Origin of the sequence: Paraburkholderia sp. SIMBA_027, from assembly GCF_046535315.1 — a bacterium.
In the GTDB taxonomy this organism is placed as follows: domain Bacteria; phylum Pseudomonadota; class Gammaproteobacteria; order Burkholderiales; family Burkholderiaceae; genus Paraburkholderia; species Paraburkholderia tropica.
The window spans coordinates 1-230,686 of the sequence record NZ_JAWRWY010000015.1 but is presented as its reverse complement, the minus strand read 5'-3'; the positions used below and the strand labels follow the sequence as shown (position 1 = coordinate 230,686).

The 230,686-nt window shown below is 64.9% G+C and carries 192 protein-coding genes, 5 pseudogenes and 2 riboswitches (1 of these 199 cut by a window edge); of the genes and pseudogenes, 77 read left to right on the top strand and 120 right to left on the bottom strand.

The genetic code is table 11. The features are described 5' to 3' along the window. The 7 genes in view from SB764_RS27500 to SB764_RS27470 are tightly spaced (at most 8 nt apart) and all read right to left on the bottom strand, a layout consistent with a single transcriptional unit that may run on beyond the window. Positions 1-1,720, bottom strand: the 5' portion of a protein-coding gene (locus SB764_RS27500; protein ID WP_410865700.1) for a glycosyltransferase family 2 protein. It extends 23 nt beyond the left edge of the window; only the first 1,720 of its 1,743 coding nucleotides appear in the window; its start codon is at positions 1,718-1,720; the stop codon falls past the left edge of the window. After that, positions 1,717-3,525: an AMP-binding protein gene (locus tag SB764_RS27495; RefSeq protein WP_410865698.1), complete on the bottom strand. Its 1,809-nt coding sequence runs from the start codon at positions 3,523-3,525 to the stop codon at positions 1,717-1,719. Before SB764_RS27495 ends, SB764_RS27500 begins: the two co-directional genes overlap by 4 nt. Continuing rightward, positions 3,522-4,160 carry a hypothetical protein gene (locus SB764_RS27490; protein ID WP_176081252.1) on the bottom strand — a complete coding sequence of 213 codons (639 nt, stop codon included), beginning with the start codon at positions 4,158-4,160 and terminating at the stop codon, positions 3,522-3,524. Before SB764_RS27490 ends, SB764_RS27495 begins: the two co-directional genes overlap by 4 nt. A gap of 8 nt (positions 4,161-4,168) precedes the next feature. Then, on the bottom strand, positions 4,169-4,420 hold the full coding sequence (locus SB764_RS27485; RefSeq protein WP_065060839.1) for an acyl carrier protein: 252 nt from the start codon (positions 4,418-4,420) through the stop codon (positions 4,169-4,171). Between the two features lie 3 nt (positions 4,421-4,423). Continuing rightward, positions 4,424-4,723 (bottom strand): phosphopantetheine-binding protein, encoded by a 300-nt coding sequence (locus SB764_RS27480; protein ID WP_065060840.1) that lies wholly within the window; start codon positions 4,721-4,723, stop codon positions 4,424-4,426. Then, positions 4,698-5,492, bottom strand: a complete 795-nt coding sequence (locus tag SB764_RS27475) for a lysophospholipid acyltransferase family protein (protein WP_074982029.1) — start codon at positions 5,490-5,492, stop codon at positions 4,698-4,700. Before SB764_RS27475 ends, SB764_RS27480 begins: the two co-directional genes overlap by 26 nt. Next, positions 5,476-6,192: a beta-ketoacyl synthase chain length factor gene (locus SB764_RS27470; RefSeq protein WP_110327256.1), complete on the bottom strand. Its 717-nt coding sequence runs from the start codon at positions 6,190-6,192 to the stop codon at positions 5,476-5,478. The genes SB764_RS27475 and SB764_RS27470 overlap by 17 nt, the downstream gene beginning before the upstream one ends. 354 nt (positions 6,193-6,546) lie before the next feature. On the opposite strand from SB764_RS27470, the gene SB764_RS27465 reads away from it, so the two are divergent. From SB764_RS27465 to SB764_RS27450, 4 genes and pseudogenes are all read left to right on the top strand, one after another. Beyond that, the gene (locus SB764_RS27465) at positions 6,547-7,305 is read left to right on the top strand and encodes a LysE family translocator (RefSeq protein WP_309251713.1); all 759 of its coding nucleotides are present in this window, start codon (positions 6,547-6,549) and stop codon (positions 7,303-7,305) included. A gap of 28 nt (positions 7,306-7,333) precedes the next feature. Beyond that, positions 7,334-8,449 (top strand): isoprenylcysteine carboxylmethyltransferase family protein, encoded by a 1,116-nt coding sequence (locus SB764_RS27460; RefSeq protein ID WP_322004222.1) that lies wholly within the window; start codon positions 7,334-7,336, stop codon positions 8,447-8,449. 58 nt (positions 8,450-8,507) lie between these two features. After that, positions 8,508-9,147 (top strand): annotated as a pseudogene (locus tag SB764_RS27455) (GNAT family N-acetyltransferase). After that, the gene (locus SB764_RS27450) at positions 9,144-9,551 is read left to right on the top strand and encodes a RidA family protein (protein ID WP_065060844.1); all 408 of its coding nucleotides are present in this window, start codon (positions 9,144-9,146) and stop codon (positions 9,549-9,551) included. The pseudogene SB764_RS27455 and the gene SB764_RS27450 overlap by 4 nt, the downstream one beginning before the upstream one ends. Here the strand turns inward: SB764_RS27450 and SB764_RS27445 are convergent. From SB764_RS27445 to SB764_RS27415, 7 genes are all read right to left on the bottom strand, one after another. Then, positions 9,536-10,612, bottom strand: coding sequence for a helix-turn-helix transcriptional regulator (locus SB764_RS27445; RefSeq protein WP_065060845.1), 1,077 nt, complete (start codon positions 10,610-10,612; stop codon positions 9,536-9,538). The two genes, SB764_RS27450 and SB764_RS27445, sit on opposite strands and share 16 nt — an antisense overlap. Before the next feature lie 180 nt (positions 10,613-10,792). Continuing rightward, positions 10,793-11,077 carry a hypothetical protein gene (locus SB764_RS27440; RefSeq protein ID WP_410865694.1) on the bottom strand — a complete coding sequence of 95 codons (285 nt, stop codon included), beginning with the start codon at positions 11,075-11,077 and terminating at the stop codon, positions 10,793-10,795. A 60-nt stretch (positions 11,078-11,137) separates the two neighbouring features. Continuing rightward, positions 11,138-11,530 carry a hypothetical protein gene (locus tag SB764_RS27435; RefSeq protein WP_156773773.1) on the bottom strand — a complete coding sequence of 131 codons (393 nt, stop codon included), beginning with the start codon at positions 11,528-11,530 and terminating at the stop codon, positions 11,138-11,140. 373 nt (positions 11,531-11,903) lie between these two features. Then, positions 11,904-12,785, bottom strand: coding sequence for an NAD(P)H-binding protein (locus SB764_RS27430; protein ID WP_410865692.1), 882 nt, complete (start codon positions 12,783-12,785; stop codon positions 11,904-11,906). Positions 12,786-12,909: 124 nt separating this feature from the next. Continuing rightward, a complete protein-coding gene (locus tag SB764_RS27425; protein WP_410865690.1) occupies positions 12,910-13,494 on the bottom strand; it encodes a TetR/AcrR family transcriptional regulator in 585 nt (194 codons plus the stop codon). A gap of 97 nt (positions 13,495-13,591) precedes the next feature. Next, positions 13,592-16,165, bottom strand: coding sequence for a response regulator (locus SB764_RS27420; protein ID WP_321905338.1), 2,574 nt, complete (start codon positions 16,163-16,165; stop codon positions 13,592-13,594). Between the two features lie 17 nt (positions 16,166-16,182). Next, on the bottom strand, positions 16,183-17,406 hold the full coding sequence (locus SB764_RS27415; protein ID WP_410865688.1) for a hypothetical protein: 1,224 nt from the start codon (positions 17,404-17,406) through the stop codon (positions 16,183-16,185). Between the two features lie 319 nt (positions 17,407-17,725). Here SB764_RS27415 and SB764_RS27410 point away from each other — a divergent pair, with 319 nt between their 5' ends. Then, complete coding sequence (locus SB764_RS27410) at positions 17,726-18,235, top strand: GNAT family N-acetyltransferase (RefSeq protein WP_410865686.1); 510 nt, start codon at positions 17,726-17,728, stop codon at positions 18,233-18,235. Position 18,236: 1 nt separating this feature from the next. Here the strand turns inward: SB764_RS27410 and SB764_RS27405 are convergent. Continuing rightward, positions 18,237-19,127 (bottom strand): annotated as a pseudogene (locus SB764_RS27405) (LysR family transcriptional regulator). Positions 19,128-19,264: 137 nt separating this feature from the next. On the opposite strand from SB764_RS27405, the gene SB764_RS27400 reads away from it, so the two are divergent. Next, a complete protein-coding gene (locus SB764_RS27400) occupies positions 19,265-20,845 on the top strand; it encodes an MFS transporter (protein ID WP_410865684.1) in 1,581 nt (526 codons plus the stop codon). A 46-nt stretch (positions 20,846-20,891) separates the two neighbouring features. On the opposite strand, the gene SB764_RS27395 is transcribed toward SB764_RS27400, so the two are convergent. The 4 genes from SB764_RS27395 to SB764_RS27380 all read right to left on the bottom strand — a co-directional run bounded on the left by SB764_RS27395 (position 20,892) and on the right by SB764_RS27380 (position 25,983). Continuing rightward, positions 20,892-22,079 carry a M20 aminoacylase family protein gene (locus SB764_RS27395; RefSeq protein WP_110327247.1) on the bottom strand — a complete coding sequence of 396 codons (1,188 nt, stop codon included), beginning with the start codon at positions 22,077-22,079 and terminating at the stop codon, positions 20,892-20,894. A gap of 74 nt (positions 22,080-22,153) precedes the next feature. Then, the gene (locus tag SB764_RS27390) at positions 22,154-23,491 is read right to left on the bottom strand and encodes a DUF3100 domain-containing protein (protein ID WP_321870112.1); all 1,338 of its coding nucleotides are present in this window, start codon (positions 23,489-23,491) and stop codon (positions 22,154-22,156) included. Positions 23,492-23,528: 37 nt separating this feature from the next. Further along, a complete protein-coding gene (locus SB764_RS27385; RefSeq protein WP_074982008.1) occupies positions 23,529-25,037 on the bottom strand; it encodes an aldehyde dehydrogenase family protein in 1,509 nt (502 codons plus the stop codon). Positions 25,038-25,101: 64 nt separating this feature from the next. Beyond that, positions 25,102-25,983 carry an NAD(P)-dependent oxidoreductase gene (locus tag SB764_RS27380; RefSeq protein WP_183039932.1) on the bottom strand — a complete coding sequence of 294 codons (882 nt, stop codon included), beginning with the start codon at positions 25,981-25,983 and terminating at the stop codon, positions 25,102-25,104. Positions 25,984-26,145: 162 nt separating this feature from the next. Here SB764_RS27380 and SB764_RS27375 point away from each other — a divergent pair, with 162 nt between their 5' ends. Further along, entirely contained in the window at positions 26,146-27,054 is a 909-nt protein-coding gene (locus SB764_RS27375) for a LysR family transcriptional regulator (protein WP_065060855.1), read from the top strand. 18 nt (positions 27,055-27,072) lie between these two features. Here the strand turns inward: SB764_RS27375 and SB764_RS27370 are convergent, their stop codons facing one another. Next, a complete protein-coding gene (locus SB764_RS27370) occupies positions 27,073-28,278 on the bottom strand; it encodes a phytanoyl-CoA dioxygenase family protein (protein WP_410865681.1) in 1,206 nt (401 codons plus the stop codon). Between the two features lie 106 nt (positions 28,279-28,384). Here SB764_RS27370 and SB764_RS27365 point away from each other — a divergent pair, with 106 nt between their 5' ends. Next, positions 28,385-29,488: a LacI family DNA-binding transcriptional regulator gene (locus tag SB764_RS27365; protein ID WP_410865679.1), complete on the top strand. Its 1,104-nt coding sequence runs from the start codon at positions 28,385-28,387 to the stop codon at positions 29,486-29,488. On the opposite strand, the gene SB764_RS27360 is transcribed toward SB764_RS27365, so the two are convergent. The 7 genes from SB764_RS27360 to SB764_RS27330 form a co-directional block, all read right to left on the bottom strand. After that, positions 29,470-30,384 (bottom strand): ABC transporter ATP-binding protein, encoded by a 915-nt coding sequence (locus SB764_RS27360; RefSeq protein WP_065060857.1) that lies wholly within the window; start codon positions 30,382-30,384, stop codon positions 29,470-29,472. The two genes, SB764_RS27365 and SB764_RS27360, sit on opposite strands and share 19 nt — an antisense overlap. Before the next feature lie 83 nt (positions 30,385-30,467). Then, entirely contained in the window at positions 30,468-31,439 is a 972-nt protein-coding gene (locus tag SB764_RS27355; protein WP_410865677.1) for an ABC transporter permease, read from the bottom strand. 78 nt (positions 31,440-31,517) lie between these two features. Continuing rightward, positions 31,518-32,516, bottom strand: a complete 999-nt coding sequence (locus tag SB764_RS27350; protein ID WP_410865675.1) for an ABC transporter substrate-binding protein — start codon at positions 32,514-32,516, stop codon at positions 31,518-31,520. A 73-nt stretch (positions 32,517-32,589) separates the two neighbouring features. Continuing rightward, a complete protein-coding gene (gene atzF, locus SB764_RS27345; protein ID WP_410865673.1) occupies positions 32,590-34,413 on the bottom strand; it encodes an allophanate hydrolase in 1,824 nt (607 codons plus the stop codon). Beyond that, positions 34,410-38,009, bottom strand: coding sequence for a 5-oxoprolinase/urea amidolyase family protein (locus tag SB764_RS27340; protein WP_410865671.1), 3,600 nt, complete (start codon positions 38,007-38,009; stop codon positions 34,410-34,412). The genes atzF and SB764_RS27340 overlap by 4 nt, the downstream gene beginning before the upstream one ends. Further along, positions 38,009-38,662 (bottom strand): urea amidolyase associated protein UAAP2, encoded by a 654-nt coding sequence (locus tag SB764_RS27335; RefSeq protein WP_065060862.1) that lies wholly within the window; start codon positions 38,660-38,662, stop codon positions 38,009-38,011. The genes SB764_RS27340 and SB764_RS27335 overlap by 1 nt, the downstream gene beginning before the upstream one ends. Before the next feature lie 9 nt (positions 38,663-38,671). Next, positions 38,672-39,445 carry an urea amidolyase associated protein UAAP1 gene (locus tag SB764_RS27330; protein ID WP_410865669.1) on the bottom strand — a complete coding sequence of 258 codons (774 nt, stop codon included), beginning with the start codon at positions 39,443-39,445 and terminating at the stop codon, positions 38,672-38,674. 56 nt (positions 39,446-39,501) lie between these two features. Then, positions 39,502-39,641: riboswitch (guanidine-I (ykkC/yxkD leader) on the bottom strand. Between SB764_RS27330 and SB764_RS27325 the strand changes: the two genes are divergently transcribed. After that, positions 39,641-39,910 carry a hypothetical protein gene (locus SB764_RS27325; RefSeq protein ID WP_156773774.1) on the top strand — a complete coding sequence of 90 codons (270 nt, stop codon included), beginning with the start codon at positions 39,641-39,643 and terminating at the stop codon, positions 39,908-39,910. It overlaps the preceding riboswitch by 1 nt. Before the next feature lie 295 nt (positions 39,911-40,205). Next, on the top strand, positions 40,206-40,607 hold the full coding sequence (locus SB764_RS27320) for a hypothetical protein (protein ID WP_065060863.1): 402 nt from the start codon (positions 40,206-40,208) through the stop codon (positions 40,605-40,607). Positions 40,608-40,652: 45 nt separating this feature from the next. Here the strand turns inward: SB764_RS27320 and SB764_RS27315 are convergent, their stop codons facing one another. Then, positions 40,653-40,865 (bottom strand): DUF1059 domain-containing protein, encoded by a 213-nt coding sequence (locus SB764_RS27315; protein WP_065060864.1) that lies wholly within the window; start codon positions 40,863-40,865, stop codon positions 40,653-40,655. A gap of 457 nt (positions 40,866-41,322) precedes the next feature. Here SB764_RS27315 and SB764_RS27310 point away from each other — a divergent pair, with 457 nt between their 5' ends. Together SB764_RS27310 and SB764_RS27305 are read left to right on the top strand one after the other, a co-directional pair. Next, complete coding sequence (locus SB764_RS27310) at positions 41,323-42,717, top strand: FAD-binding oxidoreductase (RefSeq protein WP_065060865.1); 1,395 nt, start codon at positions 41,323-41,325, stop codon at positions 42,715-42,717. Positions 42,718-42,781: 64 nt separating this feature from the next. Next, positions 42,782-43,075 (top strand): GYD domain-containing protein, encoded by a 294-nt coding sequence (locus SB764_RS27305; RefSeq protein ID WP_065060866.1) that lies wholly within the window; start codon positions 42,782-42,784, stop codon positions 43,073-43,075. 10 nt (positions 43,076-43,085) lie between these two features. On the opposite strand, the gene SB764_RS27300 is transcribed toward SB764_RS27305, so the two are convergent. After that, positions 43,086-44,333 carry a hypothetical protein gene (locus SB764_RS27300; RefSeq protein ID WP_410865666.1) on the bottom strand — a complete coding sequence of 416 codons (1,248 nt, stop codon included), beginning with the start codon at positions 44,331-44,333 and terminating at the stop codon, positions 43,086-43,088. Between the two features lie 249 nt (positions 44,334-44,582). On the opposite strand from SB764_RS27300, the gene SB764_RS27295 reads away from it, so the two are divergent. Continuing rightward, a complete protein-coding gene (locus tag SB764_RS27295) occupies positions 44,583-45,239 on the top strand; it encodes a helix-turn-helix domain-containing protein (protein WP_065060868.1) in 657 nt (218 codons plus the stop codon). Positions 45,240-45,255: 16 nt separating this feature from the next. Here SB764_RS27295 and SB764_RS27290 read toward each other — a convergent pair whose 3' ends face one another. The 7 genes from SB764_RS27290 to SB764_RS27260 all read right to left on the bottom strand — a co-directional run bounded on the left by SB764_RS27290 (position 45,256) and on the right by SB764_RS27260 (position 51,951). After that, positions 45,256-46,281, bottom strand: a complete 1,026-nt coding sequence (locus SB764_RS27290; protein WP_074981991.1) for a substrate-binding domain-containing protein — start codon at positions 46,279-46,281, stop codon at positions 45,256-45,258. Positions 46,282-46,459: 178 nt separating this feature from the next. Continuing rightward, positions 46,460-47,452, bottom strand: a complete 993-nt coding sequence (rbsB, locus tag SB764_RS27285) for a ribose ABC transporter substrate-binding protein RbsB (protein WP_065060870.1) — start codon at positions 47,450-47,452, stop codon at positions 46,460-46,462. Between the two features lie 84 nt (positions 47,453-47,536). Then, positions 47,537-48,478, bottom strand: a complete 942-nt coding sequence (locus SB764_RS27280; RefSeq protein WP_301947693.1) for an ABC transporter permease — start codon at positions 48,476-48,478, stop codon at positions 47,537-47,539. A gap of 71 nt (positions 48,479-48,549) precedes the next feature. After that, on the bottom strand, positions 48,550-50,067 hold the full coding sequence (locus tag SB764_RS27275; RefSeq protein WP_301947692.1) for a sugar ABC transporter ATP-binding protein: 1,518 nt from the start codon (positions 50,065-50,067) through the stop codon (positions 48,550-48,552). Between the two features lie 7 nt (positions 50,068-50,074). Next, positions 50,075-50,473, bottom strand: coding sequence for a D-ribose pyranase (gene rbsD, locus SB764_RS27270; RefSeq protein WP_065060872.1), 399 nt, complete (start codon positions 50,471-50,473; stop codon positions 50,075-50,077). Between the two features lie 6 nt (positions 50,474-50,479). Then, the gene (gene rbsK / locus SB764_RS27265; RefSeq protein WP_321870122.1) at positions 50,480-51,370 is read right to left on the bottom strand and encodes a ribokinase; all 891 of its coding nucleotides are present in this window, start codon (positions 51,368-51,370) and stop codon (positions 50,480-50,482) included. Between the two features lie 290 nt (positions 51,371-51,660). Continuing rightward, positions 51,661-51,951 (bottom strand): hypothetical protein, encoded by a 291-nt coding sequence (locus SB764_RS27260; protein ID WP_065060874.1) that lies wholly within the window; start codon positions 51,949-51,951, stop codon positions 51,661-51,663. A gap of 111 nt (positions 51,952-52,062) precedes the next feature. On the opposite strand from SB764_RS27260, the gene SB764_RS27255 reads away from it, so the two are divergent. After that, entirely contained in the window at positions 52,063-53,028 is a 966-nt protein-coding gene (locus tag SB764_RS27255) for a GlxA family transcriptional regulator (protein WP_410865662.1), read from the top strand. 48 nt (positions 53,029-53,076) lie between these two features. Here SB764_RS27255 and SB764_RS27250 read toward each other — a convergent pair whose 3' ends face one another. The 8 genes and pseudogenes from SB764_RS27250 to SB764_RS27215 all read right to left on the bottom strand — a co-directional run bounded on the left by SB764_RS27250 (position 53,077) and on the right by SB764_RS27215 (position 67,282). Then, complete coding sequence (locus tag SB764_RS27250; RefSeq protein WP_176081235.1) at positions 53,077-54,468, bottom strand: GGDEF domain-containing protein; 1,392 nt, start codon at positions 54,466-54,468, stop codon at positions 53,077-53,079. A gap of 118 nt (positions 54,469-54,586) precedes the next feature. Continuing rightward, the gene (locus SB764_RS27245; RefSeq protein ID WP_321942401.1) at positions 54,587-57,532 is read right to left on the bottom strand and encodes an EAL domain-containing protein; all 2,946 of its coding nucleotides are present in this window, start codon (positions 57,530-57,532) and stop codon (positions 54,587-54,589) included. Next, positions 57,529-58,770 carry an ABC transporter substrate-binding protein gene (locus SB764_RS27240; protein WP_074982205.1) on the bottom strand — a complete coding sequence of 414 codons (1,242 nt, stop codon included), beginning with the start codon at positions 58,768-58,770 and terminating at the stop codon, positions 57,529-57,531. Before SB764_RS27240 ends, SB764_RS27245 begins: the two co-directional genes overlap by 4 nt. A 580-nt stretch (positions 58,771-59,350) precedes the next feature. Continuing rightward, complete coding sequence (locus tag SB764_RS27235; RefSeq protein WP_176081233.1) at positions 59,351-59,764, bottom strand: SMI1/KNR4 family protein; 414 nt, start codon at positions 59,762-59,764, stop codon at positions 59,351-59,353. Between the two features lie 2 nt (positions 59,765-59,766). Continuing rightward, positions 59,767-61,539: pseudogene (locus SB764_RS27230) on the bottom strand (RHS repeat-associated core domain-containing protein); the annotation flags it as partial. A 297-nt stretch (positions 61,540-61,836) separates the two neighbouring features. Then, a complete protein-coding gene (locus tag SB764_RS27225) occupies positions 61,837-62,847 on the bottom strand; it encodes a PoNe immunity protein domain-containing protein (protein ID WP_074981978.1) in 1,011 nt (336 codons plus the stop codon). A 23-nt stretch (positions 62,848-62,870) separates the two neighbouring features. Further along, a complete protein-coding gene (locus tag SB764_RS27220; RefSeq protein WP_074981977.1) occupies positions 62,871-64,433 on the bottom strand; it encodes a hypothetical protein in 1,563 nt (520 codons plus the stop codon). Continuing rightward, on the bottom strand, positions 64,430-67,282 hold the full coding sequence (locus SB764_RS27215) for a type VI secretion system Vgr family protein (protein ID WP_410865659.1): 2,853 nt from the start codon (positions 67,280-67,282) through the stop codon (positions 64,430-64,432). The genes SB764_RS27220 and SB764_RS27215 overlap by 4 nt, the downstream gene beginning before the upstream one ends. Positions 67,283-67,522: 240 nt before the next feature. On the opposite strand from SB764_RS27215, the gene SB764_RS27210 reads away from it, so the two are divergent. Beyond that, a complete protein-coding gene (locus SB764_RS27210) occupies positions 67,523-68,263 on the top strand; it encodes a transporter substrate-binding domain-containing protein (RefSeq protein WP_410865657.1) in 741 nt (246 codons plus the stop codon). A 22-nt stretch (positions 68,264-68,285) separates the two neighbouring features. Here SB764_RS27210 and SB764_RS27205 read toward each other — a convergent pair whose 3' ends face one another. Continuing rightward, on the bottom strand, positions 68,286-69,014 hold the full coding sequence (locus SB764_RS27205) for a FadR/GntR family transcriptional regulator (RefSeq protein WP_065060883.1): 729 nt from the start codon (positions 69,012-69,014) through the stop codon (positions 68,286-68,288). A 234-nt stretch (positions 69,015-69,248) separates the two neighbouring features. On the opposite strand from SB764_RS27205, the gene uxuA reads away from it, so the two are divergent. Further along, complete coding sequence (gene uxuA / locus SB764_RS27200; RefSeq protein WP_181440975.1) at positions 69,249-70,289, top strand: mannonate dehydratase; 1,041 nt, start codon at positions 69,249-69,251, stop codon at positions 70,287-70,289. A gap of 74 nt (positions 70,290-70,363) precedes the next feature. Beyond that, entirely contained in the window at positions 70,364-71,674 is a 1,311-nt protein-coding gene (locus SB764_RS27195) for an MFS transporter (RefSeq protein WP_321891330.1), read from the top strand. A gap of 138 nt (positions 71,675-71,812) precedes the next feature. Here SB764_RS27195 and SB764_RS27190 read toward each other — a convergent pair whose 3' ends face one another. Beyond that, positions 71,813-71,983, bottom strand: a complete 171-nt coding sequence (locus tag SB764_RS27190) for a hypothetical protein (protein ID WP_156773776.1) — start codon at positions 71,981-71,983, stop codon at positions 71,813-71,815. 16 nt (positions 71,984-71,999) lie between these two features. Here SB764_RS27190 and SB764_RS27185 point away from each other — a divergent pair, with 16 nt between their 5' ends. Next, on the top strand, positions 72,000-72,266 hold the full coding sequence (locus SB764_RS27185; protein WP_183039943.1) for a hypothetical protein: 267 nt from the start codon (positions 72,000-72,002) through the stop codon (positions 72,264-72,266). 104 nt (positions 72,267-72,370) lie between these two features. Then, on the top strand, positions 72,371-74,728 hold the full coding sequence (locus tag SB764_RS27180) for a diguanylate cyclase domain-containing protein (RefSeq protein WP_410865654.1): 2,358 nt from the start codon (positions 72,371-72,373) through the stop codon (positions 74,726-74,728). 85 nt (positions 74,729-74,813) lie between these two features. Here SB764_RS27180 and SB764_RS27175 read toward each other — a convergent pair whose 3' ends face one another. The 7 genes from SB764_RS27175 to bcsD all read right to left on the bottom strand — a co-directional run bounded on the left by SB764_RS27175 (position 74,814) and on the right by bcsD (position 88,177). Beyond that, complete coding sequence (locus SB764_RS27175) at positions 74,814-79,514, bottom strand: cellulose synthase subunit BcsC-related outer membrane protein (protein WP_410865652.1); 4,701 nt, start codon at positions 79,512-79,514, stop codon at positions 74,814-74,816. A gap of 59 nt (positions 79,515-79,573) precedes the next feature. Beyond that, the gene (gene bcsZ, locus SB764_RS27170; protein WP_410865726.1) at positions 79,574-80,779 is read right to left on the bottom strand and encodes a cellulose synthase complex periplasmic endoglucanase BcsZ; all 1,206 of its coding nucleotides are present in this window, start codon (positions 80,777-80,779) and stop codon (positions 79,574-79,576) included. A 4-nt stretch (positions 80,780-80,783) separates the two neighbouring features. Then, positions 80,784-83,333, bottom strand: a complete 2,550-nt coding sequence (bcsB, locus tag SB764_RS27165) for a cellulose biosynthesis cyclic di-GMP-binding regulatory protein BcsB (RefSeq protein WP_258365478.1) — start codon at positions 83,331-83,333, stop codon at positions 80,784-80,786. A 116-nt stretch (positions 83,334-83,449) separates the two neighbouring features. After that, on the bottom strand, positions 83,450-85,666 hold the full coding sequence (gene bcsA / locus SB764_RS27160; RefSeq protein WP_110327222.1) for a UDP-forming cellulose synthase catalytic subunit: 2,217 nt from the start codon (positions 85,664-85,666) through the stop codon (positions 83,450-83,452). Further along, positions 85,663-86,454 (bottom strand): cellulose biosynthesis protein BcsQ, encoded by a 792-nt coding sequence (gene bcsQ, locus SB764_RS27155; protein WP_110327221.1) that lies wholly within the window; start codon positions 86,452-86,454, stop codon positions 85,663-85,665. Before bcsQ ends, bcsA begins: the two co-directional genes overlap by 4 nt. After that, a complete protein-coding gene (gene bcsP, locus SB764_RS27150; protein WP_343664406.1) occupies positions 86,451-87,530 on the bottom strand; it encodes a cellulose biosynthesis protein BcsP in 1,080 nt (359 codons plus the stop codon). The genes bcsQ and bcsP overlap by 4 nt, the downstream gene beginning before the upstream one ends. Before the next feature lie 191 nt (positions 87,531-87,721). Continuing rightward, the gene (gene bcsD, locus SB764_RS27145) at positions 87,722-88,177 is read right to left on the bottom strand and encodes a cellulose biosynthesis protein BcsD (protein ID WP_065060892.1); all 456 of its coding nucleotides are present in this window, start codon (positions 88,175-88,177) and stop codon (positions 87,722-87,724) included. A gap of 919 nt (positions 88,178-89,096) precedes the next feature. Between bcsD and SB764_RS27140 the strand changes: the two genes are divergently transcribed. Next, entirely contained in the window at positions 89,097-89,543 is a 447-nt protein-coding gene (locus SB764_RS27140) for a cupin domain-containing protein (protein WP_065060893.1), read from the top strand. A gap of 36 nt (positions 89,544-89,579) precedes the next feature. Here SB764_RS27140 and SB764_RS27135 read toward each other — a convergent pair whose 3' ends face one another. Further along, positions 89,580-90,968, bottom strand: a complete 1,389-nt coding sequence (locus tag SB764_RS27135; RefSeq protein ID WP_410865649.1) for a polyhydroxyalkanoate depolymerase — start codon at positions 90,966-90,968, stop codon at positions 89,580-89,582. A gap of 396 nt (positions 90,969-91,364) precedes the next feature. Here SB764_RS27135 and SB764_RS27130 point away from each other — a divergent pair, with 396 nt between their 5' ends. Continuing rightward, a complete protein-coding gene (locus SB764_RS27130) occupies positions 91,365-92,036 on the top strand; it encodes a glutathione S-transferase family protein (protein ID WP_065060894.1) in 672 nt (223 codons plus the stop codon). 124 nt (positions 92,037-92,160) lie between these two features. After that, entirely contained in the window at positions 92,161-93,633 is a 1,473-nt protein-coding gene (locus SB764_RS27125; RefSeq protein WP_065060895.1) for a circularly permuted type 2 ATP-grasp protein, read from the top strand. Positions 93,634-93,700: 67 nt separating this feature from the next. Here SB764_RS27125 and SB764_RS27120 read toward each other — a convergent pair whose 3' ends face one another. After that, positions 93,701-94,813: a putative zinc-binding metallopeptidase gene (locus tag SB764_RS27120; protein ID WP_410865647.1), complete on the bottom strand. Its 1,113-nt coding sequence runs from the start codon at positions 94,811-94,813 to the stop codon at positions 93,701-93,703. A gap of 176 nt (positions 94,814-94,989) precedes the next feature. Here SB764_RS27120 and SB764_RS27115 point away from each other — a divergent pair, with 176 nt between their 5' ends. The 3 genes from SB764_RS27115 (at position 94,990) to SB764_RS27105 (ending at position 102,235) form a co-directional block, all read left to right on the top strand. Next, positions 94,990-98,520: a DUF2126 domain-containing protein gene (locus SB764_RS27115; protein WP_410865645.1), complete on the top strand. Its 3,531-nt coding sequence runs from the start codon at positions 94,990-94,992 to the stop codon at positions 98,518-98,520. Between the two features lie 110 nt (positions 98,521-98,630). Continuing rightward, on the top strand, positions 98,631-101,342 hold the full coding sequence (locus SB764_RS27110) for a circularly permuted type 2 ATP-grasp protein (protein WP_065060897.1): 2,712 nt from the start codon (positions 98,631-98,633) through the stop codon (positions 101,340-101,342). Further along, positions 101,339-102,235: a transglutaminase family protein gene (locus SB764_RS27105; RefSeq protein WP_410865643.1), complete on the top strand. Its 897-nt coding sequence runs from the start codon at positions 101,339-101,341 to the stop codon at positions 102,233-102,235. The genes SB764_RS27110 and SB764_RS27105 overlap by 4 nt, the downstream gene beginning before the upstream one ends. Positions 102,236-102,278: 43 nt before the next feature. On the opposite strand, the gene SB764_RS27100 is transcribed toward SB764_RS27105, so the two are convergent. After that, a complete protein-coding gene (locus SB764_RS27100; RefSeq protein WP_410865641.1) occupies positions 102,279-102,566 on the bottom strand; it encodes a PAAR domain-containing protein in 288 nt (95 codons plus the stop codon). A 948-nt stretch (positions 102,567-103,514) separates the two neighbouring features. Between SB764_RS27100 and SB764_RS27095 the strand changes: the two genes are divergently transcribed. The 4 genes from SB764_RS27095 to SB764_RS27080 are packed head-to-tail and all read left to right on the top strand — an operon-like array spanning position 103,515 to position 105,594. Next, positions 103,515-103,697, top strand: a complete 183-nt coding sequence (locus tag SB764_RS27095; RefSeq protein WP_065060900.1) for a hypothetical protein — start codon at positions 103,515-103,517, stop codon at positions 103,695-103,697. After that, the gene (locus SB764_RS27090) at positions 103,694-103,939 is read left to right on the top strand and encodes a DUF6726 family protein (RefSeq protein ID WP_065060901.1); all 246 of its coding nucleotides are present in this window, start codon (positions 103,694-103,696) and stop codon (positions 103,937-103,939) included. Before SB764_RS27095 ends, SB764_RS27090 begins: the two co-directional genes overlap by 4 nt. A gap of 14 nt (positions 103,940-103,953) precedes the next feature. Then, positions 103,954-104,814, top strand: coding sequence for a hypothetical protein (locus SB764_RS27085; RefSeq protein ID WP_074981960.1), 861 nt, complete (start codon positions 103,954-103,956; stop codon positions 104,812-104,814). 54 nt (positions 104,815-104,868) lie between these two features. Then, positions 104,869-105,594: a flagellar basal body L-ring protein FlgH gene (locus SB764_RS27080; RefSeq protein ID WP_080180786.1), complete on the top strand. Its 726-nt coding sequence runs from the start codon at positions 104,869-104,871 to the stop codon at positions 105,592-105,594. A 148-nt stretch (positions 105,595-105,742) separates the two neighbouring features. On the opposite strand, the gene SB764_RS27075 is transcribed toward SB764_RS27080, so the two are convergent. Beyond that, entirely contained in the window at positions 105,743-106,513 is a 771-nt protein-coding gene (locus SB764_RS27075; RefSeq protein WP_410865639.1) for a response regulator, read from the bottom strand. 81 nt (positions 106,514-106,594) lie between these two features. Beyond that, on the bottom strand, positions 106,595-107,182 hold the full coding sequence (locus tag SB764_RS27070; RefSeq protein WP_065060904.1) for a hypothetical protein: 588 nt from the start codon (positions 107,180-107,182) through the stop codon (positions 106,595-106,597). A gap of 393 nt (positions 107,183-107,575) precedes the next feature. On the opposite strand from SB764_RS27070, the gene SB764_RS27065 reads away from it, so the two are divergent. From SB764_RS27065 to SB764_RS27055, 3 genes are all read left to right on the top strand, one after another. Further along, complete coding sequence (locus SB764_RS27065) at positions 107,576-108,475, top strand: lysozyme inhibitor LprI family protein (RefSeq protein ID WP_074981958.1); 900 nt, start codon at positions 107,576-107,578, stop codon at positions 108,473-108,475. Between the two features lie 128 nt (positions 108,476-108,603). Beyond that, entirely contained in the window at positions 108,604-109,371 is a 768-nt protein-coding gene (locus SB764_RS27060; RefSeq protein WP_183714709.1) for a response regulator, read from the top strand. A 12-nt stretch (positions 109,372-109,383) separates the two neighbouring features. Then, complete coding sequence (locus SB764_RS27055) at positions 109,384-110,646, top strand: ATP-binding protein (protein ID WP_065060907.1); 1,263 nt, start codon at positions 109,384-109,386, stop codon at positions 110,644-110,646. A 73-nt stretch (positions 110,647-110,719) separates the two neighbouring features. On the opposite strand, the gene SB764_RS27050 is transcribed toward SB764_RS27055, so the two are convergent. Beyond that, positions 110,720-111,652, bottom strand: coding sequence for a tyrosine-protein phosphatase (locus tag SB764_RS27050; RefSeq protein WP_080180785.1), 933 nt, complete (start codon positions 111,650-111,652; stop codon positions 110,720-110,722). Positions 111,653-112,130: 478 nt separating this feature from the next. Here SB764_RS27050 and flhC point away from each other — a divergent pair. Beyond that, positions 112,131-112,697: pseudogene (flhC, locus tag SB764_RS27045) on the top strand (flagellar transcriptional regulator FlhC); the annotation flags it as partial. A 277-nt stretch (positions 112,698-112,974) separates the two neighbouring features. Here flhC and SB764_RS27040 read toward each other — a convergent pair. Then, on the bottom strand, positions 112,975-113,328 hold the full coding sequence (locus SB764_RS27040; protein ID WP_124263106.1) for a hypothetical protein: 354 nt from the start codon (positions 113,326-113,328) through the stop codon (positions 112,975-112,977). Positions 113,329-113,490: 162 nt separating this feature from the next. Between SB764_RS27040 and SB764_RS27035 the strand changes: the two genes are divergently transcribed. Both SB764_RS27035 and SB764_RS27030 read left to right on the top strand, forming a co-directional pair. Further along, positions 113,491-114,024 carry a hypothetical protein gene (locus SB764_RS27035; RefSeq protein ID WP_410865636.1) on the top strand — a complete coding sequence of 178 codons (534 nt, stop codon included), beginning with the start codon at positions 113,491-113,493 and terminating at the stop codon, positions 114,022-114,024. Between the two features lie 159 nt (positions 114,025-114,183). Then, entirely contained in the window at positions 114,184-115,314 is a 1,131-nt protein-coding gene (locus SB764_RS27030) for a hybrid sensor histidine kinase/response regulator (protein WP_110327212.1), read from the top strand. A 46-nt stretch (positions 115,315-115,360) separates the two neighbouring features. On the opposite strand, the gene SB764_RS27025 is transcribed toward SB764_RS27030, so the two are convergent. The 3 genes from SB764_RS27025 to SB764_RS27015 form a co-directional block, all read right to left on the bottom strand. Next, positions 115,361-118,018, bottom strand: a complete 2,658-nt coding sequence (locus SB764_RS27025) for a response regulator (protein ID WP_410865634.1) — start codon at positions 118,016-118,018, stop codon at positions 115,361-115,363. A gap of 28 nt (positions 118,019-118,046) precedes the next feature. Continuing rightward, complete coding sequence (locus SB764_RS27020; RefSeq protein ID WP_410865632.1) at positions 118,047-119,063, bottom strand: 3-oxoacyl-ACP synthase III family protein; 1,017 nt, start codon at positions 119,061-119,063, stop codon at positions 118,047-118,049. A gap of 393 nt (positions 119,064-119,456) precedes the next feature. After that, entirely contained in the window at positions 119,457-119,864 is a 408-nt protein-coding gene (locus SB764_RS27015) for a hypothetical protein (protein ID WP_124263105.1), read from the bottom strand. 409 nt (positions 119,865-120,273) lie between these two features. Here SB764_RS27015 and SB764_RS27010 point away from each other — a divergent pair, with 409 nt between their 5' ends. Genes SB764_RS27010 through SB764_RS26995 form a run of 4 tightly spaced genes read left to right on the top strand, consistent with a single transcriptional unit; the run spans position 120,274 to position 126,574 of the window. After that, a complete protein-coding gene (locus SB764_RS27010; protein ID WP_410865630.1) occupies positions 120,274-123,834 on the top strand; it encodes a response regulator in 3,561 nt (1,186 codons plus the stop codon). 3 nt (positions 123,835-123,837) lie between these two features. Then, complete coding sequence (locus tag SB764_RS27005; RefSeq protein ID WP_065060916.1) at positions 123,838-124,683, top strand: CheR family methyltransferase; 846 nt, start codon at positions 123,838-123,840, stop codon at positions 124,681-124,683. A gap of 14 nt (positions 124,684-124,697) precedes the next feature. Beyond that, positions 124,698-125,429 (top strand): chemotaxis protein CheB, encoded by a 732-nt coding sequence (locus SB764_RS27000; protein ID WP_410865628.1) that lies wholly within the window; start codon positions 124,698-124,700, stop codon positions 125,427-125,429. A gap of 5 nt (positions 125,430-125,434) precedes the next feature. Beyond that, positions 125,435-126,574 (top strand): hybrid sensor histidine kinase/response regulator, encoded by a 1,140-nt coding sequence (locus SB764_RS26995; protein ID WP_065061034.1) that lies wholly within the window; start codon positions 125,435-125,437, stop codon positions 126,572-126,574. A 67-nt stretch (positions 126,575-126,641) separates the two neighbouring features. Here the strand turns inward: SB764_RS26995 and SB764_RS26990 are convergent, their stop codons facing one another. Beyond that, on the bottom strand, positions 126,642-127,811 hold the full coding sequence (locus tag SB764_RS26990) for a porin (RefSeq protein WP_065060917.1): 1,170 nt from the start codon (positions 127,809-127,811) through the stop codon (positions 126,642-126,644). A gap of 114 nt (positions 127,812-127,925) precedes the next feature. Here SB764_RS26990 and SB764_RS26985 point away from each other — a divergent pair, with 114 nt between their 5' ends. Continuing rightward, entirely contained in the window at positions 127,926-128,675 is a 750-nt protein-coding gene (locus SB764_RS26985; RefSeq protein WP_311732597.1) for a TetR/AcrR family transcriptional regulator, read from the top strand. Positions 128,676-128,769: 94 nt separating this feature from the next. Continuing rightward, a complete protein-coding gene (locus SB764_RS26980) occupies positions 128,770-129,699 on the top strand; it encodes an alpha/beta fold hydrolase (protein ID WP_410865626.1) in 930 nt (309 codons plus the stop codon). Between the two features lie 38 nt (positions 129,700-129,737). Here SB764_RS26980 and SB764_RS26975 read toward each other — a convergent pair whose 3' ends face one another. The 5 genes from SB764_RS26975 to SB764_RS26955 form a co-directional block, all read right to left on the bottom strand. Then, positions 129,738-130,559, bottom strand: a complete 822-nt coding sequence (locus tag SB764_RS26975) for an ATP-binding cassette domain-containing protein (protein ID WP_410865624.1) — start codon at positions 130,557-130,559, stop codon at positions 129,738-129,740. Positions 130,560-130,567: 8 nt separating this feature from the next. Further along, the gene (locus SB764_RS26970; protein ID WP_065060921.1) at positions 130,568-131,713 is read right to left on the bottom strand and encodes a FecCD family ABC transporter permease; all 1,146 of its coding nucleotides are present in this window, start codon (positions 131,711-131,713) and stop codon (positions 130,568-130,570) included. A 64-nt stretch (positions 131,714-131,777) separates the two neighbouring features. Then, positions 131,778-132,695, bottom strand: coding sequence for a hemin ABC transporter substrate-binding protein (locus tag SB764_RS26965; RefSeq protein WP_110327207.1), 918 nt, complete (start codon positions 132,693-132,695; stop codon positions 131,778-131,780). Continuing rightward, on the bottom strand, positions 132,692-133,795 hold the full coding sequence (locus SB764_RS26960) for a hemin-degrading factor (RefSeq protein ID WP_110327206.1): 1,104 nt from the start codon (positions 133,793-133,795) through the stop codon (positions 132,692-132,694). The genes SB764_RS26965 and SB764_RS26960 overlap by 4 nt, the downstream gene beginning before the upstream one ends. A 24-nt stretch (positions 133,796-133,819) precedes the next feature. Then, a complete protein-coding gene (locus SB764_RS26955; RefSeq protein ID WP_321870712.1) occupies positions 133,820-136,183 on the bottom strand; it encodes a TonB-dependent hemoglobin/transferrin/lactoferrin family receptor in 2,364 nt (787 codons plus the stop codon). 748 nt (positions 136,184-136,931) lie between these two features. Between SB764_RS26955 and SB764_RS26950 the strand changes: the two genes are divergently transcribed. After that, complete coding sequence (locus SB764_RS26950) at positions 136,932-138,719, top strand: tannase/feruloyl esterase family alpha/beta hydrolase (protein WP_110327204.1); 1,788 nt, start codon at positions 136,932-136,934, stop codon at positions 138,717-138,719. 93 nt (positions 138,720-138,812) lie between these two features. On the opposite strand, the gene SB764_RS26945 is transcribed toward SB764_RS26950, so the two are convergent. Next, positions 138,813-139,817 (bottom strand): AraC family transcriptional regulator, encoded by a 1,005-nt coding sequence (locus SB764_RS26945; RefSeq protein ID WP_110327203.1) that lies wholly within the window; start codon positions 139,815-139,817, stop codon positions 138,813-138,815. 94 nt (positions 139,818-139,911) lie between these two features. Here SB764_RS26945 and SB764_RS26940 point away from each other — a divergent pair, with 94 nt between their 5' ends. Then, positions 139,912-140,751 (top strand): oxidoreductase, encoded by an 840-nt coding sequence (locus SB764_RS26940; RefSeq protein WP_110327202.1) that lies wholly within the window; start codon positions 139,912-139,914, stop codon positions 140,749-140,751. Positions 140,752-140,765: 14 nt separating this feature from the next. Here the strand turns inward: SB764_RS26940 and zigA are convergent, their stop codons facing one another. Beyond that, positions 140,766-142,007, bottom strand: a complete 1,242-nt coding sequence (zigA, locus tag SB764_RS26935) for a zinc metallochaperone GTPase ZigA (protein ID WP_410865620.1) — start codon at positions 142,005-142,007, stop codon at positions 140,766-140,768. A 115-nt stretch (positions 142,008-142,122) separates the two neighbouring features. Then, a riboswitch (adenosylcobalamin (AdoCbl) riboswitch) is annotated at positions 142,123-142,269 on the top strand. Position 142,270: 1 nt separating this feature from the next. Here zigA and SB764_RS26930 point away from each other — a divergent pair. The 5 genes from SB764_RS26930 to SB764_RS26910 all read left to right on the top strand — a co-directional run bounded on the left by SB764_RS26930 (position 142,271) and on the right by SB764_RS26910 (position 147,594). After that, entirely contained in the window at positions 142,271-142,393 is a 123-nt protein-coding gene (locus SB764_RS26930) for a hypothetical protein (protein WP_260696526.1), read from the top strand. Between the two features lie 139 nt (positions 142,394-142,532). Then, on the top strand, positions 142,533-144,737 hold the full coding sequence (locus SB764_RS26925; protein ID WP_410865618.1) for a TonB-dependent receptor: 2,205 nt from the start codon (positions 142,533-142,535) through the stop codon (positions 144,735-144,737). 24 nt (positions 144,738-144,761) lie between these two features. Next, positions 144,762-145,574: an ABC transporter ATP-binding protein gene (locus SB764_RS26920; RefSeq protein ID WP_410865616.1), complete on the top strand. Its 813-nt coding sequence runs from the start codon at positions 144,762-144,764 to the stop codon at positions 145,572-145,574. Further along, positions 145,571-146,563: an ABC transporter substrate-binding protein gene (locus SB764_RS26915; protein WP_410865614.1), complete on the top strand. Its 993-nt coding sequence runs from the start codon at positions 145,571-145,573 to the stop codon at positions 146,561-146,563. The genes SB764_RS26920 and SB764_RS26915 overlap by 4 nt, the downstream gene beginning before the upstream one ends. Then, complete coding sequence (locus tag SB764_RS26910; protein WP_410865612.1) at positions 146,560-147,594, top strand: FecCD family ABC transporter permease; 1,035 nt, start codon at positions 146,560-146,562, stop codon at positions 147,592-147,594. Before SB764_RS26915 ends, SB764_RS26910 begins: the two co-directional genes overlap by 4 nt. Before the next feature lie 48 nt (positions 147,595-147,642). Here the strand turns inward: SB764_RS26910 and SB764_RS26905 are convergent, their stop codons facing one another. Then, positions 147,643-149,181 (bottom strand): amino acid permease, encoded by a 1,539-nt coding sequence (locus SB764_RS26905; protein WP_176080866.1) that lies wholly within the window; start codon positions 149,179-149,181, stop codon positions 147,643-147,645. Positions 149,182-149,246: 65 nt separating this feature from the next. Continuing rightward, positions 149,247-150,023 (bottom strand): SDR family NAD(P)-dependent oxidoreductase, encoded by a 777-nt coding sequence (locus SB764_RS26900; protein ID WP_065060932.1) that lies wholly within the window; start codon positions 150,021-150,023, stop codon positions 149,247-149,249. 233 nt (positions 150,024-150,256) lie between these two features. On the opposite strand from SB764_RS26900, the gene SB764_RS26895 reads away from it, so the two are divergent. From SB764_RS26895 to SB764_RS26885, 3 genes are all read left to right on the top strand, one after another. Then, positions 150,257-151,231 (top strand): helix-turn-helix domain-containing protein, encoded by a 975-nt coding sequence (locus SB764_RS26895; RefSeq protein ID WP_065060933.1) that lies wholly within the window; start codon positions 150,257-150,259, stop codon positions 151,229-151,231. A gap of 170 nt (positions 151,232-151,401) precedes the next feature. Next, entirely contained in the window at positions 151,402-152,307 is a 906-nt protein-coding gene (locus tag SB764_RS26890) for an intradiol ring-cleavage dioxygenase (protein WP_110327196.1), read from the top strand. 146 nt (positions 152,308-152,453) lie between these two features. Continuing rightward, a complete protein-coding gene (locus SB764_RS26885) occupies positions 152,454-153,266 on the top strand; it encodes a phosphodiesterase (RefSeq protein ID WP_183039968.1) in 813 nt (270 codons plus the stop codon). A gap of 16 nt (positions 153,267-153,282) precedes the next feature. On the opposite strand, the gene SB764_RS26880 is transcribed toward SB764_RS26885, so the two are convergent. Next, the gene (locus SB764_RS26880; protein ID WP_410865609.1) at positions 153,283-155,043 is read right to left on the bottom strand and encodes a methyl-accepting chemotaxis protein; all 1,761 of its coding nucleotides are present in this window, start codon (positions 155,041-155,043) and stop codon (positions 153,283-153,285) included. Between the two features lie 669 nt (positions 155,044-155,712). On the opposite strand from SB764_RS26880, the gene SB764_RS26875 reads away from it, so the two are divergent. Then, the gene (locus SB764_RS26875) at positions 155,713-156,297 is read left to right on the top strand and encodes an ATP phosphoribosyltransferase regulatory subunit (protein ID WP_065060937.1); all 585 of its coding nucleotides are present in this window, start codon (positions 155,713-155,715) and stop codon (positions 156,295-156,297) included. 197 nt (positions 156,298-156,494) lie between these two features. Then, entirely contained in the window at positions 156,495-156,827 is a 333-nt protein-coding gene (locus tag SB764_RS26870) for an H-NS family nucleoid-associated regulatory protein (RefSeq protein ID WP_074981922.1), read from the top strand. 306 nt (positions 156,828-157,133) lie between these two features. Here SB764_RS26870 and SB764_RS26865 read toward each other — a convergent pair whose 3' ends face one another. Further along, positions 157,134-158,318, bottom strand: coding sequence for a GGDEF domain-containing protein (locus SB764_RS26865; RefSeq protein WP_065060938.1), 1,185 nt, complete (start codon positions 158,316-158,318; stop codon positions 157,134-157,136). Positions 158,319-158,738: 420 nt separating this feature from the next. Between SB764_RS26865 and SB764_RS26860 the strand changes: the two genes are divergently transcribed. The 11 genes from SB764_RS26860 (at position 158,739) to SB764_RS26810 (ending at position 168,572) form a co-directional block, all read left to right on the top strand. Next, positions 158,739-159,350 (top strand): sigma-70 family RNA polymerase sigma factor, encoded by a 612-nt coding sequence (locus SB764_RS26860; protein WP_074981920.1) that lies wholly within the window; start codon positions 158,739-158,741, stop codon positions 159,348-159,350. Further along, on the top strand, positions 159,347-160,108 hold the full coding sequence (locus SB764_RS26855) for an anti-sigma factor domain-containing protein (RefSeq protein WP_410865607.1): 762 nt from the start codon (positions 159,347-159,349) through the stop codon (positions 160,106-160,108). The genes SB764_RS26860 and SB764_RS26855 overlap by 4 nt, the downstream gene beginning before the upstream one ends. A 121-nt stretch (positions 160,109-160,229) precedes the next feature. Then, positions 160,230-161,054: a DUF1295 domain-containing protein gene (locus SB764_RS26850; protein ID WP_410865605.1), complete on the top strand. Its 825-nt coding sequence runs from the start codon at positions 160,230-160,232 to the stop codon at positions 161,052-161,054. Next, on the top strand, positions 161,051-162,196 hold the full coding sequence (locus SB764_RS26845) for an SAM-dependent methyltransferase (protein ID WP_410865603.1): 1,146 nt from the start codon (positions 161,051-161,053) through the stop codon (positions 162,194-162,196). The genes SB764_RS26850 and SB764_RS26845 overlap by 4 nt, the downstream gene beginning before the upstream one ends. Before the next feature lie 59 nt (positions 162,197-162,255). After that, positions 162,256-162,852, top strand: a complete 597-nt coding sequence (locus SB764_RS26840) for a lipocalin family protein (protein WP_410865723.1) — start codon at positions 162,256-162,258, stop codon at positions 162,850-162,852. 129 nt (positions 162,853-162,981) lie between these two features. Continuing rightward, the gene (locus SB764_RS26835) at positions 162,982-164,316 is read left to right on the top strand and encodes an NAD(P)/FAD-dependent oxidoreductase (protein ID WP_321901108.1); all 1,335 of its coding nucleotides are present in this window, start codon (positions 162,982-162,984) and stop codon (positions 164,314-164,316) included. Next, entirely contained in the window at positions 164,313-165,173 is an 861-nt protein-coding gene (locus SB764_RS26830) for a DUF1365 domain-containing protein (protein WP_321870733.1), read from the top strand. Before SB764_RS26835 ends, SB764_RS26830 begins: the two co-directional genes overlap by 4 nt. Further along, a complete protein-coding gene (locus SB764_RS26825) occupies positions 165,170-166,429 on the top strand; it encodes an SAM-dependent methyltransferase (RefSeq protein WP_176080874.1) in 1,260 nt (419 codons plus the stop codon). Before SB764_RS26830 ends, SB764_RS26825 begins: the two co-directional genes overlap by 4 nt. A gap of 142 nt (positions 166,430-166,571) precedes the next feature. Next, on the top strand, positions 166,572-166,799 hold the full coding sequence (locus tag SB764_RS26820) for a hypothetical protein (RefSeq protein WP_065060946.1): 228 nt from the start codon (positions 166,572-166,574) through the stop codon (positions 166,797-166,799). A 281-nt stretch (positions 166,800-167,080) separates the two neighbouring features. Further along, positions 167,081-168,151: a polyamine ABC transporter substrate-binding protein gene (locus SB764_RS26815; protein WP_065061039.1), complete on the top strand. Its 1,071-nt coding sequence runs from the start codon at positions 167,081-167,083 to the stop codon at positions 168,149-168,151. 58 nt (positions 168,152-168,209) lie between these two features. Beyond that, on the top strand, positions 168,210-168,572 hold the full coding sequence (locus SB764_RS26810; RefSeq protein WP_110327187.1) for a cupin domain-containing protein: 363 nt from the start codon (positions 168,210-168,212) through the stop codon (positions 168,570-168,572). On the opposite strand, the gene SB764_RS26805 is transcribed toward SB764_RS26810, so the two are convergent. The 6 genes from SB764_RS26805 to SB764_RS26780 form a co-directional block, all read right to left on the bottom strand. Further along, positions 168,562-170,076 carry an amidase gene (locus SB764_RS26805; RefSeq protein ID WP_410865600.1) on the bottom strand — a complete coding sequence of 505 codons (1,515 nt, stop codon included), beginning with the start codon at positions 170,074-170,076 and terminating at the stop codon, positions 168,562-168,564. The two genes, SB764_RS26810 and SB764_RS26805, sit on opposite strands and share 11 nt — an antisense overlap. 12 nt (positions 170,077-170,088) lie before the next feature. Then, positions 170,089-170,754 carry a GntR family transcriptional regulator gene (locus SB764_RS26800; RefSeq protein ID WP_074981907.1) on the bottom strand — a complete coding sequence of 222 codons (666 nt, stop codon included), beginning with the start codon at positions 170,752-170,754 and terminating at the stop codon, positions 170,089-170,091. A gap of 28 nt (positions 170,755-170,782) precedes the next feature. After that, entirely contained in the window at positions 170,783-172,108 is a 1,326-nt protein-coding gene (locus tag SB764_RS26795) for an amidase (protein WP_410865597.1), read from the bottom strand. A 61-nt stretch (positions 172,109-172,169) separates the two neighbouring features. Further along, on the bottom strand, positions 172,170-173,138 hold the full coding sequence (locus tag SB764_RS26790) for an ABC transporter substrate-binding protein (protein ID WP_065061040.1): 969 nt from the start codon (positions 173,136-173,138) through the stop codon (positions 172,170-172,172). Further along, the gene (locus SB764_RS26785; protein WP_074981903.1) at positions 173,135-173,953 is read right to left on the bottom strand and encodes an ABC transporter permease; all 819 of its coding nucleotides are present in this window, start codon (positions 173,951-173,953) and stop codon (positions 173,135-173,137) included. Before SB764_RS26785 ends, SB764_RS26790 begins: the two co-directional genes overlap by 4 nt. After that, the gene (locus SB764_RS26780) at positions 173,950-174,804 is read right to left on the bottom strand and encodes an ABC transporter ATP-binding protein (RefSeq protein WP_410865595.1); all 855 of its coding nucleotides are present in this window, start codon (positions 174,802-174,804) and stop codon (positions 173,950-173,952) included. Before SB764_RS26780 ends, SB764_RS26785 begins: the two co-directional genes overlap by 4 nt. Here SB764_RS26780 and SB764_RS26775 point away from each other — a divergent pair. Beyond that, positions 174,803-175,066, top strand: coding sequence for a hypothetical protein (locus tag SB764_RS26775; RefSeq protein ID WP_410865593.1), 264 nt, complete (start codon positions 174,803-174,805; stop codon positions 175,064-175,066). The genes SB764_RS26780 and SB764_RS26775 overlap by 2 nt on opposite strands. 66 nt (positions 175,067-175,132) lie before the next feature. On the opposite strand, the gene SB764_RS26770 is transcribed toward SB764_RS26775, so the two are convergent. From SB764_RS26770 to urtA, 9 genes are all read right to left on the bottom strand, one after another. Next, complete coding sequence (locus tag SB764_RS26770; protein ID WP_065060953.1) at positions 175,133-175,879, bottom strand: SDR family NAD(P)-dependent oxidoreductase; 747 nt, start codon at positions 175,877-175,879, stop codon at positions 175,133-175,135. 166 nt (positions 175,880-176,045) lie between these two features. Further along, positions 176,046-177,071, bottom strand: a complete 1,026-nt coding sequence (locus SB764_RS26765; RefSeq protein WP_065060954.1) for an aliphatic amidase — start codon at positions 177,069-177,071, stop codon at positions 176,046-176,048. Between the two features lie 77 nt (positions 177,072-177,148). After that, on the bottom strand, positions 177,149-177,484 hold the full coding sequence (locus SB764_RS26760; RefSeq protein WP_065060955.1) for an FmdB family zinc ribbon protein: 336 nt from the start codon (positions 177,482-177,484) through the stop codon (positions 177,149-177,151). A 38-nt stretch (positions 177,485-177,522) separates the two neighbouring features. Then, positions 177,523-178,761 carry a formamidase gene (gene fmdA, locus SB764_RS26755; protein ID WP_065060956.1) on the bottom strand — a complete coding sequence of 413 codons (1,239 nt, stop codon included), beginning with the start codon at positions 178,759-178,761 and terminating at the stop codon, positions 177,523-177,525. Between the two features lie 61 nt (positions 178,762-178,822). Then, entirely contained in the window at positions 178,823-179,512 is a 690-nt protein-coding gene (gene urtE, locus SB764_RS26750; protein ID WP_065060957.1) for an urea ABC transporter ATP-binding subunit UrtE, read from the bottom strand. A 58-nt stretch (positions 179,513-179,570) separates the two neighbouring features. Next, complete coding sequence (urtD, locus tag SB764_RS26745) at positions 179,571-180,314, bottom strand: urea ABC transporter ATP-binding protein UrtD (RefSeq protein ID WP_065060958.1); 744 nt, start codon at positions 180,312-180,314, stop codon at positions 179,571-179,573. Between the two features lie 3 nt (positions 180,315-180,317). After that, positions 180,318-181,487 carry an urea ABC transporter permease subunit UrtC gene (gene urtC, locus SB764_RS26740; RefSeq protein ID WP_065061041.1) on the bottom strand — a complete coding sequence of 390 codons (1,170 nt, stop codon included), beginning with the start codon at positions 181,485-181,487 and terminating at the stop codon, positions 180,318-180,320. Positions 181,488-181,564: 77 nt separating this feature from the next. Then, positions 181,565-182,482 (bottom strand): urea ABC transporter permease subunit UrtB, encoded by a 918-nt coding sequence (gene urtB, locus SB764_RS26735; RefSeq protein WP_065060959.1) that lies wholly within the window; start codon positions 182,480-182,482, stop codon positions 181,565-181,567. Between the two features lie 55 nt (positions 182,483-182,537). Further along, entirely contained in the window at positions 182,538-183,812 is a 1,275-nt protein-coding gene (urtA, locus tag SB764_RS26730; protein ID WP_065060960.1) for an urea ABC transporter substrate-binding protein, read from the bottom strand. Between the two features lie 202 nt (positions 183,813-184,014). Here urtA and SB764_RS26725 point away from each other — a divergent pair, with 202 nt between their 5' ends. The 3 genes from SB764_RS26725 to SB764_RS26715 all read left to right on the top strand — a co-directional run bounded on the left by SB764_RS26725 (position 184,015) and on the right by SB764_RS26715 (position 190,845). Further along, on the top strand, positions 184,015-187,485 hold the full coding sequence (locus tag SB764_RS26725) for an ATP-binding protein (RefSeq protein WP_065060961.1): 3,471 nt from the start codon (positions 184,015-184,017) through the stop codon (positions 187,483-187,485). A gap of 67 nt (positions 187,486-187,552) precedes the next feature. Continuing rightward, positions 187,553-188,485 carry a response regulator transcription factor gene (locus SB764_RS26720; RefSeq protein WP_237181752.1) on the top strand — a complete coding sequence of 311 codons (933 nt, stop codon included), beginning with the start codon at positions 187,553-187,555 and terminating at the stop codon, positions 188,483-188,485. A gap of 197 nt (positions 188,486-188,682) precedes the next feature. Then, the gene (locus tag SB764_RS26715) at positions 188,683-190,845 is read left to right on the top strand and encodes a TonB-dependent siderophore receptor (RefSeq protein ID WP_410865589.1); all 2,163 of its coding nucleotides are present in this window, start codon (positions 188,683-188,685) and stop codon (positions 190,843-190,845) included. An 87-nt stretch (positions 190,846-190,932) separates the two neighbouring features. Here the strand turns inward: SB764_RS26715 and SB764_RS26710 are convergent, their stop codons facing one another. The 12 genes from SB764_RS26710 to SB764_RS26655 form a co-directional block, all read right to left on the bottom strand. Then, positions 190,933-191,148, bottom strand: a complete 216-nt coding sequence (locus SB764_RS26710) for a DUF3820 family protein (RefSeq protein WP_065060963.1) — start codon at positions 191,146-191,148, stop codon at positions 190,933-190,935. A 69-nt stretch (positions 191,149-191,217) separates the two neighbouring features. Then, positions 191,218-193,026: a methyl-accepting chemotaxis protein gene (locus SB764_RS26705; RefSeq protein ID WP_410865587.1), complete on the bottom strand. Its 1,809-nt coding sequence runs from the start codon at positions 193,024-193,026 to the stop codon at positions 191,218-191,220. A 210-nt stretch (positions 193,027-193,236) separates the two neighbouring features. After that, entirely contained in the window at positions 193,237-194,139 is a 903-nt protein-coding gene (locus SB764_RS26700; RefSeq protein ID WP_410865585.1) for an alpha/beta hydrolase, read from the bottom strand. 78 nt (positions 194,140-194,217) lie between these two features. Continuing rightward, positions 194,218-195,021 (bottom strand): AraC family transcriptional regulator, encoded by an 804-nt coding sequence (locus tag SB764_RS26695; protein ID WP_234774684.1) that lies wholly within the window; start codon positions 195,019-195,021, stop codon positions 194,218-194,220. Between the two features lie 135 nt (positions 195,022-195,156). Further along, positions 195,157-196,305 (bottom strand): porin, encoded by a 1,149-nt coding sequence (locus SB764_RS26690; protein WP_410865583.1) that lies wholly within the window; start codon positions 196,303-196,305, stop codon positions 195,157-195,159. 122 nt (positions 196,306-196,427) lie between these two features. Then, a complete protein-coding gene (locus SB764_RS26685; protein ID WP_343664497.1) occupies positions 196,428-197,933 on the bottom strand; it encodes an amino acid permease in 1,506 nt (501 codons plus the stop codon). A 215-nt stretch (positions 197,934-198,148) separates the two neighbouring features. Continuing rightward, positions 198,149-199,576: a gamma-aminobutyraldehyde dehydrogenase gene (locus tag SB764_RS26680; protein WP_110327331.1), complete on the bottom strand. Its 1,428-nt coding sequence runs from the start codon at positions 199,574-199,576 to the stop codon at positions 198,149-198,151. 77 nt (positions 199,577-199,653) lie between these two features. Further along, positions 199,654-200,463, bottom strand: a complete 810-nt coding sequence (locus SB764_RS26675; RefSeq protein WP_065060969.1) for an ABC transporter permease — start codon at positions 200,461-200,463, stop codon at positions 199,654-199,656. Further along, complete coding sequence (locus SB764_RS26670; RefSeq protein ID WP_065060970.1) at positions 200,453-201,415, bottom strand: ABC transporter permease; 963 nt, start codon at positions 201,413-201,415, stop codon at positions 200,453-200,455. The genes SB764_RS26675 and SB764_RS26670 overlap by 11 nt, the downstream gene beginning before the upstream one ends. A 2-nt stretch (positions 201,416-201,417) precedes the next feature. Further along, on the bottom strand, positions 201,418-202,443 hold the full coding sequence (locus tag SB764_RS26665; RefSeq protein ID WP_410865580.1) for an ABC transporter ATP-binding protein: 1,026 nt from the start codon (positions 202,441-202,443) through the stop codon (positions 201,418-201,420). A 90-nt stretch (positions 202,444-202,533) separates the two neighbouring features. Next, a complete protein-coding gene (locus SB764_RS26660) occupies positions 202,534-203,694 on the bottom strand; it encodes an ABC transporter substrate-binding protein (protein WP_234774685.1) in 1,161 nt (386 codons plus the stop codon). Positions 203,695-204,093: 399 nt separating this feature from the next. Beyond that, positions 204,094-205,011: a LysR family transcriptional regulator gene (locus SB764_RS26655; protein ID WP_065060972.1), complete on the bottom strand. Its 918-nt coding sequence runs from the start codon at positions 205,009-205,011 to the stop codon at positions 204,094-204,096. A gap of 140 nt (positions 205,012-205,151) precedes the next feature. Between SB764_RS26655 and SB764_RS26650 the strand changes: the two genes are divergently transcribed. Beyond that, complete coding sequence (locus tag SB764_RS26650) at positions 205,152-205,676, top strand: GNAT family N-acetyltransferase (RefSeq protein WP_410865578.1); 525 nt, start codon at positions 205,152-205,154, stop codon at positions 205,674-205,676. 229 nt (positions 205,677-205,905) lie between these two features. Continuing rightward, positions 205,906-206,388 carry a GNAT family N-acetyltransferase gene (locus SB764_RS26645; protein ID WP_321870750.1) on the top strand — a complete coding sequence of 161 codons (483 nt, stop codon included), beginning with the start codon at positions 205,906-205,908 and terminating at the stop codon, positions 206,386-206,388. 304 nt (positions 206,389-206,692) lie between these two features. On the opposite strand, the gene hutC is transcribed toward SB764_RS26645, so the two are convergent. The 6 genes from hutC to SB764_RS26615 all read right to left on the bottom strand — a co-directional run bounded on the left by hutC (position 206,693) and on the right by SB764_RS26615 (position 212,351). Beyond that, the gene (gene hutC, locus SB764_RS26640; RefSeq protein WP_231957601.1) at positions 206,693-207,427 is read right to left on the bottom strand and encodes a histidine utilization repressor; all 735 of its coding nucleotides are present in this window, start codon (positions 207,425-207,427) and stop codon (positions 206,693-206,695) included. Positions 207,428-207,472: 45 nt separating this feature from the next. Then, positions 207,473-209,083: a histidine ammonia-lyase gene (hutH, locus tag SB764_RS26635; RefSeq protein ID WP_321906112.1), complete on the bottom strand. Its 1,611-nt coding sequence runs from the start codon at positions 209,081-209,083 to the stop codon at positions 207,473-207,475. A 19-nt stretch (positions 209,084-209,102) separates the two neighbouring features. Beyond that, positions 209,103-209,894 carry an ABC transporter ATP-binding protein gene (locus SB764_RS26630; protein WP_065060977.1) on the bottom strand — a complete coding sequence of 264 codons (792 nt, stop codon included), beginning with the start codon at positions 209,892-209,894 and terminating at the stop codon, positions 209,103-209,105. 25 nt (positions 209,895-209,919) lie between these two features. Next, positions 209,920-210,666 carry an ABC transporter permease gene (locus tag SB764_RS26625; protein WP_065060978.1) on the bottom strand — a complete coding sequence of 249 codons (747 nt, stop codon included), beginning with the start codon at positions 210,664-210,666 and terminating at the stop codon, positions 209,920-209,922. An 18-nt stretch (positions 210,667-210,684) separates the two neighbouring features. Further along, positions 210,685-211,407, bottom strand: coding sequence for an ABC transporter permease (locus tag SB764_RS26620; RefSeq protein WP_065060979.1), 723 nt, complete (start codon positions 211,405-211,407; stop codon positions 210,685-210,687). 95 nt (positions 211,408-211,502) lie between these two features. Next, complete coding sequence (locus SB764_RS26615; protein ID WP_065060980.1) at positions 211,503-212,351, bottom strand: transporter substrate-binding domain-containing protein; 849 nt, start codon at positions 212,349-212,351, stop codon at positions 211,503-211,505. A gap of 540 nt (positions 212,352-212,891) precedes the next feature. Here SB764_RS26615 and SB764_RS26610 point away from each other — a divergent pair. Beyond that, entirely contained in the window at positions 212,892-213,395 is a 504-nt protein-coding gene (locus SB764_RS26610) for a hypothetical protein (RefSeq protein WP_065060981.1), read from the top strand. Between the two features lie 183 nt (positions 213,396-213,578). Here SB764_RS26610 and SB764_RS26605 read toward each other — a convergent pair whose 3' ends face one another. From SB764_RS26605 to SB764_RS26595, 3 genes are all read right to left on the bottom strand, one after another. Then, positions 213,579-214,121: a hypothetical protein gene (locus SB764_RS26605; protein ID WP_234774686.1), complete on the bottom strand. Its 543-nt coding sequence runs from the start codon at positions 214,119-214,121 to the stop codon at positions 213,579-213,581. A 262-nt stretch (positions 214,122-214,383) separates the two neighbouring features. Next, entirely contained in the window at positions 214,384-214,524 is a 141-nt protein-coding gene (locus SB764_RS26600) for a hypothetical protein (RefSeq protein WP_321870755.1), read from the bottom strand. 49 nt (positions 214,525-214,573) lie between these two features. Beyond that, on the bottom strand, positions 214,574-214,807 hold the full coding sequence (locus tag SB764_RS26595; RefSeq protein WP_110330037.1) for an RcnB family protein: 234 nt from the start codon (positions 214,805-214,807) through the stop codon (positions 214,574-214,576). A gap of 497 nt (positions 214,808-215,304) precedes the next feature. On the opposite strand from SB764_RS26595, the gene SB764_RS26590 reads away from it, so the two are divergent. The 3 genes from SB764_RS26590 to SB764_RS26580 all read left to right on the top strand — a co-directional run bounded on the left by SB764_RS26590 (position 215,305) and on the right by SB764_RS26580 (position 218,751). Continuing rightward, complete coding sequence (locus SB764_RS26590) at positions 215,305-215,931, top strand: DUF47 domain-containing protein (protein ID WP_065060985.1); 627 nt, start codon at positions 215,305-215,307, stop codon at positions 215,929-215,931. Positions 215,932-215,943: 12 nt separating this feature from the next. Further along, positions 215,944-216,954, top strand: a complete 1,011-nt coding sequence (locus SB764_RS26585) for an inorganic phosphate transporter (RefSeq protein ID WP_065060986.1) — start codon at positions 215,944-215,946, stop codon at positions 216,952-216,954. Between the two features lie 129 nt (positions 216,955-217,083). Further along, the gene (locus tag SB764_RS26580) at positions 217,084-218,751 is read left to right on the top strand and encodes a Na/Pi cotransporter family protein (protein WP_074981877.1); all 1,668 of its coding nucleotides are present in this window, start codon (positions 217,084-217,086) and stop codon (positions 218,749-218,751) included. A 94-nt stretch (positions 218,752-218,845) separates the two neighbouring features. On the opposite strand, the gene SB764_RS26575 is transcribed toward SB764_RS26580, so the two are convergent. The 7 genes from SB764_RS26575 to SB764_RS26545 all read right to left on the bottom strand — a co-directional run bounded on the left by SB764_RS26575 (position 218,846) and on the right by SB764_RS26545 (position 227,210). Then, on the bottom strand, positions 218,846-220,171 hold the full coding sequence (locus SB764_RS26575; protein ID WP_410865573.1) for a leucine-rich repeat-containing protein kinase family protein: 1,326 nt from the start codon (positions 220,169-220,171) through the stop codon (positions 218,846-218,848). 218 nt (positions 220,172-220,389) lie between these two features. Beyond that, entirely contained in the window at positions 220,390-221,724 is a 1,335-nt protein-coding gene (locus SB764_RS26570) for an MFS transporter (RefSeq protein WP_074981874.1), read from the bottom strand. A 92-nt stretch (positions 221,725-221,816) separates the two neighbouring features. After that, positions 221,817-222,500 carry a 4-carboxy-4-hydroxy-2-oxoadipate aldolase/oxaloacetate decarboxylase gene (gene ligK / locus SB764_RS26565; RefSeq protein ID WP_065061047.1) on the bottom strand — a complete coding sequence of 228 codons (684 nt, stop codon included), beginning with the start codon at positions 222,498-222,500 and terminating at the stop codon, positions 221,817-221,819. A gap of 2 nt (positions 222,501-222,502) precedes the next feature. Then, positions 222,503-223,528: an amidohydrolase family protein gene (locus SB764_RS26560; protein ID WP_110330035.1), complete on the bottom strand. Its 1,026-nt coding sequence runs from the start codon at positions 223,526-223,528 to the stop codon at positions 222,503-222,505. A gap of 37 nt (positions 223,529-223,565) precedes the next feature. Beyond that, positions 223,566-224,915 (bottom strand): MFS transporter, encoded by a 1,350-nt coding sequence (locus SB764_RS26555; protein ID WP_410865570.1) that lies wholly within the window; start codon positions 224,913-224,915, stop codon positions 223,566-223,568. A 963-nt stretch (positions 224,916-225,878) separates the two neighbouring features. After that, a complete protein-coding gene (locus SB764_RS26550) occupies positions 225,879-226,499 on the bottom strand; it encodes an H-NS histone family protein (protein ID WP_269453904.1) in 621 nt (206 codons plus the stop codon). 516 nt (positions 226,500-227,015) lie between these two features. Then, positions 227,016-227,210, bottom strand: coding sequence for a hypothetical protein (locus tag SB764_RS26545; RefSeq protein ID WP_343664540.1), 195 nt, complete (start codon positions 227,208-227,210; stop codon positions 227,016-227,018). Between the two features lie 254 nt (positions 227,211-227,464). Here SB764_RS26545 and SB764_RS26540 point away from each other — a divergent pair, with 254 nt between their 5' ends. From SB764_RS26540 to SB764_RS26530, 3 genes are all read left to right on the top strand, one after another. Further along, the gene (locus SB764_RS26540; protein ID WP_410865568.1) at positions 227,465-227,743 is read left to right on the top strand and encodes a hypothetical protein; all 279 of its coding nucleotides are present in this window, start codon (positions 227,465-227,467) and stop codon (positions 227,741-227,743) included. A gap of 84 nt (positions 227,744-227,827) precedes the next feature. After that, entirely contained in the window at positions 227,828-229,051 is a 1,224-nt protein-coding gene (locus SB764_RS26535; RefSeq protein ID WP_080180775.1) for an MFS transporter, read from the top strand. A 68-nt stretch (positions 229,052-229,119) separates the two neighbouring features. Continuing rightward, positions 229,120-229,500 (top strand): hypothetical protein, encoded by a 381-nt coding sequence (locus tag SB764_RS26530; protein WP_065060994.1) that lies wholly within the window; start codon positions 229,120-229,122, stop codon positions 229,498-229,500. 65 nt (positions 229,501-229,565) lie between these two features. On the opposite strand, the gene phbB is transcribed toward SB764_RS26530, so the two are convergent. Both phbB and SB764_RS26520 read right to left on the bottom strand, forming a co-directional pair. Beyond that, a complete protein-coding gene (gene phbB, locus SB764_RS26525) occupies positions 229,566-230,309 on the bottom strand; it encodes an acetoacetyl-CoA reductase (RefSeq protein WP_065060995.1) in 744 nt (247 codons plus the stop codon). Positions 230,310-230,518: 209 nt separating this feature from the next. Further along, positions 230,519-230,686 (bottom strand): annotated as a pseudogene (locus SB764_RS26520) (acetyl-CoA C-acetyltransferase); the annotation flags it as partial.

The following is a 230,686-nucleotide window of genomic DNA, read 5'->3' as shown; positions in this document are numbered from 1 at the left end:
CACTGGGGCGCGCCCAGAAATCGTAAAAGTTGAACCATTGATAAGGCGCCTTGCGGCAATGGTGTTCGAGGCGGCTCGCGAAGCGCTGCGCCCAGTCCGCGATATGTTCCGCGCGGCCGCGTCGCGGCAGCTCGATGCGCTCGGCGAACGGCTCGAAATAGAGCCGGTAGCCGCTGCGCTCCTTCAGGCAGAACAGCAGATAGACGGGACACGCGAGCGCATGCGCGAGCACGTACGGCCCTTGCGCGAACGGCGCGGTCGCGCCGAGAAACTGCGCTTCGGTCAGACGTCCGCTTTCGTGCGCGGGCGTGCGGTCGCCGACGATCACCAGCAGCTCGCCGCGTTCGATGCGCTCCTGCATCATCAGCGCGGTCTGCGGCCCGAAGTCGCTCACCGGCACCAGATGCTGCGTGAAATCGCGGTTCGCGCCCGCCAGCACGCTGTTGAAGCGCTTCGCGTGCTCGGTGTAGACGATGGCGGTCACCCTCGTCTGCGCGCCGCGCACGGCGAGCGCGCGCGCCATTTCCAGATTGCCGAGATGCGAGCCGATCACGAGCGCGCCGCGTCCGCTGGCGAGCAGCGCATCGAGCGCGCGGGCGTCGTCGATTTCGACGTCGGAAAAATCCACACGGCCGGTCCATGCGGCGAGCTTGTCGAAGCCCGATTGCGCAAACGCGAGCATGTGCCGGTACGAACTGAGCCAGCCGGGGCGCGGCGTGCCGGACTGCGGCGCGGCGTGCGCGAGCTGCACGAAATAGCGCTGCGACGCCTCGCGCGCCGGACGGCCCGTGAGCAGAAAATACGCGACGATAGGATGCAGCCAGAGCGACGTAAAGCGCCGCCCGAACAGGCGGCAGCTCAGCGCGAGCAGGCTCATGCCGAGACGGCTGCCGCGCTCGGCGCGCCGCCACCAGGGCGCGGTGCTCGCGTTTGCGTCTGCGGCTGCGGCTGCGTTTTCGTTTTCACTTTCGCGACGCCGCGGCAAGACCTTGTGCGCAAGCAGCAGCGGCAGACGCGCGAGCATGCCCGCGACGAGCCGCGTGTGGCTGCGGCTGATCCGCACGTTGTCCCAGAGCACGTCGAAATGCGAGACGCCATCGGTGGCGTACGTCACGGCCGTGGGAATCGACACGAACTCGACGCGCCGCCAGTACAGCCGCACCAGAATTTCGATGTCGAAGTCCATGCGCTCGGGCAGCTTCACGCTGTCGATCAGCGCGCAGGCGAGATCGAGCGGATAAAGCCGGAAGCCGCACATCGAATCGCGGATCGTGAACGACAGCGTCTCGATCCACACCCACACATGCGTCAGATAGCGGCCGTAGAGGCGCGCCTTCGGCACGCTCTCGTCGTAGACGGGCTGGCCGAGCACGACCGCGCGCGGATGCGCGGCGGCGGCGGCGAGAAAGCGCGGCACGTCGGCGGCGTCGTGCTGGCCGTCGGCGTCGATCTGCAAGGCGTGCGTGTAGCCCGCGTCGCGCGCGGCGCGCAGCCCCGCCATCACCGCCGCGCCCTTGCCGCCGTTCACGGGCAGACGCAGCAGCGTGAGCCGGTCCGCGTGGTGCTGCGCGAGATCGGCGAGCACCTGTTGCGTGGCTGCGTCGCTGCCATCGTCGACGACGAACAACGGCAGGCCGTGCACGACCAGATTCGCCACCGTGCCGCCGATCGCGTCCTTGTGGTTGTAAATCGGAATGACGATGCAGGCCGCGAGGTTCATGCGGGCTCCCGGTACACGACGACGCCCGAGGCGCAGTCTCGCTCGCCGAAGCGCCACGCGAACGCGATGCGGCGGCGCGGCGCGTCGTGCCTGAGCACGAGCTTGAGCACAACGCCCGGCGGCACCGGCGCCATGAATTTCAGCTGCTCGATCGTGGCGAGCGCGCGTGCGCCCGGCACCCATTCGTCGGCGAAACGCAGCGACCAGTCCACCTGCACCACGCCCGGCAGGATCGGCAAGCCGGGAAAGTGGCCTGCAAAATGTTCGAGCGTCAGCGGCACGCGCATTTCGAAGACACGGGCGGGCAAAGCAGGCGGTTGATCGGCTTGATGGGTGGGGTCGGTCTCGTCCCATTCCGCGAGCAGTTCGAAGCCTTCTTCGCGCGCGGCGAACGCCTGCGCCACGGCGCGCGCCTGAATCTTGCCGCGCGCATCGACCGGCAGCGCACGACGGATGCGCCAGTGACGCGGCAGCACGACCGCATCGAAATACGCGGCGAGATGACGACGCAACGCCTTCACGAGCGCCACGCGACCTTCGCGGCGCAAGATCTCGCGGCCTTGCACGGACAGCACGACGAGCGCGCCGATCCGCTGACGCGTCGCGCCCGCAAGCGGCGCGGTCCGCACCTCGGCAATCGCCGGATGCAGCAGCAGACGACTCTCCAGTTCGCCGAGCGAGACGCGTTTGCCGTCGAGCTTGAGCACGCGGTCGAGCCGGCCGCGCAGACGGAAGCGGCCCGCTTCGTCGAACGCGGCCTGGTCGTCGGTGCGATGCCAGTCGTCGTGGCCCAGATGCGGCGAGCGGACTTCGAGCGCGCCGCCGTGGATCGCATCGTTTACCTCATTGCTTTCGCTGAATTCGCCGGATTCCAGCGCCGCGCCCGCGCGCACGGCGATGCCGTGCATGGGCGTCCAGGCGTCGGTTTCGCTTTGTCGGCGCCACGCAATGCCGCCCGTCTCCGTGCTGCCGTAGATTTCCAGCGGCGCGTCGCCGAACGTCGCGGCGTAACGCAGCGCGGCATCGGCGGAGAGCGGTCCGCCCGACGAGAAAAACGCGCGCGGCACCGGCGCGAGCGTCGCGAAGCCCGGCAAATCGGGCCAACGCGAAAGTTGCGCGGGCGTCGAGACCACCACGGTCGCGCCGCATTGCGCGATCCGCGACTGCAATTGCGCGGGATCGGCGCAGGTCGCGCGATCGAACGGCCGCCCCGCCGCCAGCGGCCAGAACACGCGGAACAGCAGCCCGTAGATATGGTGATGCGGCACGCTCGCGAGCACGGTCGCGTCGCCGAGGAGCGCGCCCCATTCGGCTTCGAGCGTGCGCACCTCGGCGTCGAATTGCGCGAGCGTCTTGTGGACCGGCTTCGGCGTGCCGCTGCTGCCCGAGGTGAACAGCGTGAGCGGGGCTTGCGGGTCGATCGCTTCAAACCATTCGCTCGATTCGCTCGCTTCAAGCGACGGCGATCCGGCAACAGCGCCATCGGCGCACCACGCGGCGAATTCGCTGTCGTCGAGCACCGCGTCGTAAGCGTCGCGCAGATCGGCGAGATAACCGGGCGTGGCGTTGGCCGGAATCACCGGCACCTTGCCCGCCGCGAACACGCCGAACAGCGCGCACGCGAACACGTAAGGGTCCTCGCTCCAGAGCGCGATGCGTCGCGCGTCGCGCTCGCGCAAACGCGCGGCAATCGCACGCGCCTGCGCCTGAAACGTCGCGAAACGCGTGACGCTCGCGCCTTCGATGCAGACCACCGTCTGCGCCTCGCGCGCCGACGCCGCGAGCAATGCGTGCAGCGCGATCACAGCGCCTCCTGTCGCGCCGCGCGCGGCAGCATGATCCATTTGCGCCACGCGATCTCGCCCACGATCAGCAGGCCGATCAGCGCATACGCGAGCGCCCCGTTATAGAGCGACCACAGTTTCGGCGGCCAGGCGAACGCCGTCCACGCGGAAAACGCGCCATTCGCGGCGAAGAATACGCACCAGAGCTGCGTGACGCGGCGCGTATAGCGCACGATATGCGCGGGCGGTTCGGGATAGGTCCGCTGCGCGAACTTCTCGATCATCGACGGACCTTTGACGAGCGTCGCACCGAACGCGACGAGCAGCCCGAGATTCACGAATGCGGGATACAGACGCATGATCCGCGCGCTATCGGTAAACACGATCGCCACCGAAGCAAGGTTCAGCGTAATGGCCACGGCCCAATCCACGCGCGTGAGCTTGCGCAGTTGCGCCGCGATCGCGCCGGTGCCCGCCACGCGTTGCAGCCAGAGCAGCGCGAGCAGCATCAGCCCGACGAGACGCGGCGACTCCCAGCGCCACGCGCACAGAATCACGACGGGATACGCGAGATTGGCGAGCAGCCGCAGCTTGCCCGGCGCACGCGCGGCGACGGGCGCGAGCGGCGCGTCGGCGTGCGCGGAACGAACGGTCACGGACGGCCTCAAGCCTGGGTCGCGAGCAGCGACTCCACAGCGGCGATCACGTCGCCCACCGTGCGCACCGACTTGAACTCTTCCGGCTTGATGCGGCGGCCCGTCATTTCCTGCAGCTTGATCGCCAGATCGACGGCGTCGATGCTGTCGAGATCCAGCTCTTCGAACAGGTGCGCTTCAGGCGTGACGCGCGACGGCTCGATGTCGAAATTTTCCTGAAAGATCTCGCGGATGCGCCCGAGAATTTCTGCGTCGTTCATGATTCAATCCCCCTTGCCTGCAGTGGCTTCCAGCGTTTCGTTTTCGTTGCGATGACCCGCGACCAGCGCCGCGAGCGTGGTGATCGAACGAAAATGGCCGCGTACGTTTTCGTCGTCGGCAGCGATGGTCAGTTGATAGTGTTGGCGCAGCACGATGCCGATCTCCAGTGCGTCGATCGAATCGAGCCCCACGCCGTCGGTATCGAACAGCGGTGCGTCGTCGTCGATATCGGCTGGCGTGAGGTGCTCCAGATCGAGCGCCTCGATCAGGAGCTGCTTAATTTCCAGTTTTAAAGAATCCATAGTCGAACAGGTACTGGGTGATGTGCGCCTCGATGGCGCGCGTGACGTTGCGTGCAGCGAGCGCCGAGGGCATCTCGCGCGGCGCGAGCCGCTCCACGCCGATGGGCGCCAGCACGTTCACGGTCATACGAAAGGGCCGCTCCGGCACGTGATACCAGCGCATCTGCTTGGTGAAGGCGGGCGGGTCGCAGTGCATCAGCACCGGCTGGATCGGCACGCCGGCCTCCAGCGCCGTATGCGCGAAACCGCGCGAAAACGCATGCAGACGATTCGGCGCGGGACTGCGCGAGCCTTCGGGAAAAATGATCATGCTGTAGCCGTTCGCGAGCTGGCGCGCGCAGTCTTCCACGAAGCCCTGCGGATCGGCGTTGCTCACGTACTCGGCCGCGCGCACGATGCCCCACAGACACGGATTGCTCCAGTGCGCGTTCTTGACGACGCAGCAGGCCGACGGCATCAGCGCAAGCAGCACGACCACGTCGAGATAAGTGGGATGGTTCGCGACCACGATGGCGGGCGTGCCCGAGCGCAGCGCCTGCACGCCTTCGACGTCGAGCTTCATGACGCCCATGCGCTGCAACGCGGCCACGAGCGCGCGGAAGAACGCGTGAATGATGGCCGACATGGCGCGCTGACGCGACGCGCGATGCGGCCAGACGCACGCAAGCGGAAACGCGACCAGCGAAAACAGCAGCCCGCACACGCCGAACACCACGAAACTGAGCGCCGTGGCGAACAGACGCCAGCCGTAATCAAGCCGTGCCGGCATGCCAGCTCCATTGCCATGTGCCGCCCGCGCCGTCCCACGCAGCACTTTCGCCCGCGCTCAGGCAGTGATGCAGCGCTTCGCTCTGCGTCGCGAATTTGCGGATCGAAGCGGGATTTTGCGTATGAGTTTGCGTAGAAGCATCGGGCGCCACCGAGCACGCGAGGCGGCCTTGCGAAGACTCGCCCGCATCGAGCAGCAACGCGAACGCGCCGCCCTGCACTTCCTGTTCGATATCGCCGTAACGCGCGTGCGCCGGTTCGTCGGCGTAAATCACGAGGACCGGCGCGCCCGGCTCGCTCGCGTATTGCGCGTGCGCTTCGAGCAGCGCGTAGCCCAGCGTTTCAGCGCCGGCCGAGACCGCCGTGGCGGCGGAACGGTCGCCGCGCGCGATGCCGAACAACCCCGACATGGCGTTGAGCACCGAAAGACTGAACGCATTCGGCGAGACCGGTTTGCTGGCTTCGATGTCGCCCAGAATGTCGGTCGTGCGGCGCAACTCGCCATGCCGCGACGCGAACACCACGCGCACCGGCGTGCTCGCATCGACGCAATCGCCCGCCACTTTCAGGGCCATCCGCGAAAGCGAACTCAGCCGGCGGCGCATCATCGGGTCGACGAATGCAACAGCCGGCGGGCTTTCCGAAGTGGAAGACCAGAAGGACCATCGCGCCACGGGCACGGTCCAGGCTAAATCAGGCATAGGAGGTGGTCTTGGCGACACAAGCGAGTGTGTCGCGCCCCGAACGGTGTATGTTTATTGTTCCCGCCCCGCGTCAAGGCAGGGGCGAGATCTCGCGCTCACTTTAACGGCATCTCATGAGCTTTATTTAGGGATATCGCCGAAATATTTTAGAATTCCGCGACTATAATCAATACTCACTTTTAAATCAATGGCTTAACAATGTTTTAACATCACCTTCAAATTGACGGCAGAAATAGCCCAATTCGTCAATACGATTCATTCCGCATAGTCTGAATCCGCGCGCCGCTCCGTTCCGCCCCTTATATGGCTGCGTTAGCAACTTTATAGTCATGGCACTCTGCGCGCAAAAACGTGAAGCCCGGCAATAAACCAGGCAGCGGCCGCGAAAGTCGTAAAATGTCGGGCTCACGGCAAGGTTGCGCGCTTCTGGCGGCTACTCTGCCTTTTTGCCGCCCCGCTGCTCGCTCGATGCGGGCCGGCACGCTTGTATCGGTCACTCGTGCTCACCTCATGTTCACCCTTTCCTCTGCCGCGCTGATGGCGTCGGGCTGCGCGATCGTGCTGCTCATGCCCGGACCGACCAACACCCTGCTCGCCGCCGCCGGCTTGAGACTGGGTTTTCGGCGCTCCGCGCATCTGACCGCTTTCGAACTGGCCGGTTATCTCGTCTCGATTACGGTCTGGGGCCTCTGCTTCACGCACGCTTCGCAATCGCTGAGCTGGTTGCCCAAGATTCTGCGCGTGGCCAGCAGCCTGTATCTCGCGTGGCTTGCAATACGTCTGTGGCTCACGGCCGATTCGATCGAAACATCGAACGTTAAAGTGATTGGCCCGCGCACGCTGTTTAGCGCGACGGTGCTCAATCCGAAAGCCATTCTGTTTGCGGGTTCGATTTTTCCGCCCGCGGCATTCGCCACGTTTTCAATCTGGCTGGAAGCCATGGCGTTATTCGCGATTCTGCTGATTCCAATTGGCTGCGCGTGGATTGCCATTGGCGCGGCGCCACGCGAAGGCCGTCTGCCGCTGTTGCGGCCCGCGATTATCCAGCGCTGTGCGTCGGTGGTCGTGGCCTTGTTTTCAGGTTCGCTGATCTGGGCGCTCGCGCATTGAGCGTCATTGAATTCGCGCACGCATAGCCGTGCGGCGAATTCAAACCGTTTCGTCGATACCGATTCACTGCGTATCGACAGGCGGAAAACATCGCGGCATCGCCGTGCTGTTCATTTCGACGATATGCGCGCGCATCACGCCGTATCTCGTGCGGCCCGACCCGCTGCCGATCGCCATCACTGAAGCGTATCCGTTCTACGTCCCCGGTGTGTCCTTACAGCGCGTAACGCTTCGCGCTGCTTTTCAATCTGTTTACGACGAAGTGCTTACTGAACAGTCGCCTTCGATACGCCAGACCATCGCCGGAATAGCTATATGCGGCACGGGTGATCAATGGCGCAACTCACTACAACGCCTTACGATTCCCTACAGAAATCGAATTCGGCGACCGTTATTGCATGAACTGTCGTCATCGCGCCGCTATTGCGGCAGCCAACCCGAGTTTGTCGAGCGCCGATCCATGTCCCCACCTGCACCCGCGACCCTGTCCGATCCGCCCAAGGCGGACGCTGCGGCTACGCGCGGCGCAACGGCATCGGCAATCGCCCTGGAAATCGTGTTGCGGACCGGCAGCGTACTCCTGCTGCTCCTCTTTCTCCACACGCTGCTGAAACAGTATCGACTCGACGAATCGCGCATTACCTTGCTGATTCTCGCGATTGGCGAAGCCGTGACGATTGCCGTCTCGTTGATGGCGCGCCTGCCGCGTGCGCGCGACTGGCATCCGTTCAGCATCTTCGTAACGTTTGGCGCGAGCTGGTATTTTCTGTTTGTCCAGTTGCGGCCCGGTATTCATCTGCTGCCGGATACCGTGGGCGCCACGCTGCAAATCGGCGGCGTGCTGTTTTCGATCTGGGCGAAACTCTGTCTGCGCCGCTCATTCGGGCTGCTGCCGGGCAATCGCGGCGTGGTCGTGAATGGACCTTATCGATGGGTCCGGCATCCGGTTTATCTCGGCTATTTCATCCGAGATATTGGCTTTCTGCTGCCGAATTTCGGCATCAGAAACCTCGCGGTGATTCTGTGCCTCTGGGCGCTGCAAATCAGCCGTATCGTGCGCGAAGAGCGGCTGTTGTCAAACGATCCCGCCTACCGTGATTATCGCGAGCGCGTGCGTTTTCGGCTGCTGCCGAGGTTCTTCTAAAGGAATCGCGCGCATTCGGGCGCGCATGCTGGCAATCAACCCGTTCGCGAATTGCTAAATGCCAGGGGTTGAAATATCCTGCGCCATTCACACGCGGATATTGCTCGCCATGTTCGAACCTGTCACGCTGATCACGGCACGCCTGCGCGTGCGCCCGCTCGAACAAACCGACGCGCGCGTTCTTCGCCATCTGGTCCGACGCACAAGCCATGCGCTATTTTTCGTTCGCGCCCATGCAGCACGCGCACGAAGCCGAAGCGCGCATCGAGAAAGTCCTGCAATCGGCCGCCAACGGCGAAGTGTTCGTGAGCGCCATTGAGACGCTGGATAGCGGCGAAGTCATCGGCGGTTGCGATCTCTTTCATCTGAACGCACAATGCCGCCGCGCCGAAATTGGCTTCAGCCTGCAACGGCGGCATTGGGGCAAAGGCTATATGAGCGAGGCGGCGGCGGCCGTCGTCGATTACGCGTTCGATATCGCGAAGCTCCATCGCCTCGAAGCCGATATCGATCCGCGCAATCTTGCTTCCGCGCGCGTGCTGGAGCGGCTCGATTTCGTGCGCGAAGGTCTGTTGCGCGAACGCTGGATCGTCGGCGACGATATCAGCGACAGCGCACTATACGGGCGATTGCGGCGCGATTGGCGCGCGGGTTTGAAATACGCCCAGCCTGCTTTTACCGAAGGATCGGGTTCATGACCGACCGTGAAGTCATCATTCCGCCTGCCATGCAGCGCATTGTCGAGCGCGCGGGCTACGCGCCCGCCGTGAAGGTTGGCGCAACCGTCTATTGCGCCGGACAAGTCGGGCGCACCGCCGACCTCGACGTGATCGCCGATCCCGAGGCGCAGTTCCGCGCGTGCTGGGACAATCTGCGTATCGTGCTGGAGGCGGCGGGCTGCACATTCGACGATATCGTCGACATGACGACATATCACGTTCAGATGCAGGCGCACATGGCCGTCTTTCGCGAGGTGAAGAATCGCGTTTTCCCGCGCGGAACCTGCGCCTGGACGGCGATCGGCGTAGCCGAACTCGCGCATCCAGGCTTGCTCGTGGAAATCAAGTGCGTGGCGGTGCAGCGCGCTCAGGGCGCGGTGTAAGCGTCGACGTCGGAGTCCACGTCGGAATTCCCATAAGGCGTCGCATAGCGTGTAGCCGCCGCCATCAGCGTCTGGGCAATCTCCGCACGCAGGTGCGCTGGCGAAAGCAGTTCCACCGTGGGCGCGTGTTCGAGCAGCAGATTGCGCAACGCGCGCGAAGGCGTGAGTGTCGCCGTGAGAATAAAACCGCCCGCAACTTCCTCGATCACCTGATCGTCCGAGAGACGCGCCGCGCGAAACGCACTCGGAATGCCATTCGTCTCCGTCACGCGCAACACGCACCGCTCGGGCATTTCCGGAAACCATTCGAAAACGCGTTCGCTGCGAATGAACGCGGCGAGATCGAAATTCGTATCGCGCTTCAAATCGTAGCCGCGCGGTGCGACCGATTGCACACGGTCCATGCGTAGCAGGAAGGGCGCACCCTGCGCGCCGCTCGAACGGCGCAGACTCACGACCAGATACCAGAACGGCGCTTTCTCGACGATCGCATACGGCAGCACGAGATAATCGCGCGTGGCGCCTTCGCTCGCGTCGGCGGATCGATAGGTGATGTGCAGCGTTTCGTCGCGATAGAGCGCAGCGCACGCCGTATCGAACACGGTCTCGTCGATTTCCGGTTCAAGCACCGGATAACCGGGCGCGACGCGCGCGGTCTTGCCGATCCAGGCCTGTGCGTCGCGCGTGCGGGAGTCGAGCGGCGGCACACCGAGCACGCGATTCGCGCCCGCGAGATATTCCCGGAAGTCGCCGATTTTTCCCGGCGGCAAATGGTGTCGCGCGAGTTGACGCAGTTTCAGCAGAGCCAGCGAAATATCGACGGTCGGCCGAATGGTTTCGCTCGGCCCGCGCGCGAGCAGTATCCACGTGGTATTGCGGCCGTTGCCGTCGCGCTCGATCAATGCATCTTCTTCGAGCTTCACAAATAACCGGCGCACGGTCTTCTCGCCCAACTCCGGCAGCCGCGCCAGCACCGCTTCCTTAAGAATATTCGAAGGCCACGCGCGATCCGGCTGCGTGCCCATGATATCGAGTACGGTTTTCTCTTCCTGAGTAAGCATGGAGACTGCTGGTCATTTTTGTTTATCCCTGTGCTTATCGTCAGACCACACGAAAACTTTACGGTGATATTGGCGCATCGTCGCCGAATCACTTTTTCGTTTATCGCAATGATGGATTCAGCAAGGACGTCGTGCTTTACTTGAGCAAACGCCTCAAGTTTTGGCAAACGTTTGCCCGGTTTATTTCGGCGTTTTAACGGGCGCGTGAAGAAAAAAATCATCGACGATTTTTCGTGCGGCGCTATAACCGCCCATGAGCGCGTCGATATCGGTGGCGAACGGACGACCGCCAATATCGCCGAATCTCAATGGAGAAAACACTGAGACTACCTCGCCCCGCCAATAGAGGGTGACGACTGCCACATAGCCCCCACGCTTGAGCGCATGAGGCACGGAGCCGACCATGACGCCGGACTCGACGGACACTTCGAACGCGTAACCTTCGTACTCGTAGTTGCGCAACATGATGCACACCATTCAACGGGCCGAAAGACCAGGCAGCAATTTCGATTCCCGCCCGGCCCGTCAACCCGGCGTCGCACACCGTCGCGAGTCTTCGAGACGATCGAGACGCGCAAGCAGTGCTTTCGCCTGCTTTTCGATGTGAATCGGCAAAAGCGGCATGGCCAGCAAGGTTCGCACTCGCGCGCGCCAGTAGTTCAGGCTGATGCCTGCGCCGGTCGCCGCGGCGCTGTCTTTCCCGGCCGTATGCTCGAGATGGCCCAGGATATTCTGGATGTGCGCCAGATCCTTCTCCGCGAAGTCATAGCCCACGATTGCCCCCGTTGTGTGCACAATAACCACCCCTGAATTTCTATCAGGATGACTAACGACGTACTCGCGTCCAGCGGCACCAGTCGTGATGATCCAGATGACGCAGCAAGTCAGCGCGTCGGCGTTCCCGGCGATAGTGCGCACGCGTGGACATCGCTACCAACGCCAGCACGATTGCACCGGCCGCCAGCCCGATCCAGGATTGCTCCATGTCCGCCTCCTCTACTTCGCCGTCGTCGTTATGTACGCTCGCGCACACAGTTCAGGCCGCCGTCCCGCCGTTGCATTTGCGACCTAGAGATTTCATTCTAACTTTGTTAAATCCGCGTGGAAGGGTGATGCGATTTGGGAGTTTCCCCAATATATGGAACGCCGGCACGCGTGAGTCCCCGATGGCTCAAGGCCGGCGCGCGGACATGACGGCTATTTGACGTTCACGTGAACGCTTTAAGGCAATTCGCCGCCAGCGATAAACACGCGAACGTCCGCTCATCCGCGAGCGGGCGTTCAGCACGAATCACCCTGAAAAAAGCTGACTATTGGCGCGCACGAATGCTTCAACGGTTTGCGGCGCCTTGCCAGTCACCTGCTCGATAATATGGTCGCTGCCTTTAAACACACCATTGCGGTAATCGACGGCCACTTCAATGAAATGCTGGATCGCAAACTCCGGCAAATCGTAGCGTTGCAAATGCGCACGATAGTCGTCCAGCGTGCAGGGGTTATAGACAATCTTCCGGCCGATGACTTCGCTGATCTTCTGCGCGATCTCGTGATGATCGAGTTCGACCGGCCCGCACAGCTCGTAAGCCTTGCCGATATGCGCGGACGGCTGCGTGAGCACCGCCGTGATGAAGCGCGCCTGATCTTCCGCCGCGATCGGTGCGTGACGCCCTTCGCCATAAGGCAGCGTGATCTGGCCTTCCTTGACGATCGTGTCGCGCACCCACGGGAAAATCAGCCATTCCGAAAAGAACGTCGGACGAATGTGAACCGTCGGCACGCCCGACCAGTCGAGCACACGCTCGGCAATCCAGTGATCGCGGGCAGCATGGCTTTTCGCATCTTCACGCGCGGAGATTTGTGACATTTCCACGACCACGTCGAGGCCCGCGCGGCGCGCGGCGTCTGCGAAATACGCGGTGCCTTGAATGAAGCCCGGACGCACCGGGTAGCACAGATACGCGCCCGTCACGCCATCGGTCGCACGAAGCAGATCGTCGTGATCGAGCAGATCGCCCACCACCACTTCGGCGCCCGCCTCGCGCAGCGCGGCGCTGCGCGCGTCCTCGCCGTGAACCATGGCGCGAACCTCGTGGCCCGCCGCCAGCAGATTGTTGACCGTGTAGACGCCGGTTTTGCCGGTCGCGCCGGTAATCAGGTATTTGCGCTTTTCCATGATGACTCTCCGTTCAGGTTGGGTTCAGATGCGGACAAAGAATCGGCTATCGATTCGATATCCTTATTAGTGCATATGCACATACGGCAGTAAAAAAATGCAACGCGCGATACGCACCGCTCGTTCAGATCGTTTCGAGTTGTTGTTTGATCGTGTTCAGCAGCGAGGCCGAAGCCTCCGGGTCCGCGACGATGCGCGACAGCGTGAGCCCGCCCACCATGGCCGCGAACGCAAGCAGCGCACGCGAACGGTCCGCTTGCGCGTCATCGCCTTCACCCGCGCGCTCACGGGGGCTGACGAGCAGATCGACCAGTTCGTCGATGCCGCGCGCGGCCACGTCACGCGTCGCGTCGTCCGCGCGCGCCAGTTCGCTGCCCATGCCCGCGATCGGGCAACCGCGCCCGGGCGCGTCGCGATGGTCGGTCGAGAGATAGGCGTCGACCACGGCCTTGAATGCGTCCTCGCCCGCCTGCCCTTGCACGGCAGCCGCGAGCGTGCCGACGATGCCGCTCAACCCGGCCTCGCAGGCCTCGGCGACCAGTTGATCCTTCGATTCGAAATGGCGGTAGAAGCCGCCGTGCGACAGGCCCGCTGCGGCCATTACGTCGGCGACGCCGGTGGCGTGAATGCCGTCGGCCCGGAATGCCTCGGCGGCGACCGCCACGATGCGCTCGCGCGTTTCGGCGGTTTCGGCCCTCGATTTCCTCATGATGCGCCTGCTCCGTGATTCGATGATTTAGATGCTAGTCGTCATCTAAATCGAAGTCAAGGCGCATTTCGCGATCATCCGGAGCGATGCAGGCGGCTCATAACGTTAGCAAACGCGTCGCGCTTGCGTTCGTCGCGCGGTCGGGATGGCGCAGCGGCGTGACCGAATCGAAATACGTTTCCAGTGCGTCGGCCGAGCGCTTGCCCAGCGCGGCGATCTGCTCGATCCAGTCGGGCTCCAGCGGCCACTGCCCGTCGACGATACGCGGATAAATCGTGCGCCCGAACGCATGCAGCGATTTCGCGCCGATATTGCCGCTCACGCCCAGCAGCCGATGCAGCGCCGTGTGCGCGGGCTCCGATTCCATCGAGCGCGCGCCGCGCACGAGTTCGTCGACGAGCGCGCGAATCTGCGCCACGCCGTCGAGAAAGGTCTGGTCGATCAAGCCAAGCGCCGTCAATTCGCCCAGTTGCAGTTCGTCGAGCAACTCGCGGCCGGTGGGCAGCGTGAGATCGTGCACCATCGGCGGCAACGGCGCCGGTTCCGCGCTCGCGGGCGACGCCTTCGCGCCGAGCCGCGCAATCTGCGTCGACACCGCCGCGCACAGCACGGCGGCCTGCACGGGCTTCACGAGCACGTCGTCCATGCCCACGCTCAGACACTCGCGAATCGCCTCCATATCGGACTGGCCCGTGAGCGCGACGATCGGCACGTTCGCATACGCGTCCGTGCGCGCGCGGATCGCCGCCGTGGTGTCGGGGCCGCCCATGCCCGGCATGTTCATGTCCATGACAATGGCGTCGATGACCTCGCCCGCGCGCAAATGGTCGAGCACCGCGTGGCCGTGCTCGGCCTCGATCACGCGCGCGCCGCTGCGTTCGAGCCAGGCTTTGGCGATCGAGCGGCTATAGGTATCGTCGTCGGCGACGAGGATCGACTTGCCCGACAGCCGTTCGACGCCCTTGCGCGCCACGCGCCGGTCGCCGCTTTCGAACAGCGCCTGCAACGCGCCGATCAGCTCCAGCACGCTGCCCGCCTTGCCGAGCATGACGTCCATGCCCGCGCGGCGCGCGAGCACTTGCGCCACGCCGCCGGGCTGCGCCGCAAAGCCCGCGATCAGGATGTTCTGGATCGCCCGATGATTCGACGCGCGAATGCGCTCCGCGACCGCATAGCCGTCGAGCGCCGGCATGTTCGCTTCGATCAGCACGAGGTCGTAATGCTCGCCGCCGCGCTCGCGCAGCATGGCCAGCGCGAGCTGGCCGTTGTCGGCCTCGCTGACCTGTGCGCCCATGCCCGCCAGCACGCGACGCGTTTTCGCGCGCTGATACACGTCCTCGTCGCAGAGCAGAATGCGCTTGCCTTCGAAAACCGGACGCGCGCGATCGAGCATTTCGCGCTCGTATTCGGCCACTTCACGATCGGGAATCGCCGGGAAATGCAGCGCGAATTCCGTGAATTTGTCCACTTCGGAGCGGCACGCGATAGTGCCGCCAAACGCCTGCATCGCGCGCTGGCAATAGGCGAGACCGAGCCCCGTTCCCGCCGAATTGCCGGACGTGCGAAACGGCTCGAATAGATGCGCGAGCATCTCAGGCGCAATACCGGAACCGGTATCGCGCACGATAATGCTTTGCCGCTCGACCGTGAGCGTCAACGTGGACGATGCGCGCGCCGCCATGTGATGCAGCGCGTTCTTCATGAGATTGAAGAGAATGAACAGATAAACCGTTTCGTCGACCTTGAAGGTGAAATCTTCGCGCACAAGCAGTTTGACTTTGCCGCGTTCGTCTTCGTCGTCGAAACCGAACTCTTCGAGCGCCTTGCGCGTGGTGGCCGCCGCGCTCAGATACGCGAGACGGTCCGAGCGAATGGGTTTGGCGCTCACTTCGTCCAGCGTCATGGCGATAATGCGCAGACCGCGCTCGATCGACGTTTTGCCCTGTGCGAGATGCCGGTAAAGCGCAGCGGCCTTGTCGTGAGACAGCACCGCAGGACGATTCGGCTCGGTGGCCGCGGGCAGATTTTCCTCGACGTTTTCAAGCACGTGTTTCAACTGGCTCAGCGGATTACGCATTTCATGCGCAATAGATCCTGCAAGCGCCTGCAATACCCGATTCTTTTCAACGAAAATACGCCCAATGCTGATTGCATGACTGAATGCCATGCTGCACAACATCACCACGGGCAGCAAGGCGAGATCGGATTGATTGGCCGTGCTCAGCACAACAGGAACGGGCGACGTAACCACCGCCGCCACCGAACTGGTTGCCACGCCGACACCAATACAGGCCATCAGTAAAAGCGGACTGTCGATGCAGAGCGCCATGATAAAAATCATCATGACTTCCGTCATCATCCACATCGTCGAAAATCCATTACGAATAGCCAGAAACGTGCAGACGAACGGCAAGACGTAAATCAGGCAGGCGTGCCAGTAAAGCAGCAGGTAATGATTGAAACGCCGCGGCCAGTACGCCTGGAAGATCAACGGCACGCAAACGAGCGCCGCGCTCAAACGCAGGGCGAGATTATCGTAGGGCTGCGGCAGGACATAGGTCCAGACCAGGTAATAGATGGGGTGGCACAGGAGGCCCAATATGCCTCCCCATCGGATAGCCAGCCGGCTACGTTCCAGCATCTCCCCCATGCGCTCGCGCGACATCACGATTGGGCCTCCGTTAATCGTTATGGTCCTACCAGTTCCGGTTTGCCGTCATGGCGCATATCCATTTCGATCGGCAAGCCATTTTTCCCGTGAAATGGCCCGACTGAAAAACCGTATTTCTTTACCAGTCCATGCGTATAGGATACGGACCACACGGGCGGACTGCCGATAATGAAATCGGACGCAATGCCCTCTTGCCACGCGGCATAACCTTCGGCAAAGCAGGTATAGCAATCGCGAGTGGACGGTAAGCGGAACGGGAATGCCGTATCGAGCCCAACCGGGCCACGGGCAAAACACTCAATATATAGCGTATGGCCACGCGAAGCGAGTTCCGCTTCGACACTCGCCGCACGCGGATGCGAATCGTCAATCCAGAACTGCGCGCGTTTGAGGTCGGCGGCGGTCAAATACGGCACGCTGGTGCTGCTCGCGAGAATGGCGCCGTCGAATTGTGGCAGCGGCGTGTCGGGGCTGAAGGTATGCACGGACACTTTCGTGTGCCCCAGCAGATCCGAGGCCAGCAATTCCTTCGCTTGATCGTGCAACAAATTCACCTTGTCGGGCAGATCGATCAGGATCAGCTCCTTCGGTGCGTCCTTGTACGTCGCGTAACGCGCGACCGTCGTGCCGAGCCGTCCGGCGGCGCCGAACAACGCGAGCCGTGTCTCGCCGAAATCGAGCCCGACTTCGTTGCAGCAGTGCATGGCCCATTCCTTGAGCATCGCCGCCGTGGCCGCGTGACCGGTCGTGATATGAGGCGGCTTGATCGGACGCGGCAGCGCGCCGTAATTGCAGGCATAAGGCGTGGACGCGCCCATCGCCACCATGTTCAGACCCGCGCGGCGCGCCAGTTCGAGTGCCGGAAAAAATTGCGTCTCGCGAAAGCGCTTGATGCCGCGCGGACTGCCGAGCCACATTTCAAGCGGTACGGGACAGGCGATATTCGCGCCGATCATTTGCGTGCCCGAATAAATCGGCGACGCAATGAAAGGCGGCGTGCGCCACAGCTCTTCCTCGAATGCCTCATTACGCGTCTTGACGTTATGGAATGAGAATGAAAGCGTCTCCCAGTCGGTGGCATGAAAAAGAAAGCCAATGCCGCCCTGACCGGCCGGCAGGTTGTCGCGGATCGATTCAGGATGAATCGTACGTTTGAGTGCTAACGGCGCGTGGACATCGCCCAGGTTGACGTCGGCAAGCTTGAACTCCGCAGCGAGTTCGTGGTGATAAGTCGTGCTCATCTAATTTTCCTTGGGTTGAGGTTGCGCCTGAAATCGGCGCGGTATCGCCGCTCGTGCATGACCGGCGATCCTTCAACTCTAGAGAAAACCCATAGCGTGTGGCCGTCTGTTCGGGCGCATGACGATACTCGCCCGTTCGAATCATTCGTCTACCCGGATTTCGGCGATTTTTTTATGCAATTTGAATAGCGTCGATAACGCATGCGAATAGCGCCCCGAATAAGCCCGCCTTAGAGAATTACGGCACCATTTTTTATTGAGCGACCAGAGAATTTGCTATCTTTCCCTCCCGCCTTTTTGCCCCGATTTCCCGATCCCCATGCGATCCATTCTGCTGAACCGCGTCACGCGCGCCGACGCGCCCGACCTGATTGCCGCGAACCTCGAAAGCCAGTCCCATCATCTGCCCTGGGTCACGTCCTTCACGGATCAGGCGGGTTTCGACGCCTGGTTCGGGCGCGGTCTGAGCGGCCCGAACGCGAGCCTGATTGCGCGCGAGGCCGCGAGCGGCGGCATTGTCGGCGTCATCAATCTCAGCGAGATCGTCGCCGGCGTGTTTCAGAGCGCGTATCTGGGCTACTACGGCATGGCGCGTTTCGCGCGCACGGGGCGGATGACCGAAGCACTGCGCGCCGCCGTGGCCTACGCCTTCGACGATCTCGGCCTGCACCGGCTCGAAGCGAATATCCAGCCGGAAAACAGCGCGTCGATCGCGCTGGTGCGCCGCGTGGGCTTCAGCAAGGAAGGGTTTTCGCCGCGCTATCTGCGGATCGGCGGCATCTGGCGCGATCACGAACGCTGGGCGATCGTCTCGGATCGCGAGGCGTGAATCACCTCTCGCGAAACAGCTGCTCGCACATGAAGTCGACAAATACGCGCAGCTTCGGCATCAGTTGCCGGTTCGAGGGCCAGAGAATCGAAAACTGACCGGGCGCGATCGTGTGGTCGTCGAGCACGGTCACGAGCGAGCCGCATTCGAGCGCCTCGCGCGCGAGAAAGTCGGGCATGAAGCCGATGCCGAAGCCCGCGATCACCGCGCCGCGCAACGCCTCCATGTTGTTGCACGTCATCGCCGCGCCGAGGTGGGGCGGCTCCGTGCCGTCGGCTTCGAGCGTCCAAGGCTGCAATTTGCCCGTGGTCGGAAAGCGGTAGCGCACGCAACGATGCCGCGAGAGGTCCGCGAGCGAGCCCGGCAGGCCGAAGCGCGCCGCGTAATCGGGCGACGCGCACAGCACGAAGCGAAACGGTCCGAGGCGGCGCGACATCAGGCTCGAATCGGTGAGCGCGCCGCTGCGGATCACGGCGTCGAAACCGCCGTCCACCACATCCACGAGACGGTCGTTGAAATCGAGGTCGAGTTCGATCTCCGGATACCGCGCGCCGAACGCGGGCAAGACCGGCAGCAAAAAGCGGTAGCCGATCACGGGCAGGCTCACGCGCAGCCGGCCGCGCGGCGTCTGCGCGGCCTGCGAAAGCATCGCTTCGGCGTCGCGCAGTTCGTCGAGAATCCGCTGGCAGCTTTCGTAAAAGCGCCGCCCTTCCTCGGTCAACGTCACGCGGCGCGTGGTGCGGTGAAAGAGGCGCACGCCCAGCTAGCGTTCGAGCTTCGCAATGGTCTTGCCGACCGCCGACGCCGAAATGCCCAGATGCCGCGACGCCGCCACGAAGCTGAGCGTGTCCGCCGTGCGCACGAACGCGACGATGCCGTTGAGATTGTCCATACCCCGATTTGATCCGATCTTTGCCGACGTATTGCGGAATATAGCGCCGTAATTTGCGGAACGGCACCTTATTTTTCGCCGATTGAATCCGAATTATCGTGACTCGCTCCAGCATTCAAGCACTCAGGAGGAGCGTGATGCAACCTTCCCACCCCGGCGACCCGGCGCGACGCCTCGTCGTGCTCGGCGCCGTCTGTATCGCGGCGCTCGCCATGCCGCTCGCATTTTCGGGCGGCGCGGTCGCCACGCCCGCCATCGGGCGCGATCTGGGCGGCAGCGCCGTCGCCATGAACTGGATCACCAACGCGTTCATGCTCGCCTTCGGCAGCCTGCTGATGGCGGCGGGCACGCTCGCCGACCGCTACGGACGCAAGCGCGTCTTCGCCTGGGGCGTGGCGGGCTTTACGCTCAGTTCGCTCGCGCTCGGCTTCGCGCCGTCGATCGTCGTCGTCGATCTGTTGCGCGGCGCGCAGGGCATGGCGGCCGCCGCGGCGCTCGCGGGCGGCACCGCCGCGCTCGCACAGGAATTCGACGGCCACGCCCGCACGCGCGCCTTCAGCACGCTCGGCGCGACCTTCGGCATCGGGCTCGCGTTCGGACCGGTGATCGCAGGCGGTTTGATCGCGCAGTTCGGCTGGCGCGCGATCTTCGCGATGGGCGCCGTGGCGGGCGCGCTGTCGCTCGTCTTCGGCGTGCCGCGCATGCGCGAGTCGCGCGATCCGCACGCGCGCCAACTCGACCTCGCAGGCACGCTCACGTTCACCGCCGCGCTCACGGCCTTCACCTGCGGCGTGATCGAAGCGCCCACGCGCGGCTGGACCTCCGCACCCGTGCTCGCGCTGCTCGCGGCCTGCGCCGTGTGCGCGCTCGCGTTCGTGGCGGTGGAAACGCGCGTCGCACGGCCCATGCTCGATCTCTCGCTGTTTCGCTATCCGCGTTTCGTCGGCGTGCAGGTGCTGCCGATTGCGACCTGCTACGGCTACATCGTGCTGCTGGTGATGCTGCCGCTGCGCTTCATCGGCATCGACGGCGTAAGCGAAACGCACGCGGGCCTGCTGATGCTGGCCTTGTCGGCGCCGATGCTCGTCATGCCCTTCATCGCCGCGGCGCTCACGCGCTGGCTCTCGGCGGGCGTGATTTCGGGTATCGGCTTGACGATCGCGGCCGCCGGTCTGCTCGCGCTCGGCGCCACGCTGCACGACGTGGGCGACGCGACGTCCGCGAGCGCAGGCTGGGCGACCTGGGCGATGATCGCGCTTGGCGTGGGCGCGGGATTGCCGTGGGGATTGATGGACGGTTTGTCGGTGAGCGTGGTGCCGAAGTCGCGCGCGGGCATGGCGACCGGCATTTTCAGCACGACGCGCGTGGCGGGCGAAGGCATCGCGCTCGCGGTCGTGAACGCGCTGCTCGCGGCGCTCGCGCAAGGGCATCTGCACGCGCTGACAACGCATGCCGATACGGCGACGCTCAACGCCGCAGCCGCGCGCCTTGCCACCGGCGATCTCGCGAACGCGAGCGCGCTGTTGCCGGGCGTCGCGCACGCGGCGCTGCAAGCGAGCTATCGCACGGCGTTCGGCGTGCTGTTGCAGGTGCTCGCGGGCATCACGCTGGTCTGCGCGCTCGCGGCGTTCGCGTTCCTCGCGCGCGTGCGCGCCCAGGACGAATGGCGCGACGCGCAAGCCTGCGAAGTCGGCGAAATCAGGACGAGCGCGCCGTGAGGATGCGCGGCGCGCGCGGCGAATGTCGAGCGTCGAACGCCGAATCTCAGCCGAGGAAACGCTCGACGAGCTTCACGAAGTAACTCGCGCCGACCGGCAGCAGCGCATCGTTGAAGTCGTAGCTCGCGTTATGCAGCAGACACGGACCCGCGCCATGCCCCACCGCGCGATGATCGCCGCTGCCGTTGCCGATGAACGCATAGCAGCCCGGCTTCGCGCGCAGCATGAACGAGAAGTCTTCGGCGGCCATCGTCGGTTCGGCGGTGGCGTTCACGTGCTCGTCGCCGACCAGGTTGCGCATCACCTCGACCGCCAGCGCGGTCTGCGCGGGATCGTTGATCGTCGCCGGATACTGGCGCTCGAAATCGACCTCGCTCTCGCAGTCGAACGCCGACGCCGTCGCCGCCACCACCGCCTTCATGCGGCGCTCGATCAGATCGAGCGTTTCGTCGGAGAACGTGCGCACGGTGCCGCCCAGCCACGCGTCGGTCGGCACCACGTTGAGCGCCTCGCCCGCGTGAATCTGCGTGACGGAGAGCACCGCGCCGTCGATCGGATTGCGGTTGCGCGTGACGATGCCCTGCAGCGCGCTCAGCACCTGCCCCGCCGCGAACACCGGATCGCGGCCCAGATGCGGCATGGCCGCGTGACAGCCCGCGCCGCGCAGCGTGATGCGAAAGAGGCTCGTCGAAGCCATCAGCGCGCCCGGACGCACCGCGAAATCGCCCTCCGGAATGCCCGGCCAGTTGTGCAGGCCAAACACGGCATCGCACGGAAAACGCTCGAACAGACCGTCGTCGATCATCGCGCGCGCGCCGCCGCCCGCTTCCTCGGCGGGCTGGAAAATCACGTTGACGGTGCCGTCGAACGCGCCGTGTGCGGCCAGGTGTTGCGCCGCGCCGAGCAGCATCGCCGTGTGGCCGTCGTGGCCGCACGCGTGCATCGCGCCCGCCACGGTCGAACGATGCGCGAAGGTGTTGGCCTCCTGCACCGGCAGCGCGTCCATGTCGGCGCGCAGACCGATGGCGCGCGTGCTCGACCCGCGCGTGAGCGTGCCGACCACGCCCGTCTTGCCGACTTCGCGCGTGACCGCGAAGCCCCATTGTTCGAGCCGCCCGGCCACCAGCGCGGCGGTGCGCTGCACGTCGTAGCCAATCTCGGGATGAGCGTGAATATCGCGGCGGATCGCCTGCAACGCGCCGGCGTTCGCCTGAATGGAATCGATCAGTTTCATGCGGAGGAAAGCGGAAGAAAGCGCCGCGCGCCCGTCGCCGCACGAAGGCGGTACGGGCGCGCAGGCGCGTGAAATCAGATGTGGAAGAGCTGGGCGACGAGCGTCGCGCCAATGAACGTACCCGCGTTGGCGACGAACGACACCAGCACGATGCGCCAGCCGAGGCGGCGGAACGCCGGAATGTCCTTCGCGATCGAGAGGCCCGCGAAGGCCAGCATCGGCGTGGTCACGCCAAGGAAATCGTTGTGCGCGCTGAGGGCCGAAATCTGCGTGCCCCACGGGCACCACGGCGAAGTCAGGAACATCGCCACCACCGAGACCCAGCAGACGGCCGGAATCTTGCTGCCGGTCACGCGCGCGAGCGCGTCGCCGACGATGGTCGCGCCCACCATGATCGCGATGCCGGGCAGCCCGACCAGCGGCGTGGTGCCGTGCGCCATCCAGTCGCACACGAGCGCCATCGCGGCGGTCACGACCCACGCGAGCAGCTTGCCGCCGTAGCCGAGCGACGGCGCTTCGGTCTGCACGTCGCCGAGCGACGGACGCGCGCTCGCGTCGTCCTGGGTCGACGCCTTCGTCGTGCGGCCGATCAGCGGTTCGAGCACGCGATAACCCCAGACCGCGAGCGGCAGCGAGATGAACAGCGTGAAATACGTGCCGATGGTGGTCGTGATCAGGTTGCTGGCCGCCGCGAACGCGAGCACCGACTTCGCGGTTTCGGCGTCCTGCTGCGCGGCGATCGCGCCCGACGCGGCCGCCATCATGCTGCCCGAGCCGACGCCCGAACCCATCGCCATCGCGAGCGGATCGAAGATGCCGAGGCTCGCGACGAAGCCCGCGAAGATCGCGATGAACACCGCGCCGAACACGGTGCCGGTCAGGTATTCGGCCAGCACGCCGCGCCCTTCGGCGGAATCCATGCCGTACTTCTCGCCGATGATCGCGAGGCTCGGCTCGCGGCCCACCGAGAAGGTCGCGCCGATCGCTTCGCGCTTGATGCCGAGCAGCAGCGCGAGCGGCAAGCCCAGCAAAATCGTGCCGACGAAGTGCCCGAACTCCTGGAACGCGAGCGCCCAGCCCGCCGCCGCGAGCTTCGGCAATGCGCTGCCGACCATCAGCCCGAGCTTCGAGACGAACAGCAGCAGCGCCGGTTGCAGAATGGCCGCCGCGAGAAACTGATTCGACGTGTCGAGACGCGCCGCGCTTTTCCAGCGCTCGCTCGCGAGGCCGAGCGCCGCGCCCAGCAGCAGCGCCCAGATCATCGGCAGCAGCACGACCTTGCCGGGCCCGATCTTGAACGTGAACGACCCGATTGCTTCCGCGATCAGCAGAATGCCCGCCGCGTACAGCATGACCTTGGCCGTGCCGCTGCCGCCGGCCTGCTGCCGTTCGATCCCCATGGTGTGCTCCATCTCAGTCTCCTTCGTCCAGGCCGCGCGTGCGCCCGTGTTACAGATAGCCGAATGCGGTCGGCGGCGCTTCCGCCGTCTCGACCCACACGCTCTTGGTCTGCGTGTACTCGTACAGCGCCTCGACGCCGCTCGAACGGCCATAGCCGCTCAGGCCGTAGCCGCCGAACGGCGACGCCACGTTGATGGTCTTGTAGCCGTTCACCCAGAACGTGCCCGCGTTGACCTGCGCGGCGACGCGATGCGCGCGCGCCACGTCGGTCGTCCAGGCCGCGCCCGCGAGGCCGAAGTCGGTGTCGTTGGCAATCGCCACGGCTTCTTCTTCGGTGTCGAACGGAATCGCCGCGACCACCGGCCCGAAGATCTCGGTGCGCGCCACGTCCATGTCGTTCGTCACGCCCGCGAGCACAGTCGGCGCGACGAAATAGCCGCCGTCGCCGCGCTCGGCCGAACCGGCCGCGAGCGTCGCGCCGTCCGCCACGCCGCGCGCGATCATCGACATCACGTGATCGTATTGCTTGCGATTGTTGATCGGCCCGACTTCGGTCGCGTCGTCGAGCGGCGCGCCCACGCGAATCTGCTTCGCGCCCGAGGCCACCATCGCCACGAATTCGTCGTACACGGCGCGCTGCACCAGCAGACGCGACCCGGCGACGCAGCTCTGGCCCGCGCCCGCGAAAATCGCGGCCTGGGCGGTCAGCGCCGCGCGCTTGAGGTCGGCATCCGCGAACACGATATTCGCCGATTTGCCGCCCAGTTCGAGCACGCACGGCACCACGCGGCGCGCGGCCGCTTCGGCGATGCGCGCGCCGGTCGCGGGCGAGCCGACGAACACGACCTTGCTGACCGTGCGATGCGCGATGGCCGCCTGGCCGACCGTGTGACCGAAACCGGCCAGCACGTTCACGAGACCGCGCGGCAGACCGGCCTGCTCGGCGATGCGTGCGAGCGCGAGCGACGTGAACGGCGTCAGTTCCGAAGGCTTGAGCAGCACGCCGTTGCCCATCGCGACGGCGGGCGCGACCTGCCAGCCGCAGGTGAACACCGGCGCGTTCCAGGGCGTGATCTGCAGCACCACGCCGGCCGGTTCGCGGCGCGTGTAATTGAGGTGCGAAGTGGGCACCGGAATCACGCTGCCGTAGAACTTGTCGGTCCAGCCCGCGTAGTACTCGAACATCTCCGAGACCTTGGCGACTTCGCCGCGGCAATCGCGGATCGGCTTGCCCGAGCCCAGCGATTCCAGCCGCGCCATCGGTTCGACCTGGGCGCGGATCGCGCGCGCGACGTCGTTCATCACGCGACCGCGCGCCATGTGCGTGAGCGCCCACCATTCGCGTTGCGCGCGACGCGCGCTCGATGCGGCGTGATCGACGAGCGCCGCACCCGCGTCGCGGTAGGTGAGCGAGGCGAGGCCGGTGGCCGCGTCGTAAAGCTGAACCGGTTCGCCCTGGCCTTCGACCAGTTCTCCGTCGATATACGAACCGAGCGTCTTCGCGCCCGGGAAGAAGTGCGCGAACGCGGCGAGCAAGAGGTCTGCGTGCTGGGTCATGTCCGTGATTCCGTGCTGATTACGTGCTGATGAGTGGGTGCGTGATGGCGAAAAGCGGCGGCGCTCAGTCCTGAGCCACCGTTTCGACGAACTCGACGATGCGGTTGAAATCCTCCGCGTCGCCAATCGACGCCGCGCTTTCGGCCCACAGACGGCCCGCTTCGCGCGCGACCGGCGCGTGGCTGTCCATCTTGTCGAGCAGCGCCATCGCGAGGCGCACGTCCTTGCGCATCAGCTTCATCGTGAAGCCGGAGTCGAACGCGCCATTGAAGATCCACGTCGGGTAGTTCGTGAGCGTCGCGCTGTTGCGGCCCGAGCCGCCGTTGAGCGCATCGACGAGCTTCTCGGGATCGACGCCCGCCGCGCGCGCCGTGCGCACCGCTTCGCTCGCGACCAGCAGATGCACGCCGGTCAGCAGATTGTTGAGCAGCTTGGTGACGTGACCCGCGCCGACCGGCCCGACGTGCACGCGTTTCGCGCTGATGGTTTCGAGGATCGGCGTGACGGCTGCGATATGCGCGTCCGCGCCGCCGAGCACCATCGTCATGGTCGCGGTAGCCGCGCCCTTCGGGCCGCCGCTCACGGGAGCGTCGATGAAGCCGATGCCGCGCTCCGCCAGCTCCGCGGCCACGCGGCGCGTGCTGTCCGGATCGGCGGTGGTGGTGTCGATCACGATCGTGCCGGGGCGCGCATTCGCGAGCACGCCGTGTTCGCCGAGCACCACTTGCTCGACGATCGCCGAGGTCGGCAGCGAGAGCAACAGCACGTCGGCGTCGCGGGCGATCTCGGCGATCGACTCGCGCGCGCTCACCACGCCCTGCTCCGCCAGCGCGGCGGCCACGCCCGGCGCCGCGTCGAAGCCCAGCACGTTAAAACCGCCGCGTTGCAGCGAGCCGGCCATGCCGCGCCCCATATTGCCCAGACCAATCACGCCTACCGTTTTCATGCGCGTCTCCAGAAAAACCCTTGGTTCGGCCGGCGGCAAAGCCCCGCCGGCGCTCGATTGACCTCATGTTCGGCGACGCGAGCCGTATAATCAATCTCATCCAATATTGGTTTTGTTCTAATTTTTAGAACACTCGCCCGATCCTTTACCCCGAGCACGACGATGAGCGATACCCTGACCGACAGCCGGATCGTCTATTTTTACGAGGCCGTGCGCTGCGGCACGATCCGCGCGGCCGCCGACTGGCTGGACGTGGCGCCGTCCGCCGTGAGCCGCCAGATCGGCCTGCTGGAGCAGGAACTGGACGCTGCGCTGATCGAGCGCCACGCGCGCGGCGTCACGCCCACCGAGGCCGGGCGCTGCGTGATCGAATATTTCCGCGAGCAGCTCGCGCACCGCGACGACCTGCTCTCGCGGCTCGAAGAATTGCGCGGCATGAAAACGGGGCAAGTGAACGTGGTGCTGGGCGAAGGCTTCGTCTCCGACCTGCTCGCCGGACCGATGCAGCAGTTCTGCCGCCAGTTTCCGGGCATCCGCGTGAATCTGGACGTGGGCGGCACCAATGACGTGATCCGCAAGATTTCGAACGACGAAGGCGAAATCGGCCTCGTCTACAATCCGCCCGCCGAGCCCAAGCTCGTCTCGCGCGCCTCGAAGCGCCAGCCGATGATGGCGATCGTCGGGCCGGACTTTCCGCGCCGCACGCACAAGGTGCTCACGGTGCAGCAGATTGCGGCGTATCCGCTGGCCGCCACGCATCCGTCCTATGGCACGCGGCAAATGCTCGAAGCCGTCGAATACGCGGAACGCGTCAAGCTCGCGCCCACGGTCACAACCAATTCGTTCGCGATCCTGAAGGAATTCGTGCGCTCGGGTTTGGGCGTCGCGGTGATGCCGTCATTCGCCGTGGCCGCCGAATTGCAGGCGAAGGAACTGTTCGCGATCGACATCGCGCATCCGATTCTGGAGAACGCCGAAGCGCATATGGTCACGCGCGTGGGCCGCAAACTCTCGGTCGCCGCCAACAAGATGCTGCAATTGATGACTTCGCAGATGCGGGCGTTTCGTTGAGGCGTTAATGTCCCGCGGTTAATCTTCCACCATGCCGCGCTTCGCATCGTAAGCGCGCAACGCGTCACGAAGCACGGCGTCGGTCCAGTTTTCCTTGAGTGCCTGACGCACGATAGCTTGCTGGCTCGGCGGCGCGAGTCCGCCCAACGGCGGGTCGCGGTCGAGATCGGTGGGAAACGGATAGCCCTCGGCGCACGACGCGATCACCGCTGCGATTTCCGCCGCCGACCACGCGCCGCTCGCTCGCGCCTCGCGCAACACGGGAAACACCGCTTCGCTCATGCGTCGCCGGTTCACCGTTTCCATCGCGCGCCCGAACGGCGACGACACCTGCAACAGATTGGCCATGCGCTGCACGTCGGCGGTGCGATTCGCGCCCGCCGCGTGAAAAAGCGCCGGGTTGAAAAACAGCGCGTCGCCTTTCGCAAGCGGCAACTGCACGCAATGCGCCTCGAAATACGCGCGAAAATCCTCCCGCCGCCACGCGACATAACCGGGCGCGTAACGTTGCGAATGCGGCAGCAGCCTGGTCGGCCCGCTTTCGACCGGCATGTCGCTGTGCGCCACCGCGCCCTGCAACGTGAGATACGCCGATACGCGATGCACGTGCGCCGGATAACGCTGCGCCTCCTCCACGCTCAAAAAACCGAGGTGATAGTCGCGATGCGCGCGCTGCGCTTCGCCGCCCGGACGCACGACGTTGACCTGCGACGTCATCTGATAACCCGGCCCGAGCCACGCTTCGGAAGCCGCCGCGAGCATCGGATTGGCGAAATAGCGCACAAATACTTCGGGCGCGCGCACGCAGAGTTTCTCCTGCGCATTCCAGATGCGGTCGTTCGCGCCCGCCTTCGCGAAGTGATCGCCCGCACCAATGCCTTGCGTGCGCTCGCTCGCGATGATCGCCTCGAACACGGCGGTCGCGGCATCGACGGGCGCGGGATCGACATACGCGCCGCGCAACACGAACACGCCCGCGCCTGCGTCGAGCACCTGCGCCCACTCGGCCAGCAACGCGGCGCGGCGCGCTGGATCGGCGAGACTGGCCGCCAGCGCCGCGCAATCGTAGAGCAGAATCTTCTGCTGAATCTCGCTCGTGAAACGGGGGACGTGTGCCGGCTGTTCGATCAGCGCGGCGAATTCCTCCAGCGAGCACGCCTGCTCCGTGTAGGCGTGCGCCGTTTGCACCGCCTGCGCGGCCATTTCGATGCCTCGGTGATTCATCGCGTCTCCTGCGGCTTTTATCGTGATGAAACCCAGCATAGCGGCTCGCGGCGGCGCTGGGCTATCATGAATCCATCAAAAAACCATCAAGACCGAGGTGAGGTTCGTGGCGCACCGTTTTCTGGTCAAGGAGATCGCGCTTCAGGCCGGCGTTGGCCCGGCCACCGTCGATCGCGTGCTCAACGGCCGCGCGCATGTGCGCGACCATACGCGGCGGCGCGTCGAGCAGGCCATACGCGAGCTGGAAGATCAGCAATTGCAGATGGCGCGCACGGGCCGCAAGCTCGTCGTCGATGTGGTGGTCGAAGCGCCCGCGCGTTTCGCGAACGAGATCCGCGACGCGCTCGACGCCGAATTGCCCGGCCTGCATCCCGCCGTGTTCCGGCCGCGCCTCGATCTGCGCGAGACCATCGGCACCGAGGAAGTCGTGGCCACGCTCGCGGCGATTGCGCGGCGCGGCAGTCACGGCGTGCTGCTCAAGGCGCGCGACGTGCCCGCCATTGCGGCCGCCATCGGCGAGCTGCAACAGCGCGGCATTCCGGTCATTACGCTCTTCACCGATCTGCCCGATTCGGGCCGCGTGGCCTATGCGGGTCTGGACAATCGCGTGGCGGGCGCGACGGCGGCGTATCTGATCGGGCAATGGACGCGCGCACAGCGGGGCCGCGTGCTCGTCACGATGAGCGACGAGCGCTTTCGCGGCGAGGAAGAACGCGAAATCGGCTTTCGCCACGCGCTGGAGGCGCGCTATCCGCATCTGGAGATCGTCGATGCGAGCGGCGGCCACGGACTCGACGCGCCCACCGAAGCGCGCGTGCACGCGGCGCTTGCGCAGCATGGCGAAATCGCCGCGGTCTATTCGATGGGCGGCGGCAATCCCGCGATCCTGCGCGCGCTCGCGCAGCGGCAACCGAAACGACAACCGGAGCGGAAACAACATCCGGTCTGCTTCATCGGCCACGATCTCGACCGCGACAACGTGCGTCTGCTGCGCGATGGCCAGATTCACGCCGTTCTGCATCATGAATTACGGCAGGATCTGCGCGCGGCCTGCCATCACGTCATGGCGTTTCACAAGCTGCTGCCGGCTTCGGCTGTGTCGACGTCTTCGTCGGTCGTGGTCGTGACGCCGGAGAATATTCCGGCGTCGGTCATGGCGCGGCTCGGTTATTCGACCGCTTATTCAAACGCTTATTCCACCGAGTCGTGAATATCGGTGAGACGGATCATGTGCGGCTTCACGCTTGCGTCGTCGTCGGATTCGGCTTGCGCGGGCGGATGAATCAGCGCGTCGAGCCGCGCGCGCGTCGCGAGAAATTCCGGCGACGTGAACTGCGCATAGCTGCGCGGACGCGGCACCGGCACCTCGATCAGCTCCTGCACTTCGCCTGGATTCGCCTTGAGCACCAGAATGCGATCGGCGAGAAAAATCGCTTCGTCCAGATCGTGCGTGATAAAGAAAATCGTGATGTCGACATTGCGCCAGATATCGAGCAGATGCGCCTGCATCTTCGCGCGCGTCTGCGCATCGAGCGCACCGAACGGCTCGTCCATCAGCAGGATGCCGGGCCGGTTCGCGAGCGCCCGCGCAATCGCCACGCGCTGCTTCATGCCGCCGGAAAGCTGGTGCGGATACGCATTGGCGAACTTCTCCAGCCCCACGAGATCGAGCCATTGCAACGCTTCGCGCTCCGCCTGCGCCGCGCCCTGACCATTCATACGGAGTCCGAACATCACGTTCTTCTTCACGGTCAGCCAGGGAAACAGCGTGTAGCCCTGAAACACCATGCCGCGATCGGCGCCCGGTCCGCGAACGGCCTTGCCGTTCACGCGCACTTCGCCCGAGGTCTGCGTTTCGAGACCCGCGAGCATACGGATCAGCGTGGACTTGCCGCAACCCGACGGCCCGATCACGCAGACGAATTCGCGCCTGTGCGTGGTGAAGCTGACGTTGGACAGCGCGGTGTGCTCGCCTTGCGGCGTCGAAAAACGCTTGGTGAGATTGCGCACTTCGAGAATCGGCTCGCGTGCCTTCAGGCGCGCGAAACGCTCGCGCACGGCCTCGGATTGCAGGAGATAGTCGGGAACGGGCTGCGGATTGAACATGGCGGCGTCCTGTGATGTGAAAACGCGATGCGTGCGCGAACGGTGTGCGGTGCTGTGAGCCTGGAAACTGTCAGCCTGGAAAATCAGGCCTTCAGCGTGCGGTCCCACGGAAACAGCTTGCGTCCGAGGAACGCGAGCACGATGTCGGTGCCAAGCCCGATGATGCCGATCATCATGATCGCGGCATAGACGTTGTCGAAATGCTGGTAACGCGCCTGCTGCGTGATGTACCACGTGATGCCCGAACTCGTGCCCACGAGTTCCGCCACGATCAGATAAGTCCACGCCCAGCCGAGCAGAATGCGTTGATCGCGATACAGGTCCGGCAAAATGCCCGGCACCACCACATGCGTGAGCAGTTTCAGACGCGACGTGCCGAGCGTCATGGCCGCTTCGAGCAGGCCGAATTCGAGCTTGCGCGTGGTGTTCGCAATGATCAGCACCTGCTGGAACAGCGTGCCGATCACGATAATGGCGATCTTCGGCGCATCGTAAATGCCGAGCACGGCCACCATCAGCGCGCCGAATGCGGGCGCGGGCAAATAGCGGAAGAACTCGAAGAACGGTTCCTGCAAGCGCGCGAGCACGCTATACGTGCCGCACACGATGCCGACCGGCACGCCGATCAGCGAAGAGACGAGAAAGCCCCAGAAAATAATCTGGATGCTGTGCCACAAACTCTGATGCAGCCACACGCCGTCCGCCGAAGCGGGTGGCGTCGTGAACGCGGTATAGAACGCACGCAGCACTTCATGCGGCGCGGGCAGATACACGGGATTGGCGGGCACGCCCGTCGGCAGCGCTGTGTGCGCTTCGCGCGCGTGCGTCAGTTCATCGGCGAAAATTGCCTTGTCGACCCGCATACCCGGCTGAAAATAATCGACGCTGCCGGGCTGCGTAATCAACATCTGCGGATGCCAGACGAAAGGCGCGTAACTCACCACGCACCACACCAGCAGCGGCAGCACAAACGAGCCGAGTCCCAACATCCATTTGCCGCGCGGCGTCAGCTCGCGGCGCACTGCAAACACTCCGGTCTGGCTGATCTCTGCCATGAATCTCTCCTGCTGGTGGGGCGGGTTGTCACGCGCCAATACGCTTGCGCTCTTATTTCAAGCGCTTATTTCAGCCGCTTATTTCAGGCTGCTCGTGAGCGACGGATCGACGTAGGCGCTCACGTCCTGTGGCGCCTTGTAGACCTGATACTTCACGTTGAACGCATCGGCTGCGCGGCTCGAACCGTACAGCGACTTGAAGCCATCGGCGTTCACGTAAGCCTGTTGCGCTTCGGGCAGCGTGAGCAGCTTCGTGCCCTTGAGCAGCGGCAGATATTGCGCGGGCGTGAGGCCCACGCGCGCCGACATGATCTTCACGGCGTCGCCCTGCGTGGCCGGATCTTCGATGTAATGCACCACGCGATACCAGACCTTCGCGAGCTTCGCGTAGTCGGCCTTGTGCGCGGCGAGGCTCACCGGATTCACCGCCAGCACGTCGTAGATCAGGCCCGGTTCGTCGGCGGACGTGAACACCGGACGCGCGCCCGGCACCGCGCGCTGCGCTTCGCCCGCGTTCGGCTGCCAGGCCGCGATCGCCGCCACATCCGACGATGCGAGCACCTGCGGCGTCTCGGTCGTCTTCGCATTCACGAGCGTCACATCGCTCTCCTTCATGCCCGCGCGTTGCAGCGCGTCGAGCAGCAGCAGGTGATCGACCACGCCGAATTCCACGCCGATCTTCTTGCCCTTGAGGTCCTGAATCTTGCGCGCGGGCGGCTTCGCGATGACCATGTCGTTGCCGTTCGAATAATCGGTGATGAGCGCCATCACGTTCTTCGCGCCGTTCGCGCCCATCGTGAGCGCGTCGCCGTTGGTCACGAGCACCGCGTCGAGCTTGTTGGCCGCGAATGCATCCATCGACGCGGCGTAGTCGAACCAGTCGAACTTGACGTCGAGGCCCGCTTCCTTGAGCCAGCCCTTGTCGATCGCGACCTGCCAGGCGACCCAGCCCGGCCAGTCGCTATAGCCGATGCGCAGCGGCGCGGCGTTCGCGGCTTGCGCGCCGGCGGCGAAAAGGCCCGCCGCGAGCGCGAGCCCCGACGCGATGCATGCGAACGTGAAGTGCTTGGTCTTCATTGCGGTTCTCCAGGTGTGAAAGTGCAGCGTGGGTTCGGTTGATGATGTCGTTGTCGGTGGAAACGAAGCGGGTTCAGGCCAGTTGCGCCGCGCTGCGTCGATACGCGCGCCAGCCGCCAAACGCGCTGATATCCTCCGCGCCGTCGAGCGCGAGGCTCTCGCACAAAAAGCCCTGTACGAAGGCGCCATCTGCGAGTTCGAGCGTGCCGATGCCGAGCGGCGACGGGATCAGCGCGACGAACGAACCGTAGTGCTCGACGGGCATCTCCCAGACTTCGACTTCGATTGCGTGGCCGTCTTGCGCCACGCGCACGAGGCCTGGCTTTTCGATGCCTTGTGAAGCGGCTTTCGGCAACGCATAAAGGCGATAGTGTTTCGATGTCGTGGTCGCGGCAACGAGCTTCGCGGCGCGCGACGTCAACTGTGCGTTCAACGGTTCGCCACTCAGATGCGCGCCGACCACGGCCACGCGCACCGTTGCAGGCGCGGCCGACGTCACCGTGGCATTCGACGCCGCTTCGCCCAGCCACGTACGCGCGATATCGAGCAGCTTCGCGTCTTCGTGCGCGCGTCCGACGAAGGTGATGCCGAACGGTTTGCCCGCGTGCGCGCCGCTTTCGCACCGGCCCGCCGGCACCGCCAGCGCGGAGAGATCGAGCAGATTCACGAAATTCGTGTAATAGCCGAAGCGCGCATTCACGCCGATCGGATCGGCTTCGAGTTCCGCGACCGTGGAGGTGGTCGGCGAAGTCGGCGTGACGATGGCGTCGATCTCGGGCCACACGCGTTCGGCCTGCATCCGCAGCGCGGCGAGCGTGTCTTGCGCGGCGAATGCATCGGCGGCGCTCCAGCGTGCCGCGCCGCCGATGATCGCGCGCGTGACCGGATGCAGCGACTCGGGATGCGCTTCGTAAAACGGACGAATCGCGGCAAGGCGCTCGGCGACGAACGGCCCTTCGTAAAGCAGCCGCGCCGTCGCGAGAAACGGCTCGAAGTCGATCTCGACGAGTTGCGCGCCCGCTGCACGCAGCGCGTCGAGCGCGGCGTCGAAGGCCTGCGCGTACGACGCATCGCCATAGAATTCGCGTTGCGACGCACGCGGCACGCCAAGGCGCAAGCCCTTAAACGCGGCGTGCGCGCCCGGATCGCCCTGCCACGCGCGCGCATACGGATCGTTCTGCGCCACGCCATGCGCGCTTGCGAACACGCGCTGCGCGTCGTCCGCCGTATGCGCGAAGATCGACACGCAATCGAGCGATCGGCACGCGGGCACCACGCCCAGCGTGCTCAGCACGCCCTTGGTCGGCTTGAGCCCGACGAGACCATGAAACGCCGCCGGCACGCGGCCCGAACCGGCCGTGTCGGTGCCCAGCGAGAACGCGGCGAGGCCCATCGCCACCGAGACCGCCGAGCCCGAACTCGATCCGCCCGACGCATACTCGGGATCAAGCGCGTTGCGGCACGCGCCATACGGCGAGCGCTGCCCCGACAAGCCCGTGGCGAACTGATCGAGATTGGTCTTGCCGACCGGAATCGCGCCCGCCGCAATCAAACGCTCGACCACGGGTGCGCTTTTCTCCGGCAAGTAAGCGTAATCGGGACATCCCGCCGTGGTCGGCACGCCCGCGAGATCGATGTTGTCCTTGATCGCGAACGGGATGCCGTAGAGCGGCAGCGTGGCCGGGTCCCGGCTCGCGAGCGCATCGGCGTAACGCATCATCTCGTCGCGCGTGAGGGCGCGAATCCAGATGCGATGCGGATCGTCGCCCGCCGTGTGCGCCGCGATGCGCTCGACGAGTTGCGCGGGCGTGAGGCTGCCGTCGAGATAACGCGCGCGCAACGCGGCGATCGTCATCGGCTGACCGGCGGCGTCCGGTGTCGTGGAAAGCAGATTCATTGGCATGCGGCCTCCTCGCCGCTCGGGCTCGTCGTCGTGCTGTCGGTTGTCGTTGCGCTCACGCGGATCGCCATCAAACGCTGACCCGCCGTCACGGCGTCGCCTTCCTGGCAGGCGAGCGCTTCGATCACGCCGCTCGCGGGCGCGGCGACCGTCACTTCCATCTTCATCGATTCGAGGATCGCCACGTCCTGGCCTTCCTCCACGACGTCGCCTTGCGCGACCAGCAGCTTCCACACGCTGCCCGATACGTCCGCGCCAATCGCGCGGCAATCGTCGTCGAGTTCGGTTTGCGACTGCGCATTCGCGCCGCCTTCCGCGCCCGGTTCGCCCACGTATTCGGCCTGGCCCGCCTCGCGCCAGCGCTCACGTTCCGCTTCGAACGCCGCTTGTTGCGTGGCCTTGAACGCGGCAATCGACGCGGCTTCATCGCGCAGAAAACGCTCGTATTCGCCGAGGTCGAACACCGACTCCTCGATGTGCAGACTGCGCCGCCCCGCGATGAATTCGCTGCGCCACTGCGCGAGTTCGCTCTCGCTCACTTCGTAAAAGCGGATCTCGTCGAAGAAACGCAGCAGCCACGGTTTGCCCGCCTCGAATTCCTTCGTGGTGCGATAGCGATTCCACATCTGCACCGTGCGGCCGACGAACTGATAACCGCCGGGGCCTTCCATGCCGTACACGCACAGATACGCGCCGCCGATGCCGACCGCGTTTTCGGGCGTCCACGTACGCGCCGGGTTGTACTTCGTGGTGACGAGCCGATGACGCGGATCCACGGGCGTGGCGACCGGCGCGCCGAGATAGACGTCGCCGAGACCGAGCACGAGATAGCGCGCGTCGAACAAAATGCGCTTCACGTCGTCGATGCTGTTCAGCCCGTTGATGCGACGAATGAACTCGATATTGCTCGGGCACCACGGCGCATCGGGCCGCACGCTCTGCATATAGCGCTCGATGGCCACGCGCGTCGACGGGTCGTCCCACGAGAGCGGCAGATGCACGACGCGGTTCGGCACGCGCATTGCATCGACGGCGGGCAATTGCGTTTCCGCATGCTTGAGATGGTCGAGCAGCGCGTCGAGCGAGAGCGTGCCCGGATCGATATGCACCTGGAGCGAACGAATCCCCGGCGTGAGATCGACGATGCCGGGCAGGCGATGCTCAGCGAGCCAGTTCATCAGCGCGTGCACGCGAAAACGCAGCTTGAGGTCGAGCACGGGCGGCCCGTATTCGATCAGCAGATTGCGATCGCCCGAGCGGCGATAGACGACGTCGACTCCGCTTTCGCCGGTGCTTTCGCTGCGATGAAGCACACACTCGTGCGTCGCGTTCTCCTTCGCGGGCACGAAGCGCACCGTATCGCCGGGACGCAACTGGCCGAGCTTCCACAACTCGTCGCCGACCACCGTCACGGGACATACGAAGCCGCCGAGACTCGGGCCATCGGGACCGAGAATCACCGGCATGTCGCCCGTGAAATCGACCGCGCCGATCGCATAGGCGTTGTCGTGAATATTCGACGGATGCAGGCCCGCTTCGCCGCCGTCCGTGCGCGCCCATTGCGGCTTCGGCCCGATCAGGCGCACGCCCGTGCGGCTGGAGTTGTAATGCACAGTCCAGCGCGCGTCGTAGAGCATCGCGATGTCGTCGGGCGTGAGGAAATCGGGCGCGCCGTGCGGGCCGTCGAGCACCGCGAGTGCCCATTCGTGCGTGAGCGCGGGCACGTCGCCGGGCGGCAGCGTCGCGCCCGCCTCGCCCTTGCCCGCGCCCGGCGCGAGATGCAGCACATCGCCCTTGCGCAATGCGCGGCCCGCGTGGCCGCCGAACTGCCCGAGCGTAAACGTCGCCTTGCTGCCGAGATAATCGGGCACCTGCAGGCCGCCGCGCACCGCGAGGCACGCGCGCACGCCCGCGCCCGTCACGCCGCCAAGCTTGAGCACGCTGCCGGCGCGCGCGCGCACGACTTGCCAGAACGCCACGGGCGCGCCGTCGAGCGACGCCGCGAGCGGCGCGCCGCCGAGCACGAACAGCGTCTCGCAGTTAAAGCGCAGCGTGGCGCCGACCATCGTGAATTCGAGGCCCGCCGCGTCGGCCGCGTTGCCGAGCAAAGCGTTCGCGAGCGTGAACGAGCGGTCGTCCATCGGGCCCGAGGGCGGCACGCCCACGTCCCAGTAGCCCAGGCGTCCCGGTGTCTGCTGCACGGTCGTCTGCACGCCGCCGTCGAGCACGTCGACGGTGTGCGGCGCGAACACGAAGCGGCCGAGAAAAGCCGTGGTCTGCTCGCCCGCCGCAAAGGTCGCCGATCCGACCACGGCGCGCAGATAGTCGAGATTGGTTTCGATGCCGTAGAGCTGCGTGCGGTCGAGCGCGTTCGCGAGCGTGGCGAGCGCCGCTTCGCGCGTATCGCCGCTGGCGATGAGTTTGGCGATCAGCGGATCGTAGAACGCGCTGACTTCCGTGCCCGCATCGACCCAGGTGTCCACGCGCACGTCGTCGGGAAAACTCACGTGCGTGAGCAGCCCCGAACTCGGCTGAAACTGGCGATTCGGATCTTCGGCGTAGATCCGCACCTGCACACTCGCGCCGCGCGGACCTCCGCTCAGCGACTGCGCGAGCGCGTCGAGCGGCGCGAGCGTGCCCTCCGCCTGACGAATCATCCACTCGACGAGATCCACGCCGTAGACCTGCTCGGTCACGCCGTGCTCCACCTGCAGTCGCGTATTCACTTCGAGGAAATAAAACGCGCGCGCGTGCGCGTCGAACACGAACTCCACCGTGCCCGCATTCGCGTACTGCACGGCGCGCGCGAGACGCACGGCGGTTTCATGCAGCGTGGTGCGCTCCGCCTCGCTCAAACCCGGCGCGGGCGTTTCCTCGATCACTTTCTGATTGCGGCGCTGCACCGAGCAGTCGCGTTCGCCGAGCGCGATCACGTCGCCCTTGCCATCGCCGAAAATCTGCACTTCGATATGGCGCGCGTGCTCGACGAATTTTTCGAGGTACACGCCCGCGTTCGCGAAGTTGCTCTGGCCGAGCCGCGCGACCGAGGCGAAGGCCGCTTCGAGTTGCGCGGCGTCGCGGCACAGCGACATGCCGATACCGCCGCCGCCCGCCGTGCTCTTGAGCATGACCGGATAGCCGAGCGAAGCCGCCGCATCGAGCGCGGCCTGGACGTCGGCCAGCAAGCCGGTGCCGGGCAGCAGCGCCACGCCATTCGCTTCGGCGATCTCGCGCGCCGTGTGCTTCAGGCCGAACGCCGTCATCTGCTCCGCGCGCGGGCCAATGAACGCAATGCCCGCGGCTTCGCAATCGCGCGCGAACGCGGCATTTTCCGAAAGAAATCCATAACCGGGATGCACGGCCTGTGCGCCGGTCTTGCGCGCCGCGTCGAGAATGGCCGCCGCGTTCAGATAGCTCTGCGCGACCGGCGCGGGCCCGATGCAGACCGCTTCGTCGGCGAGCATGACGTGCATCGCGTGACGATCCGCTTCCGAATACACCGCCACCGACGCGATGCCGAGCCGCTTGAGCGTGCGGATCACGCGGCACGCAATCTCGCCGCGATTGGCGATGAGGATCTTGTCGAACGCCATCACGCCTCCCACACGAGCAGGCGCACCGGCGTCGGGTTATAGCCGTTGCACGGATTGTTCAGTTGCGGACAGTTCGAAATCAGCACGGTCACGTCTTCTTCGGCGCGCACTTCCACGTATTTGCCGGGCGCGGAAATGCCGTCTTCGAACGTGAGTTTGCCGAGCGGCGTGACCGGCACGTTCATGAAGAAGTTGATGTTGCTGACGAGATCGCGCTTGCCCAGTTGCGAAGCCGCGCCGCACGAGCAATGCGCGAGCGCGTTCAGATAACTGTCGCGACAGCTGTGCATGTGGCGCTTGTCGAGCGCGTAACGCACGGTGTTGCTCTCGGCCGCGCACGCGCCGCCGAGCGTGTCGTGACGCCCGCAGGTGTCGGCGACGATGGTGAGCATCGGGCGGCCGAGATTCGACATCAGCACGCTGCCCGCGCTCAGATACAGATTGCCCTGCGTGCGAATGGTGTCCTGCGCGCTATAACGTTCGGCGGGATCGTCGCTGCGATAGAACAGCGTGTCGACGGCCTGATTGCCTTCGAGATCGACGATACGCAGCGTCTCGCCGCGCTTGATGTCGTAGAGCCACGGCTCGCCCGCGGGCAGCGTGAAGTCGTAACGGGCGGTGCGCGCGTCGAGCGCGCTTTCGATGATCGGCATGGCGGCTCCTCAGGCGAACAGGCGGTCGGTGTTGGTGAAAGCGCGGCCGTTTTCGGCGCACGCGTTGCGGCACGGATCGTCGGCGGGCGCGGAGGACTCCGCGGGATAGGCGCGCCATGCAATCAGCTTCACCGGTTTCGGCGTGTACTCGCGTTGCGGATCGAGCGGATGCGGCGCCGTGGAAAACGCCGCCAGCGTGTTCATCTCGAAGCGCAGATCGAGCGCAGCGCCCGCGCGCGAATGGCCGCTCACATAGCTGAGCGCGCCGTCGTCGCCCACGGCGACCTTGCTGAAGAAGTTCACGTTCGCCGCAAGATCGCGCGGCCCGAGGCCGTACTTCGCGAGTTCGAGCACGAGGCTGTCGCGGCCATTGCGGATCATCTCGTCGCGATGCGCCTGATAGCGGCGCTCGCCGTATTTGCGCGCGAACAGCGCCGCGTCGCCGACACCGCCGAGCGGATCGTGCCAGCCCAGCGTATCGCCCGTAATCGAGGCGACGACGCGGCCCATGTCGGTATGCAGTGCGTGGCCGCGCGTGAGGTGGGCCGTGTGCTGCGCCTTCAGCGTGTCGGCCATGTTGTAGCGTTCGAGCGGATCTTCCTGGCGATGAAACACGGCGGCGAGATTCGCGCCGCCTTCGATATCGACGATCCGCAGCGCGAGGCCGCGACGCAGAATGCCGGACCAGTGCGTGCCCGCGGGAATCACGGCTTCCCAAAGCGGCGCGGCGACCGGCGCGAGGTCGTTGAAATCGTCGAGTTCAGTGAGGAGGCTGGACGGCATGGAGGCTCCGGGTGGCGAAGGGAATAAGCGTGAGAGGGCGACCGAACGACATCGCGACCTCCCGGGCTTTTATCCCTCCGTGGAGCCTCATCGCCGCCTTGCGTGCAAGGTGGGAGACGAGACCGGATTGCTCTCGGACCAGGCATCGGCACACTCCACAAACTGCGCGCCGACCGGAACCCTAGCGATCCTAAGATGATGCAAATTGCTTCGCACCTCTCGCAGGCTGATGTAGCGAGATCCGTGCCAATGTTCTTGGCGTGGCGTGAAGTGCCTTATGCGGCGGCGCTTTTCAGGCGATTCGATCCGCGTGAAAACGCGTTGGGCGAATGGCGCGTTGCACCGCGAAGCGGCGCTCGCTTGCCCCAACATGGTGATCGGCGCGACGCCGATTTGCGCGCGGCACATTTTCTGTGCGGACGTTTTCTTTCTCTCCGCACGTTCAATGCGTTGATACGCGCATGACAAGGACGCTGCGCGATTGGCATGGCTGTTGCTCGCAGCACAGCGTTCAATCCGAATCATCCACGGGAATCCGCATGAGCCGAGCAACGCGATTTCGACAATTTCTCTACGCGCTCTTCGCGGCGCGCTTCATTGAGTTGCAACGCGCCGACGCGCGGCGTTAAATCCCATTTCTTCACGCGCGCGTTATTCAATCTGTTTTGCAGCTAGCGTTTCCCCGCACCGGACGCCTCGCGCGCGCGGTGTACGATGCGAATGAGCCGCATGTGCTGCGGCCTCGTTCGGGGAACGCGCCATGAAAGTGTCGTGGCAACGCCGCATCACCTTGTTCGTCCAGCGTTTCTGGCAGCCGACCAGCGCGTGCATGACCTGCATGCCGGGCAGTTGGGCCAACGTCATGAGCCTCGCGCATTGGGCGATCGCCTTCAAGACCGGTCTGCTCACCGGCGTGCTGGCGCTGCTGCTTACCTTCACGCCGGCGGCCAGACTCTTCGCGAATCGATATGGCAACGCGCTGCTGGTCGGTTGCCTGACCACGATCGGCGACGCGTATTCGCACACGAGCCACTACCGCATTCCTGTTCTGGAGCACCTCGTCACGGGCGCGATCTCGGGGCTGTTCGCGCTCGCCGCATCGTATCTGTTCGAGGACCGCGCGCGCCGCATCCGCACGGTCTGGGTGCGTATCTTCGGATGATTCGATTCGCCCGGGTTCGATCAGATTGAATGCCATGCCCCGCGCTCACGCCGCACGCGGCGATGCAACGGGCGGCGAGCCGTCATGGAACAGACCCGCGAGTTGCGTGCGCAATTCCGGCGAATCGGCATGATGGTGAACAGTGACCGCATGCTGCACGGCGGCTTCGAGCAGTTCCTGATCGGAATCCGCCGAGATGGCCACCGAGCAGTGCATTTCGCTGGGAAATTCCCGGCAATCTATATACTTGCGAGTCATGGCACGACTCCTCGTTAATCAATTAACTCCAGTCCGATGCATGCCTGCACAACGCTGCGGTCATGCGACAAAATTATAGGTTCTCAGCATTCCAGTTGCTAAAATAAGCAGAAGACGACGCTGCGCACGCACTTAAAAACAAGCGCAGCGTGCGTTATCAAACGGACGCTTTACATTATTAGTCAGGTTATCTAATCAATCAGGCGGCGTGTCCGGCTACCTGAATTCAATCCGGCTGCGTTCACAAAACGCGCCCCGGCCGGACTGCGCGGCCTCGCCTCCTTCGTGCGCCTGCTGCCTTCCCGAAAGCACGGCATTTCCGGCTTTCCCCACGGGACGCACGCTGCGTCCCACTCAAGACTCCTTCCGCATGCTTCGCCACGCGCCGCCGCTCGCACGCATTCGCCACGCCCGTCGCGCCATGCGGATTCGCGAACTGCCGAATGAGAGGTGTGCAATGTCCAGCTTGTCGAGCGATTCCATCGAAACATTCAAACGCGCGCTGCGCGGTCAGGTGCTGCAACCGGACGACGCGGGCTACGACGCAGCCCGCCAGCTCTGGAACGCGATGATCGACCGGCGTCCCGCCTTGATCGTGCGCTGCCAGGGTTGCGCCGACGTGCGCCAGGCCGTCGCGTTCGCGCGCGAGTCCGGGCTCGCGCTCGCCGTGCGCGGCGGCGCACACAACATCGCGGGTAGCGCGATGTGCGACGACGGCCTCGTGATCGACCTGTCGGCGATGAAATCGGTGCGCGTCGAGCCGGCCACGCGCCGCGCGTTTGTCGAGCCCGGCGCGACGCTCGCCGACTTCGACCACGAAGCGCAGGCCTTCGGCCTCGCCACGCCGCTCGGCATCAACTCCACCACGGGCGTGGCCGGACTCACGCTGGGCGGCGGCTTCGGCTGGCTGAGCCGTCGCTTCGGCATGACGGTCGACAATCTCGTGGCCGCCGACGTGGTGACCGCCGACGGCAATCTGCTGCGCGCGAGCGCCACCGAGCACCCCGACCTCTTCTGGGCGATTCGCGGCGGCGGCGGCAATTTCGGCGTGGTGACGATGTTCGAATTCGCGCTGCACGCCGTGGGACCGGAAGTCTATGGCGGACTGGTGGTGCTGCCCATCGCCGCCGCAAAGGAAGCGCTGCAACGCTACCGCGAAGCCGCCGTGGCGATGCCTCGCGATCTCACCGTCTGGAGCGTGCTGCGCTTCGCGCCGCCGCTGCCCTTCCTGCCCGAGGACGTGCACGGCAAGCCCGTGATCGTGTTCGCCATCTGCTATTCGGGGCCGCCCGAGAACGCGGCGGCGGCCGTCGAACCGGTCCGGCAATTCGGCACCGCGTGCGGCGAACATCTCGGGCCGATGCCCTATACGGCGTGGCAGCAGGCCTTCGATCCACTGCTGACACCCGGCGCGCGCAATTACTGGAAGTCGCACAATCTCGCGCAATTGCCGGACGGCCTCATCGATACGCTCACCGCCGCCATCGACACGCTGCCTTCGCCGCAGTGCGAAATCTTTTTCGGCCAGATCGGCGGCGCCACCACGAGCGTGCCGCCGGACGCCACCGCGTATCCGAATCGCGACGCGCTCTTTGTGATGAACGTGCACGGCCGCTGGACCGAACCCGACGACGACGCCCGCTGCATCGGCTGGGCGCGCGACTTCTTCGAAGCTTCGGCGCCGTATGCGCTCGGCAGCGTCTACGTGAACTTCCTCACCGACGACGAACGCGCGCGCGTGAGCGACGCCTACGGGCCGAACATGGAACGGCTGATCGCCGTGAAGACGCGCTACGACCCGCACAACCTCTTCAACCGCAATCAGAACATCGCGCCTGCCGCCAACACCTGATGTGCGGATCGTTATCCACGTTCGCCGGGTTCGAACACACCTGGCAATCCTCAGGAGAATCGTCATGCTGACTTATGTGGTGCTCGCGCAATTCACCGATCAAGGCATCCGCACGGTCAAGAACAGTGCGCAGCGCGCCGGTCAGGCCGCCGAACTGGCCCGCACGTTCAAGTGCGAAATGAAGCAGATCTACTGGACGCTCGGCCAGTACGATCTGGTCACGATCGTGGAAGCCGAAGACGAAGCGGGCTTCATGGCGTTCGGTCTCGCGCTCGGCTCGGCGGGGAACATCCGCACGCAAACGTTGCGCGCGTTCGACAAGGACGCCTTCGGCGCGATGCTCGGCAAGCTCGGTTGAGCCGGGACGCTCAGTGATGACTCCATACCGGCAGTTCGCGCGGCATCATGCCGGCGTCCTGCTGATCGCGCTCCGATGAGGCGTTCTCATAGCGCGCGCTGCGCTCGTTCGCGGCGCGCGCGAGCCACCACCTGGCCTCGCGGCTCGATGCGTCGATCGCCAGCGCGCGCGCCGCGTCGTGACGCACGCAGCCCCACTGGCCTGCGCGCCCGCAGCGATGCGCGTAGGCGAGCAAGGTGTCGCGATCCTGCTCGCGGGTCGTCAGTTCGGCGCGCATGCGCTGGGCGGCGTCGTTGTCGGGCTGCGCGGCCAGCGCGCGGGAGAGCGCGGCGTGCGCCGCCGCGAGGCGGTTCTGGTCGAGGTACGCGCGGGCGCTGGCGAGATTGGCGGTCACGTCGGACCGCGCGCCCGCTGCCGATTTCGACGCCGACGACGTCCGCGCACCGGTGGCGGCCGCGGAGGTCGACGTGATCGGCGGCTTGCTGCCGGACCGCGGCGCAGGCACCGCTGTGGCAGCCGTGGCGGTGGCTGCGGCCACAGCCGGCTGTGCGCCGGAACGCGCGTCGGCGGGCGGCGACCGACCGATTACCGCGCCCTCGGCCACCTGCGCCGCGGAAGCCCGCGCGCCGTCGTCGCCGCGATGGCCGATCAGAAACGCCGCCAGCACCGCGAGCGCCGTCAGGCTCGCGCACGCCACGAGCGGCACGCGCTTGCGACGCGCGAAATCGGCTTCATCGTGTGATTCGTATTCAAACGTCCGGATCGGTGTTTCGACGCCCGGCATGCGGGCGGGCGCGACGCGCGCGCCCGGCTGCCGTGTCGGCGATAGTGCGGTCGACGCGGCCACGCCAAGCGGTGCAAGCGCGCCCGTCGAACCCATTGTCACCGACGACAACGTTTGCGCGCCGCCTTTGCGCGTCTGCACAACCGGCGCAGCCAGTCTATTCACGCCGCATCGCGGGCAGAAAATCAATGGCGCGTGAAAGGCGGCGCCGCAGCGCTCGCACTGCTCGCCTTGCTGAACGGCGGTGTCGCTTCGACCAGGTTCGCTGAACATGGGAAGTACTAAACGATGGAAGGAAGATCGTCGAAAATCGCCTGAACGCCCGTCGCCATAAGGGGCCGCCTCAATATGGGCCACTTCGTGGGCAAGATCAATCGGAGGATTCCGCCAGCGTGGCGGATACAGACAGGCCGCTGGCGCGAGAAGCCGGGCGTGCAGGCACAGAGAAGCGCGCGTGGCCGCAATGCCGGACAAACCCACTCGGGTATTTAGAGGCAAAGTCTCAAAAAACAGACGCTGATAAGCCGCAAACCCCGTCGCTACGAATGCGCGTCATTTTGCCGCCCGCGACCCATCAGTCCCTGGTGTGACAATGCTCGAAACGAACCAAGGAGTCATCCGATGCTGTCACCCGCCGCGGTATCCGACATCGTTGTACGTCGTATCGGACGTACCCCTACGGCACCCGCCGTTTCGGCATCCGCACGATGCTCGGGATGTGCGATGCGCCACCTTTGCGTGCCCCAAGGCATGGCATCGGACGACATGCCCAAACTCGAAGCGGTCATCTGCAGCGCGCGCCGTGTGCGCCGCGGCGAGTCGCTCTACCGTTCGGGCGAACGTTTCGACAATCTCTACGCCGTGCGCTCCGGCTCGCTCAAGACCACCATCGTCCACCGCGACGGCCGCGAGCAGATCACCGGCCTGCGCCTCGCGGGCGAAGCGCTCGGTCTCGACGGCATCGCCACCGACGTGCATGCGTTCAGCGCGGTGGCGCTCGAAGACAGCTCGATCTGCATCATTCCCTACGACGCACTCAAGACGCTGTGCCGCGAAGTCGGCACGATGCAGGATCGCATGAACCGCCTGATGGGCGATCAGTTCAACCGCGAAGCCTCGCAGATGATGGTGCTCGGTTCGCTCTCCGCCGAGGAGCGCGTGGCGGCTTTCCTGCTCGACGTGTCCGATCGCAACGCGCAGCGCGGCTACTCGCACGCCGAATTCCATCTGCGCATGTCGCGCGAAGATATGGGCAGCTATCTCGGCATCACGCTCGAAACGGTGAGCCGGATTCTGTCTCGTTTCCAGAAGCGCGGTCTGATCGAAACGCAGGGCAAGTTCATTCGTATCGACGACCTCGAAGGTCTGCGCGCGCTTTAAGCTTCCCGCCCGGCGTTCACTGGTTCGCGGCGCGCCGCTGCCGATAGTGAATCTGCGCGGGCACGCGCAGCGACTCGGGCGCGGCCTTGCCTTCGAGCAGCGAGAACACGCAGCGCAGGCTGTGCTCGGCGAGTTGCCCGCTGTCCTGCACGATGGCGTCGATCTGCAACGGCAGGCAGTCGAGCAACTGATGATCGTCGAAGGTCATCAGGCGGCCCGGCGCCTGCGCGAGCCGGTGCGCTTCGTTAATAAACTCCAGCACGCCTTCCAGCAGCGTGATCGAGCCCGCGAACAGCGCCTCGGGATAGCGGCCGTGCGTCTCGAACCACGCCTTCATCAGCGCATAGCCCGACTCGCGCTGATAGTCGCGCTGGAACACCCAGTCGTCCTGTTCGGCCACGCCTTGCGTCGCGAGCGCGTGCCGGTAGCCCGCCAGACGGTCGCGGCTCGCCGACAGTTCGGGCTGGCCGCCGAAATACACCACTTCGCGCGCGCCCTTCGCGAGCGCTTCGCCCACCAGCGTCGCCACGGTTTCGGCCGCGTCGGTCACAACGTAAGGAATCGTGCTGGTTTCCACGCGGCGGTCGGCGAACACCAGCGGCAGACGCTTGACCCATTGCTCGTAGCGCGGCGCATCGGCCGTGCACGGCACCACCACCACGCCGTCCACCTGATGCGAAACCAGATGCGCGATGCCTTCGGTCTCGCGCACGGGGTCTTCGTCGCTCGTCACGATCACGAGCTGATAGCGATACTGCTCGCGGCACTGCGATTCGAGCGCCTGCGCGAGCGCGGCGTGCGCGGAGTTGGTCAGGTCGGGAATCACGAGGCCGAGCGTGTTGCTGCGCCGCGAACGCAGCGCGCGCGCCGACTGCGACGGCGTGAAATGATGATCCCGCGCCACCTGGAGCACGCGCTCGACGGTAGCCGCCGAAATGCGGTAACGCTCGGCGTTGCCGTTCAGCACCATGCTGGCCGTGGTGCGCGAGACTTCCGCAAGGCGGGCGATGTCGTCGATGGTCAGACGCTCGAACTGGGACACGCGGGCTTCCTGCTGGCTTGTGGGTGAAATCGATACGGCGGCGCGCTTTACAACGTCTGCGTGAAAAGCACCGGCGCGGCGCGCGTGAGAGAACGGCGTGAAAGATGCGCCCCGATCGTGTCGGGGCGCATGAGACGCAACGGGCGCGGGTCTTCGCGCCCGATGGTACTACGGAAAATTACTGCTTGTAGAGATTCAGCGGCACCGGAATGAACTTGTCGACCGGCTGGCCGTCGACGAGCTTCTTCGCGGTCTGCACGCCGTACTGGCCGATCAGTTCCGGCTGCTGCTGCACGGTCGCGGCCATCTGGCCGGCCTTCACGGCGGCGATCGCGTCGTCGGTGGCGTCGAAGCCCACCACGGCCACGTCCTTCAGGCCCGCCGCCTGCAGCGCCTTGACCGCGCCCAGCGCCATTTCGTCGTTCTGCGCGAACACGCCCTGGATGTCCTTGTTGCTCTGGATGATGTTTTCCATCACCGAGAGACCCTTCGCGCGGTCGAAGTCGGCCGGCTGCTTCGTGGCGATCTTCACGCCGCCCTTCGCGGCGATCTCGTCGTCGAAGCCCGCGCCGCGCTCGTTGGCCGCCGAGGAACCCGGAATGCCTTGCAGCTCGACGATATTGCCCTTGCCGCCCAGTTTCTCGACGAGGAAGTCGGCCGCCATCTTGCCGCCGGCCTTGTTGTCCGAGGCGATATGCGAGCTGACTTCAGCGCCGTTCACGCTACGGTCGAGCGAGATCACCTTGATGCCCTTGCTGGTCGCTTCCTTGACCACGTTCGCCACCGCCGACGAATCGGTCGGGTTGATCAGGATGACATTGACCTTCTTCTCGATCAGGTCTTCGACGCTCGCCTGCTGCTTCGCGGGGTCGTTCTGCGCATCGACGGTGATGAGGTTCACGCCGTCTTTCTTCGCTTCGTCCTCGGCGCCCTTTTTGAGCGAGACGAAGAACGGATTGTTCAGCGTGGAGATCGACAGACCGATCGTGACCGCGCCGCCCGAAGCGGGCGCCGCCGCCGATGCGCCGCTCGCGCCCGCGTCGGACGAACCCGACGAGCCCGGACCTTCCTTCGAGCAGGCCGCGAGGCCCAGCGCGAGCGAACCGGCGACGAGCGCTGCAAAGAGTTTCGAGAACGTCGGCGATTTCATGGTGGTGTTCGATTGCTGCATAGTCATCCTCCTCGTATTTATGTGTGGAGTTGCATCGATGGTGATTCGGTTAATCAGGATTGCTTTGCAATTACAACGCTGCGCTTACGACTTCTTGTTGCCGCGATCGATCAGCACGGCGAGCAGGATCACGCCGCCCTTGATGACCTGCTGATAGAACGACGACACGTCGAGCAGATTCAGGCCGTTGTTCAGCACGCCGATCAGCAGCGCGCCCACGAGCGTGCCGAAGATCCAGCCGCGCCCGCCCGTGAGGCTCGTGCCGCCCAGCACCACGGCGGCGATCGCGTCGAGCTCGTAGCCCGTGCCCGCCGTCGGCTGCGCCGAGTTCAGGCGCGACGTAAGGACCACGCCCGCGAGCGCCGACATCACGCCGGAGATCGTGTACACCCACAGTTGAATGCGATCGACCTTCACGCCCGAGAGCTTGGCCGATTCCGCGTTGCCGCCGGTCGCGTAGACATGGCGGCCGAACACGGTCTTGCGCAGCAACACCCAGAACACGCCGAACATCACGAGCATCAACACGACGGGAATCGGAATCAGACGCGCGACATAACCGCCGCCGAGCAGCGAGAAGAAGTCGCTGTTGAAGCTGCTGATCGGGCTGCCGTTCGAGACCACCAGCGCGAGACCGCGCAACACCGTCATCGAGCCGAGCGTGGCGATGAACGGCGCCACCTTGCCCTTGCTGATGACGAGGCCGTTGGCGAGACCCATCAGGCCGCCCGCCGCGAGGCCCGCCACGGTCGCGACCAGCGCATTGGTCCCCGAGCTGAGCAGCGTCGCGATGATCACCGACGACAGCGCCAGCACCGAGCCCGCCGAAAGATCGATGCCGCCGAGCAGAATCACGAGCGTCATGCCGAACGCGATCAGCGCGTTGATCGACGCCTGCCGCATCACGTTGAGCAGGTTGTCGACCGTGAGGAAGTCGCGGCTCACGATCGACAATGCGACCGCTATGATCAGCAGCGCGATAAAAGGTCCGAGCTTTTGCAGCGTCGCCTTGCTGCTGGGAGTCATCGTCAGTTGCGCCATGTCGAATCTCGCGAATGTGCTGTAGAGGTGCTGTGTTTGAAGTGCGCGGCCTGGATTCAGGCCGCCGCTTGCGGCGCGTCGTGCTGCGCCGCATGGCCGCCTGCCGCGGCCGTCATGATCTGTTCCTGGGTGGCGCTCGCCGCCTCGAAAATGCCGGCCTGACGACCTTGGTGCATCACGAGAATGCGGTCGCTCATCGCCAGCACCTCGGGCAGTTCGGACGACACCATCACGATCGCCACGCCCTGCTCCGCGAGCTGGTTGACGATCGTGTAGATCTCGGCCTTGCCGCCCACGTCCACGCCGCGCGTGGGTTCGTCGAGCAGCAGCACCTTGGGTGGCTTCGCGAGCCACTTGGCGAACACCACCTTCTGCTGGTTGCCGCCGGAGAGCGACTTCACGTCGAGTTCCGCGTCGCGCGTGCGCACGCGCAACTGCTTGATAAGGCCGTCGACCGCGCCGCGTTCGGCCTTGTCGTTGACGAAGCCGAGCTTCGCGTAACGGTCCAGATGCACGAGCGTCGCGTTCTCGCGCACCGACATGCCGAGCACGAGACCTTGCCGCTTGCGGTCTTCGGTGACGAAGCCGATGCCCGCCGCAATCGCGCTCGAGGCGTCGCGCACGTCGAGCGGCTTGCCGTCGAGCTTCACGGTGCCCGCACGCTTGCGGTTCGCGCCAAACAGTGTGCGCAGAATCTCGCTGCGGCCCGCGCCCATCAGACCTGCGATGCCGAGCACTTCGCCCGCGCGCACCTCGAAGCTCACGCCTTCGATATGGCCGTCGTCGGCGAGATTCTCGACCTGCATGCGCACGTCGCCCGGCGTGTGATTGCGCTTGGGAAAACGCTCGCCGAGTTCACGGCCCACCATCAGTCGCACGATCTCGTCGAAATTGGTGTCGGGAATCGCGCGCTCGCCCACGAAGTGGCCGTCGCGCAGCACGCTGATCTTGTCGCAGATACGGAAGATTTCTTCCATGCGGTGCGAGACGTAGACAATCGCCACGCCGCGCGCCTTCAGTTGCTGCATGATCTCGAACAGCGTGTCGATTTCGCGGTTCGTGAGCGCGGCGGTGGGCTCGTCCATGATCAGCACCTGCGCGTTCAGCGAGAGCGCCTTGGCGATTTCCACGAGCTGCTGCTGGCCGATCGACAGCGTGCCTGCCTCGGTTTGCGGATCGATGCGCTGCGCGCCGACCATGTCGAGCCACGTGCGCGCCTGCTTGCGCATCGCGGCGGTATCGACCATGCCGAAACGGCTCGGCTCGCGGCCGAGAAACAGGTTCTCCATCACCGTGAGCTGCGGAATCAGATTCAGCTCCTGGTGGATGATGGCGATGCCCGCGCGTTCGGCGTCCACGGTGCTGCGGATCTGCACGGCTTGACCGTCGATCAGCACGGCGCCCGCGTCGGCCTGATACACGCCGCTCAGAATCTTCATGAGCGTCGATTTACCGGCGCCGTTCTCGCCCATCAGCGCGTGAATCTCACCCGCCTCGATGTGGAAATCGACGCCTTCGAGCACCCGCACGGGGCCGAACGCCTTGCCGATGCCCTGCATCTTCACTTGCATCATCGACCTCCTAGAAGATCACGCCCGAATGCAGGATCACATTCGCGTAAGGGCTGCATTCGCCGGTGCGGATCACCGCTTTCGCTGCACGGCAGCGGCGCTTGAATTCTTCGTGCGGCACTTCTTCGATGACGACCTGCGCAGCAGCCAGCTCGCGCTCGCGTGCGACCACGGCGGCGTTATGCGTCTGCGCCTCGCTCGCGAACACCGCGCGCTCGGCCTTGAAGTCGGCGAGCACGCTGTCGAGCACGTCGAAGAAGCCCGGCACGCCGAGCGACATCGACAGGTCGATGCATTCGACGCCCTCGGGGATCGGCAGACCGCAATCGGCGATCACGAGGCTGTCGGTATGGCCCATGCCGGCCAGCACGCGCGCGATGTCGCGATTCAAATGTCCGTGTTTTTTCATCGCGTATTACGCCTGCTGTTTCAAGAGTGCTTCGAGTTCGGCGAGCGTGGGCATGCCGCCCTGCGCGCCCGCACGCGTGACGGAGAGCGCGCCCGCCGCGTTCGCGCGGCGCACGGCTTCGCTCATGCCCAGATGCCAGAAGGCCGCCAGCGCGCCGTTGAAGGTGTCGCCCGCGCCGGTGCTGTCGACCGCTTCGACGGTGAAACCCGGCTGATGCGCGAGCGTGCCGTCGGCCTGCGTGAAGTACGCGCCTTCCTTGCCGTGCGTCATCGCAATGCGGCCCGGACGGCTTGCCAGCGTGCGCGCCCAGTCGGCTTCGGGCTGCTGCAGCGCGGTCGCGAGTTCGTGTTCGTTGGGCGTGAGCAGCGTGGCCAGTTCGACGAGTTCGTCGCTGAGCGCCACGGCGGGCGCGGGATTCAGGAAGAACGGCTTGCCGTGCTCGCGCGCGCGGCGCGCGGCATGGATCACGGTCGCCATCGGCACTTCGAGTTGCGCGAGCACGACGTCGGCCTGTGCGAAGGCGTCGCTCGCCGCGTCGATATGCGCGGGCGTGAGTTCGTCATTCGCGCCCGGCACGACGATGATCGCGTTGTCGCCGCCCGACACCGTGATCGAGGCGATGCCGGTGGCCTCGCGGCCGGTGCTCACGTGGCGGATGTCCACGCCTTCGCGCGCGAGCGTTGCCTTCAACTCGTTGCCGAACGCGTCGTCGCCCACGCAACCGATCATCGTCACGTCGGCGCCCAGACGGGCCGCAGCCACCGCCTGGTTCGCGCCCTTGCCACCGGGATGCGTCGAGAAACGCGTGCCGAACAGCGTCTCGCCCAGGCGGGGAAACGTCTCGGTCGCGACGACCATGTCCATGTTGATACTGCCCACCACTACGACGCGCGCCATGGCACTCCTTTCGACGGCTTTCGGCGCGTTATCCGCGCCTGCGATTTTTCACCGTGCTAAAACGTAATCAGCTTGGGAGCGCATTTATAGCAGAGTTCTGGCGGACGAGAAATAGCCCCAGGGTAATACCGGATAGGTTGTCCGAAATGAGGGAACGGACGCGCGCAATATGGAGAAAAACTACATGATTTAAGTAGAAAAACTACGCGCGCTCGATGCAAATCGAACGCGCGCGAATACTGCTTTGATAATCCGGATTGCTGATTATTTTTCGATGTTTTCCAACACCCTTATTGCGGAATCAGACGACCGAGCGGCGCGAGCGGACCCACCGGCGTGAGATCGAACGTCATCAACCCGTTTTCGACCAGCGGCAGCGTGTCGAGCGAAGCCTTGGCCTCTTCCACGGTCGCGGCGTTCATCAGGAAGATCACACCGGGCGTGTCGTGACGAAACCAGAACTGGTCGATCTTGCCGTCGAGATAGAGTTGAAGCGTGTGCGGCACTTCCTTCGGCATGATGCGTTGCTGCTCTTCATCGGTGAGCGGCTTGACGATCGTTCCGACTGCGAAAACCTTCATGGGAAATCTCCTGTATTCGAGCGTCGTTGCGACGTGCAACGGAGATCACTGTAGCGTTCCGGCCGGAAAAGCAGTATCGTCGCAAATGACAACTTTAGGGTCATTTACGCCATGCGCATCGCCGTGCTCGCCCTCGACGGACTCTTCGATACCGGACTCGCCGTGGTGCTCGACACGCTGCGGGCCGCCAACAATCTCGGCGCGCGCGTGACGGGCGGCGCGCCGCGTTTCGAGGTGAGCGTGGTGGGCATGCGCAAGCGCGTGCGTTCGGGCCACGGCTTCACGATTCCGGTGCAGCCGATCACGGCCGACCTGAAGCCCGACTGGGTGGTCGTGCCCGCGCTCGCGGCCGTCACGCCCGAGACCCTGCTGCCGGCGCTTGCGCGCGCGGACGTGCGCGACGCCCAGGCGCAGTTGCGTGCGTGGCGCGATCAAGGCGTGTTCGTGGCGGCGTCGTGCATCGGCACCTTCGTGCTGGCCGAATCGGGTCTGCTCGACGATCGCGACGCCACCACCACCTGGTCGCTCGCGCCGCTGTTCCGGCAGCGCTATCCGCGCGTGCGGCTCGACGAAACGCGCATGCTCGTGGCCACCGACGCGGGCGCGACGGCGGGCGCGGCGATGGGCCATCTCGATCTCGCGCTGTGGCTGATCCGCAAGCAGAGTCCCGAACTGGCGACGGTGGTGTCGCGTTATCTGCTCGCCGATATCCGCAGCTCGCAGGCGCCGTACATCATCCCCAATCATCTCGCGCAGGCCGACCCGCTGATTCAGCGCTTCGAGCAATGGTCGCGCACGCACCTCAAGCGCGGCTTCTCATTGCAGGAAGCCGCCGGCGCGCTGGCCACGAGCCCGCGTTCGCTGCAACGGCGTTGTCAGGAAGTGCTGGGGAAATCGCCGCTGGCGTACTTTCAGGATCTGCGCGTCGAGCGCGCGCAATCGCTGCTGCACGGCAGCGGTATGGACATCGACGCGATTGCCGCCGAAGTGGGCTACGAAGATGGGGCGACGCTGCGCACGTTATTGCGTCAGCGTCTCGGGCGCGGCGTGCGCGATCTGCGCGCCGCGCTGCGTTGAATCGATACGAATAAAAGCGGCGGCGCCGTTTATACCGTCGATGGCGAATCAGCCTTCAACAGTTGCCGCCGACGAGGCGAGCGGCACGATCGACGGCAGCGCGCTCGCCATCACCTTGTCGCGGCCCGCGGCTTTCGCGCGATAGAGATTTTCGTCGGCAGCCCTAAGCGGATCGACAGCGAATTCATCGCCGAAATCGCTGGTGAACGCACCGATCGACACCGTCACGCGCTTCGCCTGCGTGCGCGCGCGAATGTCGAGACTGCGCACGGCCACGCGCATCGCTTCGCCAATCGCAATGGCCGCGTCGCGCGCGCAACCGGGCAACAGCACCACGAATTCTTCGCCGCCGTAGCGGCACACGGCGTCGTCCGTGCGCCGCAAACAGGCTTGCAGCGCATCGGCGATCAAACGCAGACAGACGTCGCCCGCACCGTGCCCGTAGGCGTCGTTGTATTGCTTGAAGTGATCGACGTCGACCATCAGCACCGAAAGCGGACTCGCGCGATGACGCGCGGAAAGATGTTCGCGCGCATACGCGGCGTCGAACCAGCCGCGGTTGTAGAGGCCCGTCAAGGCGTCGCGATTCGCTTTCTGTTCGAGATCCTCGTTCATCTTCGCGAGCCGCGAATAGAGCATCGCGATCTCGACCAGCAACGCAGCCAGCAATGCCGACGACGCGATCATCGACGCCCCGCGCGCGCCATACCAGCCGATCGTGTAGCGCGCCGAACCGGCGAGCGTGAGGACGACATCGGCGAAAAAGGCGAGCAGCGCAATCGTCAGCCAGATGTCGAGCACCGTGCGCAGACGGCCCGAGACGAGTTGCGCGATGAGGGCCGCCACGCTCACGAACACGACCAGCGCCGTGACGGGGCTGTGCTGAAGCGCGGCATACGAGCCGTCGCGGATCAGCGCGGGCAGCCAGTCGCTCGCGCGCACCGCGACGAGACAACCGAGCGCGCTGGCGCCGAGCGCGAGCCACACGAGCGAACGTGCGTGCGGAAGGCGCAGCGCCGCCTTCTTGCCCGCGAGACGGCGCAGCGTGAAGCCGATCAGCACGATCGCCGGAAAGCCGCCGTGCCAGAGCACCCAGACCCACACTGCCGTCTGCTTGCCGGCGCCCAGCAGGCCGGTAGGCGAGAACACGCCGGGGAAAATCAGCAATTGCACCGCGCAGGTCAGGCTGCTGAACGCGTACGCCGCCGACAAGGCCGCGTCGAGCGGCGACTTGCCCATGCGGTAACGCACCCACATCAGCAGCGCAGTAATCGATTCGGTCACCACGACCGCCGTGCAAAAAACAGGCACGAAAGGCAGACACGCCGGCAAAGGCGTGGCCGCGCGCGGCAGAATCGCCGCGACCAGCAGTCCGATGCACAGCGCCATGCCCACGGCAATCCAGCGATGCAGGCGCGTCGGACGCCGAGAAGTGATCAACTTATTCATTCTTTTTACAAACGGCTTGCGAAAGGAAGCGCGGCGCAGGTCTTGATTCGACACCTGGATAACGACCGCCGCACCGCGCACCTTTAACACGAATACGGCGTATTCGCGATCAGTTTCGTACCGGCTCTACGCTTTCTTCGATGAGCGGCCAGACCAGCGCCTCGAATTGCGCGCGCGGCACCGGCGCCGAATAATAAAAGCCCTGCGCGAAATCGCAGCCCACGGCCTTGAGAAAATCGCGCTGCTCGGCGGTTTCCACGCCTTCCGCGATGACCTGCAGCCCGAGTTTGTGCGCGAGCACGACCATGGCTTCGCAAAGCGCCTGATTGTCTTCGTTGACGCTGAGATCCTGAACGAACGAACGGTCGATTTTCAGGTAATCGATATCGAAACGCTGCAAATACGCGAGCGACGAATAGCCGGTGCCGAAATCGTCGATCGAAATCCCGATGCCCGCGCGCCGGAAACTTACGAGTTTCTCGTCGATTTTCGATTCCGCCTGAAGCAGCAGACCTTCGGTGATTTCCACCACGACGCTCTGCCCCGGCACGCCTTCAATCGCGAGATATTCAGACCAGCGCGAGCACACGAGACTGTCCTGGCGCACCTGAACCGGCGACATGTTCACGCCAATCTGGAAACACGACTGATATTGATCGCGCCATTGGCGAACCTGCTGCACCGCTTGCCGGAATACCCAGTCGCCAATCGGCACGATCAGCCCGGTATCTTCCGCCAACGGAATAAAATCGAGCGGACTGATCATGCCGCGCTCCGGATGCAGCCAGCGCAGCAGCGCTTCCGCCTTGCAAATCTTCCCGGTCGCAAGATCGACAATCGGCTGATAAAACACCTGAAACTGATTGCCCGGCAGCGCGACGCGCAAATCATTGGTGAGCCGCAGTCGCTTTTCGGCTTCCACCTGCATGTCGGGCGTGAAATAGCTGAAACGATTGCGGCCCGCGCTCTTTGCGGCGTACATCGCCTGATCGGCGTTCTTGAACAGCACATCGAGTTCGCGCGCGTCGTCCGGATAAAACGTCACGCCGATACTCGCGGAAATAAAGACTTCGTCGGCGCCCAGTTTGAACGGCTCGGCAAGCTGCGCAATGATGGCTTTCGCCATGCGCTCGACGCTGTCGGGATCGTCGAAATTCGGCAGAATGACGGTGAATTCGTCGCCGCCCAGACGCGCTACCGTGTCGATGTCGCGCACGCAATCGCCAATGCGCTTGCCCGCTTCGATCAGCAATACGTCGCCCCTGTCGTGGCCGAGCGAATCGTTCACTTCCTTGAAGCGGTCGAGATCGATCAGCATGAGCGCGATGCGCTGCCCCGAATGGCGCGAATGCATCGCTTCGCGGTCGAGTCGATCGAGAAACATCTGACGATTGGGCAGGCCGGTCAATGCGTCGAAATTCGCCTGTTTCCAGATGGTGGCCTCGAACGCCATACGGTCGGACAGATCGCGGCCTACGGCGAGCACGGAATTCACCACGCCCGCACGATCGATTTCCGGCGTAATGCGAATATGCGTGCATTGCTCCTCGCCGTCCTTGCCGACCCAGCGCAGTTCGAATTGCGCACTTTTACCGCTCGCAAACACCTCGCCGATTTTCTTTTCGTAAACCAGCGCGTTAGGGCCGCCCGGCAACTCCGAAGGCCGCTTGCCGAGCGAGTCGGTCAGCGTGCATCCGGCCGACGCGCAAAATGCCGGATTGGCGTAAATGCGCCGCGCCTCGCGGTCGTAGCGCGTGATCGTATCGGGCGAATTCTCGATCAGCGTGCGCGACTCGCGTTCGCGTGTGACGAGCTCCGCCGTGCGATCCGCCACGGTCTGCTCAAGCGACGCATTGATTTCGTTGATCTTCTGAATCTTCTGCTGAATCGCGTCGTGCATGCGTTCGAAACGCAGCGCGAGGCGCCCGAGTTCGTCCTGCCCGCCGGCTTTATCGCTCGCGTGCAGCGTGTCGTCCACATTCGCGCCCGCGTCGTCGCCGGAGTCGTGCATCTTGCGCACCAATTGACGCAACGGCGCGGAAATACTGTGCGAAATGAAATACGCCAGAAAGATCGACAGCAGGAAACCCGAAATACCGACGAGCACGATCTGGTTGCGCACGGTCTGCGCCTCGACAGTCAGCTTTTTCTCCGCGATCGTGCTGACCACATACCATGTCGTGCCGGGGACTTTGGAAAACGCCGCCAGATAGCGGCCGCCGTGCTTCGTCGCCAGCATCACGACGCTGCTGGTCTCGCCCGATTGCGCGCTGCGCGCGATGGTTTCGGCCAGCGCGGCATCGGGCGCGGCGTCGGCATTCGCGGACGCGTTATCGGCGCGCAGAATGATCTTGTTGTTGCTCGCGTCGAAGATATCGATTTCGGTACCGCTGCCGGTGGCCACGTCGTTGAAGATCGTCGAGAAATACTCGGGCCGCACGATCAACACCAGATTGCCGATCTTCTGGTTATTGGTCTTGTCGAAAATGACGCGCACCATGCCCAGATTCTGTTGCCCGACACCGTTGTCGTAACTGCCCCAGTATGTGCGCTCATTCACGCCCTGCGCCTGCACGACAAGATTCGTCACGCCTTGCGTGAGCTGCGCGAACGCCTGCGTATCCAGCACCTGGTTGTTGCGGTCGAGCAGATACTTTTGATTGATGTAATCGACCGAACCGTAATGGTCCAGCAACAGCCGCGTCATAGCCTGACGCGCCTCGCTCTGCTCCTTGAGGCGGCCACTCGAAGCGCGCGCCAGCGCACCCTGCACGCGATCGGACAGCACGAGCAGATTGCTTTCCGTTTCGATCTGCTGCATGCGAAGCTGGATATTGCGCGAGACCTGTTTGACCACTTCCTTCGAAAAGATCTCGGCATTCTCCTTGATGGCCGCAATCGATTTCACATAGGAAATGCAGCCCGACACGAAAATGGGCAGCAGCGACAACAGGATGAATGCCGCAATCAAGCGATAGCGAATTTCGACCCGTCGCAGCAAATCCTGAGAGAGATAGTCGAAAGCGCGTCGTAGCGAAACGGGGATGGCGTTCATTTGTAGTGCATCTTCGCTTCGTTTTTTACCGACGCATCGAGGCGCTGCGCGGCCTGCCTCGGCGTCATTTTCTTGAGCAGCACGTCCTGCATCAGTTCATGCAGCAATTCGATCGTGTTCGACGGCAACGTCGAGTAATACGGACTCGCCGTCACAGCGTAGCGGCTCACGGCATTCGTGTAATCGACAATTTCCGGATCGCTCACCGCTGTGCCCGCGCCGTGCTGAAACGGCGAAATGTTATGACGCTTCGCCTGCAGAACCGAAAAGCCCTTCGCGGCGATGAATTCGAGGAATCGCATGGCGGCCGCCTTATTGCGCGTTTCGCAAACGGCGAAACCCGTTTCGCTGCCGAGCACCGGCACGACTTTCTCGCCGCGCGCGTTCCATGGCGGAATAAACAGGCCAACGGGAAATGCGTTCCCGTGCAGCATGGGGCCGGCGGCCCAATTCCCCTGAAATGCCATGGCGACCTTGCCTTCCTTGAAAAGCCGCATGCCTTCGTCGTAACCCGTCGACATGTAATCCGGCTGTACATAACCGCGCGCGGGAATCAGCGCCATCTTTGTGAAGATATCGGCGACTTCAGGCGTATTCAGATCGAGCGAACCATCGGCCATCTTGTTGCGCCAATCGGGCTCGCGCGCGACGACATTATTCGCGAAGCCCGAACTGAACGGCCCATTGCCGAGCATGTTGGGAAAGCCGCCATTCCAGACGACAGGCGTCAATCCCGCGCGCTTGAGTTTCGCACAGTCCTGCAGAAATTCGTCGAAATTCGCGGGCGGTGCAGTGATGCCGGCTTTAGCGAACATATCGCGGTTGTAGTAAATCATCGTGGTCGCGACGCCGCCGGAAATGCCAAAGCCTTTACCGCGATGACTCGTCCAGTCGCGCTTGAGCGGTTCGAGCATGCTCTGCCATGCCGCTGTGTGGCTGAGGTCGGCGAGAATGCCCTGATCGGCCAGTTCGGCCGCGTACGCGTTGGGATTGACGCTCACGAGATCGGGCAAGGTGCCGGCCGCGATGCGCGGCTTGATGTTCTCCTCCACCGAATTGCCGACCATGAACTGAACGTCGACGTGCACGTCCGGATTCTGTTTGCTGAAATCGGAGGCGATGCGCAGCATCTCTTCGGGCCAGTCCGGCGCCCAGACGAGCGCGGTGATGCTGGTGCGCGCTGGGGCCGACGTGGCGACCGACGCGGCATCGCGCGAGTGACAGGCGCCCAGAAACATCGTGCAGATCAAACCGGACAGCAGGCAGGCAAACTTGATTCGTCGCACGTCATGCTCGCTTTCGAGTTCGAATTGAACCGCCGTGGCGCGGCAAGCGTGTGGACGACACGGCCCGCCCCTCGATCGGCGCGCCAGACAGCGTTGCCTTCAAATGGCATACGGATTCAGCCGGACGCTGGATAACCGTATCTGCATATCGGCAGGTTGGGTGAAAGCTTTAGTGGGGGGGGCTCGGTTGATTGAGCGGAGCGTGGAGTTCGAGCGCTCGTGCGGTGCGGGTAAGGCGAGGTAAGTATTGCTCGGGGCGTTGATGTAAACGTTTGCTTTCTTTTCAGAAACTTTTTACTAGCGGGATTTAAAGCTAAGGTACTCGTGGATACGGTGAATGTGCGAGTGGTCTCCTAACAAGGGGAACCGTCCAACGGGCCGCTTCATCAGCAGCCCGCAGTTATCCGGACTATGAAGTGATGCACCTATACATCAAGGGGAGATTCGCGCGGCCACCCGTCATCCGACCATCTAGAATCGGCGAATCTGCTTTATCCCTTAGACGTGACATCACCTCGTCCTCTCCGCTCTACTACGATACTTGAAGACCGTTCAAAAACTGGTCAAATGAATTACAGACGAAAAAGATATCCTTAGTATCCGCAGTAATTTGAAGCACTGCACCGCAATCATTACCCGTCGTCGCGATATAAAAAATATTACTCCCTTGATCATATGCAAACGGGATAGCATCCGACAATCCGAAATCTTCGGCCAAATCCTTTTTCATCATTTCGATCGTCAGCGCACCATATTTCAGCGGAAAGAAGCCGTGAAATGGGAATACATGATCCAGACCAACGACCCTCTCCACATCTACCGGGTATCCGCCATTATGGCCAAGATAATGACGCTTGAACGCTTCCGGCAAACGAATTTTGGTGACGTGTTCGAAAGCGTCGAGGTCGTTTGCCGACAAACTCTGTTCTGTGTCTTCGTAGCGCATTCTTATCTCCTGCACGGGTGTGAGTATTTTTGACCGGTCGCGGCTTGGTACTGGCTAACCCCTCCCACATGAGGAATGCCATTATGCGCCTCTTGCTTTACGAGTTGCATTGTCCCAGTGTTGTCCTCAGGGTTGTAGTCGTCAACGTGATGCCACACGTAACCACGTGGGGTCGTTTTTTGCCCCAACGCAGCCATCGACGCATTTTGAAAATCAGTCTCGTAATCGCCGGTGTACGTGATAGCCTGGATCGGATTCGCACCATTTTTATTGTACAGCGCGTTGCTATTGGAATAGTCAAGGCCGCCGTTTTCGTTCCGCGACACGCCACTGAATCCGCGATCTGCAAGCTTCTGGAGGGGGCAAGTCGCGAGCCCCAACGCATCAATCCACTGCACCGCATTCGGCGCATACTGATAGACGTTGATTCCACCCGCCAACCCAATCGGATCCTTGCTAACAAACCGCCCAGTGGCCGGATCATAATACCGATACCGATTGTAATGCAGCCCCGTCTCTTCATCGACGAACTGCCCCTGGAACCTCAGCGGATTCTTCACTGCCTCGCCGCCGCTCACAGCAGACGCACGCTCGATCACTTCCGGCGCTTCGCCCCAGGCCTTATACGTCGCTTCCCACACCACCTCGCCGGCTTCATCCGTCATCATCAACGGCGTGCCAATCTGATCGCAGTGATAGAACATCACGCGCGCATCGCCATTCGCTACCGGCACACGCTGTAACGGATCATCCTCCGGCGTATACCGATCGCCCGCACGACGCACCGGCGTCTCGATCCCGGCAACCGGCGCGGCCACATACTGCGCCATCGGCACGAAACTCCGCGCCTCGTAGACATAATGCGTGCTTCGCTCGTCGGTTGATTCGTATGCCAGCGCTTCGCCGTCCCAACCGAACACCGTCTCCACGCCGTCCACGACTTTCGCAATACGTCGCCCAAACGGATCGTAGAAATAACTCGACACGCTATGCCGCGACGGCGCATCGACACTCGCGCCACTCAAGCGGTCATACGCATCCCACTCGAACCGCCGCGTGCCAGCCGACGAACGCTTCTGCACAAGATTGCCCTGCGCGTCGTAATCGAAGTGCGTGCCCGCATATTCCCTGAGCAGATTGCCCAACACCTTCGGCACCGAAGCCGGCAGCGTGCTTTCGCTGCGCGCGGCAAACGAATAGCCGGGTGCACGATCAGGCTGCACAGGATCGACGATATTGCTCGCAGGATCGAACGCAAAGCGCTCCTTGCCGCCCGGCCCGATCGCTTCCAGCAAACGCCCCACCGGATCGTAACGATAATCCGTCACGCCCTTGCGGCTGTCCTCGATCTGCGTGAGTTCTCCCGCCGTGTCATAGCGATAGCGCCGCGCGCTCAACGGCGCAGGCGCTTTCTCGCGTTGCACCGTCTGCCTTTCGATACGTCCCGCCGGGTCATAAAGCGTGCTCTGACCAATACGGCTCGACAGCGTACGGCGAATCTCGCGATGCAAGTCGTCGCGCTCGATTTCCAGGCGCTCTTCGCCATCCACGAGCAGTCCGTGCACGTGTCCCGAGCCATACATCAGCCAGTCGATCGCATGACCATCCGGGCGCACCGTGCGCGTGCGATTTCCCAGTTCGTCATAGCTGTGATGCCAGACGTAACTGCGCGACACGCCGAACACGTCGTACGCGTGATGCTCGCGCACGAGATTGCCCACCGGATCGAAGAAACGTTGAATGCGGCTATAGCGATTGCTCGCGTCGATCAAGCGGCGCGCCAAACAGGAGCGCCTTCAGGCTGCTTACGCAAATAGCCGCATACTGAAAACTGACTTGATATATCGGTAGGCCAGGAAAGAACTTCGACAAGAAATGCCGCTGAGAAAATTGATTCCGATTTCGTATTAATTGACGGTCGATCGCCCTCCGAAGGCCCGAACATGAGGCCCGTCGGCGGATGCATGGTCGGCGAGCCAACGGGCATTGCCGTCTGACTATGTTTTCGGCAGACTCCGCTTGAGCCGGCCGCCGCTACCTTGCTCAGTGACCGCCGGGCCAACCGTTCGACGTCATGCCTTGCGCTCGAATTCCCAGACCGCTGGCTGCGGACGATGTGCGCCGCTGCGGTCTGGACCGAACACCTCGGGCATACGATCGCCTTCACGCATCATCACCCCTGGCACATTGTGCCCCTTCGCTTTCCAGATGCCGGTTTCAGGGCAGAGTTGCCCCGTGCGCACCGTCTTGGGTCCAATGTCATCAAGGGGTTGCGCGTTGCCATTCGATTCGTCAAAATCCCGCGCGAAGTCAGCGAGGTCTTTGGGATATAACGGATGATCCCGGAACGCGCTATCGTCCATCTGCAGCAAAAGTGCCACAGCGGCGGCTTCAATGGCCCAGTAGCCGACATAGGTACCCTTGCCCCCCCTTCGGGCGTCAAGATGACCATCATGCCAGGAAGCGTCCACCATTCCTGGATACCACGCGTCGAGATACTCCTGCAGATCGTTGACGGGCTCGTGGCTGGTCTCACGATACAAGCTAAAGACGAGTGGCCGATAGGGTACATCGTGATACCAGTTGTCGACGTTGATCCGTCCTTCCAGCTCATAGGCCAGCAGATCCTCATACAAGGTATCCCTGCCCCGATAGGAAGGATCGAACATGGCGACTAGCCGAGGAAGCAAATCACGCCTGTGCAGCAGATAGCAAAAGCCAATCAACTGCATCACTGTTTCATACTCGCCAATTTCTTCGAATATCAGTGGCGGCTCGGTCGCGTCATGCAAGCTCAAGCGTTGGGCAATCGCGTAGCTTTCATACGCATCCACAACCAGATCGAGCCCGCCCCGTAACACTGAAATATCCGCGCCCCCCGTGTACATGAGCAGGAAGCGCCGATATACATCGGCGGCGTAATAACGCTGAGTGATCGCTTTTCGCTCCGCCTCATCGCTACCCGTCGGAGCCGTATTTTCCGACCAGTACGCGATGCTGTCATTCAACAGACCCAAACGCCAATTGAAATAGTCCTCGTCAAGAAAGCGTTGCCGCCGCTTCGAATCGAAGTCTTCGCTCATATCAGTAATCTCATAGCACTACACTATTTTATCCGGCTCGCCTTGAGTTTAACCGCCTGGTCAACCTCGCCCTCTTTGTAGTGGTGAGTGACGGGGAGATCGTGATCCGTATGTTCATGTTCAGCACCGGTGGCCAGGGCTTCGACGTGCTGGATAGCCGATGGAAGATAGAACGGGACATACAACAGATGTCGCGCGTATCCCGACCTGAGTATGCTTTCCACCAGACTCTGGTTCGGCACCGCAGCAGGGAGTCTTCCTTCAATCCACTGGTGACTCATCTGGACCCGAGCAATTTTCGCGCTGCCAGGTCCGGATGACGCTCCCCCGCCCTTCGCGCTCGCTCCGGTTGCCGATTGGTCGCCACTGGTTTGCTGCTTCCTCTGCGGACCACTGACGTACCCGCCTGGCTCGCGCTTTCCACTACCCATCGAAGGTTTGCCTCCTCCTGGCTTCCCTCCCCCTGCGGCCGACGGCGTCGGCACCGCGTTTTCCGCAGGTTCGAGCAGGTCTTGGGCTGGAGGACGGACCGCCTCCTTGATCGTGCCGAGCTTGCTCGCAACGCCTGGCTTGGCATTCGGGTCCTTGAGCTTCCGGGTCGTCGTTGATGACTTGATCTCAACGATAGCAAAGTCCTTGAGCTGATTGTTGGACGGCGCGGCACGCCAGACCCCATCGAGACCGTGGCCACGCGCCTTGAGGTCGAACAGCTTGTTCAGCTTGCCATAATCGTTGAGTTTCCCCATGACGCGAAGGCCCGGTTTCTCAGTCCATTTGCCGGCCAGCCCCTTGTCATGCCCCTTCCAGCCGTTACCCCAATTGAGCTTTTCATAGCAATAGTAATCACCGATGTGTTCGCCCAGGATACCGGTGATACTCGTCGTGATATCGGTGACAGCAAGCCTGGCATTCACCACTCCGCGCGAAGGCGTCGAGACCGGCCGCTCGTGTCCTGCTTTAGCCTCTTCGCCCTTTGCGCCAGGCTTCGCAGTGGTCCGGTGATCTTCCAAAGTGCTCATTGCAGACGAGTTTGGCTGCTTCCTGCGCCAATGCAGCAACTTGCGTTGAACGAACTGCGCGAGCCAATAAGGCAGGTTTGTTTCCACGAAGGCCAGCGCCTGCATGAAAGTGACCTGAACGCCGGACGGCATCTCACGATACAACCACGACTTCTGAATATGCACTCGCGCATCAATCAGATACTTCTTTACGCCGGTTGCGTCGAACAGTTTGTCGATTAGCGTTTCCGGGCTGGTCTGAATGTGCGCCTGCTGGAGAACGAGACGCAGAATATCGAAAAGTAACGGACCATATATTTCCGACCTGTGATTGACGAGGCGGAACGTGCGCTTGACGCCCGCTCCGACCACCGGAACCCAGCCAACGACCGAAAATACAAGGTCAATACCGGCCTCGATTTTCGTCATCTCGTCTGTGCTCGCTCGCGCATTCCACACAGTCCAGACGCTCTCGGTCGTGTCGTAAACGTTCTGTGCAACATAGAACAACGGCACGGCGTTCGTTGCCATAGACAAGCTGATTTCTTTGACGGCATCCTCTATTGCCTGTTGGTCGTTTTTGTTCATGACACGTCCGGACGACCAGAGAATTTGTTGAAGAGGCTATATAGGTTTTCGTCCGTAATGCCGTGGTGTCCAGCTTGATGCAGTTCCTTGAGAACGTCAGACTGCGCAATCTCCTGAGCTGCGGGAACGGACTGGGGCGTAAAAGACCGAACATCTTCACCAAAAAACACCTTCGCCGCGCCGTCCGGCACGTCCCGCAGGACGGCGTGGCCGCTTCCGTCGAGTTTGCCAGCCAAGGTCGTTCCGTCCTCGAACACCACTTTGTAGGGAGCCTGCGGTACAGGCTTGAGATTGCCGTCCGTGAGATTGAGCTCAAGCTTGTTGTGGAGATCGCCCTTCGCGAGCACGGGCAGGTCATACGGACTGCTGGTGGGGCCGTCAAGTGCGTGCTGCGCGCCCTTGATGTCGATGTACCGCGGTGCGTGAATCTCGATGTTGCCGTCCTTTATACGAATATACGCACCGCCACAGGTCAGCAGAATTTCCTGATTCGCCGCTACCTCGATGCGCTCCGAAGCCGAAATCAGCCGTAGCGTCTTCTGCGCCGTCACCTCGATATTGTCCGACTGCGCCTGAATCTCGAACTTGCCTTTGCCCGCGAACAGTTTCATGCCCGCCGTTTGCGCAAAGAGACTCAGCTTTTCGCCGATACTCGCGAGCAGCGACTTACCCGCCGCCACATGCGTGCTTTGCTTGCTGACGAACGTGATCTGCTCTTTAGCAGCGACATGCGCCGAATCCTGCGTAGAAAGCGCAATCCCCGACGGACTCGCCATCAGCATCACCGGCTCGGTGAACGCATTCGCGCTGCCCGTTCCGCCGCCCGCGGTATTGCCGCCCGATGCGCTGCCGCTCGCGCCTTGTTGCGTCGATTGTGTCGATTGCGTCGCGCTCGCAAACGTCTTGAGCGCCTGCGTGCCGTCCTGCAGCGATTCGGCCTGATGCTTCTCGCTCGCCTGCGACTGCGCGTCGATGGTTTCCTGCGCGCTTTCCAACTGCGTTTTCGCTTCGCTCACGTCGAGCTGCTGACTCGTCGCGCTCTTCGCATAGGTGCTCACATAGAGCCCTTGCCCCGCATTCACCGCGCCGAACGCATCCGATTTCAGATCGAAGCCGCTGCCCAGATACGCGCCGCGCGAATTGGCGCTCTGTGCAATCAGATGGCCGAGCTGCAATTGCGAATTCGCGCTCGTGCTGTAAAGCTGCGCGCGATTCTGGCCCGTCGCATCGTCCATCACCATCTGGTTGTAGCCGCTGCCGCCGAATTCCATCGACTTGTAGCCGGAGAGAATGCCGTTCGAATGCCAGTTCGGATTCGTGTCGCCGTTATAGACGCGCGCCGTCACGATCGGTCGATCGCAATCGCCGTCGAGCCAGCTCACGACCACTTCTTCGCCGATACGCGGCACGTGCACGCTGCCGTAACTGCCGCCCGAATCGGACATGGCCACGCGTATCCAGCACGACGCCGCTTCGTCGCCCGCATTCAAACGGTCCCAGTGAAAATGGACCTTGATGCGGTTTTGCGTATCGGTATAGACCTCTTCGTTTTCCGGGCCGACCACCAGCGCCGTCTGCATGGTCATCTTCGGCTTGTGATGCTCGAGCGGGCTGCGATACGGCACGGCCTTGCGCTGCGCCTCGATCTGCACGAGCAGAAAACCCGCGCTGCCGTCCGTGGCTTTCACCGCGAGCGCGTCGCTGCCGCTCGCATTCGCGGCCTTGATCGCCGCCAGCTCGCCTTGCAGGCTGTGCGGGAACGTTTGCGTCTGCGTGGCCGAAACGGGCAGATTGTTGTCGATGAACCAGCGCGCCTCGATCACGGCAAATTGCCGGTCCTGCTGGCTGTCCGTGTCGTGCACCGGATGGCCGTCGAGTTCGAACCAGCGCCCCGCGTCGAGATTGCGCACGGCGCCCGCGCCTTCGAATCGCTTCGAGCGCGACTCCCACTCTTCCATGCGCGTTTCGCTGAGCGTGTCGCCGCGCGACTGATCGCCGTACGTGTACGCGCCCGTGTACTCATACACCTCGGCCTGCTGCGGAAGATCGCCTTGATTCGCGTGCGTGGGCACCGAGGTGCCCTTCGGATTCGCGACCGTGCCCGGCGATTTGTAGTCGAACGTGCGCGTCGTGAGCGTCACGCTTTGCAAAGTGCGCGTGCCGCTCCATTGCACCAGCGCATTGGTTTCGCTATTCACGCCCGATCGGTAAAAATTAACCGATTGCGGATTTAAAGCGGGCAATGCGTCGATATTGTCGGTAATTACGACCGTGTGCGATTTCCCATCGGTGGCCTGTTCAAAATAACTGAAGAGGCCTTCGGATTCCATAATCCGCTGGCAGAAATTCCAGTCGCTCTCGTATTGCACGCAAAACGAACGCGTGGGCAAGACATGTTGAATGGCGAACCGGAAAGCGCCGCGCGCCTGAGGATGCGCATTGAATACGTCGGTGAGGATGGCGTCGGCGGTTTTATCCTGCCAGATGCGGGCGTCCGAGCGATAGAGCAGGAAGTGCTGCCAGGAGGCGAATTCGAGCTGATAGCTCGTCAAACCACCGTCCGCGCCCAGCCGGCGGGCCGTGTGGACGTAGCCGTGATGCGGCAGATAGGTCTGATCGGCTTGTTGCAGCCACAACGTCACGGGCTGCGCGATCAGTTTCTTCAACTCGACGTTTTCGTTCGTGGAAACGACATCGAGTGTAAAGCCGTAATCGCGGCCCATACGTGCGTGACCCACCGCACGTTGCGGTAGAAGCACATTATCGCCGAGTGGGGTATCGAGCTTGATTAGCCGATCGGTTTGCGCCACGCCCCCGGTAATGGCTGCAATGAGATCCTGCGCCCCCATTCCTGTCCTTTTCTGGTCGCCATTTAAACGCTCAGCATTATCTTACAAAATTTTCCGGGAAATACATTCAGCCCTTTATTATTTCCGCTTTTAACGTCATTGATGCGTATTGAATCGAGTGTATTTGCCGATCCGCGTACTTGGTTCTGTCACAACCACTTCCGGCTCTTTCGCGACAAAAGCCGCCGCACTGAAATATCGCCTGCGTAGAATGTCCGCTCTCCTTCCCGCGAGTGCGTCATGAAAGTCACGATCGCGTATATCGAAGAACCGCCGTTCGGTTGGACCGATGTCGCCAGCGGCCACGCCACGGGCGCCGATATCGAACTCGCCGAATGCGTGCTCACGGCGATCGGCATCACGCAGATCGCGTATCGGGCGACCACCTTCAGCGCGTTATTGCCCGGCGTGCAGGCGGGCGACTGGGACATGAATGTGCCGCTTTTCGTCACGCCGCAACGTGCGCATACGGTGGCGTTCAGCACGCCGGTCTGGGCGATCGGCGACGGGTTTTTGCTGCGCGCGGGCAATCCGAAATCGCTCGTGAATTACGCAGCCGTCGCGCGACGCGACGATGCGCGGCTCGGCATCATCGCGGGACAGGTGCAGCACGACTCGGCGCTTGCGGCTGGCGTGCGCGATCGGCAGATCACCTTATTCGATCAACAGTCCGAAGCAATTTCCGCACTGCGCGAAGGACGTATCGACGCTTATGCGAGCACCGCGCTCGGCAATCGCATCCTTGCTTCGCGTATTGGCGATGCGAATTTCGAAGCGGTGGACCACGCCAACGCAAGCGCAAGCGCCGGCCCGGACACATACCGCGCGCCGCTCGGCCCATTCTCGTTCAACCGCAATAACACGCCGTTGCTTGCCGCGGTAAACGCGCAGTTACGCGCGTATCTCGGCAGCGACGATCATCGCGCGCGCATGGCGGCGTATGGCTTGTCGAGCCAGGAAATCGACCCGGCACTGGCCTGAGCGTTCCCTGCCCGATACCGCCTTAACGCCACGCCTGCGTAAACTCGCCAATCACCCGCGTCAGATGCGCCTGCATCGCCGCGCGCGCGCCGGCGGCATCGCGCGTCATGATCGCCGTGAAGATGCGCTGATGCTCCTCCTGCGACGCCGCGCGCAAGGCCGTGGTGTGAAAGTGCTCTTCGATCTTGCGCCATAGCGGATCGGCGCGCGAACTGTCCCACATCGCCGCCACCATGTGCCGAAGCACGGCATTGCCCGACGCCTCGGCGATCGCCAGATGGAAATCGCGGTCCGCCGCTTCGTTCGCGGCCTTGTCGTCCATGTTCTCGCGCATCGCGCGCAACGCGGCGAACAGCCGGTCGAGATCGGCGTCCTTGCGCTCGGTGGCGGCCAGCGCCGCGATCTCCGCTTCGATCAGCGCACGCGCGCGCAGCGTCTCGATCGGTCCGGGTCCGCGCGGCAATTCGAACGCCGCCGGCAGCGGCGCGACCTGCTCCGCCACGTAGATGCCCGAGCCCACGCGCACTTCCACCGCGCCGCGCACTTCCAGCGCGATGATCGCCTCGCGCACCTGCGTGCGGCTCACGCCGAAGCGTTCCGCCAGCGTGCGCTCGGAGGGCAGGCGCGCGCCGGGCCCGAAATCGCCCGCGGCAATGAGTTCGTAGATCTGTTTCGCCAGGCCGACATAGGACCGGTCGGCCGCTTCGGCGTCTGCCACGCGAGACGCGGGCGTGAGGGAGACGTCGGTCATCCAGTGTTCTCGAAAAACCGCTGGCCGCCCGTCGCGGCCACGCTGGCCGAAATGGTACACCACTTTGCACGGCCATCGGCTCGCGCGCCGGAATCTGCGACGGGGCGCGGCGTCGGCTGGCGCGCCGCAGTGGTAAACCACTATCCCGCCTCATTGGTTGACCAATTATATTTCTGGTGAACCAAGGCAGACGGACCACGCGTTCGCCGTCGCCGCATCCCGCAGGAGTCCGCTTTGAAAATGTCGTTCCGTTGGTATGGCGAGTCCGATCCGGTCCCGCTCCAGTACATCCGCCAGATTCCGGGCGTGACGCAGATCGTGTCGGCCATTTACGACGAGCCGGTCGGCGAGGTCTGGCCGCCGCACAAGATCGCCGCGCTCAAGGCGACGATCGAAGCCGCGGGCCTGCGTTTCGAGGTGGTCGAGTCGGTGCCCGTGCACGAGGACATCAAGCTCGGCAAACCCGGCCGCGACCGCCTGATCGCCAACTATCAGCAGACCATCCGCCATCTGGCTGCGGCCGGCGTGCAGGTGATCTGCTACAACTTCATGCCGGTGTTCGACTGGACCCGCACCGAACTGGCGAAGACGCTCGAAGACGGTTCGACCTGTCTCGCGTTCAGCACCGCGGAAGTGGAGCGCATCGATCCGAGCCAGGGCATTTCGCTGCCGGGCTGGGACGCGAGTTATCGCCCGGAGCAATTGCAGGCGCTGCTCGCGGACTATCGCGAGATCGACGAAGCGCGGCTGTGGGAGCACCTCGAATACTTTCTCAAGGCGATCGTGCCCGTGGCCGCCGAATGCGGCATCAAGATGGCGATCCATCCCGACGATCCGCCGCGCCCGATCTTCGGTCTGCCGCGCATCGTGAAGAATCGCGACGACCTCGCGCGCATCGTGAAGATCGTCGATCACCCGGCCAACGGCCTCACGCTCTGCTCCGGTTCGCTCGGCGCGGGCCCGCAGAACAACGTCGAAGCGCTGGTGCGCGAGTTCGGCGCGATGGGCCGCATTCACTTCGCGCACATCCGCAACGTGAAGATCACGCCCGAGGGCGATTTCGAGGAATCCGCGCATCTGTCGAGCTGCGGCTCGCTCGACATCGCGGCCATCGTGAAGGCGTATCACGACACCGGCTTCACGGGCTACGTGCGCCCCGACCACGGCCGCATGATCTGGGGCGAAACCGGCAAACCCGGCTACGGCCTCTACGATCGCGCGCTCGGCGCCGTGTATCTGAACGGGCTCTGGGAAGCGATGGACAAGGCGTCCTGACGCCGCACGAACAACAACGCCGCGCCCACGCAGGCGCGGCCGCCAGCCACGATCCAACGAAGCGGAGACCTTCGATGCCAAGAATCCGATGGGCGATGATCCTCATGTGTTTCCTCGCCAACGTCATCAACTTCGTCGATCGCGCCAATCTCGCGATCGCGGCGCCCAGCATCCGCACGGACCTCGGGCTCGACGCCGTCGGCATGGGCCTCGTGCTGAGCGCGTTTTTCTGGACCTACGCGTTCCTGCAATTGCCCGCGGGCTGGTTCATCGACAAGGTCGGCGTGCGGCTCGCGCTCGCCTTCGCGGTGGGCTGGTGGTCGGTGTTCACGGTGGCGACGGGCGCCGCACGCGGGCTCGCGCAGCTCGTCGGCATGCGCCTGATGCTGGGCGTGGGCGAAGCCGCCGCGATTCCGTCGTTTGCGAAGGTCGCGTTCAACTGGTTTCCGCGTCGCGAACGCGGGCTCGCAAGCAGCATCTTCGATAGCGGCTCGCGCGTGGGCTCGGCGCTGTCGCTGCCGTTCGTCGCGTGGCTGATCTCCGCCGTGGGCTGGCGCGGTTCATTCGCGGTCACGGGCGCGCTCGGCGTGGTCTGGGCGCTCGCGTGGTGGTTCATCTATCGCGACCCGGAGCGTTTTCGCGGCATCGCGCCCGCGCAGGTCGCCGCCTTGCTGGCCGAACGCGGCGTCCCCAACGCACCGGATGCATCGGACGCGCCGCGCGTGCGCTGGGTCGATCTGTTCCGCTACCGCACGGTGTGGGGCATGATGATCGGCCTGTTCTGCCTGAATTTCGCGATCTACTTCTTCATCACCTGGTTTCCGAGCTATCTGCTGCAATCGCGCGGTTTTTCGCTCGCGTCGCTGGGGACGCTCGGCATGCTGCCCGCGCTGCTCGCGATTCCCGGCGGCTGGCTCGGCGGCTGGGTCTCCGACACGCTGTTCAAACGCGGCTGGAGCGCCACGGCCGCGCGCAAGACCTGTCTCGTGGGCGGCATGATCGCGTCGTCGGCGATTGCGTTTTCGGCGCTCGTGCAGGACGTGTGGCTCTGTCTCGCGCTGTTCGCGCTGTCGTATGCGGCGCTGTCGTTCGCAGGCGCGAATGTCTGGACGCTCGTCGGCGAAGTCGCGCCCACGCCCGCGCATGTGGCCTCGCTCGGCGGCATCCAGAACTTCGCGGGCAATCTCGCGGGCATCTTCATCACCACGTTCACCGGCGTGATGCTGACGATCACCAGGGGCTCGTTCGTGGTGCCGCTCGTCGCGGCGGGCGTGCTGTGCCTCGTGGGCGCGCTGTCGTATCTCTTTCTGGTGGGCAAGGTCGAGCCGCTGCCGCCGCTCGCGCCGGCGCGCAACCGTCACGCGTTGAGCCGCGTGGCGCATTGAAGCGCGTCGCAGTCGTACGCGCCGACACACCTCGTTGCGCTCGCCTGTTTGCTTCGCGAGCGCAAGCCATCGTCCTATTTGTCTAAAGAATTCCCGCGCGATGCCGATATCCCATGCGGTTCGCCGTGCAAGCGCCGGTCAGAAAAGCGCGCGCGGCGTGGATTCCGCATGACGGTGGTGTGCATTGGACACAACAAAAAAACGGGTAATCGGGAGCTTGCTGTCGCTGGGGATATCGACGGGGACGTCGGCGGCATGCGCCATCAATACGCAGAGCGCGCTTTTCGCGCCCGCTGCGGCATCGGCCATTGCCACGCAAACTGACGTGGCTGACAAATTGGCGCCTGCCGCGCCGATCACGCCAATCACGCCAATCACGCCAATCCCGCCGCCAGCGCCGATCACGCCGACGCCCGGCCACTTCGCCTCGCTATCCGCCGACGGCGTGCGCCGCACGCTCGCCGCACTGGACACGCGCCCCGCCGCGCGGCCGCCCGACTATGGCATGCTCTGGACCGATACGATCGACGACGCCGACCGCCGCGCCGTCGCCGTGATCCACCGCACCACGATCGAACGCGCACCGCAATGATGTCGGCGGGCCACGCCGCCCGCGAGCTTTCCCTCACGTTCCATTAACGGGCGCCCGCTATACTGGGCGCCACATTCGTCTGACAAGTCGCCGGAGCGCGCGCCATGTGGTCATCCGTATTTCCCTCGCCGGTTGCACCCATCGAACGGAAGCGCTTCCATCTGCGCTCGCTTGAGCTTCAGCGGCCGCTCTCGTTCGTGACGATGGCGCTGTCGATCGGCACTTACGCGTTGTTCGCCGTCGCGCGGCTGCTGCTCGTCGATGTGCGCTATCCGTTCTGGGTCACCGTGCTCGCGGCCATCGGTCTCGTGCTGCTCGTGCTCGCGATTCCGCGCACGCGCACGACCGCCGAGTTCGGTTTCATCGGCGTGGCCTATGTGGTCATCATGCAGTGCGCGGCCAATACGCTCGTGCGCGGCACCGGCGCGCCGCTCGCGTGGATGCTGCCCGCCGTGGTGGCGATCACGCTGTGCGCCGCGCCGCTGTGGCTCACGCCGCGTCATTTCGTGGTCGGCAACGTGCTCTATTACATCGCGACGCTGCCGTTCGTGCTCACGCTCTCGCCCGAGCAACTCGCGATCTTCGGCGTCTGGGTGACGATCTCGCTGAGCACCGCCGTGGTGTTTCATTTCGGCTTCTATCACTTCCGCTTTCGTCACTTCCGGCTCGAAGAAGAACTGACGACGCTCGCGGCCACCGACCCGCTCACGGGCGTGCAGAACCGTCGCGCGTTTCTCGACGCGGCGGCGCAGACCATCGAGCAGCGCACGGCCGACAGCCCGCCCGTCGCCCTCCTCTTCGTCGACATCGACCAGTTCAAGTCGATCAACGATCAGTTCGGCCACGGCGCGGGCGACAAGGCGCTCATGAACGTCGCGCAGACGATCGTCGCGCTCGCGCCCGCCGGCACGCTGATCGCGCGCATCGGCGGCGAGGAGTTCGTCGCGCTGATGCCGGAACAGGCCGACTGCCCGATTGAACGCTTCGCAGAATCGCTACGTGCCGAGATCGCCCGCCTGCCGCGACCGGAAGGTTTCGTGACCGCGAGCATCGGCGTGGCGCGGCTCGCGCACGGCGACACCGTCGCCTCGCTGCTCGAACGCGCCGACGAAGCGCTGTTCCGCGCCAAGCAGGCCGGCCGCAATCAGGTCGCGTTCGAGCGCGGCGTGCTGCGCGTGCCGGTGCGCAACACCGCGAGCGACGCGCCCGCGCCGCTGCGCGCGCGCGACCTTGCGAGCCATGCGATGCCGCATCTGCGCTGGCGCAACGTCACGCTGGTCTCGCATTTTCAGCCGCTCTGGAGCCTGCCGCGCGAGCAGTTGATCGGCGTGGAAGCGCTGCTGCGCGGCGAGGACGACGACCATCAGCTGGTCGCGCCCATCGTGCTGTTCGGCGGCCTCACGCCCGACGAGCTGATGGCGCTCGACGTGCTCGCGCACCAATGCCATCTGCGCAGCGTCGGCGCGCAGTTGCCCGAGGGCGCGCGCCTGTTCCTGAACGTGCTGCCCTCCACCTTCGTGCGGCCCGGCTACGAACTGGAACTCGCGAGCCTCGTGCACGACGCGGGCCTCGACACCGGCGACATCGTGCTCGAACTGCTCGAAACCGACGACGCCGATCCGAACGAACTCTCGCTCGCCGCGAACCGCTATCGCGATTGCGGTTTCCTGATCGCCGTCGACGACTTCGGCGCGCGCTATTCGAACCTCGACCGCTTGCTGCGCATCCAGCCCGATCTTGTGAAGCTCGACGGCGAATTGATCCGCGCGCGCAACCGGCGCTCGGGCCGTCCGCTGCTGCGCGACCTCGTCACGCTGCTGCATCAGGCGGACATCGTCGTCGTGGTCGAAGGCGTGGAAACCACCGAAGAACTGGTGCTCGCCGTGGAAGCCAAGGTGGATATCGCGCAGGGTTATCTGCTCGGACGGCCGAGCGCGTCGCTCGCGCCCGGCGGCGCGGCGCCCACGCGTATCGATCATGCGTTCGACGTAGTCGCGCTCGCGCGCTCGACGCGCATGGGCCAGTTCGATTCGACGATCCGCCCGTATCTCGACGCGCTCACCGACGCGGGCAGGCAGGTCGAATCGGGCGTGCCGTATCCGGTTTCGCTGGCCGCGCTGCTCGCGCGTCCGCTGTGTCTGCGTGTGTTCGCGCTCGGTCCGACCGGCCGCGCGACGCTGTTCGAAGCGCGCGGTGCCGCCGATGCGCCGCCCGTCAATCATCTCTATGGCGACAAGCGCACGAGCGCGGTCGTGAGCGGACGCTGGGACCATCGCGCGTTCTTCTGGAAGGCCGTGCGCCAGCGCGGCAGCGCCGTCTACTCGGGGCCGATGCTGTCGCCGATCACGAGCAATCTGTGCATCATCGTGTCGATCGCGCTGCGTGTGAACGACATGCAGGTGCTGCTCGCCGTCGAACTCGACTGGGCCACGCCGGGTTTGCCGTGGCCCGAGGCGGCTTGAAGCGGCTTGAACGCGCGCTGAAATAAAACGGCCCGATGCGTGATGCGCATCGGGCCGTTATTCTGGAGCCGACGAACCGTCCGCGTCAGTCCGATGTCGCGAGGAACGGCGACGAGAACGCGCGCGGCGGGAACGGTTGCGAGCCCGACTGCGGCGAGAAGCTGTAGCGCAGATACACGGCGGCGAGCCACTCGCGATACTGATACGCGTTGCCGAGCGAAGCCATCGCGCCGACCGCGAGCTGCGGCCCGAGCTGATACTCGCCGCTCGCGTAGACCGAGTACGCGAAGCCGGTCTTGCTCTGCCCCGGATAGGTCGCGTTCGGGTCGAGCGTGGCGGCGGCGGAGCTCACGCTGTTCATGTTGCTACTGGCCGCGCCTTGCAGATTGGCATCGAGCGGGAAGTACGGCACCGCATCCTCGCGATAATGCTGCACGCCGATCGAGCCCTTCAGATCGAACGAGAACGGCCCGTTGCGGCCCGCGTATTCGACCGGCAGGTTCAGGATCACGTACTGCTGCGGACTGAAGTAGCCGCCCTGACCGTAGGTGTAGTACGACTGGTTCTTGTCGAACATCATCCACGTGGTGTTCACGCCCACCGTGAAGGTCTGGTCGGCGTCCTTGTAGACGCGCGTGTAGAAACCGCCGCCCGCCTTGCCGCCGACGTTGTCTTCCACATGGTGGCCGTTGTAGAACATGGCCTCGCCGTTCACGTAGAGGCCGTTCGTGCCGTCGTCCCACGACAGCGCGGCGCGGCCGCCCGATTTCATCACGCCGCCCCATTCGAGGTTCGCGCCCGCGTCGCGCGCGCCCGCGTAGGACAAGAGACTGTCGGTGACCGCGCGGCGCGTGATGGCGAGCGAGTACGAGACCTTGTCGGTGATGCCGCCGTCGTATTCCGCACCCGCCGTCACGTTCTGATAGCGGAAACCGACCGGCGTCGCGCCGATGTCGGCCTTCACCGACTTCGTTTCATAGCCGATCGAGAGACCCACGCCGCTCGCCGTCTGCGAGCCGAAGCCGGTGCTGCCGGCCTTGCTGCCGCTGAGGCCCGAGCCGAAGCGCGCGAGCGTCGGCAGGTCGGTGGCGGCCGTGCCGGCGTCGAGCGTCACGGGCGTCGCCGTCACGACGATATGCCCATTGCCCGCCTTGATGCGGCCTTCGATCGGCGCTTCGATATCGGTGAGATTCGAGAGGCCGTCCTCGCCCGTGCGGTTGCGGAAGATCACGCCGCCCGAGATCGTGCTCGACTGCTCGCGGTTGATCTGCGCGAGTTCGTCGGCGACACCAAGCGTCTGCGAATTCGCGATCTGTTGCGGCGTGGGCGTGGCATTCGCGGCAGCGGCGGCAGGCGGCGCATACGGCTGCGCGTAGCCCGCGGGCGGCTGCGGAATGTAGGCCGGCGCGGCGTATTGCTGCTGCGCGTACGGCGGTTGCGGCATGTAGCCGCCTTGCTGCGGGTAGCCTTGCTGCGGGTAGCCGCCCTGCGCGTACGGCTGCGGCGCGTAACCCTGTTGCGGATACGGCTGCTGCGGATACCCACCCTGCGCGTAACCCTGCTGCGGATACCCACCCTGCGGATACGGCTGCGCGTAGCCCTGCTGCTGGGCGTACGCGGCGCGGTTATTCGCCTGCTTGTTCTTCGACGTGCGCTTCGACGTACGCGACGACGGCACAGCGGGCTGCGCATAACCGCCTTGCGCGGCCTGAGCGGCGGGCGACATCGGCCAGGGCGTCGCGGCATACGGCTGCTGCGGATAACCCTGCGGATACGCCTGCTGCTGCGGATAGCCGCCCTGCGGATACGCCTGCTGCTGCGGATAGCCACCCTGCGGATACCCGCCCGGCGCGTATTGCGCATACGGCTGCAACGGCTGCGCCGTCGCGGGGCCGCCCGACGCGCTGGAGCCGGACGTATCCGGCCCATAGCCGTCCGTCGATCCGGCGGGCGCCTGGTAGCCCGAGGTGGAGCCGGCGGGCGGCGCCACATAAGGTGCAACATACGGCGCGGGCTGCGCCGGAGGCAGGGAAATAGGCACGGTCGGTACAGGAGACGAAAGTTTGGACCACGACGGCGAACTCGGCGCGGGCGTCGCAAAAGCGCTCGCGCCGCTCGTCGCGCCCGCCGTGTTCGCGTCGCTGGCGGCATCGACCGCCGTCTTGCCCTCGAAGGGATTGGTGCCCGGCAGCGGATTCGCGCCCAGCGGACGGCTGAGCGCTTCCCAGCCGCGCGGCACGTTGGCGGCGCGTCCGGTCGCGGCCGGCCGCGCGCCGACAGGCGTCGTGCTCGCGACGAGCGACTGCTTGAGATACTGCGCGGCGAGCGTGAGCTTGCCCTGCGCGCGATACATGCGGCCCACGGCGGCCAGCGTTTCGGGATCGTCGGGCGCGCTGCGCAAGGCCGTATCGGCGAGTTGCCCGGCGTAGTGCCAGGACTTCGCGCCCGCCGCCGCGTAGAGCGCCGCCAGTTGCAGGCCGTGATCGTCGGGGCGGCGCGCCAGCGCGATGCGATAGCACTTGAGCGCGTTGGCCGGATCGCCCGCCGACGAATAGAGCCGCGCGAGCGACGCCTGCAAGTCGGGGTTGTCGGGCATCGCCGCGAGCCACGGCGCGATCACCGAATACGCACCGGCGAGATCGCCGCTCGTGCGCACGGCGTCCGCGCGGCGCACCACGATCGCGAGATTGAGGTTGTCGAAGTCGGTGCGCTGGTCGGGCGTGAGCTGCATCGTCTGCAGGCGCTGCATGACCTGGCCGAGCATCTCGTCCTGATGGCTCGCGAGCAGAATGCCCGCGTACTGCAGTTGCAGGCCCGCATCGCCGGGCGCCGCCGACATCGCGCCTTGCACGAGCCACAGCGCGCGGTCGGGCGCGCCCGCGGCGACGTAACCGCCCGCCAGTTCGCCGATCAGCGCCGGATTCGCCTGCGCGACCGGTTCCGCGCCGCTCAGCAGCGCGAGCGCCTGCTGACGCTGCCCGCGCTTCGCCATCTGCGTCGCGAGATCGACTTGCTGACCGAGCCACAGCCGATGCTGCAACTCGGCCATCGCCGTCGTGCGCTTGTCGGCGGGAATGCGGTCGAGCATCTGCAGGCCGTTGCCGTAGTCGCGCGTCTGCTCGGCGAGCAGCGCGCTCGCATAGAGCGCGTCGACCATGTCGGGATGCGCGGCGATCAAGCCGTCCATCATGCTGCGCGCGGTGCCCACCGCGCCCTGGCGCACGTAGATGCGCGCGAGGTCGAGACGCAGCCACGGATCGTCAGGATTGCTGACGAGCGCGCTTTCGAACAGGCTGCGCGCGCGGCCCAGATCGCCCTGCGCTTCGGCGGCGCGCGCCTGGGCCGCTTCGGCCGTGCCGCGCAGACGGTCGAGACCGCCCGCCTTGCTCTGCTGTTCGGTCGTGAGCTGGTTCGCGAACTGCAGCGCTTCGTCGCCGCGCCCTTGCGCCGCGAGCGCGCCGACGAGCCCGCGAATCGCGTCGGGGTTGTCGGCCTGACGGCGCAGCGCCATGCGATACGCCTGCTCCGCGCCCTGCGGATCGTGATTGGCCAGCAGCAGCTCGCCGAGCATCACCTGGGCCGTCACATCCGAAGGATTGAGCGCGATCGCGCGCTCGAACAGCGACTTCGCTTTCGCAACTTCGCCGTTGCTCTGCGCGCCCAGCGCCTCGCTGGTGTAGGTCCAGTACGAGGCGCTTGCGAGCGCCTCGCGCCAGCGCGCCGGATTGCCCGCGCGCGACGCGCGTTCGAGGTAGTTGCGCGCCTCGGGAAAGTGTTCCTGCTTCAGTTCGACCACGCCCATGCCGCCGAGCGCGTCGGCGTCGTTGGGCGAGTTCGCGAGAATCGCCGAAAAACGTGCGCGCGCCGTCGCCAGATCGTTGCGGTCGAGCGCGGCGAAACCGTCGGCGACCGCGCGGCCGCGCGCATCGTTCGCCTGATCCTGAGCGGCGCGCTCGCGCGTGGCCTGATCCTGCACGACCATGCTTTCGTAGCGCGCCTTCACGGCGGGATCGTCGGGCGAGAGCTTCAGATAGGCGTCGAAACTCGGCTGATCCGAGGGCCGCGCCGCGAGCCACAACAGCGCCTGACGCCAGCTCTGACGCGCCTGCGGCCCGACCTTGCTGTCGTTGGCGAGCACCTGCAGACGCGCGATGCCGTCGCGGCGCGTGGTGTCGCGATACGTGAGGTGCTGCGCGTAGGCGAGCGCATAGCGCGGATCGTCGGGATTGTCGCGCGCGAGCTGGTCGAGGCCCTTGCGCGCCTCGTCCCAGCCGTTGGGCGTGGCCGCGAGCGCCTGGTAATACTCGAGCCGCAGTTGCGGCGTGGCGGGCACGCCGTTGAGCGCCTTCTGATACTGCTCGACCGCCGACGCGCTCTTGCCCATCTGCGCGAGACGCCGCGCGTCGTTCACGGTCTGGTCGCGCGGGCTCGATTGCCCAAGGCGGCGGCCCAGATCGTCGATGCCGGGATAGTTCGGCGCGACCTGGCGCAGTTGTTCGAGATAGGACTCGGCGCGGCCGCCGTCCTTGCGGTCGGCCATCACCATGCCCATGCCGAGCAGCGCATCGGGCTGTTTCGCGTCGAGGCGCAGCACCTTTTCCCACGCCTGCTCCGCGAGGTCGCCGCGGCCATGCGCCTGCCAGTACTTGCCCTGATCGATGAGCGCCTTGAGCGCGTCGTCGGCGGCGTGCGCGAGCGGCGCGTGCGAGAACGCAACCACGCCCGCCAGCGCGAGCGTGAGCGCCAAAGCGCCGAACGGCTTGCGCGGGGTGGGCTTCTTCTGCATCGGTTCTGTCGTTTTACTTGTCTTCAGCAACGCGCCGCGTGAGCGGATCGAGCGCGGGGTCATCGGCATGCGCCCTCCCACGCGGGCACGAGCCGCCCGTTCGCGTCGAAGCGATAGCGGCCTTCCACCGCGCCCGCGCCGAACAGGCCGAGCACGCGGTCGTAGTACACCGGTTCGCGGCCCGGCGTCGCGCCGTCGAGCGCGGCAAGACGCGAGCGGGCGAGCGCGAGGCTTTTCGTGTCGCCGAGCGCCGCGAAATACGGCGCGAGCGCGCCCCAGTAGCTGAGCGGCCCTTCGCCGCTGCCGGCGCCCGTTGCGGCCGCCACCTTCTCGGGCGGCACGCCGGTTTGCGCGACGCGATCGGCCATGCCGCGCACGGCGTTCAGCCAGGGCTTCGCGAGCGGGTCGGCGGCATTCGCGAGACCGGCCCAGAGATAGACGCGGATGGCGTCGTAGCTGCCGACGTCGCCCGTTTTCGGATCGACGACGAACTGCCCCGCGTGCCACGCCGCCCAGTCGGGCGCGAAGCCGCGCGGCGCGGTGCCGGAAACGAGCTTGTAGCCGTTCTGCGCGAGCGCGCTCCACGGGCCGCCCTTGAGCGCGCTCGCGAGACCGCGCAGCACGGGCAGCGGCGAATAGCTCGGATTCAGGCGCGTGACGTCGCCGTTGACGAAACCTTGCGGCCCCGGCAGCAGCATCGGGCCGAGGCCCGCGAAATCGCTCACTTCGCGTTTGGCGATCTGCGCCGCGAGCGCGGTGCCGAGCGCCGTGTATTCGGGCGCGCGCCACAGGCGTCCCGCTTCGAGCAGGTCGTAGGCGATCCACACGTCGGAATCGGAAGCCGGATTCGGATCGATCACGCCCCAGCTGCCGTCCGGTTTATGGCCCCACTGCCACGCGGGCAGACGCACGTTGTCGGCGTCGAACTGGCCGCCCGCGAGATTGGCGCGCAACCAGCCGAGCATGCGGTCGAAGCCCGCGCGGTCGTTGGCGACGAGCGCGAAGAACATGCCGTAGGACTGGCCTTCCGAGGTGGTCTGCTGGACCGGCGTGGTGGCGTCGAGCACGCGTCCGTCGGCTTGCACCGTGCGCGTCATGAAGGCGCGATACGCCGGCCAGTCGCCGCACGCCGGCGCCGGGGCAGACTGCGCGCGGGCCGCGCCCGCCGCCGTGGCGCACAACAGCAGCGCGACGGCCAGCGCCGACGCCGCCAGCGGCGAACGCGCGCGGCGCGCGGTGCCTCGTGGGCTCGGTTGGGTCGGCATCATGTCAGTCCTTGAGGCGGCGCGCGGCGATGCCGCGCAGCACGCGATAGAACAGCGCCGCGATCACGATCGCCGCGAGCACGCCCGCGAGCAGCAGCAACAGCGGATGCGACGACAGCACCCAGCGCGCGTATTCGAGCGGCGAGAGCTTGCCGACGTAGTAGGTGTCGCCGTTCGACGTCACCGTGACCGAGCGGCCGTGCACGACGGCCATCGCGCCCTGAAGCTGCGGCAGCACGTCGGCGTCGAGCAGCGCCGAGGTCATGTCGGCTTCCGACTCGCCCGGCGAGCTGATCAACGCGACCACGCTGCGGCCCGACTTGAGCGGCGATTCGAAACCCGCGATCAGCGCGCTGCCGCCGTTGCTCACGAGCGAGAGGTCGGCGCGCGCGGGCGTGCGTTCCGCACCGTGCGAGCCGTGCCACCAGTCCTCGACCTTGAAGCCGATGTCCGAGAGCGTGAAGGTGCTGGTGTCGCCATCGCTCGAAAACGGCATCGACTTCGCCCAGCGTTGCAGCAGCGGCTGACGGCCGGGGCCGCCGAGCAGCAGCAGGTCTTTATCGGCGAGACGGTCGATGTCGCCGGGACCGGCCACCGTCACGCCCGTGACCGGATAACCCGTCGACTCGCCCATGCGGCCCATCGCCAGCAGGAACAGGCTGTAGTCGCCCGAGGTGGGATCGTCGGGCAGGATCGCGGCCGTCTGCGAGAGGTCGGCCATGCGCGTGAACGGGAAGCCGCTGTTCGCGAACGCGGCCAGATCGGGCAGCGCCATGTAGTGCGGGAATGACGACAGGTCGATGGTCGAATCGGGATCGATCGAGCCTTCCACGTTCGGCATCAGGCGGCCCGAGCATTCGCCCGTGTTCGGGATGTCGTAGAAGTAATGCAGGCGCAGTTGCGAGCGCGGCGTGAGCAGCAGCGGCGGCACGTAGACGATGCGGCGCGTCACGCCCGTGGTGTAAGCCTGCGCGCCGAAGCGGCCGAGGAAATGGCCGAGGCTGAAGCGCGACGGATCGACGGCCGGAATTTCCAGCGCCTGCACGAAGCTGTTGTTGACGCTGATGTTCAGCGACGAGCGGTCCGGACGCGGACGCACCGTGTAGCGATAACGCAGGTCGAGCGGCGCGCCCTTCGTGTTCCACATGAACATGTCGGGCGGCACGTGCAGATTGATCGCGATCGCACCGGCGTCGTAGCCGGTCACGGACAGCGCGCGCTCGTCGGCCAGTTCGCCGAAGCGCACCGGACGATTCGACGGCAGCCAGTTCGGCGCGTCGTACGGCGTGCGCGGCTTGAGCGTCACCAGTTGGCCGATCGTCACGCTGGTGCCGGAGAGCGTGTTCTGGCCGAGCGCGAGCGCGCTGGCCGCGGTCTTCAGTTCCTCGCCGTTGCGGCCGAGCACGAGCAGCAGTTCGCCGCGCGCGGGCGCGGCGCGTTCGGCCACCGCGATGGTCGGGCCGCTGATGGCGGGCAGCGTCACGCCGTCGAGATGCGAGTCGGCGAGCGCGAACACCACCGCGTTGCCCGAGAGCGGCGCGTTGCCCACTTGCGCCGGGAAGACCGCGCCGCGATAACCCGCCAGCGAGCCGAACCACGAAGCCAGCGTGCCCGCGGCTTCGAGCGTGGCCGCGTCGGGCTTCGCCGCGAACACCATCGGCAATTCGAGCCGGCGCACGTCGCGGCGGTCGAAGAACGGCTGCGGCAGCGCGCCCAGATCGGGCTTCGTCGGCAGCGAGGCGTAGGTCAGATCGAGCGAACTCGCGTTGCTGACCGTGGCCCAGAGCGCGGAATTCGCGGGATCTTCGCAGCTGCGCGTGTAATGGCCGATCAGCTGCACGTTCAGGTGATTGAACTCGGTGATGAAGCGCGGATCGAGCGGCACGTCGCGCGCGACGGTGGTGCCGCCCTGCGATTGCGGCACCGGCAGCGTCGCGGCCACTTCGCCGTTGATCAGCACCTTGAGCTGCGAAAGCTCGGGCAGCAACGCGGGCGAATAGCTGTAGATCAGATGCAGCGTGGCGCCGGTCACGACTTCGTCGTTACGCACCGAGAACGGCACGCCGTTCTGGCCGTCGGTGCCGCGCAGTTGCAGCGGATCGAGCGCGCCGAGGTCGGCGAACGTGAGCGTCTGGCGACGGCCGCCGGGCACCAGCGTGCCGGGATTCGCGGTCGTCGGCGGACGCATGCCCAGCAGCTTCTGCTGCTCGGGCGGCAGCGGCGGCGACGGCAAGGCGAACGCGGGCTGCGCGCCCGCTTGCGGATCGAAAGTCTGCGCGGGACCGGGCGGCGGCGCGGAACCGACCGAGGTCGCGCCGTCGGCGGCGCTGTGGTTCGCGCCCGGCAGCGGCGGCGGTGCGTCGCTCGGCGTGGAGGATTTCGCGGCGGCGTTCGTGGCGTTCGCTGCGTTCGTGGCATTCGCCGCGGTATTGGCCGATGCCGCCATCGCCATCGGCGCGAACGTCATGAACGGCGCGGCGCACAGCTGCACGACGAGACCGCAGACGAGCGCGCGCGCGAGGCGCGGCAAACGCTGCGCGCCGGTTGCCGACATCGCGTCGAAGTCCTGCGCGCGCTGTGCATCGATGCGAGGCGCCGCGAGACGCGCGCTCCCCTGCTCGCCCGAACGCGCGTGCGGGCGTGACAAACCGCTCCCTTTCTTCATGTGTCTTAGCTGTCTTGTTGTCCGGTCCGCTTGCCGCCGCGCTTTCCCCAGGCGCGCAAGTCCGCGTATAGATGCTGGAAGAGGCCGCCGATACCGCCGAGGCCCGCTCCGAGCACGTTCGAGAGCGCGCGCAGCGGGGCGTCGGCCTGACGGCCCTCGGCCCAGCCGGTCCACGCATCGGCGCGCGAAAAGGTCGTCTTCACGAAATCGAATTCCTGCGCCTTCGTCATTTCGAGGAACTGCAGGCCGGCGCGCCCCGGCGCCGAAAAACTCACGGTCGCGCGAAACGCGTATTCCTCGTCGCCGCGAAACAGCGACACCGTCACCGTTTCATGCAGCGGAATCGCAATGTTCTGCGGCAGCGCCACGCCCACGCCGCCCTCGGAGTAATCGAGCGTCTCGCACGCGAGCGTGCGGCCCGTGCCGAAACGCAGCATCACCGGCATCTTCATGGCCACGCGGTGCACCGCGCGCACCTGCTTGTGCTCGTTGGCGGCGGCCACGCTCGCGCCGAGAATCAGCATGTTGTAGGCCGTCCACGCGAGGTTCAGCAGCGTCGTGTTGACCACGCTCTTCACGTGCCAGTACGCGTGGATATGCCAGAGCCCGACCAGGAAGCCGATCAGGTTCAGCATCAGCAGAATCAGGTACGGGCGCGAGATCGCCCAGTCGAAATAGTTCTCGGCGATCTTGCCGCCCTTCGCCGTCACGTTGAACTTGCCGAGCTTCGGGTTGATCAGCGCGAGCAGCGTGGGCGCGGTGATGTACGACGCGAGCACCGACTCGTAGACCTCCGCCCAGAACGAATGGCGGAACTGGCTCTGCATGCGCGAGTTCGTGACGTTCGCATGGAACATGTGCGGCAGCGCGAACAGCGCGATGGTCGCCGCCGACGCCTGGATCACGTGCGCGCCGAAGAACAGGAACGAGAGCGGCGCGGTGAGGAACACGAGACGCGGGATGCCGTAGAAGAAGTGCATCATCGCGTTCAGATAGCACAGGCGCTGGCCGAACGAGAGGCCCTTGCCCATCAGCGGATTGTCGACGCGGAAAATCTGCGTCATGCCGCGCGCCCAGCGAATGCGCTGGCCGATGTGGCCCGAGAGGCTTTCGGTCGCGAGACCGGCGGCCTGCGGAATCGCCAGATACGCCGTGGTGTAGCCGAGCCGATGCAGCTTGAGCGCGGTATGCGCGTCCTCGGTCACGGTTTCCACGGCAATGCCGCCGATCTCTTCGACCATCGAGCGGCGCAGCAGCGCGCACGAGCCGCAGAAGAACGTGGCGTTCCAGAGATCGTTGCCGTCCTGCACGAGGCCGTAGAACAGCTCGCCTTCGTTCGGCACCTTGCGGAACGTGCCGAGATTGCGTTCGAACGGATCGGCGGAAAAGAAGTGGTGCGGCGTTTGCAGCATCGACAGCTTCTTGTCGCGCAGAAACCAGCCGAGGCAGACCTGCAGAAACGAGCGCGTGGGAATGTGGTCGCAGTCGAAGATCGCGAAGTATTCGCCGTCGGTGATCTTGAGCGCTTCGTTGATGTTGCCCGCCTTGGCGTGGCGGTTGTGCGCGCGGATCGTCCAGTTCACGCCCACTTCTTCGCAGAAGGCCTTGAAGTCGGGACGGCGGCCGTCGTCGAGCACGTGGATCGAAAGCTTGTCGGACGGATAGTCGAGCGCGAGCGCCGCGTAGATCGTGGGCTTCACGACCGAGAGCGGTTCGTTGTAGGTCGGAATGAAGATGTCGACGGTCGGCCAGTCGGCGCGCGAGGCGGGCAGCGGCACCGGCTTGCGCTTGAGCGGCCAGGCAGTCTGGAAGTAGCCGAGCATCAGCACGAGCGCGGCGTAGACTTCGGCGGATACCAGCAGCAGGCCCCAGACGGCGTCGAGCGGACGCGTCCAGTACGTGGTTTCCGTGAGACGCCAGTACATGTAGCGGCCCGAGGCGATCACGGAGAGCATGATCATCACGAGCGTGGCGTAATGACCCGCGAAACGCCGGAAGAACAGCGCGCAGACGAAGCAGCAGATCGCGAAGATCAGTTGCTCGCGGTCAGGCAGCGGCACCGTGAAGACGAAAAACAGCGCGCACAGCGAGAACACCGTGAGGAGCGCCATCACCGGCAGGCTGCCCCAGAAGCGCGCGTCGGCGAAACGTTCGAGGCGCGACGTGCCCTTGCCGCCGTCTTCCTGCGCGCCCGCGTCGGGACCCGACTCGATCGTGCTCATGCCACGCTCCTGCGCGACGGCGCGCGATCCGACTCCAGCGCGTTCAACAGCCATGCGCCGAACGCGCGCATGTCGGCGGCGGCCTGGCACAGCGGGTCGTAGCGCACGACCGTGGTGTTGCAGGCGAGCGATTCGCTCACGCCTTCGTCGTCGTGCACGACGCCCGGAAACATGTGGTCGCCGAGCATGTCGCGCAGCACGCGCAACACGTCCTTGTTGAGCTGGCGCGACTGATCGACCTGATTCACCACGTAGCCCTCGCCGCGAAACTCGGGGCGCGGCGCGGCGTAGGCGTCGATCATGCGTTGCATCTGCGGGATCGCGGCGTACGACGCGGCGTCCGCGAGCACGACGTTGACCGCGAAATGCGCGGCGGTGAGCGCGGCGCGCGTGTACGCGGACGAGCCCGGCGGCGTGTCGATCACGACGATGTCCGGTTCGTCGAGGCGCAGCGACTCCAGACCGCGCAGCAGCCATTGCGGGTTTTCGTCGAGATGGCGCTCGAACAGATGCTGTTCTTCTTCGATCAGCGCGCCGAACGCGAGCACCACCACGCCGTCGCTGCCGTCGACCATCGCGCTCTGCCAGGGCGCGCCCGTGAGCGCCGCGCGCGACAGGCCGTCGACGCTGTCGAGCGGCACGCCGAAATACAGGCGCAGCGAGTTCTGCGGGTCGAGATCCACCGCCACCACATGGCGGCCCTGCGCCGCGAGCACCGAGGCGAGATTCGCCGCGACGGTCGTCTTGCCGACGCCGCCTTTCGCCGACACCACACTCACCACTTTCATGGCCCGCTCACTCCCTTGAGAAACCACGGACGGCGCGGCGCGGCTTCACTGCTGCCATCACGGTTGCCGGTGTTGCTGTTTTTACCGATATTGCCGACGTTGCCGCCCCGCAGCCGGTCGAACAGATGGTTCAGGCGTGCGGGCGCGGCGGCGGGCGCCGGTGCGTGCGGACGCGCGCCACCCTCGCCCGCACCCACGCGGCCGAAGAGTTTCTTCAGCGGCGTGGCGTCGACGGCGGTGGTCGCATCGATCGCATCGATCGCACCCCGCGCGGCGAGAGCACGCGGCGTGCCTGAGACGCGCGCGGCATCGGCTTGAATGGCGGGCATGGCGGGCGACGGGTTGAGCATTGGCGCTGCGGCTTGCACCGGCGCGGGCTTTTGCATCGACGCGAAAGCCGGCGCGCCCGCTGCGCCCAGCGCCGACGCCGGTTGCGCAAAGCGCGGCGCGAGCGGAGGCAAAGCGCGCACCGCTTCCGTCGACGCTTCGTTCGCTGCCGCATTCGCCGCCGCATTCGTTGCGCTTACGTTCGTTGCGCTTACATCAGACGTATTCGCGGCGGACCCAGACGGCGTCACGTCGCCGGTCGCGGGAATCGCGAAAGCGAGCGGCGCGGCATCGGCTTGCGCATCGGCGGCCGATACAGTTTGCGAGTTCGGGTCGGCTTTCGCATCGCCTTTCGCTTCGCCTTTCGCTTCGTCCTGTGCACCGCGCAAGGCGGGCGTCGGCGAAAAACGGAATGCGCTGCTCGTGGGCGCAGCGGGCTTTTCCTTGCGGATGACCGGCGGCACGTCGCGGCGCGGCGAGCGCGTGAACAGCGGCGCCGACTGGCGCAGCGTCGCCTGGGTGTCGTCGCGCTGGGCGCGCGGCAACTTCACGCGCAGTTCGGGCGCCTGCGGTGCGCCGGGCTTCGCTTCCGCCGCCGACAGATCGACCTCACGCGGATCGATCATGCCGAGCAACGGCCAGCGGCCGCGCGCATCGCGAGCCTCGTTTTCCATACGGATTTCCCGATAACTGCTCGCGTCTCCGCCGAACCGGTCGAAGAGCGCTTTGACATCGCGCGAGGTGCTCATGAGACGACTCACTGGCCGTGGCCAAAATCAAGGACTGACAAAACGGTACGAGCTCATTGCACAAGCTCGGTAAAAGCTGCCGATCACAACCGGCAACCCGAAACGCGCGCCGCACGTTCATCGCGCGGCGACGCGCGCCGGAGCAACGCGCGGGCGACAGGTGTCTATAACGGCACGCGCGGCGCCCGACTTCAGGCTGTTGCGCGCGCGAGACGGAATTCGACGACGAAACCTTCGTCGGGCACGTCCGCCTGCGCCACCACCAGTTCGGCCGCGCCCATGGCGTCGAGCCAGGCCTGGTAGCAGCCTTGCAGGAAGGCGGGCGTCCAGGCGAGCGCCGCGCCGCCGAACGCCGCGAGCGGCGCGCCGTAATGGATGATGCGCAGGTAGTCGCCTTCGTCGGCGAGTTCCACGTAGCCCCACTGAATGCCCGACCAGTGCGCATTCAACGCATCGGCGAGGTCGTCGGTGGACTCGCACGGCGGCAACGCATGGCTTTCGGCGAAACGCGCGCCGACGCGGAACATCAGTTGACGCAGTTCGTCAGGGCTCAGCTGGGACTCGAATTCCGCGGCGAGGGCCCGCAACAGGCCGCGCCACTGGGGGGAAAGATGTTGCTCAAGCAGAAAATCGACGACGGTCGGCATGGGCAGGCTGGTCCAGTTCAGGTCGGAAACGCAAAGGTTTTGCACACTTCGCAACACGGCGTTCGTGGCTCGCACGTGACGTGCCACAGGCCCCCGCCTGACTACCGCGCGCATTGAAAGCTATTTGAAATATCGAGCGCAGTCTGATAAGCAATCGCAACATTTCAGACTAAGCCTTGAAATGTTTCATACAAAATCAGCACCGCCTTCTCGGAAGCCGAAGTATAACGCACGCATATATTGTTAATCCGACGATATTTCTGCCAAACGCTTGATAGCTCCCCTTTTAGAGACAGCCGGCGTTACCGATTCTTTCATCCGACTGTCACTTTTTTGTAATACGAAAATGCCGCACGATCGTTCGCCGGAACGGCTGTCGGACGGGCGTGTGGCGCGGATCCGGAGTGCGGCATCGCGCCGCGCCGCCGGACCATTCGCCGCTCGCGGAATGCTCTTATGTGAGCACGATTCATCTCGATGGCGGGAATAGTGGCGCGTAATGACGAATCGTTATTCATCTCGTCGAATAATTCGCGACGGACAGACGGTATTCAAAACGAATGAGAACGCCGCCCGCATGCCGTCTCGCGCAGAAAGATTGCGTAAGAGGCAGACGATAGATTGAGTAAGAAGCAGTCTCGATAAGTCAGGGAACCGCTTTTTTGCGATGCAGGACGCATTTTGAGACGACTTCGTCGCGTGCGCGTCTTGCCCGCCGGTCTTAATGCATCGACGCCCCGCATTTGGGATTTTATTTATTGAAAAAAGGAAAGTCCGCACTGAATTGGCGCGTAAAGTCCAGCGATTTAATTAATCGAATTGCTTTCTGCGCCTTTAATGTGGAAATGACGCGTTCTAAGCATGCTGGAACAGAGCATGCTTGATTGTCGGCGCGCGTTTTTTCATCGGGAGACCTGTCATGCAAACCGGATTCGCCACGGGCTTTTCGCACGTCAAACCGCAGGACACGGATTTCAAGGGCGGCGGCCTGCGCGACTTCTTCGTCTATCGCGACCTCGGCATTACCGAGGCCACGCACGGCAAAGTGGTCGCGCAGCTCGTCAGGGCCAACGAAGCGCCCGAAGCCGGCACGGGCTGGCATCGCCACGAGGCGGACTTCCATATCGTCATCATGCTCAAGGGCTGGGCGCGCTTCATGTATGGCGATCGCGAAACGCTGGTCGAGGCGGGCGATTGCGTGCATCAGGCGCCGGGCATCGCGCATTTCCTGTTCGATTATTCGCCCGACATGGAGTACCTGGAGATCGTGAGCCCCGCCGACTTCAAGTCGATCGACGTGGACGCGCCCTGCGAGGTGCCCGCGCCCACGCCGTGGCAGGAGGACGCGGCACCAGCGGCGCCGTGACGCGGCGGCGCGCCGTCGCGCCGCTTGTATCGACGTCTAGGCCTGCGCGGCGCGCGCGATGACGGCTTCCGCGTGCGCTTCGGCGGCGAGCAGCGCGCCCAGCGTGACCTGACCCGCGTCCGCGGTGGCCGACGTCGTCGAAGCCGCGCCGATGCGCCGCGCGCGCGGCTCGTGATCGTGGATCGTCGCGCGCACCAGCGGGTAGATCTGCGTGTCCCAGCGGCGTCCGTTGAACACGCCGTAATGCCCCGCGCCGGTCTGCACGTGATGCGTCTTCATATAAGGACGCAGGCCGGAGCACAACTCCTGCGCGGCCACCGTCTGACCGACGGCGCAGATATCGTCTTTTTCGCCTTCGATCGTGAGCAATGCGGTGCGCCGGATCGCATGCGGTTCGACGAGGCGCTCGCCCACCTTCAGCTTGCCGAGCGGCAGCGCGTACTGCTGGAACACCGCGCTGACCGTCTCCAGATAGAACTCGGCCGTCAGGTCCGTGGTAGCGAAATACTCGCGATAGAACACGCGGACCGCGTCGGCTTTCGCGGGGTCGCCCTTCGCGCGCTCGTGGCGCATCTCCTCGAACGAGGCCAGATGTCGCTCCAGATTCATCGACATGAACGCGCTCAACTGCACGAAGCCCGGATAGACGCGCCGCTGCGCGCCGGGAAAACCGCCCGGCACGGCGCTGATCAGATTGCGCTCGAACCACTCGATCGGCTTGCTGTTGGCGAGGTCGTTGACCTTGGTCGGATTCACGCGGCAGTCGATCGGCCCCGCCATCAGCGTCATGCTCGCGGGCTGCGCGGGATCGTTGTCGGCGGCCATCAGCGAGACGGCGGCGAGCGCGGCCACGGTCGGCTGGCAGATCGCGACCAGATGCGCGTCCGGCCCGATGCGGCGGATGAACGCCATCACGTGCTCGACGTATTCGTCGAAACCGAAACGCCCCGCCGACAGCGGCACGTCGCGCGGATTGTGCCAGTCGGTGATGTAGACGTCGTGATCGGCGAGCATGGTGCGCACGGTGCCGCGCAGCAGCGTCGCGAAGTGGCCCGACATCGGCGCGACCAGCAGCACGCGCGGCTGCGGCGCGGGCGTGTCCTTGCGAAAGTGCAGCAGCGAGCCGAACGGCGTGCGCTTGACGACCTCCTCCGTCACCGGCGTGCGCACGCCGTCCACCTGCACGACGTCGATGCCGAACGGCGGCCGCGCGTGCGTGAGCCCGGCCATTTCGATCTGTTCCCAGCAGGCGTCGAGATAACGCGCGTCGATGCCGGTCGCGAAGGTGGGCCACGCGGTGGGCCACGCGGTGGGCCACGCAGCGGACCACTCAGCGAGCGCCGCGCGCGCGAACGAGGCGGCGGCGCGCCACGGGCGCGTGAAATCCGCGAACGCCTGATAGGCCGGATAGGCAAGCAGGTTCATGGGCGCAAGCTCCTGATCGGGGATGAGCGGCAATGGGCGCAAGAGAGGCAATAGCTATGCCACTCGCGGTTCGGCAGGCTCGTGCGCGCTCATTGGCACGGTGCTTGCAATTTTTCGGTGACGGCTCGACGGACAAACGGCGCAAGGACGACGAACACACGGGCGAAGGATTCGCGCATGCGCGGCGCGTCACAGCGCGGCGCGGCTTCACAGCATTGTTACGTTCGTGTGATATCCGTACGACCGGCCCGTGACTGCGCGTGAGCGCACGTGAAGGCGCGCACCGCGAAGCCGTGCGCTTTCGGGCGCGGCGTCCCTTCGCGGTGCATCGCGCCCGAACGCTGTGCGCCGCGCTACAGATTGGTGTGATGCGGGTGTGATGCCCGAGGAGGCCGCATGGCTAGTCAGACAAGTCAGACGAATACGACCTTGACGATCAGCAGCCGCAATTATTCGTCGTGGTCGATGCGCGGCTGGCTGCTCGCGAAACTCGCGGGTCTCGAATTCGAAACGCTCGCCGTGCCGATCGACGACGCCGCCGCGCGCGCCGAACTGCTGCTGCTCTCGCCGTCGATTCTCGTGCCCTGCCTGCGCCACGACGGCAACGAGATCTGGGACACGCTCGCCATCTGCGAATACCTCAACGAAATCCGCCCGCAGGCGCATCTGCTGCCCGCCGACCGCAAGGCGCGCGCGCACTGCCGCTCGGTGTGCGGCGAAATGCACTCGGGCTTCGGCGCGCTGCGCTCCGCGCTGCCGATGAACCTGCGCGGCCACTTTCCGTCGTTCCGCATCTGGTCGCGCGCGCACGACGACATCGAACGCATCGTGACGATCTGGCGCGACTGTCTCCAGCGCTACGGCGGCCCCTGGCTGTTCGGCGAGATCGGCGCCGCCGACGCCATGTACGCCCCCGTCGTCACGCGTCTGCTCACCTACGACGTGCCGATCGACCCCGACATCGGCGAGTACTGCATGCGCGTGCTCAAACAACCGTATGTGGCCGAATGGATCGCCGCCGCGAAGGCGGAAACGGAGGACATCGACGAGCTCGACATGGAGTTCTGAGCGGCGCGCCTTGCCATGCTCGCGTCGGCATGGAAGTTGCATCGGGCGTTCTGGCCCGAAACGGAAGCACGCGACCGCAAGAACCGTATTTAGAACGAACCAGCAGCGGACGGAAGAACTATCTATGACGCAAGCCTTCTTCAACGAGATGTTCGAGCAAGGGCAATTCGACGTTCGGGGCGTGGCCGCCACGGCGTTCGCTCAGGTGGGCGAACCGCGCGCGCATTACCGCGAATTTTTCGCGTGGATGCGCGGCCAGAGCGAGCAGCAGATGCACAAGAAGCGCGCGGAAGCCGACACGATCTTCCGGCGCGTGGGCATCACCTTCGCCGTCTATGGCGAGAAGGACGTCACCGGCGCGGGCACCGAGCGCACGATTCCCTTCGACGTGATTCCGCGCATTTTCCAGCGCGACGAATGGAACAAGCTGGAGCGCGGCCTGCGCCAGCGCGTGAATGCGCTGAACCGCTTTATCCACGATATTTATCACGATCAGGAGATCGTCAAGCGCGGCATCGTGCCCGCCGACCAGATCCTGAACAACGCGCAATATCGCCCGGAAATGCAGGGCGTGAACGTCGCGCGCGACATCTACGCGCATATCGCGGGCATCGACATCGTGCGCGCCGACGAGGGCGAGTTCTACGTGCTCGAAGACAATCTGCGCGTGCCGTCGGGCGTCTCGTACATGCTCGAAAACCGCAAGATGATGATGCGGCTCTTTCCGGATCTGTTCGTGCGCAACCGCATCGCGCCCGTCGCGCATTATCCCGACCTGCTGCTCGACACGCTGCGCGCCGCCGCGCCCTCGGGCGCCGACAATCCCACCGTGGTCGTGCTCACGCCGGGCATGTACAACTCGGCGTATTTCGAGCACGCGTTCCTCGCGCAGCAGATGGGCTGCGAGCTGGTCGAAGGTCAGGACCTGTTCGTCGACAACGACTATCTGTACATGCGCACGACGCAGGGGCCGCAGCGCATCGACGTGATATACCGCCGCGTGGACGACGACTTTCTCGACCCGCTCGTCTTCCGTCCCGATTCCACGCTCGGCGCGGCGGGCCTGATGAACGTCTACCGCAAGGGCAACGTCACGCTGTGCAACGCGGTGGGCACGGGCGTCGCCGACGACAAGTCGATCTACCCCTACGTGCCCGACATGGTGCGCTTCTATCTGGGCGAAGAACCGCTGCTCAACAACGTGCCGACGTGGATGTGCCGCAAGCCCGACGATCTCCAGTACGTGCTCGATCATCTGGCCGATCTCGTCGTGAAGGAAACGCACGGCGCGGGCGGCTACGGCATGCTGATCGGCCCGGCGTCGACGAAAGCCGAAATCGAGGCGTTCCGCGCGGCGCTGCTCGCGAATCCCGACAAATACATCGCGCAGCCGACGCTCTCGCTCTCGACCTGCCCGACGTGGGTGGAAGCGGGCATCGCGCCGCGCCATATCGATCTGCGTCCGTTCGTGCTCTCGGGCAAGGAAGTGCGCATGGTGCCGGGCGGCCTCACGCGCGTGGCGCTGCGCGAGGGCTCGCTCGTCGTCAATTCCTCGCAGGGCGGCGGCACCAAGGACACGTGGGTGCTCGAACGCTGAGCCGCGAACTGTGCAATCGCGCAATCGCGCAACCGCACAATCGGTCAGGAAACCGGATCAAACGGTCTCATGCCGGTTGCGACGCAGCCGAGCCCGAAGCCGCAGCCGCAGCCGCAGCCGAAATCACGCGATGAACGAACCGCAATTTGTCGATGACCGGCGGGGCCAGCGCGAACGGATAGCCGTCCGGCATGCCGAGGCTGCGGTTCAGGCTGTTCAGCACGTAGGTGAGCGGAAACCAGCGCGCCATCAGGTTATCGAAGCTCGCTTCGTCGACGGGCGTCTGGTCGAGCAGCACCGGTTCGTCGCGGCGCTCGGGCAGCAGCGCGAGCCCGCAGGCGGTGGCCGTGTCGAGCGTATCGACGATATGCAGGTAATGCGCCCACGTTTCCGCCCAATCCTCCCACGGATGCACGGACGCGTAGGCGCTCACGTAGCGCTCGGCCCAATCGGGCGCGGCACCGTTGGCGTAATGCGCGGCGAGCGCATCGGCGTAATTGGCGCGCTCGTCGCCGAACAGCGTGCGAAACGGCTCGATGCGGCGCGTCTCCATCACGAGGCGGTCGAAATAGTAATGGCCGACTTCGTGGCGGAAATGGCCGAGCAGCGTGCGATACGGTTCGTGCAACGAGACGCGCGTGCGTTCGCGATGAGCGTCGTCGGCTTCGGCGATGTTCATCGTGATGAGACCGTGATCGTGGCCGGTGAGCACGCGCTGGCCGTCGCCGGTGTCTTCGAGAAACTCGAATTGCAGGCCGTGTTCGGGATCTTCCGCGCGTGTGGCGAGCGGCAGGCCGAGCGAGGTCAGCGTGGCGAGCAGACGCCGCTTGGCGGTTTCGAGCCGATACCAGTAGACGCGGTTGTCGGGCCGCGAGAGATCGGGAATCGTGCGCGTGAACTGGCAGGCACGGCAGAGCGTGTCGGGCGAATCGGCGGCGATCATGCCGTTGCAGATATTTTCGACCGCGTAGTTGTGACATTGGCGGAACAGCGCGGCCGCTTGCTCGCCCTCCGCCGCCGCGGCCTGGCGCTGGATGCGCCACAAGCCGTCGCCCGCCGCCTCGAACGCGTGCATCTCGCCGCTTTGCGGCACGTAGCCGAGCCGCGCGTCGCAGCGTTCGCAGCGCTCGTTCTCGAAAAACACCAGTTGATTGCAGTGATCGCAGTGAAAGGTTTTCATCGCCGCCGTCCCGGGGTGAGTGTGCCGCGCGAGGCGCATGCCGCGCGCGCGCAGCCTCGCGAAGCACGCGGCGTGCCGCGCGCGGCTGTCACATCGCGCACTCGTTGTCCCGGCATCATAGCCACGCGCCGCGCGCGCGCCCTGTTTCATCGTCCACGTCGATCGAGGAGTCGGATGTGTCCATCCGTGTCGCGTTAAACCATGTCACGCAGTACCGCTACGACCGGCTCGTGCATCTCGCGCCCCACATCGTGCGGCTGCGCCCGGCGCCGCACTGCCGCACGCCCATCGTCTCGTATTCGATGCGCGTGGAGCCCGCCGATCACTTCGTGAACTGGCAGCAGGACCCGTTTTCCAACTACCAGGCGCGGCTGGCCTTTCCGGAGCCGATGCGCGAGTTCCGCGTGACCATCGATCTGGTCGCGGAAATGGCCGTCTACAACCCGTTCGACTTCTTCCTCGAACCGGGCGCCGAGCACTTTCCGTTCGCCTACACGCCCGAGCTGGCCGCCGAACTCGCGCCCTATCTCGTGCGCAGCGAGCCGACGCCGCGTTTCGCCGCCTTCATCGAGTCGATCGACCGCACGCCGTCCGCCGAGACCCGCACGATCGACTTTCTGGTCGGGCTCAATCAGCGCCTGCAAAGCGAGATCGGCTATTTGATCCGCATGGAGCCGGGCGTGCAGACACCCGAGGAAACGCTGGAGAAGGGTTCGGGTTCGTGCCGCGACACCGGCTGGCTGCTGGTGCAGACGCTGCGCCAGCTCGGGCTCGCGGCGCGTTTCGTGTCGGGTTATCTGCTGCAGTTGAAGCCCGATGTGAAGGCGATCGACGGCCCGGTCGGCGCCGAATACGACTTCACCGACCTGCACGCGTGGTGCGAGGTCTATCTGCCGGGCGCGGGCTGGATCGGCTTCGATCCGACTTCGGGCCTGCTCGCGGGCGAAGGCCATATTCCGGTCGCCTGCACGCCTGAACCGGGCAGCGCCGCGCCCATTTCCGGCGCGCTCGACGACTGCGAAGTCGAATTCGAGCATTCGATGACGATCGAGCGCGTGCTGGAAACGCCGCGCGTCACCAAGCCCTACACCGACGAGCAATGGGCGGCGATGCAGGCGATGGGCGCGCAGGTGGACGCCGCGCTGACCGGCCAGGACGTGCGCCTGACGATGGGCGGCGAGCCGACCTTCGTGGCCGAGCGCGACCGCGATGCACCGGAATGGAACACCGACGCGCTCGGCCCGACCAAACGCCGCTACGCCATCGCGCTGATGGACAAACTGCGCGCGCAGTACGGCGCGCGCGGCTTTCTGCACATCGGCCAGGGCAAGTGGTATCCGGGCGAGCAGTTGCCGCGGTGGGCGCTCTCGCTGTTCTGGCGCGCCGACGGCCAGCCGTGCTGGCACGATCCGTCCTTGTTCGCCGACGAGCGCACGCCCACGCATCACACGGCCGCCGACGCGCAGCGCTTCATCGCGCATCTCGCGGGCAAGCTGGGCGTCGAGCCGAAATACGTGCAGCCCGGCTACGAGGACACCTGGTATTACCTGTGGCGCGAGCGCCGCCTGCCCGTGAACGTCGATCCGTTCGAATCGCGTCTCGACGACGAACTCGAACGCCTGCGCCTGCGCCGCGTCTTCGACGCGGGGCTCGACGCCGTGACCGGCTACGTGCTGCCGCTGGTGCGCGAGCGCGCGTCGTCCGCGCTGCCGGCGCTGCAGTCGCCGCGCTGGGTCAGCGGCCCGTGGTTCTTCCGCGACGAGCGCATGTATCTGATGCCGGGCGACTCGCCGATGGGCTATCGCCTGCCGCTCGACTCGCTGCCGTGGGTGGCGGCGGCCGACTATCCGTGGCAGCACACGCACGATCCGTTCGCGCCCGCCGAGCCGCTGCGCAGCGCCGCCGAATTGCGCATGCAGTATCGCGAAGGTTTTGAGCTGGGCGCGCAGGCATATGGCGATGCAGGCGGCGCGGTGGGTGCTGATGCTTGCGCTGACGGCAGTGGCGATGATGAAAGCCCGCGCGGCCTCGCCGACGACCGGGCCGCCCACGCCAACTTCACCGATCGCTACCCGCAACGCGGCGAATCCGCCGCCTGGATCCGCCGCACGGCGCTGTGCGTCGAAGCCCGCGACCCGGCGCGCGCCGCCGGTCCGAAAGCCGAAGCCGACGCGTTCGGCAGCGGACAAGGCCAGTTGCACGTCTTCATGCCGCCGCTCACCGAACTCGACGACTATCTCGACCTGCTCGCCGCCGTCGAAGCCACCGCCGGCGACCTCGCGTTGCCCGTCGTGGTCGAAGGCTATCCGCCGCCGCGCGACGCGCGCCTGAAAATGCTCCAGGTCACGCCCGACCCCGGCGTGATCGAGGTGAACATCCACCCGTCGTCGAACTGGGAAGAACTGGTCGAGCGCACCGAATTCCTCTACCGCGCCGCGCACGAAACCGCGCTCTCGTCCGAGAAGTTCATGCTCGACGGCCGCCACACCGGCACCGGCGGCGGCAATCACCTCGTGCTCGGCGGCGCCACGCCCGCCGACAGCCCGTTCCTGCGCCGTCCCGACCTGCTCGCGAGCCTGATCGCGTACTGGCACAACCATCCGTCGCTGTCGTATCTGTTTTCGGGCCTCTTTATCGGGCCGACGAGCCAGGCGCCGCGCGTCGACGAAGCGCGCAACGACCAGGTCTACGAGCTCGAAATCGCCTTCGCGGAGATCCAGCGGCAAGTCGATCTGCTGCGCGGTTTCGGGGACGCCAGCATGAATGGCGGAAGCGGCGCGCCCGTGCCGCCCTGGCTGATCGATCGCGCGCTGCGCAACATCCTGATCGACGTGACCGGCAACACGCACCGCGCCGAGTTCTGCATCGACAAGCTCTATTCGCCCGACGGCCCCACCGGCCGCCTTGGCCTGCTGGAACTGCGCGGTTTCGAAATGCCGCCGCACGCGCGCATGAGCCTCGCGCAGCAACTGCTGCTGCGCGCGCTGGTGGCGCGCTTCTGGCGCACGCCGTACACGCAGCGCCTGACGCGCTGGGGCACCGAGCTGCACGACCGCTTCATGCTCTCGACTTTCGTGCAGATGGATTTCGACGACGTGCTGGCCGAGCTGCGCGACGCGGGCTTCGCGCTCGACGCCGGCTGGTTCGCGCCGCACTTCGAATTCCGCTTCCCGGTGGTGGGCGAATTGCAGACGAGCGGCATCGCGCTCACGCTGCGCAACGCGCTCGAACCGTGGCACGTAATGGGCGAGGAAGGCGCGCCGGGTGGCACGGTGCGTTACGTGGATTCGTCGGTGGAACGTCTGGAAGTGCGCGTGCTGGGCCTGAACGAAAGCCGCCATCTCGTGACCGTCAATGGCCACGCGCTGCCGCTCCAGCCGACCGGACGCGTCAGCGAAAGCGTGGCGGGCGTGCGCTTTCGCGCGTGGCGCCAGGCGGCGTCGCTGCATCCGACCATCGGCGTGCATGCGCCGCTCACGATCGATATCGTCGATACGTGGAGCGGCCGCGCCATCGGCGGATGCCAGTATCATGTTGCGCATCCGGGCGGTCGCAATTATCAGACGTTTCCGGTCAACGCGTACGAGGCGGAGAGCCGGCGGCGCGCGCGCTTCTTCACGACCGGGCACACGCCCGGGCCGTTCGAGGCCGCGCCGCCCTCGCGCAGCCTTGAGTTTCCGTTTACGCTGGATCTGCGGCGTGGCTGATTTCTGCCGATAACACGGTTGACTGACACGCCAACCCAAGCCCCAACCGAAGACGCGCCCCGCTTGCCGGGGCGCGTCGCCATTCGCGCCCAGGCGCAGCAGCGACGATCTTGCCGACTCAATCCACCCTGCCGTTCGATTCCGCCGCCGACGAAGCCCTCGCGCTAGCGCCGCTGCGCTCGCTTCCCGTGCGCGAGGGCCACTGGGACGAACTGCGCGCGCCGGACGGCGCCTTGCGCGAACCGTGGCGCCAGTTTTTCGCGCTGCTCGGCAAGGCGGGCGCGGCGGGGCTCGACGGCGCGGCGGCCTCGGTCGCGCGCCAGGTGCGCGAAAACGACATCACCTATAACGTCTACGCCGATCGCGGCGGCCCGCGTCCGTGGTCGCTCGACCTGCTGCCGCTGTTGATCGACGAAGACGAATGGGCGCTGATCGAGCGCGGCGTGGCGCAGCGCGCGCGGCTGCTCAACGAGATCGTCGCCGATATCTACGGGCCGCAGACGCTGCTCGCACGCGGCCTGCTGCCGGGCGCGCTGGTGTTCGGCCACCCCGGCTATCTGCGCGCAGTGAAAGGCTACACGCCGCCGGATCGGCAGTATCTGCAGATCGTCGCGCTCGACCTCGCGCGCGCGCCCGACGGCCAGTGGACCGTGGTCTCGCATCGCACCGAGGCGCCGTCCGGGCTCGGCTATCTGCTCGAAAACCGCCTGATCGTGTCCAGCCTGTTCGCCGAGCCGTTTCGCGCGATGCGCGTGCACCGGCTCGCGCCCTCGTATTCGCAACTGATCGCCACGCTCGCGGACGCCGCGCGCGCGATCATGCGCGCCGACGAGCACAGCGCGCGCGGCGGCTCGCCGCATATCGTGCTGCTGACGCCTGGGCCGTTCAGCGAGACCTATTTCGAGCATGTGTTTCTCGCGCGCTATCTCGGCCTCACGCTGGTCGAGGGCAAGGACCTCACGGTGCGCGACGACATGCTCTACCTGAAGACGCTCGGCGGCCTGGAGCGCGTGCATGCCGTGCTGCGCCGTCTCGACGATACGTTCTGCGACCCGGTCGAACTGCGCGCCGACTCGACCATCGGCGTGCCCGGACTGCTCCAGGTGATGCGCGCGGGCAACGTGATGGTCTCGAACGTGCCGGGCGCCGGCTTCGTGGAGTCGCCCGCGCTGCACGGCTTCATGCCCGGCATCGCGCAGGCGCTGCTCGGCGAGCCGCTCGTGCTGCCCGGCGTGCCGACGTGGTGGTGCGGCGAGGACGCGGCGTGGCGCGACGCGCTCACGCAATTGCCCGAAGCGCTACTGGTGCCGACCTGGCCCGGCGGCGCGCACGCCAGGGACAGCAAGCGCGCCACGCCGCCGGGCCTCGCGGCAGGCCCGCAATTGCTCGCCGACTGGCGCGCGCGCATCGAGCAACTGCCCGACGCCTTCACGGTCCAGCAGCCGTTGAACTACAGCTACACGCCGCGCTACGACAACGCCGCCGACCAGGACCGCGCCGACGCCTCCGGCGGCGCGCCCATGCTTGGCGCGCGGCCCGCGGTGCTGCGCGTCTACGCCATCGCCGACCAGACATGCGGCTGGCGCGTGCTGCCGGGCGGCTTCACGCGCCTCGCGGCCGAACATCAGGAATCCGTATCGATGCAGGTGGGCGGCAGCAGCGTCGATACCTGGGTGCTGTCGAGCCAGCCCGGCACGGCGTTTTCGCTGCTGCCGACTCCGATGAAGCCCTCCGATCTGCGCCGCGAGCATCGCCGCGTGTCGAGCCGCGCCGCCGAAAACCTCTTCTGGGCAGGCCGATACGGCGAGCGCGCCGAAAACGCCGTGCGCCTGTGCCGCCTGATTCTCGGCTCGCTCGAAGGCAGCGACGCCGAGGAACTGTTCGGCACCTTCACCGAACTGGCCGCCGCGAGCGGCCTGGTGACGGGCGCGGGCGCGACGACTCCGGCGAACACCGAGGAACCCCTCGCCGGTCGCCGCCGCGGCCTCGACGGCTTCGAGCGCGAGCTGGTCGCCAATCTGCACGAAAGCGCGCGCGCCCCCAGCATCGGCCAGATGCTCGCGAGCCAGGCCTACGCGTGCGGCGAAATACGCGGGCGTCTGTCGAGCGATCACTGGCGCACCGTGCTCGCCGCGCGCAACGACTTCCGCGACGCGCTGCAGGCGCTCTCGCTCGCCCCCGCGCCCGCGCGCCAGGGCGTGCTGCTCGAATTCCGCCAGCCCACGCCGTACGACCGCATGGCGCTGATCCGCGCGCTCGACGCGCTCGCCACGCAACTGAGCGCGATCAGCGGCTGCCAGGGCGACCGCATGACGCGCGACGAGGCCTGGCGTCTGCTGTTCGCGGGCCGCCATATCGAGCGCGTGGCGGCGATGGCGGGCGTGCTGCGCATCGCGGCGCACGAACGCACGCTCGCCACGCCCGCCGGTTTCGACGTGCTGCTGCAACTGTTCGACAGCACGCTGACCTATCGCACGCTGTATCCGGGACGACTCGAAGTGCCCGCGCTGCTCGACCTGATCGTCACCGATCCGACCAATCCGCGCGGCCTCTACGGCGTGTACGACCGCCTGCGCACGCGTCTCGACGAAATCGCCCAGGCGGCGGGCGGCCCGCGCCGCGAGCCGTTCGCCGCGCAGCTCGCGCCCGTCGACGCGCTGCCCGATCTCGAAGCGATTTGCGACCCCGGCGAGGACGGCCGCTATCCCGCGCTCACCGCGCTGTGCGACGCGCTCGCCGCACGCATGGCGGCCGCCTCGAACGAAATCAGCGCGCGCTGGTTCAGCCACGCGATGCCGCTCGCCGCGCAGGTGTGGTCATGAGCGGCACGCGCCTGTCCGTCACGCATCGCACGACCTATCGCTATTCGACGCTGGTCGAAACGGCGCAGCATCTCGCGACCATCCGTCCGCTCGAACTGCCGTGGCAGCGCGTGCTCGAACACCGCGAGCGCATCGAGCCCGCGCCCTCGTATCAGACGAGCCGACGCGACGCATTCGGCAACGACGTGCTGTATTTTTCGTTCGACGCCCCGCACGACTATCTGCAGATGACGATGGAAACGAGCGTGCTGCTCGCGCCGCGCTACGACGCGCTCGACGCCGACGCCACGCCCGCGTGGGAAGACGTGGCGAACGCGCTGCGCTACACGGCGGGCGGCGCGTTTCATGCGGAGTCGGAGTTTTGCTGTGCGTCGCCGAATATCGCGCTTTCGCCCGCGTTACGCGCGTATGCGCTGGAGAGTTTCACGCCGGGCGCGCCGGTGCTGGCGGCGGCCATCGACCTGATGCACCGCATGCATCGCGATTTCGACTATCGTCCGGCGGCGACGGCCTTCGACACACCGGCCGCGCGCGCCTTCGAACTGCGTCACGGCGTGTGTCAGGATTTCGCGCAGGTGATGATCGGCGGGCTGCGCTCGCTGGGTCTCGCGGCGCGCTATGTGAGCGGTTATCTGCGCAACGATCCGCCCGAGGGCGCGACGCCGATGATCGGCGCGGATGCCTCGCATGCGTGGGTGTCGCTGCACGTGCCGCAAGCGGGCTGGATCGATCTCGATCCGACCAACGACGTGCTCGCCGATCAGGGCCACGTGACGCTCGCGGTCGGACGCGATTACAGCGACGTGTCGCTGCTGCGCGGGGTCATTCTGGGCGGCGGCGCGCATCGCGTCGACGTGGCCGTCGACGTGCGGGCCGATCCGGTCGGCGTATAAGCGCGGTCGGCGTAATCAGCTCAAGCAGCACGAAAACGGAGGCTTAGCTGCCGGCCAGCGTGCCCGTAGCCATCGACGCCACGAGCTTCGGCTGCGGCTGGCACTCGCACTGGCAGAGGTCGTTTTCGAGCGCGACCACCTTGCCCATCACGGTCATCGTGTGCGGACCGCCATCGGAGACGATCACACCCTGCTTCGAGCAGGTCTGGCACATCACCGGCGCGCCGATATAGGCGAGCGGACGTCCGTGATACGACGATCCTTCGATACCGTCCATCACGACGCCGTTGTGGTCGGTCTTGTCGTCTTTGAGGATGAATTTACGGGTCATCTCCAGGGCCTCGGGAATGGGGTTCCGGCGTTGCGCCGATGGGACGGGAAATATACCAGCGTTTTCCTTTCGCTTCCTTTCCGGGCGCCGCGCTCGGGCGCAATGTGGACGCAATACGGACGCAATAGATTGGAACGCGTGCGCGAAACCGCTCGTGGCGCGCATGGCGGGCCTGGAGAAACAGGTCCGAGTGACGAGCGCCACGCGTGCGTGAGATGCGGGATTTCGAAGGAAAACGCCCATTACAAACCTTCCTCGCAGGTAAGACATAACAAGGAAAATCGCGAGAAATTTCATTCACGCGGACTGCAATGCCGCGCTTCACATCAACAGAAAACCTTTTCCGGACGACAAAGCCCGGCCAATGCATCCGCTCGCGCGACCTCGCGATTCGCGCCGAAACCCCTTGATTGACAGGCTTTCCAGTCGATCAACACGCACTGGAAAAGCACCGCTTCACGCAACGTCCAAAGACCTTTCGCGCACAACTTTCCAGCACCGCAACACGCCAAATCCGAAATCATTACCGTGAAAGGCCGCTTTCAGCGACTTTTCACGCGTCAGTCTCGTCGCGAAAAACGCTCGCCTCGCGCTTCGTTCCACCCGCATTCGCGCGCCCGCGCCGCCTCGCGCAACGCCAGATCCGACAAGGCTTGCATCGAACACTACACCGTCTCGCGCCCGCCCTCGTCCAGCCGATTTCAACCCGCGTTTTTCGCGCTCGCCCGCGCCCGTTTTCCTTCCGCTTCTTGCGCATTTGTATACGACCGGAAGGACTCGTAAGGCTTGAATCAAAGGCCCCATTGATTATTGCTTCACGCAACAGACGTAGACGCGAAGATGCTATCGCCGCTCGTCGACTACTTCCCCTATCGGCGTAACGCGGGGGCGCGCACCCCTCTACGTGCGCCCCCTCCTTTTTGTGTCAATCCGCCCAGGAGGCCCATCATGACCAGCCCTATCGGCTCCAGCAGCGTCGGCCACTCGTCGCCCTTGACGACGTTCGACCCTAACCGCAACAAGAACTCCGGCAGCGCAGGCTCCGCCGGCAACCATTCCGCCCAACCGGAAACCGTGCATCCCGGCACGCCGGTCGGTCCGCTCGGCCACAACATCAATACCACCGCATGACGAATTCGCTGTCGCAAGAGGCGCCGCTGAAGGCAAAGCGCGCACATCACCTGTCGCGTGCGGCATTGCATGGGCTGCGCGCCGCTGCGGTGATTGCACTCGCCTGCCTCACCCTGCCGCTCGAAGGTTGTGCGGTAGCGGCATTACCTTGCCGGCTCGTCTCGGCGACGGTGAAGATCGTGCCGGTGGTTGGGCATCCCGCAGCCGTGCCGTTCGACGCGTGCGCGGCGGCTATTGACTGATCGAGGTCCACTCGATGAAACGGGCGTCTCTGACTGCTTTCCTGACCTGCGCTGCCGCTGCAGCGCTTGCCGGCACGCTGGCCGCACCGGCGAGCGCCGACACGAGCTTCGAAGGGCGCATCACGCCGCTTCCGACGCCCGTCGTCAGCGCACCTGTCGTTGCGCCTGCCAGCGCGCCTGCCATCGTGCAGGCGAACGCCGCATCCGCGCCTGCGCCCGCGCCGCAAAAGACGGCCAGCGCACAGGCGCCGCGCAACAAGGTCAAGAAGCGTCGTCCGACGCCCGTCACCGCGGCGGCGCGTTCACGCGCCGTCGCCCTGGACGACACGCCGTTCTCGTTTCGCGGCATTGCGCTCGGCGTCACGCTGACTGAATTGCGCGAGGCCAACACGGTCCGCGCCACGCCGCACGAAAGCGCGCTGGTTTGCGAAACCGACGTGGCCGGCGGCGACATCGGCATGCCGTTCAAGAGCTATGCGAGCCTGACGATCGCGTGCCGCTGGGCGCATCGCACGCCGCAAGGCTGGACGCCTTCGCATGCCGTCGTGGATGGCGTGCCGGCGAGCGATCACGTGCTGCGTTTCGCGCACGAATCCGCGGGCGAGCCGCTACGTCTCTATGAAATGTCGTTTGTCGTCGATGCCGCGACCGCATTCGACCTGCGCGATCTGCTGGCCTCGCGTTACGGCGCGCCGCGCATGGCCGGCGATCCGTCGCTGCCACTGCTCGAATGGGACAACGCGTCGAGCACGATCACGATCTGTCTGATGCCGAACGGCGGTCACGCCACCCTGACTTACCTGCTTAAACCCGCGAGTCCGCGCGCGAAGGGCATCGAACGCGCGCTCAAGATCAGCCAGTTCGACGAAGGCTGATCGCCACGCACGCCCACTGACCCGACGACGCCTTCACGCGAGCGCTTCTTACTTATGCTTTCCAATCAATCGCACTCCTTACCTTCCTGCAAGCACTTCGCGCGCCTTTCTTTTGCGCTGCCGCGTGTGCTGCTGTGCGCATCGGCATTCGCTGCGTTCTCGGGGTGCGCGACCTCGCCCGAATCGATCGTCAACACGCCGATGACGCCGCCGCTCGCCGAACCGCCGCTGAACGTCAACACGGGCGGCTCGATCTATCAGCAAGGCACCGCCATCGCGCTGTATGAAACGCCGCGCGCGCAGCGTATCGGCGACGTGCTCACGATCCGCCTCTCCGAAACTTACAACGGCGCCGACACCGCGGCCGCTTCCGCGAAACGCGACAGCACCATCACCGCCACCGCCGCCGATCAATCGACGGGCGCGGCAGCACGTCTCGCGCGCCTGTTCAATATCGGCTCGGCGTCGACGACGTTCAACGGCACGGGCAGCCACACGCTGTCGAGCGACATGACGGGCACGCTGGCCGTGACGGTCATCAGCAAGACGCCGACGGGCAATCTCGTGGTGTCGGGCGAAAAGATCATTGCGATGAGCGGCGAGCATCAGCGTCTGCGTCTCTCGGGCATCGTCAATCCGAACGACGTGGAGTCGGACAACTACGTCGATTCGAGCAAGATCGCCAACGCGCGTATCGAACAGGTGGGCCATGGCATGCTCAACGACGCGACCACGGTCGGCTGGCTGCAGCGCATGTTCCTGAGCGTGCTCACGTTCTGATGCTGCGTTGATGCTGCATTCCGATGCTTGCCTGAAGCATCGGGCAAGCAAAAACGGCGCGCCTCGATGGCGCGCCGTTTTTATTTCATCGCGAAAGTTCAGTCAGGCCGACATCGCTCGCCGACTGAACTGAACTGAACCGCGCCGCTCACTCTTCCTGCGCGGCGTCGGGCATGTCACCCGCGTATACGCTGTAGCGCTCGGCGAAACCGACTTCGCCGTCCGGCACGAACACGTAGCCGTGTCCCCAGACCGTCTGCAGATAACGCGGCTCGGACGGATCGGTTTCGATCAGCCGGCGCAAACGCCAGATCGCCACGTCGAGACTGCGATTGCGATAACGCCCCGCTTCGCCGTAGACGATTTCGATGATGCGTTCGCGCGACAGAATCGTCATCGCGTGATTGACGAACAGCTTCAGGAACGCGAATTCGCTCGACCGCAGCGGAATGCGTTCTTCGTCGCGATACAGCTCGCGCGAGCGGAAATCGAGTTCGTACGGGCCGAAGCGGAACGAGGCGCGACTTTCCGGCGCACCCGTCGAGTTCGACACGCTGCGGCGGCGCATGACCGTACGGATACGCGCGGCCAGCTCGCCTGGATCGAAGGGCTTGCCCACGTAATCGTCGGCGCCGAATTCGAGGCCGAGCACGCGGTCGATCACCTCGTTGCGCGCGGTGAGCAGGATCACAGGCAGGTCGTCGCCGCTTTCGCGCAGCGCGCGCAAGGCGCTGATGCCATCCAGCTCCGGCATCATGATGTCGAGCACCACGACCTGCGGCCGCTCGGTGCGCAACTGCTGCTGCAAGGCGCGCGCGGACGGCAGCTTCGTCACGGTGAAGCCGCGCATTTGCAGATATTCGGCGGTAACGTCGCGCACGACGGGATCGTCGTCGACGAGAAAAATATTATTTGCCATGCACAAATCGTAAGGGACGCAAACGGACCGGCATAGGCCCGCCGCCTTTCCATTCCTTTCCTGAATATGCGGCGTGAAAGACTACAGGCCGCGCGAAGCGGACTCGAACGTCGAACCCAGTTGCGTCTGATCCACCACCATGCTGTCCAGCAGGCCCTTGAGCTTCACCGCCGCGCTAGAAAAGCGGTCGGTGCCGAGCCCGCGCACTTCGTAACGCGCTGTCACCGCAATATGGTTATGCAAGAAGATCGTCAGATTGATGGTGGACAGATACGCGCGGCTGTCGTCGCTGAACGTCGGCTTGCCGTATTCGATCGACGCGTTGTAAACCAGCCGCCCCTCGCAGGTAACCGGCTCGGTACCGGGGCTGTAGACGTCCGAAGTCACGCCGCGCTGCGCCAGCACGAGTTGCAGCGACGGCACGAAATCGGCCGACGTCACCATCGGATTGTTCTCGATGCAGATCGACGCGATATTCACCGGCCGCCCGGTCACGAATCTCGGCGACGAGTAATTCGCCGCGACCGCATAACCCGCCTGGATCACGGAGCCCGTTGCATCGGCGGCGGTGATCAGCGTCCAGGCGCAGCCATTGAGCGCGAGCGCAGCGCCGAGCGCGGCGGCAAGGCGGGCCGCGCGGCGGACGTTGGAGCGAAAAGGATGGGGCATGGGAACGATGACATGACGCGTCGATGGGCTGCGCGCGCGATGCGAAGGGATGCAGGCGGCAGGGCTCGTCATGCATCATCAAGGTAAAGCGCACCACACGATGGGCGGGACATCGGCCATTGTTGACAAGCGCTTTCCAGTTCTTCGCAAATCTCACGCGAAGTAAGGACCGGAAAGCATGCTGCACGGGTTCAGGCCGTCGAAACACCCGCACAACTTACCGCACGCGTAATGGATGAAATGTTTCGTAAGCGGTGGACGCAATCGACCCGTTGAGCGCCGCTTTGCGCCAGAGGCGCTGAGCTATTGTTCTCATCGCGGCGCCTCGCGCCGTGGCGACGCCGGACTAGCCGCCCGTCGTCCCCCGCTATTTCATACAACATCGTGCCTGCCATGAATCGAGAACAGAAAATCCGTCGCGCTCACTCCCTTCGCCGCGGCCTGAACGTCGCTGCGCTCGCGCTCTTCGCGTCGCTCGCCGGTTCGCCGTTCGCTCAGGCGGCGAGCTTTCACTGCCCGCACAACGCCTCGGCATCCGAGCGCCTCGTGTGCAACGATCCGACGCTGTCCGCGCTCGACGACAAACTCGCCGCGCTCTATCACAGCGCGCTCGACGCGACGCCCGACACGACGGCGCTCGAAGCCGACCGCGTGAGCCAGTGGCAATGGCGCCAGCACAACTGCAAGGACAAGGCTTGCGTGACGGACTGGTATAACCGCCGCATCGCCGAACTTCAGGGCGATCTGCAACACGGCAAGCAAGCCAGCGTGCAACGCGTGAAGGACGGCGTGGTCGATCAGCACCTCGCGCCTTCCGCACAGGACGCCGTGCTGGAAATGAAGGGCATCGACGCTGCGCCGAAGGGCCAGAGCGACAAGCCGGCCCCGACGGCCGACGGCTCGAAGGCCGCGCCGAAGACGGGCGCGAAGCTCGCCGGCGCGCACACCGACGCCTCGCTGCATCTGGAAAAAATGCCGAGCGGCGTTGCTGCCGACGCGCGCCAGAAGCATCTCGCCGATGCACATACGCACGCCATCCCGGCTGACGAAGTCGCGCCGGCGAAGTCGGCCAAGCCGGCCGCCACGGCGGAAACCTCGGCCAAGGCCGCCAGCATGGCGGGTTCGGGCACGGCCTTCGCGAAGGCCGCGGGCATTGCCTCGCTCGACGCACCGTCTGCCGCGAAGCCGGCCGCTGCTGCTGCGCATTCGTCGGAAGAAAAATCCGCTGCCGCGACCGATTCGACGCAAGCCGCTCAAGCGCCGGTGCAGGAAAGCGCACTCGCCGCGAAGTAAGACAGGGCGCTCGCGGCGAATGGGATACGCAAGCCCGCGCCGCGAAAACCCACCCCAGGTAAGCCCGAGTAAGAAATAGAAAGAACGCCGCTATTCTGTAAGCCGTCGATAAGCATTAAAATTTCACGATGAGTCCACACGTTCTCATCGTCGACGACGATCCGGTCGTGCGCGATCTTCTCTCCCGCTTCCTGCGGGCCAACGGCTTCGAAGCCTCGGTCCTGCACGATGGCACGCATCTCGGTCAGCGTCTCGAACGCGAGCGGCCTGCTGTCGTCGTGCTGGACGTCATGATGCCCGGCACCGACGGCCTGCGCGCCCTCGCCGCCCTGCGTGCGAAAGGCGACGACATTCCGGTGATCTTCGCGTCCGCACGCGGCGCGGTCGCCGACCGCATCGCGGGCCTCACGCTCGGTGCGGACGATTACGTCGCCAAGCCGTTCGATCCGCAGGAACTGTTGCTGCGCATCCAGACCGTGCTGCGCCGTCGCGGCGCGGTACCCGCGGGTGCGCCGGAAGCACGCGAACGCTGCCGCTTTGGCCCCTTCGAGCTCGATTTCGAGACGCGCACGCTGTTGCGCGACGGCGAGCGCGTGGCGCTGCGCGACGGCGAATTCGCCTTGCTGAAGGTCTTCACGCGACACCCTTACCGCGTGCTCTCGCGCGTGCTCATTCACGATCTGCTGCATGCCGACGGCCTCGAATTCCACGAGCGCAGTCTCGACGTGCCGATCTGGCGCCTGCGCCGCGTGATCGAAGACGATCCCTCGCAACCGCGTTTCGTGCAAACGGTACGCGGCAAGGGCTATGTGTTCGTGCCGCTGCGCGAAGGCGAAACCGCTGACACCGACGCCCACGACGCCGAGGATGCCCAGGATCCCGACGGCGGCGCATGATCGCGTGAATGCATGAACAATCCGTTGAATACGCTGTTCGGGCGCATGGCGCTGATGTCGGCGCTCGTGCTGTTCGCGATTCAGGCGTGCTGGTTCGTCGTGTTCGCGCCGCAGCCGCGCCGCCATGAAGTCGAGGGCTTCGAGCGCGGCCTGCTGCTGATGCTGCACGCCGCCACCGGCGCGGCGCCCAACGAGCTCGAACTCGCACCCGCGTTGCGCGTGCATCTCGTGCCCACCTGGAACATGCCCGCCGACGTGAAGCTCGAGGTGCCGAAGCGCGAACCGCTCGCGGACCTGCGCCGGCAACTGCTGCGCGACCTGCCCGCCGGCACCGAAATTCTCGCCGACACGCGCAATCGCGCGACGCTCTGGGTGCGCTTTCCCGGCCATCCCACGTGGATCGTCGCGCCGATCGACCTGCCGCCGCCGCCCAATCTGGTGCCGCAATTCGCGTCGATGCTCGCGGTCTCGCTGCTGCTCGCGCTGCTCGCCGTGTGGCAGATGCAGCGCCCGCTGTCGATCGTCGCGCAGACCGCGCGCGCGTTCGGCTCGGGCAATCGTCCGCCGCCCGTCGACGAACTCGGTCCGCGCGAACTGCGCGAACTGATCGGCTCGTTCAACGGCATGATGAAACAGCTCAACGAAGCCGACGACGATCAGGCCATCATGCTCGCGGGCGTGGCGCACGATCTGAAGTCGCCGCTCACGCGCCTGAAGCTGCGCGCGAGCATGCTGGGGTCCGAGCGCGAGCGCGAACAGTTCACGCGCGAAGTCGATTCGCTCAACGACATCGTGCAGCAGTTTCTGGAATTCGCGCGGCAACGGCCGGAATCCGGTCCCGAAGTGGACGTGGATTCGCTGTTGCGCGAGCAGTTTTCATCCGATACGGCGGAGGAGGAAGACACGCTGTTCCGTCTCGATCTGCGCGCCGGTGCGGGCTTTCGCATGCCGCGCACGCTGCTCGACCGGCTAGTGTCGAATCTCGTCGACAATGCGCTCGAACACGGCGAACCGCCGGTGGAAATCGGCACGCGCCGCGAAGGGTCGAACTGGATTATCGAAGTCCGCGATCACGGTCCCGGCATTCCCGCCGAACGCGTGGCCGCGGCGCTCAAGCCGTTCGTGCGGCTGGACGAAGCGCGCGGCGGCGAAGGGCATTGCGGACTCGGTCTCGCGATCGTCACGCGTCTCGTGCGCAATCAGGGCGGACGCTGCGAAGTGTCGAACCATCCCGAAGGCGGTCTGCGCATCAAGATCGCGTTTCCAACCGCCTGAGTTTGTCGGCCCGGAAGGTGTGACGGGCGCTCGCGGGCGCCCGTTTCTTTTTATGTCTGGCGAAGCGCGCCGCTTACACCACGAGGCGGCCGCGCAGCAGATCCACCGTCGTCGAAGACAGCCCGAGACCGGCGTTGAGATAGCGGTTCAGATCGCCGAACCCTTTTTGCAGCGCATCGAACGCGCTTTGCAGATAGCTGGCCTGCACGGGCGGTGCGAGATTGTCCTCGTCGACGCCCGTCGAGCGCCACGCGTTCGTCAGCAGAAAATCCTTCACGACGATTTCCAGCGGCACGTTCGCGATCAGCAGCAGCAGCGCGCCCGCCCAACCCGCCACGTCCACGCCCTTTCCGCCCACCACGACGACCGGCCCGCCGGCCTGCGCGATCTGCTCGAGCAGCGCGCCGTACGCCATGCATTGCGTGTGACCCATGACGAATTCGCGCCAGTGCGCCTGCATGGCCGAATCGAGTTCCGGACCCGACATCCCGGCGAACGACGGCGGCGCATGCGTGCCGAGCACGTTCAGCGAAACGTAGCTCGCGGTGCTCAGCGGCGTATCCGGCAAAGCGTCGGCTTCCACCGGCGTGCGCAGATCGTAGATGCCCGCTAGCCCGATGCCTTCGAGCGTGGCCGTGTCGGCCGTATTCGCGGTCAGCACGTCGGAGCGATAGAGGATGGCGCGGCGAAAATGCGCGCCGTCGCTCGTCGAGTAGCCTGGCGCCGCGCCGCCCACGTCGCGGAAGTTCGCCACCGAATTCATTACCGGCGTGGGCGCGTCCTGCGGCCCGTCTCCGCCGGTGTAATCGCCGCCGCACGCGCTCAGCAGCGTGGTGCCGCAACCGCTCAGCGCCAGCACGCTCATCGTGCCCTTGAGCAGCCGGCGGCGCGGCGGACTGGCAGGCCCGGCCCCGCGCCGGCACGCGAAGTCGCCGGACAAGGGCGCGGGCACGCCCTTGCGCGCTTCCTTGCGCGAAGAAGAACTGGCGGAGAAACGAAGAATCATCGGTTAGCAGCTAAGGTATGAGGCTCGCGCGCGTGGGCGGGGCCAGCCTCTGCAACGGCGGGGCGTCGCATGCATTCGGAAAAACGAAGTTTACCGGCAGATGACCCCGAAAAGGTTACGACGCAAGACTCGGTAATAATTCGTAGGAAACCGCAGCGACTATAAATGCGCCGTCGCACGCATGCGGCGGCGTCATAAATCGCCATAAAAAACGGGGGTCGATCTGTTCTTTTCACCCGATTCTTTCCAGAACTTACCAATCCCTATAATCGTGAAAGCAAAATAAGAAGCGGCGCCCATTCCTGTGGCGGTTTCGCCGGAAAATGCCCGTCACGGCCCGTAATTCCTTATTAAATCCTGTAAATTCTTTCTAAATATTATTCTTGACGCTCGTTTGCGCGCTCCTATAATCGCCCGTGAATTCAGGCATTTAGGCCTGATTGTCGCGGCAGTAGTCACTGCCCAGGAGTTCTAAGTCATGTACAAAGGCAGTGTGACCGAGGAAGCGCGCGAGGTTTTGCGCGCAATCGAGCTGATCCAGCTTGGTGCTCGCATGCCGGTGCTCGAAAAGGAACTGACGCTCTCGAGAAATCGTCTGATTCGCCTTTATCGCGAACTCAAGAGCGCTTCGCCGCCCAAAGGCATGCTTCCGTTTTCGGCCGACTGGTATTTCACGTGGTTACCGAATATTCACGCTTCGCTTTTTTACAACATCTTCCTGTTCCTGAAAGACGAAGCGAAATGCAGCCGGCTCGATGCGCTCACACGCGCGTACCGCCTCTATATCGAGCACTGCGAATGCGCTGAAACCGAACGCGTGCTGAGCTTCACGCGCGCGTGGACGCTGCTGCGCTTCTTCGAGGGCGGTCTGCTCGCGCTCACGCGCTGCACGGTCTGCTCGGGCCGCTTCGTGCGCCACGCGCGCGATGCGATGAAACCGGCAACCTGCTGCATCTGCGCGCCGCCTTCGCGCGCCGGCGTCACGCGCGCAATGCTCGCCAGCCGCGAACTCGCGCAAGGCGCGGCAGATACGGCCGATTCGAGCGATACGCCGGATACGCCGACTTCGTCGAGCAAACGCAGGGGCACGTCACCGCTGAGCGAGATTTCCGAAGCGATGCGCGATACGCTCGCCGAAGTGAAACGCGCGGTCGATCCGAAGCGCAACGCGGCGGCGGGATCGTCGGGCAACGCAGCGGGCAAGCCGACCAGCCACCCCTTCCTGCCCAGGTCGATTCCCGTCTAGCGTTTGGCCCCGGCACTGCCGGCCGCATTCGCGAAACGGACCACGCAAAAGCGCGCCCCCGGCGCGTTTTGCCGCTTTACAGATCTTCTTTTTCCGTCGCCGCCAGCAACGCGCGAATATCGCTCGCGCACAGCCGGCACACTGCTTTGCCATCCTGACTAATGTGCTGCGCCTGGCGGCTCTCGCACAACTGCGCGGCCACTTCGATCGCATGCTCGTGCGCCGCCTGCCAGATTTCCCAGGCAATCTGCGCGCCGCTCTGGGCATATTCGTCGTTGGGGGCGCGTTCGAGCGCGTCGGGCTGTTGTGCATGGGCACGCACGTAATGCGCGCGGTACAGCGCCTCGAACACCATGCGCCGCGAAGGCCGCGTCACACGGGGCTCCCCGTCGGGGTTGCCGTTGTTCCGCTGCGCGAGGGCTTCGTCCACATTCGCCTCAAGGAGTGCTGTTTCATGCAAACGACATTGTGACAGGCCAAGCTGGACAAGGGGTCTCGGAATACCGCGAATTTCTTCGCGTTATTCGTGGACCGCACCAGGCGGACAACGTGGGATTATGGTTGCCGTGTAAAAAAATAGAAGGAACCGACCATGCAACTCGGGGGTACGACGTCGTTTTCCGGCGGGGGCGCCACGACGCAGAGGTTCAACGACGGCGCGGATGACGCGGCGGCCGCGCAAGCGGCTCAAGCCGCGCAGGCGACGCCCGACGTGAAGGTCTCCGCGTCGACCGGCAGCACGGACGATGCGGTCACGTCGCAGGACGACGCCGTGCGGATCTCGCCGCGCGGCTATGCCGCGGCGGCCAACGACGACAGCATCGCGGACGACGGCAACGACATCAACGTGGACGACAGCGGCGACAGCGCCACGGCGGACGCCAGCGCGGACGGCGCCGACGGCTCGGAGACCGGCATCGACAGCACGGACGGCGCACAAACCGACGGCTCCACGGACGGCAGCGGCGACACTGCGCCGAACGCGCAGCCCGTCAAATCGCTCGTCTACGGCGCGTTCGGCCTCGAACGCCCGGACCAGGCGCCCGATCCGAACCAGGCTTACAGCACCGGCCGATGGATCGCGGCGGCCATTACGGTCGGCGGCATCGTCTCGCTTTTCATCTGACGCGAGGATCCGGCGCAAGTCGCGTCACGTTTTGAGTCGCGGCTCGAATTGCGACCCGTTACGCATAAGACGAATGAAAGGCGCTGCGTCGGGTCACCCGGCTCGACTACAATCGCATTTCCACAAGAATCAACGCCCGATTCATTTGCCGGGAATGCGATGACCAGCGCCGCCCTCCACTCCACCTTCTCCATTCTCTTCGTCGACGACGACGAGATTTCGCGCGTGCACTTCGCGCGCGCCATGCATGGCCTCTATCCGGTACACGTCGCGCGCGGCGCGGAGGAAGCCATGAGCGTGCTCGCGCAGCATGGCGCGGAGATCGCGGTGCTGGTGACCGACTTCCGCATGCCCGAGCGCGACGGCGACCAGTTGCTGGAGGAAGTCGCGCAGAAATATCCGCAGATCGTGCGCATTCTGGTGACGGCGTATGCCGACAAGGACATGCTGCTGAACACGGTCAACACGGGCAATGTGTTCCGTATCCTCGAAAAGCCGCTGCGCATGGAGGCGGTGCGCGACGTGCTGCAACAGGCGGTGGCGCGTTATACCGAACGCGAAACGCGTCAGCAGCGGCTGCTGGCAATGGATGAAACACTGGCGTTTCTCGCGCATGAACTGAACACGCCGCTGGCGACCATCGCGCTGTTCGCGCGCACCATCGAAAACGATGTGTCGGGCGAATTCGACCCCGACTCGCAAACCCGCATCGCGAGCGCGGCATCGTCGATGCTCAACAACACGCAGTATTGCCTCTCGCTGATCTCGTCGTTCTGGGCCACGCTGCACAAGAACAGCGGATCGCCCTCGCTCTCGCGCGACGGCACGCGCGAAGTGAGCGCCACGCGCCTGATCGCCACGCTGCTCGACACCTATCCGTTCGCCGCCGCCCAGCGCGACTGGATCACCGTGGACGTGCAGCAGGACTTCGTCGTGCGCGCGATGCCCAATTGCGTCGCGCTCGTACTTTCCTCGCTGCTGTCGAACGCGTTGCGCGCGCTCACGAACGCCACCGAGCCCGCGCTGCATATCGAAGTGCTCAGGAACAGCGAGCATGAGATTCGCGTGCGCGACAACGGCACGGGCATCGCGCCCGACGTCAAGGCGCGTCTGCTGCAGGACCCCGTCACCACGCACGCCGAAGACGGCGGTCACGGCATGGGCATGATCTTCTGCAATCGCATCATGCGTTCGTTCGGCGGCAGCCTGCGCATCGACTCCGACTGGGGCGAGGGCACCACCGTCACGATGGGTTTCGGCAACCCGCACAAGCCCAGCGAAATCCACTGATTGCCGCGTCGCGATCGCCGTTCTCTGTATTCGCGCGGCCGAAGCGTCACTCGTCGTTCAACGCATCGCGATACCCGTTCGCCGACGCCGACGCCACGAAATAGCGCTGCAACGCATCCGCCGACCGGTTGCAGAGTGTCGTGACCTGCGCGAGCCAGTCGGCTTCCGTGGGCCACTGTCCGTCGAGCACACGCGGATAAATCTGCCGCACGTACACGTGCAGCGCCTTCGCGCCGATGTTCCCGCTGATGCCCAGCAGCAGATGCAGCGTGAAATGCGCCGCCTTCACATCGCCGGCCTGCGCGCTGTCGGCCAGTTGACCGATCAAGGTGCGGATCTGCGCGATGCCTTTGAGGAAGGTCTGATCGAGCATGTCGAGCGACGCCAGTTCTTCCAGATGCGCCTCGTCGAGCAGTTCGGTATCGATCGCAACGGACGGCGACGTGGCCGGGGTCGATGCGCGGCCGGATGCGTTATCCGCTGCACGGCTCGCTGCATGGCCCACCGCGCTGCTCGACGCAAGACGCGCACGCGCAACCGGCGTGCGCGGCGTTTCCGCGTGTTCGTGCGCACTCGCGGCGGGCGTCTGCGCGAACTGCCGCGCGAGACACGCATAGAGCGCGCCCACGCGCACCGGCTTGATCATCACTTCGTTCATGCCCGCGTCGAGACACGCGCGCAACGCTTCCATATCGGACTGGCCCGTCAACGCCACGATGGGCGCCTTCGCGTACGCGTCGTTGCGCGCGCGGATGGTCGCCGCCGTTTCCACGCCGCCCATGCCCGGCATGTTCATGTCGATCACCAGCGCGTCGATCGCGAGGCCCTGGTTGAGCCGCTCCAGCACGCCCAGCCCGTTCTCCGCTTCGAGCACGCTCGCGCCGCAGCGTTCGAGATAACTCTTCGCGACCATGCGGCTATAGGTGTCGTCGTCGGCGACGAGAATCGTCTTGCCCGCGAAGCCGTCGAAGCGCCGGTTGCGGCGGCTGCGATCGACGTTCTCCATCAGCGTTTGCAGCGCGCTGATCAGCTCGACCATGCTGATGGATTTACCGATCGTCTCGTCCATGCCCGCGCCCTGCGCCAGCACCCGCGCGACGCTATGCGGCTCCGACGTATAGCCCACGATCAGCGCATTCCAGTTCGCATGCGCGCGGTCGGCGCGAATGCGCTCGGTGGTGGTATAGCCGTCGAGGCCCGGCATGTTGATGTCCATGAGGATCAGGTCGAACGGCGCGGCGTCCTGCAGCAGCGCGAGCGCCTTTACGCCGCTCTCCGCCTCGCTCACCTGCGCGCTCACGCCGGACAGCGCCTGACTCACGCGCGCGCGCTGGCCCGCGTCGTCGTCGACGAGCAGGATGTGCTTGTGCGCGAAGAACTGCGTGGCGCGCGCGAGCACCTGCTGACGATGCGTCGCGACTTCGGCCTCCGACACCACCGGGAATTCCAGCGTGAACTGCGTGAACTTGCCGACTTCCGAACGGCAGCCGATGCTGCCGCCGAACGAGCGCATGGCGCGCTGACAATACGCGAGGCCGAGGCCCGTGCCGGCCAGGTTGCCGTGCGTGCGGAACGGCACGAACAGATGCGACATGATCTCGGGCGCGATGCCCGGCCCCGTGTCGTGCACGATGACCTTTTGCCGTTCGACGGTCAGCGTCAGCGTGGCCGACGGATTCGCCGCCATGTGATGCAACGCGTTGCGGATCAGGTTGAACAGCGTGAACAGGTAAACCGTTTCATCGACCTTGAACGTGAAGTCCTCCAGCACCACGAGCCGCACTTTGCTGCGCTCCTTGCGGTCGCTGAAACCATATTCGTCGAGCGCCTTGCGCGTGGCGGCCGCCGCGCTCGCGTAGGTGAGATTGTCGGAACGCACGGGCTTGGCGCTCACTTCGTCGAGGGTCATGGCGATGATGCGCAGACCGCGATCGATCGCGAGCTGGCCATGTTCGAGATGCTGCGAAAGCGAGCCCACGCCGCTCGACGACGACACGGCGGACGGCCGCGTTTCGGTCATCGTGGGCAGCGCTTCTTCCATGCGGTCGAGCACGTAGCGCAACTGGCTCAGCGGATTGCGCATCTCGTGCGCGATGGTGCCCGCGAGCGCGCGCAGCGCCTCGTTTTTCGCCTGCGCGGTGATGCCCTTCATGTTGCTGTGGCTGAACGTGACACCCGCGCAAATACCGAACGCGAACACCGGCAGATACACGAACAGCAGCATGTGCGAATCGACCGCGAGCAGGCGCGGATCGACGATCCACGCGCACAGAATGGCCACGCCGACGCCAATGACCAGATTCGCCGCCAGCGCGACGAACGACGGAAAAATCGCGATCAGGAAAAACACCATGCCCACTTCGGCCATGGACCACAGCATCGAATAATGGCCGCTGAGCAGATACCAGGTGAAGAAAAACGGTAGCGTGTAGGCTACCGTCGCAAAGTAATACCACGGCAGGAAACGCGCGGCGCCGGCGGGCCAGAAGCGGCGCAGCAACAGCAGCACGCACGCGATCGAACCCACCACGCGCATCGGCAGATTCTCGTTGGGCTGCGGGTCGACGAACGTCCACCAGAACCAGTACAACGGATGACCGAGCGCACCAATCACGCCAACGGCCAGCACGCTGTAATCGGACACGTGGTAGGCGTCAATCACCCGCTGCTTCAACACGCGGATGCCTCCTGCAATGGCTCTCATATTGTTCTCGATATGCGCTCAGTCAGTCTCAGAAGATGAAGCTGCTGACATTGAATGACATGCCCGCGCTGCCCACCCAGCAGAGCGCGCGGTCGCCGCGCTTGAGCGCGCCGCTTTCCTTCGCCAGCGAGATCGCCGCGGGAATGGAAGCGGATACCAGATTACCCGTGTCGGGATAGACGTGATACATCTTGTCGTCGATGCCGGCCTTCACGCCGTAACCGTGCCACGCCGCCTTCGACGAGGCATGCGTAAACACGATGTCGATGTCCTTGCGAGGCACCGCCAGTGTCGCGAACACGTCGATCAGTTCGTCCGAGTTCTTGTGCAGATCGTGACCGTACGATGTAAAACGCATGTCGCCGTTCTTGCCGATCCGTTCGGACGGGTGACAAAACCCTTCGTAGCCGGGAATGGGGATCGTGCACAAGTCGGAAACCTCGGGCTTGCCGCGAAATTCAAAACGGAAATTATCAGGCTCTTTCGCCACGACGAGGGTTGCGGTGGCGGCTTCGCCTATCGTGAACGATGGTAATGTATATTCGACCTGCGCGTGGTTCTTCAGTTCGAAGTTGGCGGGATAGAGCGGGCCGCCGTCGAGCATGTTGAATTCGGCGTTGACGATCATCGCATTGCGATACTGGCCCGCCTTGAACAGGCTGTCCGCAATCGACATGGCGCGCGTCCAGCTCATGCAGGCATCCACCACGTCGAAGCATTCCGCATTCACGAAGCCCAGCGCGCTCGCCATCATGTGGCTGTTGCCCGGCTCCAGAAAACCGCGGCCAATGCCGACGAAAATAAACAGCTCGATCTGCTCGGGCCGCAGATACGATTCCGAGAGCGCTTTGCGCGTGGCCATCGCCACATGATCGATCGGCGACTCGTGCTTGCCGCACCAGCGCCGGTTCACCAGCCCGCTGCGGTCGAGCAGCGTCTTGATGGTCCGCAGCGTTCTGTCGACATCGCCTTCGAATCCCGAGGAGTGAAAGCGAATCAGATCGACGACTTCTTCATTTGAAACGACCCGTGACGGAAGGCTCACAGCGACATTCTTGATAAGCATAGAAAATCCGTGAAAGACGTAGATGGATGAACAAGAAAGATTGCGCGCGCAATGCACGCAGATATCGCAACGCGCGATCTCCGGCCTTGCGGCCCTCGTACATTAGCGCTTCCATCGTTATTCACGAATTGCCTGTGAGGCTGGCCAGTCACTTTCGAAAGGGCGATCTATTCGGTCGCCGCCCTCGACGCTTCATCGATTCAAATACTTTCCTTTCATTACAGCCACACCGGATAACGGCAAGCCGCATTTGAAACTTGAGCAGGTGAAATGCGGATGCCGGACAGCACGCCGCCGCCCGGGTCCCGCGGCGCAAAAGCTGATGGACGAAGCGAAGACATAGTGGCGGATGTCGCGGCGCTTCCGGGCACTTCAGCACGAAGGCGCCGGGCCCGCCGTGCAATAGCCGAGCGGCGCGCGCCGGGTATCGACCAGGGGCAGCGCGGGCGCGCGCACGGGCAGCGCGATCGCACCGCACCATTCGGTATGGCTTTGCCCGGCGTGGCAGGGCATCGTGGCTTCGAGCCGTTCTTCGGCATCCATCTCGCGGCGCTCGCGCGCGACCACGGCGGGCCGCAATTGCGCGTCGAGCCATGTCGCGAACCCCAGGACGCAACCGGCCACCACCATCAGCACGATCACGCGCGGCTTGTTGGCGCGCAGCAGCGCGAGCACGCGCGCCGCTCTGGTGTTGCCCGGCCGGCCCGCCGGATTGTCCGTATTGGCTTGCTTCTGGATGGCGGCCCGCTCGCCCGCCCCTTCGATCATTCTGGTTGCCACGCTTTCTTCGTCTTGCTGGGGTGCTTGCTGGAATTGTTGTGTGCGTCGTCGGGGCGACTGGCGATACGCCGCCCCACCTGGTTATCGGCACCACCGCGCATTACGAAAGGGCCAGAATGAAATATATTTTTTACAACGCGGCTCTGGCAGATCCGTCCCGCCGGGCGAAAACCCGTGCCGCCCCGGCCGGACACCGCCGGGCATGCGGATTGCTCTCCCGCGCGAGCCGCATGCGCTCGGGATTCCCGAGACATTCACGCAATCCGCATCCTTTTTGTATGATTGCGTTTGTATCGATTTGACTTTCTCTTTATCCACGATGGGGCGGGGTTCCCACGCGCGGAATTCGCCATAAAAGCCGGTCGATATACCCGACGACCGTGCCTTCGCCCATAAAAATCGGAAAAAAATGCAAGCCGTGAACGCGATCGACCCGCTGCGCTTCAGACGCATCATTCAAAGAAACGTCGCGCTGCCACTATTGGCGGGGCTGGCGACCGCCGTCGCCTTCGTGGCGCTGATCGTCTACCTCGTTTCGACGATGAGTTGGGCCGAGCACTCGGAACGCGTGATCGGCGACGCCTACGAACTGCTGCGCATTCAGGCCGACCGCGAGTCGAGCGTGCGCGGCTTTCTGCTCAATGGCGACGAACCCTCGCTGTCGACCTACGAGGTCGGCAAGCCGCGTTTCGCCGCGCAGTTGCAGACGCTGAACGGGCTCGTCATCGACAACCCGCCGCAAATCGAGCGGCTCGCCCGCGTGCGCGCCATCGCCGCGCAATGGGACGCGTCCACGGCCGACGCCATCCGTCTGCGCCGCAACCACGACAGCGTGCTCGCCACGGTCGAAAACGAACGCGGCAACGCCAGCGCCGACGCCATCCGCCGCGAATTCAGCGACTTCCTCACCGAGGAACTGCGTCTGCGCCAGGAGCGCACCGCGGCGGCGCGCCAGCTAACCGTCGTGACGGTCGCCGTCTTTCTGGCGCTCACGCTGCTCGTCAACGGCCTGCTCGCCTGGCTCGGGCGACGCGAAATGACCTCGCTGTCCTCGACTTACGACGACGCCCTGCGCGGTCAGGCCGAGCAGTCCCAGGCGCTCGCGGAACAGGTCTGGCTGCGTTCTGGCCAGCGTCTGCTGGCCGAGAGCGGCATGGGCAAGGAAGCGCTCGCCGAAGTGGGCGGCGCGATGCTCGATTGCCTCGCCGGTTATCTGAGCGCGAGCGTCGCGACGCTCTATGTGCGCGACACCCGCGAAGGCGCGCTGCGCCGCGTGGCCACCTTCGGTTTCGGCGACGAAAGCGCGTACAACGTGCCGCTGCTGCAGGACGGGCAGACGCTCGTCGGCCAGGCCGCCGCCTCGCGCCGCGTGATCGAACTGAAAGAAGCGCCGGCCGGTTATCTGAAGGTCGAATCGGGACTCGGCTCGACCACGCCCGCCTCGCTGCTGATCGCGCCGATCGACGCCTCGGGCCGCATCAACGGCGTGGTCGAACTCGGCTTCATGCGCGCGCTGCTGCCGCGCGACAACGAGTTTCTCTCGCGCGTGAGCAGCACGATGGGCGACCTCGTGGAAGGCGCGGTGTCGCGCGAGCGCCTGCAGGAGTCGTATTCGCAGTCGCAGCAACTGAATCACGAATTGCAGGTGCAGCAGGAAGAACTGCGCGTCGCGAACGAAGGGCTCGAAGAACGCGGCCGCGCGCTGATGGATTCGCAAACGCGGCTCGAAGCGCAGCAGGTCGAACTCGAACAGACCAACGTGCAACTCGAGGAATACGCGCGCCGGCTCGAAACGCAAAAGAGCGAACTCGAACGCGCGCAGGGCGACCTCAAGCGCAACGCCGACCGCCTCGCGCAAGCGAGCCGCTACAAGTCGGAATTCCTCGCCAACATGTCGCACGAATTGCGCACGCCGCTCAACAGCTCGCTGATCCTCGCGAAGCTGCTGCAGCAAAATCGCAGCGGCAATCTGAGCGAGGAACAGGTGCGTTACGCGGCCACGATCCACGCGTCGAATACCGACCTGCTCTCGCTCATCAACGACATTCTCGATCTGTCGAAAGTCGAAGCCGGGCAGATTCAGCTCATGCTCGAAACCGTGCCGCTCGAAGGCCTGCTCGCGTCGCTGCGCGAAACCTTCACGCCGCTCGCGCGCGAAAAGCACGTGGCGCTTTCGATCGACCGTCTGCCCGGCGTCGCCGAGCAATTCACGACCGACGGCCAGCGCGTGCTGCAAATCCTGCGCAACCTGCTGTCGAACGCGCTGAAATTCACGTCGCAAGGCGAGGTCTCGCTGACGGTGTCGCCGGTCGATGCGGGCTCCGTGCGCATCGACGTGCGCGACACCGGCATCGGCATCGCCGAAGACAAGCTCGACATGATTTTCGAGGCGTTCCAGCAAGCCGATGGTTCGACGAGCCGTCAATATGGCGGCAGCGGTCTGGGCCTGTCGATCTCGCGCGAACTGGCGCGTCTGCTCGGCGGGCGCATCGCCGTGGCGAGCGAGCCCGGCGTGGGCAGCGTCTTCACGCTGTGGCTGCCGCTCGACAGCACTGCCGCCGTCGACAGCGAAGCGCAAGCCGTGCAGGCGCTGGCCAACGCGAGCGCCTCGGCGGCGCAAGCGGGCGCGCAGGCGCGCCGCGACAGCGCCGTGCTCACCACCGCGGACACCTACACCACAACCGCCCCCGCACACGCGCCTGTCCACGCACGCGCCGCCACGCCGCCGACATCGGCGCCGTCCCACGGCGAAGGCGCGCAACCGATCGACGACGACCGCGACCAGCGCACGCACGGCAGCCGCGCGATCCTCGTGATCGAAGACGACCTGCCCTTCGCGGAAATCCTGCGCGACCTCGTGCACGAACTGCAATTCGATTTCCTGCACGCCGCCGACGCGGCCACCGGCTTCGCGATGGTCAAGGATCAGGCGCCCGTGGCCGTGCTGCTCGACGTGGGCCTGCCCGACCGCTCGGGTCTTTCGGTGCTCGAATGGCTCAAGAGCGATCCGGGCACGCGCCATATTCCCGTGCACATCGTCTCGGCCACCGACCACGCCGACAAGGCGCTGCATCTGGGCGCGATCGGCTACACGCTCAAGCCCACCGCGCGCAGCACGCTCGAAGCGGCGATTCGCCGGCTGGAGTCGCGGCTCGAACAACGCGTGAAGCGCGTGCTGGTGATCGAGGACGACCACGCGATGCGCGAAAGCATTCGCGCGCTGCTGGTCGGCGACGGCGTGGAGATCGTGGCCGTGGGCACACTTGCCGACGCGCACGCGCAGATCGCGCAAGGCGCGTTCGACTGCATCGTCACCGACCTCACGCTGCCCGACGGCACCGGCTACGACCTGCTGGAAACGCTCGCGGGCGAAGCGGGCGTCGCGCCGCTGCCGGTGATCGTCTACACGGGCCGCATGCTCTCCGACGACGACGAGCAGCGCCTGCGCCGCTATTCGAAGTCGATCATCATCAAGGGCGCGCGCTCGCCCGAGCGGCTGCTCGACGAAGTGACGCTGTTCCTGCATAGCGTGGAGTCGTCGCTCGCGCCGGAACAGCAGCGCATGCTGCGCGCCGTGCGCCAGCGCGACGACACCTTCGAAGGCAAGACCATCCTGCTCGCCGAAGACGACGTGCGCAACATCTTCGCGCTCTCCCACGTGATCGAACCGCTCGGCGCGAAGCTGCTGATCGCGCGCAACGGCCGCGAGGCGCTCGACCTGCTCGACGGCAAGGACGATGTCGATCTCGTGCTGATGGACGTGATGATGCCCGAGATGGACGGCCTCGCCGCCATGCGCGCGCTGCGCGCGAATCCGCGTCTCGCGCGCCTGCCCGTGATCGCGCTCACCGCGAAGGCGATGGCCGACGACCGCATGCGCTGCCTCGAAGCGGGCGCCGACGACTACGTTTCCAAACCCATCGACGTGGACAAGCTCGTGTCGCTGTGCCGCGTCTGGTTGCGCAAATAGCCCATGACCGACACCACGACCAGCGGCGCCCGGCAGACCAGCGTATTCGACATCGAACTGCGCCTGCTGCTCGAAGCGATCTATCTGCGCTATCAGCACGATTTCCGGCACTATTCGCTGCCGTCGCTGCGGCGCCGGCTCGAACAGGCGCGCCAGGATTTCGGCGTGGCGTCGCTGAGCCAGTTGCAGGATCGCGTGCTGCGCAGCGCCGACGACTTCTCGCGCCTGTTCGGCTACATGACGATCCAGGTCAGCGATATGTTTCGCGATCCTGAGTATTTTCTGGCGCTGCGCCAGCATGTGCTGCCGGTGCTGCAAACCTATCCGTCGCTCAAGGTCTGGGTCGCGGGCTGCAGCTCGGGCGAGGAATTGTGGTCGCTGAAAATTCTGTTCGAGGAAGAAGGGCTCGCCGAGCGCACGCTGTTCTACGCCACCGACATCAGCCCCGAAGCGCTCGAACGCGCCGAAGCCGCGATCTATCCGGTGGACCGCTTCGCAGGCTTCAGCCAGAACTATCTCGCGGCGGGCGGCAAGCGCACGCTCTCCGACTACTATCACGCGGCCTACGGCAGCGCGCGTCTGTCGAGCGCGCTCAAGGAACGCGTGGTGTTCGCCGATCACAGCCTCGCGACCGACGAAGTGTTTCTCGAAGCGCATCTGGTGTCGTGCCGCAACGTGCTGATCTATTTCGATCGCCCGTTGCAGGATCGCGCCATCGGCCTGTTCGAACGCGCGCTCGTGCGGCGTGGTTTTCTCGGTCTCGGCAGCAAGGAAAATCTGCGTTTCTCGAAGCGTCACGAAGCGTTCGAGGAATTCCGCGCCGCCGAGCGCATTTACCAGAAGCGTTGAGCGGATCACCCACCATGCCAGGCTCACGCGCTAAATCCGCCCTGCTCGCCGCCGCCAGCGCGGCGCTGCGCGCCACGCGCGGCGGCAAAGCACGCTCGGGGCAAACGGCGCAGGCATCGAGCGCTGCATCGCCCCACGCATCGCCCCCCGCATCTTCCGATGCGAAATTCGACGCCGTGGTCATCGGTGCATCGGCGGGCGGCGTAGACGTGCTCGGCCAGTTGCTGCCGATGCTGCCTGCGCGTTTCGGCGCGGCCGTGCTGATCGTGCTGCATCTGCCGCCCGCCTCGCCGAGCTTTCTGGTCCAGGCGCTCGGCGTTCGCTGCGCGCTGCCCGTGAGCGAGCCCGACGCGGGCGAACCGATCCTCGGCGGGCGCGTCTATATCGCGCCGCCCGACTACCATATGCTCGTGGACAGCGACGCGAGCGTCGCGCTGTCGATCGAAGGCCCGGTGCGTTTTTCACGCCCCTCGATCGACGTGTTGATGGAATCCGCCGCCGCGGTCTACGGCGCGCGGCTGCTCGGCGTGCTGCTCTCGGGCGCGAACGACGACGGCGCGCGCGGCCTCGCCGCGATCCGCGCGGCGGGCGGCACGACCTGGGCGCAGGCGCCCGACACCGCCTACGCGCCGCAAATGCCGGAGGCGGCCATCGCCGCCGGCGCGGTCAACGAAACGCTGACACCCACCGCCCTCGGCGCGCGCCTTGCCGCGTGGCCGAGGCTGTTACCCGCTTCACCCGGATGAATCGCATGTCCCTGCCTACCGTAAATGTTCTGATCGTCGACGACATCGAGCACAATCTCACGGCGCTCGCGGCCCTGCTCGCGCGTCCCGAAGTGCATCTGCTCGTCGCCCGCTCGGGTGTGGAGGCGCTCGAACTGCTGCTCGAACACGACGTCGCGGTGGCGATTCTCGACGTCAACATGCCGGGCATGAGCGGCTTCGAACTGGCCTCGCTGATCCGCGGCAGCCCGCGCACCTCGCACGTGCCGATCATCTTCCTCACCGCCACGTCGCAGGACGCGATCCGCACGTTTCAGGGCTACGAAGCGGGCGCGGTGGACTTTCTCTACAAGCCGATCGAGCCGCGCATCGTGCAGTCGAAAGTCGGCATCTTCGTGCAGATCGAACTGCAGAAGCGCCAGCTCGCCGATCAGCTCGCGGCCACGCGCCAGATGCTCGAAGCCAACGAAATGCTGATGGCTGTGCTGAGCCACGATCTGCGCACGCCGTTGTCGGCGGTGATGAGTTCGGCGGAATATCTGATGCGGGCGTCGAGCGACGAGAAGATCGTGTCGGTGGGCAAGCGTATCGAGCATTGCGGACGGCGCATGTCGCGCATGGTCGAGCAACTGCTCAATCTGGCGCGGCTGCAAGGCGGACGGCTGCCGTTACGGCGCACCGACGTGCAGCTCGACGCGCTCTGCCAGGCCGTGATCGAAGAGTTTTCCCCGCACGCCGCAAACGGACGGCTCGCCTATGCGCCGCACGGCGATCTCGGCGGTCAGTGGGATGCGGATCTGGTGGCGCAGGCCGTGTCGAATCTCGTCAGCAATGCGCTCACGCATGGCGAGCCGGGCATGCCGGTGCACGTGCGCGTGGACGGCGCGTCGCCGCATGAAGTGCTCGTGAGCGTGCACAATCGCGGCGCGATTCCCGCCGACGTCGTGCCGCTGCTGTTCTGCGCGTTCAGCACGGCGACGCGCGCGGGGCATCAGGGTTCGGGACTCGGTCTCGGGCTGCACATCGTGCGCCTGATCGCGCGCACGCATGGCGGCGACGTCAACGTGGTCTCGAACGAGCAGGACGGCACCGCGTTCACGATGCGTCTGCCGCGCGCGGCGCGTCGTCAGGTCGATCTCGACGAGAGCGAAGGCGCGCGCGCGTGAGTGAGTATGTGAGCGAGTGGATTCGCGCGGCGTGTCGCACCGCGCGAATCACACTTAAAAGCCCACCTTAGAAGCGGTGACGCAAGCCCGCCGCCACGACCACCTGATTGCTGTTCGACGACGGCGTGAGCGTATAGACCGACGCATCGAACGCCGCATTGCCGCGACCGCCGCTCACGCTCTGGAACACGCCTTCCAGATAGACATCGGTACGCGGCGTGATGACCTTGTCGATCTGCGCCACCACCTGATTCCACTTCGGACGCGCCGAACGCGAACCCGCATCGAAACGCGCCTGCGTGTACGTATAAGCCGCCGACAGGTACAGCGAAGGCGTGACCGCGTAGCGGCCGTCGATCGAGAAGTTATCGAAAATCAGCGTGTTACCCTTGAGCGCCGTGGTCGAGCCGCCTTGCCACACGCCCGTGACGTCGTCGGTGGCCGAGTGCGTCCAGCTCACGCCCACCGAGTGCGGACCGAATGCGTAGCGCGCGCCCAGCGCCCAGATCAGCTCGTCGCCGCCCGTGATCGTGGCCGAGCCATCGGTGCTGCTGACTGCGCCATCGGCGTTCGCCACGTTGCCGTCGCGATTGATCTTGAGGATTGCCGCGCCCGCCTTGAACGGCCCGTTCGCATACGACAGACCCGCGCTGTACGCCGCGTTATTGCCGAAGCTGCCCGCCGTGTTCGAGAAGCCGTACATCGCGCCGGCCGTGAAACCGCGATAGGTCTCGCTCGTGTAGCGCACCGCGTTGTTGATGCGGATGTTCTGGATCGAATCGTCGTTGTCGTACGGGTGCATCGCCAGATTGCCGCCCCAGCCCGAACCCGCCGCGCCCAGCGGCGTCACGAAAGTCAGGATGAAGTCGTACTGGCGACCCATCGTGAACGTGCCGTAACCATTGGCGCGCAAGCCCACATACGATTGACGGCCGAACAGTTTGCCGCCGTTGCTGGTCTTGCCGTTGACCGACGAGAAGCCGCCTTCCAGCATGAAGATCGCCGACATGCCGCCGCCGAGATCTTCCGCGCCGCGCAGGCCCCAGCGCGACGCACTGAGATTGCCGCTATTCATCTGCACGCCACCGCTGCCCGGCGAATTCGCGCCATTGGTGCGCTGATTGCTTACGTAGGATATCGAAGTATCCACGAGACCGTAGAGCGTGACGCTACTCTGCGCGTGGGCTGCGCCTGCGCTGAGGCCGCCGAGACAGGCGATCAGGATTTTCTTGTTCATCGTGTGCTGGTCTGTTTGCGTTCGGACGCCGCATGACACCGCCGCGCGGCGCACCGGGGAACTCGTTGTAATTGGAGATGCACGAGCGCTCGTGCATCGCGCCGATTGTCGCGGGTGTCGCGCCGCGAATTAATAGGGCCATCGCGAAAGCACCATTCCATAAAACGCAAGGAATCGAGTCGCAACAAATGTCGCGCACGGTTTTCGCTTGATTTGGAAACGAACATTTCCTATACTCCCGCCATGACATCCGAAACGTCTTCCAGAGCCCAGGCGCGCAGCCCCGGCCGCCCGCGCGAATTCGATATGGACAGCGTGCTGGACGGCGCCGTGCGGGTTTTTCGCGAGCGCGGCTATCACGCGACCTCGGTGGGCGACCTCGGCGACGCCACCGGCCTGACTGCGGGCAGCCTGTATAAAGCCTTCGGCGACAAGCGCGGCGTGTTTCTCGCGGCCTTCGAACGCTACGTGCAAACACGCAACGCCGATCTGCGTCAACAGCTGGATCGACAATCTAGCGGATTCGAAAAGATTCGCGCCGTGTTGCACTTCTATGCTGCGTCTTCGCATGGCCTCGAAGGACAGCGCGGCTGCCTCGTCATTTCCAGCGCCACGGCGCTCGCCACGCTCGACGAGGAAATGGCCACGCTCGTCGAATCCACCATTCGTCACACTGAAGCGATGCTGCGCCGTCTCCTGCAACAAGGGCAGGAAGACGGTTCGATCAGCCGCGAACTGCACGTCGCGGCCATGGCGCGCACGCTGCTCGCGCTTTTACAGGGTTTTCGTCTGCTCGGCAAATCGGGGCGTTCGGCGCACGACATGCATTCTGCCGCCGACGAAGCGCTGCGCCTGCTGACCTGAAAATTTTTTCGCCAATTAGGAAACGATTATTTCCAATATAGACGATGACGATCATCGCCATTCATTTCATTATCTCAACGGGAAACTCGCCATCATGACTACACCCTCGCCCGCCGGCGCGCCGCGCATCGTGGACCCCGGTCCCGCTTCATCGCCGGATGCCGTGCTCGTCGGCTTCGAGCATCGTTACGCGACTGTCGACGGCATTCGTCTTCACTACGTAACAGGCGGCAAGTCGGACGGCGACGTGCTGGTTCTGCTCGCCGGTTTCCCCGAAAGCTGGTACGCGTGGCGCAAGGTCATGCCGATCCTCGGCGAGCGTTATCGCATCATCGCGCCGGATCTGCCCGGTCAGGGCGATTCGGATCGCCCGCTCGACGGTTACGACACGCAGTCGCTGGCGACCGTGCTGCACGCGTTGCTCGGCAAGCTCGGCGTATCGCGCTATGACCTGGCGGCACACGACGTGGGCGCGTGGGTCGCGTATCCGTATGCCGCGCTGTTCGGCGACGAAGTGAAACGGCTCACACTGTTCGATGCGGGCATTCCCGGCATCACGCTGCCCGACGCCCTGCCGCTCGCGCCCGAGCGTGCGTGGCGCACGTGGCATTTCGCATTTCATGCGGTGGCAGACCTGCCCGAAGTGCTGATCGAAGGGAAAGAGCGCGCGTATCTCGACTGGTTCTTGCGCCGCAAAACCGCGAATCCGCAAACCTTCCTCGACACCGATCTCGACGAGTACGAACGCGTCTTCAAGAAAGATGGCGGCTTGCGCGCGGGGCTCGCCTACTATCGCGCCGCCGCCGAATCGGCGCGGCAGAACCGTGCATTGAGCGCACGCGGCAAGCTCGGCATGCCCGTGCTCGCGCTCAGCGCCGATCACGGTTCGATCGCCGATATGGCCGCGCCGCTGCGCCCGTACGCCGAATCCGTGGAAGGCGTGATGATCGCGCAATGCGGCCACTTTCTGCCCGAGGAACAGCCCGTCGCGGTCGCCGCGGAACTCATGCGCTTCTTCGCATAGCGGCGGGATCGCCGCGCGAAAGACGGCCCATAACGCCGTTACGCCGGAAAAATCCCCGCCACCGAGCCGTCGAACGTGCCGAACACCTGCATCGGCGCACCGTAACAACGTTCGAGCAGATCGGTGCGCATGACGTCGCGCGGCGGGCCGTCGGCGATAGCGCGTCCATCGGCGAGCAATACGAGGCGGTCGGCATGACGCGCCGCGAGATTGCAGTCATGCGCAATCGCGAGCGCGCCAATATTCCATTCGCGCGTGAGACGGCGCGCCGTCGCGAACAGTCGGTGCTGCTGCACGAGATCGAGCGCCGCGGTTGGCTCGTCCATCAGCAGATAACGCGGCGGCATCCAGTGGCTGTCGAGCGTCCACAACTGTGCGAGCGCACGCGCGAATTGCACGCGCGCAAATTCGCCGCCCGACAGCGTCGTGACGTTGCGCTGCGCGAGCGGCGCGACGCCCGCGAGCGCGAGCAAGTCGTAGGCGAGCACCTCGGGCGAATACGGCAGCGCCGGGCCGTCGAGATGCGGATAACGGCCGAGCTGCACCACGTCGCTGACCGGCACGGGATAGGTGTTCGGCACGCTCTGCGCGAGCACGGCGCGCAGTTGCGCGAGGCGGCGCGGCCCGATGCGGCGCACGTCCTCGCCATTGAGCGTGAGCGTCGCGCGGCTGTGCGAATCGGGGAAACCGTGCAGCGTGAAGTCGCCCGCGAGCGCCTTGAGCAAGGTGCTCTTGCCGACGCCGTTCTGCCCGAGCACCACCACGAACTCGCCCGGCGCGACCGTCAGCGAAAAATCTTCGAACAAGGGCTGACCGCCCTTGCCGCGATAGCCGATATGCAGGTTCTGAATCGAAAGCATCGCGTCCCTCACGCGCCGAACTGACGGCGGCTGCGCACGATCAGCAAGATGAAAAACGGGGCGCCGAGCAAGGCCGTCAACACGCCGAGCGGAATCTCGGCGGGCGCGACCAGCGTGCGCGCGGCGAGATCGGCGGTCACCGTGAGCAGCGCGCCGAGCAGCATCGAGCCCGGCAGCACCACGCGCTGATCGGGTCCGCATGCGAGGCGCACGCAATGCGGCGCAACGAGGCCGATGAACCCGATCTGCCCCGTCGTCGACACGAGCGCGCCCACCGCGAGCGCGCTCGCGAGCAGGATCGTGTGCTTCACGCGGCGCACGGGCACGCCGAGGTAATGCGCTTCCAGTTCTCCGAGTTGCATCGCGTTGAGCGAGCGCGTGTGCGCGGCGATCATCGCCATGCCCGCGAGCACGAAGGGCGCGATGGTCGCGAGCGTCGACCACTTCGCATCGGCGAGACTGCCGAGACTCCAGAAGGTCAGCGAACGCAGTTGCGCGTCGGTCGCGAGATAGGAGAGCGTGCCGATCACCGCGCCCGCGAGCGCGTTGGCGGCCACGCCCGCGAGCAGCAGGATCGGCAGCACAATGCGTCCGTTCGAGGTGGCGAGCCGGTACACGGCGAGCGTCACGACGAGCGCGCCCGCGAACGCGGCGCACGCCGTGAGGCGATCCGCGCCGAACAGCTCGGCCATGACGGGCGGCAGCGCAAGATGCGCGGCGAGATGCGGCATCAGCACCGCGCCGAACACGATCAGCAGCGACGCGCCGAGCGCCGCGCCGCTCGATACGCCGATCAGGCCCGGATCGGCCAGCGGGTTGCGCAGCAGCGCCTGCAACGCGCTGCCCGTCGCACCGAAACCCGCGCCGACGAGCAAGGCGAGCACGACGCGCGGCAAGCGCAGTTCGAACAGCACGAGCGCGGCGCGATCGGTCTGCGCGTTCGTCGGCACGTCGGCGCTGATAAACGCGTGCCAGAGGGCTTGCGGCGAAACGGGATACGCGCCCATGCACACGCCGCCGAGCACGGCGAGTGCGAGCAGCGCCGCGAGCGCGCCGAGCACGTAGGGCGTGCGCGAGCGCGGCGCGCTCGCGGGAAGATGCGCGCCCGCGGAGGGCGGCGCGACGCTGAGCGTCTGGAAAGTCGGCCTGGACATGACGATTCGGGTGATTCGGGTAACGCGCTACGGCTGCTTTAAGTCAGTGAAAAAACGATGGCGATCAGGCTTGCGCCAGGCTGCGGTTGAGCGCATCCACGGCGTCGGGCAAACGCGGGCCGAAGCCGAGCAGGAACAGCGCATCGAGCGCGACCACGCGCGTCGCGCGGCCTGCGGGCGTCAGCGAGAACCCTGCGGAATCGAGCAGATGACGCTTGCTGCCGGCGGCTTTCAAGGCGTCGTCGGTGGTCAGCACGATGTCGGGTTGCGCGGCGACGAGCGCTTCGGGCGTGAGCGCGCGATAGCCGGAGAAGCCCTGCATCGCGTTGCGCACGCCCGCGTAGGCGAGCATCGCGTCGGCGGCCGTGTGCTGGCCCGCGACCATCGGCTGGTTGCCCGTGGGGCTCATCAGGAACAGCACGCTCGGCGGCGTTTTTGCGTCGCGCTTCGACGTGTCCTGCGCCGCGGCGATGCGCGTCGTGGTGGCCGTCCACGCACGGTCGAAACGCGCAAGCAAGGTCTGCCCCGCGTTCTCCGCATCGAGCGCGCGCGCGACGCCGATGATCTTCTCGCGCACCGACGCCACGTCGTGGCCTTCCTCGAAGCTCACGAGCCTCACGCCCGCGCCCGCCACGCGTTGCAGCACGGAAGGCGGCCCGGCTTCCGCCGAGGCGAGAATCAGCGTGGGTTCGAGCGACAGCAGACCTTCGGCGGAGAGCGCGCGCTGATAACCCACCTTCGGCAGCGACTGCGCCTCGCGCGGATACGTGCAGGTCGTGTCGCTGCCCACCAGCGCGTCGGCGCGTCCGAGCGCGTAGACGATCTCCGCAAGCGCGCCGCCGATCACCACCACGCGTTGCGCCGTGGGCGCGGCGGCCTTCGCCACCGTGACGCCCTGGATCGCGCCCGCCGCTGCGAGCAGCAAACCGCCGGTACCGATCAGCAGACGTCGGCGTTGCAAATCGAAACGATCGTCGCTCATACTGCACCGCCTTGCTCGTTGCGCTCATTGCGCTCAATGCTTGCGAGCGCGCTCACCGCGTCGCGCCAGTCCGCGAGTTCCGGATTGCCAGGCTTGCGCGCGCCGAACAGCATGGCGACGTTCTCGCCATCGGCGTCGAACAGTTCGACCGAAGTCACGACGCCGTCGGTCGTGGGCTTGCGCACGACCCACGCCTGCGCGACGAGATTCGTGCGCAGATGCAGGCTGAAATCCGGATCGAGCACGTTGAGCCACGGCCCCATTCTGCGGATCGTCTGCACCGGTCCGCTATGAATCTGGATCATCCCGTGATTGCCGACGAACACCATGATCGGCAGGCGCGTGCGCGCGGCGCTTTCGAACAGCGCGTCGATCGCATCCGTCGCGATGGGCTCCGCGTACTGCGGATCGGCGAGACGCAGGGCCTGCACTCTCGTCACGCCGAATTTCTTCAGGATATCGAAGAATTCGTGCGTGTCCTGCATCGCGGCCCAGGCGGCGCGAAAGCCTTCCACGTCGATCTGCGCGTCGGCGCGTTGCGGCGCGCGTGCGGTCGCGCGCACGACGCTCAACCCCGCGACTTGTGGCTGCGCCGTGTGGCGCTCGATCAGCGCGTCGAACGCGGCATGATCGCTCGCGTCTCGCAGATACACCTTCGTGACTGCCACGCCCTGCGCGTCGAAAAATTGCAGACTCTTGCGCACGCCGTCGTCATAGGTCTCGCGCACCGCGAACGCCGACGCCCACTTCCCGTAGAAAATCCGCAGATCGATCGCGCGGCCCACGGTGAGCCCGACCTGACCGCTGCGCGTCATCTTTTCGAAGCGGCCGGTTTTCTCGTGCACGGCGGCTTCGTTGCGCGTCAGCACCATCACTTCGCCGAGCGTGGGCATCGCTTCGAACAGCTCGACGAAGCGATCGTCGAGACGCACGACGTGCTCGCCGACGAAAGCCGCCAGCGCTTGTGCCTCACTCACGCCGAGTTCCGCCGCGGCCTCGCGGTGACGCAGCTTGCGCGCTGTGCGCAGCTCGTTGAAGGCGTCGCGCAGCAGCGCGAGCGACGCGGGATGGGACGCGGTGGGCGTCGTCGCTTGATTCATGATCTCGGTTGCCTTGTTCGGTTATCAAAAGTCGATTTTCATCGCCACGTTGAAGTTGCGGCCCGGCGCGGTGTAGGCGTCGATCTTCGCCGCGCCGTCGCTGTCGGCCAGACCGCGCACGTCGTTCCAGACCCAGTATTTGCGGTCGAACACGTTGTTGATGCCCGCCGTCACGCTCACGTGGCGCGTGATGTTGACGCCCGCGTGCAGGTCGAGAATCGTGTACGACGGCGTCGCGAAGTACGACGACGAGGACATCTGCGACTTGCTCTTGCGCGAGTTATAGGTGAGGTCCGCGCTCGCGAACCAGCGTTCGGTGGGCGCGTATTTCACGCCGAGCACGACCGCCAGCGGCGGCACGGTGTCGAGGCCGCTGGTCACGCCGTCCTTGGTCTCGGTGCCGTGAATCCACGCGAAGCCGCCCTTCACTTCGAGCGCGTCGTTCACATACCAGTCGGCCTTGCCTTCGAGGCCCTGGATCGACGCCTTCGAGTAGTTCACGTACTGCACGGTGTACGGATTCGTCGCCGAAGTGAGGCTGCCGCCCACCACCTTGCTGTCGATGAAGTTGCTGTAGCGGCCCGCGAATGCGGCGGCGCTGTAGTTCACCTGGCCGTGGCCCACGCCGAGCTTGCCGCGCAGACCCACTTCGACGGAGTTGCTCGTTTCCGGCTTCAGGTTCGGATTTCCGACCTGCTGGTAGTAGAGCCCGTACGAACCCGCCGGGTTATAGAAGCTGTTGACCTGATACGCGGACGGCGCGCGGAATCCATGCGCGTACTGCACGTAGGGCACGAATGCGGGCGAGACCTCGTAGAGAATCGCGAGGCGCGGCGACACGGCGTTGCCCGTCGAGGTCGACGTCGGCTTGGTCGAACTCGCGGACATCGACTCGTAGGTCGCGTCCGGATGCGGCGTCATGTCGTAATAGTCGAAGCGCACGCCCGGCACGACGCTCAGCTTGTTCCAGCGGATCTCGTCCTGGACGAACGCGCCGAGCGAAGTTTGCGTGGTCTTCGGGAACGCCTCGGGATAGCCGTCCGCGTTGCTCGTCCACTCGCTGCCCGCCGAGCTTGCCGTGCTGTAGTGCGAAACGCTCGCGTCGAAGCCGTAGGTCAGCTTGTGTTGCAGCACGCCGGTGTTGAACGCGCTGTCCGCCACCACGCTGCCGCCGAGAATGTTGTCGCCGTAGTCGTTGGTGCGCGAGCGCGAGGACGTCGCGCCGCTCGCGTTCGCGCCGGAAATATCGAGCGTCTGGCGCGTGGACGCATTGCGGTAATAGAGCGAAGCGTGCAGTTGCTGGAAGTACGGATTGGTCGCGTCGCGATGGTCGTAATCGAGCTGCACGCGATTGCTGTTCACCTCGTTGCCGGTGACGTAACCGTTGGCCGTGTAGCCGCTCCACGTATACGCGCCGCCCAGTTGCGAAAGCCCGTCGCTTGAGTTCGCATTACTAAGCGTTTCCGCGGTCAATTTGAGCGTGTCGTGCGGCGTCAATTTGAAAACGAGCTTGCCGAGCGCGCTGCGGTTGTTGTACGTGAGCGGGTCCGGCGTGGATCGCGATGCGCCCAGCGTGTTGCTATCGCCCTTGTTATCGGTCTCGTGACCGTGGCGGCCCGAGAGCGCGATCATGCCCTGCACGACGTCGCCGCCGAATGCGGCCGTGGCCGTCGAGCCCCAGCTGCGGTCGGTCGAGTCGTAGCCCGCCTTCAACGAGAAGTACGTCTTCTTGTTGTAGATCGCGAGCAGATCGCTCGGGTCCTTGGTCACGAAATTGACCGCGCCGGTGAGACCGTCGCTGCCGTACAGCGCCGAGGTCGGGCCGCGCAGCACTTCGATGCGCTGATACAGATCCGTGTTCAGATAATCGCCGCGACCCGCCGAACCCGAGCCGAACGCATACGACTGCGGCAGCGGCACGCCGTCTTCGAGCAGCAGTACCTGGTTGCCTTCGAGCCCGCGAATATTGATGCCTTCATTGCCCGCGCGTCCCGTCGACCCGGTGATGCCCGCCGGACGATAGACCGAGCGGCGCACTTCCACGCCCGGCTCGTACTTGAGCGCGTCCTTGACGTCTTTCGCGTTGTTCTCGTCGATGTCGTCGCTGGTGACCACCGAGACGGTCGCCGCCGTACGGCTCGGGTCCGCCGTGCCGCCGCGCGTGGCCGTCACGGAAACGGCCTTGAGCGCCTCTTCGCGGCGCGCGCGTTGCGGATTCACGCTTTCGACGGCGTTCGCGGACCTGCTGGCATTCGTGGTCGCGCTCTGCTGCTCGGCGGGCTCGCCCGCCTGTGGATCGGCGGCGAGCGCATGGCCGGCGTGCATCGCACAGATCTCGGCGATCAGCGCCGGCAACAGGCGCCGCACCAGGCGTTGCTTCAAATGCATCGTTCTTCCCCGTAGTCAAAATCGAGGCTTTCGTTGTTCTTTACATGTCGAAAGCGGGCTCAATCCTACATTAGATGCGAATACTTCTCATTTACTTTTTAAAACCCGGATGGTCTGAGTGGGCAAAACGCATGGCGACGAAGGCGCGCACGGGGATGACGCGCCGCCTGTAAATCCACGATTTATCAATCAGTTAGCGAGATACAGAAAGGAAAAAGCGATGTAACTCGAAGTCATTTGAATGACATTCGAAAGTACATAGAAATGACCTTATATGCGTTGTGGGTATGTGTCGCACTCATCCGCACAGCTTCTTGCGAGTTCTTTCTTTTCCTATCCGCTTTCCTTATCGTGCCGCGCGCCCGCCGCGATCTCGCGCGCGTGCTCGCGGCGTCGCGCGCGTCACGTGGCGTAGGGGCGGCGCGCCCCTTTTTCGCATCGACTAGCCGCCGCGCATCGTCGTGACCTTCGCTACAGACCGGCAGCGGCGCACGGCTCTATGGTTTACCCACCCTTTTTTGCGGGCATCGCTTCTCGCTATCGTTCGCCCCATCAGCGAATCCCGCGCGCCGTCGCGTTTTGCGAAGACGCATGCATGACGCAACGTCGTACGCCATTGCGCATCGCCACACGATCTCTCCAGACGATTTAAGCAGGATTGCTAATCGATAGAACGAACCCGACCGCGCCTCCAGAACGAACAGACAAACACCGACTATCCAACGACGACAACACCAGGAGACGAAACATGAGAGCACGACACCGGCAGCGCCTGCTCCAACCTTTTCACCAGGCACGCACACGCATCGCGTCCTGGCTCACGCTCATCGCGATCGGCTTCGGCGCGGCTGTGCTCGCCGCGTGCGGCAGCGGCGGCAACGTCGATACCGGCTCGACCGCCACGGCCAACGCGCCGTTGGCGGTCGTCGCGCCGGTCACGGATTGCGCCAAACTCGCCACAGTCGATATCACCGATATCGGCGGCTCGGGCAGCACCATTACCTCGGCAAGCGTGACCACTGCCACCATCAACGGCGCGCAGGTCAACTTCTGCACCGTGAAGGGCACGCTCGCGCCGTCGAACAGCTTTGAAGTCGCGTTGCCGGTCAGCAGCTGGACGCAGCGTTTCGCGCAACTGGGTTGCGGCGGGCTCTGCGGCACGCTCAGCGATCCCACGCAGCAAAGCTCGTTCAGCTTCAGCTACACCTGCCCGCTCGTGCAGGAAGGCGGCTTCGTGACGGCAGCGACCGACATGGGCCACTCGGGCAACAGCACGACGTGGACGCAGAACGCGCAGCAACGCGCCGACTTCGCCTATCGCGGCCAGCACATCACCACGCTCACCGCTGAAAAGCTGATCAAGGCCTACTACGGTCAGGCGCAGAAGTACGCGTACTTCATCGGCTGCTCGGACGGCGGACGCGAAGCGCTGATGGCCGCCCAACGTTATCCGACCGACTACAACGGCATCGTCGCGGGCGCACCGGCGGCGCACTTCCAGATCCAGAATTCGCTGTATCACGGCTGGAGCGTGGAGTCGCAAAGCACGACCGGCGACAGCACCGGCAACGCCATCCTGTATGCCGACAAGGCGCTCGTGCTGCACAAGGCCGTCGTGGCCGCATGCGGCGGACAGGCAGGCGTGCCCGACGGCTTGATCGCCGATCCGCGCACCTGCAACTTCGACCCCGCATCGATTCAATGCGCGAGCGGCGCGACCAGCACCAGCAACTGCCTGACCGCCGCCGAAGTGAGCACCGCGAGCAAGATCTACGGCGGCCCCGTCGACGCCACCACGGGCGAGCGCATGCTGGCCGGATCGCCACAACCTGGCTCGGAAGAAAACTGGGTGGGCGTCGAAGTGCCGACCACGAATTCGACGGACGCGCCTGTGCCCGTGACGAGCCTCTTCAGCTACATGATCGTCTCGGGTGCGTACAACCTGATCTTCACCGGCTCGCCGACGATGCCGACCGTCGACACCTTCGGCTACAAGGACGCGAGTTTCTACACGAACTATCTGCAGGCGAATCACCCGCTGAACGACGCGACGAATCCCGATCTCTCGGCCTTCAACAAGGCGGGCGGCAAGCTGATTCTGTGGCACGGCTGGGCCGATCAGCATATCTCGCCGCTGTTCACGATCCAGTATTACGAAGCGATGCAGAACACGATGGGCGCATCGACCGTGAACGATTTCGCGCGGCTGTATCTGGTGCCGGGCGTGGGTCATTGCGGCGGCGGCGAAGGCTTCCCGAACATCGACCTCGTTTCGCAGATCACGGCCTGGGCCGAGCACGGCACGGCGCCGAACGCGGTGATGACGTACCAGACCGATTCGTCGAACGCGGTCACGGCGAGCCGTCCGGTGTATCCGTATCCGGCCGTCGCGCAGTATGCGGGCAGCGGCGACTGGCACAACGGCGCGAACTGGACGCAAGGCGCGGCGCTCTACAACGAGCCGACGCATAGCTGGGCCGGTTCGAGCTTCTACACCTCGTACACGCCGACAATGCTCGGGGTCGCGGCGCCGTAATTCTCGCGCTAAATCTTCGTAAATCGAATCGCCGGACCGGTGCGGTTGTGCCGGTCCGGCGATTCGTTGTTCAAGCCGTTGCGTGCGTCGGCTTCAATGCGACGACACGAACACCGCATCGTCGAACGCCTCGGGAATCGAGAAACTCTCGCGCATGCGCTTCGTTTCCGCGGCCGGCGACAAACCAAACAGGCGCTTGAATTCGCGACTGAACTGCGACGCGCTCGTATAACCGACCGCATGACACGCGGCTTCCGCGGTCAGATCCTGGCGCACCATCAGCAGACGCGCCTGATGCAGCCGCGTCGACTTCACATACTGCATCGGCGAAACCTGCGTGACGGCCTTGAAGTGACTGTGGAAGCTCGGCACGCTCATGCCCGCTTCCTCGGCCAGTTGCGTCACGTCGAGGTCCTGCGCATAACCGGCGTGGATCAGCCGCAGCGATTTGCCGATGCGCCCGAACTGCCCGCGCGTCGACAGCGCCTCGCGCATCGAGCTGCCTTGCGCGCCCGTGAGCACGCGGAAATACAGTTCGCGCAACAGGTTCGGCCCCAGCACGGCGGCTTCGAGCGGACGATGCAACGCTTCGAGAAACCGCAACACGGAGGATTGCATCGCATCGTCCATCGGCGTCGACATCATGCTTTGCGGCGGCTGCACCGGTTCGGCCGGGCCCGCGCGGTCGATCTGCATCGCCAGTTCCGCGGCCAGCGTGAAGTCGAGGTGCAGATACAGCGCGAGCAGCGGGCGCGCCTCGCTCGCCTCGGTTTCCATATTGAACGGCACCGGCACGGAGACGGCCAAGTAATGGCGTTCGTCGTAAAGATAAAGTTGATCGCCGAAATAGCCGCGTTTGCGGCCCTGGCAGACGATCACGATACCCGGATCGTAGAGCACCGGCGTGCGCGCGAGCGGCCGGTTCGAGCGCAGGACGCGCACACTCGGCAACGCGGTGAGGTTGTAGCCTTCGTCGGGCGCGAGGGCGCGCAGCAACGCGATCGTGCGTTTCTGGATGCGTTCCTGGGTGCGTTGCTCGCTGCATTCAGCCGCGCCGACCGGCTCGGTCTTGCGGGACGGGGTGCGCTTGGCATTCATAGTTTCAGGCAAGAATATTCTGGAATTGGGCCTTAGCCGGTCTCGGTATCAAGACTAGTATGCATGCATCAGTCACCAACCGGGAGAAACGCAAATGGCATCCAGCAAAATTCTGCTCATCACGGGCGTTAGCAGCGGTTTTGGTCGCGCCCTCGCGCAAGAGGCGCTCGCGGCGGGTCACACGGTCGTCGGCACGGTGCGCAGCGCGCAGGCGCAGAGCGAGTTCGAGACGCTGCACGCACGGGCCGTGGCGCGCGTGCTCGACGTTACCCACTTCGACGCAATCGACGCCGTCGTCGCAGAGATCGAATCGGGCGTCGGCCCCATCGACGTGCTCGTCAACAACGCCGGTTACGGCCACGAGGGCGTGATGGAAGAATCGTCGCTCGAAGCAATGCGCCAGCAATTCGACGTCAACGTATTCGGCGCGGTCGCCATGATGAAGGCGGTGCTGCCCTTCATGCGCGCGCGTCGCCGCGGCCACATCCTGAACATCACGTCGATGGGCGGCCACATCACGATGCCGGGCATCACTTATTACTGCGGCAGCAAGTTCGCGCTCGAAGGCATTTCCGAGTCGCTGGGCAAGGAAGTCGCGCCGCTCGGCATCGCGGTCACGGCGGTCGCGCCGGGTTCGTTCCGCACGGATTGGGCGGGCCGCTCGATGCAGCGCACGCCGCGCGCAATCGCCGATTACGACGCGATCTTCGATCCGATCCGCCAGGCGCGCGTGGAAAAGAGCGGCAAGCAACTCGGCGATCCGCGCAAGGCGGCGCGTGCGATGCTCGTCGCGATCGAGTCCGAGACGCCGCCCGCGCATCTGTTGCTGGGCTCCGACGCGCTCGGTCTCGTGCGCGGCAAGCTCGCCGCGTTCGAAAAGGAGATCGCCGCGTGGGAAAGCGTGACGATCTCGACGGACGCATCGGAAAGTTAAACGAAACGCGCGCGCTACGCGTGCAGTTCGTCGGCGTCGGCGGCGTCCGCTTCATCGGCGTCGTCGTCGCCCCACGCCGGGAACGGATCGCGGTACGCGATCCACGCCTGCGGCCCTTCGGCCATTTCGGCGTCGGTGAGCAGACAGGCATCGAGGCGCGCGCGCAAGCCCGCTTCGTCCATCTCCATGCCGATCAGCACGAGTTCCTGGCGCGCGTCGCCCACTGTCTCGTCCCAGTTGCCTTCGATGAATTCGAGCGACTCCTCGTCGGTCGGCCAGCGATGCTTCGGCACCGCGGCCCACCACAACCCTGCCATGCCGTGCCGGCACACCGCGCCCGCCTGCGACCACGACGCCGCGTGCGTCGGCCGGCTCGCGAGCCAGAAAAAGCCTTTCGAGCGCACCACGCCCGGCCATTCCGAATTGATCAACGCCCAGAAACGCTGCGGATGCAGCGGCCTGCGCGCGCGCCACACGAAACTGGTGATGCCGTATTCCTCGGTTTCCGGCGTGTGCTCGCCGCGCAGCTCCGCGAGCCAGCCCGGCGCTTTCGACGCTTCCTCGAAATCGAACAGACGCGTGTCGAGCACGCGATCGAGCGGCACGCGGCCGAATTCCGCGACCTCGATGCGCGCACGCGGATTGAGCCGCCGCAGGATCGCCGTCAGCCGTTCGAGCCCCGCGTCGTCGATCAGATCGACCTTGTTGAGCACGATCGCATCGCAGAACTCGACCTGCTCGATCAGCAGATCGACGACCGTGCGCGTGTCCTCGTCGCCGAGCGATTCGCCGCGCGTCTGCAGGCTGTCCTGCGAGCCGTAGTCGCGCAGGAAATTGAACGCGTCGACCACCGTCACCATCGTGTCGAGACGCGCGACGTCCGAAAGACTCTGGCCGCTTTCGTCCGCGAACGTGAAGGTTTCCGCCACCGGCAGCGGCTCCGAAATCCCCGTCGATTCGATCACGAGCTGATCGAAGCGCCCTTCGCGCGCAAGCCGGTTCACTTCGAGCAGCAGATCCTCGCGCAGCGTGCAGCAGATGCAGCCGTTGCTCATTTCCACGAGCTTTTCGTCGATACGCGAGAGTTCCGCGCCGCCGTTGCGCACGAGCGCGGCGTCGATGTTCACCTCGCTCATATCGTTGACGATGACCGCGACGCGCCGCCCTTCGCGGTTGTTCAGGATGTGGTTGAGCAGCGTGGTCTTGCCCGCGCCCAGAAAACCGGACAGCACGGTGACCGGCAAGCGTGAATCCATCGGATGACTCCTTCGACGAGTGTGGGGATCGGGGCGCTAGCCCGAATAAATGTTATGTTATAACATTCTCAACGAAGCCAGCAACGACGGAATCGGGCCTCCGGGCGGGCCGCGTGCCTTACAATTCCGTTGCCATGTCCGGAAGCTGGTGCAAATCCAGCGCGGTCGCGCCACTGTGATCGGCCTTCGCGCCGAAAGTCAGACCTGGGCATCGGCGCACATCAATCGCATTTTCGGGGCGCGAAACCCCTGGAGAAATCAGCATGTCTGCACCGGACACCTCGCGGCGCGCGTTCGCTCGCCGCCCGTTCCTCGTCTCGAACGTTCATTCGCGCGCGTGTCGCCTGGGTTCGCGCATCGGCGTCGGCGTGACGTCGATCCGCTAGACGTTCGGCGCGCCGACGCGCTTCGTTTCGCTGACTGTTTCTCGCTTTCGCGTCGATCGCCTCGACGCGGGCCTGCGTACGCGCTCGCACGCCGTGCGCCCCGCACACCTCGCATAACAACAACGCACACCGTATAAGCATGGACGTATCCACACCGCTTTCGCGCGCGCGGCGCTTCGCCGTGCACGGCACCTTCGCCTGCTCCTGCCTCGCTCACGCCGCTCACGTTTTCGCGCAAGGCGACAGCGCTTCATCCGCCGACGCCGCGTCTCCAACCGCTTCGTCATCGACCTTGCTCGCCGTGCGCGTGAACGCCGCGTCGTCGCAAGCCGCGTCGTCCGGCAAGCCGGACCTCGCCACGCCGCTCACCACCGGCAGCCGCCTCGGCATTTCCAGCCTCGACACGCCCGCGAGCGTCGACGCCATCGGCCGCGCGCAACTGAGCGCGCGCGGCGACAACAACGTGACCCAGGCCGTCACGCGCGCCGCCGGTTTCGCCACCGACGCCGCGCCCGGCAACGGCGGCACCTCGGTCTCGGTGCGCGGCTTCAGCGGCCCCGAATCGGTGACCACGCTTTACGACGGCCTGCGCATGTACGCGGGCGCGGGCACCGTGTCGTTCCCGTTCGACACGTGGTCGGCGGAACGCCTCGAAGTGCTGCGCGGCCCGGCCACCGTGCTCTACGGCGAAGGCGGCATCGGCGGCGTGATCAACGTCGTGCCCAAAGCGCCGCAACGCGACGATGCGACGACGATCCAGCTCGGCGCGGGCAGCTACGGTGAAAAACGCGTGGCGCTCGACACGACCGGCGCGCTCGGCCCGATGCTTTCCTACCGCTTCTATCTCGCCGACGACCGCAACAACGGCTGGCTGCCGCGCGGCGAATCGCACACGACCGCGCTCGGCGGCGCGCTGCGTCTGGACGTGAATCCGCGTCTCTCGTTCACGCTCGATTACGACTACGGCCGGCAAATGCCCGCGCGTTATTTCGGCGTGCCGGTGCCGGACGGTCAGCTCGATCCCGCGCTCGAACGCCAGAATTACAACGTCGGCAATGCGTCGATCGCGTACTTCGATCAGTGGACGCGCCTGAGCACGCAATGGCGCGCCGCTCCCGGCATCACGGTGCGCAACCAGCTCTACTATCTGGTCACGAACCGTCACTGGCGCGACAGCGAAAGCTACACGCTGATGGGCGACGGCAACGTGCAGCGCAGCGATTACCTCGAAATCCTTCATCACGAACGGCAGGTCGGCGATACGCTCGATGCGACCTTCGACGGCCATCTGCTCGGCCGCCATGACCGCCTCGTCGTGGGCGCGGATTTCAATCAGATTTCGTTTCTCGACACCAGCAATTCGCCCTACGACGGCTCGTCGATCGTGCCGCAATACGGCTTCGATCCGGGCGTGTTTTCGAGCCCCGATCCGACCGTGCCGCAATTTCGCACCAGCACGCGCCAGGCGTCCGTGTTCGCCGAAAACCGCCTTGAACTGACCGACCGCCTCGCGTGGATCGCGGGCCTGCGCTACGACCATATCGACTATCACCGCGATACCTTCGCGACGGTCAGCGGTCCCGCGTCGTCGTTCGATCGCACCTTCGCTCACGCGGGCTGGCGCACCGGCCTCGTGTTCTCGCTCACGCCGGATCTCTCGGTCTACGCGCAATACACCACGGGCGCCGAGGGCGTGGGCTCGCTCGTCACGCTCTCCAAGTCGAGCAGCAACTTCTCGCTCGCCAACGGCGAACAATGGGAAGCGGGCGTCAAGCAGCAGTTATGGGGCGGCCGCGCGTCGTGGACGCTCGCGTTCTACCAGATCGTCAAGCGCGATCTCCTGAGCACCGATCCGTCGAATCCCGATCTCACGCAGCAGGTCGGCAAGCAGTCGTCGCGCGGCGTGGAATGGACGGGCGCGCTGCAATTGGGCGGCGGCTGGTCGATCGACGCGAACGCCTCGTTCCTGCGCGCGCGTTACGACGATTTCAACGAAAGCGTGAATGGCCAGAGCGTGTCGCGCGCGGGCAACGTGCCGTACAACATTCCCGAGCAGACCGCGAACGTGTGGCTCGACTGGGCCTTCATGCCGGGCTGGCGCGCGGGCGCGGGCGTGCATTACGTGGGCCGCCGTTACGGCGATACGGCGAACACCGTGTCGATTCCGAGCTACACGCTGATCGACGCCTCGGCGTCGTGGCGCGCTACGCGCAACCTCACGCTCGCGCTCTATCTGCGCAATCTCACGAACCGCACCTACGCGGTGACGACGCAGAACGACGGCGGCGAATGGCTGCTGGGCGCGCCGCGTTCGGGCTGGGTCACGGCCACGTTGAGTTTCTGATTCATTTCCTCAGGATGCCGAATTATGACGTCATTGCAGATCGACGGACTCGACTGGTCGCCACACGATGAGCGCAGCGAACGCGGCGCGCGTGCGCTGCTGCACGCCATCGACGTCGACGTGAAGCCCGGCGAATTCGTCGGTCTGATCGGGCCGAACGGCAGCGGCAAAACCAGCCTGCTGCGTTGCGCGTTTCGTTACGCGAAGCCGCAGCGCGGCGCGATCACGCTCGACGGCGACGACGTCTGGGCGCAGAGCGCGCGCTGGAGCGCGCAGCGCATCGCGGTGCTGCTGCAGGACGCGCCCGACGATTTCGGACTGAGCGTCGCGGAAGTCGTCGCGATGGGACGCACGCCGCATCAACGCGCGCTCGCGGGCGAAACGGCCGAGGACCGCGAACGCATCGAGCGCGCGCTGCTCGACGTCGGGCTCGCCCACGCACGCACACGGCCCTTCGCCACGCTGTCGGGCGGCGAGCGCCAGCGCGCGCTGCTCGCGCGTGCGCTCGTACAGGCGCCGCGCGTGCTGATGCTCGACGAACCCACCAACCATCTCGATCCGCGCCATCAGATCGATTTGCTCGCGCTCGTGAAGCGTCAGTGCATCACGACGCTCGCGACGATCCACGATCTCAATCTCGCCGCCGCGTTCTGCGACCGGCTGTTCGTGATCGACGCGGGCGAGATCGTCGCGCGCGGCACGCCGGACCAGGTGCTGACCGAAGCGCTGCTCAAGCGCGTTTATGGCGTCGATGCGATCGTCGATCGCCATCCGGTGACGGGCGGGCCGCGCGTCACGTTGATCACCACGCATTCGGAGTCGAACGCATGTAAATGAACCGAGGTTTGCGCGCCGCTGTCGCGCTGCTGCTCGCGTGCGCGAGCGCGGCCGCGCACGCGGGCCACTATCCCGTCACGGTGCGCAGTTGCAATCGCGACGTGACGTTCACGCAGATGCCCGCGCGCGCCGTGAGCAACGACGTGAATCTCACGGAGATGATGCTCGCGCTCGGTCTGCGCACGCGCATGGCGGGCTTTACCGGCATCAGCGGCTGGAAGACGGCGGACCCCGCGTTGCAGGCCGCGCTGCTCGGTCTGCCCGAACTCGCGCGCCGCTATCCGTCGCTCGAAACGCTCGCTGCCGCGCACGCCGATCTCTACGTGGCGGGCTGGAATTACGGCATGCGCGTGGGCGGCCCGATCACGCCGCAGACGCTCGCGCGCTTCGACATCGCCACCTATGAACTCACGGAATCGTGCTCGCATGTGATGCCGCGACCGGCCGCTTCGCTCGACGATGTCTATAACGACCTGCGCAACCTCGGCGCGATTTTCGATGTCGAGGCGCGCGCACGGATGCTGATCGCGTCGATGCAATCGCGCGTCGCCGATGTGCGCCGCATGCTGAATGCCAACACGCAGACGACACCGCGCGTATTCGTCTACGACAGCGGCGAGGACAAGCCCTTCACGGCGGGCGCGCTAGCGATGCCCACGGCATTGATCCGCGCAGCGGGCGGCCGCAACGTGATGGACGACGTCGCGCAAAGCTGGACCCAGGTGAGTTGGGAAAGCGTGGTCGCGCGCGATCCGCAGGTGATCGTAATCGTCGATTACGGCGCGGTGACGGCGGCGCAGAAGGAAGCGTTTCTGCTCGGCTCGCCCGCGCTTGCGAACGTCGCGGCGATTCGCGCGCGTCGCTTCGTCGTGGTGGCGTACGACGCGGCAACGCCGGGCGTGCGCAACGCGCAAGCCGTCGAAACGATCGCGCGCGGTTTGCATCCGGAAGCCTTTGCGGCGCACAACAACACACCGGGCACGCCATGAACGCACGCCCTTCGCACACATCCGCGCCATTGACGCTGACGTTCACGGCGATCGTGTCGCTCGCGTGCGCGCTCGCCGTTTCCATCGTGCTCGCGGTCGGCTTCGGGCCGGCGCACATCGCGCCGCTCGACGTCGTGCGCACGGTGGCTTCGCACATCAGCGGCGGCGCGCAGATCAACACGATGATCGACGATATCGTCTGGCAAATCCGCCTGCCGCGCGTACTGCTGGGCGCGCTCGTGGGCGCCGCGCTCGCGCTGTCCGGCGCGGTCCTGCAAGCCGCCACGTCGAACCGTCTCGCCGATCCGCATCTGCTCGGCGTGAGCGCGGGGGCAAGCGTCGGCGCGGTCGCGGCGACGCTGTGGCTCGGCGCGGCATGGGGCGCGCTGACCTTGCCCGCGTGCGCCTTCGTCGGCGCGCTCGCGGCTACTGCGCTTGTGATCGGTTGCGGCACGCGCGGCGCGCGGCTCGATGCGCAGCGCCTCCTGCTCGCGGGCGTCGCCATGTCGTTCGTGCTGATGGCGCTCGCGAATCTGCTGCTCTATATGGGCGATCAGCGCGCGTCCGGCTCGGTGCTGTTCTGGATGCTCGGCGGCCTCGGCCTCGCGCGCTGGAGTCTGCTCGGAATCCCCGCCGCGTTCGTCGCCGGCGGCCTGCTTCTGCTGATCGCGCGCCGTCGCGAACTCAATGCACTGATGAGCGGCGACATCGTGGCCGCCACGCTCGGCCTCAATGTGGCGCGCGTGCGCCGCGAGTTGTTCGTCGTGTGTTCGTTGCTGACGGCGGCCATGGTGGCCGTGAGCGGCGCGATTGGCTTCGTGGGACTGGTGGCGCCGCATATCGCGCGGCGACTCGTCGGCACCGATCATGCGCGCGTGCTGCCCGCCTCGGCGCTCGTCGGCGCGTTGCTGCTCGTATGGGCCGACGTGACCGCGCGCACGCTGATCGCGCCCGACGATTTGCCGGTTGGCGTGGTGACGGGATTATTCGGCGGCGCGTTTTTCGTGCTGTTGATCGGGCGCGGAAAATAAGCTGCATCGCCATTCACACGACTTCGGCGATGCAGCGTCATTCACGATTTATTTAGCGCCGATCTCATGTTCCGCGAGACTCAATTCGCGTTCGCGCTCGCTCGAGGTTTTCGCAATCGGCGGACCGGAAAAGCGGTGACGCACGCCTCCCACATACCAGATCGCGAGCAGCACGAGCAACAGGCTGACGATCAGATACAGCACTTTCTCGTTCGGCGGTTGAATGCCGACATAGGCGAGAATCAGCGCGCCGCCCACCGCCGCAATCGCAAACGGCTTCGAGAATTTGCCCAGTTGAAACGGTCCTTTCTCGGTCCAGGTGCGGCCTTCGGCGAAAATGCCGGCGGCAATCGGCATCGCATACGAAACGAACAGAAACACCGCACTGCCCGCGCTGAGTACCGTGAAGGCGTCGCCATAGAGCGTCGCGGCAATCGCGAGCACCGCCGACGTCCAGATCGCCGCGCCCGGCGTGCGATGCGCGGGATTGACCTTGCGTAGCCATTTCGATCCCGGCAGACCGCCGTCACGCGCAAAGGCGAACATCATGCGCGAGGTCGAGGTGACCGCGGCCAGCCCGCACGCGTAGTTGATAAAGAACATCAGCAATTCGATGCTGATGCGCAGCGGCGTGGGAATCGGCGCGAGAATGGCCTGGAAAAAGCCCGTTCCCTGTTTGACCGCCGCGCCGAGACTCGGCATCACGAGCACGAATGCGCACACCATCACGTAGCCGAACGTCGTCGACCAGAACACCGAACCGACAATACCGCGCGGCACGTTGCGCGCCGCCTGATGCGTTTCTTCGGACGTATGCGCGGACGCGTCGAAGCCCGTGATCGTATAGGCGGTCAGCAGCAGACCCGAGAGAAACGCCATCGCGATCGTCTGTTTCGGCCACGCGCTGCCGTCGGTGCCGGTGAAATTCGTGAACGTATAGAGCCGCGAGAGATCGATCTTGACCGGCGAATACGCCAGCAGCGACACCACGAGCACGACCGTCACGACGAAAATCAGGTAGCCGGACAGATCGGTAATCTTGCTCGTAATGCGAATGCCGCGATGATTCAGAAACGCCTGCGAAGCGGTAATCAGCGTGAGGAAAATCGTTTGATCCCACCAGCCGAGCGAATCGGGATTGACGCCGAACATTGGCGCAATCAAGGTGCGAAAGAACGGATCGTAGGTGCCGTAATTGATCGCGGCGACCACGAACACCAGACCGAGCAGATTCAGCCACGCGGTGAGCCAGCCCCAGGTCTTGCCGCCGAGAATCGAGCCCCAGTGATAGAGACCGCCCGCCGTGGGATACGACGAGGCGATCTGCGCCATCGCCGCCGCCACGACCAGCGCGAACAGCGAGCCGAGCGGCCAGCCGAGCCCGATCGATGCGCCGCCCGCCGCCGAAAATCCCATCTGAAACGACGTAATGCCGCCGGACAAAATGCAGATCAGCGAAAACGACACCGCGAAGTTGGAAAACGCGCCCATGCGGCGCGAAAGCTCCTGCGCGTAACCCATCTTGTGCAACAGCGAGACATCATGATCGGCGGATTCGGCCGCCGGTTCGATTGCATTCGCGTCCATATGACGATCCTTCAAGCGAGAGGGTGGAAACGTCGAACTGGTGATGATTTAATCCGTATTCCGTATCAAGCAGCCGTAAAACAGTTATCGACGAACAGATGCGCGCCGTTAATGAAACTCGCGTCGTCGCTGGCGAGGAACAGCGCGGCCTGCGCCACTTCCTCGGGCTTGCACAAGCGTCCCTGCTGAAGCGAGAGCGCCGCTTCGCTGGCGTCGAAACCATATTGCGCGAGTGCGCTGATTTCGCGCTGGCCGTGGGGCGTGTTGATGAAGCCCGGGCACACCGCGTTGCAGCGGATGCCGCGATCGCGATACTCGACCGCAATCGCGCGCGCGAACATCGCGCACGCGCCCTTGGTCGTGCAATAAAGCACTTCGAGCGGCGTGGCCGCGACCGACGAGATCGACGCCGTGCAGACGATCGAGCCCTTGCCCGCTTCGAGCATGTGAGGGAGCACCGCGCGCGTCATCATGAACATGCTTTTCACGTTGACGTTCATGAGCCAGTCGTAGTCGTCGTCGCTGGTGTCGAGAAACGGCTTCACGACGATGCTGCCCGCGTGGTTGAACAGCGTGTCGATACGGCCGAAGCGCCCGATCACGCCCGCCACGGCGGCGTCCACGGCGGCGCGCTGCGAAACGTCCGCCACGAACAACTCCGCTACGCCGCCTTCGGCGCGGATGCGCGCGACGATTTCCTCGCCCGCGCCGCGATTGACGTCCACCACGGCCACCTGCGCGCCTTCGCGGTGAAACAGCAGCGACGCCGCGCCGCCCGCGCCCGTCGCCCCGCCCGATACGATGGCCACCTTGCCCGCCAGCTTTCCTGCCCTTTCCGTCATTCCCGGCTCCTATGCGCATTCACGGTACGCACAAGTTAGGTGCACCGAAAATCGGCCACTATCCAAATTTGGCAAAAAAATAAAATTGCCGTAAAAATCAGGAATCGCGAAGATCGGCAACGCATTGCTGCGATGCACGAGCGCCGGGCGCGGATCGTGCGCAGCCGCGTCCGCGCGTTGCTCCGGTCGATCGCCATTTTGCGGCGCCAGCCGAGGCCGTCCCGGGAGACTCCATGGAAGCGGGCTACTCGCCGAACGAGGCCATCCAGTTTCGGAACTGTCACAGCGTCGACGAACAGGCGGCGCTGCTCGACGCATGGAACCAGAGCTATTGCCAGCTTTCGCGCGGCACGTTCAACGGTTCGGTGACGTCGTTCATGGCGGGCGGCGTGAAAGTGCTGGTCGAGCGGCTGAACCGCACGGTTTATCAGCGGGGCGACGTGGTCGGCCATAAATTCGCGCTGGGCATTCCGTTTCAGCTCGAAGGGCATGCGCTGCTTTCGGGACAGACGAGTCACCTCGACGCGCTGCACGTGTTTTCCGGCCGCGACGGCTTCGAGTTTCTCTCGCCGGACCGCCATGTGTTCGTCAACCTCGAAATGGAGCCCGCCGCCGTGACGGATTTCGCCACGCGTGCGCAGCTCGAATCGATCATCGCGCGCATCGGCGCGAAGGCGGGCGTGGTGAATATCGCGCCCGCCCGGCTCCAGCAATTCCGCGACGTGTTGAGCGTACTGCTCGACGACGTGGTTCGCGCGCCGCGTTTGCTCCACGACCGCGAGAGCGTGAGCGCGCTGGAAAAGGCCATTATTTTCGGTCTGAGCGAAACACTGCATGATTTCCCCGATATCGCGCAGCACGAACGCGGCGAAGCGCGCATCGCGCGAAACTGGCAACTGGTGCGCAGCGTGCGCGATATCGTCGAAGGGTCGCCCGATTGCCCGCTCTCCGTCGCCGAGCTGTGCGCGCGTATGCACGCGAGCCGACGCACGGTGCAGTATGCGTTCGAAGAGACGACCGGCATCAGTCCGCTCGCGTATATGCGCGCCGTGCGTCTTGCGCGCGTGCGCAAGGAACTCGTGCATGCGGCCACGGTGACCGAGGTCGCCACGCGCTGGGGATTCTGGCATTTCGGCAATTTCGCCAGTGAATACCGCGAGCAATTCGGCGAGTTGCCGAGCGAGACGTGGCGCAGGAATCGCGCGTGAAGTCCATGCCGATTGGGCGGCACGCGAATTCGATGCGTGCGCAACCAATATGGGGCGCACCCCAACCTTTCCGGGCAGAAAGAATCAGCAATAAAACGTAATGCCGGATGTAATCGCCAGGCGACTTCGCTCCGGTAGAGTGCGGACATTCCGCACCTTGCAGCACAATAATGACCTCACGCCTGTCACGACGGGAATTCATCAAACTGACCATCGCCGTGGGCACCACCGCTTCGGTCTTCGACGCGAATTCCCTCGCCCTCGCCAACCCCGCGCCCTGCCAGCTCACGCCCGAACAGGAAGTCGGTCCTTACTGGATCGACGGCGCGCTGATGCGCAGCGACATCCGCGAAGGCAAGCCCGGCGTGGCGCTGACGCTCGACATCGTGCTGACCGACAAGCGCACCTGCGCGCCGCTCGTGGGCGCCGCCGTCGACATCTGGCAATGCGACGCGATGGGCATCTATTCCGGCTACACGAAAACGGCGGCCATGCCGCCGCCGCCCGATTTCGCCTCGGGCGCGCCGGGCCGTCCGCCTGCGGGGATGCCGTTCGGCGTGCCGCCCGGCGGTTTCCAGGGTCAGCCCGGCCGGCCGCCCGGTCCGCCGCCGCCCACCGATCACCTCACCTTCCTGCGCGGCATGCAGCACACCGACCGCAGCGGCGCGGTCAGGTTCGAAACCATCGTGCCGGGCGTGTATCCCGGGCGCACCAATCACATCCACTTCAAGGTCCGCACGCCGGATGCGCAGCACGCGAAAGGCACGCACGTCTCGCACGTCGGCCAGCTCTTTCTGCCCGAAGCGCTGATGGTGCAGCTGATGCAAACCGATCCATATCGCGCGCACTCGATCCGGCGCACGACGTCGCGCGAGGACCCGGTGTTCACGGACCAGCACGGTTCGAGCATGATCGCCAGCGTGAATCCGTTCACCGTGGATGGTCGCGTCAAGCCTCTGCGCGCGCGCGTGGAAGCGGTCGTCGATCCCGACGCCACGCCGCAACCGGTCGAACCGCGGTTTGATCCGAACTTCGATCCGCGCGCCGATTCGCACTTCGGTCCGCCGCCGCGCTAACGCGCCGCGCGTCCTCCCCGATCGCTCACGGAAGAAGCGGCCAATCAAACTCAACGGTTTTTTTGGCCGCTTATTTTTTGGCCGCTTAATCTCGTCTCGTTGCCGATATGTTCAACACGCGCGAGCCGATACGGCAGGAGGAACGCGTGAGCGTCATTGCCCAGATTTCGGATATTCATGTGCGGCCGCGCGGCCAGCGCTATCAGGATCTCGTCGATTCGAACGCGATGTTCGCGCAAGCGGTCGCCACGCTCAACCGACTCGATCCCGCGCCCGATTTCGTCCTTATCAGCGGCGATCTGACCGACGAAGGCCGGCCCGACGAATACGCCATGCTGCGCGAATTGCTCGCGCCGTTGCGCCTGCCGTATGCGGTGATGCCGGGCAATCACGATCATCGCCGGTTTCTGCGCGAGGCGTTTGCCGATCACGCGTGGCTGCCACGCGAAGGCGAACTGCATTTCGGCATCGACGCAGGCGCGATTCGTCTGCTCGCGCTCGACTCGACCGTGCCCGGTTTTCACCACGGCGAATTGAGTCCGGCGTCGCTCGACTGGCTCGAACGCGAACTCGTCGAACATGCGCGGCGGCGCGTGATGATCGCGTTGCATCACCCGCCGTTCGCGACCGGCATTCCCTATCTCGACCTGTACGGCATGACGAATGTGAAGCCGCTGCGCGATCTCGTCGCGCGTCACGCCAACGTCGATCGCATCGTTGCGGGCCACGTGCATCGTTCGATGCACGCGCGTCTTGGCAACGTGCCGGTGTTGACGTGCCCGAGCACAACGACGCAAATCGCGTTGCGGCTCCAACCCGACGCCGATCCGGCGTCATACATGGAACCGCCCGCCTTCATGCTGCATCGCTGGAGCGACGACGATCGCGACGGTGAAAGCAGCGCGGTCTCGCATCTTTGCTATATCGGTCAGTTCGACGGACCGCTGCCGTTCGCGTGAGCGTCGTGTGGCTTGATCAGAACGTGTCCCAGTCGTCGTTGTCGATCAGCGCAGGAGCGGAAGCGGGAGCCGGCGCGGCCGCAGGTTTTGCGGGCGCGGCGGTCTTGCGCACCGCCGTCGCAGGCGCGCGCGTGCTCACTTTGCGCGGCGCAACGCCCGCAGCACGAACCGGCGCGGCGGCCACGCTCACCGCCTGAAACCCCGCCTCGGCGTCCAGATGGAAAAACGCAATCGCCTGATTCAACTTCACGCCCTGATCCTCGAGCGATTTCGACGCGGCCGCCGCTTCCTCCACCAGCGCCGCGTTCTGTTGCGTGACGTCGTCCATCTGCGTGATCGCCTGATTGACCTGCTCGATCCCGCGGCTCTGCTCGGTCGACGCGGCGGCGATTTCGCCCATGATGTCGGTCACGCGCGCGACGGCCTGCGTAACTTCCGCCATCGTCCGGCCCGCCTCATCCGCCAGCGACGAACCGTCCTGAATCTTCTGCACCGACGCGTTGATCAGTTCCTTGATCTCCTTCGCCGCGCTCGACGAGCGTTGCGCGAGGCTGCGCACTTCGCTCGCGACCACCGCGAAACCGCGCCCCTGCTCGCCCGCGCGGGCCGCTTCCACCGCCGCATTCAGCGCGAGAATGTTGGTCTGGAACGCGATCCCTTCGATGATGCCGGTGATGTCGGCGATCCGCGTGGAGCTCGTGCTGATCTCGCCCATCGTCTCGACCACCTGGCCGACCACCTGATTGCCGCGCCCCGCCACTTCCGATGCGTTGTGCGAGAGCGCGCTCGCCTGCTGGGCGTTTTCGGCGTTCTGCTTCACGGTCGAGGTCAACTCCACCATGCTCGCCGCGGTTTCCTGCAACGACGCCGCCTGCTGTTCCGTGCGCGACGACAGTTCCGTGTTGCCCGACGCAATCTGGCTCGCACCGGTGCCGATGCTGTTCGCGGACGTGCGGACCTGCCCGATCAGGCTCACGAGGCTCGCCTGCATCTCGCCCATCGAGGCAAGCACGCTACCCGCGGGCGCGCGCTGCGCACCCGGCACCGGACGCAGATCGCCCGACGCCACGCGCTGCGTGACTTCGCCGAGTTCGGCCGGTTCGGCGCCCAGCGCGCGCAACAGCCCGCGCGTGATGAGCACGCCCGCCAGCACCGCCAGCGCGACGGCGGCGAGGCAAATCGCGATCAGCAGCATGCGTTGCCGCGCGAATTGCTCCGCCGATTCCTGGACCTGTTGCGCCGCGCGCTCCTGGGTGAAATCGGCAAAATCGTTCGACGCCTTGATCAGCGCCGCGAGCAAAGGCCGGCATTTCGTGTCGATTTCGGCGATCGCGGCGTCGCGTTGATTGTTCAGCGCCAGCCGGTCGATATCGAGCGCGACCGGACGATACAGCGCTTCGATGCGCGGCAGTTCGGCGGCCAGGCGGCGGCCTTTTTCGTTCATGTCGGACGCACTCGCAACGAGGGCGTTGAAGGTGTCGAGATTGGTTTCGACGCGCCGTTCGGCGTCCTCGACCGCGGCTTTTTCGAGCGCGACGTCCTCGGGCGTGGTGACCAGCACCAGATTGCGCACCGCCATCGCGCGATCGTCGACTGCCGTGCGGACCGCGACCGCCGCCCTGGCGCGCGCGTCGATCCCGCTGACGTAGCCCGCGAAGCGGTTATTCGCGGCGTTCAATTCGTGCAACGACAACGCGGACACGATCAACACGATAAAGGCCAAAATCCCGAACGCACCCGTGAGCTTTGCCTTCACCGACAATCGATTCAGATTCATATTTTTTGTTTTCCATTTCTATGAAGGGGCAAATAAGGCGGACGGTCGCTTTTACGATGCCCAATTCACGCAACGGAACGATATGCGTCTGCGCCCCCGGCAGACGTATGCGCAGAGCATATGATTTTACTGAGTCCGCGTGAATAAACCGCAGAAAAACCGTCGTGAAATCAACGCGCAAACGTTAGCGGAATATTGTATTTTTCTATGAGGCATATTTACCGTATAGAATGCCGGCTCCAATAAAATGTGCCATACGTGCGCATCTTTAATCCCGAAACGAATCAATCGGAAAATATTGCCGGATTAATACCGGGGCGCGCCACTAAAACCCACGACCCGATACCGCTGGCAATAAGTGGTAATAAAAAGTGGATACGAACGCCGCCATTCACAGACGCAATTCGCTGTGTCATTATCGGAGCATGGAACTCCGTCACGAACTCGCCCGGTTTCATCATCATCGCGGTCGCAACACCTTGCGCCGGGGTTCGTTACGTCCATCGCTCTGAAGCCGCCGGCTTCGGACACCAGGAACCAGGCGCCAGATGGCGCCTTTTTTATTGCCTACGGAGAAAAACATGACTATGCTTCGCGGAACCCGTTTCGTCACCGGCCAGTCGGCCGCCGTCATGCGCTCGCTCGAAAACCGCTTCCGGAGCTACCTTCATTGATCGTGGCGCTGAAGAAGCGATCGTCCCGGCGTTGTGGTCGCAAGACACCTTCGTCGAGAAAGCCGGCGGCAGCGAAATCCTCCAGCAGATGTGGACGTTCACCGATAAATCCGGTCGGCCATGCTGTCTGATTCCGGAAGCCACCGCGCTCTTTCAGGAACAGGCGGTCAATCTGCTCGGCGGTGCGCGCGAACGGATGCTCTTTTATATTGCACGGTGTTACAGGTACGAGCGGCCGCAAGCCGGTCGATACCGCGAATTTACGCAACTCGGCTTTGAATATCTATGCGCGGAACCTGAACGCGCGGCGGCATTCAGCGTCGATGTCGCAACGGGGTTTCTGGATTCATTGGGTGTCCGATATGATCTCGACCGTGCCGCGCGCCGGGGCTTGAGCTATTACCTCGGCGGCCAGGGTTTTGAAATGCGCTGCGCGGCGCTCGGCGCCCAGCAGCAGATCGCGGGCGGTGGCGCGTATCGGGAAGGCGCGGGTTTCGGCATCGGTCTCGAACGCCTGGTGCTCGCGATGTCGTCATCGTCTTTGGGCGAGTTAAACGCGCCGGATGATCAATCGTCTTAAAGTAAACGTTCGGCGCGAGTTGGCGGTCTGGCGCATGTCGGTCAATCGACGCGCTCGCCTGCTCGCGCCGGCTCTCTCTGATTGAAAAATGCTGCGTGCATCCCGCACCCCGGGCGCGCAGCCGTGCTATCGTTGCGGCATGCGATTTGCGACCTGCAAAGTGCAGCACAGTCCCTCGCATGAAGGAGTTTTTAAACGTGGATGAACGTAAACGGGAAAGCATCGTTGCTTACCTTCGCCGCAGAATGGAAGAGTTCGGCATCGAGCCGGACGACATCGCGGCCTCGATCGCTGCCGATCAGCTTCGAATTCGCGCCGCGCGTTATCAAAATGCGGCGGGCGACACCTGGGACGGTCAGGGTGAAATGCCGCAATGGCTCGTACAAGTGACTAGCGCCGGTCAGGCGCTGGAGCACTTCGCCATTCGCAAACCGGAAGAGCGCGCCGAAGCGCCGCGCCCGCGCGTCGACTGGGCCAACGACCCTTTCGCCGGCAGCCGCCTCGCGACCGTCAGCGCCGAACGCCTGTAAATCACCCATTCACCGTCAATCAGCAAGCGAGCCGCGCCGGCGCTGAATCGCACCGCGCGGGGATGTTGCGCGCCCCTGTCATTCGCCGCTGTTCAATCGCGTTTGGGTTGTATTTGGGCTTTTCCCCAGGCGGGTTTTCGCTGATTGGTTTTATCGCTCGTTTTTGTCTTTTTCGTCTATTGAGCATTGCTCCATTCGCCATGATTCGCCGACCATGAATCATCGGGAATAACGCATCGAGTGTTTCCGCCGGGCGCCAACCTGCCCGCCATGGCATGTGGCCGCCATGAATCCAGCCGCATCCTTTCAGCGCAATGCGGCCAGATAACCGGTTTCGCGATTGCCTTCGTGCGTGCCCGCGGCCACCGCCACCCGATTACGCCCCGCCGCTTTCGCAACGTAAAGCGCGGCGTCCACGCGCGCGATGGCGCTCTCCAGGCTTTCGGTTGCGCCGATGCTGTCCACGCCCGCGCTGAGCGTGCAGGACACGCCGTCCGTGGACGAACACTCGACGGCCACTCTCAGCGCATTGGTCGACGCCTCCGCCTCGCGTCTCGTGACATCGACGAACGCGACGGCGAACTCCTCGCCGCCCAGCCGCCCGAACAGATCGCACGGCCGGATCTGCGCAGCGACGATCCGCGAAATATGCGCGAGCAGCCGGTCGCCCGCCGCGTGGCCGAAGCTGTCGTTGACCGTCTTGAACTTGTCGATGTCGAGAATGGCGATCGCCATCGTGCCGCCGCGCGCGCGCCTGTGCGCGAGCAACGCCTGCGCCCGCTCCATGAATGCGCGTCGCGTGAGCGCGCCCGTCAATTCGTCGACGGTGGCGAGCTTTTCCATTCTGCGCAGAATGCGTTCGTGCGCGAGCATCACCATGCCCGTCGACATGCACGGCAGCGAGACGATTGCGAGCCCGAGCAGCGCGATATTCCACGGCGACGGTTGCAAAAACGACAATGCCGGCGCGAGGCCCAGCACGATCGCGACGATACGCGCGAGATAAACCAGCGCGCCCAGCCAGGCGGCCACCGCGATCAGGCGGCAGGCGTAGCTCGCGCCGTCACGCGCGGCGTGACGCAACGCGAGGCTGCCCACCACGAAGCGGCCATACACGAAACCCAGCGAGACGATCACGCCGCGCGCGTTCGCACTGGGCGCAACACGGGTGAAGTAGACCAGCGCGGCTACGGCGAAGACGAGCGCCGCGCATTCGTCGCGACGCACGGGCGGCACGTCGAAGAATCGCCGCGTGCCCTGCACGAGCAGCAGCACCGCGCCCAGCGTCAGCGAACTCACCCCGACGATCGTCATCGCGCCCGCCTGCATTCCGCCGATCAGAATCCACGTCGCCGCCACGCCGAGCAGCGCATAACCCACGCACCAGCGGCCCACGCCCGGCACCGACGCGCGCACGAGCGAACCCAGCACGGCCACGCTCATCAGACACGAAACGATCAGGATCGCCAAAAGAGCGAAAGCGCTGGGCATGAGAACGAATTCAGGCGGCGATAAAAATCAGAGGAAAAAGCGATCAGGGAAAACCATGTGTTATGCCGGATCGCGAAAGACAATCGAAATCTTTTTAAAAGCTGTTTAAAACCCGCGCGGCGACATCTGCCGCTCGGGCTGCACCCGTTTGATGCGGGACGCCTATCGTATCGCACGTCACGTCTGAAAAAATGACGATCGAAGCCAGGCGGTTCAATTCGTGCACGCGAATGCGCTGATGCAATGCGCGTCCGCCGCGAGCGCGCATCCGTATATCGTGAAACCCTTCGCTTCACGCTCATGACGCCAGCCGACTTTCGCCACGCTCGTTGTCCGTACCGCCCGCCGCCGAGCATCGGGCGGTCGATGCTATATTCGGGCCCATGTCCTCCAGCGGGTGCGCCAGCGCGCCCTCCTCGCATGAGTGATCCGTCCGGCGGCCTCGACGACAACGCAGCCTCGCCATCCGCACGCGCCGAGGCGTCCGACGCGGCGCGCCGCGCGCGTCTGAACCAGTTGCTCGACGCCACGGCGCGCGGCGAGCAGCGCGCTTTCGCCGAGCTTTACCGGCTCGCCTCCGGCCATGTCTTCGCCGTGCTCGTGCGCATGGTTCACGACCGCGCCGAAGCCGAAGATCTGCTTCAGGAAGTGTTCACGGCCGCATGGCGTCGCGCCGATACGTTCGATGCCGCGCGCGGCGGCGCGATGACCTGGCTCGTGACGCTCGCGCGCAACCGCGCGATCGACCGCCTGCGCCAGCATCACGAAAGTCCGCTCGACGACGCCGTCGCGCACGCCATCGCCGACGACGATCCCACGCCCGCCGCCCGCGCCGAAGCCAGCGAGGAGCGCCAGCGGCTCGAACGCTGCATGGCGCAACTCGAACCCACGCAGCGCGGCGCGGTCCGCGAAGCGTTTTTCAGCGGCGCGACTTACAGCGAACTGGCGGAGCGTCTGAGCGTGCCGCTCGGCACGCTGAAAAGCTGGATCCGGCGCAGCCTCATGCAACTCAAATCGTGTCTGGAATCATGAGCACGCCCGCCGATCACGATCCCGACCTGCTCGGCGCCGAATACGCGCTCGGCGTGCTCGACGCGAACGAGCGGCGCGCGCTCGAACACGCCGCCGAAACCGATCCCGTCCTGCTCGCCGCCATCGAACGCTGGCAGCGCCGCCTCGCGCCGCTCGCCGAGGAACTGCGTCCGCTGGCCGTGCCCGCGCGCGTGTGGACCCGCATCGAGCGCGATCTCGGCTTCCTGCCGCCGCGCCGCACGCCGACGCAAGATGCGGGACCGTGGTGGAACAGCTTGCGCCTGTGGCGCTTCGTGGGCGTCGGTGCGAGCGTCGCGGCGCTCGCGCTCGCGCTGGTCAACGTGGTCGTGCTGCGCGAGATGCAGGCGATACACGAGGCCGCGAGCCCGGCGCCGGTGGCCGTCGCGCCCGGCGGCGCCTATATGGTCGCGACGATCGCCCGCCCCGACGGCATCGCCCACTGGACCGCGACCGTCGATCTGCGCCGCAGCGAAATGGTCGTCGTGCCCGCCGTGAAGCCGACCGTGCCGGCCGGACGCGCCACCGAACTCTGGCTGATTGCGCCCGGCGAAAAGCCGGTCGCGCTCGGCGTGTTCCCGGCCGATGCGCCCGCACACATGAACCTGCCCGCCAGCGTGGTCGCGAAGCTCAGCGCGCGCGCCGTGCTGGCCGTCTCGATCGAACCGACCGGCGGCTCGCCGACGGGCCAGCCGACCGGCCCCGTCGTCGCTACCGGCACGATGCACGCCACGGCCTGAGCCCCCCGCCGCGCGTCGGCGCGGCGCGTTCGTCCCTCGCGACGATTCCGCTGCACTGGCGCTGCATCCAAACGCCGCGCTCGTCCGTATCTCCCGGCATCAGCCTCCTCACGGAGTCTCCATGCCGATCACCACCGCCGTTCTTGCCGCGTTTGGCGCGCTCGTCGTCGCGTTCGGCGTCGTCTGGCTCGTGCAATTGCGCACCGGCAACGCGGGCATGATCGACCCGGTCTGGGCGCTGTCGCTCGGCGCCGTGGCCGTCTTCGCCGCCCTCGCCGGTCCGGGCGCGACGCTGAACCGCGTGGCGGTCGCGTTCGGCGGCGGCGTGTGGGGTCTGCGGCTCGGCGCGCATCTCTGGCGACGCAACCGTCGCGGCCCGGAAGACCCGCGCTACGCCGCGCTGCGCACGCGCTGGGGGCGCCACGCGCCGGCGCGCATGCTCGGCTTCTTCATGCTCCAGGCAGTGATCTCGCTGCTGCTGTCGATCGCGTTCTTCGTGCCCGCCTGGCAGGCGCACACGCCGTCGATTCCGGCCATCGTCATCGCCTTGTCCATCGGCTTCGCGGCGCTCGCGGGCGAAGCCGCCGCCGACCGCCAGTTGCGCGGCCATCTCGCCGATCCCGCCGCGCGCGGCCAGGTCTGCACGCGCGGCTGGTGGCGTTACTCGCGCCATCCGAATTACTTCTTCGAATCGCTGCACTGGTGCGCCTACACGGTCTGGTCGATCGGCCAGCCCTGGGGTTGGGCGACGCTCGTGCCGCCGTTCGCGATGGCGTGGCTGCTGCTCAAGCTCTCCGGCGTGCCGCTGCTCGAAGCGCGGCTCGTGCAGACGCGCGCCGGCTATCGCGACTACATGGCGACCACGCACGCGTTCATTCCGTGGCCGCCGCGCCACGCGCACGCCGACGACGCCTCACATCGCCCTTCGAGGAGCCCGCGATCATGACCGTGACCGTTCCGCCGTTGCAGGATTCGCACGACCATCCGCACGACACACCGCACGACACGCCGCCGCCATCGAGCACTTACGACGCCTCGCTTGCGATCCGCCTGTGCGAACGCGGCTGGCTGCCCGATGCGTTGATCCGCATGGGCATGCGCACGCTGCTGCGCCGCCGTCTCGCCGACGAACACGCGCACGACGGCACGCGACGCGCCGAAGCGTTCGAAACGCTGATCGACGAACTGCGCGCCAGCCCGATCGCCATCGAAACGCAGGCCGCCAACGCGCAGCACTACGAGATTCCGGGCGCGTTCTTCGCGGCGCATCTCGGGCCGCGCCTGAAGTATTCGTGCGGCTACTATCCGCGCGGCAACGAAACGCTCGCGCAGGCCGAGGACGCCATGCTTGCGCTCTATGCAGCGCGCGCGGAACTCGCCGACGGTCAGCGCATCCTCGACCTCGGCTGCGGCTGGGGCGCGCTCACGCTCTGGCTCGCGCAACGTTATCCGCATGCGAGCATCGTCGGGCTGTCGAATTCGCACGGGCAGCGCGCGTTCATCGAGCGCCGCGCCAACGAGCTGGGGCTCGCGAATCTGCGCATCGTGACCGGCGATGTCGCGCGCTTTGAGTTCGCGCCCGGCGAGCCGCGTTTCGACCGCGTGCTGTCGATCGAAATGTTCGAGCACATGAAGCACTACGGCCTGCTGCTCGCGAAGATTGCGCGCTGGCTCGACGACGACGGCCGCCTCTTCGTGCATCTGTTCGCGCATCGGCTGCTCGCGTATCACTTCGAGGTGCGCGACGGCAGCGACTGGATGTCCCGTCATTTCTTCACGGGCGGCACGATGCCCTCGGCGCATCTGCTGCTGCGTTTTCAGGACGATCTGCGCGTCGAGCGGCAATGGTGGATCGACGGCACGCATTACGCGCGCACCGCGAACCAGTGGCTCGCCGCGCTCGATGCCGCGCGCGCCCAGGCGCTGCCGCTGCTCGACGCGAGCGGCAACCCGCGTCTCGCGTTCCAGCGCTGGCGCATGTTCTATCTGGCCGTGGCCGAACTGTTCGGCTATGCGCGCGGCGAGGAATGGGGCGTTGCGCATTATCTGCTGCGCAAGCGCGCGGCGCGGCCCGGCACCAGCGAGTAAGCGCGATGCCGACGATGCTTTTCATGCCTGATTTCAGGCGCGATTTCATGCGTGATTTCATGCGATCCCTGCGGCGTGTAACGTTCTTCGCGCCGCTATCGCTCGTAGCATGCATCGCGCTCTGCGGCTGCACGAACGGGCCGCCCAATCCGAATCCTCGCGCCGACCAGCCGCTCGAACCGGTCAGCGTCGACCTGCCGCGCTACATGGGCCGCTGGTACGTGATCGCCAACATTCCGTATTTCGCGGAACGCGGTTTCGTGGCGAGCCGCGCCGAGTGGACGCTGCGCGCGGACGGCCGCATCGACGACGCCTTCTTCGGCCGCAAAGGCGGCTTCGACGCGCCCGAAAAGCACTACCGCTTCGTCGATGCGGTCGTGCCCGGCAGCGGCGGCGGGCGCTGGCGCGTGCGCCTGTTCTGGCCGATCCACGTCACACAGCTCACGCTCTATGTCGACCCGGACTATCGCGTGACGATCCTCGGTTATCCGGGCAAATCGCTCGGCTGGATTTTCTCGCGCGAGCCCGAGATGGACGACGCGACCTATCACGCACTGCTCGCGCGTCTCGATGCGATGGGCTACGACAGCACGCGTTTTCGACGCGTGCCGCAGTTTCCCGCGCAATTGGGTCAGCCGGGATTTGCTTCGCCGTAGTTTCGCGCGACTTTCGCGCGCATCGCGTGCATCCGCGCGCGCCTTCCGTCCGTATCTGCACACAAGGAAGTCTGCACGCAGCAGTCACCGATTCCATGACGACAACGCACGAATCAGGGAGAAAAACGCATGGAACCCGCCCAGATCGCCGACGCCACGAGCGCCGCCTTGCCGCCGGGCCGCCGCGTGGCGGTCGTCGGCGGGGGTATCGCCGGGCTGGCGAGCGCGTGGCTGCTCGCGCGTCGCCATCGCGTCACGCTGTTCGAGGCGGCCGCGACGGCGGGCGGCCACGCGCATACCGTCGACGTCGTGCTCGACGGACAGCGTCATCCCGTCGACACCGGTTTTCTGGTGTTCAACGAGCGCACCTATCCGAACCTCGTGGCGCTGTTCGCCGAACTCGGCGTGCACGTGCATCGCAGCGAGATGTCGTTTTCGGTGTCGATGGACGGCGGCGCGCTGGAGTGGGCGGGCACGAATCTGAACACCGTGTTCGCGCAGCGCCGCAACCTCTTTTCGCCGACGTTCATCGGTATGCTGCGCGACATTCTGCGTTTCAACGCCGCCGCCGAACATCATCTGGAAACAGCGCGGCGCGAGCGGCTTTCGGTGGGCGAACTGCTGACGGCGGGCGGCTACGGCGCACCGTTCCAGCGCCACTATCTGTTGCCGATGGCCGCCGCCATCTGGTCGAGCGCCGCGCGCGACGTGCTGCGCTTTCCGGCCGCGACCTTCCTGCGCTTCTGCCTCAATCACGCCTTGCTACAGGTGAACAACCGGCCGCCGTGGCAAACCGTGGCGGGCGGCTCGCGCGAATACGTCGCGCGCCTGCTCGCCACGCTCGACGACGTGCGCCTGAACACGCCCGTGCGCGCGGTGCGCCGCGACGCGTCGGGCGTCATGATCGCGACCGATGACGCGGGCGCGGAACGTTTCGACGCCATCGTGCTCGCGAGCCACGCGCCCACGACGCTGGCCTTGCTCGCCGATGCCGACGACGCCGAACGCGACGTGCTCGGGGCCGTGCGCTATCAACGCAACGTGGCGCTGCTACACACCGACACGGCGCTGCTGCCGCGCCGCCGACGCGTGTGGTCGGCGTGGAATTACCTCAGCCGTGCGTCGGCGCATCATGCGGGCAGCGACGCCGATGCGCAGCCCGTCTGCGTGAGCTACCTCATCAACCAGTTGCAGCCGCTGCCGTTTCGCACGCCCGTGGTGGTCACGCTCAATCCGGTGAGCGAACCCGCGCCGCACGCCGTGCTCGGCCGCTACGTCTACGAACATCCGCTGCTCGACCTCGCGGCCATCGACGCGCAACAGCGCCTGCCCGATCTGCAAGGGCGGCGCGCGACGTGGTTCGCGGGCGCGTGGACCGGCTACGGCTTTCACGAAGACGGCCTCAAGTCGGCGCTGCGCGTGGCGCGCGACTTCGGCGTGATGCCTGCGTGGGGCCGCCCATGAGCCCACGCGCCGATCTCGCGCGCGGCGCGCCGCCGTTCGCCCGCGCCGCACGCCCAGGCGAGGATGCGCACGCGGCCTGTCTGCTCACGGGCCGCGTGGTGCACGAACGCCTGCGCCCCGCACATCACGCGTTCGCGTATCCGCTGTTCCAGATCTGCTGCGATCTCGACCGCCTCGACGCGCTGCAATGCGGGTGGTTCGGCATCGACCGTCGGCGCGTGTTCTCGCTCGATCCGCGCGACTACGGTCCGCGCGATGGACGCGCGCTCGCGCCGTGGATGCGCGCGCGTCTCGCCGACGCGGGCATTCCCGCCGATGGCGCGATCTGGTTGCAAACGCTGCCGCGCATCTTCGGTCACGCGTTCAATCCGGTGAGCTTCTGGTATTGCTACGACCGCGCGGGCCGCCTGCGCGCGCTCTACGCCGACGTACGCAACACCTTCGGCGCGCATCACGGCTATCTATTGAGCGCGCCCGATCACGCGCCGATCGGCGATACGACCGAGCTGCAGTGCCGCAAGACCTTTCACGTTTCGCCGTTTTGCCGCGTCGAGGGCCACTATCGGTTTCGCGTGCGCCAGCACGGCGCGCGGCTTGTCACCGCGATCGATTACGTCGATAGTCTCGGCGTGCTGCTGCGCACCGCCATCGCCATGCGCGCCGAACCGCTCGACGCACGCCGCGCATTCGGCGCGCTCCTGCGTCAGCCGCTCCTCACGCCCGGCGTCGTGCTGCGGATTCACTGGCAGGCGCTGCGCCTCTGGCTCAAACGCGTGCCGTTTTTCGGCAAACACCCGCCTACACCCCACGCATCCGACGCATCCTTGCGCCCCACCGATCACGAGGCCCGCTCATGACGCTGCTCCGCCTGCCCACGGCCGCGCACCCGCCGATGCCGCTTGCGGCCCGTCTCTTTCTTGCCTTGCTGCGCAGGATCCGTCATGGCCATCTGACGCTGACGACGCCCGACGGCGCGCAGCAGGTGTTCGGCGATGCACGCGACGTCCCGGCCGCCGCGCTGCGCATTCACGACTGGCGCGCGTGCCGGGCGATCCTTCGCGCGGGCGATATCGGTTTCGCCGAGGCGTTGCGCGCGCAATGGCTCGACGCGCCCGATCTCACCGCGCTGATGCGCCTCGCGATCCGCAACGAAGACGCCGTCGCCACGACCCTGCACGGCGGCCCGCTCGCGCGCGTGTGGTACGCGCTGCGCCATCGGCTGCGCCGCAACACGCGCGCCGGCAGCCGACGCAATATCCACGCGCATTACGATCTGGGCAACGCGTTCTACGCGGCGTGGCTCGATGAAACGATGACCTATTCGAGCGCCTGTTTCGACGACGACGCACACCGTCCGCTCGACGAAGCGCAGTGCGCGAAGTATCAGCGCATCATCGATACGCTCGCGCTCGCGCCCGGCATGCGCGTGCTCGAAATCGGCTGCGGCTGGGGCGGTTTCGCGTTGTATGCGGCGCGGCAAGGCATCCATGTGCGCGGCGTGACGATTTCGCAGGAACAACACGCGTGGGCCAGCGAACGCGTGAAAGCGGCGCAGCTTGCGCATCTCGCGGAGATCGAGTTGCGCGATTATCGTGATCTTCGCGAAAACGACGGCCAGTACGATGCGATCGTCTCCATCGAAATGTTCGAAGCCGTGGGCGAAGCGTGGTGGCCGACGTATTTCGACACGCTTTCGCGTCTGCTGAAACCGGGCGCGCGGGCGCTCGTGCAAACCATCACCATCGACGATGCGCATGTCGAACGTTATCGCACGTCGAGCGACTTTATCCGCGAGATGATTTTTCCGGGCGGCATGTTGCCCGGTCCGCAGCAATTCGTGCGCGCCGCGCAGCAGGCGCAGCTCGAAGCACGCGCCGTCTTTGCATTCGGACGCGATTATGCGCAGACCTTGCGTCTGTGGCGCGCAAGTTTCGAAAGCCGACTCGACACCCTGCGCGCGCTCGGTTTCGACGATGCGTTCATTCGCATCTGGACGCTCTATTTCGGCTATTGCGAAGCCGCGTTCGACGAAGGACGCACGGATGTGATGCATTTCGTCGTGCAACGCTGTGATGGACATCCTCGCGCTCATCCCCGCGCACATCCCCATTGACACGCTTTTTGGCGCGGGTACCATGAATCCACCGGTTAAAGCGTGCGTGGCGCTGCGCATTTCCAGGCCACCGCTTCGCTATTCAACCGGCATCCGCTCAACAGTCCGACGCTCCTGTGCTTCGACCCGTGCGCCTTAGATCATGAAAATTCGTGGCCCCTTGATACAGTACGATCGAGGACGTGGCGGCTTTCTCGCCATGCGCAGCACGATTGTTTCAGGCGCCAGCCACGTCGCCCGGCCGTGCAGCTATTGCTCGATCGACACGGTCATCTCCATTCGCTCCGTGCGCCGCCATCATTCGGCCATGAGCTGCGATTTCATCGGCGTTCGTAAAGACGAAATCGCCTCCCTGCTGCCCAAGCCCTAGCCTGCTGTCCGCCCCGTTCGTCTGATATCGCGCCGCTTCGCGTGATGGTGCGTTGTGTTGCGTCGTGCGGCTTTGCTGCGCGCCACGCTATTGCAAGACGCTATTGCACGACGCCTATTGCGCACAATCGCACGCGATGTCGGTCATCACGTACGCCTCGTCCGTTCACGCGGATGCCGGGCGCGAAGACGCGCATACCGTCTTCGAATCAACTCCAGGGAAGCAGGATGAAACTTCACGACACGCTCCAACGCACCGTCCCCGTGACGTGCGCCGCCACGATGCTCGCGCTCGCCGCCGTCGCCGCCCAACCCGCCATCGCGGACGACGCACAGGTCAACGTCTACAACTGGTCCGACTACATTGCGCAGGACACGGTGCCCACGTTCGAGAAGCAGACCGGCATCAAGGTGCGTTACGACAGCTACGATAGCGACGACACGCTGCAAGCCAAACTGCTCGCCGGCAGTTCCGGTTACGACGTGGTCGTGCCATCGTCGGCGTATATGGCGCGGCAGATCGAGGCCGGCGTGTATCAGAAGCTCGATAAATCGCAATTGCCGAATCTCGCGAATCTCGACCCGCATCTGATGAAAATGGTCAGCGACGCCGACCCCGGCAATCAATACGGCGTGCCGTGGGCGTGGGGCACGGACGGCGTCGCGTACAACGCACAGGAAGTGCAAAAGGCGTTCGGCGGCGCGACGCCGCCCGATTCATGGGCGCTGGTTTTCGATCCCGAGAATCTCTCGAAACTCAAAAGCTGTGGCGTGTCGTTTCTCGATTCGGCATCGGACGTATTTCCCGCCGTGCTGCAATATCTGCATCGCAATCCGAACAGCACGAATCCCGCCGATTACACCGCGGCCTACGAAGTGCTGAAGAAAGTGCGCCCCTATATCACGCAGTTCAATTCGTCGGGCTATATCAACGACCTCGCGAATAACGACGTGTGCATCGCCGTGGCATATTCGGGCGATGCCGGTATCGCACGTCGGCGCGCCATCGAGGCGAAGCGCCACTATCAGATTCAGTTCGTGAATCCGCAGGAAGGCGGTCTGCTCTGGTTCGACATGATGGCGATTCCGAAAGACGCGCCGCATCCCGAAGCGGCGCTCAAATGGATCAATTACATCGAAGATCCGAAAACGAGCGCCGGCATCACCAACGAAGTGTTTTATCCGACCGCGAATCGTGCGTCGTATCCGCTGGTTCAAACGGCGATCATGAAAGACGCCAGCACGTTTCCTTCCGACGAAGTCATCGACAAGATGACCGTCATGCGTCCGCAACCGGCAGCGATCATGCGGCTGCAAAACCGTTTGTGGGCGCAATTGAAATCGGGCACGTAAGGGCTTGATTCGCCGCCGCGCGCCGCTTTGTTTCTCTCACCTTTTTATTGCCAACATCATGCGCATTCTGGATATCGTCGATTACTCGCAACCCGCGAAAGAAACGCTCGAATGGGAGCCGAAGCCCGAAGTCGTGCTTTCCGGCCGACCGCGTCAATCGGCCGACATGCATTTCACGAGCCCGTGCGGACAATTGTCGACGGGCATCTGGACCAGCGAACGCGGTTGCTGGCGCGTGAATTTCACGGAGAACGAGTATTGCGAAATTCTCGAAGGCGTCTCGGTGCTGCGCGATGAATCGGGTGCGGAAAAAACCGTGCGCGCGGGCGACCGCTTCCTGATACCCGCCGGTTTTCAGGGGACGTGGGAAGTGGTCGAGCCGTGCCGCAAAGTGTTCGTCTCGGTCGAGTTCAAAGGCTGAGCGACGCGTCGCGCAAGCGAGGCGGATCGGTGACGATCGAACGCAGCGCGGCGCGCGCCTGATGGGGCGTGCCGCGCAACGCGGCGAGATCCGGCACCGGGCGCGCGAGCGCGGGTTCGCGCGCGAACGCGGCTTCGAGCGCCTGCGCCGCGTCGAGCAGGCGCGCGTCGCCGCGCATCGGCCCGATCAGTTGCAGACCGAACGGCATGCCCGCGTGATCGATGCCGCAAGGCAGCGACATCGATGGATTCGTCAACACCGTCACAACATAAGTGAGCGCGACCCATCGATAATAATTTTCGAGCGGCGTGCCGTCGATCGACTCGCAATGCGAGGTCGTCCACGCAAACGGCGTGACCGGCGAGACCGGCGAAACAATCACGTCGTAGCGCGAGAAATGCGCCTGAAACTGCCGATACAACGCCGTGCGCTGCGTCTCGGCGCGCGCGACGTCGGCGAGCGTGAGCGCCCCGCCCATTTCGTAGTTCGCGCGCGTATTCGCGCCGAGCAGCGACGGATCGCGCTCGTAGGTTTCGCGCAGGCTCGCAACGAATTCCTGCGCGCGCACGACGTCGAACACGCGATGCGCTTCGCGCAAGTCAATGTCGATCGGCTCGCACTGCGCCACGATGCGCGAGAGGCGCTCGATCTTCGCGCGGAACGTGGCGCGAATCGACGCATCGACGGCGCACGCGCCAAAATCTTCGGTATAGCCGATGCGCAGCGCCGAAAGATCGAGGCGCGGCTCGCGCGCGAAGGCGTCGAGCGTCGCGGGATAGCTGAGCGGATCGGCGCTCGCGTGACCGGCCACGGCGGCCAGTTGCAGCCGCACGTCGGCGACGTTGCGCCCCATCGGCCCGCTGACCCAGTTCGGCGCCCAGCCCAGCACGCGGCGTTCGGACGGCACGAGTCCCGGCGACGCGCGATAGCCCACCACGCCGCAGAGCGCGGCCGGAATGCGCAGCGAGCCGCCGAGATCCGAACCCGTGGCGAGCGGCACCATGCCGGTGGCGAGCGCGACCGCCGAGCCGCCCGACGACCCGCCCGCGTTCAGCCGCGTGTCGAACGGATTGCCCGTCGCGCCCCAGACCGCGTTGCGCGTGTTCGCGCCCGCGCCCATTTCCGGCACATTGGTTTTGGCCGCGACGATGGCGCCCGCCGCGCGCAAGCGAGCAACGAAAGCGTTATCGCTAACCGGCACATGATCGCGATACAGCGGCGAGCCGTAAGTGGTCAGCAAGCCGCCCGTCTCTTCGAGATCCTTCACACCGATCGGCAAACCGTGCAGCACGCCCAGCGCTTCGCCACGCGCGACAGCCTGTTCCGCGCGACGCGCTTCGTCGCGCGCGCGTTCGAACGCCGTGGCCGCGAGCGCGTTGACGGCAGGCTCGATCGATTCGATGCGCGCGAGACACGCATCGAGCAATTCGACCGGCGACAGCTCGCCGTTGCCGATCAGACGCCGCGCGTCGACGGCGGATAAATCAGCCAGTGAAACAGACATTCGAACCTTCCATCAAGCCGCCAGCGCGCGCGCCGATTGATCGACGCAGGCGACGATCGCATCGCGCGTGTTGAGCAGATGCACGCGCGTCTGCTCCTGCACGGCGGCGGCGTCGCGCGCGCGCCAGGCCGCGAGCAGATGCGCGTGCTCGTCGTTATTGCTCGCCATGATATCCGGCTGCACGTACATCGACAGCGACACATACGGACGCGCGAGCAGCGACAGCCCGCGCACGACTTCGAACAGCCGCGTGTGCGCCTCGCACTGCATCAGATGCTGATGAAAATCCTCGTTGAGCAAGGCCCATTGCTCGGAACTGGGCGCGGCCTGGCTCATGGCATCGTGGCTCGCCTGCGCCGCGTCGAGTTGCGCGGCGCTCGCGCGCAGACACGCACGCGCGGCAAGCATCGGTTCGAGCAGCATGCGCAACTCGTAGATTTCGCTGACGTCGTCGGCGGTGAGGCCGCGCACTTCCACGCCCTTGTTCGGATCGATCGCCACCAGCCCTTCGGCGCGCAGATCGCGGAACGCTTCGCGCACGGGCGTCGTGCTCACGCCGAGCCGCTTTGCCACTTCCTCCTGGCGCATGCGCGTGCCCGCCTTGTAGACGCCCTGCAAAATCTCCGCGCGCAGCGTGCCGAGTACGTATTCCTGAATCGTGCGATACGGCTTGCCCATGCTGTCTCCCTGGTCGCTTTGGTCGGTGTTACGCGATCGCCTCGGTGCTCGCCGCGGCAAGCTCAAGCTCGCGCCGCGCGCCGATCACCTGCTCGATCCACGCCGCCACGCGCAGCGTCTCAAGATCCTCGCCGAACGCGCCGATGGTCTGAAAACCCAGCGGCAAACCCGCATCGGTCCAACCCGACGGCACCGTCACGGCCGGCATGCCGAGCAGACTCCACGGCGCGCAGAACGTGGGGTCGCCGGTGTCGTCGAGACCTTGCGGCGCGACGCCCGTGGCGGGCACGCTCACGAGTGCATCGCAGCCCGCGAGCAGTTGCGCCGAGCGCGCGCGCCATTGCGCCTGCAATTCGAGCGCGGCCTGATAACGCGCCTCGGGCATCGCCGCGCCTTCATCGACGAGCGCACGCATATGCTCACTCAACTGCTCGCGATGCGCGCGCGCCTCGGGCCCGACCGCGTGCCACGCTTCCACGCGCAGAATCACCTGCAACGCGTCGACGATCTGTTCGAGATCGGCCTCGAATTCGATCTCGACGATCTCCGCGCCCGCCGCGCGCAACTGCGCGAGCGCGGCGTCGAAATTCACTTTCTGCATGTCCTGCAAACGCGCGTCGAACGGCGTGCGCACTACGCCCAGACGCGGCGGCGCAGCGAGCGGCGCGAACCACGCCTGCCAGGCGTCGACGCTGTCGATCGCTTCCACGCGCTGCGCGACGAACAGCGCGTGCGCGAGCGCCGCCACTTCCACGTCGCGCGCGAAGAAGCCGATGTGATCGAGCGACGCGGCGAGCGCATGCACGCCCTCGCGCGAGATCGTGCCGTAGCTCGGCTTGTAGCCCACCACGCCACAGTACGCGGCGGGCCGGATCACCGATCCCACCGTCTGCGTGCCGAGCGCAAGCGGCACGATGCCCGCGCCCACAGCCGCCGCCGATCCGCTCGATGATCCGCCGGGCGTATGATCGCGACGCCACGGATTCACGGTCGGCCCCGGCTGACGCCAGGCGAATTCGGTCGTCACGGTCTTGCCGAACACCAGCGCGCCGAGTTCGCGCAGTTGCGTCACGATCGGCGCATCGGCTTGCGGACGATGGCCGCGCCAGATCGGCGAGCCGTAGCACGTCGGCATATCGACGGTGTCGATCAGGTCCTTCACGCCCACGGGCAGACCCGCGAGCGGCGCATACGCGTCGGGCTCGACGTACGCATCCGGACGATGCGTGAAAACGTGCAGCGATTCGAGCGCCTCGGCGCGCGCCACGGCTTCGTCGAGCCGCGCGCGACTCGCGGCCGGATTGCCGCGCTGCGCGATCAGCGCCGTCACGAACGACGGATTGGCTTCGTTCATCCTGTCCTTCCATTCGAAGCGTCGGCGCAGCGCGCCGACGCGATAACGGGCGTCGCGACGCTTACTTCTTCGCGGCGGCCGCGGCAAACGAATTGTCGACGGCACTTGCATAGCTCACGCTGCCAGGCTTGATATTGCCGATCGACTCCTGCAGATCGAGCGCATTGCGAAACGCCTGCTCGGAAATCTCGGGCGTCGGCGCGTAAATGTTTTGATCGATCAGGCGGCCCACGGCCGCGTCGACGATCTTCGCGTCGAGCGAGGGAAATTCCGTCTTCGCGACCGCCTTCGCCGTGTCCGGCGATTGATGAATCAGCGCCTCGGCCTCGCCGATCGACTTCACGAACGCCGCCACCATCTGCGGCTTGTCCTTGATGGTCGACGCCGCCGTGTCGATGGTCGAGAACGCATAGCCGCCCGGATAGGCCTTCGGGAAACCGTACACGACCTTGTAGCCCTGCGCGATGCCGGTGTCCGCCTGCGGTTCGTAGACTGCCGCCGCCTGGCTGCGGCCCGCGCTCACGGGCGCGAGTTCGGTGCCCAGTTGCACCGTGTTCAGCGACACCTTCTCGATCTTCTGATCCTTGATGAGCCGTTGCAGCAGATACGTGCTGGTCGACGGCGGCAACGCCGTGGCGACGCTCTTGCTCGACATGTCGCCGGGCTGATGCACGCCCGCGTCCGGCGGCGCGATCACCCACACCGGCACGCCCGCCACCACGTTCGCGACGGCCATCACGTTCGCGCCCTTGAGGTTCGCGAGCACGGCCGTCATCGGATCCTGCAGCGAGAAGTCCGCATGGCCGCCGATCACCGCCGCCACGCCCGCCGCGCCGCTGCCCGCCGTGACCTTCTTCACGTCGAGACCGTTCTTCGCGAAGATCCCCTTGTCGATCGCCACGTAAAGCGGCAGATACTGAATCGACTGAAAAGCCTGATACACCGTAACCGGTTCCGCCGCCCGCGCGGACACCTGAACGCTCAACCCCGTCACTGCCGCCGCAATGGCAATCGCGCTTACTCGTTTCATCGTGTTGACTTCCATGAAATGACCTTTGCTTCCGTGAATTGAACGATCCAGCCCAGCAGCGTCGCCATCAGCGTGAGCACGATAATGCCGAGCCACACCGTATTCAGATCGAACAGCGATCCGGCGACGAACACCTCATGCCCGAGTCCTGCCTGCGAAGCGATGTACTCGCCCACCACCGCGCCGATCAGCGCGAAGCCGATGTTCACGCGCAGCGTCGAGAACACCCACGGCAGCGCGCCCGGCACGATCAGCTTCGTGAAGATCATCGAAGGCTTCGCGTTGAACGAGCGGAACAGGTTGAGCAGATCCTTGTCGACTTCGCGCGCCGCCGCACACGACGAGATCATCGCCACGGCGAAGGTGGAAATGCCCGCGAGCCAGACTTTCGACGTCATGTCCGAGCCGAACCAGATGACGATCAGCGGACCGAGCGCGATCTTCGGAATACTGTTCAGGATGACTGATAATCCTTCAGCGACGCCTGACACTCGCGGCACGAACCACAGCAGCAGCCCGAGGCCGATCCCGAGCCCGCTGCCCACCACGAGGCCCACCACCGTTTCGTAGAGCGTGACGAGCGTGTCGGGTATCAGCGTGCCGCCGTTCAGGCCTTGTTGCGCGGCCTGCCAGATGCCCGCGGGCGAGCCGAGCAGCTTGCCGTTGATCCAGCCCGCCGTGACCGCCACCTGCCACAGCGCGATCAGCGCCACGACGATGAGCGCGACCGCGCCCGTGGTGCCGAGCTTCGCCGCGCGGCGCGGCTTCGCGCGCCGCCGTGCGGGCCCGTTGGAGGAGATCGCAATATCGCTCATGCCGTGGCTCCCGCGTGCTGGATGGTATGGCTGCGCAGTCCGTTCCAGACGCGCGAATGGTAGGTGCGGAACTCGGGCGCCTCGCGCGCCGAGACCGCTGTGCGCGCGCCCTGCGTGGTCAGGCGCACGTCGATGTCGTCTTCGATACGCGCCGGGCGGCCGCCCAGCAGGATCACGCGGTCGCTCATCGCAATCGCTTCCTCGATGTCATGCGTGACGAGCACGACGCTCGTGCCGCTCTGCTGGCGCAACGCCATCACATCGTCTTCGAGCGCGAGACGCGTCTCGTAGTCGAGCGCGGAAAACGGTTCGTCGAGCAGCACCAGCGTGGGATCGACCAGCAGCGTGCGCGTGAGCGCCACGCGCTGGCGCATGCCGCCCGAGAGCGAATGCGGATACGCGTCGGCCACCGCGCCGAGGCCGTAACGCGCGAGCATCTGGCGCGCGCGTTCGAGGTCGGCGCGCTTGACCCTGCGATACAGCTCGATGCCGAGCACGGCGTTTTGCAGCACCGTGCGCCACGGCATCAGCAGGTCTTTTTGCAGCATGTAGGCGATGCGCCCGGCGCTGCCGTCGTCGCGCTTGCCCACGCTGATCTGCCCCGACTGCGGCTTGATGAGCCCCGAGACGAGATTGAACAGCGTGCTCTTGCCCGCGCCGCTGCGGCCGACAATCGAGACGATCTCGCCGCTGCGCACGCTGAAATCGAGCCGTTCGAAGATCGGCACGTCGACACCATCGGCAGTCCGAAATGCGTGACTGAGTTGCTGGACCTTCAGGCGGTCCGTACCCGACGCATGCGTCGAAGCGATGTTCCCCGCGTGCGGGGTTGCAATGGCTGAGACACTCATGGACATCCTCATCGGTACGTGGCGTACGTTTGTGCTGTGCACAACACATAGTGCACAGTCAAAAAACCACGACGCAAGTGAAAAAATAAATTCCGCGCAATCGGGAATTCACCTGCTCGATGATGGTGCGTCAATGCGGATTCGCGGGCGCGAATCGCACCAGAGCGGCGTGCAAACGCCGTGCGATGGTGCGTTTTTCGGGGAGGCGTGTGAACAGGAGGCGCGCTTCGAAAAAGAAACCGCGTGCAAACAACGAGACTAGCGAAATCAAAATAGAAACGCCGCCAGCGAGATCGCCGGCGGCGCGTCTTACTGCCGGAATCGACGATTAACGGATACCGCCCGCCGCCAGCAGATGCTCGCCGGTTAGCCAGCGCGCTTCGTCGGAAGCGAGGAACACCGCCACATCGGCGATATCCTGCGGCTGACCCGCGCGGCCGAGCGGCGTCTTCGCGATGAAGTCCGCGGCCATGTCCGAGCCGGTGATGCCCGCGCTGTGCGTGCCTTCGGTTTCGACGTAGCCGGGATTGATCGCGTTCACGCGGATCTTACGCGGGGCAAGCTCCAGCGCCAATACGTTCGTGATCGCGTCGAGCGCGCCTTTGGTGCCGGTGTAGATCGCGCTCGCGGGCGGCGTGATGCGCGTGACGCCCGAACTGATATTGATGATGCTTGCGCCTTCGCCCAGATGCTTCACGGCCGCCTGGGTGACGAGCAGCGGCCCGAGCACGTTGGTGTCGAACTGGCGATGGAACTCCTCGGCGGTGATGTCCTCGACCGGCGAGAACGCATACACGCCCGAATTGTTCACGACGATATCGAGGCGGCCGAACGCGTCGATGGCCGTTTGCACGAGCTTCGCGGCGTCGGCGGGCTGCGAGACGTCGCCGCCTGCCGCCGTCGCCTTGCCGCCCGCAGCCTGAATCTGCTCGACGACCGCCAGCGCGCCGGATTGGCTGCTCGCATACGTCACCACGACCGACGCGCCCTCTTTCGCGAGCGCGCGGGCGATCGCCGCGCCGATTCCCTTCGATGCGCCCGTAACGAGCGCGACCTTTCCTTCGAGCCTGGCCATGACAAACCTCCAATGTGGGTTGAACCGTTCGCTCGCCGCGCTGCGGCTTGCGTCGGTGCCGAACCACAATGTAGAGGGTGACAGTGCAGCGAAAAAGGGCCTGGCGACGAATGGAGTGGCCGCATTTGCCGAACAATGCGCGTCGTGGACAAAGCCTCGACAGCGCTCAGTCTTCGTGTGGAATCCCGTCGATCGGGCACTCCGCCGTGCCGGGCGTGCTGCGCGTGAGCGCTTCCACGCGTCGGCGCGTGGCCTCGGGGTCGGCCACCCAATCGCGATAGAAACCGAACGGGCAATCCGCCACGCCGTTCGCGCCGTCGCCGGAATGGATCGTGCCGGTATAGCCGCGATGCAGCAGCTTGTACAGATGGTTCTGCGACTGCATGTTGCGGCGCGCGTCGCGGATCATGCCGAGCGACAGTTCCGCGTATTGCACCCCCATTTCCTCTTCGCCGCATTCGCCGAGCGTGCGCCCGTCGAAGCCCACGATCGCCGAGTGGCCGAAGTACGAATACACGCCGTCCCAGCCCGTGGCGTTCGCGACCGCCACATAGGTGTTGTTCATCCACGCCATCGCTTTCGCGACCATCACCTGCTGCTCTTTCGCCGGATACATATAGCCCTGGCAGCGCACGATCAACTCCGCGCCGTTCATCGCGCAGTCGCGCCAGATCTCCGGATAATTGCCGTCGTCGCAAATAATCAGGCTGATTTTCAGGCCTTTCGGACCGTCCGACACATACGTGCGATCGCCCGGATACCAGCCTTCGATCGGCGTCCACGGCATGATCTTGCGGTACTTCTGCACGATCTCGCCGCGATTGTCGATCAGCACGAGCGTGTTGTACGGCACCTTGCGCGGATGCTCCTCGTGACGTTCGCCCGTGATCGAGAACACGCCCCACACATTGGCCTTGCGGCACGCCGCCGCGAAAATATCGGTCTCTTCGCCGGGAATCGTCGACGCCGTATCGAACATCTCCTGGCGGTCGTACATGATGCCGTGCGTGGAATACTCGGGAAATACCACGAGGTCCATGCCCGGCAAACCCTGCTTCATGCCGACCACCATATCGGCGATACGGCGCGCGTTGTCGAGCACCTCCGCCTTCGTGTGCAGACGCGGCATCTTGTAGTTGACCACCGCAACGCCCACACAATCGCGGCTGCTCGAAATATCACCATGTCGCATGATGCTTCCTCCTTGAATGCGTTGATGCCGCGCGCGAAGGCCGCCGCTTGCGGGCAGCGGTTCGCGCGCGGCACACCTTAGTGGCTGATCATCCAGGGCCGTCCCGCCGGCCGTTTGAGACCGTCCGACGCCGCGCCCGCGAGCTTCGCCGCGCCGCCCGAGCAGCAACTGCAGCCCGCGCGATGACGCAGTGGCGGACCGTCGCCGGACTGACGCGGCGCGTGCGCGGCGCGTTCGTTGGTCGCGTGCGCCGCGCGGCGCGTGTTCGCCATCAGCGCCAGCGAAGGCGCACTGATGACGCGTCCGCCTTCCGCGCCGCAGTCGGGACAACGGCACGGTTTTTCGCGGTCCGCAATGCGGCGCATGACGGAGAACGGCCCGCAGCTTGCGCACTCGAAGTCGTAGATCGGCATGACAGCTTCCTTTGAATGACGTCGGCGAGAATCCGGAATCAGGCCTTCACGAGATCCGGCGAACACGGCAGATCCACGCCGCCCTGAATGTGCTGGATCGGGCCGTCGGCGTTCGGACGAATGTCGAAATCGAAGATCTGCGTGGGCAGCCACAAGGTCGCGCACGCATTCGGAATATCGACCACGCCGCTGATATGCCCCTGCACCGGCGCGCAACCGAGCAGCGAATACGCCTGCGCGCCGGAATAGCCGAACTTCTTCAGATATTCGATCGCGTTCAGACACGCCTGGCGATACGCGGTGGTCACGTCGAGATAATGCTGGCCGCCCTGCTCGTCGACGGAAATGCCTTCAAAAATGAGGTAATCGTTGTAATTGGGCGTGATCGGGCTCGGCTGGAACACGGGATTGCGAATGCCGTATTTCGCCATGCCGCCCTTGATGACGTTCACGCGCATATGCACCCAGCCCGCCATTTCGATCGCGCCGCAGAACGTGATTTCGCCGTCGCCCTGGCTGAAGTGCAGATCGCCGACCGAAAGGCCCGCGCCATCCACGTAGACCGGGAAAAACACCTTCGAGCCGCGCGACAGATCCTTGATGTCGCAATTGCCGCCGTGCTCGCGCGGCGGCACCGTGCGCGCGCCCTGCGCGGCGGCTTTGTCGCGTGCTTCGCCCGCGAGCTTGCCCATGTGCGCGGTGGCCGCGAACGGCGGATTCGCAAGCGGCGGCACGCGTTCCGGATCGGTGGCGATCAGACCGGTTTCGCGTGCGTTCCACGTTTCCAGCAGTTTCGGATCGGGCAGGCAGCCGATCAGGCCCGGGTGAATCAGGCCCGCGAAATTCACGCCCGGAATATGGCGCGAACTCGTGTAGACACCGTGAAAATCCCAGATCGACTTTTGCGCGCTCGGGAAATGATCGGTCAGAAAGCCGCCGCCGTTCGTCTTCGAAAAGAAGCCGTTGAAACCCCACTGGCTGTCCGCTTTCGCGCCGATGTCGAGCAGATCCACCACGAGCAGGTCGCCCGGCTCCGCGCCGTGCACGCCCACCGGGCCGGAGAGAAAGTGCACGATCGACAGGTCGATGTCGCGCACGTCGTCGGCGCTGTCGTCGTTCTTGATGAAGCCGCCGGTCCAGTCGTAGGTTTCGAGGATGAAGTCGTCGCCGGGCTTCACCCAGCAGGCCATCGGAATGTCGGGGTGCCAGCGGTTGTGCACCTGTTCGTTTTCGTAGGCCGACTGGTTCAGATCGACCTTGATGAGAGTGTCGGGCATTGCGTTCGCTCCTGGGTTCGCGGATTGACATACGGCGCGGCGCGCGAACGCCGCGCCGCGCTCAGACGGAGAGGTATTCGCGGATGCGGTCGGTGTCGCCCGCATCGCGCGTGCTTTGGTGCACGAAGCGCCCGCCTTCGATCACGAAGAGCCGGTCGGCCACGTCGAGCGCGAAGCTCAACACCTGCTCCGACACGACGATGGCGATGTTGCGGCTCGTGCGAATCTGATTGAGCGCCTTGGCGATGTCCTTGATGACCGAAGGCTGGATGCCTTCGGTCGGCTCATCGAGCAGCAGCACTTTCGGGTCGGTCGCGAGCGCGCGTGCAATCGCGAGTTGCTGCTGCTGGCCGCCCGAAAGATTGCCGCCCTTGCGCTTGCGCATGTCGAACAGCACGGGAAACAGCGCGTAAAGTTCGTCGGGCACGCGCTGACTCTGCGCGTTTTCGAGACCCGTCTGAATGTTTTCCTCGACGCTCAGCGAGGCGAAAATCTGCCGGCCTTGCGGCACGTAGGCGATGCCTTTCGACACGCGGCGGTAACTCTCGTCCTTCGAGACGTCGGCGCCGCCCACGCGCACCGTGCCGCGATTGGCGGGCAGCATGCCGATCAGCGCCTTGAACAGCGTGGTCTTGCCCATACCGTTGCGGCCCATCACGGCCACGCTTTCGCCTTGCGAAACGGAAAAGCCGATGCCGTGCAGCACTTCGCTCTGGCCGTAGCTGACGACGAGATCGTCGACTTCCAGCATGATGTGTTCTCCGTGTTGTCGTTCGTTTGCCGACTCGGTGGCCAACTCGGTGGCCAGATCAGTGGCCCAGATAGACGTCGATCACGCGCGGATCGGCCTGCACCTGCGCCATCGGCCCTTCCGCGAGAATCTTTCCCTGATGCATGACCGTGACCTTGTGCGCGATGCGCTCGACGAACGCCATGTCGTGCTCGATCACGATCATCGAGCGATTGCGGCAGATGCGGTCGAGCAGATCGGCGGTCAGTTCGCGCTCGCGCACGCTCATGCCCGCGATCGGTTCGTCGAGCATCAATAGTTCGGGATCCTGCATCAGCAGCATGCCGATTTCGAGCCACTGTTTCTGGCCGTGCGAGAGCAATCCCGCTTCCATATCGAGCGCGGCGGCCAGACCGATTTCGTCGGCGACGTCACGCACGCGGTCGGCCACTTCGGCGTCTTCGCGATAGGCGAGCGCGCCAAACACGCTGCGTCCGCGCGGAAACGACACTTCGAGGTTCTGCGCCACGCTCAGGTTTTCGTAGATCGACGGCGTCTGGAACTTGCGGCCGATGCCTTTGCGCACGCGGCGAAATTCCGCGAGATTCGTGATCTCCTCGTTGCGGAATTTGATGCTGCCGGCCGTTTCCTTCGTCTTGCCGCAAATCAGATCGAGCAGCGTGGTCTTGCCGGCTCCGTTCGGTCCGATCACCACGCGCAGCTCGCCGCGTTCGAGATAGAGATTGAGCGAATCGATCGCCTTGAAGCCGTCGAACGACACGGTCAGGTCTTCGATCGCGAGCAGAAAGTCGGTATTGCTCATGCTTCATGCCTCCTTGTTCGCCGCGCCGAGCAGCCGCCGCACGCGCGGGCGCACGTGCTCTTCGTAGAGGCCCGCGAGCCCGTTCGGAAACACCATCACCACGCCGATGAACATCGCCGCCATCAGATAGAGCCAGAGATTCGGAAAGCTCTCCGAGAACCAGCTCTTGCCGAGATTGACGAGAATCGCGCCGTACACCGCGCCGACCAGCGACATGCGCCCGCCGATGGCCGCGTAGATCACCATTTCGATCGACGGCACGATGCCCACGAACGACGGCGACATGAAGCCCACCTGCAGCGTGAACATCGCGCCGCCGATCGCTGCCAGCATCGCCGCGAGACAGAACGCGAACACCTTGAACATGGCGACGTCGTAGCCCGAGAAGCGCACGCGGTCTTCCTTGTCGCGCATCGCGAGCAGCAGCGTGCCGAGCTTGCTGCGCTGGACCCAGCGGCAGGCGAGCAGCGCGCCGATCAACAGCGCGGCGTTCACGAAATACAGCACCAGCTTCGCGTGATCGGTGCGAATGTCCCAGCCGAGCAGCGTGCGCAGGTCGGTGATGCCGTTCACGCCGCCCGTATAACCTTGCTGGCCGATGATCAGCACCGAGAGAATCAGCGCGACGGCCTGCGTAATGATCGCGAAGTACACGCCGCCCACGCGCCGCTTGAACATCGCGTAGCCGATCACGAACGCGAGCGCCGTGGGCACCACGAGCACCGCGAGTATCGAGAACGGCAAGTAGTGAAACGGCTTCCACCACGCGGGCAGCGCGGTGAGCTGGTTCCAGTCCATGAAGTCCGGAATGCCGGGCGTGGTCTGCGTGCGCGTGGCGGCCGGATCGGACGCTTCGAGTTTGAGAAACATCGCCATCGCGTAGCCGCCGAGGCCGAAGAACACGCCCTGGCCGAGACTGAGCACGCCGCCGTAGCCCCACGCGATCACGAGGCCGATCGCCACGAACGCGTAGGTCAGGTACTTGCCCATCAGGTTCAGACGGAACGTGTCGAGCGCGAGCGGAAACACGACCACGATCACCAGCGCGAGCAGCACGATGCCCGCGTAGCCCGAGGCGTCGAGCCACGCGAGGCGCGCGCGCCAGCCGGCCGGCGGCGCGCCCTGGCCGGATCGCGGGGATACGCCGCCCGCCGTGGGTTGGATGGGTTCCATGTCCATCTCCATACGAATGAAGCTGTGTGAATGAGGCTTGTGCAAAGACGTACGCTTTAACGCGGCTTCTGCGCGGCTTAAACGCGCCGCACCTTCGAGGCGAACAGACCCTGCGGACGCAGCATGAGAATCACCACGACGGTCAGCAGCGTGAGCACGCGCGCAATCGAGCCCGAGAGAAAGAACTCGCTGATCGACTGCATCTGCGCGATGCCGAACGCCGACGCCACGGTGCCGAGCAGACTCGCCGCGCCGCCGAACGTGACCACCAGAAACGAATCGACGATATAGAGCGAGCCGCTCGTCGGTCCCGTCGAGCCGATCGCCGTGAAGGCCGCGCCCGCCACGCCCGCGATGCCGCAGCCGATCGCGAAGGTCATGCGGTCGGTGCGCCGCGTGTTGATGCCCGCCGCGTTCGCCATCGGCCGGTTCGCGACCGTGGCGCGCACGCGCAGGCCCCAGCGCGAGCGATAAAGCGCGAGCAGCAGGCCGCCCGTCATCAGCAACGCGAGAAACATCACGAACATGCCGCTCACCGGAATGTCGAGGCCGGGCGTGGGCTCCCACGAACCCATCAGCCAGTCGGGCAGCGCCGGGCTCACTTCCTTCGGCCCGAAGGTCGAGCGAAACACCTGCTGCATGCCGAGGCTCAGGCCCCAGGTGGCGAGCAGCGTGTCGAGCGGGCGCTTGTAGAGATGGCGGATCAGCGCCCATTCGGCGAGCCAGCCCGCCGCGAACGCCAGCGCGAACGCCGCGAGAATCGCGAAGAAGAAATACACGGGCGTGAATGCGTGCCAGACGTTCTGCGAGAACCACGAAAACATGTAGACCGTATAGGCGCCGATCGTCATGAATTCGCCGTGCGCCATATTGATGACGCCCATCTGGCCGAAGATCACGGCGAGCCCGAGCCCCATCAGGAGCAGGACGCTGAAGAGGCTCAGACCGGCGAAGCCCTGCATCAGCGTGATGTTGAAAATATCGGTAGCGGACATCGAACGCTCCTCGCGCGGCGGCGTCGTGCGCCGCCGCGCCGCTGCGGTTGACGGATTACATGTAGCCCTTCGGGAACGGATTCGGCTGGATCGGCTGCTCCGACTGCGCCACGACCTTGAACTGGCCGTCCGCCTGTCCTTCGCCGATCAGCGAACGGCTCCACAGGTGATGGTTCGGATCGACCTTCGCGTAGCCCTGCGGCGCGTTCGCCACTTCGATACCGGCCGAATGCGCGACCACCTTGTCGACGTCGAAACTGCCCGCGCGCTCGCACGCGGCCTTCCAGATCCACGGGCCCAGATAGGCGGCCTGCGTGACGTCGCCGATCACCGACTTCTGGCCATAGCGCGCCTTGAACGCCGCCACGAACTTCTTGTTGTTCTCGTTATCGAGCGACTGGAAGTACTTCATCGACGAGAAGAAGCCCGCGAAATTCTCGCCGCCGATGCCGAGCACTTCGTCTTCCGTGACCGAGAGCGTCAGCAGGAACTGCTTCTGCGGCGTGATGCCCGCGGCCTTGAGCTGCTTGTAGAACGCCACGTTCGAGCCGCCCACCACGGTCGCGAAGATGCAGTCCGGGCGCGCGAGCTTGATCTTGTTCATCAGCGAGGCGAACTCGGTCGTGCCGAGCGGGTAATACTCCTCGCCCACCACCTTCGCGTGCAGATGCTGTTCGATATGGCGGCGCGCGATCTTGTTCGACGTGCGCGGCCAGATGTAGTCGGAGCCGATCAGGAAGAAGGTCTTCGCTTTCTTGGTGTTCGAGGCCCAGTCGAGCGCCCAGAGAATCTGCTGGGTCGCTTCCTGGCCCGTGTAAAACACGTTCTTCGACTGTTCGAGGCCTTCGTAGAAGGTCGGGTAATAGAGCAGGCCGTTGTCCTTCTCGAAGACCGGCAGCACCGCCTTGCGCGAAGCCGAGGTCCAGCAGCCGAACACGGCCGCGACGTGATCGTTCTCCAGCAGCTTCTTCGACTTTTCGGCGAAGGTCGGCCAGTCGGACGCGCCGTCTTCCTGAATGATCTGCACCTTGCGGCCCAGCACGCCGCCCATCGCGTTGATCTGCTCGATGGCGAGACGTTCGGCCTGGATCGAGCCGGTTTCCGAAATCGCCATCGTGCCCGTGGCCGAGTGCAGCTGGCCGACCGTCACCGTGGTGTCCGTGACCGCGAGGCCCGTGGTGTTGACCTTCGCGGTGGGCGGCGTTTGCGCAAACGCGCCGCGCGAGAAGCCCATCGCCATCAGCGGCGCGGCGGCCAGGCCGCCGAGCATTTTCCGGCGCAGCGGCGAGGGCATCGGGGCATCGTCATCGAATCGATCGTCTGCGGACATCACGTTCTCCTTATCGGGTGCCCGGCGCTGAACGCTGCGGGCTGGGTCGAGGGTTGGACGCAATGTAGAAAGCCAAATTGACGACCGGAATACGTCGATTGACGTATTCCCGGCGCGCGCACTGGAATGTAATTTGCATCGCACTGCGATCCCGCGCGCCGCCGCGGTTTCCGCCGCTTTCGCACCAATCCGGAACATCGTCATGTCCCAGAGTCACCCGTCACTGGGCGCGCCCAGCACGCAACGCATCGTCAAGGTGCGCCGCGACTACAACGCCTGGGTCGGCGACGAAACCCTCGAGGACTACGCGCTGCGCTTCACGCCGCGTTCGTTCCGGCGCTGGTCGGAGCTGCGCGTGGCCAACACCGCAATCGGCGCGGTGTCGTTTCTGGTGCTGGAGGCGATCGGCGGCAGTCTCGTGGTCAACTACGGCTTCACCAACGCGTTCTGGGCCATCGCCGCGGTCTCCGTGCTGATCTGGCTGACGAGCCTGCCCATCAGCTATTACGCCGCGCGCTACGGCGTGGACATGGACCTGCTCACGCGCGGCGCAGGCTTCGGCTATATCGGCTCGACGGTCACCTCGCTGCTTTACGCGGTGTTCACGTTTATTTTTTTCGCGCTCGAAGCGGCCATCATGTCGCTCGCGCTCCAGCTTTATTTCCACATATCGCTGGCGATTGCCTACGTGGTGAGTTCGCTCGTGGTGATCCCGATCGTCATGTTCGGCATCACGCTGATCAACCGCCTGCAAAGCTGGACGCAGCCGCTCTGGCTCGTGCTGTTCGTGCTGCCCTACGCCGCCGTGCTCTGGCATCACCCCGATCTGCTCGCGCAATGGACCACCTTCGCGGGCTTCGCGCCGCAGGGCCGCGCGTTCAGTCTGATCGCGTTCGGTCAGGCGTCGACGGTCGTGTTCGCGCTGATCGTGCAGGTCGGCGAGCAAGTGGACTATCTGCGCTTTCTGCCGCCGCTGACCGCGAAAAACCGCACGCGCTGGTGGCTCGCACTGCTCTCGGCGGGACCGGGCTGGATCGTGCCGGGCGCGCTCAAGATGCTCGGCGGCGCGTTTCTCGCCTTCGTCGCGCTGCAGTACGAAGTCGATGCGAGCCACGCGGCGCAGCCCACGCAGATGTATCTCGTCGCCTATCACCTGCTGCTCGATCCGTTCGGGCTCGCGAGCTGGGCGCTGCCCGCGATGACGCTATTCGTGATCGTCTCGCAGTTGAAGATCAACGTGACCAATGCGTATGCGGGCTCGCTCGCGTGGTCGAATTTTTTCGCGCGGCTCACGCACAGTCATCCGGGCCGCGTGGTGTGGCTTGTGTTCAACGTGATGATCGCGTTGCTGCTCGTGGAAATGGGTGTGTTCGACGCGATCGGCAAGGTGCTCTCGCTCTACGCGAACATCGCGATTGCGTGGGTCGGCGCGCTGTTCGCCGATCTCGTCATCAACAAGCCGCTCGGTTATAGCCCGCGCCATATCGAGTTCAAGCGCGCGCATCTCTACGATGTGAATCCCGTGGGCGTGGGCGCGATGCTGATCGCGGCCGCCGTCGCGATGCTCGCGCACAGCGGCCTGTTCGGCGTGCTCGCCAAGGCGATGTCGTCGTTCATCGCGTTCGGCGTGGCGTTCGCCTGCGCGCCCGTGCTCGCGGTGATCACGGGCGGACGCTACTACATCGCGCGCGCGGCGCAGCCGACCGGCGACGCCACCTCGCTGCGCTGCGCGATCTGCGAAAACAGCTTCGAGCCCGACGACACGGCGTACTGCCCCGCCTACGGCGGCACGATCTGCTCGCTGTGCTGCTCGCTCGATTCGCGCTGCCACGACCGCTGCAAACCGCACGCGCGCTTCGCCTCGCAGGCCGACCGCGCGCTGCATCGCGTGCTGCCCGGCGCGCGGCTCGGTCCCGCCGCGCTGCGTCTGATTCATTACGCGAGCCTCGTATTCGCGATGCTCGCCGTGCTCGGCAGCGTGCTCTATCTGATCTGGTCGCAGAGCGCGACTTCAGTGGCCGCAGCCGATTCGATCGTCGGCCCTGCCATCGGCCACGCGATTGCGAGCAGCTTTCTGAAGATCTTTCTCGCGCTCTCGCTGGTCGGCTGCATCGCCGCGTGGTGGTTCGTGCTGGAGCGCGAAAGCCGGCGCGTCACGCAGGAAGAATCGCAGCGGCAAAACGAATTGCTGATGCTCGAAATCGACGCGCACCAGAAAACCGACGCGGCGCTCAAGCGCGCGACCGCCGCGGCCGAATCGGCGAACCAGGCGAAAAGCCGCTACGTGTCCGGCCTGAGCCACGAATTGCGCACGCCGCTCAACAGCATTCTCGGTTACGCGCAATTGCTGTTACAGGCGAAAGACGAACTCACGCCCACGCGCTACAACGCGGTGCGTACGATCCATCGCAGCGGCGAGCATCTGCTTGCGCTCGTCGACGGTTTGCTCGACGTCGCGCGCATCGAAGCGGGCAAGCTGCAACTGAATATCGCCAAGGTCTCGCTCGCGGATTTCGTCGCGCACGTGACGTCAATGCTGCGTCCGCAGGCGCTCGAAAAAGCGCTTGCCTTCGACGTGCAGACGGTCGGACGCCTGCCCGCCACCGTGCGCACCGACCAGAAATGCGTCGGCCAGATCCTCACCAATCTGATCGGCAACGCGATTCGCTTTACGTCGAGCGGCACGGTCACGCTGCGCGTGAGCCACGTGCTCGACACGCTCAAATTCGAAGTCGCCGATACCGGCCCCGGCATTCCGCCCGCCGAAATGGAGCGCCTGTTTTTACCGTTCGAGCGCGGCGTGGCGGCGCACGCGCACGATCACGGCGCGGGCCTCGGCCTCACGATCTGCCGCTTGCTCACGCAGGCGCTCGGCGGCAGTCTCGAAGTGGACAGCGAAGTCGGGCGCGGCACGCGCTTCGTGGTGCGCCTGTTCGCGCCCGCCGTCGACAGCGCCGCTGCCACGCATACCGAACTCGCGTCGATACGCGGCTACACGGGCGCGCGCCGCGCGATTCTCGTGGTCGACGATCTCGACGATCAGCGCGGCATCGTCGTGCAGTTGCTCACGCCGCTCGGCTTCGACGTCGCCGAAGCGGCCAGCGGCACCGACGCGCTGCGCTGGCTCGCCACGCATACGGTGGACGCGATCATCATGGATATTTCGATGCCGCTGATGGACGGCTACGAAACCAGCCGGCTGATCTCGGAGAACCAGCTCTCGAACGCGCCCATCGTGCTGCTCTCGGCCAACGCGTTCGCCGACGACCGCGAGCGCGCGAGCGCGACCGGTTGCGCGGGTTATCTGGTGAAGCCCTTGCAGGTGAATCTGCTGCTCGACAAGCTCGCGCAATTGCTCGCGTTCGAGTGGATCGCGTCCGAGACGAGCGCGCCCGCGCTGCCGGACGCGACTGCGGCCGACCACGCGAAGCCCGCATTGTCGACTTCGGACGCGCCGCCCGCGCCTGCCGCGTGGCCGCCCGAACTCATCGACCATCTGCATGCGCATCTTGAAGTCGGCTATGTGCAGGGCGTGGTCGAACAGCTCAATGCCGCGCACGCGACCTGGCCCGCGTTGCAGGATCAGATCGACGTGCTGCGCGCATTGGCCGAACGTTTTCAGTTAAGGGAACTCGAGCATGAACTCGACCGACTTGCGCGCGGCGCCACTTGACGCGCACGCCGCGCTGGCGCCAACGCCACGCACGGACGACGCGGCCGTCTGGCTGCGCGACCGCCCGGTGGTGCTGATCGTCGACGATACGCCGGACAACCTCGCGTTTCTCTCCGATACGCTGCAGGCGCACGGCTATGCGGTGCTGGTCGCGCTCTCGGGCGAGGACGCCCTCAAGCGTCTCGCGCGCGTGACGCCCGACGTGGTGTTGCTCGACGCGATGATGCCTGGCATGGACGGCTTCGAAACCTGTCGCCGCATGAAGCAGGACGCGCGGCACGAGCATCTGCCCGTGATCTTCATGACGGCGTTGACCGAGACCGAGCACGTGGTGCGCGGCTTTCGCGTGGGCGGCATCGATTACGTGACCAAGCCGGTGCGGCCCGAGGAGTTGTGCGCGCGCATCGGCGCGCATGTGCAGCGTTCGCGCGCGCAGCTTTACGCGCAGGCGGCGCTGTCGCTCGACGCGCGCGCGGCGTTGATCGTCGGCGCGGACGGCACGATCCGCTGGCAGAGTCCGCAGGCCGCGCATCAGATCGCGGCCTACGACACCGGTCGCACGGATACAGCCACCATCCGCGATGCCGACGATGGCGACGATGCGCAGCCGAAGCTGCCGCCGTCGCTGCGCACCTGGTTCGTCGACTGGCTCGCGCGCGGCGCGCAAAGCGACGCCGTCCACGAATTCACCTCGGGCCACGTGCGGCGCTCGGCCAGCGCGACGCCCGCACCGGAACCGGGCGAGTGGATCGTCATCCTCAAGGAAACCGACGACACCGTGCATCGCAATGCGCTCGCCGAGCGCTTCGGTCTGACCGCGCGCGAAGCCGAAGTGCTGCTCTGGGTCTCGCGCGGCAAGACCAACCGCGATATCGGCGACATCCTCGGCATGGCGGCGCGCACGGTGAACAAGCATCTCGAACATCTGTTCCGCAAGCTGCATGTCGAGACGCGCGCGGCGGCGGCGGGCGTGGCGATCAAGACGCTCGATCGCGCCTGAGATCCGCGTAAAACGGAACCTTTTGGTACCGTTTTGTGTGCATTCTCGTTAGCACCGCGAAGCCGGTTCGTCAGCCGAATGCAACCCTGTCGTAAATATTTGCACCGATACAACACGCATTGATTGTAGGTAATTACCCGTAGTAGGATGCGCAACTCAATTAATAATGATTCGCATTTAGCTTGGGGTTCTTTTCAATGCGTCACCGCCAGATCTACGCTGCACTGCTGCTCGCCTTCTCCGCCACCCCAACGCTCGTGCTCGCGCAAGCCGCTTCCGCCGATGCCGCCAGCGCTGCATCAGAAAGCCCGCAGAAAGCTGGCGCGGATGCGCCCGCAAGCTCCGCCGGCAACGGCGAATTGCCCACGGTCAAGATCAGCGCGAGCGGCGCGCCGCGCGCGGCCTTCGACATGCCCGCCGCCGCGCAGGTGACGAAGTCGTCGGTGCCCTTGAAGGAAACGCCGCAGTCGATCAGCGTGGTGACGCGCGATCTGATGGACGCGCAGCAGGTCCAGACGCTCAACGACGCGCTGCACGACGTACCCGGCGTGATCTCGGGCACCTATGGCCGGCGCGGCTGGGACGACTTCATCATTCGCGGCCAGACCGCGTCGGATTCGGTCTACCTCGACGGCCTGCGCGCCGCCATCAACAACCGTTTCGCCGAAGAGACCTTCGGCCTGCAGCAGATCGAAGTGCTCAAGGGTCCGGCCACGCTGCTCTCGGGCCTCGTGCTGCCCGGCGGCATGGTCAACGAAGTCAGCAAGCGCCCGGTGGACTACACCTTCGCCGAGGTGGACGCCACCGTCGGCAGCCACGGCTACTACCAGGGCAGCGTCGACATGGGCACGCCGCTCTCGGAGAACGGCAAGGCCGCGTTCCGCATCAACGCGCTGGCGATGAATTCGAACGACGCCACCGATTACGTCTGGTCGCGCAATCGCTACATCGCGCCGTCGCTGTCGCTCGATCTCGGTCCACGCACGGAATTCACGATCCTGACCAGCTATCAGGAACGCAATTACATCCGCCAGCAAGGCCTGCCGTGGTCGGGCTCGGTGCTCGCGAACAAGAACGGCAGCCTCTCGCGCAGCACCTTCACGGGCGAGCCCGACCAGCAGCCGTACTCGGGTCACGAGGCGCGCGTGGGCTACAGCTTCGCCCATCACTTCGATTCGGGCTGGACCGTCAACCAGAACTTCCGCTGGCAGCAGTTCTCGCTCGGCGGCCAGCTGGTGGCCAACGGCAAGGTCGCCTCGAACGGCTATACGCTGAGCCGCACGGCCACCGATTCGCAATGGTCCGGCGACACGATCTCGCTCGACAACAACGCGCAAAAGACCTTCGATACCGCGCTCGGCCGCCACGAAGTGACCTTCGGCATCGACTACATGCGCGGTCGCGAAGACGCCGCCTCGACCACCTGCACGGTCGGTTCCATCAACATGTACGACCCGGCTTACACGGGCACGATCACCTGCCCGTCCACGCCGAAGACGCATACGTACACCACGATCCGCGATCTCGGCTTCTACGCGCGCGACCAGATCGCGCTCGGCCAGCGCTGGCGCGTGCTCGCGGGCGTGCGTTACGACAACGCGTCGAGCGACGTGCTCAACGAACTCAAGGACACGCGCAGCGGCAATCCGTCGAGCGCGACCACGGGCTCGGTCGCGCTGATGTACGAACTGCTGCCGGGCGTGCGTCCGTACGTGAGCTACGCGACTTCGTTCTATCCGAACAGCGGCGCGGACGTGAACGGCAGCGCGTTCGATCCGGAAACGGGCAAGCAGTGGGAAGCGGGCGTGAAGTTCGACATCGAAAAAGGCCGCACGAGCGTGACGGTCGCGGCGTTCGATCTGCGCCGCCGCAACGTGCTCGAAGACGATCCGAACAACGACGGCTACAGCATCGCCGTGGGCGAGGAGCATTCGCGCGGCTTCGAATTCAGCTTCAACACCGCGCCGACCAATCACCTGAGCGTGACGGGCGGCTATGCGTACACCTCGGCCGTGATCGCCGACGACGGCGGCCAGACGCCTTCGACCGACGGCACGCGCATCAACAACGTGCCGCGTCACAGCTTCAACGTGTTCGCGCGCTACAAGCTGCCGGGCGAGCTGTATCGCTGGGAAATCAACGGCGGCGTGCGCGGCCAGAGCAGTATGTACGCGTACGGCTACACGATTCCGGGCTTCGTGGTCAGCGACGTGGGCGTGGGCTATAGCGCGCCGCGCTGGCACGCGGCGCTGCGTCTGAGCAACATCTTCAACCGGCATTACTACACGGGCGGCTTGAGCAATGCCGTGGCGCTCGGCGACGACCGCGCGGTGATGCTCACGCTCGGGTATCGCTATTGAGCGAAGACTGAAGGAAGTGAGGCGGCTGCGCGCGGAGGTTGTGCGCAGCCGTGAAAGGCCATCAGGAGGACGGTAAAGAGCGCAGCGTCAGCCGCGTTTGCGCAGCGGATCGAGCAGGCTGCGCAGACCGTTGTGGTCCATTTCCTGCATCAACGCAAGCAGACGGCCGATCTCGCCAGGCGGAAAGCCTTCGCGGGCGAACCAGTTCAGATAGTGCCCCGGCAGGTCGGCGATGAGCCGACCTTTGTATTTGCCGAACGGCATGGCGAGGGTGACGAGGCGTTCGAGGTCTTCGACTTTCATGAGAAGCGGCGGAAAAGCAGGCAAGCGGGTGAACGCATGATACCCGCCCTGCTCCGCCGCTTCACGTCATCAGAACGTTTCCCAGTCGTTGCTGTCGTCCTTCGCGACGACAACCGCTTCGCGCACAGGCGCGCGCGGCTCGGTTCGCGCCTCGGTTCGCGGCTCTGCTCGGGCCTCGATCTGCTTCGGCTTCGGCGCGGGCTTCGCGCTGGCCGCGCTGCCCGCACGCTTCATGCTGGCCTGGCTCGCCGGCTTCGACGCCAGCACGGGACGGCGCAGCGGCTCGACGCCCGCCGACATCGCGCCAGAACCGCCCGCGAGGTGGAACACCGACACCGCCTCGCGCAGACGCTGCGCCTGATCCTCAAGTGACTTCGCCGCCGCCGCCGCTTCCTCGACGAGCGCCGCGTTCTGCTGCGTAACGTTGTCCATCTGCACGACGGCCTGATTGACTTCCTCGATGCCGGTGCTCTGCTCCTCGGCGGCCGCCGCGATTTCGCCGACGATGCCCGACACCTGGCGGATCGAGTCCTTGATTTGCGACATCGACGCGCTGACCTGCGAAGCCTGATGCGCGCCGCCTTCGATCGTCGCCACCGACGCACCGATCAACTCCTTGATCTCCTTCGCCGCCGCCGCCGAGCGCTGCGCGAGCGAACGCACTTCGCTCGCCACCACCGCGAAGCCGCGGCCCTGTTCGCCCGCGCGCGCCGCTTCCACGGCCGCGTTGAGCGCGAGAATGTTGGTCTGGAACGCGATGCCTTCGATGATCGTGGTGATCTCCGAAATCTTGCTGGAGCTTTCGCTGATCTGCGACATGGTCGCGACCATCTCCTCGACGGTCGACGCGCCGCCGTCCACGACCTGCGTCGCGTTGCTCGTCAGCTCGCTCGCGTGGCGCGCGTTGTCGGCGCTCTGGCGCACGGTCGTCGTAATCTGCGTCATGCTCGACGCGGTCTCTTCGAGCGACGCGGCCTGCTGCTCCGTGCGCGCCGAAAGATCGGTATTGCCCGCCGCGATTTCGATCGACGCCGACTTCACGCTCTCGGTCGCGTCGCGAATGCCGCGCACGGTGCCTTCGAGCTGGTCGCGCATCTCGCGCAGCGAAAAGATCAGGCTCGACGTGTCGTCGCCCTGCACCTCGACGCGTTGATCGAGACGGCCTTGCGCGATGTTGCGAGCGATTTCCTGCGCGTAAGCCGGCTCGCCGCCGAGCTGGTTCAGAATGCTGCGCCGGATGAGAATCGAGAGCCCGATCGAGATCACCAGACCGGCAAGCGCGAGCGCCAGCAAAGTGCCGCGCCCCGCGTCATAGGTCGAATGCGCCGACGCGGCGGCGCGCTTGTTCTTGTCGACTTCGTAGTCGCGGAAACGGCCGATCGCATCGGTCCACGATTGCAGCGCGGGCGACGTCTGCTGGTTGAGCATGTCGGCGGCCGTGGCGTCGCCCTTCATGCCAAGCGCCGCGTTGTTCATCACGAGCGGTTCGGCGGCCTGCGCGAGCTGGTTGATCTGATTGAGGAGTTCGCGCTCCTGGTCGTCGGTGTCGTCGCTTTGCTGGAGCAAGGCCGAGACCTGCGTGATGGCGTCGTGATAGCTCGCGAGTTTTTCGTCGACGCTGCGCTTTTGCGCTTCCATGCCGGCGGTGTCGTGCGTGACGATCAGGCGTTGCATCGCGAGCGACGCGCCCTGCGCCTTGCCGAGCGCGCGGCCGACGAGGCCGATCTTGGCCGAGCCCGAGTCGAGCCCCGAGGCGATCACGGTGTTGAGCGAATGCAGGACGACGAGCGACGCCCCGACGACGATGGCGAACAGCACCAGCAGGACGCCGAAAGCGACTGAGAGGCGCGTCCCTACGTTGAATCGCGAAAGCTGCATGAGAGACAATCCCCGAAAATGAAAAAAGGTGTCTCTTCCGTTTGCTGTCGCCCCTAAAGACCAAGGGTTGTTGTGATGGCCGGCGCCGCCGCCCAGCTTGCCGTTCTGGCGCAATCGATGTTGGAGGTGTGTGCTTTGCGCCGCGACAGTCGCTCTATCGGCAAGTCTGAGCCAAACTTTAGACGAATACCTCGAATGGCGGCGCAGGCTTTATTCCACGGGCCACAGATGGCGCGCGAACCACTGCGCCGCGCGTTGGCTCGTGGTGTCGAAATGCTCGACGTAGGGCGTGAAATGGCCGCCGGCGATCATCTCCAGCTGCTTGGGCTGGAGCGCGTCTTCGTAGGCGCGCAGGCAGAGGTCGGTGGCGGTCAGCGTGTCGGCGTCGGCGACGATCATCAGCAGCGGCGTCGGGCTGATGCGCGCGATGTACACGCCCGGTTCGTTTTCGCGCGAGCGTTCGGCGCTGCGCAAGGTCACTTCGTTGCGCCAGGCCGGCGCGAAGGCCGCCGTTGCCGCGAAGAACGCGTGGCTGTCCGCGCCCGCCATCGCGCAAGGTTCGGCGGGATCGGCGCTGGTGGCGGGCAGCATCGCCGGTGCGCCGCCCGCGAAACGCTGGGCGCGGTCCGCTTCGAAGCGCGCCAGCAGCGCGGGCACCTGATCCGCGCGCGTGCGCCGCAACGCCGACTGATAGCCGCTGATTTGCGGCACCTGCGAGACCACGCACTTCACGCGACGGTCGATCGCGGCGACTTCGAGCACGTGACCGCCGCTGAAGCTCGATCCCCAGATGCCGATGCGCGACGCGTGCACGTCGGCGCGCGTCTGCACGTAGCTGATCGCGTCGCGATAGCCGCGCTTCTGCGACACCGGATCGACTTCCTGGCGCGGCAGACCTTCGCTTGCGCCGAAATTGCGATGATCGTAGACGAGCACGGCGAATCCCGCCGCGGCGAACACCTCGGCGTAACGGTCGAGATATTGCTCCTTGACCGCCGAAAAGCCGTGCGCCATCACGATGGCCGGATGCGGTCCCGTTTGCGCCGACGGCAAGTAAAACCAGCCGCGCAGGCGCGCGCCTTCCGAATCGAACTCCACGTTTTCACGTTGCATCGCGTATTCCTCCTGAGTTGAGCGTTTCAGGACGATACGCAGACGCGGCACGCGCTGCGTCGCGCGGCCGGACATCCGCTACGCCGGATCGGACAGCTTGCAATCCGCCGCATTGAAATACGCGCTCGGCGTCGCGCCCGTCACGCGGCGGAACATGGCCGCGAACGCGCCCGGCGTGTCGTAACCGAGCGCGGCGCTCACGTCGGCGACCGGCATGCCGCTCGCGAGCAGCGGCAGCGCGTGCTGCACGCGCACGAGCTGACGCCAGTGCACGAACGACAGCCCGGTTTCGGCGATAAAGAGCCGCGCGAGCGTGCGCGTGGATGCACCCGCCTCAGCGGCCCAGGCGTCGAGCGTGCGCGGATCGCCGGGCGCGCGGAGAATCGCGCCGCAGATGTGCTTGAGCCGGCGGTCGCCGCCCGCGGGCATACGCAGCGGATGGCCGGGCACCCAGTCGATTTCGGCGAGCAGATGCGCGATGACCAGCGCGTCGCGGCCCGTGGGTTCGTCGTCGACGGGAATCGATGCCGCGCGCACGATCAATTCGCGCAGCAACGGCGTGACGTTGACGGCGTGCGGCGTCGACGGAAAACCCGGCGGGCAATGTCCGTCGCGGATATACGGGCTGCGCAGCGAGACCGCGCCGCGCGCGCGCATGGCGTGCGGCGTGTCGGCGGGCATCCAGAGCGCGCGTTGCGGCGGCACGAGCCAGAGCGTGTGCGCGACCGTCACTTCGAGCACGCCGCGCGTCGCGTAGATCAGTTGCGCGCGTGCGTGACGATGCTCGCCGACCTCGAAGCCGTCCGCGTATTCCTTCGCGAGCACCGAAGCGGGACCGGGCGCGCGCTGATAATCGGCGGGATTCGTGCTCCGCGCGGGCAAGTTTGAAGAGGGCGACGAAGACGGCGCGTTGCGTGAACGGCCTGACGAAGCGGCGGACGGCATGGGCGCGGACGAGCGGTGCAAAGGCCAGCAGTATAGTGCGGCCCCGGCGAGCGCGCCCGCGCCCGCGCGGCTTTAGAACTTGTGCAGCAGGCCCACGCGCCAGACCATCTGGTTGCCGCTCGACGACAGATCGGCGGACCCGACGATATGCGCCGCGTCCAGATCCGTTCCCGTGCTGCCGTTGGTGTGCTGCCACGCGCCCTGCGTGTACACCGAGGTGCGCTTGCTCAGGCTGTAGCTGAGCGCGAGCGCGCATTGCAGCCAGTACGGGCTGGTGCTCGCCTGCGCCTCCTTGAACGAGCCGTGCGTGTACGTAAGCGCGCCCGCCAGCGAGAGATCGGGCTGAATGAAGTACTGGCCGTTCAGTTCGAAGTTATCGAATTTCCACGACTTCCAGGCATTGCCGCCGATGTCGCTCACATAGGCGTTCGCGGTCGGATCATCGACATCGACGTGCGAATACGCGAAGCCCACGTTCGAGCCGTCGGAGAAGGTCCACTTGACGCCCGCGTTGATATTCTGCTGCGACGACGCCGTGAACACCGCGTCGCTGCCCAGCGCGCCGTTCGCCGTTGTGCCGCCATTGTTCGTGCGCATATAGGCCGCGGCCGCGCTCAGCGAACCGGCGGACCACGTCACGCCCGCGCTGTAGTTGCGGTTGTCGGCGAAGCCCGTCGAATTGCTGAAGCCGTAGACCGCTTCGACCTGCGCGCCGCCGAAAACCGGCGACAGATACTTGACCGCGTTGTTCACGCGCGTGTCGTAGTCGGCGTTGTCGTTGTCGAACGGGTGCGCGGCGAGATCGCCGATCGTGCTGCCCGCCGCCGTGAACGGGCTCCACAGATCGACGGTGGCGTCGTACTGGCGGCCAAGCGTGAGCGTGCCCGCCTGTTGCGAGGCGAGGCCCACGAAAGCCTGACGACCGAACAGGCGGCCGCCCTGATTCGCCGCGCCGGTGGACGCATTGAAGCCGTTTTCGAGTGTGAAGATCGCGCTCAGTCCGCCGCCCAGATCCTCGACGCCCTTGAGGCCCCACATCGACTCCTGGCTGTCGCCGCTGACCATCGCGAAGGCATGATGGCCCGCCGCATTGGAGGTGAAGTTCACGCCTTCGTCGATGGCGCCGTACAGCGTCACGCCGCTCTGCGCATGCGCCGCCGTAGCGCCGAGCAAGACCGTAGCGAGAATGGCGCTCGCGCGCGCTATGGTGTGTTTTTTCATGAGAGGTGGCTTTGTCGTTATCAACATCTATTTGGATGACTAATTATTTGAAGGCGAAGAGCGAATTTCTTGCAGCGCGGCGCGGCCCGAGTCAGATCCGGCCGCCGCCCCTCATTACCTCGTCAGAAAGTCGTGACGACTTCCGGCGTCGTGCTCGCGCTGCGCACGTCGGGCGGACCGGCAAAGCGGTTGCGCACACCCAGACCGAACCACAGCAGCGTCATCACGCCGATCAATCCGAGGCTGACGTAAAGCACTTTCTCGTTCGGCGGCTGGCAACCCACGTACACCAGCACGGAGCCGCCCAGCACGGCCAGCAGCGCCACCGGCTTCGACCACTTGCCCAGATTGAACGGGCCTTTGCGCGTCCACGTGCGACCTTCGGCGTTCAGGCCCGCCGCGATCGGCATGACATAGGAGACGTACAGGAAGACGGCGCTGCCCGTCGAGAGCACGGCGAAGGCGTCGCCGTAAAGCGTCACCGCGATGGCGAGCGCAGAGCACACCCAGATGGCCGCGCCCGGCGTGCCGTAGTCATTCACCTTCTTGAGCCACGCCGACGCCGGCAAGCCGCCGTCACGCGCGAACGCATAGGTCATGCGCGAGCACGACGTCAGGCAGGCCAGCCCGCACAGATAATTCGCGAGGAAAATGCCCACGCCCAGCGGCACGCTCAGCCAGCCCGGCAAGGTGCCCAGCAGGATCGTGAAAAAGCCGCTGCCCGCCTTCACGCCGCCTTCGAGGTCGGGCAGCACGAGCAGGAAGGTGCAGACCATCACATAGCCGAACAGGCTCGACCACAGCACCGCTCGCAGCATGCCGCGCGGCACGTTGCGCGGCGCGTCGTGGGTTTCCTCCGAGGTGTGCGCGGACGCATCGAAACCCACGATCGTGTAGATCGTCAGCAGCAGGCCCGAGAGAAACGCCGCCACCGCGCCTTGATGCGGCCACGCGCCGCCCTCGAATCCCGTGAAGTTGCGGAACGTGACGAGGCGCGAGAAGTCCAGCGGCCCGTGCGCCGACACCAGCAGAGCGAGCGTGAGCACCACGGCAATCGCGAGGATCAGATAACCCGAGAGGTCCGTGAGACGCGTGGTCAGATGCACGCGATAGTGATTGAGCAGCGCCTGCGTCGTCGTCACGATCACGATGAACCCGGTTTGATGCGCGAACGTGAGCTTGTCCGGATCGATATGGAACAGTGGCGCGATAAAGGTCTTGAAGAACGGATCGTAGACGCCGAAGTTCACCGAGGCGACCACGAAGATCAGCCCCAGCAGATTGAACCAGGCCGTGGCCCAGCCCCAGCCCTTGTTGCCGAGAATCGAACTCCAGTGATAGAGCCCGCCCGCCGTGGGATACGCCGAGGCGATCTGCGCCATCGAGAGCGCCACCACCAGCGCGAACAGCGCGCCGACCGGCCAGCCGATGCCGATAGATGCGCCGCCGCCCGCGCTCAGTCCCTGCGGAAACGCCGTAATGCCGCCCGCGAGAATGCAGATAATCGCGAAAGAAATGGCGAAATTCGAAAAACCGCTCATGCGCCGCATGAGTTCCTGCGTATAGCCCATGCTGCCGAGAATGCTGGCGTCGTGATCCGCCGCATCCGTCTTCGGGGTGGGTTCCATCCTGATCTCCTGGTCGGGTCGGCCCGCGTGCGCCTGGCGCGCGCGCCGGTTTGCCTGCGTTGCCGGTGTGTTGTCGTGCGTGTTTTAGTTAGCGATGCTTATTTTTATTGCGCGGCGACGACTTGCGCGTCGCCCGGTGCTGCGGACTGCTTTTTTATGGCGTGATCGTTCAGTCAGAGAGGCGAAACGCGGCCCGCCTTAGCGGGCCGTTTGCATCAGGGGAACTTCGCCATGATGTGGCGCGCGCACGTGTACTCTTCCAGCGCGAACACCGACATGTCCTTGCCGTAGCCCGAACGCTTCATGCCGCCGTGCGGCATTTCGCTCACGAGCGTGAAGTGCGTGTTGATCCACGTGCAGCCGTATTGCAGTTCCGCGGCCACCTTGAAGGCCTTGTTGACGTCGCGGGTCCAGACCGAACTCGCGAGGCCGAAGTCCGAATCGTTGGCCCAGTCGATCGCCTGCTCCGCGCCGTTGAAACGCGTGACCGACACCACCGGCCCGAACACTTCGCGGCGCACGATCTCGTCGTCCTGACGCGCGCCCGCCACCACGGTCGGCTCGTAGAAGAAGCCGCGGCCATCGGCGAGCTTGCCGCCCGTCGTGATCTCGATGTGCTTCTGGCTCGCCGCGCGCTCGACGAAACTCGCCACGCGTCCGCGCTGGCGCTCGGAAATCAGCGGTCCCATCTCCACGCCTTCGAGATGCTGCTCGCCGTAGCGGATCGAACTCACGGCGCTCGACAGATCGGCAACGAGGCGATCGTAGATTTTGTCTTCCGCGTAGACGCGGCACGCGGCCGTGCAGTCCTGTCCCGCGTTGTAGTAACCGAAGGTGCGCAGGCCGGCCACCACTTCGTCGAGATCGGCGTCGTCGAACACGATCACGGGCGCTTTGCCGCCCAGTTCCAGGTGCGTGCGCTTCACCGTGCGCGACGCCGCTTCGAGAATGCGCTGGCCCGTCGAGACATCACCGGTGATCGAAATCATGCGCACTTGCGGCTGCGTGATGAGCGGCGCGCCCACGGTGTCGCCGCGTCCCGTCACCACGTTGATGACGCCTGCCGGAAAAATCGCCGCGATCAGCTCGGCGAGCTTGAGCGTGGTAAGCGGCGTCTGCTCGGACGGCTTGAGCACGACCGTGTTGCCCGCCGCGACGGCGGGCGCGAGCTTCCACGCGGCCATCATCAGCGGATAGTTCCACGGTGCGATCGAGGCGATCACGCCCAGCGAATCGCGGCGGATCATGCTCGTGTGGCCCGCCAGATATTCGCCCGCGACCGGGCCGTGCTGCGTGCGGCACGCGCCCGCGAAGAAGCGGAACACGTCGGCGACCGCGGGGATTTCGTCGTTGAGCGCGCCGAGATACGGCTTGCCGCAATTGAGCGATTCGAGCCGCGCGAATTCGGTGGCACGCGACTCGATGGCGTCGGCGAGCTTGAGCAGCAGCGTGGCGCGATCCTTCGGCGTGCTGCGCGCCCACGCGGGCCACGCGCGGCTCGCGGCGGCCGTGGCCGCCTGCACCTGTTCGAGCGACGCCTCGGCCACGAGCGCGATCACTTCGCCCGTCGACGGATTGAAAATGTTTTCCTTGCTGCCGTGGCCCGGCACGAATTCACCGCCGATCAGCAGGTTCGTTTGCATCGATTTTTCCATTTGCTCTCTCTTCGTTGAGCCCACGCTCTTGAGTGTCGGTCTTGTCCGCGATGGCCGCGCGCTGTTCAGCGGCTGCTGCCTGCGGTGCTTTCGGTGTCGCGCGTGAGATACCACGCGCCCAGAATCGGAATCATCGTGATGGCCATCACCATCAGCGCAACCACGTTGGTCACGGGGACGTCGCGCGGCCGCGAAAGCTGGTTCAGCAGCCAGATCGGCAGCGTGCGCTCCTGCCCCGCCGTGAACGTCGTGACGATGATCTCGTCGAAGCTCAGCGCGAACGCGAGGATCGCGCCCGCCAGCAGCGCCGTGGCGATCTGCGGCAGCACGACGTAGCGGAAGGTCTGCCAGCCGTCCGCGCCCAGATCCATCGACGCTTCCACGAGGCTCGCGGGCATGCGCCGCATCCGCGCGACCACGTTGTTGTAGACCATCACCACGCAGAACGTGCCGTGCCCGACCGCGATGGTCCAGAAGCCCAGGTCGAGATTCGCGGTCTTGAACGCGGACAGCAGCGCGATGCCGGTGATGATGCCGGGCAGCGCGATCGGCAAAATCAGCGCGAACGTAATCGCTTCCTTGCCGAAGAAGTTGCGCCGGTACAGCGCGCCCGCCGCCGCCGTGCCGAGCAGCACAGCGAGCAGCGTCGCGAGCGCCGCCACTTTCACCGAGAGCCACGCGGCCGCGAGCATGTCGTCGCGCGCGAAGGCTTCGGTGAACCAGTGCAGCGTGAAGCCCTTGAGCGGGAAGCTGAACGCGCTGGTTTCGGTGTTGAACGCGTAGAGCGCGACCACGAGAATCGGCAGATGCAGGAACGCGAGGCCGCCCCAGGCGGCGCAGCGCAGCAGGCGCGAGGGTTGGGCGTCAGAGTGCATCGAAGGCTCCCAGGCGTTTGGCGACGGCGAGATACACGCCGATCAGCACCATCGGCACGACCGTGAAGGCGGCGGCCATCGGCACGTTGCCGATCGAGCCTTGCATCGTGTAGACCATGGTGCCGATAAACAGGCCGCTCGGTCCCACCAGTTGCGGAATGATGTAGTCGCCCAGCGTGAGCGAGAACGTGAAGATCGAGCCCGCCGCGATGCCGGGAAACGCGAGCGGCAGGATCACCGTGCGGAAGGTCTGACGCGGATGCGCGCCGAGGTCGGCGGACGCCTGCAGCAGATTGGCCGGAATGCGCTCGATGGCGGCCTGGATCGGCAGGATCATGAACGGCAGCCAGATATACGTGAAGACGAGGAAGCGGCCGATGTTCGAGGTCGACAGCGAGTCGCCGCCGATCACGGGCACGCGCAGCAACGCATCGAGCGCGGCGCGCAGATGCAGCATGTCGATGATCCAGTAGAGCACGCCGCCTTGCGCGAGAATCACGGTCCACGCGTAGACCTTGACGATGTAGCTGGCCCACATCGGCAGCATCACGGCCACGTAAAACAGGCCCTTTTTCCAGCCCCTCGCGTAGCGCGCCATGTAGTACGCGACCGGAAACGCGAGCAGCGCGCTCGCGATCGTCACGCAACAGGCCATGCCGGTCGTGCGCAGGACCACGTCGAGATTCGCGGGGTCGCGGATCAGCGCCACATAGTTCGCGAGCGTGAAGTCGGGGCTCACGGCCATCGTGAAGTCGTCGAAGCGCCAGACGCTTTGCAGCAGCAGCGCGAACAGCGAGCCCAGATAAACCACGCCGAACCACAGCAGCGGCGGCAGCAGCAACAGCAACAAGTACAGATTCGCGTGGCGATGCAGGAAGCCGCTCGCGCGGCGTACCAGGCCGTCGCGTGGCGGGACGGCGCGCGGGACCGCGGCGTTCGAAGTCGTGGTCATGCTCACCCCCGCAGCTCCAGCGTCACCATCGCGCGGCGCGCCCAGGCGAGCGTGACGGCGTCGCCGACCGCGGGCAGCGTCGTCGTCGCATCGTCCTGATTCGCGATCGTCACGGCGAGGCGCTGGCCCGCATCCGAACGCACCTCGAAGCGGCTCGTCGCGCCGTAGTACTGGATGTCGATCAGCGTGCCGGGCAACTGCACGTCGTCGGCGTTTGCGGGCGATGCGCCGCCGAAACGAATGTGCTCGGGGCGAATCGCAAACGGCTGGGCCGCGCCGAGGCGTTGCAGCGAGGCCGCGTCGGCGATCACGTTCGAGGTGCCCACGAAATCCGCGACGAACGGCGTGGCCGGACGCGTGTAGAGATTGCGGGGCGTATCCACCTGCTCGATGCGGCCTTTGTTGAACACGGCCACGCGATCCGACATCGACAGCGCCTCGCCCTGATCGTGCGTGACGTAGATGAAGGTCACGCCGAGCTTGCGCTGCAAGCTCTTGAGTTCGATCTGCATCTGCTCGCGCAGCTTGAGATCGAGCGCGCCGAGCGGCTCGTCGAGCAACAGAATGCGCGGACGCCGCACCAGCGCGCGCGCCAACGCCACGCGCTGCCGCTGGCCGCCCGACAACTGGCCGGGTCGGCGCGCGCCATAGCCGCCGAGCGCGACGAGTTCGAGTGCCTCTTCCGCCTGACGATGACGCGTGCGTTTATCGACGCCGCTCACCAGCAGTCCATAGGCCACGTTGTCGCGAATATTCATGTGCGGGAACAGCGCGTAGTCCTGGAACACGGTGTTCACGTCGCGCTGATACGGCGGCAGGCCGGTCGCCTCGCGACCATGCAGGACGACGCGGCCCGCGCTCGGCTGCTCGAAGCCCGCGATCAGACGCAGACAGGTCGTCTTGCCCGACCCCGACGGTCCGAGCATCGAGAAGAATTCGCCGTCGTGGACGACGAGCGAAACGTCATCCACGGCGCGCACGCCGTCGTAGTGACGCGAAACCCTGGAGAATTCGACTGCGCTATTCATGATGTTTCCTGCCGGTTGCGGCTGCATTCTTCTGCTTTCGATGCCGTGATGCGAAGCGATCCGGGCGCGGCTGAAGACGCGCCCGTGGCTCTATCGACCACCCATGATCGAGATGAAATCCTGGGTCCATCGGCTGTACGGCACGCACTTGCCCTGCGAACCGCAATTGGCGACCGGCGTCTTCCAGAAGTGAATCTGATCGAAGCGGTCATAGCCGTTTGCCGCGCAGAAGTTCGAACCGCCCACCGCCGCCTGCTGGCAACCGCCCTGGATCACCGGATTCGAGCCGAACCATTCGGCCAGATCGGCCTGCAATTTGCGGTTCAGCGACCAGTTCATCCACTTGTAGGCGCAGACCGGATGCGGCGCGTCCGCGTGCATCATCGTGGTGTCGGCCCAACCCGTCGCGCCTTCCTGCGGAATCGTCGCGGCGATCGGGAATTTCTCGGCTTGCAGCGAGTTCACCGCATAACCCCATGCGCTCGACACGGCCACGCCTTCGTTCTTGAAGTCGTTCATCTGCACCGTGACGTCGTGCCAGTAACGATGCACCAGCGGCTTTTGCGCGCGCAGCACCTTGAGCACTTCGGCGTATTGCGCTTCGTTCAGCTCGTACGGGTCCTTGATGCCGAGCGCGGGATTCTTGTGCATCAGATAGACAGCGGCGTCGGCCACATAGATCGCGCCGTTATAGGCCTGCACGCGGCCCTTGTTGCTCTTGCCGTCCGGCAGCGTCTGCTGCTCGAAGACGACCGACCACGAAGTGGGCGCCTTCGGGAAAATCTTCGTGTTGTACGCGAGGAAATTCGCGCCCCACTGATACGGCACGCCGTAATGGACGCCGTTGACCGTGTGCCACGGCGCGTTCTGCAGCCGCGGCTCGATCGTGTTCCAGGCGGGAATCAGCGCCGTGTTGATCGGCTGCACCTTCTTGCCGTAGACGAGCCGCAGGCTCGCATCGCCCGATGCGGTGACGAGGTCGTAGCCACCCTGGTTCATCAGCGAGACCATTTCGTCGGAGGTCGCGGCCGTCTTCACGTTCACCTTGCAGCCCGACTCCTTCTCGAAGCCGGTGACCCAATCGTATTTCTTGTCGGTGTCGCCACGCTCGATGTAACCCGGCCACGCGATGATGTTGACCTGGCCTTCCGGCTTGCCCAGTTGCGTGAGCGGGCCGGCCGCGCTGGCCAGCCCCGTGTTGACGAGCGCGGCAAGGGCGATGGCGGCAGCCATGTAAGGGGTGTGCGACATGCTCCGATTCCTCGTGGTTGTGGCCCGGGCGGCGTACCGGAAAGCCCTGTGGGCAAGGGGTTTGAGGCAATGCGACGATGGACGGACCTATTCTAGGAGCCGGTACTTTTTGACCGATAGGCCGAAACCCAGATACGAGCTATCGGTAATGCCGAACGTTATCGCCGCAAAAGTCGACGAAAACCTGCTCGAACGCGGCGGAGCAATCGGTTGGGAATCGAGGCGCGACCGCATGACACGGAGCTTTCAGGCGCAGCGCAGCGCCGTGGATTCGCCGCCGGGCGGGCCTTCACGGATGCGGCGCTGCCGCGGACAGACTCCGTGAAAACCCGAACGAGAGTGCGTAAAAATCGCGCTAATTTCGGTGAAATCGAACGATCAGATGAAGATATCGATAATTCAGATCGACGATTTGCTGTGCGTGCGCGAATACTCGCGGGCCACGACGAGGAAGTGCTGCACCATCTCCGGCAGCGTGAGGCTGCGCCGCCAGGCGATGCCGATATCGACGGTCGGCATCTCGCCGAGAATCTTGCGCACCTCCAGCCGGTCGCCGTCGAGCGACCACGGGCGGTACAGCACATCGGGAAGAATCGACAGGCCCGCGCCGGTGGCCACCAGACTGCGCACCGCTTCCACCGACGCCGTGCGCATCACCGTATTCGGCCGCAGCCCCGCCGCGCGCCAGAACGCGGTGGTGTTGTCTTCCAGCTCGTCCACTTTCAGCATGATCATGCCTTCGTTGGCGATCTCCTGAAGCGAGATGCTGCCGAGCCCGCGCAGCGCGTGATTGGCCGGCAGCCACAAACGCCACGCGGCTTTGATCAACGATTCGGTTTCGATGGCCTGACTGTTCTGCACGTTCGAGACGATCAGCACGGCGACATCCAGCTCGCCGTTGACGAGCAGATGCTCGATGTAATCGCGCTGGTCTTCGACCACCTGCACTTCGACTTTGGGAAAGACGCGCTTGTAGTGGTCCAGCAGATAAGGCAGAAAGTAGCCCGTCATCAGACTCGTGACGCCGACGTTCAAGCGGCCCGTCTTGGTGTCCGGGCGCGCGGAGAGCGCTTGCTGGGCGTTGCGGACGGCGGCGAGGATCTGATGCGCGTGACGCAGGAACTGGTGGCCCGCGTGCGTGAGCACCATGCCGCGCGCGTGACGCACGAAGAGCTGCGCGCCGAGTTCGCTTTCGAGGCCTTTGATGGCTTCGGTGATGACCGACTGCGAGATGTTGAGTGTCTGCGTGGCGCCCGTCACGGATTCGGCTTCCGCCACCGCGATGAAGTAACGCACGCTTTTGACGGAGAGGCTCATGGGGGTGGTGCGGGATTTTGGGATTGGGGGAGTATATATCGCGGGGTGGGGGGGATTGAGGCGGGCTGGGGGCGCGGCAATCGACATCGATATGGAGATCGCCGACAATCCAACACACATCCGCAGACCATGAGGAAAGCATGTCGCTACGCGCGGACGATATCCATATCGAATCGCCTCGGCTTTCAATTCGACCGTTCGCCGCCAGCGACGCTCAGGACGCGTTTGGCTGCATGACGCCTTCACTGACGCGTTTCATGTCATGGGAACCACCCGCCGACCGAGCCGTATTCGATCAAATCTGGCAGGGGTGGATTTCGACGATCGTTGAAGGGACGGATTTCACATTCACCGTCCGTCAACGGGACAGCGGCAGTTTCATGGGCTTGGCGGGTCTTCACTATGTTCGGCATCCAAGCGCGGAATTAGGTATCTGGATTCGGGAAGATTTTCACGCGCGAGGTTTCGGCCGCGAGGCGGTGGGCGCGGTGGCGAAATGGGCTAGCACCGCGCGCGGTATAGAGAGCTTTACGTACCCAGTCGCCGAGGAGAATTATCCGAGCCGACGCATCGCCGAAGCGCTCGGCGGGGTTATCGCAGATCGCAAAGCGACGCCCAAATATCTGTCCGTTATCTATCGGATACCTGCTCAAGCGGCGCGGTGAGTCGCGAGGGACGTATGCCGGACGATGGAAAAAGGCGTACACGATGGCTGATACGGCGTGCCGGATCCTGCTTTTTGAGGACGATGCTCGCAACAGGCTACTGGTTGACCTGGAGGATGTCGTGGCTTGTGGGTCAGAACCGGTCACCGTACGAGCTGACAGGAATTGGCGACGAATTTGATTCGATGTATGTTTTCAGAATGTCCCTTTATCGCCTGAATCCACCAACATGCTGCCGTCGGTTGACGAACTCCTCGCGCTTGACTCGCTGACGTTACGTGCCCACACAGAACAGGCGGGCGATGCCTTCGACATCGACGAGCACCGGTCGAAACTGCAAAAGGCTGTGGAGGTCAACGAAGTATGCTCAGTGCGACGGGAAGGCAGGCTCGTTGCCTATGCGATGCTCCGACCGGACGCAGGAGAGTGCTGGTTCGTTGGCGCATTTGGCACGCACCCTTCGCACCGAACGTACGGCGTTATGACCGAGCTACTCGCAAAGATAGCCGCCCTTGCGAACGAACGAGGAATCGGTGAGTTCAGAAGCCACGTCTACAAAACCAACCGATTGTCTATCGCTTTCCATCGCAAGCTTGGATTCCGTGTAACGCGAGAGAATGACAGGGGCTTCGAGTTCGTCATTGGAGTGGATGAATTGGCCTCGAAACCCGCTGCTCGACGTGCTTCTGCAGTGGCGTCCCGCACGGAGTAGCTCGGCACACGAGACGCACCGGAGAGCCCGAGCATCCGCTTAGCGGAGGATGATTGACCGCTCAGGGTCGCACTCAGACTCCGCCCTCATCTTGCCCCGCACCCGCACCATGCAATACGCGTGAGCGGCACCCGACCACGAAAGGTCGTTCGACAGCGGGCGTAAAACTGTTGGCATCGCAAACCGCCGAATATCACCATTGTCGCGCAGTGAGAAATGGGCCGGCGACGGCAATACTGGAGCGCTAGCCCGCCCCCGACTCATAAGGTCAAACTCCCCCGCCCGATCACGCCATCCAATCCACTCAAACCGCGCCCGCCAGATGAAAGCGCGACGCCGGATGCCAGAGTTGCACCGCGGTCGCCACATCGTCTCCGACCCAGGTGCGCCGCCATAGCATCAGGCAAGGCTCGCCGATATCCATCGCGAGATGGCGGCGAATCTGCGCATCGGGCTTGCGCGCGTAAATGCGGAATTCCGCGCGCTGGATCGGCGCGACCCGCACCATGTAAACGTTCGGCGTTTCCAGCGTGAAGTCCTGCTCCAGATAGTGCGGAAACACGCGCGGATTCACATAGCGATCCTCGAACTGGATCGGTTCATCGTCCTCCATATGGATGATGGCGGAATGAAAAACCGGACCGCTGTCCAATTCGAGTTCGTCAATCGCCGTAGGCCAGCCGCTCGCTTCGAGCGCGATCACGCGCGCCGCGTGTCGATGACCGCGCGAAGCGATTTCATCCGCGATATTGCGGATATCGAGCACCGTCGATTCGTAATCGCGCGGCGCGACGAATGTGCCCGATCCCTGCACGCGCGTGAGCACGCGCTCCGCGGTCAGTTCGCGCAACGCGCGCGAGACCGTCATGCGCGCCACCCCGAACTCCTTCACGAACTCGGTTTCCGAGGGTATTGCATCGCCGGGTTTCCAGGTGCCGTCGGCGATATGCCCCATCACGTAACGCTTGATCTGCTCGTAGGGCGGCGCGACCTTGCGCGGCGCGGACAGCGAGCGCCGCATCGCGCTGTCGGCCTGCATCGGAGCATTCATGTCCGTCATGTTCTCGTTGCGCCTTGAATGGCTTTAGCTGCCGACCACGCCCGGCATCGCATCGTTGGCCGACGCTGCACCCGCACCCGCCACGGACTCCACCGGCGCGGGCGTACAGCGCTCGAGCGTCGAAGGGAAATCGCACGGATCGGGCAGCGGCGGCGGCCCGCCGTCGGCGATCAGGTGGAAGGCCAGCGTCATGTCCTCCGCGAGCGGGCGATCGTCGCAATAGGTCGGCAGGACGGCGCGCACCTGCGTATAGAGCGCTTCCGTGTATGGCGCGCGCGACGCCGCGAGCGGCTGGAGATCGTAGGCCTGCGCCGCCGCCAGCAGTTCGATGCCGACAATGCGACTGCTGTTTTCGATGACGGCGAGCGCCTTGAGCGCGGCGGGCGTCGCGTGGCACAGGTGATCTTCCTGCAAGCCGGACGTCACCCCGCCGTCGAGACTTGCCGGAGCGGCTTCGCGACGGTTCTGCGCGACCAGCGCCGCCGCCGTGTACTGCGCGATCATGAAGCCCGAACGCGTGCCGCTCGCTTGTGCGAGGAATGCGGGCAGTCCGCTCACAAGGGGATTCACGAGGCGGTCCAGTCGTCGCTCCGCCATCGCCGCGACCTGCGCGACGGCCGCGGCGAGACTGTCCATCGCCAGCGCGATCGATGCGCCCACCGCGTGCGCCTGCGAATACACGCGCGGCTCGTCGAGCGTCCCGGCGACAATCGGGTTGTCGGTCGTCGAGGCGAGTTCGCGATTCACCACTTCCGCCGTCGCGGCCAGCACGTCGCGCGCCGCGCCGTGCACGTGCGGAATCGTCCGCATGCTCAGCGGGTCCTGAGTGCGCCGGCCGAGCGCCGCTGCCAGCAGGCCGCTGCCCGCCAGCGCCGCGCGCATACGCGCGCCGACTCGCGCGAGCCCCGGCGAAACGCGAAACGCCAGCGAGCCCGCGTCGAACGCCGCCATCTGGCCGCCGAGATTTTCGAAGCTCATCGCGGCGACGGCATCGGCCCAATCGAGCAGCCAATGCGCGCGCTGGAGCGCGAGCGCCGCGAGCCCCGTCACGCACGGCGTGCCGTTCACGAGGCTCAAGCCTTCCTTTGCTTGCAGCGATAGCGGTTCGAGCCCGAGTCGCCGCAACGCGTCTGCGCCGCTCATGCGTTCGCCGCGCCAGCGCGCGTGCCCCGCGCCCACGCACACGAGCGCGATGTGCGCCATGTGGCTCAGGTAACCGACCGAACCGAGCGCGGGCACTTCGGGCAGGCAATCGGCCTCGAGCAGCGCCACGAGCCGTTCGACGAGTTCGACGCGCACACCCGAATGACCATGCGCGAAATTGTTGATGGCGGCGGCCATGATCGCGCGCGTTTCCTGCGCGCCCAGCGGCTCGCCCACGCCCACCGCGTGGCTCATCAGAATGTTGTGCGAGAGCGCATGCTGCTCGGCCGGCGACACCACCACGTCGCACAGTGCGCCGACGCCCGTGTTCACGCCGTACGCGCGGATATTGCGGGCAATGATCTGCTCGACGAGCGCACGCGCGGCGCCGATGCGTTCGCGCGCGTCGGGCGCCAGTTCGAGCGGCGCGCCCGCGGCGACGGCGCAGATTTCGCGCCAGTCCAGCGGGCGCGTGGAACGGATGACTGACATGATGAACTCGCGCTGGAAATCAGTGAGCGTTGCGGTCCTGGTGGCTCGACACGAACTGGCGGAAGCGTTCCGACTTGTGTTCGCCGAATACCTCGTCGGGCGTGCCGTCCGAATCGACCTGGCCTTGATGCAGAAACATCACGCGATTCGACACATGTTTCGCGAACCCCATTTCATGCGTGACGACCAGCATCGTGCGGCCTTCGTCGGCGAGCGCGCGCATCACGCGCAGCACTTCGCCCACGAGTTCGGGATCGAGCGCCGAGGTCGGCTCGTCGAACAACATGACCTTCGGATGCATCGCAAGGGCGCGCGCGATGGCCACGCGCTGCTGCTGGCCGCCGGACAGATGCGCGGGATAGTGCGCGCGCTTGTCGGCGAGACCGACCTTGGCGAGCAGCGCTTCGGCTTCCTCGACCGATTCCGCGCGCGTGCGCTTGAGCACGCGCATCGGCCCTTCGATGAGGTTGTCGAGCACGGTCATATGCGACCAGAGATTGAAGTTCTGAAACACCATGCCCAGTTGCGAGCGCACGCGGTCCACCTGGCGGCGGTCCTCCGGTTGCAGTTTTCCGTCGCGGCGGCGCTTCATTTTCAGCGCTTCGCCGCCGAGCGATACGGAACCGTCATCGGGCATTTCGAGCAGATTCAGGCAACGCAGAAAGGTGCTCTTGCCCGAGCCGCTCGCGCCGAGAATCGAAATCACATCGCCTTCGTGAGCATCGAGCGAAATACCTTTGAGGACGTGATGGTCGCCGAACGACTTGTGAATGTTCTTCACGGACAGGGCGACCGGTGCGGATGCGTTCATACGTTTCTCCGGGGAGATGCGCGGCTCACGAAGCGGCGCGGCGGGTTTCGAGTTGCGTGGCAGCACGGCGCGCTGACACGGGCGCGGCGCGCAGATGGCGCGACAGGCGACGCTCCAGCAGCCCGATCAGGCGAACCACGAGGAAATTCAGGCACAGATAAATCAGCGCGGCGCAGGCGAACACTTCGGTGGTCCGATAGGTTTGCTGAATGATTTGCTGCGCAACGCCGGTGACTTCCCACACGGTGACGAGGCTCGCGAGCGCCGTCGACTTCACGAGCAGCACGGCCTCGGTCGAATACGCAGGCAGGCACTGACGCAGCGCGATCGGGCCGATGACGCGGCGCAGCAGCGAGAAGCCCGAAAGGCCGATGGCATAGCCCGCCTCGATCTGTCCGACCGGCACCGCCATCAAGCCGCCGCGAATAATTTCGGCGGTATAGCCCGCCGTGCAGAGCGCGAGCGAAAGCACGGCGCACACATACGGCTCGCGCAGCACGGGCCACAGAAAACTCTCGCGAATCACGCCGAACTGGCCGAGACCGTAATAGACGAGAAACATCTGGATCAGCAGCGGCGAGCCGCGAAACACGAGGATGTACGCGCGCGCAAAGCGATTGGGCAGCCAGTGCGGCGAGACGCGCATCGTGACGACCACGAGCGACAGCAGCCCGCCGATCACGAGCGAGGCGAAGAACAGACCCAGCGTGACCGGCACCGCCGCGATCAGCTGACGCGTGGTGTCGAGAAGAAAGTCGAAGTCGATTTGCATGATGGGGCCGCTCTGGCGTCAGTTGCGCGCGAAGTTGCGTTTGAAGGAGCGGCCGACGATCGCTTCCGCCCGGCCGAACACGCGGTTCGATACCCCCGTCATCGCGAGATACAGCGCGCCGCCCACGACGAAGAACAGGAAGTACTGATGCGTCGATCCCGCCGCCACCTGGCTCGCGCGCAGCAATTCGACGAGACCGGTGACCGAAATCAGCGCGGAGTCTTTCAGGCTCAGTTGCCAGACGTTTCCGATACCGGGCAATGCGAAACGCAGCACCTGGGGAATCAGGATGCGGCGCGCCATCGTGAGCGTGGGCATGCCGATCGCGCGCGCGGCTTCGAGCTCTCCGCGCGACACCGCCTGCACGGCGGCGCGATAGACCTCGGCCTGATACGCGCCGGAAATCATGCCGACGGCGAATGCGCCGATCACGAACGGCGGCACGCCGATAAAGCCGTCCGCGCCGAACCACTGCCCGATCGAGGACACCAGCGACGAGCCGCCGAAATAAAACAGATAGATGACGAGCAGTTCCGGCACGCCGCGAAACACCGTCGTGTAGAAGTCACCGATCACGCGCGCCGTGCGAAAGCGCGAGAGCTTGGCGGCCGCCACCATCGCACCGAACACCGCGCCGATCGCGAGCGCTGCGATCGTCAACACCACCGTCATGAGCGCGCCGAGCAGGAGCACGCCGCCCCAGCCTTCGGTCCCGAAACCGAGCATTTGGAAAAGAGCCATCACGCCACCTCAAGCAAGCCTGCGAAACCCACCGCGCGACAGCCGCCGCTCGCTCCGGAGCCGGCGGCCGCGCGCGCTCACGCGACGCGCGCCAATCAGGGCGTCACGTCGGTCTTGAACCACTTCTCCGAGAGCTTCTTCACGGTGCCGTCGGCAATCGCCGCCGTGATCGCCGCGTCGAACTTCGCCTTCAGGTCCGCGTCCTGCTTGCGAAACGCGAGGCCCTCGCCGGGTCCCCAGATCGGGCCGCCGATCTTCGGGCCGGCCGCGACGGTGGGCACCGCCTCTTTCTTGTCGGCGTTCGCGGCGTAGTAAGTCACGTCGTCGAAGGAGGCATCGATACGGCCGTTGGACAGGTCGAGATCGCGTTCCGGCGAGGTCTTGTAGACGCGGATCGAAGCAACGTCCTTGAAGTTCTCGTTGATGAAGCGCGTGTACACCGTGCCCGACTGGATGCCGATGGTCTTGCCCTTGAGCGCGGTGCGCAGCGCCTGCACGGCGGGCGCGTTCGATTTCGCGTCGGTGTCGAGCTTGAGCGCCGCCGCGGTCGGGCCCGCCTTCGGCAGGATCTTCGTGTCGGTCACGGCGAAGGTCGCCGGCGTGGACGCATACGGCTTCGAGAACGCGATGATCTTCTCGCGCTCGGGCGTGATCGAAATCGCATCCATCAGGACGTCGAACTTTCCGGCCTGGAGGCCCGGAATCATGCCGTCCCAGTCCTGCGCCACGAGATTGCACTTGAGCTGCGCGCGTGCGCACAGATTCGCGGCGAGTTCGGGCTCGAAGCCGCCAAGCTTGCCGCCCGGCAGCGTCATGTTCCATGGCGCGTAGCCGCCTTCAAGCGCGATCGTCACATCCTTCGCCTGCGCGGCGCCGCCGAACAGGGCCGTGCCGATGGCCGCCCCGATCATTCCCTTGGCCAACTTGCTGTACTTCGACTGCATCTCGATGCTCCTTTGATTGGCGAAACAGCGGAACGGCTCGTGAGGCGATGACGCCTCGCGTGTTGTCTAGACAAGATGCGGGAACAAAATAATTGAAGCAAGCGGAATTCTCAGAAATTCACCCGCTCCAGGGTATGCCCTGGACATTGGGCCCGCTTCAGACAGCAGGAAGCGCGTATTCGTCGGACGCATGCCCCAGAATCGTGCGGGTCGACAGCAAATAGAAAGCGTCCGTGCGGCGCATGCACACAGTTGACTAGACGAGATCGCGCGAGCGAGATGGCTTGCGGTGCGGAGGCTGCTGCACGACGCCGCCGGGGCCAACAGACGCGCGTTGAATCGGGCACTTGATAGATTACAAAAAATACAGCCAGAATGATGCCGCGACGAGTGATGGCGATCCGTATGTATGTATCTGCATACATCCCTACCCAATGACACTCCCGAGGATTTCGAACATTGCCGAAAAACCGCATTCCCCTTCGAAACGCCGGCCAGAAAAATCACCCAGAACCTGCCTCCAACCCTCGGGAGCCGCAAATGAAGTCTCTTTGGCGCTTTTTTACGCTGATCCATGGGCTGATGGCGGCTCTCTTCACATGTGCCGCGCTGATGTTGATTGCGATTGCCGCACACACCGGATGGACAGCGTTCACACACCAGTGGGACCAGACAGCCGCGCTATCGATCATCGAAGCGCTGGGACTGCTGGCCGGCGCCGTTGTGGCAATCCAGATTGCCGAGACGATCGTCGAAGAAGAGGTCATCCGGGAAGCGGACGTTAGCGGACCGACTCGCGTACGACGTTTCATGTCCCGGTTTCTTGTCGTTGTGGTCGTCGCGCTTGCCATCGAGGGACTCGTGGCGACATTCAAGGCGCTACATCAGGATCCCTCGCAGCTCTGGTTTGCGGCGGCGCTGATCGCGTCCACTGCCTTGCTGCTTGCGGCCTGGGGGGTGTTCGTCCACCTGAATCGGTCGGCGGAAGAACTGGAACCGGAAGCCATGGAGAAAGCAAAACGCGAAGACGCGAAGATCCAATAGACCCGCACTCAACGCACTTCTCCGGCACAAAAAACGCCGCGCGGTTTTTAGCGCTGCCGTGCCAATACCGGAGCGTGCAGATAAAAAAACAGCCGGCAATTGGCCGGCTGAAATGTCGTAGCGATGCACTTCGCTACGACATTTGCGATCTGCGATCCGGGGTTATCGGAATCGCCCTTAAAGTCACGACTTTTTCTTGTCCTTTTCCTGATGCGCCGGCGCCTTGGCAGGTGCATGTTGCGCCGTCACCTGCGCATGTGCGGCCACGGCATTACCACCACGTTGCTGGCCGCCGGGTTGAGCGCCGGTGTGCGCGGCTCCAGCCGCCATATGCGGATTGCCCGTCGCATGATCCGGCAGATGACCTTCGTGATGCGCCATCACGTTATGCAGTTCATCTCGTCGATGGAAAACGTCTGCGCGATGATCGCCATGTGCATAGAATTGGCGATGGCGTCTGCCATCCGGACCGATAATCCAGATGTAGGTCGAACCGCCGATGAAAACCACATCGCTATCGGCAACGACCGCGATCGACGCGTCATAAGGCATGGGGGCGTAGTAGTCTTCGACCACGACGGGCGCAGGCGGCGGCGGAGCGAGCACGCTCTGAATCGCCGCGCCCACGTTGGGATCGACGACGAGTTGCCCCTGAGGGTTAGTCACACAGCCTGCAAGCAGCGAAAAAACGGCAAAAGCCGCGCAGCGCGTGGTTGTTATTTTCATGGTCATTCCTCGATGCGGTCATTTTTTGTTTTCGATTCTGTATCAACGACCCCCGCATCGATTTCTTAAGAACTTATTGATAAGTCTATATTTCTGATCGTTACAGCTCCGCCACGCACAAAGCGTTCGCGGCGCGCGTTCGTGGAAGCCTTGCAATTGCCCCGTTCATTCGCGATCGAAGCCGCGGACATTCAACGTTCAAAGGCTCGATATGGCGGATGCCGATGCCCGCATCCACCCGCGCGTGTTCGAAGGCGAAAGATCAATCGATCACAAAGCTCACCAGAGCCTTGCACCAGTATTCAGACACGTCGTGCGATTGCGCGATCATTGCGCCGTCGCGAAACACGCGACACAGCGGCACATCCGTGCGGATGTCGACGTCATCGCCCATATCCGTCATGAAGGGATCGCCAGCGCGCCGCACTCACGCGGCGCGTGGCGTCGATGCGTTAGCGCGGCGAAGCGAGCACGCTCGCGATCACGCCGGTCGCCACCGCGGCCAGCACGTAGTCGCCGTTCACGCCGACCCAGTGATAGCCGCGCGGCGGCGCGGAGAGTCCGTGGCCGCGCCAGTCGTCGACGACATAGTTGCGATCGCGGTATTCCGGCGGAATGCGGTCGCCTTTGTGCCAGTCGTTATGCGGCACCGGACCGCCCGGACGGGAAATCGACGCGTCATGCATCGGCGCACCATGCCCCGGGTTGCCGTGAGGTGCGCCATGCGGCGCGCCGTGGCTCGCGCCCGGATGACCCTGACCATCGGGTCCACCGTCCTGATGCGGTTGAGCGTACACAACGGCCGACACACCGAACAACGAGCAAATAAGTGCACTCGCAACAGCTTTGCGATACATAAAGATTCCTCCCTGGGTTATGACTGAGTCATGCTCGCGTCCCGGCTGGATGTTCGCTACACGCCGCCGGTCGCAGCAAAAGGTTAGCAGAGGCAGCTAGCCCCCGCAGAAAAGCACACACTCGCCTGTCGGCAAGCACGCCACGTTCCGCGGCCGACGCCCATGCCAGTCGTTTTGCCGCAAGCCGTCGCCGGTACGATCGTGTGCGCGTTTGCGGCACACAATCCAGCCAATATTGGCCGGACAAGGCGCAATTCAAATGCCTGTATCATGAGCGGTTTTTCGATGACGCGGTCGGCGCGCCATCAAACCCGAGGTAATGCCCTATGTTCGGCCGATTCATGCCCAGAGACGGCAATTTTTTCGAGATTTTCAATGCCCATGCCCGATATATCGTGGACGGCAGTCATGCTCTCGAAAAGCTGATCGAGAATCTCGACGACGCGGAGCGACACCGGCGAAACATCAAGATCAACGAAAAGTCGGCCGATAAACTGACTCGCGACTGCAACGATCTGCTGCACAAGACCTTCATCACGCCGCTGGATCGCGATCAGATCCAGCAGCTCATCAACACGCTGGATGACATCATCGACGTGATTGAGGATGTTGCGAACACCATTACGCTGTATGACGTGCAAGCGTTGCCCGACGATGCGATCGAGTTCGCGCGGCTGAGCACGAAGACAGCCATTCAGGTTCAGCAGGCCGTCAGCATGCTTTCCGACATGAAGCAGGCAGATCAGATCCTGCGATGCTGCAAGGAAATCGACGAACTCGAATCCGAAGTCGACCGGTTGCTGCGTATCGCAATCTCGCGGCTATTCCGCGAGGAAGCCGATGTCAAGACGCTCATCAAACTGAAAAGCGTCTACGAACTCCTTGAAACCATTACCGATAAATGCGAGGTCGCCGCAACCATTATCGAGGGCATTGTGCTGGAAAACGCTTGAGCGAATTCAACCATGCATCCGATTCAACTCGCTCTCTGGGCCATCATTCTGCTCGTCGCGATCGCCCTCCTGTTTGACTTCATGAACGGGTTTCACGACGCCGCCAACGCCATTGCGACCGTGGTGTCCACCGGGGTGTTGAAGCCGCAGCAGGCGGTCGCATTTGCGGCGTTCTTCAACGTCGTTGCGTATTTTGTCTTTCACCTCGGCGTGGCCGCCACCATTGGCAAAGGCACGATCGATCCCGCGATAGTCGATCAGTACGTGGTGTTCGGCGCACTGATCGGCGCCATCGGCTGGAATTTCATCACCTGGTACTACGGCATTCCCTCCAGTTCGTCGCATGCGCTGATCGGCGGACTGGTCGGCTCGGCGCTGGCCAAATCCGGCTGGGGCGCGCTGAATCTCGACGGCGTCATGAAGACCGTGGCCTTCATCGTCATCTCGCCGGTGCTGGGTTTCGTGCTGGGCTCGTGCTTCATGCTCGGCATCGCCTGGCTCTATTTCCGCGTGCCGCAAAGCAAGGTGGATCGCCAGTTCCGCAGCCTGCAATTGATCTCGGCGGGCCTTTACAGCCTCGGGCACGGCGGCAACGACTCGCAGAAGACCATCGGCATTATCTGGATGCTGCTGATCGCCGCGGGCTATGCATCGCACAACGCCGTCGCGCCGCCGCTCTGGGTGGCCGCCGGATGCTATGCGTCGATGGGACTCGGAACCCTTTTCGGCGGATGGCGCATCGTGCGGACGATGGGGCAGAAGATCACGAAGCTCAAGCCGGTGGGCGGTTTTTGCGCCGAACTCGGCGGCGCGCTCACCTTATTCGTCGCCTCGGGGCTCGGCATTCCCGTTTCGACGACGCATACCATCACCGGCGCGATCGTCGGCGTCGGCGCCACGCAGAAGCTCTCCGCGGTGCGTTGGGGCGTGGCGGGCAATATCATCTGGGCCTGGGTGCTCACCATCCCGGCTTCCGCGGCGATGGCGGCAATGGCCTGGTGGATCGGGACCCGGCTGCTTTAAGAAAACGGCCGCCGTTTTTTATCGCATCGAATCGCGCCATTCTGTGTGACACTAGTGTTACATCCAGACGCCGATCGCAAGGCGCCCCGTCAACGGGGCCCCAAAGTCGTGCAGTAACCGTCGCCTATCGTGTTGATCCTTCTGAATCTGCTTTCCGGTGTGTCGCTTCTGGTGTGGGGCACACACATCGTTCGCACCGGCATACTGCGCGTGCTCGGCGCCGATCTTCGCGCGATCCTCGGCCGCAGCACGGGTAGCCGCCTCAAGGCCTTTCTTGCCGGGCTGGGCGTCACCAGCCTCGTGCAAAGCAGTAACGCCACGGCGGTCATCATCTCGTCGTTCGCCGCGCAAGGCATGGTGTCGCTGGCCAGCGGCCTGACCATCATGCTGGGCGCCGACGTGGGCACCGCGCTCATGGCGCGGGTGCTGACACTCGATCTGTCGTGGCTGTCTCCGCTGCTGATACTCGCCGGCGTACCGCTGTTTCTCACGCGCAAGCAGACGCGCGCCGGCCAGACCGGGCGCACGCTCATCGGGCTCGGTCTGATCCTGCTGGCGCTTCACCTGATCGTGGAAGCGGCGCAACCGATGATGCAGGGCACGAGCGTCCGGGTGATGTTCAGCGCCCTGACCGGCGACACGATGCTCGATGCGCTCGTCGGCGCGGCCTTCGCGATGCTCTCGTATTCGAGCCTCGCCGCCGTTCTTTTGACCGCGACGCTCGCCTCCTCCGGCGTCATTTCGTTGAAGGTCGCCTTGTGTCTCGTGGTCGGCGCGAATCTCGGCAGCGGTCTGCTCGCGCTGATGAGCGCATTGCCCCAAAACGCCGCGGCGCGCCGCCTCGCCGTGGGCAGTTTCGCCTTCAAGCTGCTCGGCGCGGTGATTATCCTGCCGTTCGCCTCGTTGCTCGCACGCGCATTGCCGGTCATCATTTCGAATCCGCGCGAGGCCGTGGTCGGCTTCCATCTCATCTACAACACGGTGCGGTGTTGCGCCTGCCTCACGATGGTCGACCGGGTCGCCGCCATCTGCCGTCGCTTGTTGCCCGACCGGCCGCAGGTGGCCGGCGAACTGCGTCCGCTCCATCTCGACCCCGCCGGGCTGGCCACGCCGGGACTCGCGCTGGCCAACGCGTCGCGCGAAGTGCTGCGGATTGGCGACATCGTCGGCGTGATGCTGGAGAACGTGTCGGAACTGCTCAGACGCAACGATCTCGCCGTCGCGCGCGAAACCATGCGCATGGACGACGACGTCGACCAGCTCTACGCCGAAGTGAAAAGCTATCTGACGCTGATCTCGCGCGAGCAACTCGATGAAGCCGAAAGCCGCCGCTGGACGGACATCATTTCCCTCACGATCAATCTCGAACATGCGGGCGACATCATCGAGCGCATCGTGAGCGACATCGAAGAGAAAAAGATCTCCCAGCGGCTCGCGTTCTCCGAGGAAGGACTGGGTGAACTCGACGATCTGCACGCGCGGCTGGTGAGCAATCTGCGGCTAGGCCTGTCGGTGTTCCTGAACAACGATCTGCGCTGCGCGGAGCAGCTTCTGGCCGAGAAGGAACGTTTCCGCGATCTGGAGCGCGTGTATTCCCACAAGCATCTGGACCGGCTGGCAGGCCAGTCGCTTCGCAGCGTGGAAACCAGCGCGCTGCACCTCGATCTGATCAGCAATATGAAGCGGCTGAATTCGCTGTTCTGCTCGACGGCGTATCCGGTGCTCGACGCCGCAGGCGCGCTTCATGAAACGCGCCTGCGCAAACGTTCGCTCGACAGTCTGCACACGAAGGAGTGACGCCGCTGTTCCTGCTCGCTGCTCCTGCTCGCCGACGTGTTCCAGACGGTGCCGCAGACGGTGCATTCGCGGCGCGCCCGCGCCGCCATATCCGTTATAGCGGCGCCAGGCGCTCCACGACCTCGTCGAACGACGGTCTGTGCTCGACGCTTGCGGCCAGACAATCCGTAACCAGTGCCTGAAACGCCGCAGCCAGCTCGCCAGCCTCCCCCACCAGGCGAGACGCCAGTTCCTCGAGCAAACACCCGAACGCCCGCACCTCGATCCGCTCGAGCGACTGCGCCAGCGACTCGTCGCGCGCGTCGAACAACGACGCCGCGCCAAAATCCCCGAGCAACGCGTGCCCCGCGCCGTCATGCAGAATATTGTGCGCATACAGATCGCCGTGCATGATCCCGCGCCGATGCAGATGCCGCGCCGCCGACGCCATTCCGCTCGCGATCCGCAGCGCCACGGTCCGGTCGAACAGCGTATCGGCGGCGTACACATCGCGCGTGCACGAATCGAGACTCGGCGGCCCGGCGAGATTGCCGAACGCCGGATCGATCAATGCCATCACGAGCCCATGCTCGCCGAGCGGATGCCCCGTGGCCTTGCCCAGCACGGGAATCAGATTCGGATGCGGCCCCGCCTGCAAACACGCCGCCATTTCCAGTTCCGGCAATCCGTCGCTGGTCACCGCGCCCTTGAACAGCTTCACGGCGACCGCTTCGGCCGGATGCCCGTCCTTCAACAGACGCGTCGCGCGATGCGTCACGCCCGACGCGCCCTCGCCCAGCGTTTGCCCGAGCGCGAGCGTATGCCAGTCGATATCGGGCACCGAGGCATCCGTGAGCGCAGCCTGTTCGCGCGTCGCATTCAGCGGATTGCCCGCATAAGCCAGCCACGCGAGCCGCGGCAGACGCAACAGCCAGTCCGGCAACGCGTCGAGCCGGTTCGCCGACACCCGCAGCAGTTCGAGCCGCTCGCAGGCCGCCATCGTCTCCGGCAGCGCGCGCAGCCGGTTGCCCGCCAGCATCAGTTTCTGCAATTGCGGACGTTCGCCGATTTCCTGCGGCAACGCATCGATGTTGTTGTCGGTCAGGATCAGCCAGCGCAATGACGGCGGCAGCGCGCTCGCCGCAACGTGGCGAATGCGGTTCGCCTTGAAACCGACCATGCTCAGCGACGCGCAATCGCCGAGCATCGGCGGCAGCTCGGTGAACGGATTATTCGACGCGAACAGAATGCGCAGATGGCGCAGCTTCGGCAGGTCGTCGGGCAGCGAAGTCAGCACGTTGCCCGAAAGGTCGAGCACTTCCAGCGTGTCGGCGAGATCGAAAATCTCGCGCGGGAATTCGGTCAACCCGCAAGCGAGCTTGAGCTGTCGTGCGCCGGCAAGGCGGCCGGCGCGCAGTTGTTCGAGGGTGGCGGTGGTCACGCGTGGATCGAATCGGAGAATGGCAGGGAGTGTCGGATGCGCGCAGGCGGCGTCCATGCTGCCAATTCTAGCGGGAACGATCCGCGAGGGCGGCGATGGCGCGATTTCACGCGTGTCGAACGGGGCGCGATCCCTTCGCGAGCGCCATGTCGGCGGGCAGAAACGACAACGGCGCCGCGTGAGCCTCCACGCGGCGCCGTTGCTGCATCACGTCTGATTTACGGGCGGCGCGCGCCGCCTGCGTCCTCGGTGACGCTCACGCGTTGCAGACGCGCGTCGGAGGGTTGCGTGTCTTGCGCGCGCTCCGCGTCGTCGTCCGTTGCGACCTGCGAGAGATCGCGGCCGCGCGTTTCGGGCAGCATCAGCGCCGCCGTCACCACGAGCAGATACGAGACGCACGCGCAGATGCCCATCGCCGCGCCGAGTTCGAGTTTCGCGCTCAGCACGCCGACCATCGTCGGCATGATCGCGCCGATCGCGCGGCCCGCGTTGCCGCACAGCCCTTGCGCCGATGCACGGATGCGCGTCGGGAACAGTTCGGCGATATACGCACCGGTGCCCGCCGCCGTGCCCGATTGCAGCGTGCCCAGCACGAAGCCGAGCACCAGCGTGACCGGCAGCGTGATGTGCACGAGCGTGTACGTGGCCACGGCAATCGCCTGCAGGCACGCGATCACGATGAACGTATAACGGCGGCCGAAGCGATCCGCCATCCAGCCGTTCAGGAACGCGCCCGCGAACGAACCGAGAATGTTGATCGCGAGATAGCCGCCCACGTTCGTGATCGACAGATGCAGCGCGAGTTTCAGATACGCCGGCAGCCACGTGATCATCACGTAGTTGCCGCCGTAGATGCCGAACGTCAGCAGGATCGCCTTGAAGGTGGTCATGCGCGTGGGCGCGGCGAACACTTCCCAGATGCTCGGGCGGTCCTCGGCGTGCTCGCGCTGGATCTGCGCGAACACCGGCGCTTCCTTGATGTGTCGGCGAATCCACAGCACGAGCAGCGTCGGCAGCAGGCCGATGGCGAACATCACGCGCCACGCGAGCGCCGGTTCGAGCGTGTTGAACAGCAAGGTGGAGAGCAGCACGGCCACGCCGTAGCCCACGGCCCAGCCCGCCTGAAGCGAGCCGACCGCGCGGCCGCGCACTTGCGGACGGATCGTTTCGCTGATGAGCACCGCGCCCACGGCCCATTCGCCGCCGAAGCCGAGGCCTTGCAGCCCGCGCGTGATCATCAGTTGCCAGAACGAGTCGGTGAACGCGGAGAGCAGCGTGAACGCCGAGAACCACAGAATGGTGATCTGCAGGATGCGCACGCGTCCGTAGCGGTCGGCGAGAATACCCGCGATCCAGCCGCCCAGCGACGCCATGATGAGCACCGTCGTGCCCAGAATGCCGGCCTGGCCGCGCGTCATGCCCCAGAGGGCGATCAGCGTGGGAATCGCGAGGGCATACATCTGCGTATCCATCGCATCGAGTCCCCAGCCGCTGAAGCACGCCCAGTAGGTGCGCTTCTCCGGCTTCGTCAACTCGGTGTACCACTTGAACATGCTCTGTCTCCTTCCACCTGCCTGATGCCGTGCCTCACTTGCCTGCATGCGCCGAAGCGCTACGACAACCGCGACAACCCAGCGAAAACCACTCAGTCGATATAGCGCAGCCCGAGCTTTTCGAGCGGCTCGCGCATCTTGTACATGTCGAGGCCGAGCACGCCCGAAGCGAGCTTCGCGCGTTTTTCGCCTTCGAACGATTCGCGTGCGATGGCTTTATCGAGCGTATCGACGGCCTTCGCCGACGGCACCACGACCACGCCGTCGTTATCGGCCACGATCACGTCGCCCGGATTCACGAGCGCGCCCGCGCACACCACGGGAATGTTGACCGAGCCGAGCGTCGCCTTGATGCAGCCCTTCGACGAAATGGCCTTGCTCCACACCGGGAAGCCCATTTCCTGCAGCACGCTCACGTCGCGCACGCCGCCGTCGATGATCAGCGCACGCGCGCCGCGCGCCTTGAAGCTGGTCGCCAGCAGGTCGCCGAAATAACCGTCGGTGCATTCGGCCGTGATGGCCGCGACCACGATGTCGCCGGGCTGAATCTGCTCGGCGGCCACGTGCATCATCCAGTTGTCGCCGGGATGCAGCAGCACCGTCACGGCCGTGCCGCTCACCGGCGCGCCCGCGTAGATCGGCCGCATATACGGCTTCATCAGGCCGACGCGGCCCATGGCTTCGTGCACGGTCGCGCTGCCCAGCGCGCCGAGTTCGTCCGCCGCGCGGCGTTCCGCGCGGGCGATGTTGCGATACACCACTCCGAGTTCAGTCATGTTCAACGTCCTTGTGCCTTGAGCGTGGCGTCGAGGCGCGAATACACGCGACGCGCATTGCCTTCGTAAATCTTGTAGCGCTGGTCCGGGTTCATGTCCGCGGCTTCCACGTAGCGCTTCGTATCGTCGAAATAGTTGCCCGTTTGCGGATCGATGCCGCGCACCGCGCCGATCATTTCGCTGGCGAACAGAATGTTGTCGACCGGAATCACCTTCGTCAGCAGGTCGATGCCCGGCTGGTGATACACGCAGGTGTCGAAGAAAATGTTTTTCAGCAGATGCTCTTCGAGCAGCGGCTTTTTCATTTCCTGCGCAAGACCGCGGAAACGGCCCCAGTGATACGGCACCGCGCCGCCGCCGTGCGGAATCACGAATTTCAGCGTGGGGAAATCGCGGAACAGATCCGACGTGAGGCATTGCATGAACGCCGTCGTGTCCGCGTTCAGATAATGCGCGCCGGTGGTGTGGAAGCACGCGTTGCAACTCGTGCTCACGTGCACCATCGCCGGAATGTCGTACTCGACCATCTTTTCATAGATCGGATACCACGAGCGGTCGGAGAGCGGCGGGCTCGTCCAGTGGCCGCCCGAGGGATCCGGATTCAGATTGATCGCGACATTGCCGTACTGCTCCACGCACTTCACGAGTTCGGGAATACAGGTGGCGACATCCACGCCGGGGCTTTGCGGCAGCATCGCGGCCGGAATGAAATGCTCCGGAAACAGCTGGCTCACGCGGTAGCACAGCTCGTTGCAGATCGCGGCCCACGTAGCGGAGACTTCGTAATCGCCGATGTGGTGCGCCATGAAACTGGCGCGCGGGCTGAACACCGTGAGGTCGAGGCCGCGCTCGCGCATCAGGCGCAACTGGTTCTGCTCGATCGATTCGCGCAGCTCGTCGTCGCTGATCTTCAGCTCGGAGACGGACGGCATCTCCGACGGGCTGTTGATGCCCGCGATCTGGCGGTTGCGCCACGTTTCCAGCGCCTTGGGAGCGGTCGTGTAGTGACCGTGGATGTCAATGATCATCAGTATTCCGTACTACATGAAAAATTCTTGAAACGGTTCAATGCGAGGCGCCCACCGTCGCGTTCGCCGCCGCCACGCTCGTACGCTGCGCGAACAGGATCGCGATGGCTGCGAGCACCGCCGGCACCGCCAGCGTCGCGAGAATCGACTCGAAACCCCAGCCGAGACCAAGCAGCGCACCGCCGATCGCCGAGCCGAAAATGCTGCCGAAACGGCCCATGCCCAGCATCCAGCTCACGCCCGTGGCGCGCGCCTGGGTCGGATAACGGCCCGGCGCAAAAGCATTCAACCCCGTCTGCGCGCCGCTCATGCAGAAGCCCGCAGCAAACACCAGCATCGTCAAGCTCGACGACAGCGCGCCCACCGACGCCACCGCCAGCACGCACAGCCCGCCGCCCACGTAAGCCGCGCTGATCACCGGCGCGGGACGCGTCTTGTCCATCAGCCAGCCGACGATCACCGCACCGATCGTGCCGCCGATCTGGAACATCGCCGTCACGTTGGCCGCGACCGTCACCGAAAGGCCCGCGTCCTTGATCAGCGTCGGCAGCCAGCCCGTCAGCAGATAAATCACCAGCAGGCCCATGAAATACGTCACCCACAACAGCAGCGTCATCGCGCTATAGCCCTGCGAGAACAGGATGCCGATGGGCTTGCGCGACGGCACCGGCGGCTCGTTCGAGATGAAGCGCTCCTCACCCGTGAAGCGGCCTTCGCAGACGCGGTTCAGGATCTGCGCGATCCGCGCCGAGGCCGCACCACGCACCGCCAGCAGACGCGCCGATTCCGGCAGCAGCCACAGATGCAGCGGGATCATCACCAGCGGCAACGCACCGCCGACGATCAGCACCGCACGCCAGCCGTGCGTCGGAATCAGCCAGCCCGCGACGAAACCAATCAGCGCCGAGCCCAGATTGAAGCCCGTGAACATGATGGTGATCATCAGCGCGCGCTTGCGTTGCGGCGCGTACTCCGACAGCAGCGTCGTCGTGTTCGGCATCGCCGCGCCGAGACCGATACCGGTCAGCAGACGCAGCACGGCCATTTCAGTCGGCGTGCTCGTGAACGCTGTCGCGATCGTGAAGATCCCGAAGACGAAAATCGACGACAGCAACACCACCTTGCGCCCGAAACGGTCCGACGACGGACCCGCCACCAGCGCGCCAATCACGAGGCCGAGCGGCGCCGCGCTCATGACGAGGCCAAACGCGGGGCGGGAAATCGCCCATTCGTGAAGAATCGGCGGCGCGACGAAACCCATGATCGCCACGTCCATGCCGTCCGCCGTCACCACGAGAAAACACAGTGCGACCAGCAACCACTGGTACGCCGTAATCTTCTGCTCGTCGATGAAGGCCTTGATGTCGATAACCCTGCTCCCCGCCATTGCCTCGTCTCCTCTGTCATGGCGGTGCTGCCCGCACATTCGTGCTACGCGCACCGCGAATTCATCTTGTCTAGCCGCGCTCGCCGGATTTTCCGGTCGATTGGCGCTGACAATAAGGAGACCGCCGACCCGAGGCTACTACGGGTTAACCACAAGTCAAGCGGCCGAACGTGGAATGCAAGGGGCAGCGCGACGCTTTCCGCGCCAGGCTTGCAAGCCTGAAAGCCAAGCCGCATAAGGCCTGGCGTGGCTTGCGGCGGATCACCGCGCGGTGCCCGAACGCAGTGGCGCGCGAACCAGTCGATAAACGAAACAGATGGGGATTGCAAGACTTCGCAATCGGGCTCCGCGCGGGGGCATGAAATCGGAGAAACCCGCTGAATTCGATCGAAGGGCGTGCGGGTGTCCGTGCGGCCGGGTGGAGATCGTCTGTCGAAAGCGTAGGTAAAAACGATCAGGCGGGCACGGCGAGCGCCTGTCGGCCGGACTAACGACAGGCGCATGAAAGCGAACGCCTTGCGATCGAAGGCGCTTGAATCGTTCGGAAACCTGATCAAATATGTGCCGCCTTCAGCGGACTGGCGATGCAGAAACGTGTTCGTCCGAAGTCGGGCGAATTAAAACGCGCCTGGGGAAAAACGGTTCGGCTTCCGCGAGTCGCCCAACTTTTGGCGCGCGAGTTTTCTCGTCGCGCGATTCAGGGCTAACTGGAAATGTAGGGAAATCGAGTGGAATTGGCGCAGTGCAGCAGAATGCACCACGCGATTGCAGATTGCAGATTGGAGGAGCGGAAGATAAACCGACTCGCTGTTGAAGTTAGCTGTTGATGTTAGCTGTTGAACTGAGCGGTCGAAACGATCAAGCGGTGAAGCGGTAAAGGAATTAACGACCGTAGCCGGCATTGCGCCATCGAAAAGCGAAGCAGCGCTCCGCCAGCCACGGTTATTCGACCACCATGTGGCTTTATTCTGCAGCCGCTGCCGGTGCTGCAGCAGTCGTTGCCGCCTTTGCAGCCGTCTTGCGCGGCGCACCGCGCTTTTTCGCAGCGACGGTCTTGCGTGCGCGCGTGGCGCCAGCCGGTGCTGCTGCGCGACGGCCAGCGGCCTTCTTCGCTGCAACCGGCTTCTTGGCAGCAGCGCGTTTTGCTGGTGCTTTCTTTGCTGCGGCGGCCTTGCTTTCCACCGCGCCGGCGATCAGGAATTTCGAGCGGTCTTTCACGTCGCGAATCCAGGCCGGTGCACGGCCACGGCCGGTCCACGTTGCGCCCGTTTTCGGGTCGGCGTATTTCGGCGCGACCGGCGCGCTTGCACGCCGCGTTTTAACGACGCCGTTCGCGGCCTTGACGCCCGGCTTGCGACCGCGCCTTTTCCCGACAAAGCTTTCGATATCGACGAGGCTCAAGCCATGCTTGTGCATCAGATCGCGAATTTTCGCGAGGCCGACCGAAGTCTGCTTTTCCGCAATGGCGGTCGCCTGCTTCTGGAGTTTTGCAATTTTCGAGTTGATCGAGTCGAGCGTAACCATTCTTCCCTCCCTGTCAGGAATGCGTCTGCCGGCTCTGCCTGAAAAAGACTTCTTTGGCATCTCGAAGTTTGGCCGGAGACATTGTGGCGATATCATTGCGCCACGCAGATTATGAAGGCAAATCGGCAACACATGCAAATTGCGTGTCCGTATTCGATCAATAGACGGGCTGAAATTGACTTTTTCGCCACGAAAATCTTTCGAACGCTTTCACCACAAGCTAACAGCGAACGAAATACCCAGTCATTTTTCTCTTCGCATGCCATGTCGTGCGCTTGATGAAGCCGGTCCGCAGTTTCAAAAATTGAAACATACGACGCTTGTGCATGCGCTTGCGCAGGCTTCTATCGCCGCGAAAAAAGTGCTGCGCCGTCTTTACCGCATTTTTCATGCAAGACCGGCATCGTGATTTCGACTATCGGTAGTCGCGCATGTCTGCGGTTGTGTTTTTCTTTTAAGAACGATGATCCGCCAGAACGCCAATGGCCGCCATGGCGATTCGATTCGCGTTCGAGTGGCGTGGCGTGGCGTGGCGAATTGAAGCGATCGATACCGTCGATCGCGACTTCGCAATCGTCATCGCACACGATAAGCGGTTGCGATTGAAGCGCGTTTTTGCACCGGCTTGTGCGCCTGGCCGTTCATCTGATAGCGCGCGGCAAAAGTGAAGCGACGATCACGTGAAGGCGCAAGATCTGCGCCTTCCAGCCCAGAATACCCATCGAGGCACACCGCTTCATGCGCATATTTTTTGGCAAACGGGATCGTCATTGTCTACAAATCATATAATGACGCGAAGAACTGTCCTTCGCGGACGCTCTCCATCGCCGAATGCAAGCTCACGCAACAGCCGATCAGCGCCGCGTCGCGCCGCACGATCACCACCAAGAACGCACGCTGCGTCTCGGTGTGAAAGCGATTTGCCGTTTCGTTTGCGCGCAATATAGTCAGTTGCATATCGGTGGCGAACGAAGCCGGACTCGATACACCCCACATCCGAGATGTCGGCCAACGAGCGCTGATTCGTGATCGCGGATGCGGCGTTGTCATGCGCGAACGTGCAACAGGTGATACGCTGCGAACCGGTCTCATCTGAAAGATGGCAAACCGCCGGGCAATACACCGGCAACATCACTGGCCAAATCACCGGCCAAATCACCGACCGAACCAAACTGACAGAACGCCCACTGAACCGCTCAACGCCCGCTCGCTGGCACCCAAAGCTTTCGTCTGCGCATTCGCTTCACACCGCCTTTTTGCTTGCTTTTTTGCACTTGATTTGTGCATTTATTTTGTTCATTTAACCTGCAGCCTCCGTCAACCCGCTTTCCACCACGCCAAATGGGCAAATCGCCCATCCAGTACGCAATAAGTCTTTAGAAAAATTCATGAGTGCCTCTGCAGAAACCCCTGTTCGGGAAGAACACGTCGAGCGCGTCGTGGCGCCGATCGAGCCGCCGCATGGGCTCGGCATCGCCGAACTGTCGCTTGCCCTGGGCGGATTCGCCATCGGCACCGCCGAATTCGCCGCGATGGGCATCCTGCCCGAAATGGCCGGCGATCTGCACGTATCGATTCCGCAAGCGGGCCATATGATCAGCGCGTATGCGGCGGGCGTGGTCGTCGGCGCGCCGTTGATCACCGTGTTGCTCGCGAGAATGCCGCGGCGCGCGCTGCTGATTCTGCTGATGCTGCTTTACGCGATCGGCAATGGCGCGAGCGCGATTTTCCACAGCTACTCGCTCGTGCTCGTGAGCCGCTTTATTGCCGGTCTGCCGCACGGCGCGTATTTCGGCCTCGCCGCGCTCGCCGCCGCCGCGCTCGTGCCGCCGCACAAACGCGGCGCGGCCATCGGCAAGGTCATGTTGGGACTGAGCGTCGCGAATGTGATTGGCGTGCCGGTCGCCACCTGGCTCGGTCAGGGCCTCGGCTGGCAGGCGTGTTTCGCGGCGGTGGCGATCATCGCGCTCGTCACGGCGGGCATGATCGCGTGGTCGGTGCCGGCATTGCCGATGTCGAACAAGGCGAGCCCGCTGACCGAACTCGGCGCGCTCGGCCGCCCGCAAGTGCTGCTCACGCTGCTCGCCTCGGCGGTCGGCTTCGGCGGCATTTTCTCGGTTTATAGCTATGTGGCGTCCACGCTCACCGAAGTCACGCACGTCGCCAGCTATCACGTGCCGTGGGCGCTTGCGCTGATCGGCGTTGGCATGATTCTCGGCAATATGGCCTGCGGCTGGCTCGCCGACCGCTGGCTCAAGCGCACCATGTTCGGCATGTACGCGTTCACGGCGGTCATCCTGCTCGTGTTCGTGGTCGCCGCGCCGCATCTCTGGGCGATGCTGCCGATTCTGTTCTGCGTGGGCTTCGGTTCCGCCTGCACGCCCGCGTTCCAGTCGCGGCTGATGGACGTGGCCGGGGACGCGCAATCGCTCGCCGCCGCGCTCAATCACAGCGCGTTCAATATCGCCAATGCGCTCGGCGCGTGGCTCGGCGGCATTGTGATCGCGATGGGTTTCGGCTGGATCGCGACCGGCTGGGTGGGCGCGATTCTCGCGGTGCTCGGCATCGCCGTGTTGATGGTGTCGTTCTCGCTCGACCGCAAGGCGGCCTGAGCGGCGCGATCACGTATGATGTTTCGCGAGGTCCCGCGCGTGGCGGGACCGTCGAGGAACCGAACACCATGCCGTCTTCCATCCGCAATTCGCTGGTCTGGATTTTCGACGCCTTCGAGCGCGAACCGAATTACGTCCGCAAGCTGATGTTCGGCTGCGACGCCGCCTATCTCGACGGCCTGCTCTGTCTGATTGCCGCCGATCGCGGCGAGCCCTGGAGCGGCATGCTCGTGTGCACGTCGAAAGACCGTCACGCGGCGCTGATCGACGCGATTCCGGCGCTGCGCCCGCATCCCGTGCTCGGGAAATGGCTGTATATCTCGCAGGCCGACCCGGCCTTCGAAACGGTCGTGGAGGAGTTGACGGCCCTCGTGCTCGCGCGCGATGAGCGCGTGGGCGTCGAGCCCAAGCCGCGTAATCGCAGCCGCAAGAGCCTGTTGCCGAAATAATGGCGCAACGGACAACGCGCGCACCACGGCGCGCGTTGTCTTCACTTCAATACTGCATCACTGCGTCACTGCATGTGCTGGCCGCCGTTGATCGGAATATTCGCGCCGGTCACGAAACCTGCGTCGTCCGAACACAGGAACAGCACGAGCGCCGCCACTTCGTCCGGATTGCCGAGACGGCCCATCGGAATTTGCGGCAGGATCTTCGAATCGAGAATGTCCTGCGGAATCGCGGTGACCATTTTCGTCGCGAGATAACCCGGCGAAATCGTATTCACCGTCACGCCCTTGCGCGCCACTTCCAGCGCGAGCGATTTGGTGAAACCGTGCATACCGGCTTTCGCGGCCGCATAATTGGTCTGCCCCACCGAACCCTTCGACCCGTTCACCGACGAAATATTGATGATGCGCCCCCACGCGCGCTCCACCATGCCGTCGCACAAGGGCTTCGAGATATTGAAGATCGAATCGAGATTGGTGCGCAGCACCGCGTCCCAGTTCACCTTGTCGAGTTTGCGGAACGTCATGTCGCGCGTGATGCCGGCGTTGTTCACCAGAATGTCGATCGGACCGATTTCGCTCTGAATCTTGTCGGCGCCGCGCTGGCACGAATCGTAATCCGCCACGTCCATCGCATACGCATGAAATCCGCGGCCCGCCGACTCCATGCGCGACAGCCAGTCCTTCGCTCCGGCGTTATCGGGCGAATGCGTGACGACGACCTTGTAGCCCGCGTCGTGCAGGCGCACGCTGATCGCCTCGCCAAGACCGCCCATTCCACCCGTTACCAATGCAATACGATTAGTCATCCTGTATATCCGCGAGAGTCATACTTCATATAATGGCGTGACACCACTCGAGGGTCCGTCACGTTGTTCGTTGCCCGGCAAGCGTCGTGTGTGTGGGGACGCTGCAAGCAAGCGCGCGCGGGTTTTACTAACGTCTGATATTGCGCGAACACTTTTTGGGGCCGCCGGCACGCCGGCGCCGCGCGGCCCCCATCAACCTTAAAGGTGGATCAGCCGCGCTCGATTGCGAGCGCCACGCCCATGCCGCCGCCGATACACAGCGATGCCAGACCGCGCTTCGCGTCGCGGCGCTGCATTTCATGCAGCAGCGTCACCAGAATCCGGCAACCCGACGCGCCGATCGGATGGCCGATCGCAATCGCGCCACCGTTCACGTT

Coding starts and splice junctions, on each gene's coding strand:
- SB764_RS27485 (WP_065060839.1), bottom strand. CDS start 4,420: ATGAACGACGCAGAAATTCTCGGGCGCATCCGCGAGATCTTTCAGGAA.
- SB764_RS27480 (WP_065060840.1), bottom strand. CDS start 4,723: ATGGATTCTTTAAAACTGGAAATTAAGCAGCTCCTGATCGAGGCGCTC.
- SB764_RS27475 (WP_074982029.1), bottom strand. CDS start 5,492: ATGCCGGCACGGCTTGATTACGGCTGGCGTCTGTTCGCCACGGCGCTC.
- SB764_RS27470 (WP_110327256.1), bottom strand. CDS start 6,192: ATGCCTGATTTAGCCTGGACCGTGCCCGTGGCGCGATGGTCCTTCTGG.
- SB764_RS27450 (WP_065060844.1), top strand. CDS start 9,144: ATGACCGACCGTGAAGTCATCATTCCGCCTGCCATGCAGCGCATTGTC.
- SB764_RS27445 (WP_065060845.1), bottom strand. CDS start 10,612: ATGCTTACTCAGGAAGAGAAAACCGTACTCGATATCATGGGCACGCAG.
- SB764_RS27440 (WP_410865694.1), bottom strand. CDS start 11,077: ATGTTGCGCAACTACGAGTACGAAGGTTACGCGTTCGAAGTGTCCGTC.
- SB764_RS27430 (WP_410865692.1), bottom strand. CDS start 12,785: ATGGAAAAGCGCAAATACCTGATTACCGGCGCGACCGGCAAAACCGGC.
- SB764_RS27425 (WP_410865690.1), bottom strand. CDS start 13,494: ATGAGGAAATCGAGGGCCGAAACCGCCGAAACGCGCGAGCGCATCGTG.
- SB764_RS27415 (WP_410865688.1), bottom strand. CDS start 17,406: ATGAGCACGACTTATCACCACGAACTCGCTGCGGAGTTCAAGCTTGCC.
- SB764_RS27410 (WP_410865686.1), top strand. CDS start 17,726: ATGCGATCCATTCTGCTGAACCGCGTCACGCGCGCCGACGCGCCCGAC.
- SB764_RS27400 (WP_410865684.1), top strand. CDS start 19,265: ATGCAACCTTCCCACCCCGGCGACCCGGCGCGACGCCTCGTCGTGCTC.
- SB764_RS27395 (WP_110327247.1), bottom strand. CDS start 22,079: ATGAAACTGATCGATTCCATTCAGGCGAACGCCGGCGCGTTGCAGGCG.
- SB764_RS27390 (WP_321870112.1), bottom strand. CDS start 23,491: ATGGAGCACACCATGGGGATCGAACGGCAGCAGGCCGGCGGCAGCGGC.
- SB764_RS27385 (WP_074982008.1), bottom strand. CDS start 25,037: ATGACCCAGCACGCAGACCTCTTGCTCGCCGCGTTCGCGCACTTCTTC.
- SB764_RS27380 (WP_183039932.1), bottom strand. CDS start 25,983: ATGAAAACGGTAGGCGTGATTGGTCTGGGCAATATGGGGCGCGGCATG.
- SB764_RS27375 (WP_065060855.1), top strand. CDS start 26,146: ATGAGCGATACCCTGACCGACAGCCGGATCGTCTATTTTTACGAGGCC.
- SB764_RS27370 (WP_410865681.1), bottom strand. CDS start 28,278: ATGAATCACCGAGGCATCGAAATGGCCGCGCAGGCGGTGCAAACGGCG.
- SB764_RS27360 (WP_065060857.1), bottom strand. CDS start 30,384: ATGTTCAATCCGCAGCCCGTTCCCGACTATCTCCTGCAATCCGAGGCC.
- SB764_RS27355 (WP_410865677.1), bottom strand. CDS start 31,439: ATGGCAGAGATCAGCCAGACCGGAGTGTTTGCAGTGCGCCGCGAGCTG.
- SB764_RS27350 (WP_410865675.1), bottom strand. CDS start 32,516: ATGAAGACCAAGCACTTCACGTTCGCATGCATCGCGTCGGGGCTCGCG.
- atzF (WP_410865673.1), bottom strand. CDS start 34,413: ATGAATCTGCTTTCCACGACACCGGACGCCGCCGGTCAGCCGATGACG.
- SB764_RS27340 (WP_410865671.1), bottom strand. CDS start 38,009: ATGGCGTTCGACAAGATCCTCATCGCCAATCGCGGCGAGATTGCGTGC.
- SB764_RS27335 (WP_065060862.1), bottom strand. CDS start 38,662: ATGCCGATCATCGAAAGCGCGCTCGACGCGCGCACCGCCCGTTACGAC.
- SB764_RS27330 (WP_410865669.1), bottom strand. CDS start 39,445: ATGCCGTCCAGCCTCCTCACTGAACTCGACGATTTCAACGACCTCGCG.
- SB764_RS27325 (WP_156773774.1), top strand. CDS start 39,641: ATGATGCAAATTGCTTCGCACCTCTCGCAGGCTGATGTAGCGAGATCC.
- SB764_RS27320 (WP_065060863.1), top strand. CDS start 40,206: ATGAAAGTGTCGTGGCAACGCCGCATCACCTTGTTCGTCCAGCGTTTC.
- SB764_RS27315 (WP_065060864.1), bottom strand. CDS start 40,865: ATGACTCGCAAGTATATAGATTGCCGGGAATTTCCCAGCGAAATGCAC.
- SB764_RS27310 (WP_065060865.1), top strand. CDS start 41,323: ATGTCCAGCTTGTCGAGCGATTCCATCGAAACATTCAAACGCGCGCTG.
- SB764_RS27305 (WP_065060866.1), top strand. CDS start 42,782: ATGCTGACTTATGTGGTGCTCGCGCAATTCACCGATCAAGGCATCCGC.
- SB764_RS27295 (WP_065060868.1), top strand. CDS start 44,583: ATGCGCCACCTTTGCGTGCCCCAAGGCATGGCATCGGACGACATGCCC.
- rbsB (WP_065060870.1), bottom strand. CDS start 47,452: ATGCAGCAATCGAACACCACCATGAAATCGCCGACGTTCTCGAAACTC.
- SB764_RS27280 (WP_301947693.1), bottom strand. CDS start 48,478: ATGACTCCCAGCAGCAAGGCGACGCTGCAAAAGCTCGGACCTTTTATC.
- SB764_RS27275 (WP_301947692.1), bottom strand. CDS start 50,067: ATGATGCAAGTGAAGATGCAGGGCATCGGCAAGGCGTTCGGCCCCGTG.
- rbsD (WP_065060872.1), bottom strand. CDS start 50,473: ATGAAAAAACACGGACATTTGAATCGCGACATCGCGCGCGTGCTGGCC.
- rbsK (WP_321870122.1), bottom strand. CDS start 51,370: ATGGCGCGCGTCGTAGTGGTGGGCAGTATCAACATGGACATGGTCGTC.
- SB764_RS27260 (WP_065060874.1), bottom strand. CDS start 51,951: ATGAAGGTTTTCGCAGTCGGAACGATCGTCAAGCCGCTCACCGATGAA.
- SB764_RS27255 (WP_410865662.1), top strand. CDS start 52,063: ATGCGCATCGCCGTGCTCGCCCTCGACGGACTCTTCGATACCGGACTC.
- SB764_RS27245 (WP_321942401.1), bottom strand. CDS start 57,532: ATGAACGCCATCCCCGTTTCGCTACGACGCGCTTTCGACTATCTCTCT.
- SB764_RS27240 (WP_074982205.1), bottom strand. CDS start 58,770: ATGTTTCTGGGCGCCTGTCACTCGCGCGATGCCGCGTCGGTCGCCACG.
- SB764_RS27235 (WP_176081233.1), bottom strand. CDS start 59,764: ATGCGCTACGAAGACACAGAACAGAGTTTGTCGGCAAACGACCTCGAC.
- SB764_RS27225 (WP_074981978.1), bottom strand. CDS start 62,847: ATGAGCGAAGACTTCGATTCGAAGCGGCGGCAACGCTTTCTTGACGAG.
- SB764_RS27220 (WP_074981977.1), bottom strand. CDS start 64,433: ATGAACAAAAACGACCAACAGGCAATAGAGGATGCCGTCAAAGAAATC.
- SB764_RS27215 (WP_410865659.1), bottom strand. CDS start 67,282: ATGGGGGCGCAGGATCTCATTGCAGCCATTACCGGGGGCGTGGCGCAA.
- SB764_RS27210 (WP_410865657.1), top strand. CDS start 67,523: ATGAAAGTCACGATCGCGTATATCGAAGAACCGCCGTTCGGTTGGACC.
- SB764_RS27205 (WP_065060883.1), bottom strand. CDS start 69,014: ATGACCGACGTCTCCCTCACGCCCGCGTCTCGCGTGGCAGACGCCGAA.
- SB764_RS27195 (WP_321891330.1), top strand. CDS start 70,364: ATGCCAAGAATCCGATGGGCGATGATCCTCATGTGTTTCCTCGCCAAC.
- SB764_RS27190 (WP_156773776.1), bottom strand. CDS start 71,983: ATGGCCGATGCCGCAGCGGGCGCGAAAAGCGCGCTCTGCGTATTGATG.
- SB764_RS27180 (WP_410865654.1), top strand. CDS start 72,371: ATGTGGTCATCCGTATTTCCCTCGCCGGTTGCACCCATCGAACGGAAG.
- SB764_RS27175 (WP_410865652.1), bottom strand. CDS start 79,514: ATGCAGAAGAAGCCCACCCCGCGCAAGCCGTTCGGCGCTTTGGCGCTC.
- bcsZ (WP_410865726.1), bottom strand. CDS start 80,779: ATGCCGACCCAACCGAGCCCACGAGGCACCGCGCGCCGCGCGCGTTCG.
- bcsB (WP_258365478.1), bottom strand. CDS start 83,333: ATGTCGGCAACCGGCGCGCAGCGTTTGCCGCGCCTCGCGCGCGCGCTC.
- bcsA (WP_110327222.1), bottom strand. CDS start 85,666: ATGAGCACGATCGAGTCGGGTCCCGACGCGGGCGCGCAGGAAGACGGC.
- bcsQ (WP_110327221.1), bottom strand. CDS start 86,454: ATGAAAGTGGTGAGTGTGGTGTCGGCGAAAGGCGGCGTCGGCAAGACG.
- bcsP (WP_343664406.1), bottom strand. CDS start 87,530: ATGAGCACCTCGCGCGATGTCAAAGCGCTCTTCGACCGGTTCGGCGGA.
- bcsD (WP_065060892.1), bottom strand. CDS start 88,177: ATGCCGACCGTCGTCGATTTTCTGCTTGAGCAACATCTTTCCCCCCAG.
- SB764_RS27140 (WP_065060893.1), top strand. CDS start 89,097: ATGCAAACCGGATTCGCCACGGGCTTTTCGCACGTCAAACCGCAGGAC.
- SB764_RS27135 (WP_410865649.1), bottom strand. CDS start 90,968: ATGAACCTGCTTGCCTATCCGGCCTATCAGGCGTTCGCGGATTTCACG.
- SB764_RS27130 (WP_065060894.1), top strand. CDS start 91,365: ATGGCTAGTCAGACAAGTCAGACGAATACGACCTTGACGATCAGCAGC.
- SB764_RS27125 (WP_065060895.1), top strand. CDS start 92,161: ATGACGCAAGCCTTCTTCAACGAGATGTTCGAGCAAGGGCAATTCGAC.
- SB764_RS27120 (WP_410865647.1), bottom strand. CDS start 94,813: ATGAAAACCTTTCACTGCGATCACTGCAATCAACTGGTGTTTTTCGAG.
- SB764_RS27105 (WP_410865643.1), top strand. CDS start 101,339: ATGAGCGGCACGCGCCTGTCCGTCACGCATCGCACGACCTATCGCTAT.
- SB764_RS27100 (WP_410865641.1), bottom strand. CDS start 102,566: ATGACCCGTAAATTCATCCTCAAAGACGACAAGACCGACCACAACGGC.
- SB764_RS27095 (WP_065060900.1), top strand. CDS start 103,515: ATGACCAGCCCTATCGGCTCCAGCAGCGTCGGCCACTCGTCGCCCTTG.
- SB764_RS27090 (WP_065060901.1), top strand. CDS start 103,694: ATGACGAATTCGCTGTCGCAAGAGGCGCCGCTGAAGGCAAAGCGCGCA.
- SB764_RS27085 (WP_074981960.1), top strand. CDS start 103,954: ATGAAACGGGCGTCTCTGACTGCTTTCCTGACCTGCGCTGCCGCTGCA.
- SB764_RS27080 (WP_080180786.1), top strand. CDS start 104,869: ATGCTTTCCAATCAATCGCACTCCTTACCTTCCTGCAAGCACTTCGCG.
- SB764_RS27075 (WP_410865639.1), bottom strand. CDS start 106,513: ATGGCAAATAATATTTTTCTCGTCGACGACGATCCCGTCGTGCGCGAC.
- SB764_RS27070 (WP_065060904.1), bottom strand. CDS start 107,182: ATGCCCCATCCTTTTCGCTCCAACGTCCGCCGCGCGGCCCGCCTTGCC.
- SB764_RS27065 (WP_074981958.1), top strand. CDS start 107,576: ATGAATCGAGAACAGAAAATCCGTCGCGCTCACTCCCTTCGCCGCGGC.
- SB764_RS27060 (WP_183714709.1), top strand. CDS start 108,604: ATGAGTCCACACGTTCTCATCGTCGACGACGATCCGGTCGTGCGCGAT.
- SB764_RS27055 (WP_065060907.1), top strand. CDS start 109,384: ATGAACAATCCGTTGAATACGCTGTTCGGGCGCATGGCGCTGATGTCG.
- SB764_RS27050 (WP_080180785.1), bottom strand. CDS start 111,652: ATGATTCTTCGTTTCTCCGCCAGTTCTTCTTCGCGCAAGGAAGCGCGC.
- SB764_RS27035 (WP_410865636.1), top strand. CDS start 113,491: ATGCAACTCGGGGGTACGACGTCGTTTTCCGGCGGGGGCGCCACGACG.
- SB764_RS27030 (WP_110327212.1), top strand. CDS start 114,184: ATGACCAGCGCCGCCCTCCACTCCACCTTCTCCATTCTCTTCGTCGAC.
- SB764_RS27025 (WP_410865634.1), bottom strand. CDS start 118,018: ATGAGAGCCATTGCAGGAGGCATCCGCGTGTTGAAGCAGCGGGTGATT.
- SB764_RS27010 (WP_410865630.1), top strand. CDS start 120,274: ATGCAAGCCGTGAACGCGATCGACCCGCTGCGCTTCAGACGCATCATT.
- SB764_RS27005 (WP_065060916.1), top strand. CDS start 123,838: ATGACCGACACCACGACCAGCGGCGCCCGGCAGACCAGCGTATTCGAC.
- SB764_RS27000 (WP_410865628.1), top strand. CDS start 124,698: ATGCCAGGCTCACGCGCTAAATCCGCCCTGCTCGCCGCCGCCAGCGCG.
- SB764_RS26995 (WP_065061034.1), top strand. CDS start 125,435: ATGTCCCTGCCTACCGTAAATGTTCTGATCGTCGACGACATCGAGCAC.
- SB764_RS26990 (WP_065060917.1), bottom strand. CDS start 127,811: ATGAACAAGAAAATCCTGATCGCCTGTCTCGGCGGCCTCAGCGCAGGC.
- SB764_RS26980 (WP_410865626.1), top strand. CDS start 128,770: ATGACTACACCCTCGCCCGCCGGCGCGCCGCGCATCGTGGACCCCGGT.
- SB764_RS26975 (WP_410865624.1), bottom strand. CDS start 130,559: ATGCTTTCGATTCAGAACCTGCATATCGGCTATCGCGGCAAGGGCGGT.
- SB764_RS26970 (WP_065060921.1), bottom strand. CDS start 131,713: ATGTCCAGGCCGACTTTCCAGACGCTCAGCGTCGCGCCGCCCTCCGCG.
- SB764_RS26965 (WP_110327207.1), bottom strand. CDS start 132,695: ATGAGCGACGATCGTTTCGATTTGCAACGCCGACGTCTGCTGATCGGT.
- SB764_RS26960 (WP_110327206.1), bottom strand. CDS start 133,795: ATGAATCAAGCGACGACGCCCACCGCGTCCCATCCCGCGTCGCTCGCG.
- SB764_RS26955 (WP_321870712.1), bottom strand. CDS start 136,183: ATGCATTTGAAGCAACGCCTGGTGCGGCGCCTGTTGCCGGCGCTGATC.
- SB764_RS26950 (WP_110327204.1), top strand. CDS start 136,932: ATGAGAGCACGACACCGGCAGCGCCTGCTCCAACCTTTTCACCAGGCA.
- SB764_RS26945 (WP_110327203.1), bottom strand. CDS start 139,817: ATGAATGCCAAGCGCACCCCGTCCCGCAAGACCGAGCCGGTCGGCGCG.
- SB764_RS26940 (WP_110327202.1), top strand. CDS start 139,912: ATGGCATCCAGCAAAATTCTGCTCATCACGGGCGTTAGCAGCGGTTTT.
- zigA (WP_410865620.1), bottom strand. CDS start 142,007: ATGGATTCACGCTTGCCGGTCACCGTGCTGTCCGGTTTTCTGGGCGCG.
- SB764_RS26930 (WP_260696526.1), top strand. CDS start 142,271: ATGTCTGCACCGGACACCTCGCGGCGCGCGTTCGCTCGCCGCCCGTTC.
- SB764_RS26925 (WP_410865618.1), top strand. CDS start 142,533: ATGGACGTATCCACACCGCTTTCGCGCGCGCGGCGCTTCGCCGTGCAC.
- SB764_RS26920 (WP_410865616.1), top strand. CDS start 144,762: ATGACGTCATTGCAGATCGACGGACTCGACTGGTCGCCACACGATGAG.
- SB764_RS26915 (WP_410865614.1), top strand. CDS start 145,571: ATGAACCGAGGTTTGCGCGCCGCTGTCGCGCTGCTGCTCGCGTGCGCG.
- SB764_RS26910 (WP_410865612.1), top strand. CDS start 146,560: ATGAACGCACGCCCTTCGCACACATCCGCGCCATTGACGCTGACGTTC.
- SB764_RS26905 (WP_176080866.1), bottom strand. CDS start 149,181: ATGGACGCGAATGCAATCGAACCGGCGGCCGAATCCGCCGATCATGAT.
- SB764_RS26900 (WP_065060932.1), bottom strand. CDS start 150,023: ATGACGGAAAGGGCAGGAAAGCTGGCGGGCAAGGTGGCCATCGTATCG.
- SB764_RS26895 (WP_065060933.1), top strand. CDS start 150,257: ATGGAAGCGGGCTACTCGCCGAACGAGGCCATCCAGTTTCGGAACTGT.
- SB764_RS26890 (WP_110327196.1), top strand. CDS start 151,402: ATGACCTCACGCCTGTCACGACGGGAATTCATCAAACTGACCATCGCC.
- SB764_RS26880 (WP_410865609.1), bottom strand. CDS start 155,043: ATGAATCTGAATCGATTGTCGGTGAAGGCAAAGCTCACGGGTGCGTTC.
- SB764_RS26865 (WP_065060938.1), bottom strand. CDS start 158,318: ATGCCCAGCGCTTTCGCTCTTTTGGCGATCCTGATCGTTTCGTGTCTG.
- SB764_RS26860 (WP_074981920.1), top strand. CDS start 158,739: ATGAGTGATCCGTCCGGCGGCCTCGACGACAACGCAGCCTCGCCATCC.
- SB764_RS26855 (WP_410865607.1), top strand. CDS start 159,347: ATGAGCACGCCCGCCGATCACGATCCCGACCTGCTCGGCGCCGAATAC.
- SB764_RS26850 (WP_410865605.1), top strand. CDS start 160,230: ATGCCGATCACCACCGCCGTTCTTGCCGCGTTTGGCGCGCTCGTCGTC.
- SB764_RS26845 (WP_410865603.1), top strand. CDS start 161,051: ATGACCGTGACCGTTCCGCCGTTGCAGGATTCGCACGACCATCCGCAC.
- SB764_RS26840 (WP_410865723.1), top strand. CDS start 162,256: ATGCGATCCCTGCGGCGTGTAACGTTCTTCGCGCCGCTATCGCTCGTA.
- SB764_RS26835 (WP_321901108.1), top strand. CDS start 162,982: ATGGAACCCGCCCAGATCGCCGACGCCACGAGCGCCGCCTTGCCGCCG.
- SB764_RS26830 (WP_321870733.1), top strand. CDS start 164,313: ATGAGCCCACGCGCCGATCTCGCGCGCGGCGCGCCGCCGTTCGCCCGC.
- SB764_RS26825 (WP_176080874.1), top strand. CDS start 165,170: ATGACGCTGCTCCGCCTGCCCACGGCCGCGCACCCGCCGATGCCGCTT.
- SB764_RS26820 (WP_065060946.1), top strand. CDS start 166,572: ATGAAAATTCGTGGCCCCTTGATACAGTACGATCGAGGACGTGGCGGC.
- SB764_RS26815 (WP_065061039.1), top strand. CDS start 167,081: ATGCTCGCGCTCGCCGCCGTCGCCGCCCAACCCGCCATCGCGGACGAC.
- SB764_RS26810 (WP_110327187.1), top strand. CDS start 168,210: ATGCGCATTCTGGATATCGTCGATTACTCGCAACCCGCGAAAGAAACG.
- SB764_RS26805 (WP_410865600.1), bottom strand. CDS start 170,076: ATGTCTGTTTCACTGGCTGATTTATCCGCCGTCGACGCGCGGCGTCTG.
- SB764_RS26800 (WP_074981907.1), bottom strand. CDS start 170,754: ATGGGCAAGCCGTATCGCACGATTCAGGAATACGTACTCGGCACGCTG.
- SB764_RS26795 (WP_410865597.1), bottom strand. CDS start 172,108: ATGAACGAAGCCAATCCGTCGTTCGTGACGGCGCTGATCGCGCAGCGC.
- SB764_RS26790 (WP_065061040.1), bottom strand. CDS start 173,138: ATGAAACGAGTAAGCGCGATTGCCATTGCGGCGGCAGTGACGGGGTTG.
- SB764_RS26785 (WP_074981903.1), bottom strand. CDS start 173,953: ATGAGCGATATTGCGATCTCCTCCAACGGGCCCGCACGGCGGCGCGCG.
- SB764_RS26775 (WP_410865593.1), top strand. CDS start 174,803: ATGGACATCCTCATCGGTACGTGGCGTACGTTTGTGCTGTGCACAACA.
- SB764_RS26780 (WP_410865595.1), bottom strand. CDS start 174,804: ATGAGTGTCTCAGCCATTGCAACCCCGCACGCGGGGAACATCGCTTCG.
- SB764_RS26770 (WP_065060953.1), bottom strand. CDS start 175,879: ATGGCCAGGCTCGAAGGAAAGGTCGCGCTCGTTACGGGCGCATCGAAG.
- SB764_RS26765 (WP_065060954.1), bottom strand. CDS start 177,071: ATGCGACATGGTGATATTTCGAGCAGCCGCGATTGTGTGGGCGTTGCG.
- SB764_RS26760 (WP_065060955.1), bottom strand. CDS start 177,484: ATGCCGATCTACGACTTCGAGTGCGCAAGCTGCGGGCCGTTCTCCGTC.
- fmdA (WP_065060956.1), bottom strand. CDS start 178,761: ATGCCCGACACTCTCATCAAGGTCGATCTGAACCAGTCGGCCTACGAA.
- urtE (WP_065060957.1), bottom strand. CDS start 179,512: ATGCTGGAAGTCGACGATCTCGTCGTCAGCTACGGCCAGAGCGAAGTG.
- urtD (WP_065060958.1), bottom strand. CDS start 180,314: ATGAGCAATACCGACTTTCTGCTCGCGATCGAAGACCTGACCGTGTCG.
- urtC (WP_065061041.1), bottom strand. CDS start 181,487: ATGGAACCCATCCAACCCACGGCGGGCGGCGTATCCCCGCGATCCGGC.
- urtB (WP_065060959.1), bottom strand. CDS start 182,482: ATGTCCGCTACCGATATTTTCAACATCACGCTGATGCAGGGCTTCGCC.
- urtA (WP_065060960.1), bottom strand. CDS start 183,812: ATGTCCGCAGACGATCGATTCGATGACGATGCCCCGATGCCCTCGCCG.
- SB764_RS26725 (WP_065060961.1), top strand. CDS start 184,015: ATGTCCCAGAGTCACCCGTCACTGGGCGCGCCCAGCACGCAACGCATC.
- SB764_RS26715 (WP_410865589.1), top strand. CDS start 188,683: ATGCGTCACCGCCAGATCTACGCTGCACTGCTGCTCGCCTTCTCCGCC.
- SB764_RS26710 (WP_065060963.1), bottom strand. CDS start 191,148: ATGAAAGTCGAAGACCTCGAACGCCTCGTCACCCTCGCCATGCCGTTC.
- SB764_RS26705 (WP_410865587.1), bottom strand. CDS start 193,026: ATGCAGCTTTCGCGATTCAACGTAGGGACGCGCCTCTCAGTCGCTTTC.
- SB764_RS26700 (WP_410865585.1), bottom strand. CDS start 194,139: ATGCAACGTGAAAACGTGGAGTTCGATTCGGAAGGCGCGCGCCTGCGC.
- SB764_RS26690 (WP_410865583.1), bottom strand. CDS start 196,305: ATGAAAAAACACACCATAGCGCGCGCGAGCGCCATTCTCGCTACGGTC.
- SB764_RS26685 (WP_343664497.1), bottom strand. CDS start 197,933: ATGGAACCCACCCCGAAGACGGATGCGGCGGATCACGACGCCAGCATT.
- SB764_RS26680 (WP_110327331.1), bottom strand. CDS start 199,576: ATGCAAACGAACCTGCTGATCGGCGGTGAATTCGTGCCGGGCCACGGC.
- SB764_RS26675 (WP_065060969.1), bottom strand. CDS start 200,463: ATGCACTCTGACGCCCAACCCTCGCGCCTGCTGCGCTGCGCCGCCTGG.
- SB764_RS26670 (WP_065060970.1), bottom strand. CDS start 201,415: ATGACCACGACTTCGAACGCCGCGGTCCCGCGCGCCGTCCCGCCACGC.
- SB764_RS26665 (WP_410865580.1), bottom strand. CDS start 202,443: ATGAATAGCGCAGTCGAATTCTCCAGGGTTTCGCGTCACTACGACGGC.
- SB764_RS26660 (WP_234774685.1), bottom strand. CDS start 203,694: ATGTCGCACACCCCTTACATGGCTGCCGCCATCGCCCTTGCCGCGCTC.
- SB764_RS26655 (WP_065060972.1), bottom strand. CDS start 205,011: ATGAGCCTCTCCGTCAAAAGCGTGCGTTACTTCATCGCGGTGGCGGAA.
- SB764_RS26650 (WP_410865578.1), top strand. CDS start 205,152: ATGTCGCTACGCGCGGACGATATCCATATCGAATCGCCTCGGCTTTCA.
- SB764_RS26645 (WP_321870750.1), top strand. CDS start 205,906: ATGCTGCCGTCGGTTGACGAACTCCTCGCGCTTGACTCGCTGACGTTA.
- hutC (WP_231957601.1), bottom strand. CDS start 207,427: ATGCAGGCCGACAGCGCGATGCGGCGCTCGCTGTCCGCGCCGCGCAAG.
- hutH (WP_321906112.1), bottom strand. CDS start 209,083: ATGTCAGTCATCCGTTCCACGCGCCCGCTGGACTGGCGCGAAATCTGC.
- SB764_RS26630 (WP_065060977.1), bottom strand. CDS start 209,894: ATGAACGCATCCGCACCGGTCGCCCTGTCCGTGAAGAACATTCACAAG.
- SB764_RS26625 (WP_065060978.1), bottom strand. CDS start 210,666: ATGCAAATCGACTTCGACTTTCTTCTCGACACCACGCGTCAGCTGATC.
- SB764_RS26620 (WP_065060979.1), bottom strand. CDS start 211,407: ATGGCTCTTTTCCAAATGCTCGGTTTCGGGACCGAAGGCTGGGGCGGC.
- SB764_RS26615 (WP_065060980.1), bottom strand. CDS start 212,351: ATGCAGTCGAAGTACAGCAAGTTGGCCAAGGGAATGATCGGGGCGGCC.
- SB764_RS26610 (WP_065060981.1), top strand. CDS start 212,892: ATGAAGTCTCTTTGGCGCTTTTTTACGCTGATCCATGGGCTGATGGCG.
- SB764_RS26605 (WP_234774686.1), bottom strand. CDS start 214,121: ATGAAAATAACAACCACGCGCTGCGCGGCTTTTGCCGTTTTTTCGCTG.
- SB764_RS26600 (WP_321870755.1), bottom strand. CDS start 214,524: ATGACGGATATGGGCGATGACGTCGACATCCGCACGGATGTGCCGCTG.
- SB764_RS26595 (WP_110330037.1), bottom strand. CDS start 214,807: ATGCATGACGCGTCGATTTCCCGTCCGGGCGGTCCGGTGCCGCATAAC.
- SB764_RS26590 (WP_065060985.1), top strand. CDS start 215,305: ATGTTCGGCCGATTCATGCCCAGAGACGGCAATTTTTTCGAGATTTTC.
- SB764_RS26585 (WP_065060986.1), top strand. CDS start 215,944: ATGCATCCGATTCAACTCGCTCTCTGGGCCATCATTCTGCTCGTCGCG.
- SB764_RS26570 (WP_074981874.1), bottom strand. CDS start 221,724: ATGTTCAAGTGGTACACCGAGTTGACGAAGCCGGAGAAGCGCACCTAC.
- ligK (WP_065061047.1), bottom strand. CDS start 222,500: ATGACTGAACTCGGAGTGGTGTATCGCAACATCGCCCGCGCGGAACGC.
- SB764_RS26560 (WP_110330035.1), bottom strand. CDS start 223,528: ATGATCATTGACATCCACGGTCACTACACGACCGCTCCCAAGGCGCTG.
- SB764_RS26555 (WP_410865570.1), bottom strand. CDS start 224,915: ATGGCGGGGAGCAGGGTTATCGACATCAAGGCCTTCATCGACGAGCAG.
- SB764_RS26550 (WP_269453904.1), bottom strand. CDS start 226,499: ATGCCAAAGAAGTCTTTTTCAGGCAGAGCCGGCAGACGCATTCCTGAC.
- SB764_RS26545 (WP_343664540.1), bottom strand. CDS start 227,210: ATGACGATCCCGTTTGCCAAAAAATATGCGCATGAAGCGGTGTGCCTC.
- SB764_RS26535 (WP_080180775.1), top strand. CDS start 227,828: ATGAGTGCCTCTGCAGAAACCCCTGTTCGGGAAGAACACGTCGAGCGC.
- SB764_RS26530 (WP_065060994.1), top strand. CDS start 229,120: ATGCCGTCTTCCATCCGCAATTCGCTGGTCTGGATTTTCGACGCCTTC.
- phbB (WP_065060995.1), bottom strand. CDS start 230,309: ATGACTAATCGTATTGCATTGGTAACGGGTGGAATGGGCGGTCTTGGC.